The organism is Candidatus Magnetobacterium casense (assembly GCF_000714715.1).
Classification (GTDB): Bacteria; Nitrospirota; Thermodesulfovibrionia; order Thermodesulfovibrionales; family Magnetobacteriaceae; genus Magnetobacterium; species Magnetobacterium casense.
Window position 1 is genome coordinate 1 of sequence record NZ_JMFO01000001.1, and the last position, 230,686, is coordinate 230,686.

The window sequence follows — 230,686 nt, forward strand, 5'->3', positions numbered from 1 at the left end:
AAAGCATTTAATTACAATCCTGGAGATAGTTCAAATAGAAAAGTATATGTGGTGGGTAGATAATCAATGTAAAGGGCGTAAACTTAAAGAAAGATATGCTATTGGCAGGGCATTTGTGGCTAAAGCCGTCTATAATTATCCTACAACGAGTCTGCTGATAGAATCTCTAAAGACAATGCCAAACCTGAGGACAATAAGCGGATTTGCTAAAATTAACGATATACCGTCAGAGTCAACATTTTCACGTGCTTTTGCCGAATGTGCTACACATGGTTTGGGAGACAAAGTACATGAAGCGTTAGTGAAGGATCACTTAAGTGAAGAGCTGATTGGACATGTATCAACGGATTCTACAGCAATAGAGGGCAACGAAAAACCACAAAAAAAGGAAAGAGAGCTAATAGAGAAGAAAGAACCTAAAAAACTTGGCAGACCTAAAAAGGGTGAAGAGAGAGAAAAGAAAACAGAGGAGAAGCGCATTGATAGACAGGTCAATGAAAATTACGAGGTGTCGTTGAAAGAGTTACCCTGTGTGTGTGATATAGGTTGCAAGGTAAATTCTCAGGGTTACGGAGACATGGCGAGGTTATAAGTTACACATAGGTGCATCTGACAGCGGGCTTCCTATTTAACAGTAGTGCTTACATCGGCATCTTTACATGATAGCCAAGTAGCCATTCCTATGATGAAAATGACAACAGAGAGAAGGAGATACATTATATGCCTGAGATCATAAACGCTGTATTTGAAAAAGGGGCTTTTAAGCCCTTGACCGAGGTTGCTGCCGTGGAGCATGGGCGGTACAAGATCGTTTTGTATCCCCTGGAGGAGTTTCATTTCTTAAGTATGGCCCAAGAGAGCGGGAGTTTGGATTTCCTCAAGGAAGAGGTCGAGGATATATACACCTTGCAGGACGGAGAGGAGGTTTGACCGCAGACTCAGTGTGGTAATAAAAATGCATATAAAGGGGTCAAGAGGGCTGGCCCCCTTGCAGGGGGTTCTAAAGGGGGGCGGAGGGGGTGGGGCACCCCTGCCACAAACCGCCCCTTTCTTTCCCAAAGACACCCACCACTTTCTTATGCACCCAGGGGGCTGGAGCACTTGACATGCAGGCACATGTTTTGTTACATTGTATAGCAAAGATTAACTCAAACTATTGACAAATATCAACAGAAATAGTAACTATAAGTTTGAGACTATAAAGTTAAGTGCTGAGGTAAAAAGTTATGGTAGATTTAAAGAAGGTGCTTTATGTGTTATTTGGATTTATAACGGGTGCTATGGGTGCTTTATCGCTGGTGATTCCTCAGTTGAACGTTCTGGGAGCATCGAGCAGGGCGGGAGTGCTTGTTGGCTTGGCAGTGGTGCTGTCTCTTGTACTCTATGCACTGATTAAACTCATCATGAAGGGGATAATCAAAGAACTTAACGAGCAGATGCTGGCAAAGAAACGCTTGGAGGATGCCGCCAGGAGGGTTAAGTCTGCCGTTGTTGCCGAAACAAAGGCGGTAGAACAACCGCCTGACCCCGCCGTTATTGAGGCAATGGTCACAGAGAGGGTGGCAAAGGGGGTGGCAAAACTGGCCGCAGAAAAGGTGGCACAGGTGTTGTCCGTATTCCAGAAAAAGGGACGACTGATAGACTTCCTGCAGGAAGACATAAGCGCCTTTGATGACAACCAGGTCGGACATGCCGTCAGGAGCATACACAAGGAGTGCAAAGAGGCAATGGCAGAGTACCTGAGCATTGAACCGATCCGGAAGGAATCCGAGGGGACTGAGGTCACTGTGGAAAGCGGCTTTGACCCCTCCGCTATACGCATCACCGGAAATGTTAGCGGGCAACCCCCGTTTAAAGGAATATTGAGACACTGCGGATGGACACTGGCCGATGCCAGATTGCCGGAGCAGTCTGAAAACCAAAACCCCGGCGTTATAGAACCCGCCGAAATCGAAATACTTTGAGCAAACTTGAACCTTTATTAAGTTAATCGCAGTTAATTACTGAGTTAATTACTGAACTGGGCAACATAGACACACCAGGGGAGCTATGGCTCGGGGTAATTTGCTACCGGGAGGTAATATTATGGAACAAGCGCGTTATATTGTAGGTATTGACCTTGGTACGACAAACTGTGTCGTTGCATACATTGATACACACGACAACACAGGTGCAACAGAGCAGGTAGCAGGCAATGACATAAAAGACGGGGCAAGCGTCCTGTTCACAATCCCCCAGATAACGGATATGGGCTGCGTTGAAGGGCTGAAGTATTTGCCGTCATTCATGTTTATCCCCCCTGATGTTGAAGACCCTCAAAAGCACTACAAACTACCCTGGTCTGATAACACCCCTTACGTGGTGGGCAAGTATGCCGTCAAGCGCGGGGCACTGTCGCCCACACTGTTGATCTCAAGTGCGAAGTCCTGGCTGTGCAATCAGGCCGTGGACAGGACATCGCCAATCCTGCCATACAACGCCCCCGATTCCGTCAAAAAGCACTCCCCGCTGGAGGTCTCAACCTACTTTCTGAATCACATCCGGCAGGCATGGAACTTCGCAATGGCCACAGACAATCCACAGTATGCCCTGGAGAACCAGGACGTTTATATAACCGTGCCGGCCTCATTTGATGCCGTGGCACGTGAGTTGACCGTTAAGGCAGCCAACTCCGCAGGACTACCCAACATCACACTGCTGGAGGAACCCCTGACCGCATTCTATGCCTGGCTCAACAGGAGCAAGGACGACTGGAGAAAGCACACAAAGGTCGGTGACATAATCCTCGTCTGCGACATAGGCGGCGGAACTACCGATTTCAGCCTCATTGAGGTGGCGCAGGAGGATGGCGACCTTGTGTTAAAGCGCATAGCCGTGGGAGACCACATACTCTTGGGTGGCGATAACATGGACCTGGCAATGGCCTATGCCGTCAAAAAGGTCTTTGCCCAACAGGGGGTCAACCTCGACCAGTATCAGATGCTTGGTCTGGTGCAGGGCGTAAGGGAGGCCAAGGAAAAGATGTTGAGCGATCCGGACGTGGCAACTCATCCCATCGTGGTACTTGGCCGCGGACGTTCAGTCGTTGGCGGAACCATACAGACAACCCTGAAGCAGGAAGAGGTACAGCAAACACTTGTGGACGGCTTCTTCCCCGTGTGCAATCTCTCCGACTCTCCGGTAGAGCGCAGTGCCACGGGATTTAAGGAACTCGGCCTTCACTACGCAGCCGATACCGCCGTTACAAAGCACATGTCGAGGTTCCTAAGACAGCACGTTCAAAAGGTTGATGACCCGGCTGTTCACAAAAAAGAATCCACCGCTGCAAAAACGGCGGCTACCAAAAAACCCCATTCCAAACCCGTGTACGAAAGGAACTTTATACACCCGACAAAGATACTCTTCAACGGTGGCGTGACAAAGGCGCGGAGTCTGTGCCTGCGCATCGTAGAAGTGCTAAACCAGTGGTTAAAGGCCGAGGGAGCCGGCGCCGTGGAAGTGCTCCAGGGCAATGACCCAGACATATCGGTGGCACTAGGGGCGGCCTACTACGGCTTTACACGCAGGGGCAAGGGGATAAGGGTGCGCGCAGGGGCCGGAAGGTCATACTACGTGGGTATAGAGACGGCCATGCCCGCCGTCCCGGGAATGACACCGCCCATTAAGGCCGTGTGTGTTGTCCCCTTTGGGATGGAGGAAGGCACGGATATCGTCATCGAAGGACAGGAGTTTGGGTTGGTCGTCGGGGAGCAATCCACGTTCAGGTTCCTGAGTTCCACCACAAGAAAGACCGACGTTGTCGGACAGATACTAGACGAGTGGGAGACGGAACAGTTGACGGAACTGGCGCCGTTTGAAACAACCCTCCAAGCTGAGGGCACCGAAGGCGCCGTTATACCCGTTAAGCTGCACAGTTACCTGACGGAGACCGGCTCGCTTCAGTTGTGGTGCAAACACTCCACAGGGACAAACAACTGGAAACTCGAGTTTAACGTAAGAATAAGCGATCAGTCCGCTTGATAAGATTACAGTGAAGTCATCGAGATTTATTATAGGCATAGACCTTGGCACGACAAACTCGGCGGTATCGTTTATAGACACATCTGGGGATTCGCCCCCGGGGATACAGACCTTTTACATCCCCCAGTTGGTTGATACGTCACGGGTAAAGGCGCTGCACACGTTGCCGTCTTACCTGTATCTGCCCACGCAGTTTGAGCTTCAGGCGGACGACTACAGGTTGCCTTGGGCGACCTCTCCACTGGCAAAGACAGAGGCAACGGCAGACAACGGTACCGATTCCGCCTGCGTGGTGGGGCACCTTGCCAGGGAAAAGGGCGCCAGGATACCGGCAAACCTCGTCTCATCGGCCAAGTCCTGGTTGTGCCACAATCGCGTCCAGCGCAGGGCGCCGATCCTGCCCTGGGGCAGGGATGCGGCATCGGGTAAGGTCTCCCCCGTTGAGGCCTCTGCCATGTACCTCGCTCACATAAAGGACGCCTGGAATCATGAATTTGCACCTGGCAGCAACAGCAACCGCCTGGAAAACCAGCAGATCGTCCTGACCATTCCGGCCTCCTTTGACGAACTGGCCAGGGAGTTGACCTCGGAGGCCGCCGTGATGGCGGGGTTTAAGTCCTTTACGATGCTCGAGGAACCGCAGGCTGCATTCTATTGGTGGATAGCCGCACATGGCGACCGGACAACACTCCTGGGCAGGGATAGGCTCGTGCTTGTCGTTGACATTGGCGGGGGAACAACCGACTTCAATCTCATCGCCGTAACAGGGGAGGATGAGCAACTGGCCTTTCAACGGGTTGCCGTGGGGGACCATCTGTTGCTGGGTGGCGACAACATGGACCTGGCAATTGCCAAAGAGATGGAGGCCAAGCTGATGGCCAACAGGGGCAAGCTCGACTTCACGCAGTGGGTGAGCCTGTGGCATCAGTGCCGCAGTGCCAAGGAGGAGTTGCTGGGCGATGGCAACAAAGATTCCGTGGAGTTGTCGATCCTGGGCAGTGGTCGAAGCGTCATCGCCGGGGCAATAAAAGGGGCGCTTACAAAAGACGAAGTATCCAAAATAATATTAGACGGCTTTTTTAAAAAGACACCCATAGGGCAGGAGCCGGAAAAGGGCAAGACTTCAGGATTTCAGGAGCTTGGTCTGCCCTACGTATCAGACCCGACAATAACAACGCACCTTTCGATGTTTCTCAGAAGACACGCCGTAAATCAACATCTGCCGCAGGTGATCGATCCACAGAACGGATTGCGGGTCGTGCGTCCTGACGGCTTACTGTTTAACGGGGGGGTTTTTAAGTCTGCCCTGATACGTGCTGCCATAACGGATGCGTTGCATCACTGGTTTGGGGCGCCGGAGTGGTCGTTACAGGTGTTGGACAATGACAGACTCGATCATGCCGTTGCCCTGGGGGCGGCCTACTATGGGCAGGTGCTCCGGGGCGTTGGTGTGCGGATCAGCGGGGGAAGTGGGAAGGCCTACTACATCGCCGTGGAGTCTGCGCAAGAGACCCCGGAGCAGACGATTCCGTTTAAAGACCCCATCACCGCCGTCTGTGTTGCCCCACGCGGATTAGAGGAGGGACAGGAACTCCACATCGCACAGCCTGAGTTTCAGGTGTTGGCCAATAATCCCGTGAGTTTTTCGCTGTACTGTTCCAGCTACAGGGTTGGCGACAGGGCCGGGGACATAGTGGTTGATGAGCGGGATGCCTTTGTGGAACTGCCTGCGATAAAGACGGTCTTGTATTTCGGCAAAAAGACCGGAGTTGCAAAGATACCCGTGTCTCTGTTTGTGCGTCTGAACGAGTACGGCACCCTGGATGTATACTGCGAGTCGAGGAACACAACCCACAGGTGGAAGCTGGCCTTTCAACTGCGCGGGGCCACAGAGGATGCCCCCACGGATGCCCCAAAGGACGCCACCGTCATTGACCGCACCATCGATGAGACAAACGTGCAGGAGGCCGCAGACCTCATACGAAAGGCCTTTGATTCCGAATATGCAGACATCACCCCGGACAACATCACCAAGAAGTTGGAACAGACCCTTACCCTGGATAAGACCCTGTGGCCGTTGCTGACCATACGGACGCTGTGGGACGTCCTGATAGAGTTGCGGCATCGTAGGTTGGCAACTCCACGGTATGAGGCACGGTGGTTGAATTTGGCGGGGTTTCTGCTACGTCCCGGCTTTGGTCATCCGGTGGACGAGCATCGCATCAGGGAGCTTTGGAAGATATACGCCGATGGCATCAGGTTTATCCGTGACGGGCAGTGTCGCCTGGAGTGGTGGATACTGTGGAGGCGAGTTGCGGGTGGGCTTTCGGGGTTGCATCAGGACATGTTGTTTAAGAAGATAGCGCCTTCGATTCTGCAATCACGCAAGAAGAAGGAGGCCACACGTTTGCAGGGGGCAGAGGTGGTTGAGCTGTGGATGCTTACCGCAAGTCTGGAGCACCTCTCCGTGCAGGTCAAGGTGGAGTTGGGCAATCAGCTCCTTGAGCTTATCCGCAAGGACAAGGGCAATGCACGCTACTGCTGGTCGTTGTCGAGGGTTGGGGCACGGCAGCCCTTTCATGGTCCAATCAATATGGTGGTGCCAAAGGAGGTAGTACAGGGGTGGGTGCAGCAGCTTATGATACTGGACTGGCCAAAGCCACACGAAATTGCCAATCTCCTGACTCAGTTGATCAGAAAGACAGGCGACAGGGTCAGAGACGTTGATGATTCCTTGCGTCAGGAGGTGGTACAACGCCTCGGTGTCTACGACTGGGCGCAGCGCTACATTCAGCCGATCAACGAGGTCGTCCCCATCGACTGGGAAGAGGAAAAGGCCGTCTTTGGCGAATCGTTACCAGTTGGGTTGTACGTGTTCACTCCCTAAGAAAAGAAAGAAAGGGGCGGTTTGCTCACCCCCTCCGCCCCCTCCTCAGACCCACCCCGGGCACGAATAAGTCCTCTTGACCCCGTAAAAATGCCATGTCTCTTGTATTTAATCAACATGCGTTGAGAAGTATTATCTGATGATTTTCAGCCTTTTTAAATCTTCATCTGTCCAGCAAGCTTGCTCTTCAATAATAGCTTTCAGAGTTTTGAGCTTAAAAGTCTGGCTTGGAGTATGATAGGGAACTGTTACTTTTCGACCGTCTGCATTGTAATAGCGTTGGTGGCTACCGCTTTGATGTCGCAAATAGAAGCCGTCTTTTAAAAGAGCATGAATGATAGTTTGAGCTGTAAGACTCCTAAGGCGTTTGTAGTCAAGAGACATCAATCAAACTGAGACGACTGTTTTTATCTCCACATCAGTTTCTTTTTCAGGTATTTCTCTGCCGTCCTTGATGAACTCTTCTACAATCATTTCCAGTACCTCCTGGATATTTTTTATGGCTTCCTTCGGAGTACGTCCGCAAGTAATGGCCCCTTCGCTTCTTAACAGAGGACAATAGACAAACCATTCGTCTTCGTCCGGCTCGACTACCACGGTAAAATTATAAGGCTTGTTTTTATGTAATCTTATGTTGTGATTAGACATAGTTTTATTGTATCTAATAACTGCCACCGTGTCAAGCCTCTTACTCACCACTGCGCGATAATTTTGTTCTACGCTATAACACCAAAAGAAAAGAAAGAAAGGGGCGGTTTGTGGCAGGGGTGCCTCACACCCTCCGCCCCCCTTCAGAACCCCCTGCAAGGGGAGGGGCGAGGCGCAATCTTGTCGCAGCAGGTCGCACCTGCCCCGGCCGGAAAGAAGTCCCCTTGACCCCATTATTCTTAACCCTAATGTTCTAAATATTTATGCTCCGTTATTTAGTGCTAATTTGGGGTGCATAAATTTTTGGTGGCGTCAGGTTGCCTTCTTCAAAATGGCTGACTATCTTGCTCCATTGTCCGGACAGATATAATACTATTAGGTAGATAACGGAAAGCACCCTCCCCTAACCCCTCCCATAAAGGGAGGGGGATTTGTGCTGGTGCCTCTGTCGTAGTCTTAATTTCCCTCCCCTTGTGGGAGGGAATACAAGGGAGGGGTCTCCTAAAACATTTGTGAGGGCTAAAAAAACCGCCACCATTTTTTTATGCACCCCTAATTTGTAGCAATTTGAGTTATGTGTTTGTTATAATTAGGCCGTGATGTGTAAAGATTGGAGTACGTACAGGCCTACAAATGATCTGAATCTCCAGGCGTTGAAGGATGTCGTCAGGGCGGTTAGGGCGATTGCCTTTATTGGTGCGGGGTGTTCGATACCGCTTGGGTATCCGTCGTGGGCGGGGCTGATTGCAAGGATACTGGATGAGATCGGGCGAACTAAGCCAAGCATGGCTACTAAGGTCGATATGCTCAGGGAAAAGAATGATGACCTTCTTTACGTTGCAGGGGAATGTAAAAGTCTCATGGGGGAAAAGGATTTTCGAGCCTTTATCGGTCGTGAGTTCCAGCCAAAAGAAAACGACAACCATACCGAAGAACATAAACTTATAATAAAGTTGCCATTTTATAACTATATGACAAGCAACTATGATTCTTGCCTGGATAGTGCTTATTGGTCTGTCGAAAATAAAGCGCCATCTTCTTTTACGTACAATAACAAACAACAACTGGCTGATTATTGTACATCGACAGTTGAACCTCAACGGAAGATATTCCACATACACGGAAGATATGATAACCCTCAAGATATTGTATTGACTGAGGAAGATTACAAGGGTGCTTATCAAGAGGGTTTTATAAGCTCATTGCGCAGCATTATAATGACTCATACTGTCGTATTTATAGGTTCAGGTGTTAATGATCCGGACTTCCTGAATATAATGAGGTTCATAGATCATGTGTTCATGGGGTGCCAGGGTAAACATTATGCTATCATTTCTTGGCCTGCAAGTGGCTATGCCGAGATTGAAGCTGGCAGGTTGCAAAGCAAATACAACATAACCCCCGTTTTTTATGAAATTCAAGGTGACAAACATACCGAGAGAGCGGGTATCTTAAGAGACATCCTGGATTATTGCAACGATGCCACGGCAGCCAAACCGACTCCCAAGGCAGTCTCCAAAGATTCAAAGGAATACGAGCTAAAGCAATACAAGGTCAAGCTCGATGCGGAATTGACCAACCTGAGAATCCTGGATATGAGCCGGCCATTAAACCTCCTGGATATATACATCAAGATAAACCTGCGTACAAAGGTGAAAATGCTTGAAGAGGATTGTGACGATACGTATGGCAAGTTGCATCTGGAGTGCTCTTCACCAGGGGAGATGGGCATCCCACGGTTGAAGGCGGAGCGTGAGTCAAAGCCAATGTCGATTGAGGAGGCGCTAACTGGCTATAAGAAGCGGATCGTAATCTTAGGCGACCCTGGAGCGGGCAAGACGACCCTGCTCAAGCACATTACCCTCAAGATGGCAGCCGATGGCGTGGAGACTATCAAGGGTATACCGATATTTATTACCCTCAGGGATTACATCAACAAGTATAAGCCTGACCTACTCGATTACATAGATGACGACCTTTCGAGGCGTTATGGCTTTAGCCACGCCAGGACGTATCTGGAGGAGGAGTTTAAGAGCGGCAATGTCGCTATCTTTTTTGACGGCCTCGATGAGGTCAGCGGTGGCAATCGTGAAGAGGCCAGCTCTAACTACCTCAAGGTTGTAGAAGTCATCAACGATGTTGCCACGAACTACATTAACTGTCCCATTGCCGTTACCTGCAGGAAGGCTGGCTGGAAGGGGGGCATAAAGGAAGCCTTCAGCATCTTTGAGGTCATTGACTTTACGCATGAGGATATAGCGAACTTTGTAGGTAAGTGGTTTCGGGGTACGCCTGAGAAGGCCAAGTCGTTAAACAGTCAGTTAAGCAGGAAAACGAGGGTCAAGTCCCTTGCCGGCAATCCCCTGCTGTTGTCTTTTGTCTGCATACTGTACGACAGGTTTGGGATATTTCCAAAGAGGAGGGGTACACTTTATCAACGATGTGTGGATGTCCTTCTCAGTGAGTGGGATGAAAGCAGGAGGATAGAGCGCAGGAGCATATTCGATCAGGACGATAAAAAACGGCTGTTACAGGATATAGCCTACAGGTTTTTTGACAAAGGCGAGAAATATTTCAAGGAAGATGACCTTATCAGTGCTATACAGGAGTGTTTACCAGATTTGTACTTGAAGCCAAAAGAGGCAAAAGATATATTGAATGAGATAGCCGCTAATCATGGTTTGCTAAAAGAACAGGCCGATGGTTGGTACGGTTTTATTCACTTGACGATACAGGAATATTTTGCTGCTCATCAGTTGAAAGATAACAGGAATGGTTATGATATAGCCATAGCAAACAGCTTCAAACCCTGGTGGGAGGAGGTTATCCTGCTTCTTGCCGGAATAGGAGACAGCACGGATTTAATAAAAGGGTTATTCGACAAACCGGATGACATCTTCGATCACAACCTCATCCTTGCCGGAAGATGTCTTGCGGAGAAGCCGACACTAAAAGGCGGTGTCAAGCTCAGAGAGGTTGTGTTGAAAAAGCTGAAGGGTATTGTAACCGACGGTACGTATCGGTTAAATACGGACAGGGCTATTGATGTCCTGGCTGAGAACGGCGAATTTGGGTTTTTGTTAGGTCTGTTACGCGATGATAAGCTATACAGTGATGTACAATCCCGTATAGCATATGCGTTGGGCAATATTGGTGATTCAAGCATTGTGGCGGACTTGATGGCTATTTTGCGCAATGACAAGACACCCAACGCTGTAAAATCAGGTATAGCAGATGCATTGGGCAATATTGGTGATTCAAGCATTGTGGCGGACTTGATGGCAATTTTGCGCAATGACAAGACACCCAACGCTGTAAAATCAGGTATAGCATATGCGTTGGGCAATATTGGTGATTCAAGCATTGTGGCGGACTTGATAGATATTTTACGCAATGACAAGACAGACGACGATGTAAAATCCAGTATAGCAGATGCATTGGGCAATATTGGTGATTCAAGCATTGTGGCGGACTTGATAGATATTTTACGCAATGGCAAGACACCCAACCTTGTAAAATCAGGTATAGCATATGCGTTGGGTAAGATTGGTGATTCAAGCATTGTGGCTGATTTGATGGCTATTTTACGCAATGACAGGACAGACGACTTTGTAAAATCAAGTATAGCAGATGCGTTAGGCAATATTGGTGATTCAAGCATTGTGGAGGTTTTGATAGATATTTTACGCAATGGCAATACACACTACCTTGTAAAATCAGGTATAGCATATGCGTTGGGCAATATTGGTGATTCAAGCATTGTGGAGGTTTTGATAGATATTTTACGCAATGGCAATACACTCAACCTTGTAAAATCCAGTATAGCAGATGCATTGGGCAATATTGGTGATTCAAGCATTGTGGCGGATTTGATGGCAATAATAGATGAATATGGTATTCATAGGCGCCTTGTACGAACGATTGGCACGCTCGGTAACACCAAGGAACACTGCGACTGGTTGTTAAAGCTACGCTCAAAGAATATAACGAACAACATTATCCTCGACACCATCCACAACGCCCTCTATGATGTAAGCCGCCGGATCGGGATGACCATTGGCAAAGACGGCACGCTCATCGAAACATGAAGGCCACCAGCCAAGACTCTTGCCTTTAATTTCCGAGGCTTAGAGGTACCTGTCGATCATCACTCAGCAGGCTGCAGTTCAAGCCTGTACAGACTCTTTATCGGGAATTTTTTGCTTGCATCAAGCATCTCTATTCCTACAATCTCATTTTTGGCTGTCGTATGCAATATAACACCCTCGGCTATCTCTATGGCTCCGTCAGGTTTTTTCGCTGAAAGCCGGATAAAAGCAGCGTCTACTTCTTTGTCGTAGTTTACTTTCATGTCATTACCTCATGTATTCTGAGCAGAAGAGTATAAGTAGCTATAACAACAGAAGAAAAGAAGGAGGGCGGCTCCGCCCCCTCCTCAGACCTCCCCCGCAAGGGGACCAGTCCCCTTGACCCCATTATTCTTAAACCTAATGTTCTAAACATTTATGATCCGTTATTTATAGCAGGAAGTATATGCACAGGGCTGCGATGATCAGTACAACGAGGGCAATGGCGATGCCCAGCTTCAACCTTGAACCATCGGGGGCAGTAACGTCGGGCGTCAACTGAACCGTCTGGTCGATTTCCTGGGAGCTTTCGTAGTATTCCAGCGTGTTGAGGGGGATGGTCACGTCATCGAGAGTCTTGTCTCTGTCGGGGCTGATCAAAATGTCGTCGTCGTCACTCTTTAACTCCAGCAGGATTAGCGTTATGTTGTCTTGCTTTGACAGGTTCTTTTTCAGGGCGTGCTGCACTATCACCTCACACTGCTCCTGCGCAGACTTATCCGGATGCAGCCGCAGCAACGTTGCGATTTCGTTCCTGTCCAGGGCGTCAGTCAGACCATCCGTACACATCAGAACCCTTTCGCCGTGGCGAAGCTCTATCGGTCTGTCAGAGATGTCAACACGCGGTATTTCCTCCAGGCCGAGGTAACTGGTCAGCATGTTTCTGTTTTTCTTGTTAGCCTCGAGGTCCTCCGTTGATATCTGGTCCAGCTTGTGCTTGACGTCCAGCTCCGCACCGTAGGAGTGGATTTCGTTGACGTCCATCAGCCGCCCCCCGCGGTAGAGAAATATCCGGCTGTCACCCACCGATACCCAAAATAACATGTTCGCCCGCATCACTACCGCCACAAGCGTCGTGCCCATGTCACTGTCCTGCCCCGCCTTGATGTTGGTATCGACGAGCTTTTGGTTGGCGCTTCTGAGCGCATCCCCGAGGGCCTCAGAGATAGACCGTCCGGCGGCTTTTCGCTTGTACACCCCCACAAAGGTGTTGACCGCCAGTACGCTGGCCTTCGCCCCACTGGTGTGCCCACCCATGCCATCGGCCACTACCGCCAAGAATCCACTGTCGGAGTTGACAACCTCACGCACCGGACTGAACGACGCAAAATAATCCTCCTGCCCTTTCCGGTTGCCCTTGTCCTGCTCGTTGCCAAAGTCCAATGTCCAGCTTCGTTGTGGCATAGCTCAATAATACCAACCTGAAAGCGTCAACTTTTATCCAGACTTTCCCAGTTGAATTGCTCCGTACACAAGGGGAGAAAGACAAATGTCGTCTGCCCAAACTGAACCCTGTCGTATGCCGTCAGCTTTGCCGGTTGCCGCACCTTTTCGCCATTGAGCTTGACCGCCTGATTTTTCTTGCGCAGCAGGTAAAAACTGTTCTCCTCGGGGTCGTATTCAATCTCTGCGTGGTCGCGCCTGGAGATCATGTCATCGCCCTTGACAGAGATGTGCAGGTCTCTGGAGTCGTCACGACCAACCTCGTTGATACCGGGCCTTATGCGGTAATCCTTCCCCTTTTCGCTGCCATCTATGCACACCAGCCATCCCACCACGGGATTAAACCCCGCCTTCTTCTTAAAGATGCTCTTGGTGACAACATCGACCTCCTCAGCGGCAGGCACCGGTGGCTTGGGCGCACTGACCTCAGGATTTGGCACAGTGACCTCCTGCCTGGGCGCAGTGACCTTGGGCACGTTTATCACAGGGATCGTCGTCGCCTTGTCATCAACACCGGCATTAGCCATCCGGTTGAATACGCCGGTGCCGATCTTCTCATCCTGTGCATTTCTGCAGTAAGGACATTCAGGGTTTTTCTCAGGATTGTAATAGTGCATGTCGGCAGGACATCTTTTCATTGCCATAAACAATCACTCCTTCAATTATCATACTAAGCGTGTTTCCGTTAATCACCCAATATTATAGCAATATAACAGAAGAATTTCAAGACCTGAAAAAATTGACTATCGCACCAGAGTCAATCCCCCTGGCAACCCGTCCCAAATATTTTTGACAAGGTCGGAAAATTTTTCCTTGACAACAATTGAATGTTTTGACTAATATACTTGTGCGGTTTTATGCTTAAAGATAAAACGAATCTTCTTTATAAAAATAGGGAGGTACTATGAGAATAGTCTTGCTCGGAGCTCCAGGCGCAGGTAAGGGAACGCAGGCAAAGAAACTGATCGATAAGTACGGTATACCACAGATATCGACGGGAGATATACTCAGAAAGGCCGTCGCCGACGCTACCCCGCTAGGCAAAGAGGCCAAGGGATACATGGACAGAGGCGAACTGGTCGCCGACAGCGTGGTCATAGGCATGGTCAAGGAACGCCTGACACAGAGCGACTGTCAAAAGGGATTCATCCTCGACGGTTTCCCAAGAAACACGGCACAGGCTGAAACCCTCGATGCTACATTGGCCTCCGTGGGAATGCCCCTGCAAGTGGCCCTCAGCGTCGATGTGGACTTCGACGTCCTGCTCAAAAGACTCACCGGAAGACGCACCTGTAAAGGCTGCGGGCAAATGTACAACATATACTTCTCACAACCCAAAAAAGAGGGCAGTTGCGATAAATGCCCCGGCGAACTCTACCAGAGAGACGACGACAAGGAAGATACCATCAAGAAAAGACTCGACGTCTATCGTGCACAGACAGAGCCGTTGATCGACTACTACGGGAAAAAAGGAATCCTGAAGAGGGTTGAGGGCACGGGCGACATCGACGAAATCTTCAAAAAGATATGCTCCATTTTATCGTCATAATTTTTAAGGACATACAAAAAAATCATCAGGAGGAAGTTTAGAAATGGCATTAGTTAAGCCGCACGGAAAAGACAAGGTGCTGAAACCTCTCTTACTTACGGGAGCCGCACTACAAGAGGAAAAGAACAAGGCCAAGACCCTTACACAGATCAAGATGGCCTCAAGGGAAGTCGGAGACGTCATAATGCTCGGCATCGGCGGGTTTACCCCCCTGGATGGCTTCATGGGCTATGACGACTGGAAGGGCGTCTGTGACTCCTACAAGATGGCCGATGGCACGTTCTGGCCAATCCCGATCACCCTGTCAACGTCAAAGGACCAGGCCGACGGTCTCAAGACGGGACAAGAAATAGCCCTCGTCGATGAGGAAAGCGGCGAAATAATGGGCACCATGACCGTCAGGGAAAAATACACAATAGATAAGACACACGAGTGCAAGACCGTATTCCGCACCGATGACAAGGAACATCCCGGCGTGGCAATGGTCATGTCCCAGGGCGACGTCAACCTGGCCGGCCCTGTAAAGGTACTGAGCGAAGGTACCTTCCCCACCGAATATGCCGGCATCTACCTGACCCCGGCAGAGACTCGCAAGATGTTTGAAGACAAGGGCTGGAGCAGAGTTGCAGCCTTCCAGACCAGAAACCCCATGCACCGCTCGCACGAGTTCCTCGCAAAGATAGCCATCGAAATCTGCGACGGTCTCCTGATACACCAGTTGCTTGGTAAACTCAAGCCCGGCGACATACCCGCCCCCGTGCGCAAGGACTGCATCAACGCCCTGATAGAGCACTACCTCGTAAAAGATACCTGTATCCAGGCCGGTTATCCGCTGGATATGAGATATGCCGGCCCCAGAGAGGCCCTGCTACACGCCCTGTTCAGGCAGAACTACGGCTGCAGCGACCTCATAGTCGGCAGAGACCACGCCGGCGTAGGCGACTATTACGGCCCGTTTGACGCACAACACATATTTAAAGAAATCCCCGCCGACGCCCTCGAAACAAAGGCTATGAATATCGACTGGACGTTCTACTGCCACAGGTGCGACGGCATGGCATCAATGAAAACCTGTCCGCACGGTAAGGCAGACAGACTCATGTTGAGCGGCACGGCATTAAGAAAGATGCTCTCCGAAGGCACAGATGTCCCTGACCACTTCAGTCGCCCCGAGGTACTGGAGATTCTCAGGAAGTACTATGCCGGTCTGACGGAAAAAACCGAGATCAAACTGCACAAAGCAGCCACAGGCGGATAGCAGAGACATAAAAAAAAAGGGCAGGGGAGCGAATCTTGCCCCCCTGGCTCCTTAAAGAAGGATAGAAGGGTTTTAAGGATTGATGGTTTTATATAGTGGCTTTTTAAGCCATAATGTTATAGTTTAAAAGGAGGTTTTTGTATGCCTAGTTTTGTAATGACTGAGAAGTGTGACGGTTGCAAGGGACAAGAGAAGACAGCATGTATGTACATCTGCCCAAACAACCTGATGAAGCTGGACCGTGATAGGATGAAGGCTTTTAACCAGGAGACCGAACAGTGCTGGGAGTGCTACAACTGTGTAAAGATATGCCCACAGCAGGCAATAGAGGTGAGGGGTTATCAGGACTTCATCCCATTAGGTGGAAACGTAATCCCAATGAGGGGCTCAGACTCAATTATGTGGACCGTAAAGTTCCGCAATGGATCGCTCAAGAGGTTTAAATTCCCGATCAGGACAACGGCCGAGGGATCGGTAGACCCGTACAAGGGCAAGCCGGAGCCGGATTTTGCCACCCTTAAGAAACCTGGTTTCTTCAACTTGGCTCAGGTCAAGACAATTAAATAAGGAGAAGAAAAGAATGGAAAAAGAATCTTGTACGTTTTCATACTGCCAAAAGCCGGAGATAATCGAGCACGAGACCGACATACTGCTCATCGGCGGTGGCATGGCCAACTGCGGAGCCGCCTTCGAGGCCGCTCGTTGGGCTACACCAAAGGGCATCAAGATAACCCTCGTTGACAAGGCCGCTATGGACAGAAGCGGCGCCGTCGCTATGGGACTCTCCGCCATCAATACATACATGGGCGATAACGACCCCGCCGATTACGTAAAATACGTCAAAGGCGACCTCATGGGCATAATCAGAGAGGACCTCGTATACGACGTAGGCAGACACGTAGATGATTCCGTACACCTCTTTGAGGAGTGGGGATTACCCGTATGGAAGCGCGCCGATGACGGCCACACAATGGACGGCGCACAGCCTGCCAAAAAACTCTCCGAAGGCGGTAAGCCGGTAAGAAGCGGTAAGTGGCAGATCATGATAAACGGTGAGTCATACAAGGTCATCGTAGCAGAAGCCGCAAAAAAAGCACTGGAATTCAACAGACAGGGCACCGGCGTAGCACAGAACCTCTTTGAAAGAGTGTTCATCGTCAAGCTCTTACCGGACCCCAAGGATGCCAACAGAGTAGCGGCAGCCGTAGGATTCAGCGTCAGAGAGAACAAGGTTTATATATTCAAGGCAAAGGCCATGCTCCTGTGCGCCGGTGGTGCGGTTAACTGCTTCAGACCACGTTCGGTAGCAGAGGGACAGGGTAGGGCCTGGTATCCAATATGGAACGCCGGCTCAACCTATGCAATGGCAGCACAGATGGGCGCCGAACTCGTCCTGATGGAGAACAGATTCGTACCTGCAAGGTTTAAGGACGGCTACGGCCCGGTTGGCGCATGGTTCTTGTTCTTTAAGGCAAAGGCTACCAACGCCCTCGGCGAAGACTACTGCGTAACCCACTTTGAGGCAACAAAGGCCAAGTACGGCAAGTACTGCAGCGATCCACACAAGCTCGGCACCGCCATCAGAAACCACATGATGATGGTTGATATGAAGCTCGGCAAAGGCCCGATCCTCATGAACACCCACAACGCAATGGCAGAACTGGCAAAGACCATGGATGCCAAACAGATCAAGCACCTCGAAGCCGAAGCATGGGAAGACTTCCTCGACATGTGTATCGGACAGGCTGGCGTTTGGGCTGGATACAATATCGACCCCAGCAAGACCCCCTCTGAAATCATGCCGACTGAGCCGTATCTCTTAGGCTCACACGCAGGATGCGCCGGTATATGGGTTAGCGGACCGGACGACCTGGGTGCACCAAAAGAATGGAACTGGGGCTACAACAGAATGTCCACCGTCAAGGGCTTGTTCACAGCCGGTGATGGCGTAGGCGCCTCCGGACACAAGTTCTCCTCAGGCTCACACGCCGAAGGCAGAATCGCAGCCAAGGCAATGGTCGCCCTGTGCCTGGACGAACCAAACTACAAGCCCGAACTGTCAAAGTCAGTTGACGAACTGGCCGGTGAAATCTACCTGCCATACGAGATATACGAAAAGTACAAAAACTACAGCACAGACCCACATACCAACCCCAACTACATCAGACCCAAGATGCTTCAGGCAAGACTCCAGAAGATCATGGATGAGTACGTAGGCGGCGTATCAACCTGGTACATGACCAGCAAGACAATGCTCGAAAAAGGACTCGAACAACTGATCCTCCTCAAGGAAGACTCCCTGAAAATGGCCGCAGCCGACCTGCACGAGCTTATGAGATGCTGGGAAAACTACCACAGAATCTGGGCCGGTGAGTCACACGCCAGACACATCCTCTTCAGGGAAGACTCCAGGTACCCCGGATACTACTACAGAGGAGACTTCGACCTCGTAGACGATACAAACTGGAAGTGCTTCACCATTTCCAAGTTCAACAACAGCACACAGCAGTGGGAGCTCTCAAAGAGAGATTATGTACAGCTGATCCCTGACTAAGATAAACACTAAATAGCGCCTTACAGGTGCGGTAGAAAGGGTCGCTGCCCTCAGCAATGAGGGGGCCGGAAAGGGGGCCCTCAACAGGGAATGCCCAACAACAGGGACACCCTCAGAGGGATACCCCCCAATGGCAACAGCGACCCCTGCCACATCTGAGACCGTTTAATGTTTGAAACAAACGCGGAGGATTTTTTATGTCAGATAAAAAGAGTATTTTGGTAATAGGTGGAGGAATAAGCGGTATTACCACAGCAATAGAGGCTGCCGAGACAGGTTACAACACAATCATAGTGGAAAAAAACCCCTACCTCGGTGGGCGCGTAGCACAGTTAAACCGTTATTTCCCAAAACTATGTCCGCCATACTGCGGATTAGAAATAAACTTCAAGAGAATAAAGCAAAACCCCAATATAAAGTTCTATACAATGGCAGAGGTTGACAGTGTAAGCGGTACGGAGGGTAACTTCTCCGTCCAGCTGAAGATCAGTCCGCGCTTTGTCAACTCCAAATGCACGGCATGTGACAAGTGCGTAGAGGTCTGCCCGGTAGAAAGGCCTAATAGCTTCAACTTCGGAATGGACAAAACAAAAGCTATATATAGACCCCACGAAATGTCCTTCCCCATGAAATACGTAATCGATTCAACTGTCTGCCCCGGCTCACAGTGCAGTAAGTGTGTCGGAGCATGTAAGTATAATGCCATAGATTTGAACATGAAGCCCGAAACAGTGCAGCTCAACGTAGCCAGCATAATCTATGCCACGGGCTGGACCCCCTATGACGCCACAAAGATGGACAACCTGGGCTATGGAAAGGTCAAAAACGTCATCACCAACATGATGATGGAAAGACTGGCCGCCCCCAACGGCCCAACTAAAGGCAAAATCGTCAGACCGTCGGACTCCAAGGCCGTGACCTCAGTGGCCTTCGTCCAGTGCGCCGGCTCCAGGGACGAAAACCACATGGCTCACTGCTCGTCAATCTGCTGCATGGCAACTCTGAAACAGGCAACCTACCTCAGAGACTCCAACCCCGAAATCAAAGCCACCATGTACTACATAGACCTCAGGGCACCCGGAAAATATGAGGACTTCCTCAAAAAAGTACAGGCCGATAACATAATCGACATGGTCAAGGGTAAGGTGGCAAAAATCGAGGAAGACAGCGAAACGGCAGACCCCATCCTGACCGTGGAGGATGTCCTGGGTGGACAGAAGATCTCACAGCAGGTGGATATGGTAGTGCTGGCCACCGGCATGGAACCCTCCATCAAAAGCAAGGCTGGCAACGCAAAACTCGATGACAATGGCTTTGTCATAGGCGACGGACAAGATGCCGGTATCTATGGAGCCGGAGTAGCCAAAAATCCCAATGACGTAATGACGTCCCTACAGGATGCAACCGCAATGGCCCTAAAAGGCATCCAGTCAACAGCGAGGAGGTAGACTATGGCTGACGATTCAAAAATAGGCGTATATATATGCACGGACTGTGGCATTGGTGAGAGCTTAAACATTGAGGAACTCGAAAAGGTCGCCAAAAATGAACTGCGCGCACCCGTATGTAAAACCCATCCGTTCTTGTGCAGCGACGAAGGCGTCCAGGTAATACGCGATGACATAAACAAAGAGGGCGTAAACAAAATAGTCATAGCCGCATGTTCGGCACGTGTCAATACCGACGTGTTCGATTTCGACCAGTACCTCTATGTGACGGAGAGGGTGAATATCAGAGAGCATGTCGTCTGGACCCAACCGCCAAACACCGAAACAACCCAGGCCATCGCCAACGACAACATGCGCATGGGGATAACCCGCATCAGCAAGGCAGAGGTCCCCATACCCAGAACCACCGATGTGGAACGCACCGTCATGGTCGTCGGAGGTGGCAACGCCGGTCTGACGGCAGCCCTGGAAGTAGCAGCAGCCGGTTACAAGGCCGTTATCGTTGAAAAGGGCGCATCCCTGGGTGGATGGGCAACGAAGTTCTACAAGAGCTATCCCGTAAAACCACCCTTTGATACACTCCTTGCCCCCGCAATCGGCAACAAGGTAAAGGCCGTCGAAGGCAACTCATCCATCAAGGTGCACCTCAACTCCACGATAGTGCAGACAGAGGGTGAACCGGGCATGTTCGACGTCAAGATCAACAAGGGTGGTGCTGAGGAGACCTTCAGGGTTGGCGCCATAATCATGGCCACGGGCTGGAAGCCCTACGACGCCACACCGCTTGCAGAGCCTTATGGTTACGGCAAATTCAAAAACGTCGTTACCAACGTCGAAATGGAGACAATCGCCCTCAAGGGTAAGATCACACGCCCCTCCGATGGTAAACCGGCCAATAGCGTGGTGTTTTTGCAGTGCGCCGGGCAGAGGGATGAAAAGCACGTCCCCTACTGCTCCGTAGTCTGCTGCAACGTCTCCCTCAAGCAGGCCAAGTACGTCAGGGAGTCCAATTCCGATGCCGGCGCCTATATCATATACAAGGACATGAGAACCCCCGGTATCTACGAAAACTTCTACAAGGCCACCCAGGATGACCCCGGCATATTCCTTGCCAAGGGTGAGGTGCGTGCCATCACAGAGGCCCCCGACGGCAGCCTGCTGGTGGATGTAGATAATCAGTTGCTGGGCAAGGACATGCGCATACAGGCAGACATCGTGGTACTTGCCACGGGTATGGTCTCCAGCATGATCCCCGACGGGATGGCCGTAAATGATATCACTCCAGAGTATGTGGGAGAGATCGTTATCAAAAAAACGCAGGACGGCGATATCCCGGAGCTTAACGCATTCCCGCTAGCACTGAATCTCAAATACAGGCAAGGTCCCGAAATGCCGCACCTCAAGTACGGCTTCCCCGATTCACACTTCATCTGCTTCCCGTATGAGACCCGACGCACGGGCATATACGCCGCCGGTGCCGTGAGACATCCAATGGACGGCCTGCAGTCAACCACCGATGCCACAGGCGCTGCGCTCAAAGCCATCCAGTGTATAGAGCTGACGGCACAGGGCAAAGCCGTATCTCCACGTGCGGGAGATGCAACCTTCCCGGACTTCCGCCTGGAGAGCTGTACGCAGTGTCGCCGATGCACGGTTGAGTGTCCCTTCGGTGTCCTCGATGAGGATGAAAAGGGTACTCCAAAGGAGCATCCGTATCGCTGCCGCCGGTGTGGAACCTGTATGGGCGCCTGTCCGCAGAGAATCATATCGTTCAGGAACTACAGCGTTGACATGATTTCGGCAATGCTCAAGTCACTCGACGTCCCGGCGGAGGGTGAGGAGCCGTTTGTTGTGACACTCATCTGCGAAAACGACGCCTATCCCGCTATCGACATGGCCGGTATCAACAGGATGAAGCTCAACCCCAACTACAGATTCATATCCCTGAGATGCCTCGGTGGCACAAACCTCGTCTGGATAACGGACGCCCTGTCACGTGGAATTGACGGCATAATGCTCATTGGCTGCAAGTATGGCGAAAACTACCAGTGTCACTTCATAAAAGGCTCGCAAATGGCAAGCGAACGCCTCAGCAAGGTGCAGGAGACCCTCGGCAGATTGAACCTCGAGGCAGAGAGGGTTGAACAGGTACAGTTGGCCATCAACGAGTGGGATCAGTTGCCAAAGATACTTGAAGACTTCTCGGAAAAACTTAAAGGGTTTGGACCAAATCCATTTAAGGGCTTCTAATCTTAAATAATCAGGAGGTTATTATGGGTGATGGTACGACAGTAGTAACGCCCGATGTGGGGTTCGTAAGAAGTCTGCAGGAGGCCGGCGCCGATACACTGAAGAAGTGCTATCAGTGCGCTACGTGTTCGGTAGTATGTGAACTGACGCCTAAGGATAATCCTTTTCCCCGAAAAGAGATGCTCATGGCTCAATGGGGCATGAAGGACGAGCTTGCCAAGGACCCCGACATCTGGCTCTGCCACAACTGCAACGACTGTACCAAGTACTGTCCGCGTGGGGCACGCCCCGGTGATGTGCTGTCCGTGCTGAGAAAGACTGTTGTAGCAGAAAACGCCTTTCCTCGGTTTATGGGCACCATAGTGGGAAATCCGGCTCTCATTCTCGTGGCCCTAACCTTGCCTGTTATTCTGTTTGGTGCATTCATAGCGATTCGCATGCACTCAGGCCAGCCGCTGTTTCCCGATGGCGATGTGGTGTTTGACAAGTTCTTTCCGATCCACTACATAGACCCGATATTTATCACGACTGCAACGTTGGTGATGCTCTCCTTTGCTGTCAGCATAGGCCGCTTCTGGTGCAGATTAAACGTGCAACCCTACAAGTTGCTTGCATATGGCCAGTTTATGCCGAGCCTTATTGCAACGCTCAAGGAGATTTTAACACACAAGAAGTTCCAGAAGTGTGACGCCAACAACGAAAGGACGCTGGCCCACAGACTTGTGTTCTTTGGATTTATCGGGTTGTTTATAACGACCAACTGGGGGGTCTTTCACATATATGCCTTGAAATGGGAATCCCCGTACTCGCTGACAGACCCCGACATACTGGCGTTATTTAATGGCTCAAAGGAGCTTGTGTTTCTTGCCTATATGGCCTTTAAGGTGTTTGGAAACGTCAGCGCCCTGGCGTTGCTGATCGGTGGTGTCATGATAGTATCCAACAGGCTCAAGGACAAGGGGTTTGTCAGTAAGACCTCGTCCTTTGACTGGATGTTTGCCGCCATCATACTGATCCTGGCAATAACGGGATTGTTGGCCGAAATGCTGAGGCTTGCCGGTGTAGCTATCCTGGCGTACCCGGTTTATTTTTTACACCTGGTGTTTGTGTTTTACATCATTGCGTATCTGCCGTTTTCAAAGTTGGCCCACCTGGTCTACAGGACCGTTGCCATACTATACTCCAAAATGGCTCAACGCGACGTCATGTAAAAAGGAAAAGAGAAGAAGGGGGGCGGCTCCGCCCCCCCCTCAGACCCCCCCTGCAAGGGGTCACGGACCCCTTGACCCCATAATGCGCAACCCTTACTCTGATATAAAACTGGGGGTGCTGTCGTTATGTTTAAGAAAGGACTATAAGAAAAATGTTTGAAGAGTTAGATAAAGATGTATTTGATTTAAATGTGGACAGTGGATTTCGGTTTGATTGTCACAGTGGGTTGTCGTGTTACAATGTTTGTTGTCGGGAGTTGGATATAGTGTTGTCACCTTATGATATAGTTAGGATGAAGAACCGGTTGGGGATAACGTCTGGTGAGTTTTTGTTGCGGTACACCATTACTACTATAGCCAAGGAGACGAACTTGCCGTTTATAAAGTTGGGGATGGATGATGAGGGTAAGTGTCGGTTTGTTACAGAGGAGGGTTGTTCGATCTATGGGGACAGGCCGTTGGTGTGTCGGTATTATCCGTTGGGATATGGAGTTGCAAAGAAGGGCACAGATGGCGGGCATTTTTATTTTCTGATAAAGGAGGATTTTTGCAAGGGGCATGTGCAGGAGAGGGACTGGATCATCCGGCAGTGGAAGAAGGACCTTGAGATCGACCACTACGAGGACATGAACAAGGATTGGGTTGACATAATCCTCAAGAAGAAGTTGTTGAGCAAGGATAGCGTCCCCGATGACAAGAGTATACGGATGTTTTTCATGGGCAGTTACGATGTGGATTCGTTTCGGGACTTTGTGTTTAAGAGTGCGTTTTTGAACACGTTTGAGCTGGAGGATGAGGAGGTTGAAATAATCCGGCAGGATGAGGCGGAGTTGATGAAGTTTGCCCACCGGTGGTTGCTCTTTGCGTTGTTCAAGTCTCCCACGTTGGTGCTCAAGAGGGATGCGGTAAGGGGTAAGTGTCAGGTGTAGGTATCCGTGGAGGCAAGGGGGCATGGGAGCAGAGGCTGACATAAGAAAGTTAGTCAGATAACGGTTAAGGAACTTAGGGATTTGATGAAGGATGTTGTTGAGGAGGTAATAGCCCCTGACTTTGGCTGTGAGTTACGTGATGACTTTATCGAGTCTCTCAAGGAAGCAGAGGACGATATAAAAGCCGGCAGAGTCTATACGTTGGATGAGGTGAAAGCCGAAATAGGGTTGTGAAGGTTGTCCATAAGGTAGCACTCCAGTTCGGCGTGGTCACATCGCTCAAGCACAATAACAATGCCATATTACGAAAAATATCAAAGTGGCTTAAATCCTGGCAACCACGGTTGCTTGTGGTGCTACCTCCAATTGAAATCTGCTATATTTTGCAAGTTAACGTTTAGAGCCAATCTTACCGTTACTTGCCCTTAATGAAAGGATATTTGAATCAAAAACATATATGTTCTTTGCCTTGTTTCTGTGCCTGTCAAGGGCAATCTTTAGCATTTGGCTTGTTAGTTCGGTAAAGGATATGCCGGACTTTTCCCAGAGATAGAAAGACAAGGAACCGGGGATTGTATTTATTTCATTGACGTACAAATCTTCCGTTTCCTTATTCATCAAAAAATCAATCCGCGCCACACCGCCGGCCCCCAACAAGGTAAATACCTGCTTTGATAACCGTTCTATTTTTATCTTTAATGGTTCCGGTATTTGGGCAGGTAAAATACGACTGGTCGATGCCATTCCTTTTGTCTTGCCGCCTTCATATTTATCCGAAAAACTCAGGATATTGCTATTACGTATTGGCTCTTCAATTACCGATACAACAGTGCTATCTCCGTTTCCCAGGACAGAGCAGTTAAGCTCTCTGAGGTTCTGGACAAGGCGTTCAATGAGTATTGACCTGGAGTATTGACCGGCGTTTACAATCGCATTTTCGAGCTCACTGATATTATTAACCGCGCTGATACCAATGCTTGATCCCAAATTGGATGGTTTTACAATAACCGGATAACCTAACCTGGATTCTATCTTGTTGACACAATCGTTCCGATGCAACAACCAATTTTCCATGGATAATTCGACATAGTCAACGGCAGGAATGTCATTGCCTTTTAAGAAGCTCTTGAACAGTATTTTATTCATTCCTATTGCTGAAGATAGCACATCACATCCGGCGTAGGGGATATTGAAAAGTTCCAGCATTCCTTGCAGGGTGCCGTCTTCTCCATTTGTGCCATGAAGAACCGGAAACACAATGTCGATTGACTCAACTGGCTTTCTTCCGAATAACGTTGGATTTGCGTTAAGTAAAACCAGTTGACCGTTTTGTCCGGAGGGAAGGACATTTACGGATTTACCGAGCAGAGACGCCGTATCGGAAAAATTGCCTATCTCGGACAGGCCTTTGCCGATATACCATAGGCCGGCCTTTGATATATAAATTGGTATACCGTTATATCTCTCCGTATCCAGGGCATGGAAGGCCTGAAGGCCGGATATAATAGAAACCTCATGTTCAACGGAAACTCCGCCGAATATTACGCCAACTTTTGTCTTCTTCATTGATTTACCTCATGTGTTATATGTATCGGGAAGGTCATTCTCATATAGCACTATATCGCCACGGGTTAGCATGGATTGGTAGTGCTGATTTGCATCGCTAAAATTTTTAGCAACATATACTTTATTTTCATTGTAACCCTCTGAAATCAATCCTTCCAAAATGGCTTGTGTCTGCACGGATTTCCCCACCAGGATAACGTAATCCACACACTTTGACATAGCCTGACCGAATTTTCTATTTTCCTGTACTTCTATTTCACCCAGCTCAACCATACCGGGTGTAATAACAATTTTACGATTACCTTTCAGATTACAAAGGACATCTATTGCAGAGGCAGCCCCCTTTGGATTTGAGTTAAAGGCATCGTCAAGTATAAATATTCCCGTATCCAGCTTTTTAAGATTCAACCTGTGAGGAACCGGTTTTAGTTGCCGTACAGCAATAAATATTTTATCTCTGTCAACTCCCAACTCATGAGCAATGGATACGGCGGCTAAAATATTGTAAACATTATGTGTTCCAAGCAAGTGAGTTTCAAGTTTAATAAGGCCACCACCCGGTACGTCGATCTTGAAAGAAGTTAAACCTTCCAAATCCATATTTATGTCATATGCGTGATAATCGGCCTGCGCATTTTTGATACCATACCGAATTACACGACCTGGAATTTTGCCCTCTAAACCGGACTGGTTAATATCGTCGGCATTTAAAAAAGCAATCCCTGTTTGCGGCAAAGAATAGACTAATTCAGATTTTGTCTCTTTAATATTCTCAAGAGTTTTAAAGGTTTCCAGATGCTGTTGACCGATTGTTGTCAGCAGGGCAATTCCCGGATGAACCAAATCACAGATTTCCTTGATATCCCCTTTTTGTTTGGCGCCCATTTCCGCAATGAAGAACTCGTGTATAGGTTTTAATTGTTCTCTGACAACCATAGTCACTCCCATCAGTGTGTTGAAACTCTCCGGAGTCATCAGCGAATTATACTGCATTGAGAGCAATTGCTGGAGAATAAACTTTGAACTGGTCTTGCCATAGCTGCCGGTAATACCTATGACCTTGAGTGTTGATAGCTCTTTGATATGTCTTTGTGCATCCTTGACATACAGTTTGCCGATGATTTTTTCCACAGGCACAGCCACCGCATTGACCGCAATTAAAAAATAAGGAAACCCAAACAATAATATGCTAAGAAAAAATAGCTCAAATAAGAAAACATCAGTTTGAATAAACCGGGATAAACCCCACATCATCAATAAAGTACAAATTACAATCAAAGAGATCAGACGTTTTACGCGGGCAGTATACACAAAGGGTTTCTTTTGAGGTTCTTCTTTTCTGAAGTAAAATAAAACTAGATAAACAATACCCCACCAGAATAGAAAACGAAAATCATTGTAAAAAACAATGGCTACCAAAGGCAAGAGCGAAGTAAATCTCAGACGTGCTACAAGGTTTGTGTTCAACCATGCCATAAAACGCTCATTACGATAGGAATTTAATTGCAACATATGAAGATAATAAACGATTTGTTTACTTGAATAAGCAACAAAACTTACAGGCGATATAATAATGCTTGCAACGATTGGCAACTGTTCTATATTCATACCCTTGTTTAGTTTATATTCAGAAAATTACCTGTTACAATCAGGAATTCCCGCATTTTATCGATATGGGAGAAATGTCCGGCTCCTTTTAAGATCACCAATCCACTGTCGGGTATTAGTTTGTTCATTACATGTGCCTGATACAGAGGCGTTTCCATATCATTTTCTCCCCATATCAGCAAGCTGGGTATAGTGATTTCCGGTAGCAATTTTGTTAAATCTTCATTGACGACTTTAATCAATATCTGCTTCATCATTGGGGATGCGTTGATGTAGTCTTTGGAACCGACAGAGGCTTTATATTTTGCCAATAACCGTGGTGACAAGTGTTTTAATATATACTTTGCCAATTTATAACTATACACTTTAAAGTAATATTTTGCAGTTCGTTTCGGTCTTATCCCGGCACTATCGATTAGTATCAGTTTGTCTGCTTTTTTTTTTACTGCAAGCCTTATTGCCACTCTGCCACCAAAGGAGTGTCCAATTATTATTGGTCTAACAATGTTCATTTTTTCCATAAATGCTTCCAAAAAGGTACAGTAATCCTCCGTATTCCATATTTCTTTCGGTTCCCCGCTTTTTCCAAAGCCTGGAAAATCTATGGCGTATACTTTAAATCTGCTGGATAAATATTTCTGAACAGACACAAAACTGTCCAGATTACTTGCCCATCCATGGAGCAATAGCACGTTATCTCCTTCTCCACATGCGTAGTAATGTACATCCTGACCTTTAATTATAGTATTTATGACCTTACCCTCTTTAAATATAAAAATTCCATATTTGAGATGGTACTACTTTTATCTTATCATTGTCAAGTTGTATCTTCTTTATATTTCATGGTAAAGGAAAGAAGGAGGGCGGTTTACGGCAGGGGTGCCTCACCCCCTCCGCCCCCTCCTCTATTTACTTGAACAGGAGTTTAACCAAAATACCAACTACTACTGGTATCAGGGTGCCCATTATCCATTTGATGTATGTTAACTCGCTTTTTACCGTGGTTACGGTATCACTCAAGTTAGTTACTACCTTAACCAGCTCGGCTATCTGCTTGTGCATATCTTCCCGGATGTCTGTCTCCACCCTGAACAAAGTGGTTTCCAGCTTATGCATATCTTCCCTGAGACTGACTCCCTGCTTATTTATTTCTTCCCGGAGGCTGACTCCCTGCTTGTTTATTTCCTCCCGGAGGCTAACTCCCTGCTTGTTCATGTCTTCCTTGAGCCTGGTCATGCCCTCCTTGATCCTGGCCTCCAGCTTAAACATGTCCTCCTTCAGGCCGGCTTCTACCATGCGCAAATCTTCCCTGAGTCTGGAGACATCTTCTTTGCTCGCCAGCTCTTTTCTCGTGTCAAACCCGGCGTCGTTTATCAACCGGATGAAGGCATCCGTCGCCTCGTCGCCAAGCCTCTCACGTAAGACCTTTGGTACCGTTACTATACTCATGTCATATTATACAATATCGCAAGACAAAATTGCTGATGAGAACCTTTCGCTTGAGCAACTATGGATAACTCACCCCAACCCATCCCCACCGGTTCCTCCGTTGCCCTTCCCCATCTTTTTTTTAGGCACCATTGTTTTTTTTACCCGTAATGAATTAATATTTAAGTTCAAACGGTGATTCTGCTCATGAAGCAGAGAGCGGAATGTGGTATTGTCAGGGTAACTATGGGGAGACACTTAAACAAATAGTTTATGAAACTTGGTAACATACTCAAGGCAATACCTTTAGCCTTGGCCGACATACTGGGGGGATAATATCCTTTGTGGGTAGTCCTGCAGAAGTAGTGATGCATGTAGACTAAACCCTCATTATTAAATAGTTCATGTCATTCCCACGAAAGTGGGAATCCATCTTTAAAAACAGCATTAAATGCCTGATTAGGAAAAACCATCAAAGGATAGTATCACTACCTCTACAGGACTACCCTTCCTTTGTGTTTGACAGGCTATACCTCCGGAGGATCATAACTGACCACAACACGTTTAACACAAAGGGGCTTGGCCTGATCGATTCCTTTGCACTCGATCTCGATCAGGTCTTTGTCGAGGTGCGGATCGATCCAGGCAGCAATCCGAACAAGCTGCTGACAAACCTGGTAGAGACCAAGGAGCTTGCCCAGACAAGGCAAATCTGGGACTTCATACGCATCAGCGAGAAGGCACGCAAGAAGGGGCAAAGGGTTGATGGCTATGCCTTGATTGGCCCCCCGGGCTGTGGCAAGACCACCCTGCTTCACAACATAGCAGTCACCCTTGCATACAAACGTCACGGGAGGTATAAGATACGCCCATACGTGCCGATCTTCATCCCAATAAGGCAGGTTGCAAAGGACATCGCAGGTAGCCCGAAATTGAAGAAACCCAAGCCCCTTACACTTGGAGAGCTTGCAAGGGTTTATTTCAGCAACGAGGCACTGTTTCAAGGTCTCAAGCCGCCCGAAACCTGGTTTGATCGCAAACTGAAAAAGGGTGAGTGCATCGTCCTCCTTGACGGCCTGGATGAGGTTGGAGACGAGGGGGACAGACAGAAGGTCTCCGCGTGGGTCAATATGCAGATAAAGGCGTATCCGGAGAGTCTGTTTCTCCTGACGTCGAGGCCGCTTGGGTATAAGGCTGCACCACTTGAGGGCGCTCATGTCCTTGAGGTGCAGAACTTTGATGCCGTACAGGTGAAACGCTTTGTCAACAACTGGTATCTTGCAAACGAGATCAGAAGCGAGGGCAATGAGCTTAACGACAAGGTGCGCGAGAGGGCCTCCCGTGGTGCGTCAGACCTCCTCCAGCGGCTGTATACAACCCCGGCACTCAACGCACTTACGGCAAACCCCCTGCTGCTGACTATGATATCGATGGTGCATCGATATAGAAGCGCACTGCCTGGCAATCGCTCTGAGCTTTATGCAGAGATATGCGAGGTGATGCTTTCTCGTTGGCGGCAGGTGAAAGGGCTTGTTGATGAGTTTGACTCCGCCCAGAAAAGAAGCATCCTGGAGCCTCTTGCATGTCATATGATGAAAGAGAGGATACGCGAGATACCGCGAAAAGATGCCGTTACCTTAACATCAGGGGCCTTGTCCTTGATAGGTGTCAAAAAGGGTGAAGAGGAAGCCTTTTTTGTGAAACTTCAGGAGTCAAGCGGTCTTTTGATCGAACAGGAGGCCGGGATTCTCAGTTTTGCCCACCTCACCTTTCAGGAGTTCCTGACCGTTTCATGCTGGTTGAGCAGGCATGGCAGTACTCATGGTTGGCACAGCCTTGTAAGTGACAGTTGGTGGCATGAGACCTTGAGGTTATATGCGGCACGTGGGGAGGCTACAGGCATCATCAAGGCATGTCTTAAGGCAAAGACGATACCTTCTCTAAAACTGGCACATGAGTGTCTTGGAGAGGCTACAAAAATCAAGAAAACCACCCGTGATGCCGTTGAGGGATTCTTTGCAAACAGCATTGAATCTCCTGATGAAGACCTGCGGAGGCTTGCAATGGAGGTCATCATGAACAGGCAGCTTAAGGCGTTTGTTACGATAGATGACACCCGGCAGATAAGCAGCGGGTATGTAACATGTGCGGCATATCAGTTGTTTATTGACGATATGCGAAAGAAAGAAGAGTATCGACAACCTGACCATTGGCTGGAGTACATATTTCCATCAGGCAGTGCTGATGAGCCAATTGTCGGTGTCAGGGCAAGTGATGCCGTGGAGTTTTGCAAATGGCTTACGGAGAGGTACGGTGGAACGGTATCGTATCGCCTGCCAACGCTTCAAGAGGCCAAGGCTGCCGCAGAAGAGTCTGATAAGATCGCCACATGGTGCGGGGAAACAGGCAGTGAGAGGCTTTTGGGATTGACTGAGGAGATGAAAAAGAGCTTAAACGACAAATTATATATATTTTTAGGCTCAACATCTCTACAACCTGTCGATGTAGATATTATAGACACCCTTGACCTTGCCCGTGACCTTGCCCTTGCCCGTGACCGTTATAATGTAGTGTTTGGCACAATATCAGATGATATTGCAAGCGAAAAGTATAATAGTGCCATGAAAAATATTAAAGCTATATTGTCAGGCAATGACGAGTATATTAAAAGACGCTTTACATTATTGAAGGATATATTGCAGATTGCTATTTCAGAGACGGACGAAGAACGCATTATAGCTCACAGAAAATATATCGCTCGCATCTTTGAATACATTTACATTGGCCTTGATGAAATAATACGTAATATCACTCAACCATGGTGGAAGCGACTGTTAAGAATCAAGGCAAGAAACAATTCCGAAGCAGACCAACACACCGCTTTACGTCTCTACCTGTGGAGTCAGTTGACCCTCGCCCGGATCGAGTGCAAGCTACCGGCGTGGGAGGGGATTCGGCTCATCCGCGAACAGGTCAGGTAGGCCGCGGGGATCGCACGAGGGCGCTTATTTGAAGAATGTCCTCGCCACAAGACCAAGTACAGCTATGACCAAGGCTATCAGGGTACCCATCATCCAACCGTGTTTTGCCAACCTGCCCTCTATCTTGATTACGCTGGTAGTTAGATTATTTATTGCTTCAACCAGCTCGGCTGTCTGCTTGTGCATATCTTCCCGGATGTCTGTCTCCACCCTGAACAAAGTGGTTTCCAGCTTATGCATATCCTCCCTGAGGCTGACCCCCTGCTTGTTCATGTCTTCTTTGAGTCTAGCCTCCAACTTAAGCATGTCTTCCTTTAAACCGACTTCTACCCTGCGCAGCTCCTCCCTGAGCCTGGAGAAATCTTCTTTACTCGCCAGCTCTTTTCTCGTGTCAAACCCGGCGTCGTTTATCAACCGGATGAAGGCATCCGTCGCCTAGTCGCCAAGCCTCTCACGTAAGACCTTTGGTACCGTTACTACACTCATGCCCTATTATACAATATCGCAAGACAAAATTGCTGACGTTTTGATATAATAACGGATAGTATGATATTCCATGTTAAGATAGAACTTGCAGAAGATGGTTGGATTGTGGTAGAAGTCCCTGCCCTGCCAGGCTGCGTCTCCCAGGGTAGAACCGAACAAGAGGCAATAGAAAATATCAAGGAGGCAATAATAGCCTGGCTGTGGGCCGAAAACCAAAAGGCCCTGACCATTGTACTCTCAGGGCATTGATACGTAACGCAGGTTTGACGGTCGATGAGTTCATAAGTATATTGAGTGGCGACTAAATATCACCCCCCTTTCTTTATGGTCGTCTTTTTTTTAGGTACCATTGTTTTTTTTACCCGTAATGAATTAATATTTAAGTTCAAACGGTGATTTTGGTCATGAAAATATAGAAACGAAAAAGGAGACACTTATGCTGATAATCGGTGAAAAGCTGAGCATAATAGCCAAGCGAGTCAGAGAGGCCATGATGAAACGCGACAAGGGCCCCATCCAGGAGATAGCCAAGGCGCAACAGGCCCACGGCGCCGGCATGATAGACGCCAACATCGGTCCCGCCGAGGGACAGGAAGACCTAATGGAGTGGATGGTTACGACCATTCAGGAGGTCGTGCATCTTCCAGTGTGCCTGGATACCACCAACTACGACGCCCTGGAGAAGGGCCTCCGCGTACACAACAACGAGTGGGGCAGACCCCTGATCAACTCCACCTCCAACGACCCCGAAAGACACCCCATCATGGAACTCGCCGCCAAGTACAACAGCGACATCATCGCCCTGACCGTCGGCAAGGGCGGGTTGCCCGCAGACGCCGAAGAAAGATGCGGCATTGCGGCTGAACTGATGGCCATCGCAGGCTCTTTTGGCGTGCCTATGGAGAACATCTACCTCGACCCCCTCGTCCTTCAGATCGCTACGACCCAGGACCAGGCACTGAAAGTAGTCAAGACCATCAAAATGTTCCAGGAACTCAACGACCCGCCCATGAAGACCGTCGTCGGTCTCAGCAACATCTCAAACGGTTGCCCCAAGAAAATCCGCCCCATACTCAACAACCACTTCCTGACCCTCCTGCTGTACGAGGGCCTCACGGCAGCCATCGGTGACGCCGAAGAGATTGTCACCACCGTCAAGACCGTTGACGCTATACTCAATAATACGCTCTACGCACATTCGTACCTGGAGATGTAGCAGGCAGAAACTTACACAGAGCCGACAGTGCAAGAGATAGACAGTAGCTAAAATAAAGAATTAAACCGGAGGGGTTTTTATGGCATTTACACCACCTAAAGAGACGTACACCGGTAAGGTGTACACAACAGCAATAGGGCAGAGCGAGGTCGCTATTGGAGGGGAATCGGTATTGCCGTTTCATTCCTTTGAGGGCGCCATGCCCAACAGACCCGTAATCGCCTGTGAGATTATGGACATCCCACCCACAGACTGGCCTGATACTGTGAAGGAGGCCTACGCGGGTGTCGGCGATGACCCGGTAAAGTGGGCGCTGCACTGCCAGGACACGTTAAAGGCAAAGATGATCGCCCTGCGTCTGAGCGGCACCCATCCCGATAGCGGCGACCGTTCAGCCAACGATGCCGCCAAGGTTGTCAAGGACGTCCTGGGCGCCATTAAGGTGCCGCTAATAATCATCGGCAGCAACCACGCCGAAAAAGACACCGATGTCCTCGTAAAGGCATCCGAAGTCGCAAAGGGTTTTAATTGCATCATCGGCAAGGCACAGGAGTCCAACTACAAGACCATCGCAGCTTCGGCTATGGCCAACGACCACAAGCTCATCGCCATGTCCGAACTCGATATCAACCTGTCCAAGCAGCTCAATATCATGATCACGCAGTTGGGGTTCAGCAAGGACCGGATCATAGTCGATCCAATGTGTTCGGCACTGGGCTACGGGCTGGAGTACACGTACTCGGTCATGGAGCGCATCAGGTTGGCCGCACTGACGCAGAACGACACGATGATGCAGCAACCCATGCTGGCCGATGTCGGCGTCTACGTGTGGAAGATCAAGGAGGTTTCGGCATCCGAGGAGCTGTTGCCGGAGTGGGGATCGCTTAAGGAGCGCGGCATAGCGTGGGAGGCCCAGACGGCGGCTTCTCTGATGTTGTCGGGGGCAGAACTGCTGATCATGCGCCATCCACAGGCCATCAGCACCATCGAGGCCTTTATCGACGAAATGGTTTAATCTTGGAGGATATGACAATATGGCATTAACAGGAGTAGAGATTTTTAAACAGTTGCCAAAGACCAACTGCAAAAAATGTGGGTTCCCCACGTGTCTGGCCTTTGCGATGCAGTTGGCACAGAGAAAGGTGTCACTGGATGCCTGCCCCGATGTCTCGGAGGAGGCCAAGAAGAGCCTGGGTGAGGCATCAGCTCCGCCCATCAGGGGGATAACTTTTGGCGCCGGTGCCCGTGCCGTGAAAGTCGGAGAGGAAACCGTGCTCTTCAGACACGAAAAGAAGTTCGTCAACCCGTGTGTGTTTGCACTGACCATCAGCGACAACGACAGCGACGACGTGGTGGCAAAAAAGCTCGCCGAGTGCATTGCCTCGGAGATCGAGCGCGTTGGACAGAAGCTCAAAATTGACGCCCTGGCCCTGCTCAACGACTCCGGTGACGTCGGCAAGTTTGACGCCCTGGCAAAGACCGTTGCCGCCAAGGCCGGTGACGTGCCGGTGATCCTGGCCACGGAAAACGTCGATGCCGCTCGTGCTGCACTTGCCTCATATGCCGGCAAAAAACCAATGGTCTATGGCGTCACGGATGCAAATGCGGCAGACATGGCCAAGCTCATCAAGGACAACGCCGCCGTTGCCGGTGTAAAGGCAAACGGACTGTCGGAACTATCCGACCTGACAGAGAAGGTTAAGGGCCTTGGTGTGGCAGACATGGTCATGGACTCCGGTGCCAAGACTGGCAAGGAAATCCTCGAGCACAACACGTACATCAGGAGGGCAGTCCTGAAAAAGGGCAACAAGGCCCTGGGTTACCCCGTCCTGAACTCGATGGTCAGGGCAGACCACATGCTTGAGACACTGATGGTTGGTCTGGGGATATCCAAGTACGCATCGATAATACTCGTCTCCGGAGCTGAAAAGTGGCGCAACCTCGTCTCATTTACCCTGAGACAAAACATATACACCGACCCGCAGGTGCCAATGCAGGTGGAGCAGAAGGTCTACGAAATCGGCACCACCAAGGCAGAGTCTCCGCTGTTGGTGACAACGAACTTCTCTCTGACGTACTTCATCGTTGCCGGCGAGATTGAAAACAGCAAGGTGCCAACGTTCCTGGCCGTAATGGACTGCGAAGGACTGTCGGTGTTGACGGCGTGGGCTGCCGGTAAGTTTACGGCAAGCAAGATAGCCGCATTTATAAACGAAAGCGGCGTTGAAGGCAAGATCGCCAACAAGGAACTGATAATCCCCGGCTACGTGGCCATACTCAGTGGCGCACTTGAGGACAAGCTCCCCGGATGGAAGATAACGGTCGGGCCTCGTGAGGCCAACGCTATCCCGAGTTATCTCAAGGGCAGGTCTGCATAGGGGAAGCAATGCTTAACTCCAATGCCCTTTGCGGTGGATTTAATGCTCAGAATAAGAATATGGATGTTAAGGTAAAGTATAAACGATGCACAAGAGAACATGCAATGACTTAAGTCACATAGGTTAGGAGGAAGATTATGTCGAAAATTATAGCATCCGGAGCCATCAGGGGTGCTCACAGGGTGTTTGACAACGCGCAAATGCTTTTGAACAAGGTCACGGCGGACAAGGGCAAGGACTACGTCTTTGAGTTCCCCGACACCGCCTACTACCTTCCAATGATATATGCAATGACGGGGTTTGCTGTAAAGACGCTCAAGGACATGCAGGAGGCACTGACAATGACCAAGGCCTACCTACACCCCGAACCAACCAACGATAAGTGGACACCCTACCTCGGCGAGGCACTCGACAGTGGAATGGCCACGTTGTTTGCAGAGGAGATTTGGTTGGCCTGCCGCTACATAGAGGGCCTTGAGCCGGAAAAAGACCCCGACACCGGCCTGGTGTACAACGGCTTTATTACGGACACGATCCAGAGAAACCTCGGCATCCAGCTTGTTGACGGTAGAATGCCCGGTTTTGCGGCCATCGTCGGTGCCGCACCCGATGACGATACCGCCGTGAGGATTGTCAGGGAGATACAGGAAAAGAACATCCTGGTGTTTCTCTCAGGCACGTCCAATGGCGAAACAATCACCAGACAGCTCCAGCGCAAGAAGGTAGACCTCGGCTGGGACACCTACGTCGTTCCGCTGGGGACGCACACCGAACACACCCTCTACGCCCTGGACTGGTCAATCAGGGCTGCAATGATCTACGGCGGTATGAAGCCCGGGGACTTCAAGGGTTGCCTGAAATACACCAAGGACAGGGTCTTTGCCTTTGCCTTGCCGCTGGGCCCCCTGGACGACGTAAAGTGGGCAACCGGCGCCGGTGCCATCAACATGGGCTTCCCGGCCATCTGCGACACGGATGTACCCGTTATACATCCCACGGGCGTTACCACTTACGAAGAAGTGGACAAGGAACTCAACCACCAAAAACTCGTCGCACGTGCCATTGAGGTCAGAGGTCTCAAGGTCGTGTCGCACAAGCCAAACATCCCCATCGCCTACGGACCTGCCTTTGAGGGTGAGAGGGTCAGGAAAGAGGACACGTTTATCGAGTTTGGCGGCAACTATACACCCGCCTTTGAGTTCCTGAGACTGCGGGAACTTGATGAAATCGAGGACGGCAAGATCGTAATCAAGGGAGACAACTGGAAGGAGCGCTATGAGGCCGGAGGCAAGATGCCCCTTGGCATACTCGTGGAGGTCGCCGGCAGGGAGGCACAGTCGGACTACGAGCCTATCATGGAGAGAAAGCTCCACCATAACATAAATGAAGGTCAAGGCATCTGGCACATGGGCCAGCGCGACGTCAACTGGATACGTATCAGCAAGTCGGCCAAGAACGAAGGCTTCTCCCTCGAGGACATAGCCAAGATACACCACACGATGACGCACAGCAGATTCAAGGCCATCGTGGACAAGGTCCAGGTAACGCTGATGGTTGACGAGCCGGAGGTGCTGTCGTTCAGGGATGAAACCAGACGCATATGGCGTGAGCGCGATGACCGTATCGGGTCGCTTACGGATGAGAACGTGGATACGTTTTATTCGTGTCTGTTGTGTCAGTCCTTTGCACCCAGCCACACGTGTGTCATAACGCCGGAGAGGCTTGGTCTGTGCGGGGCCTACAACTGGCTCGACTGCAAGGCGGCCTTTGGCATCGACCCCTCAGGCGGAAACCAGCCCATCCCAAAGGGCGAAACCCTCGAACCGGTCTATGGCAGATGGACGGGCGTGGATGACTACATCAAGGCATCAACTGGTGGGGCCGTGGAGTCCTTTAACGCATACACGATTATGGAAAACCCGATGACCTCCTGTGGGTGCTTTGAGTGCATCCTGGCAGTGGTGCCGGAGGCAAACGGGGTCATGATAGTGCAACGCGGACATGTCGGTATGACCCCCATTGGGATGAAGTTTTCGTCGCTGGCCGGCACGGTTGGCGGTGGGTTACAGACGCCCGGGTTTATGGGCATCGGGGTCAACTTTATCACGAGCAGGAAGTTCCTCTTTGCCGACGGCGGAATAAAGCGGATCGTCTGGATGACCAGGTCGCTCAAGGAGCGCGTCAAGGAGGCATTCATGCACAGGGCACAGGAAGAGGGCGTGCCTGACCTGCTTGACAAGATAGCCGATGAATCGATCGCCGAGGATGCGGAGAAGCTGGTGGAACACCTCACTGCCGCAGACCATCCGGCGTTGACTATGAATTCGCTGTTTTAGGTCATCCACGTTTGTTATTACAGTTTGTCATTGTCGTACTTGATACGACAATCCACGATGGTGGATTCCTGCTTGCGCAGGAATGACAAACGGATGCAAACAGGATGATTTTAAAGTTTTACGAAAGGAGTGCAGCAATGAATACATTAAAGAACGTAAAGAGCGCCGATGCGGTGGCAGAGGACATCATCCAATGGGCGCATTCACATGGCATGAAGTCGGCCTTTGACAGGGCTGAGGACCTCAAGCCCTGTCCGATAGGGCACAGCGGGGCATGTTGCAAGATATGCTTTATGGGACCGTGCAGGCTTGTTGGCCCCAACGCCGACGAAGATGCAAGGGGCGTGTGCGGGGCATCACTGCCGGTAGTAGCAGCGAGGAACTTCCTCAGAATGTGCGCCGCAGGCACTGCCGCACACAGCGACCACGCAAGAGATATGGCCTTCACGCTTTTAGAAGCGGCTACCGGTGAGGCAAAGGACTTTGAAATCAAGGACGAAAAGAAGCTGAAAAAAGTCGCCGGCATACTCGGTATAGAGACGGAGGGCAAGAACAAGAACGAAATCGGCAAGGAGGTAGCGCTAGCCATCATCGCCAACTTCGGGCAACAGAAGGGTGAGGTCTCATACGTCAGACGCGCCACCAAGAAACGTCAGGAGGTATGGAAGAAGTGGGGCATCACACCCCGAGGCATAGACCGAGAGGTAGCCGAGGCCATGCACAGGACAAACATGGGCGTTGACCAGGACCCGGAAAACCTCCTGATGGCGGCCCTCAAGGTGTCGCTGGCCGATGGTTGGGGCGGTTCCATGTTCAGCACCGATATCACCGACATACTCTTTGGCACGCCAATGCCCAAGCTCTCCACGGCCTCCCTGGGCGTGATGAAGGAGGACGAGGTAACGGTGGTGTTGCACGGCCATGAGCCAACCCTTGCCGAAATGATCGTGGACGTCTCCTCGGAACCGGAGATACTCGCCTACGCCGCCACAAAGGGCGCCAAGGGCATCAACCTCGTGGGAATGTGCTGCACGGCAAACGAAGTCCTTATGAGACACGGCATACCTACCGCCGGCGGATTCCTCAACCAGGAACTGGCTGTCATGACGGGACTGGCTGAAGCAATGGTCGTTGATGTCCAGTGCATCATGCCGGCAATCGCCGATGTGGCCAAAAAGTTCCACACCAAGATAATCACCACATCACATAAAGGCAAGATGGTGGATGCCACCCACATCCAGTACGACGAGCACAGGGCAAAGGACATTGCCAGGCAGATACTGAGACTGGCCTGTGACAACTTCCCCAACCGGACGACCAAGGGACAGCGTTCATCTAAGTCCTCCCCGGTAATAGCGGGCTTTTCGCATGAGTACATCGAGTACATGCAGGGGGGCAGTTTTCGGGGATCCTTCAGGCCGCTCAACGATGCCATCATGGCCGGACGTATCCGCGGCGTGGCCGGTATCGTGGGATGCAACAACCCACGGACATCACAGGACAGCTTTCATGACTACCTGGCCACGGAGTTCATACGCAACGACGTCCTGGTGGTATCAACCGGTTGCGGGGCCGCAGCCTGTGCAAAGGCCGGATACATGACCCCGGAACATGCCTTTGAGATGGCGGGCGTGGGACTCAGAGAGGTCTGCGTGGCCATCGGGATACCGCCTATACTACATCTGGGTTCGTGTGTGGACAACTCCCGCATACTAACGATTGCAACCCACATGTGCGAGGAGGGTGGCCTGGGCGACGACATCTTTGACCTGCCAGCCATAGGCATTGCACCAGAGTGGATGAGCGAAAAGGCACTGGCCATTGGCGCCTACTGCGTGGCATCGGGTATGCACACGATCTTTGGCTCGGAAAACCCCATGGGTGCAAGTGAGACCGTCGTCAAGCTCCTGACCGACTTCTGGGAAAAACGCGTCGGCGGCAAACTGGAATTCATCCCGGACCCCAAGGACATCCTGGAAAGGGCACTGTCCGCAATAGATTCAAAGCGCGATGCTCTGAAGCTCAAGAAGTACGAGCCAGGCAAGTTCGGCGCAGAGAGAGTCCTGATGACCATGGCCGACAGGAGAAAGCTGGAAAAGGAACAGCAGCAGGCATCCTGAGTGCAAAACACTAAATGCGGCATGAATGGGGCGAGCCGGGGTGGTCTGGCTCAACTGGATTCCCGCTTTTGCGGGAATGACATTGGCGCGGAGGAAGAATTTAGAGCGATGGATGATATAAAGACTAATGACATAAACGCAGTGATGAGCGTGGTCAAGGACATCATCTCGGACAAAGAGAAAAAAAAGGGCGTCCTGATCCCGACCCTGCACCGGATACAGACTGAAGAAGGCTATTTGCCCTCAGAGTCACTTGGTGAGCTGTCCAAGACGCTGGGACTGCCACTGGCTGAGATATACAGCGTGGCCAGCTTCTACAAGCAGTTTCACTTCACGCCGCGCGGCAAAAACATCGTGCGCGTGTGCACCGGGACGGCCTGTCACGTGCGTGGGGCGTCCAAGGTGCTTCACGCCCTGGAGGACAACTATGACGTAAAGGCCGGCAGTACCACCGAAGACCTCAAGGTGACTCTTGAGACCGTCGGATGTGTCGGGTGCTGTGGACTGGCCCCCGTTATCACCGTAAATGAAGAGGTCGTAGGGGCGATAAATGCCAAAAAACTAAAGGACCTCATGACCGAAATAGACGAGGGCAAAGACTATGGAGAAAATTAGAAGCATCGAGGCATTCAACAACCTCAGTCTGTTGCTCAAGGACGAGGTGTTCAAAGAGGGCGTACCACGCATCAGGATGTGTACCGGTACGGCCTGTGTCGCAACCGGTGCCAAGAAAGTCGGACAGCAGTTGGAGCACCATAGCAAGGCCGCCGGGCACGACATAGAGATCGTCCACACCGGTTGTCAGGGTTTTTGTCAGGAAGGCCCCGTCATGAAGGTAGAGCCTCAGGGTTATTACTACAACAGGGTCAAGGCAACCGATGCACACGACATAGTGTCAACGACGATATCGGCGGGTTATTCCGTGAGAAAGCTCCTATACAGGCAATCCGTCATGGAAGAGCCGCTGGAGATCATGGAAACTCTGCCGTTTTACAAGAAGCAAAAGAGAATAGCCCTCAGAAACAATGGCCTGATAGACCCGCGCAACATCAATCACTACCTGGCCGTTGGCGGATACAGGGCACTTGCCAGGGCACTTTCGACCATGACCCCCGATGAGGTGCTGGAAGAAGTGGATAGGGCAAATCTAAGGGGACGTGGAGGGGCAGGATTCCCCGCAGGCAAAAAGTGGAAACACGTAAAAAGCTCCGGATACCCCATCAAGTTTGTCATAGCCAACGGCGATGAGGGCGACCCCGGTGCCTTTATGGACAGGTCGATTATGGAGGGCGACCCGCATGGCCTTATAGAGGGAATGCTCCTGTGTGCATATGCCATCGGCGCCCAGTACGGTTACATCTACGTAAGACACGAGTATCCGTTGGCCGTGGTCAACCTCAAGCACGCCATCAAGCAGGCCACGGAAATGGGCTTCCTGGGCGATAACATCCTGGGGACTAACTTCAGCTTCTCCCTGGACACCAGAGAGGGTGCCGGGGCGTTTGTCTGTGGTGAGTCCACGGCGCTTGTGGCCTCCATTGAGGGCGAGCGCGGATTCCCGCGCCCCAGACCCCCAAGGCTCTCCGAGTACGGCGGCGGTGTCTGGAACTATCCCAGCAACCTCAACAACATAGAGACCTTTGCATGTGTGCCACACATAATCGAAAACGGGTCGGACTGGTTTAAGAGTATCGGCACGGTTAACTCACCTGGAACCAAGGTGTTTGCGCTGACGGGTAAGGTCAGAAACACCGGTCTGGTGGAGGTCCCGATGGGGATCACGTTGCGCGAAATTATCTTCGAGATCGGTGGCGGAATTTTAGACGGCAAAAAGTTCAAGGCCGTGCAGACGGGAGGTCCATCCGGTGGATGTCTGCCGGAGGAGTACCTTGACATGGCCGTGGACTTTGACTCGTTGGCCAGCGTGGGGTCGATGATGGGCTCCGGCGGTATGGTCGTCATGGACGAGGACACCTGCGTGGTGGACGTTGCGCGCTTCTTCCTGACCTTTACAAAAGAGGAGTCCTGTGGCAAGTGTCCCCCGTGCAGGATCGGTACGTATCAGATGCTCGATATCCTCAACAAGATAACCGCCGGAAAGGGCGAACCCCAAGACCTCGAACGTCTGGAGTGGCTCAGTAAGCGCGTACAGAAGATGTCCCTGTGCGGCCTCGGTCAGAGTGCGCCTAACCCAATCCTGTCAACCATGAAGTACTTCAGACAAGAGTACGAAGAACACGTACACGACAAGTACTGCCGTGCCAAGGTTTGTAGCGGCCTTGGGCAGTTTACCATTGACCATGCCATGTGTTTCCTGTGTGGTCTGTGCAAACAGGCATGTGCCTTTAACGCAGTCAAGGAGACCAGACGCACGTATTTCATTGACCAGGACGAGTGTACCAAGTGCAAGGCCTGCTACACGGCCTGTCCAATTGGGGCAGTTAAGATCGGCAAGGTACCAAAGCCTAAGCCAGTCGCTGCCGGGAGATAGAGACTATGCCAAAAGAGACTATAACGATGACGGAAAAGACCGAAAAGAAAGAAAAGGACATAAAGGAGATCGCACGGGACGTCGAAAAGTATAAGTGTGCCGTGCAGAAGGCCCTTATGTTCCTGGATGAGTTCATAGATGGTCCGATGTGTGCCCGTTGTCTGCCCTGTCCAATGGGCAGTTACGAAATGCGCATACGGATGCGCAGGTTGGCCGACGGCAAGGCCACGGAGCTGGACGTACAGGCCATCAGGCGGATAGCGCCGCTGATGCTTGAATCCTCCATGTGCAAGAAGGGCAAGGATACGGCCAAGTTTATCATCGACACGATGGAGACATCCCCCAACCTCTACTCGTTGCACGTGGAGGGGGTGTGTCCAGATAAGGAGTGCAGGTCGCTCATCGTCTACAGGGTGATAGCGGACAAGTGCGTCTGTTGCGATGACTGCCGCGTGGTCTGTAAGGACTTTGCCATCGTTGGTGAGCGAAAGAAGTCTTACCTGGTGGGGTACATACCCTACGAAATAGTGGATAAGCGATGCAGCAGGTGTGGCCTGTGCGTTCCGGCCTGCACCTATGGCGCCATAGAGATCGTTGATGCAAAGGCGGCTGCGGTACACTCGGCTGCGTGAGATTGGCATGACAATAGTGTTTATGAGTAATCACAAGAAAAAGGAGACTTAGCAATGTCTGAGCTTGTAACCGTAAAGATAAATGGCAGCCTGCACAAGGTACCAGCGGGTATGAACCTCATAGAGGCTACCGAGACCGTGGGGGTGCATATCCCCAACTTCTGCTACCTCAAGGGGATGAAGGGCATCGGGGCCTGCCGCATGTGCGTGGTAGAGGTAAATGGCAAAACGATGACCGCCTGCATTATGAAGACCAAGGAAGGCATGGAGATCGTAACCGAAAGCGAGCGCCTCAGCGACATGCGTAAGTTCGTCGTAGACCTGATCCTGTCGATGCACCCCCTGGACTGCATGACGTGTACGAAGGCCGGAGTCTGTGAGCTGCAGGATTATGCCTATGCCTTTGCGCTGAAGGAGTCCAATTTTACGCGCAAGTGCTTTAATTTTGCCATTGACGAGGGCAATCCCTTTATCAAGCGTGACCCGGACTACTGCATCCTGTGCGGACGGTGTGTGCGCGTGTGTAAGGAGCAGGGCACGGCGGTGCTTGACTTCATGGGAAGGGGCGTCGGTTCTAAGGTAACAACCGCCAACGACCTGCCGCTTCAGCAGTCGGGTTGTACGTTCTGTGGCAGTTGCGTGGACGTCTGTCCGGTCAACGCGATACTTGAGGCAGACAGGTGGCGAAAGGGCAGGGAGTGGGATTACATCCGGCACAAGTCGGTGTGTCTGTACTGCTCAAACGCATGTGACCTTAATGTCAGTACGTTAAAGGGCAACATCGTCATGATACGTGCAGGAGCAGACGATGGACGGGCGGATTACTTCACCTGTGCCACGGGGCGTTTTGGCTTTGACAGTTTGATTGCCGATACGCGCATTCTTTTGCCGATGAAGCGTGTTGATGGCAAGTTGGTAGACACCACCTGGGATGACGCCCTGCAGTTGGCCGCCTCCAAGCTCAAGGAGTCCGGCAGCGGGGGGTGCGACCCCCAGCGTCAAAGTGGTATCGTCGCCAACGGTGCCATCACCAACGAGGAGGCTGCGGCGTTGAGTGCCTTGGCCGTCGGAGCGGGTGTAGCAAACGTTGATACCACCGTGAGTCTGTACGGCGATGAGGCGTCGCTGTTGGGTGCGGCGGTTGACCCCGAAGATGCCGACCTCTTTGTCGTGGCCGGATTGGCGCCAAATCAGTGGGAGCGCAATCTGCCCGCCCTCGATGCCTTCCTGCGCACCAAGGCCGAACGAAAGGCCAAGCTCATCGTTATCAGCGCCGGGGACGTCAAGATCAGTGACGCAGCCGACGTGGTGATAAAGGCCGATGAGGCAGAGGGTCTCAAGGCGTTGGCATCCGCCCTTGCGGCGAAGGGATTGTCCCTGCCGTCGGGGATTGACGTTGCCGGTGCCTCCGTAACAGAGGAAGTTGATCGTGCGGCGGAGCTTTACAAGGCGGCGGTTAATCCGGTGTTGTTGGCCTCCCCTGACCTATTTGCTGCGGCTGTCAGCGTAGCGGCGATCAAGGGTGCGGCCTTGTCGATACCGGTTGAGGCAAATGCCAAGGGCGTGTTGCTCATGGGGCTTACTCCCAAGGGGCAGTCGTATGACAGTATGCTCAGTGGCGGGGTCAAGGTGTTATTTGCTGCCGGTGAGTTGCCCACGGTAAAGAGGCCGTCGGTGGACTTCTTCATCCTGGCTGCCACGCACATGTCCGATCTGGCGCGGCAGGCTGATCTGTTGTTGCCTGCTGCGGCGTATCTTGAGGACAGTGGCTCGATTGTGGATTACGCCGGCAGGCTCAAGAAGATGGCAAAGGCGGTTGAGCCTCCTGATGATGTCAGGACGATGGCGTCTATAATCGGCGACATAGCCAAGGCTTGTGGTTTGGATGGCAAGGCCTCGGATGTTGAGGCACTCTACAAGGCTAACTTAAAACCGGCAACACCTGGAGCCTTCAAAAAGCAAGCTCTGCTAAAGGTAGACCCCGTTGAAATGCTTAAAGTATTGAACACTAATGTGGTCAATGGCTCGCGGCTATTATGGCTACAGGAAACAGAAAAAGCACTGGCCTGCGCGCAGGTATAGAGAAGAAGAGAAGGTAAGAAAGACAAGGAGGGCGTTTTGTGGCGGGGGTGCCCCACCCCCTCCGCCCCCTCCTTGACCTCCCCTGCAGCACCAAGTAAGGCCAGTGAGGTGCTATGCCATCATCACTGTCAGTTCCAGCGCCGAGGACAGGGTCAGCCTCTGATTGCCCGACAGTGGAACCTTCTTGCCCATTGACAGGCGCACGTCGTCGAGGTATGTTTCGTTTGTCGTGTTGAGGTCTTCGATGTACCAGGTGCCATCCTCATATGTAAACCTGGCATGTCGCCTGGAGACCGTCTTGTATGGCTCGATAACGTCCGCCCCAACTGCTATGCGACCAACAACATCGCCGTCGCGGACGGTTATGCTGTTGCCATCGCTTGTCGTAAGCAGCAGCGTCGGGCCGGTTTCCGGGACTACTTCTTCAGCAACCGGTCGGGCCTCCTCAACGGCAACACCGGAGATGTCCCCAAGACAACGCACACACATCACCTCCGTGGGAGCATTTTCGGCATTGCACGTGGGACATACCTTAACAGATGACAACCTGCACCGCCTCCATATCCGTCTGCTTGGGAATGCCTATTACATATATACCCGTTGGGGCCTCTACGATCTGGAGCTTTCTCTGGTGTGGTCTTCGCTTTAGGTATGAGCTGTATCTGATGCGCAACATTGCATCCTGTGTGATTATGTTGGCGTTCTGGTTGGCGGAGCCTTTCCACACGTAGTCGGTCTCAATTCCCTGCATGTAGCGTCCGTCAATCAGCACGTCTACAAGCTCCACTATGTACTGATACCGCAACCGTAGGGCGTCAAACTGATACCCGCTGTATAGCATGATATCCGTAAAGCCGGCATTTCTAATCCCCATGAGCAACTCAAACAAGGCATCCGGCTGGTCAAACGGCTCTCCCCCGGAGATGGTTATACCGTCGGGTTTAGCGTCCCTGAAGCTGATGACCTCCCGGAGCACGGTGCCTACATTCGTCCTGTATTGCTGCTGCACCTGCCATGTGTGTCGTGCCATGCACCCCTTACACCCAATGGAGCACCCCTGAAACCATATCCCCACGCGCTCGCCAATCCCCAGCACCTGGACGGGATAGTGGATCAGATTTATGTCAATTGGCTGTCTATCGTTAATTTCCATGACTGTCCTTGTCGTGTAACTTCCGTTATGATCAAACGCTTGCTACCCTGAAGCTCAAACAGTGCCCTCGAAAACGGATTTATAAACGCCGATTCCAGCTTGTTACCAATACCGCGTCCACCCATCGACAGGTCAGAGCAGGTTATCTCAACCAGGCTTTGATAGGCTCTCTGTGACAGTGTAACGTCGATGCCGTAGAAGTCCTTTATTTTGTCCAGGACGTTTTGCAGCATCTTGTCCAGTATCAGGGACGCCGCCCCCGCCCTTATGAAGTCAAATACGACGATGTTGTCACCAATCCGGTTGAGTATTTCCGGTCTTCCGATGGTGTACGTAAAGAAGTCGCCGATGGCCTGACGTATCTGTGCATTTATGTCCTCGTATGGCATATCGGCACTGACGCGCTGGAGCCTCTGACCGGTTTCGGAGGTTTCGTAGATTCCCAGGTTGCTTGTAAAAATAATGAGACTCTCTGAAAAGTACACGGTCTCACCCCGCCCGGAGGTCAGTCTGCCATCATCGAGGATTTGAAGGAAGATATCGAGTATCTTTGGGTGCGCCTTTTCGATTTCGTCAAAGAGGATGACGCAGAAGGGGTTGTTTTTAATAGCGTTTGTCAGTTGTCCGCCGACGTCGTATCCGACGTACCCAGGCGGGGAGCCCACAAGCCTCTGATCGGAATGTTCCCTGGCATACTCGCTCATGTCAAAGCGCAGGTAGCTGGTCTCTGAGCCAAAGAGCAGTGCAGTGATGGCCTTTGCCAGCTCGGTCTTTCCAACGCCGGTGGGACCGGCAAAGAAGAGTGCCCCCTTTGGTCGTTGCGAGTGCCGTGAGTACTGGCATCCGGAGAGGTTGAACACGGCCCGTCTGATGATGTCGCATGAGCGTTGGACGGCTTCGTCTTGCCCTTTGACGCGCTCAAGCAGCGTGGCGCAGGAGTTTGCTATCTTTTGCATATCGAGTCTGGACCATGGATTTTCCACGATACCGAGCTTGTATGCCTTGATGGCGTCGCTGATCTGTGCAAAGCGCAATTGTTGTCGTCTGGCCATGGCAACAATGGCCACGATTTCGGAGGCAAAGAGGCCGCTTGTCTGGTCAATGAAGGTTGATATTCCTTCCTGCTGTTTCTGTGCATCGGTCTCCTTAAAGCCGTCGATGGCCTTTGCCAGCGTGTCTATGACGGTCTTTCGGAGGAAATAATCCGGCCTGGGGATGTTCAACATCCTTATGCGGGCATTGTCGATAGTGTACCAGGGGGGGATGTCGTTTTCCTTGTCGAGTACCCAGATGACAAGGTTGAACTTAGGATGCGGGGATTGCCCTGATATGACGGGTGTTGCCCTTTGGGAGAGTCTGAACATCCTGTAAGAGAACTCCTGCATATCATTGGGCGCTATGTCGGCGATCCTTGAGGCAAAGTTTAGTATGATGGCGCTGCCGGTCTCCTTTGAAGAGCTCAACAGCTCTGCAATTTCGGCCATCCTGACGGGAGTGGCAATCAGCGGTGCATCGCCCTTTGTCTGCTCACGGGTAATCTTTTTGAAAACCTCCGGGTCGCCCTCGATGAGCCTGATGCCGTACAGGGGCTCGTAAGCAAGGATCAGGTTGTAGTCGTTTTCCCTAAGGATTGTCCTTATGTAGTCAGTAAGTCTGAGTGTAGTGATGGTGCCATCTCTAAGCTCAATGGGGTATGCGTCGTAGACATTGCCCCAGAGCATGAACTGCGGCTTGACAGACATAAACCTGATGATTTCCCGTGCCCATTTAGGCATAACCTCCGGCTTTAAGACCTCACCCTGATCTACCGAGTTCGACATATATATATTATATCATAAAGTACATTGCAAGTACATTGCACAGGGGGACATAGAAGAGCAGTTTTATGCAATGGTGAATTTGCACGGCAATCAGGTACTATAAAACAGTGGTGCCGGTGGTGTCAGAAAAGAGCATTTCAAGCAGTTTAGGGATCATTGGTTCTACGATGAAATAACGTCTCAGCTTACCATCGGGGTAGTAATCGATTACACGGTGGTCTCTGAGTATGGCGAGGTGTTGGGAGAGGTTTGGCTGGCTTACATCGAGAAACTTTTCTATGTCGCTTACGCACCTTCCCCCCTTGGTGAGCTGCATAAGTATCCTGATCCGTACAGGGTGCGACACCACTTTCAGCATATCTATCTTCTGCTCCAGGGTTTTCATCAATTATACGTGATAGTATACCACTAAGTCCATAAATATGTCATATGGTAACTCAGGCGTGGGTGCATTGTCAAGCCTTTACGCTCGCTCCAGAGCAGGGCAATCGCATTGCAGACATCCAAATAATCTTCTTTTACACCATACCTGAACCTTGACCTTTGCCCACCATTTATGAGAAGATAAGAAAGTATGATAGCGGCAAGGCTTTGTAAAAAAAGCTGGAGGATTATATTATGGACATAGGTGCTATTAAGACTGCGTTACTTAAGCATTCAAAGTGCATGAGGGTCTTATATGCTGAGGACAGTCGCTCTGTAAGGGAGATGATTGCTGATACGTTGAATGATTTTTTTGATGTTGTAGACACGGCTGAAAATGGTGCTGTAGCCATGAACATGTACAGAAGTGGATATTACGATATTGTTATCAGTGATATAATCATGCCCGAGCTTGACGGCATCGAGTTGACCAGGAGGATCAAGGAAATCAATCCTGAGCAGTCGGTGGTGATAACAACCACATGTGATGACGCTAAGTCGATGCAGAAACTAATTAACCTCGGTATTGATAAGTTTGTCATTAAACCTATACACTTAAAAGATATGCTCCTGAAATTATTGCAAATAACCACCAGGATCAATCAGAGAAAAGAAAACAGCAAGAATATAGTCCTTACAACCAGACTTTCGGCAATGACCGAAATCCTGTCAAATATTGCCCACCACTGGAGGCAACCCCTAAACGTTATAGGCCTGAACGTGCAGGAATTGCTTGAACTGGACAACGAAGGTCAGTTAAATGCACAGACTCTGAAAGAGACCATCGACGGGATAATGGCACTGATCATGTCCATGTCTGATACTATCGATAATTTCAGGAAACACTGTAAGCCAACAGAGACAACAGGGGTCTTTAGCATAGTACAGGCCGTTGACAGTGCCATCTTTATCATAAGGGACAACATAGTCTGTAACGGTATAAATCTGATAAAGGTCTATGATAGAGATACCATGATAACAGGCAATGAGCGGCAGTTTTCCAACGTCCTGATCCTTGAGCTTCTCTGCAACAGCATTGACGCTCTGCTTATGCAAATGCCACAAAATCCATGTATCAAGATAGGGGTGACAACCGAAAACGACCGACCTGTCATCACGGTGTTTAATAACGGCGGCGCCATCAGAGATGATATCATGGGCAGGATATACGAACCGTACTTCAGCACAAAATCGGTTGGCTCGGGCAGCGGACTGGGCTTGTATCTGGCAAAGATGGCGGTTGAACAAGACTTCAAAGGCACAATGAACGCTCAAAATATCGATGACGGCGTGGAATTCACGGTAAAGCTGTAAAGAATCTGACGCAATCATATGTTTTTTTACGTGGAGGCAATTCGCCCCCTTGACAATGGTCAATAATATATTGCACAATAGCAATCGTACTGAATGCGGGCAGCATGGCCCTCTGTAAAGAAGGCGCGTAGCTCAGTGGAAGAGCGCTACCTTGACACGGTAGAGGTCAGGGGTTCGATACCCCTCGTGCCTACTTAATAAATTAACCATATGTATAAATATATAAATGATATTACAGTTATACGAAAAAAGATGATAGAACGCTGAAACAGGAAATGACAGTTATCCAAAAGAAAATATTGTCATACATAGAGAAGATACCGGCGTTATCTCCTACGATTGCTAGAATAATAGCAATAACGGGAAATGATAATGCTTCGGCTCGTGACCTTGTAAACGCTATAAAGATGGACCCTGTGCTCACGGCCAAGGTGCTCAACCTTATCAACTCGGCGTACTTTGCCATGCCACAGCAGGTTGTGTCGATCAATCGGGCGATAATCCTCCTGGGGATGAATACCATAAAGAACCTGGCTCTGAGCGCCGAAGTGCTCTCATCGTTTAACCCTGGTGCGGGGGCATCGTTTAATGTGAACAAATTCTGGGAACATAGCCTCGCATGTGCCGTTGGCTGTAAGCTCATCGCTTTACGTGTTATATCGGACCCTGTTAAGCAGGAGGAGTTTTTTATCGCAGGACTGATCCATGATATAGGCAAGATTTTTCTCATAAAGCACTTCCCCAGGGATTACTTTTCGCTGCTCAAGAAGGTCACTGACTACGAACAGTTGGTGATTAAGGAGAAAAAGTTCTTTACGCTTAATCATTCAGAAATTGGCGGCCTTATTGCTGACAAGTGGGCGTTGTCGGGCGAACTTGTCAAATCCATACAGCATCACCATGAAAGCACCATGCAGGATGACAGCAAGATGCCTGCTGCCGTCTATCTGTCTAATCGCTATTGCAAGATCAACGACTATGATGACGGTATCGGTATCCCACAGCCAACGGATTTAACCGATGCCAACTGGCAAAGACTCGGGTTGTCTGTCGAGGCGGAGAGAGATATCTTCAGTACACTAAAAATCAGGGTTGAAGAGGCAAAGGTATTCTTACAGGTGCGGCATACCAGCGTCGGTGACCAACCCCAGAAGTAGAATGATTGGTTTTAAAGACTTGCACACTCACAGATGAATGGAGGAAGGTTATTGATGAAAAGAGTATTGATAATGCTGCTGTTTGTCCTGCTGTCATGCGGTAAGGATGAGGTGAAAATTACCCCTGATGAGTCAAAGATTGCAGCGTCGGTGATGAATGTAATCGATCAAATCAGACAACTGTACCAGGGACACGCCAAGGCTGAACTCAAGGAGTTGTCAACCCCCGAGGGCTATATGGGTTACCTTTCGGCAACGAAGGACTTTGATACAGCTTCTTTGACGTTTACACCCAAGTGGGTCAATGTTAAGGACTCCACTGTCGAAATCAACGTGGCATGGAAAGGAGTATGGAGAAAGGGTGACGACGTAGTTAACGAACAAGGTATCTGCATATTCGTCATGACAAGACAGCCCATTAAGCTGCTCCAGATACTAAGGGAAAATCCCTTCAACTATCCCCGATAGAATACTCTCAATCCCATCGTAGTCAATGTTGCACTGATAACCTGGCAGAACTGTGATATAGTGTCCTTTAGTTGCGCATGGAGCTGTCTCTCCTTGACCCCATAATGCTTAACCTTATCATCACAGAAATCTTTACAGCGAGAAAATTTTTACATTATTATTCTGGTACTGATGAACACGATTACTCTGTGATGGTTGCATTTTTTATTTTTTCTTTCTTTACTACTTAGTGTTATACTATTATTCGGTTATGAAGTACGACATAAGTGTAATAGGCGCAGGCAGTTGGGGGAGCGTGCTGGCCAATATGCTCGGTGAAAAGGGGCTACAGGTCATGCTCTGGAGCCTTGAGCGGGACGTTGTGGAGGGGATCAGAACCGACAGGGTCAATCACCTCTACATGCCGGGACTCAGGATGTCGGAGAGGGTCACTCCCACGGATGACATCAGCGAGGCAGCCGGGGGCGCACCGATCTTGCTCCTTGTTGTACCGTCTCAGTTTGTAAGGGGTGTTTTGCACAATATGCTTGCCCACATGGCCAGTGATGCGATCATAGTCTCTGCCATCAAGGGGATCGAAAAGGGGACGCTACAGACCGCCTCGGAGATTATCCGGCAATACTGTCCGCATGAGAGGGCAGTGCTTTCGGGGCCGAGTTTTGCCGCCGAGGTGGCATCCGGAAAACCCACTGCCATTACCCTTGGAGTTATGGACATCTCGCGTGGACACCACCTGCAGGAGGTCTTTAATACGGATTATTTTCGGGTCTATACGCACGATGACATGTTGGGTATAGAGCTTGGTGGGGCGTTGAAGAACGTCATTGCCATAGCAGCCGGCATCTGTGATGGCCTTGAGCTGGGTCTCAATGCGCGTGCGGCGTTGATCACGCGAGGGTTGGCTGAGATCACGCGCCTGGGGGTCAAACTCGGCGCCACTGCGCGGACGTTTTCCGGTCTCAGCGGCATGGGTGACCTCGTGCTGACCTGCACGGGGCAATTGTCCAGGAACTACACAGTTGGCTTACAACTTGCCAGGGGTCAGACAACAGTCGAAATTGTTTCAGAGATGAACGCCGTGGCCGAGGGGGTAGAGACCTCTCACTCGGCATTTGAGCTGTCAAAGGCAGCCCGGGTGGAGATGCCAATTGTAACACAGGTATACAGGGTCATCCACGAGGGAAAAAGCCCCTCAAAGGCCGTCAACGAGTTGATGAGCCGGCAGTTGCGAAAGGAGTTTTAATGCCGTGGACAGGCATGTTATAGAACAACTGCTTGTGGCATTTAAGGAGGGCAGGTGTACCCTGGATGAGACGCTCAACAGGTTCAGGCACCTGCCATACGAGGACATCGGGTTTGCCAGGATAGACCATCACAGACAACTGGTCAGCGGCATCACGGAGGTGGTCTATGGGCAGGGCAAGGGTGTTGACGAGGTCATCGCAATAGCGCGCAGGCTCTATGACAACAGCGGCCGGGTGCTCATCACCCGCACCAGCGAAGAGGTCTTCAGTGGCCTCGCAATAGAGGGGGCACGTTTTTATCCGCAGTCACGCATTATCATGGCCGGAGTGAGCACTCAGACCAGGGGACACATACTTGTCGTCTCCGCCGGGACATCCGACATAGCCGTGGCAGAGGAGGCCGAGTTGACGGCAACATTTCTGGGCAGCGCCTGTGGCACGGTCTTTGACATCGGCGTTGCGGGGTTGCACAGGGTCATAAGCAACATGAAATTATTTGACGAGGCGCGGGTCATCGTGGTTGTTGCCGGGATGGAGGGCGCCTTGCCTTCGGTCATCGGGGGGTTGACGTCAAAGCCGCTTGTGGCAGTGCCGACGTCCCAGGGCTATGGTACAAACCTCGGTGGTCTGACCGCACTGTTTGCCATGCTCAACTCCTGTGTACCGGGGATCGCAGTCGTGAACATCGACAACGGCTTTGGTGCCGGATGTCTCGCACACAAAATCAACATGATAGGATTATAGGGAGAAAAGGTGAGAACATGACAGGATTGAAGGTGTTGTCAACAGCGGTGTTGCTGTGTCTGATTGGCGTGCCTGCTATGGCGCTGATGGTGGCCATGGAGACGGCGGATTTGACGCGTGGGGCCGACGTTGTGGTTTGCGGCAGGGTCAGTGCGGTCAAGGCGCAGTGGAGTGAGGACGGCAAGCGGATCGTCACTCGGTCAACGGTTAGCGTTGGTGAGTACGTCAAGGGTGCGGGCACATCCGTGGTTACGGTTGAGCAGTTGGGCGGTGAAGTTGATGGCGTGGGGCTGAGGGTATCGGACACGGTCTATCTCAAGGCGGGGGATGAGGTGATCCTGTTTCTCAAGCAGCGTCAGGAGACACGTTCATCAGGGTATGATGTCGAGTTGGGTGTATACACAATTGTAGGTTCTGCCCAGGGCATCTACGTCATAGACGGCAGCGGTAAGGCCGTCAAGGGCGGCTTCTCCCTTGCGGATGCCCCACAAGGCGTGGATTTCAGCATTGAGGTCGGCGAGCTGATCAGGAAGATCAGAAGCGTCAGGGATTAATCAGCAACGTAAAGAGCAATATTTTACAAACGGAGGAGACATGGACAGGTTATCGAAATATGTGTTAGTAGCGGGCTGTATGTGTATGTTTTGCGCTGGTGTTGCCTTTGCCGGTGACCCTGTGATCAATTGGCGTGAGCGCAATCAGCAACGGAGGATAGACCAGGGCGTTAAGAGCGGTCAACTCACCCCTGATGAGGCCAGGAGGCTGGAAAGACGAGAGGCAAACATCAGGCAGACCGAATCAAGAATGAAAAGCGATGGCAAATTGACAAAGCAGGAGCGTAGAAAACTGATGCGGATGGAAAACAGAACCAGCAAGAAAATCTATAACCTCAAGCACAACAATAGACGAGTTCCGGACTGATTAGTGGTAAACGCCGTCAAGGGAGTCAGGGGGTAATCCGCCGAAGGGCCGCCTCCGTGGAAGGTTCAATCTCCGGTGGCAGCTTTGATGGAGGGCTTAGTGGTATTGGCAATATCCTCCGTCACAACTACGAAAATATAGCAGCGCCAGTCATGTGGAAACTGGTGCAAGACGACCTTCCTGCACTGGAAAAAGCATGCCGTGAAGAAATGGCGTTGGAAGGCGAATCCTTTAGGCAGTAAGTTTATCTGTTAATCTCTCCATGCCTTTAAGTCTCAGGTAAAAAATCAATCCGGTCGATTTCGTTCATGACTTTATCGGTTTCGGTCAGGGCGACGATGATGCGTTGATAGTGAAGGATGTCATCGCTGGTTAGTTTGCGGGTTTTGCGGTCTTTCAGCCATTTTTGGGCGGGTTGGTAGCCTCCGATGTAGAAATTCCATGCGGTGAGCGGCACGTTATCGAAATACTGTGCGGGATTGATCCAGACGCGACCAAGGCCGGACTTATCCTTTGCTTCTTCCAAGCGCATAGCGACGACTTCGTGGTTGCCACTTATCGGATATGTCGTGATGAGCGTGTCCAACGCAGGGCTTTCCATCAGGTGCAGTTGTCGCAACTCCGTGCCCTTGGCGGCTAAGGCGTGGAAGGCTTTCTTGTCCTTGGGGTAGGGGATGCGCGGAAAGTCGTATTTCAGAAATTCGGCGTAACGTCGGCGATAGGCACGGCTGTGCAGCACGGCATAGATATAATCGAACAGGCTTTGCGGCTGAACGTCAGGGACGATTTTCTGAATGGCGTTGTAAGTTTTGGGGGCGAGGTTGGGAAGTCTGGAGTCGATACCGCCCTGCATATCATTATAGAGATAGAGAGGAAAAATATAGTTGATGTTGTATGCACTAAACGTTTTGTGTGCGCTTAAATTCCTTGTAAGAAAACCACCTATTTCCTCAAGAGGTTGCTTTGGGACGATAAGCGCAACATTTTCACCTGAAAGAAGATGTCTCATAATCTCTTCACGTCCCCAGTCTACCATCTCTGGTGTGTAGTATATTGCGCGATCATCAAAGGGGCGATAGCAGATGGTCGCTATCTTGTCTGCATGATCAAAATTCTGGATTTTTTCTCTGGCTATTTCCAGTTTCCAACCGCGTGTATCACCAGACAAGTATTTCCATTCTTTTTTCCCGCCAAAAAACTCTTGCCTTACTTGATGAATCGATTTGGCTGGATCGCAGAACGATCTTATCTTCTTGATTAATTCTTCCCGTGTAAAACCTATGACGAGTCCGTCCCGTGCTGTCACAATGCCAGTGACGTTTGTGGAAAACAGCTCATCCAAAGCAAAACCAGCCTGATATTCAGAACCGACATCATGATTCTGTGGGATAAAGAAATAAAGCGGCTCACGAATATCCAAAACCTTAAACGGCATTGTTGCCAGTTTACCGTTATCCAGCGCATCATATTTTATGTTACGGCTTCCCCACAATTCAGCGTAATGCACCTTTGCAAGCGGCTTGTTCTTACCTTTGTGTTGTAACTTTATCGCAACGATAATTGCAACGCCTTGCTGAATATCAAAGACATTCTTATCAGCGGAGCCGTCCGGAGTGGTTTCTTTCTTTTTGGCATTGCCGTGCAGATCGAGAATATAAATATTGTCGAATGTACTTAAGATATGCCAGCGCATTCCGCGAAAGGTCGGATTGTCCAAATATCCGTGATTGGTGATATAGGCAAGAATCCCTTCGCCATTCTTTTCGATATAATGTTCGCCAAGACGGATAAACTGGACGTAATCGTCATTCAGCCAGTGTTTGCGCTCGTTGAAATGAACGCCGTCCACATATTTGTAATCTTCGATTTTATTCCTGGCGATCCAACTATTCATGTTCGACGAAATGCCTTTATACGGCGGATTACCCAACGCAACCATAATCGGCATCTCGCGCTTGATGCGGCCGGCGGCGTTGGCTTCTTGCGACAACCAGTTGGCGAAGGGCAAAAGCGGGGCATTGTGGTGTTCTTCAAGGCTGTTTGTAAGATAGACGCTGAGACGTGGCGGTCTGACTGGATTGGTCGGGCGATAGTCGGTTTCGGTCAACAGCAAATCCAACTTCATGTGGCACATGGCGTATGGGGCCATCAGCAATTCAAACCCATGCAGACGCGGCAAAAGATTTTGTTCGACATAGGCGCTCCACATTCCCTCCTGTCCCTTGAATCGAGCGTAAACCTGTTTGACGATTTCGGCTAAAAATGTACCTGTTCCCGTAGCAACATCAAGCAACTGAATCTTGTGAACTTCCTTGTTAACCTTGATGAATTTGCCATCCGCCTGACCATCGGCTTCTATGTTTATCTTGCTGGTATCGGCAAGGCCGTCCTTGATACCAAAATGGGTTTTCAGGACATCGTCAATAGCGCCAACTATGAAACGCACCACGGGTTCCGGCGTGTACCAGACTCCGCGCGATTTCCGCAGTTTGGGATCGTATTCCGCCAGAAAGGTTTCATAGAAATGCAGAACGGGGTCGTTCTGTCCGGTGGTTGTGCCAAAGTCTTTCAAAATCTCATGCAAATCTGCCGCTCGATACACCTCGCAAAGCGCATCGACTATCCAGACCACGCGGTCGTCAAGATCGGGGCCAGTGACGTATTGGAATAACTGCCGCAGGAACGGGTTGGATTTGGGAATGAGGGTCAGTGCATCGGAGCGTGAAAAATCTCTCACCGAGTTGTCGTGCAACCGCGCCGTAAACAGCCCATAGGCAATCGTCTGGGCGTACACGTCCGCAAACTGTGCCGCGTCCATATAGCGCACCAGCACTTCCTGGAAAGCCTTGAGTTGGTCTTTCAGGCTGCATTCCTCCGTGCTTTCGTCAGTTACGGCCTTGAAAAACACATCACGCATCAGGGCGGATTTACGTGCCATCATTTCGGCCAGTTTCTTCGCCGATTTGATTGTCTGCCCTTGGAACGCGGCAAAATCTGCCAGAAGGTTTTTTAGGCGCATAAAATTTTCAGGCTGAGGAACAATGCCGGATGATGTTGCCTGGGCAATGCGGATTTGTTCAACCCGCTGCCCATTCATGAAAAAGCGGAACTCCAGATAATCGGTCAGGATGATGTTGTCGAGAGATTCCGTATAACGTTTCCATTGATCGTCGTCCTTGCTGCCGCGTTCAACACGATCCAGATCAACTCCGATGTCTTTGGCTTCGATATAACCAATGTCTATCTTTCGACGAGTGAGGATATAATCCGGAGCACCACATTTTTGGCGCTTGGGTTCGTTTGTAACATGCACATCTTTCAGCAAATGCGTCAGGAGAACTTGCAAAGCCAAACGATAACTATGTTCGGTCGCGTTTCCGGCACGGTAAAGATGGTTGATTTCGGTGATGTATTTATCGAACATTACGGATTGCCTTCCATAGTGGCAGACAACGTTTCTCTTATCTTTTCAAACATCCAGATATCCCTCTTTGCATAAACAATCTCACTTATGATAACATTACGGAATGATTTCACACAATAGTTAGAAAAAAATGCACACTAAACATACCATAAACAACCTTGCCGAGGTATCGGATATCGTTGCACGTCTGCGTGACAACCTCAACAGCGTCATCACGGAACAGACGGCAACGATACGGAAATTGATAGCGGCCTTCTGTGCCGGTGGACACGTCCTGATTGAGGACTTCCCGGGCACGGGCAAGACCATGCTGGCAAAGGCGTTTGCAAAGACCATCCATGCCGATTTTAAGCGCATACAGTTCACGCCGGACCTCTTGCCCTCTGACATCGTGGGCATATCCATGTTTGATCCGGAGGTCAAGCGGTTTTCGTTTCGCAGGGGGCCGGTCTTTACAAACATACTGCTTGCCGACGAGATCAACCGTGCCTCACCCCGAACGCAATCGGCATTGCTGGAGTGCATGGGCGAACAACAGGTCACCGTCGATGAACGCTCATATCCGCTGGCTGACCCGTTCTTCGTCCTGGCCACACAGAACCCCGTCGAGTTTCATGGCACCTATCCGCTGCCGGAGGCCCTGCTGGACCGCTTCACGATGAAGTTGACCCTGGGATACGTCTCCGCCGAAAGAGAGACCGACATCCTGACCGCACAACTGCACTCACACCCGCTTACTGCCATAGAGCCATGCGTCTCCGTAAGCGAAGCCAAGACCATCCAGGAGGCCGCAAGGAAGGTCTACATCAGCCGTGAGCTGTGCAAGTACATCGTTGATATCACACACCACAGCAGGGGCGGCAAAAACGTTAAACTCGGTGCCGGCCCCAGGGCATCCCTAGCACTGATGAGCGTCAGCCGTGCACTTGCCCTCTGCGATGGCAGCGATTTCGTTACCCCGGAGCACATCAGGGAAGTGGCCGTGCCCGTGGTGGCCCATCGCATCGCACTGGACCCTCATGCCGTCTTTGAGGGCGCCAGCTCACAAGACATCGTCAAAGACATCCTCAGAACGGTTCCCTGTCCGGCCTGATGCCTCGCAGGCGCTTCACAATGGGTCGATCCCGCTTGTTGTATTACCTTCAATGGTATCTGTCCGGCCTTATCTTCAGGATAAACACACGATTTACAACCGCCGGTAAGTTTGCCGTAGTGGTGATGATTTTTACCGGTCTGCTGGGAATAGATGTCCGTCATATGGTGACATATGAGATATTTACGTTCCTGTTTGTGATGATTGTCTCTTCGATGCTCTATGCCATGCGGTTCAGTCTCACGGTCAGGGTTGCCAGGACGCTGCCTCCACACGTAAGCACTCAGGCCGAATTTTCTTACAAACTGTTGATCGAGTTCGCCCCGTCAACGAAGAAGAAACAACAGAGAGGACTTGAGGTTGTCGATATCCTTGAAGACCCCAGGCCAACGCTCAGGGAATTCCTGGACTCCGACGGCGGGGAACGTTCCCCGTGGCGGCAGTGCGTTGACAGGACAGCGGCGGTTACGGTGACCACTCCCGTTGTCATTGCCCATGATACGGGGGCAGGCAGCGAGGCCACGTTGACCATTACGCCACAACGACGTGGAAAGATCGTCTTTAAGGCCGTGTTGATAGTGCGTAAGGACCCCCTGGGGTTGTTCAGGGCTGTTATCAGGATCCCCCTGGAGCAGTCTCTTATCGTGCTTCCGCAGCGATATGCGATGCCCGATATCTACCTCTCCGGCGGACGGATGCACAACCAGGGGGGCGTTACCATGGCCATGTCCGTCGGGGAATCGGGGGAGTTCTACGCGATGCGCGACTACGCTCCAGGGGACCCCATACGCATCATCGACTGGAAGAGCTGGGCCAAGACCAACAAGCCGGTCGTCAGGAAGTATCAGGAGGAGTTCTTCAGCAGACATGCACTGGTCATGGACACTTTTGGGGAAAAAGGGCTATCACTCGATGACGTCTTTGAGGTCTGCATTAGCATTGCTGCATCGTTGATCGTCTCCATCAACGACCAAGACTCACTGCTGGACCTCATCTTCGTGGAAAACAACGTCTACTGCTTTACCACAGGCAGGGGGCTGACCCAGAGGGTTGACGCCCTGGAGTTGCTGGCCGGTGTAAGGCTGACAAAAGACAAGGGATTCGATGTACTTGCAAACAGCGTCAAAAAGAGACTGGCAATAACCAGCAGCCTGATCTGCGTCTTTATCCGGTACGATAGCGCCAGAAAGCAACTAATAGACTACCTCCTGGCCAGCGGTTTGCCGCTGAGGGTCATCATGCTCTGCGACAAAACAGACGTCATAGAGGAACTGATGCAACCGCCATACAGCTCCGTGGTAACCATCATCGGGACGTCTGACGTCCAGGAGGGCCTGCGGAGGCTGACGGGGGGACGATGGGGATGAAGTTGCCGCTATTAATTGGAACGACATTTGTGTTCTGGGGGTGGCACCAACAGGCGCTTATACTGTCCGTTGCCCTGGGGATAGTGGTTGAGGCGGCCAGATTCGTACCCGTGCGTTTTGACGTCAGCCAGGAGAGGTTTAAGGTGCTTGTCAACATTGTCATCATCCTGTCTCTTGCATTTCTGACGTACCTGTATTTTTCCCAGAGCAACAAACGCATATGGCTCATACCATTTCTGCGGTGGTTGCCCGTGTTTCTAACCCCAATCCTGGTTGCACAGTGCTACAGCGAGCGCGGGAAGATTCCCACACAGGCACTCTTTACACTGCTTGGCAAGAGACTAAGGGACATCCCCACATACAGGGAGATCGACTTCAGCTATGCCATGCTCCCAATACTTGTGGCGTCGGCCAGTGTCTCCGACTACGACTCCCGTGTGTATTTTCCGGGCGCTGTGCTCATATCCCTCTGGGCACTGTACCCTGAGCGCAACCGACGATTTGCTATGGCGCATTGGGTGTTTCTGTCGTTGTTCGTCTGTCTGATCGGTTTTTGGGGGCGAAACGTTATACCATATATGGAATCATATATCATAGACCTTGAGTCAAAGCTGCTGTATAATTATGCGATATACAAGAGTTCCGACCCTGCCCTGACCAGGACTCATATCGGATACGTGGGCAGACTCAAGCAGTCAAACCGCATAATAATGAAGGTCACAGCCGATTCCCCGTTGCTCTTGACCAATGCCGTCTACGACCTCTACGGCGCCCCAAACTGGCACGTCTCCGACAAGCGATTCAAATTGGTAACATCAAGGGCCAACAAGGACGAGCCTGACAAGCAGACCTGGACGCTTGTACCCACGGTATCGTCATCAGACGTACACGTGCTCACCGTAGAGACAACCAGCGCCGATGACGAAACAACCCTTGCCCATCCCACGGGCAGCATGGAGATCAGCGGTCTGATTGCCAGACGCCTGCAGGTCAACGGCCTTGGCACGCTGAAGGTGGAACGGGAGGCAGGGTATATGCTTTACAGTGTTCGGTACGACTCCGGTAGTGCCGGCGCTTTCCTGCCCGGGGCGGCAGACGTTGTCGTTGCCGATAAGGAAAAGGCCATCGCAGCTAGATTCATCGACCACTACAACCTACGCGGACTCAGCCCGGGGCAGTTATTGTACAGATTGCCGCTGATCTTTCACAGCGACTACAGGTACTCACTCGTCAACAAGGACGTTGCAGGTGGCGTATCACCCCTGGAGCAATTTCTCATGGGGCAGAAGTCCGGCCATTGCGAGTACTACGCCACGGCAACAACACTGATTCTCAGGGCGTTGGGCATCCCCGCCCGATACGTCACTGGCTACCTGGTCAGCGAACGTCAGGGCAGGGGGCAGTTTATCGTGCGGCAACGTCATGCCCATGCCTGGACGGTGGCGTGGCACAATGGCAGGTGGATTGATATTGACTCAACTCCGGCGACGTGGTTGGAGTATGAAGAGCAGGAGGCGTCGGTCTTTCAGCCATTGTCGGACTCCTTTGACAAAGCCCTCTTTATCGTTCGCAGGTGGTTGGAGGCAGGCGGGATAAAGCAGTCGCATTACATTGTTTATGCGGGCTTTGGCGTAGTGCTCTTGTATCTGCTTATAAGGAATCGGGCGTTATTTACGTTAAACATACGTGTTAAGCGGTCCGTGGCGGATAACGTTCAACGTCCGGGCAGTGATGTGCCGGTGTCGCCGTTTGCGGAGCTTGAGGAGATGATTGCCCGGCGTGTCTTTCCGCGTCAGGCTTCGGAAAGCCTCCTGGAGTGGCTTGAGCGCATCCGGCAGGGCGGTTACGATGGCATCAATACTGAGGAGTTGGCAGGGTTGGTGCGGTTGCATTATCGTCTGCGGTTTTGGACGGGCCAGGGCAACGACATGGCATTGGAAGAACTTAAAACCGGCGTTGAGAAAGAAAAGGAAAGAATCAGGACGTTTTCAGACGGTTAGGGATATTGTGAACTCTGCTCCGCCGGGGATATTTTTTACTGTCAGGCTTCCACCCATGTTGGCCTCTATGATGGTCTTTGACATGTACAGACCGATGCCGGTGCCCTCTGAACCCTTGGTGGTGAAATACGGCTCAAATATGCGACCCTTTACATCTGCGGGGATACCTCCGCCGTTGTCTCTGATCGAAATAACGATTTGCCCCTGCCGCTCCAATGGCCTGGCTATCTCTAACTCGATCTGACCTTGTACACTGGTGCCGGTGGCTGCACCGGATATGATTGCGTCCTTGGAGTTGTTGAGGATGTTGAGGATCACCTGCTTGAACTCATTGGGATAGCCATTGGCGATCAGACTCAGAACGGATGTGACCTTGATGTTGACTTTTATATTGTTTCTTGTAAAAATCGGACTAAACATCGAAATTAACTCATCTATAGCATTTTTAACATCAAACGCCACCTTCTGCTTGGACGGCTTGAAGAAGTTCCTGAAATCATCTATCGTCTTACCCATGAATGTCACTTGCCCCATTGTTGACTCAATCGTGCTATCTATATAATTCTTGTCGAGTTCGCCAAACCCATAGGCATCCCTGAGGTCCTGGACGATTATAGCTATAGCGCTGAGGGGCTGCTTCCACTGGTGGGCGATCAAGCCGATCATCTCGCCCATGGAGGCCATCTTGGACTGCTGAATGAGCATCTGTTCTTGCATTTGGCGTTTTGCGGTCTCTTCCCGCACCAGGGATGCAAGGTTGACGTTGAGTGTTTTAAGTTCATCCTCCAGGCGCTTGCGCTCAACCGCCAGGGCATAGATAGAGGCAAGACGCTTTATGATATCAATGTCAGCGTCCGTGTAATCCCTGTCGGCGTTTGCCAGGGCAATGTTGCCAATCAGCCTGTCACCTACCATTGCCGGTACTGACAGGTACCTCGTTAACGGAATGTGTCCCTGTGGCAGACAACCCTTGTATGCCGGGTGTTGCGCAGGATCGTTTGTGTAAAACGCCTGCATTGTGTTGAGCACGTGTCCCCAGAGCGCATTATAACCATCCTTGCCCTTGTGGAAGGCCAACCTCCTGTGCCTCGTATCCACGTTGCACTGCCCATCTGACATCATCTCCGTAAGGGTATGACTCACCTGCTCCTCCGTTACACTGTCAATCTCCGATACATGCCCGTGCAGACTGTCCGTCAACCTCATCGCCTGCCGGTTTACCAAAATCGAAATGTCAACGATGTCCTTATCCGGCGACAACAGCGCCTCCAATAACTCCGCTACGGCCCTCTGAAAGTCAAGCTCACGATTCATCGTCAACTGTGCACGCTTGATCTCCGAAATATCATGCAGTAGCGTGAACTTCGATATTGAACCGTCATTGTTCCTGAGCGGGGTATCAAAGTGTGAGTATGTCTTATTGTTTTTGGGACAAAACCACTCCCACGTTATACTCTCTCCAGCAAAGACATCCTCTCTCATGCACCACGGACATTGCCCCATGCCGTCATGAAAGTACTCATAGCATTTGCGGCCATTGACTTCTCCAAACTCCCTCAGTGTCGCTGCATTTACAAACTCTATGTCGTAGTCTACGCTTACTATGTAGATGCAGTCTTGCATTGCATCCATGATCCCCATGAGCTTGTCACGCTCGGTCTTTACTGCTTCAGCCATTTGCCTCTGCTCTGTTACATCACGAGCGGTGGCATATGTCAGACCTGCCTCCGGAACGGGTGACGATCTCCATTGGATGTGTTTATATCTGCCGTCCTTACACAGATATCTGTTTTCAAAGTCTACTATCTGGATTCCTTGAGAGAGCTTTTTGATTTCGTTAAGTGTTTTTTCAATGTCATCGGGGTGGACAAATTCTATAAACGGCCCGGACTTAAGCTCCACTGCCGTATATCCCAGTATCTTGCTGAATGATGGACTGACAACCCTGAAATATCCATCGATGTCCGCAATACACAACATGTCAATAGAGAGGTCAAAGAACCTCTTCAGCTCTTCCTCTGAATACCGGAGCTGTACCGTTGTCTCACGGATACTTTCGATGAGGGCCTCTTGCTCCTTTAACGCATCCTTGAGCGATTCCTCTGCCTCTTTGCGTCCGGTAATGTCGTATGAGAAACCACAGACGCCAACCGTATTGCCCTTTTCATCGCGCAGGGGAAACTTAAACGTCAGGTAATAACGGTATCCGGCACCCAGTGCGGTGTTTTCTATGCCCTCTGGAGCACCTGCCTCTTCGGTCTCTATGCACTGCCCGCTCTGCATTACATACCTGTCATTTTCGATAAGCTGTTGCGCCATCTGTTCGCTAAAGAAGTCAAAATCCGTATACGGACGTCTCTCTAAGTCCGCACGTGTGACGTTGAACAAGTCCTCGGTCTTTTTGTTGATGAAGGTGTAAGTGCTCTGTCTGTCTTTCATGTAGACATAGGCGTCGATACTGTCCATATAGTAGGCGAAGAATCGCTCCGAGTGTCCCAACGTCTGCTTCCTTGCCAGTCCCATACCGCATATCTGTCCGGCAAGACGCAGCAGGAAGTCCATTAACCCCCTGACGTACTCTTCTGTAAAGATCGGCACCCTGGCCAGGGCCTCAAGATATTTATCGCCGTCAAAGCCGAACTCCTCAGCCTGCCTGGCAAAGTATTGCACATCCGGGGGGGCAAAGAAGAACTGTCCGGTGAGGAGATTGCCCATGTGTATGCCATCGATAACAATGGGCACGGCCACGTCAACGAGGCCGTTTTTACACCTGTAGACGTTATACCGCTCACCGCTCTTGAGCATACTTGCTAGTGCAGTATCACTTTCCCTGCATCGCATGGCTGTTTCGGGATGCATACGGTGAAACCCCGTACAGATTGGCTGCCATCCGGTGGCTATAAGGACATTGCCCTCGATGTCGAGCAAGGCGGTGACCGCCCCCGTCAACCGGGTAAAGCTCTCAAACAGTCCGCGCAGTTCCTCTATGTTGAACAGCTCTGATAGCTTGTATGTCATTGCCCTATGTTGTCCAGCGCCTTAGTTATGAATGTAATTTGACAATGTAATATTATAGCATATTAAAGATGATATAATCCTCGAGTTTTCGAAAAACCTAATAAAAAATGTCTTTATTTTATCCATTATATTATGGTACAATTATTATCTATGGGTATCCTCTTAAAAAAGCAGGGTAAAATTTATTTCACGGTTAAAAGGCATGGATTCCTGCTCCCTGTTCAAGCCAGGGACATGTGTCGCAGGAATGACAGTTACAGCCATTTTCCAAGTGTGTCATTCCTGGCTTGACCAGGAATCCAGGATGCGTAAAAGTATAGTTACCATGAAATATAAAATAGGATACCATCTATGGTAAGTTAAGAAAGGGAGACGATATCCATTATGCTACTAGACAGACCACTGAGCATTGAGACCTTATTGGACAATGAAGCGCAGAGGAGACTTATAACCCCAACCCTCTCCCTGATCGCCAACATCGCATCATCCCATACGGGCGGGGTTCGTCTGTTGGTAAAGGGTGACTGTGGGAGCGGCAAGACTACCTGCCTGCGAATGTTGGAGAGCTTTTACAGGGATTACTGTGCCTATCCGGTTGTGTTTACAGACAGGTGGCAGGGGACGACCCCCCTGACAGATATACTCCTGAAGCTGGGAGAACTACAGGGGCTCAATCCACTTACTAAGACCAAACTCAGGCAGATACTGAGGCCAATGCTCACCCACAGTGTGTTGCTGTCTGAGACCTTCCTGAGCAACCTGTTTTTACCCAACAACCACACGGTTGAAGATGCCATCAGGGTGGTTGAAGACCAGACTGAACGACTCACAGCGGAAGGCAGAAAGGTCGTTGGGATACTAAGAGGCATTATCTCAGAGGTCAGGGCAGACTACGAGGCAAGCAAGACCCTCAGCGTTTACAAGAAGTGGCTGCAATACCTCCTGGACTTGCCCGTGGTGGAAAAACAAAAGAGGCTGCTAGTCCTTATCTTGGACAACATTGATGGCGGCAGGTATATTGATGTCATAGAGGCAATCAACACGCACTTTGACGCCGAAGGGGTGTTGGTGGTGGCCGCCGTCAACGATGCAGAATTAGGTCCGACGGGTGTCATGTTGCTTGAGAGGGGGTTTCAGTTGAGCGTGGAGCTTTCACGCACTTCCCTGAGCGACCTTCATCTGACCGGCATAAGGGCCTGCGTTACCCCAAAACAGTTGGCGCACATACGGGCCGTCTTGTCGTCGTTAGACCCCTTGCCTCACAGAAAATGGATCAGGTTGCTTGACAGACTAGAGCAGGAGGTCATCTCAGGGATGGGTAAGGAGCATGAAGCGTTTGAGAAGGTGTTTTTTGTCTCAGCGGTGAAGGAGTTGTTTCCAAGGCTTGAGGTGTTTTCGCGGCAGTTTCCGGGTCTGTTGGATAAGCTCTATGCTGCTGCCACGGACTCGCCTGCTTACCCCGCACTTGCCAGGGCCATCGAAATAGCACAAAGCGACACCACGTACTTCCAGTTCCCCGCCGAAGCATTCAAACGACTAAAGGATACATGAGGTGTAACAATGATTGAAGAGGGAACAAAGGCGCCTGATTTCTGCCTTGAGGGCTTGGATACGGATGGTCAGGTGCGGGAGTTTTGCCTTGGCGGGCTGCTTGAGGGTGGCAGGATGCTCATCCTGTATTTCTACCCCAGGGACAATACCCCCGGATGCACTACCGAGGCATGCGACTTCCGTGACAACCTAAACAGGTGGACTAGCCGTTGCACCGTTGCCGGGGTTAGCCCTGATGCCATCGGCAGTCACAGGAAGTTCCGGGACAAGCACGACCTCAACTTCCCCCTGTTGAGCGACCCCGAGCGCAATGTCCTGCGGATGTACGACGCATGGGGTGAAAAGGTGAGCTACGGCAAAACCTCAACCGGTGTTATACGTACCACCTGCCTTATTACACACGATGGCATAATAAAAAGGCTCTGGAGAAAGGTCAAGGTCAAAGGACACGTCGCAGAGGTGCTAAACGCCCTGTAGTTTACCTTATCGACTGGTCTCTTGCAACATACCCTTTGCGTGTGACAGGAAGTCGTCGTCCTTTTGCAACTGACCATACCAGCGGGCAAAGAAATTCACAGAGCGTTTCCAGCCCCCCGTGTGATATCTTAAATCGTTGGGTTCTTCGTAACTGGGATATTTAAACAAGACGGCAATGTCATCCGTGCAATGCGTTACACGATAGCCTTTTTTCCGGGCAAGCAGACACAGGTCTACTACAAAAAAGATGACGTCATTATCAAAGCCACCAAAACTCTCAAATACATCTCTGTTGACACCAAACAAGAAGACCGGCACAAACTCCGACTTCTTACCTTCCGTGTTTATTGCATTTGGCGTAAAATTAAAATCCGTACCGGTGCCCAATCGAAACGGCGTCAGGTCTGCGTTATATATAGGCATACTCGCAAAGCCGTCTTTTATGGAATCCAGAAAATCATTATCCCTGACCAGGAGCATCCCCGGCAAAATGAAGATCAGATACTCGCCCGATGCTACCTCAAGCCCGCAGTTAAAGAGGGTTGATATCCTGTCAGCATTTGTCTGCACTATGGTCAACCCCTCGGACTTGTCCAAGATATCGGCCTTGATGGTTTCATCGGTGGCAACGACGATATATTCTATGTCTCTGGCTGCGCCACAGTACTTTGTGTTGGACGACAGGTTGTTCATGGTCGCCATAAAGGCCAGGGGGTCGTTGCCAGTTGGTATGATAAAGCTGATCTTGCCGCTGATACGGGGCTTTTTAAAGGCAACCTTGGATGTCGCTCTGGTTTTTTCGTTCTTCACCCTGAGCACATACGATATCACGTCAATAGCACGCTGCACCGACATGCCGTCGAGTTTGTAGAAGACCTTTTCAAGGTACTCCTCGGTGGTGTCGATAATCTCTTGTGGTACGCCCTCCTGCATGGTCTTAAAGAGGTTCTCCCAGTTGCCCACCGGCGAAACGGTCTGGGCCACGTTTATGTCCTTGTAAAACTCATCGCCGTCAACCACGTTATAGAGGTCAAACAGCGGCTTTCTGAACGCCAACGCCTCCACCCCCAGGGTTGTCTTTCCCATGACAACGCAGTAGTCGGCCACAGCAAGCACCTTGTAGGGGTCATATCCAAAGACCACAATGGCCTCTGGCATGATATCGAGCAACAGCTTTTTGATCTCCTCAAAGACGGGGTGTGCCACCTGCGGGTGCCACTTAAAGACACACACGATATCAGGACGCTTAAGCTCCGCCAGCAACGTCGCCCACACCGCCCGCTCTGCCATCGCTGCCCAGTACGTGTTTGGTAAAAAGGCGATAACCTTCTTATCCGACGGGATTGAAAGCTCCTGCTTGATGGCTGCTACGCTTGCCGGTGTCGTGTATTCCTTGATAGCCTCATCTATGTGGGTGTTGCCTACTATTATCATCTTGCTGTAACTGCACCCGTGATTGACCAGGCGGTTTCTGGTCTCCTGTCCCCACAGGAGGTTAAGCATCGAGTACTCGGTGTGTGTGGTCAGGTTTATCAGGGTGTTGTAGTAGTCGCCTTCCTGCAGGGTGATATAGGCCACGTCGTATTTCTTTGCCAGGTGGCCGATCTGTTTGCCCCAGGGATTCATCTCATGCAGCGTGATAAACATGTCAGGGCGTTCCGTCTTTATAAGCTCCTCCAGGCAGAAGTAGTCCTCGACGTTTCTCATCAGCGACCTGTGCTGCTGAAACAACGACCAATGACGAAACCCATGCCAGGTGAAGTTGACCTTGCTCCACTGGCTGAGTAGCTCGTTTGAGGCAGCTCGTATCTGTTGCGTTGTCTGCTCGGTGGCATACTCGATGAGAAACTTACACTTAAAGTTGTTCTTGATCACGTCCTTTTCAAAGGGATAGTCAACCAGCGAGGTAAAGAACATTATCTGAGCACCCTGCTTTTTGAGTCCCTGCGCAACGGGAAAGAGAAACCGACTGTGGTGGGGCAGGGCACTGAAAAAGGCAATCTTGCTGCGCTTTAGCTTAAACATCAATCATTCTCCTGCGTATTGGCACCAATCAGGTTGCAGACCCGACAGTTTCTGCGATAGTGACAGTTGCCTGCATCGGGGGGAAGCTGTCCAAGTTTTTCCATAAGCAGCCTCCTGGCAGCCCTGTGACAGGGGTTGACCTCCAGGCACCTTTGCAGATACTCCGTCCTTCCCTCCAGCCCATACAGGTGGTAGTAGGCCCCGGAGAGAAACTGCTCGTTATAGCACGCCCTTGTAATTTTCCTGAACATTGCGATGGCCTTGTCCTTGTCGATCAATTCAAACTGCGTGGCCGTGTTGTAAAAGACGTGCCAACTGTCATTGTGTTTAAAACTTTTAAACTGTTTAAGCTCCCTGATCTCAAGGAAGGCGGGGATAAAGTCCGCCCACTTTCTGGCAAAATAGGCCTGATCGTGCAGGAAGGTTGAAAACACGGCGGGGGTCTTCTTTATGTAATATCTGTAGTTGTGAATGACCTTGAGGTCCAGGACAGAGGCCACACGTCTGCCCTTCTGCCAGGCCTGCATACAGATGTCGAGGTCTTGCTGATATTTCTTGTAGTTTGTGTCAAAGTGATAATCCTTACAGTTTCGCACCATCAACACGGCACTGCAAAGCGTTGGGACATATATGGAGTTGTCGATGATCTCATCACGTTCCATAACGGCGTCCGCCCAGAGGTGTGATATTGCCTCGGCGTCGATCCAGATGCCGTCGTGGTTGGGCTTACCGCTTTCAAAGACGTGTCGGCATCCCACGATGTCTGCCCGCAGGTTTTCGGAAACCGCATAGAGGCGTTCGATCCAGTCAGGTTGTAGTATTTCGATGTCATCATCAATAAATATGGCAGACATGCCTCTGCCTGCGCAGTAGCCCAACATGCGGTTCATCACGGTTGGGTGGTTGAAACCGCTGTCATAGTTGTTGTCGATGACAAAGAACTCTGCACGGCTGAGGTCGGATGCCTTGACGGACCGGATAGCCCGTCTGGTTATCAGGCGTCTTACGTCGGGGCAGCACATTACGATAACCGTATCTTTCACATTCGGCTCGTATCTATTGAGTCAGCAGATGGCACTGACGGCAGATTATTGGATGATCGCATTTGTTTACAAAGGACGGTGAGGGGTTCACATACAACCGTTGCAGGTTCTGCCGTGCCGGTGAGTGGCAGGGGTTAAACGTCAGACAGTTTTCAAGGTGTTGTCTGCCTCCCTCAAGCAGAAATAGCTGAAAATAAGCCTCTGCTATATAACGTTCGTTAATGCACTCGGCCACCACACGGTTAAACATACTGCTTGCCAGCGTCTTGTTAAACGTCTTTAGCCGCATAGCCCTCTGAAAGAAGTGCGCCCACATGACGTCCTTGCAGAGACCTTTTTCGTAACGCCGCACCTGTGGCATATTGGTCAGCTTTGGGATATAGGATGCCCATTTGTCCGTGAAATAGGCGGAGTCTTCGTTGTATGTATCCGTACAGGAGGGATCTCTGTGCTCGTAGTATCTCAGGTGGTGTATGACCTTCAGGTCAATGGCACAGCCCACGGAGCTGCCCCTCTGCCAGGCCTGCAGGCAGATGTCTGCGTCGTGGTGATACTTTTTGTAAGCGGTGTCAATGCTATAGGCTGCGCAGTTTTTGATGAGCATTACGGCACCACACAGGGCCGGGACATAGATGGCATTGCCTGTGACATCAGCCGGGTCTATCATCATATCCGTGTACGTCCACATGGAGAGGTCGTCGTCAATATAGATACCCTCGTGGTTTGGAAGGCCGTTTTCGTATGTGTGGACACATCCCGTTATATCCGTCCCCAAGTTTTCGGATGCCGCATACAGGCGTTCGATCCAGTGGTAGTCGTTGATCTCCGTATCGTCTTCCATCAGTATCAGATTCTTACCGGTTTGGGCCGCAAAACTTAGCATCTTACTGACAACGCTTGGGTAGTGAAAGTGCTCGTCGTAGTTGTTGTCCATCACGACAAGATCGGCACGACCGAGGTCAGACTCCTTCACCGCACCTATTGCCCTTTTGGTAAACAGCCTGTCAACCGACGGGCAGCACATCAATATAATGGTATCCTTCATACCAAAGCGCAAGAAAAGAAGAAGAAAAGAAGGGGGCCAGCCCCCTTGACCCCTTTATACAGATACGATGCTAAATCATTATTAAAAGTCATTTTTATTCGTCAACGACCTTGTCCTGGTTTCTGATAAACCATGTGGGGTCTGTGATTATCTTTCCGCTGTAGGGTTGCATTTCATCGGTGCCAAAGCGGCTTGCATACTGGGTTGTAAAGCCGTCGCAGATGAATCCTGCGGCGCAGAACATGCACTTGTCGCTCTGGCAAAAACCGTCACGTTTGACCTTGTTGGCTACGTAGAGGTGGTACTCGTCTTCGGATTTAAAGATGCTGCTTATGTGTTCAGGGACGTGGTAGGCTATGTTGCGTGTATCCATGCAGAACCAGCTACAGTAGTCCCACTCGTGGCTGTCGTAGCTGAGTTGGGGGTAGTTGTAGCACTTATTTTCGTGACCCTTCATGATGCAGAATGGCAGATAGCGGACGTTGGCCTCCAGACCTACCTCGTCGCAGTAGTCAAGGGCCTCTTTGAGGTATGGGGTTATTTCGAAGTGTCTTGACTGAAAATCTATATCCATCTTCGTAGACCATTCACCAAAGGGGTTGTAGTTTATGAAGTTTATCACCCTGCCGCCGGCGTTATAGACGAGTTCTGCGATAGTCCTGAGTTGGTGCCGGTTGACGGCGGTCATGGTACAGTTGGCGCGCCACTTCATGTCGATAGCGTGGAGGTTTTCCAGGGCAGTCATGACGTTCTTCCAACTGCCTCTGACCTTGGTCAGGTCATCGTAGGTATCTCCGAGGGCGTGGATGGAGCACAGGAAGTCGTAGACGCCGTATTCTTTAAATTTCAGGGTCTTGTCTTTTTTGGCCAGCGCCTGCATGTTGGTAATCAGCGTGGGGGTCAGGCCGATCTCCTTACAGTAGTCCAGGAGTTCAAAGATGTGTGGATAGACGGTTGGTTCACCGCCAGTGATGTCCACCCATTCGTTGCCATAGACCGTTCTATATTGATGGGCGTCCTTTTTGCATTCTTCAATGGTGTGCCAGTCCTTTGCGGGGGTGTAAGCGTAGTAGCAGAAGACGCATCGGACGTTGCACAGGTACCCCACGTAGAGGACGCCGCGTTTGGTGATGCTGCGTTGTCTGGTCTTTGTGAGGTTGGTGGCGGGATGTATAAAGGGTGCTGCAGAGGGTAGCACTTCAGAGTCCGTACTGCCCAGGGTGGTTGTCTTTTTGGCATTGCCATTTGCGGAGTCCCTGTAGGAGTCAAACCCGATTACCTTGCCGTCATCATATTGATCGCCAAGGAGTTCCTGGATGTACTTTCTGATCTCTGCCTCCCGGCCAAGCGGTGTTATCAGTATTGAGTCTACATCGTGGACATAGTCTTTTAGGGCATTTGGATGTGCTATGGTACGGCCCATAAATTGCTTTCCTGCGAGGTTCTTATCCACGATCAGCTTTACGGTCTCTCCGAGTATGGGCAGCAGGGATGTGGCAACGGTGCCAGCGCCGTAGATGGCTATGGCCTTTTTACTGAGACTGTCTCTGAGGAGTGCCGCGGTTTTGGTGATTATTGCCATTTCGGTGTGGACCGTCATTGTCCTGGCCTCTCTCAGGTGAAACCCCGGAAGGTATTGGACGCCCGCTGAGAACTTAAATGGTCTTATGTAGTCATCGTTACCATCTGTTGTAAGCGATATGGATTGCACCTGGTGTCCCATGGCCTTCAGGTTCAGGCAGAGCGCCTCTTCCGGTGATGCATGGGCATCAGGGGTCGTAAACCACGAGTCTTCGTTGTGCTTGCAGACAAGGTCTCTTATGGCGGCAGCATCTGCCAGGATGGCGTCAAAGGGGGCGACGATTACCGCATTGCCGGTATCGCAGGATTCTGCAACACTCACCATTTGTCTCAACGTTGAAAGACTTGCCTTGTCAATCCCCCGCACCCACAACAGGTACGTGAAGGTTTGATGATAGTCCTCAAGGGCTGCGGCCTTCAGCAGTGTCCTTCTTGTTCTGAGGGCATCGTCGTCGTGGTGGAAAAAGCAGAAGCTCTCAGCGTGAAAGTAGCGGGAGAGTTCCAGGTAAAACTCGTGTACTCTCAGGCGTATCTCCCCTGTGGCATTTTTGTCAAGCACTATGGCAGCGGCTATTTTGATGTCCAAAGGTTGTTTCATATCATTGCCTCGTTATTTTTTTTTAAGTATTTTTCGAGCCACTTCAGCTCTTGCACGGTGTATAAGGAGGTATTAATAAATTTCTGCCACTTGTGGACAAAAATGTCTCTGTCACCGGAGTTGTCAGGTGCAGTGGGGGAGGTCATACGCTTTATACTTATATCCAAAGAGGTTGCTGTCTTTTTACCCATACTCCAGGCCTGCATACACACGTCGGCATCACAGAGGCTGCCCCTGTAAGCGGCGTCAAAGTGTATCTTATCCGGTTGCGCAATAAAGACAACACCATCCGCAACCACGGGCACATACAGGGGGGATTGCATCCCTGCCGGCAGGTCTGTAAGCTGCTCAAATATTGGTCTCTCAGATGGCCTCTCAGGTGGTCTCTCATAGGCACCGTCAGCGGCAATAATCGCCCCGACAAACTTCACGCCTGAGCCTTCAGCGTACTGTTGACACCCCACCACGAGGACATCGGAGTTAGCGGCAATAGCTCGCAATTTCGTAAGCCAGCGCACGTCTTCTATGAGCACGTCGTCAGAGAGCAGCACCAACGGACGACCATCGGCCAGCTTCTTGAATCCCTCAAGGTACTGCCCACGGTTAAAATCCTCACCGTAGGCGACATCCACAATAAAAAGCTCCGCCATGGAAAGGTCGGTCTTCTTCAGGTGCTCAACACACCTCCTAGCCCGTGGATGATTCATATCCAGCGTCTGGAATACCAGCAGCAGTTCCTTCATAATCTCTCACCTATCATAACTGTTCTCAGCAACAAACAACAAGTCTATATCGGTCTGATATAATTTTACCTTTAACCGGACATGGCAATGGTGATATACAGAACGTTTAGAGGCTGTGCATAATTGCGATTGCCCTGGGGTGTGTGGTATTGCCGTAGGTTTGTTATTTGGGCTATAATTAAGATATGTAGTTTGCAACCAGAGATGGATGAGTAACGATAGATGATGTGAGGAGATTTCTACGATGAGGAGTTTTTATTCATATGGCCCGGTTGACTGTCGGAGTAATTTCTGCGTACATCGCAGGGATTTAATAGAGAGGTGTGCCGGGCAGTTGGTTGGCGACATAATAGATGAAGGTGGGCGATATTTTACTATCTGGGCGCCCAGACAGACGGGCAAGACGTGGGTCATGAGACAGGTCAGGGATGATATCCTGGCTCGGTACAAAGACCATTTTATCGTTGGTACCATGTCCGTTCAGGGAACGGTTTTCAAGGACGATGACGACGTAGACCACCTTTTAGACAATGTCCCTATGCTGATCTGGGAGACCTTTAAGCTCAACATAGATACCCCTGATAATTGGCAGTCTTTCAGGAGAATCTTTGATCGTACCGGTGGAATTTTTGACCGCCCGGTTATCCTGTTCATTGATGAGTTTGACAGTTTGCCGCCCAAGGTTATCGACATGCTGGTAAAGATGTTCAGGGACATGTACCTCAAGCGGGATTCGTACCTGTTGCACGGTCTTGCCCTCATTGGTGTACGAACGGTGCTCGGTGTAGAGAGCGAGCGCGGTTCTCCTTTTAACGTCCAACGTTCGATGCACATCCCCAACTTTAGCAAGGAAGAGGTCGCTGAACTGTTCCGGCAGTACGTGGACGAAAGCGGACAGGACGTTGCCCCCATCGTGGTTGATAAGCTCTACCGGGTAACCAGAGGACAACCGGGGCTTGTGTGCTGGTTTGGCGAGCTGCTCACGGAGAAGTACAACCCCGGAGTTGGCACTACAATTGACGATGCGCTGTGGGGCGATGTCTATGGCAGCGCCTTGAGCGTAGAATTCAACAATACCACGCTCAACCTCATAAAGAAGGTCAAGGGGGCGTATCAGCAATACGCAGTGAGTCTGTTTACGAGGGCCGATATACCGTTTAACATGGACAAGGACTGGTGCAACTACCTCTACATGAACGGGGTCATAGATACGGAGGTCGTCGTTGACGACAAAGGTCAGAAGGTGCATGTCTGTCGGTTTTCGTCTTCGTTCGTGCAGGAGCGCATTTATAATGTCCTGACTGACATCTTGGCTGACATTCCGATCTTGCCGATAGGGATTTTGGATGCACTAACGGACGTCTTTGAACCCGATCGATTAAATCTCCCGGCCCTCCTGGAGAGATACAAGGATTACCTGCGACGCTTGAGCGCAAAGGGGATCAACCCCTGGCAGGGACAGCCGCGACGTGCCGACCTGCATTACACGGAGGCGGTGGGGCATTTCCACCTCTATGCCTGGTTGCAGGCCGCCGTTGGACGCCGGTGCATCATAAGCCCGGAGTTTCCCACGGGCAACGGCAAGGTAGACCTGCATCTGAGGTGTGGTGGCGTCGAGGGGATCATCGAGGTAAAGAGCCTAACGAACGTCTCTGCCCTGGTCACTGACAGGGAACAGGCGGCAGGATATGCAGCCGGTCTCGGCAGGGACGCAGTGACCATTGCCCTCTTTGTGCCCTCCGAAGACGAAGACGTACATGCGCAATTATCCGGGGTGCATGTGGTTGGGCAGGTGACGGTGACCGTGGTGTCCATTGGATGTGCAATTTGACACGTCCCCGCTGTCGTGTCTTGATTGTGGATAGGACTCCGGTAACGTGAAACGGGCAGAGATACTGAGCTGGTGTCTCTACGACCTGGCAAGTGCCAGTTATCGTGCCATTATAATGACGGTCGTCTATCCGGTCTATTTCGTGGACAAGGTGGTTGGCAATGCCGGTGGCGATGGTGACCTGTGGTGGGGGCGGGTTATTTCGTTGAGCATGGCCATTGTGGCTGTGATGGCGCCTGTTATCGGCGTTTTTGCAGACTACGGCGGAGTAAGAAAACGCTTCCTGGCTGTATCTACGCTGGTATCCGTGACGGCCATTGCTGCCCTGTACGTGGTCAAACCGGGGATGGTACTCTATGGTGTTGTCCTGGTGGTCATCGCCAATATCGGATATGAGACCGCTATGGTCTTTTACAACGCCTACCTCAACGACATAGCAGAGACGCACTACCAGGGACGTGTATCGGCATGGGGCTTTGCCCTTGGATACCTGGGATCGCTGATGTCACTTGGCATCGCCTGGCCGCTTGTCAAGGCACAGGCGTTGGAGACGCTGTGGCTTGCAACGGCGGCGTTTTTCCTGGTCTTTTCGCTGCCGGCATTTATCTGTCTGCCCGCCGATAAAAAGACCGCCACTGTCATCGGTTCCATCTCCGGGCATCTCGGAACGCTCGCCGACAACTTCAGACAACTGTGGCAGATGAGTCAACTGAAGAAGTTCATGCTTGCCTACTTCTTCTACGCAGACGGCACAAACACGGTTATCGCATTTTCAAGCATCTACGCCGCCACCACCATAAAAGTACCCAACGCTCAACTAATCTACCTGTTTTTGATAGTCCAGGTTACGGCCATCGTTGGCGCCGTGGTCATGGCCAAACCCATTGACAAGTGGGGCGGTAAAAGGGTCATTGTCATATCCCTGCTGCACTGGAGCTGTATAACCATCAGTGCATACTTTATCACGACAAAGCCGGCGTTTTTTCTGCTGTGTGCCGCAGCCGGCCTGGGACTTGGCACCATACAGGCTGCCTCGCGGACGTACTTTGCCGGTTTTATCCCCCACGGCAGACAGGCCGAGTTCTTTGGCCTCTACGCCATGATCGGAAAGACTTCGGCCATCTTAGGTCCCCTGCTCTTTGGCGCCCTGTCGGCACACTTCAAAAGCCAACGACCTGCCATCATCTCCATCACCCTGCTCTTTGTCGTCGGACTTGCTTTCATCCTCACGGTAAAAAAACAAAATTCCCTAGTCTACCCCGTCAGCAATTCTCAGTGAGTTTGCAATGTGGCTTTTTATAAGAATGTTGCTGTGTAAAAAAATTTTCCCCGTAATAACTTTAGAGCATATCGCTTATATATCAATAATCTATAGGTATTTTTAATGAGAACCTCTGATATGAAAAAAAACACTTTACAAAACCGGTCCGTTTATATTAAACTACATATTATAGGGTTGGATAGTAATGCCGGCGGTACTTAATCCGGTGTATAGGCTCTTGCGGATAAGGTGATGCCACCGTAGCTCAGGGGTAGAGCAGCTGATTTGTAATCAGCCGGTCGGGGGTTCAAATCCCTTCGGTGGCTTAGTTTTTTCAGGTCATTCTAAAATTGTTCTAAAATATTTCTAAAATCATCAGAATTTGATTGGTCGGTATATTCCTATTGATCTTGATGCTTCGAGTGTAGGTAGCACTCCAATCAACCGTGGGTGATGTATAGAGTATTGAAAAAAGTGAGTTTATGTGTAATAATATTTGTATGTAATCACACATACAGAAAGGAGCAGGACATGAACTGGATTTTGTGCTGTTGACATGAGCAATAGAATTGTGGTAAGGTTAACATATACATTGTATGTTAGAAGGTATATTGCTCAGGAACACAGACAGCCATGACTCGGCCAACATAGACGAGTACATAAGGGGTGGCGGCTATAAGAGCCTCGAAAAGGGAGTGCTTGAGCTGACCCCGCGCGACATCATAGACGAGGTCAAGGCCTCGGGATTACGTGGCAGGGGGGGGGCTGGATTCCCCACGGGAATGAAGTGGCAGTTTGCCGCACTGGACCCCAAGTTTCCTAAGTACCTCATCTGCAACGCCGACGAGGGAGAACCCGGAACCTTTAAGGACAGACCGATACTCGAAAAGAACCCGCACCTCCTCATAGAGGGAATGGTACTCTCTGCCTATGCGTTGCAATCGACGCAGGGTTACATATACCTGCGCGGGGAATATCCACAGGCTCGGATTATCCTCGAACGTGCCATACAGGAGGCCTACGACAGGGGCTACCTGGGCAACAACATCATGTCACGTCACTTCCGCTTTAACCTGACGGTGCATATGGGTGCGGGGGCGTACATATGCGGCGAGGAGACGGCACTTATCGAGTCGCTTGAGGGCAAGAGGGGGCAACCACGGATCAAGCCACCGTTTCCGGTCAATGCTGGTGCCTGGGGCAAGCCAACGATAATCAACAACGTCGAAACCCTTGCAAACATCCCCTACATTGTCAGTGAGGGGGCCAAGGCGTATACCGGCATAGGAAATAGGGATTGCCCTGGACCAAAGCTATTCTCCGTAAGCGGGTGCGTAAACCGTCCCGGTGTCTACGAACTGCCAATGGGCACAAGACTGCGAGAGATTATCTATGACCACTGCGGAGGGCTCAAAGAAGGCAGGACTCTCAAGGGCGTGATCCCCGGAGGGGTATCAACCCCAATACTGGCGGCAGATAACATAGACTGTGCAATGGACTTCACCAGTCTGCCCAGGGCCGGTAGTCAGCTAGGCTCGGGGGCCGTGATCGTCATTGACGACTCCGTGTGTCTGGTGAAGGTCTATGAGCGGGCAATGGCATTCTTTGAACACGAATCCTGCGGCAAGTGTACACCGTGCCGTGAGGGAACCGGATGGATGAGGAATATACTCGCCAGGATTGAACGAGGACAGGCCACCGCAACTGACGTGGATACGTTGCGTGACGTTGCCGGAAACATAGTGGGCAAGACCTTCTGTCCCCTCGGCGATGGTGCCGCAAACGTACTGTTGACGTTTCTGAAACTATACCCCGAGGAGATCGAGTACCATATAAAGCATAAACGCTGTCCACAAAGCCACAAGCCTGAATAAGAACCGGAGCTTTGCCTTCCCCCACTTGACCCCAATCCAACCCGGAACTGATATTGAAAGACAGCGTAAAATATCAACAACCCATAAACATTTTCCGAGGCACTTGCCCTGCTTACGTAACTCTTGACACAGCGGGGGTATTCTCTTAGATTTAATGTAGACAAAGAAATAAGGAGTAAAGAAGAATATGCCAGTAGTTGATTTTTATAGAAAGATACCAACAAAGAGTGCAGACCAGGTTCGGGAGATTATAAGCGGTCAGCATCGTGACGACTATAGTGTGTTAGATGTGCGCCAGCCACAGGAGTACGAGCGTGGTCATATCCCCGGAGCGATACTAATCCCCCTGGGTGAGATACCGGATCGAATGTCTGAACTTTCAAGCAACCGCCCTGTTATCGTCTACTGCCGCAGCGGTAACAGGAGCATGTCGGCAGCGGCCATGCTCATCAACGGCAACTTCACCGACGTGTATAATCTCGATGGCGGCATAAACGTCTACAACGGCCTTAAGGCACAGGGGCATCCGGAGGTAAAGAGTCTCTTTTTTCCTGTTGGTGCTGCCTTTGAAACCGTTGTCTCCCTTGCCTGGTCACTTGAGGAGGGATTGCGCATATTCTACAGCAGTTGCAAGGACTTATCCAAAAAACCGGAGGCCATCGCCCTGTTTACAAAGCTCGCCGAGGCCGAAGACAAACACAAGGCAAATATCGAAAAACAGTATTCCAACATCACCGGTAAGTACGACATGGAAAAGATCGGTAAAGAGACTCCACACCTGATGGAGGCCCTGCTCAACATAGAAGAAACCATCCAGTGGTGTCAGGGCAAAGACGTCGCCGACATCATAGAGCTATCCATGACTATAGAGGCCAACTCCTATGACCTGTACGCCTATCTTCAGAGGATGGCAGGGGATGAGCAACAACGGACTTTCTTCAGGACAATGGCTGATGAGGAACTCTTACACATAAGGCAGATGGCCAGTGTCCTGGTTGTTTGAGCTGACTATGGGTCTCCCCGTTTATATCGGTTTTCTGTTAACAATGGGAGGGGTTTTTTCCTCGGGTGGTTTTTTGGCTGATGCCGGCGACTTTGGCTCTACTGTTTGTACCTTTGGTAGTAATTCGGTGCCCCTTATTTGATTCATTGACACAATGTCCTGCAAATACTTTGCACCTGTAAAGTCCGTGTTGCCCGAGTAGGGATTTGTATAGGACAAGGTCTGTTCGACCATTTTCCTGTATATCTTTTCATCGCTAAATGGCGACGGGAAGTCAATTATGTACGGGTTCAGGAAGTTAAACAAGTCTCTCATCTGATAGTCAAAGATGCCGTATGTGGAAAAGGTCATTATAATGCTGCCATCAAACGTACCCCATAGCTTGAGCAGACTTCGTAGTAGATTTTTATTCAGCCTGTCAAAGTTTTTCAGGATAATGAGTCCGAAATAACTAAAGGATTCAAGAGGCATATCATCCTGCACAAGGTTCTCACAGGGGATTACGCAAAACATACTTGAGTACATGCTGAAGTCCTCGGAGTCGATGAGCTTGCTCAGGATGTAGTGTGTGTAGATTTCATCTTCATATCTGATAATCAATCGCCCTGTTTGGGCAAACCGGGTAATGTTGTTTACAAACATGGTGCTCTGCGGGTCCTTTGCAAACAAGTCCCTTGTCCTGACGGATGTTCTGGTCGTGCTCATGGTCTTGATGCTACCCTTGCGACCAATGTCTTTGAGGATGGAGTTGGCCTCCTTTACGATGTTTTCCATGAAGGTAAGCAGTCTGTCACTATCCATACCGGTCTTGAGCAGTCTGTTCAGCAGGACGTTTATGGAGGTTTTTTTGCTTTCTATGATGGCCTCGGCAGTCATAAATATCAGGTATGCGATGTATCCAAAGCTCAGGTTTAGCTTATTTACGCTGATCTTTATTTTCTTATCGATGTTGTAGTGGGGGTTGCGGCAGAGATAGGCCAGCAGATAGCCATCAAATAGTTCTATTAGCGATTTCATAAAATTATGCACGTAGAGGTGGTTTATCTGTATAAGGTCTTTGTCATAGGCCATGGTTTCAAGGAACCTGGTCATCTCCGAGTATATCTGGGAAGGCTCCTTGTAGTAGGCATTCATGTTTTTTCTGCCCTTTGCCAGGAGTACCTCTATACCTTTTGTCTCCATATTCATTATGTTATTGGCTATGCCGTTCTGATCCTTATAGCCAAAGAACGGAGACAACTTTGGGAGCATCACGGCCTTTAAGGTCTTGAGCATATCAAAGGAGCTGTCTTCATCGGCCATATCTGACCTGTCATGTTCGATCTTGACGTAATCGGATGAAACCTTCTTGACCATATCTATGCCAAGGCGTTTGATGGCGAAGTCCACGTCCTGCAAGACGAAATCGTCGTCCTTCCTGAATATGCTGGCCTTTTCTGCCACCATCTTGGTCAGTTCGGGGATTTTGTATATCAGGTCTTTTAATATTGCCAGGTTGGTATCCTTGGATTCCAGTTCGGCCATGAGGGTGATGATGGTGGATAAAGACTCCTTGCGTATGAATTCTGTGACAGCCTCGTCGGAGAGTTTGTTTTGTGCCCTGAAGGAAGCGTCTTTTAGACGTCTGACATTTTTCTGTATGTACTGCCAATCGTCAAATGGCGTAAGGAAAGCCAAGCCGGCCTGTTTGTCGTCCTGCCATACAACCCGAACCTTTAGCTGTCTGCCAACCAGAGGTATTACCATCTCAGGCTTTTCAAACATCTCAGTCTTGTTCTTTTTGAGTCTTGCCCCCCTGGAGCTGAGTTCGACAATGCTGCCAGGTGCACCCACGGCTACCTTGTTTATGTAATATCTAAGGTGCTTTCTGCGATTTAAAACTACACTTTCTTCGTTTGTCTCCATATCAGACATTATCCTCCTGTGTCATATTTTTGCTACCCTGGCCTGTCATTGTCTTCAATACATGCAAATACATTCTCCTAAAGTATATAACAACTCAAATGCATTTATCAAGACAATAAAGCGTAGTGCGTAGTGCCAAATTTTGGAACGAACCACCCACCGATGTTAATGTGCAAAAAAATGGCGCAATGGTGCTCTTGACATGGACGCCGGAAGAAATTGCATCAAAACAGAAATATTTACAGGAAGAAAAATTTTAACCCGTCAAAAAAATTCCTCTTGACATTTGTATATTGACCGTAATATAATAAGTTAATGGGGGCTATGTTAGATAGTCTTACTGAATTAAAAAAGGAACTGAATAACGGTAACATAAAGTATTGAGTAGTTTTTGTACAATAGCAACACCAGTGAAGTCATTGGTAACCGTAACAAACAACTCACACACATTGTTGTCAGAAAAAGAAGACTCCGTTTTAGAAAAAGTAAGATGCTCTTTTGTAATCAAAAACACGGCTCACCATAAGTGTAACTATAGAGGTACTATTAATCATGATGGCAGACAAATATCCAGATACAACTACAATTACCACTCTATAGATAAATATATCGGCTTTAATAGTTAATGTTAGGGTATAACAAAAAATAGCTTGATTTAATAGGCTAACAAAATCAACAAGGAGATGTTTAAGTATGTCGGTAGAAGGAACAGTTAAGTGGTTCAGTGAAAAGAAAGGGTATGGTTTTATTACGCAGAGTAATGGACAGGATATATTCGTCCACCACACCTCAATCAAAGGAACGGGCTTCAAGACATTAAACGAGGGTCAGCGTGTATCTTTTGACGTTGTCGAAGACAGAAAGGGTTTCAAGGCAGAAAACGTCGTAACGCTTGACTAAGTGCCTATAGATTTAAGGCTGTAATACCAAAGTCTTAGAAAAACTCATAACAAGCAACATACAAACAAAACAAGACCCTCCGGTGGTAGCAGGTAGCAAAGGCAAACTGCCCAACCGGGGGGGTCTGTATGGCGTTGGAAGATTCGCAGCCACTCAAAGAGATAACGATATATACCGATGGCGCCTGCTCGGGAAATCCAGGGCCGGGCGGATATGCCGCCGTCTTGCTCTACAACAACCTCAGAAAAGAAATATCAGGCGGCTTCAGACTGACAACCAACAACAGAATGGAAATCATGGCCGCTATAAAGGCCCTGACCGCCCTAAAATACAAATGCCGTGTGACTATAAAAACAGATTCAAGACTCCTTGTCAACTCAATAATGCTGGGATGGGCAAGGCGATGGCAGGAAAATGATTGGAAAAAAAATAATAAAGAAAAAGCCCTCAACGCAGACCTCTGGCAGCAACTGCTCGACCTCTGCGACAAACACGTCGTGGAATTTAAGTGGGTCCAAGGGCACAGCTCGGATGAACTCAATGACCACTGCGACAAACTCTGCAGGAATGCAGCAAAACAACCAGACCTCGAAATTGACGTCGTATACGAAAACACTGCTCTGTAATTATGAATAAAAGTCGGCACGGTTGATATCAGTCAAGCCAAGAGTACCACAAACTGCCAACAGGTTAGGCGGATTGGGCAGGTTGGCCAGTCAGACCAGACTAGTGGGCAGGTGGCGACTTATTTCACTGTTGTATGTGGTGTGCATTGCGATCTCTTCCCTGACCAGGGTTGTGCTGACAGTAAAGAGTTGGTCGGTCTTGGATGCGAATGTGGCTGTTGTCATGAAGATATTTTCGGTGGGGGTATTGTTTGATCTTGTGACGATGACATACTTTGCCGTACCGGTTGTGCTCTATATCACGGTGGTGCCACGCCGGGTATTCAACCACAGACTGCATGAGCCGGTGTTTTATGCTATGGGTGTTGCCGCTATATATTTTGTGCTCTTTGTCAGTGTTGCGGAGGTGGTGTTTTTTGATGAATTTGGTGTTCGGTTCAATTTCATAGCCGTAGATTACCTGATTTACACAACGGAGGTTGTAAACAACATACGTGAGTCTTATCCCCTGGGTGCCATTTTGTTTGCGATTGGTCTTGTAAGTCTGTCCGTTTTTATGTGTGTGTACAGGAGGGTTGCAGATGTGTTGCGGACTTCTCAGGAGGGCATTGCCGTGCGGGTTAAATCTGCCGTGTTGTTCTTATTGCTGCCGGTGTTGTTTGGCTCGTTTTTCTCCAAGGCTTATTTCGATAACATATCAGCCAACACCTACGTAAAAGAGATAGCCTCTAACGGGATATATGATTTTCTTGTTGCCCTCAACACCAACAAGCTCGACTATAAGCAGTTCTATCAAACCAGAGACGATAAATTCGTCTCAGAGATGCTCCGCACTCTTGTAAGGGATAACAACAGTGTATTTGTTTCTGCCGATAAGCCATACGACATCGAAAGGATGATCAGGGGTGCAGGCGTTGACGCTGAGAGGTTAAACGTAGTAGTTGTGGTAGTTGAGAGCCTCAGTGCGGAGTATCTGGGGGTCTTTGGCGGCAAAGCAAACCTGACCCCAAATCTTGACAAATTAAGTGCAGAGGGAATGTTTTTCACGAATTTCCTTGCCACAGGCACTCGCACTGTGAGGGGACTTGAGGCCGTTACGCTATCTATACCTCCCACCCCGGGCGGGTCTATAGTAAAGCAGCAGCACAATGAGGAGTTGCCTTCGTCATGGGGGAGACTCATGAAACAGAAGGGGTATCAAACGAGCTTCATGTATGGCGGAGACGGATTATTCGATAACATGAATTACTTCTTCAGTCACAATGGCTTTGATACGATAATTGATCGCAATGATTTTGACAAAGACGAAGTTGTCTTTGAAAACGCCTGGGGCGTCTGCGATGAGGCATTGTTTTCCAAGGCAATCAGAGAATTTGACAGATCATATGCGAGTAAAAAACCATTCTTTACGCTCATAATGACTACATCCAATCATCGTCCCTACACCTACCCTGACGGCAGAATAGACATAGCCTCGCACTCTGGCAGAAACGGTGCCATCAAGTACACCGATTACGCCATTGGCAAGTTCATCAGGGACTCCAGTCAACGTCCGTGGTTTAAGGACACCGTCTTTGTGATACTGGCCGACCACTGTGCCAACTCCGCAGGGAAGACGGAGTTGCCCGTCAGAAATTACAGGATACCGTTACTCATATATAGCCCGGCTCACATAACCCCCATGAGGATTGACAGGCTCTCAAGCCAGATCGATGTAGCCCCCACGCTGCTTGCCATACTGGGCCAGGGGTATCGGAGCAACTTCTTCGGCAAGGACATCCTGAAGTCACCAAAAGGGGATGAGAGGGCATTTATCGGGACATACGAAACACTCGGTTACATCAAATACAACAAACTGGTCATACTTCACCCCAAAGGGAGGGCAGAGGTCTTTGAGCTTGACCATGACTCCCGGCTAGGTGCAACCACCGATGAGCAACTCCTCAACGAGGCCATCGCCTACTACCAGGGTGCATACGAAATGGTTGGCTCACTGCAAAGGAGGGGATTGAAAAAAAGGCACCTTATATTTTAGCCGGTAAACTCTGCCGGCACAGGCAACCTCTAACGTGCGGGTAATCTCACCGGAGCTTCAGTTCAATGCGGAAACAACCTCATCAACACCGCCTGCTCTTCGGTAAATCCCGCTGCCCTGAGACGCTTAACATAAGTATGCGTATTGTAAAGAATCAAATATCAGTGTGTTTTTCATAAACTACCTCCATGCCTCATTATAACATAATAGGCATTTATAAATGTGTCAACAACTTCATCTGCAAGCAAATTATTTCTTTTGGAGGCATAAATTTTCCTGCTGTAAAAAAATACCCTCATGTGAAGAAAAATGCGTATCCTCTTTATATGTCATGGTAGCAAAAGAAAGAAAGGGGCGGCTCCGCCCCCCTTCAGAACCCCCTGCAAGGGGGCCAGCCCCCTTGACGCGCCGTTTTACCATGCTTTTTTACTACCACTGACCCTTCTGGATGTATCTGTATATCTGCGATCTTGACTTGCGGAACAATTCGGCAATCTCCACCACGGGCACCCTGGCATAGAGCATGACGGCGATAGCGCGTAGTTTTAAGTCTCTGATCTGTCTGATTTTGTTAATGTTGATCTTGCGATGTCCAACAAGGGCCTCCCTTATCTCTACCAGTACTTCGTTGTAGTCTTTTGTTAGTCTTTCGTCTTCGTATTGCAGGGTTGCCTCAAATGATGAGTCCTCACGTTTGAGTATTTCTTCCACGTAGATGCAGGCCTCGTTGCACCTGATGTAGTTTCTGCATCTGTGACAGGAGTGTTTGGTGCGACTCGCTACCTGGCAACGGCGCCGAGGGGTCAGCGAGGGGCGAGCCGCCCCTAGCTCAGTCCCCCCGCTCAATCCCGTTGTGCCAGTGTTGCCAGTGGGTCCCGCTACCGGAGGACGTCGGCGCCCCCCTGTCAGAGCACCATTGAGCCGGGGGGGGTCAGCGACCCCTGGCTCAATGTCGCTGACCCCTTTTATGCCGGGGGCGGCTCGCCCTTTTTTATGCCAGGGGTCGCTGACCCCCTCGCTGCCCCCCACAGGGACTAAAATGTCAGCGTCCACTACCTGCCTCCTGTGGCGCCTTGCAACGGCCAACCGCTGTACTCTGTGCAGGATGTGATAACAAGCCCTTTTTAAGTATGAGCACCTTGCCCATCTCACTTATGCGCATGACAACGCTCGTACCGGTAAACTCACTGACGGCGTTAAAACTCCTCTCCACCTCTCCAAGACCGTAATTGCTGATAATGATAAGTGGCAAATTGTTTATATAACGCCTGTTTATAATAGAGTACATGGTCTTCACCGACCACCCGGTAACCTTTTCGGCCATAAAGTCATCCATGACCACAAGGGGCGCACTACAGTACTTGTCATATACGTCCCCCTCGGAGAGGGGGGTCAGCGACCCCCGGCTCAATTCGGGGTTATTAAACGTCTTTCGGATATCTGCAAGCATGTCCGATACGATGGTAAAGATGGGATAACGTGGCTCTATGGGAGCCTCCGAGTAACAGTCCCGGAAGGAGGGGGTGAGCATCCGGATATAAGCCTTTAAGATGGCTGCTGCCAGATACGTCTTTCCCGTTGCGGGCGGCCCAAAGATATACAGTCCTCCGGGGGCTTGGGGGTCAGCGCCCCCCGGCTTAATTTGTTGCGTGTGGGTGGCATCCCCTGACTGAAAGCCGTCACCGCAATGCAACCTCTGCAAGACTCCCTGCACTACCTCTGCAACCTCCCGATTCACCGAAGAGATATCCGCCGTCAAGTACCTCTGCGGCACCCCACAGCTCCTTAACACGCTGTCCATGCGTCCGCTTATCCTCTGTCGCCACTTGCGCACAATGTCCTCCTGACGCAGCATCGTAAGGGACACCTTGCAGTTGTGACACACATCGGAAACCGCAATCCACCGCAATGTAAGCGGATTAAACCACCCCACGTCCTCCCGTCCACAACGACTGCACTTATGTGCATCACCCCTGATGCCCTCAAACAGACGCACGATATCATCCCAGAAGACCTCCGTCCTGTACATGAGGGCCTCCTGGCGTGCCTGTTCAGGATTGTTCGCTAACAAGTCCGATATATAGGTGAGCGTATGGGTCTGCTTCTGCTGCTTTGTTGTTTTCGACACGGGGGCGAGTTTCCTGTGTGTTTGCTCCGGGGTGTTCCCGACCGACGGCGACCCCTGACTTATTGCCATCGGAGTCGTGATGGCATTGCGCATGGTATGTTTGCTCTGCATCGTTGCTATTGTCCTCCTTCTTGTTCTTTTTTGCTGTTGGGCGCTTAATTGAGCCGGGGGTCGCTGACCCCTTGGGCTCCGGCATATGGTTGCCGGATGATCGCTCAGACGTATTTCTTGTATTAGCTCTGTTTGCATGACCGCTAGTATTTTGATACTTTTCCCAGTTACTGATAAATATAACTGAACCCATAGCATTGCTTGTAACATTAATAATGCCATTTTGTTCGAGCCATCTCAGCACGCTTCCGATGGTTTTTTTTGAGGGTATACGCTCTATTCCTCGTTCATAGTGAGCCACGCCTCTGGCTATGATATCGTAACTTGTCACCACCATTCCTGGAGATACCCACATGCCCAGACCGCGGTTGGTTGGCACACACTCTGTCTTCCATCTTGCCTTCTGACGCAGGTAATAAAAGATGCGATGATACAACGGTGGCATCTGCCACACCAGGCTGTCTAACTCCCTACGCCATGCCAATGTAAAGCCTCGTTCCATACTTTTTCTATGCTAACACATATATTATCACTTGTCAAGAGAAAATATAATACCTTAAAAAATTTTTTAAAAAAATCGACATATGTGTTTTATCAGTGAAAATTATTCTTTATTTATGGCTTGTTTCTGGAACCAAATACACGCATAATTGCGGTAATGTGCATACAATTATTCTTGTAAGTACCTGGTGATATCTCATGTAAATTTTGTGATGTAATATTTATTATACTAATAATGCAACATAAGTGTATAATAGATAACTTTAGTTGTGTAACATAAATAAGTAAATATTAAGCAATAGTTGGACAGTATTGGAACATTACTGTTTGAAGTCAAGGCTACCTGGGGTTAATGTTGAGATTTTATGCACAATTTGTTGTCTCAGAGGTGTTTCTCCGGCGTTTACCTGCGACACTAATAACCTTGTAAATAAAGGATTTTAGTGCTATCAATGCGAAATTAAACTATATGTAGCACGGAGGATATAGCACATGGAAAGCGATAAAAATCAAGGGGGTACGCCCCCAGCGGTGGCAATGCCGCCTGACCTGACACCGGTAGCCCAAAAGCGGCAACCAAACCGGAGCAGACGCAGAGGTAAACTAAAGGGTGCCCAGAAGGTGCTTGAGTCTATGGCCTTTGACCCCATTGCGGCAATGGCGGTCATCGCCGACGACCCCGACGTTGACGTTGCACTGAGGGCCAAGCTCCTGATGGAACTTGCCCAGTACGTCTACCCAAAGCGCAAGGGCGACCAAACCGAAGAAGGTACCACGACAGAGACCTACGAGCAACGACTCAGGCGGATACGTGCCCTGGCCGACGAAGCAGGAGCGTACTAGAGCATGGCAACCAGGAGCGTCCTGGAGCGAAAAAGAAAATGAAAGCAATTGAGACAATAGAACAGGAGATTTGCAACGTCTTTAGTATCTACGCCGGTGCCTGTCTGAAGGTGCAGAGCGACAACGGGCAACTCCTGCCGTTTTTGCTCAACGAAATACAGCGGCTTCTGGAAGAGATAATCCGCGACATCCGCAACCAGGGCAGACTCGTCAGACTGCTGATCCTCAAGGCCAGACGCGAGGGGGTCAGCACCTGGGTGGCAGGACGCTTCTACTGGAAGACCACCACGCACTTCAACCGCTACGCCGCCATGTTGACACACGAACCGGAGGCCACGGAGTTCATATTCAATATGACGCGGCGATTTCACAGACACATTCCCTGGGAGTTTCGTCCCGCACAACTGCACAACAACAAAAAGGAGATCGAGTTCAACACGGCATCGGGGCTGGGGCTTGACGGCGCCATCAGGGTGGGAACGGCGGGTAAGACGGACTTTGGCAGCGGACAACTGATCCACTACCTGCACCTGTCGGAGGTGGCAAAGTGGCCGACACACACGGCCTCTGACCTGCTGACCTCCCTGCTGCAGTGTGTCCCGGATCAGCCGGAGACCGAGGTTATCTTTGAAAGCACTGCCAAGGGGCCGTCGGGTGAGTTCTACGAACGATTCTTCAGTGCCCGTTACGTCTATGAACTCTACAGGGACGCCACCGGCAAGGCGCAGTTTAAAAGCCGTATCAACGAACGCTCCAGTGTCAGCAACGTATACAGTGCCGTTTTTATCCCGTGGTTTGTCTTTGACGGTTATCGTCTGGATGGTGGTCAACCACTGGAGGGGTCAGCGAGGGGCGAGCCGCAATCTTGTCGCAGCGGGTCGCACCCGCCCCTGGCTCAGTCCCCCGGCTTAATATTGAATGAAGATGAATCGGCGCTGAGGGACATCTGCGGTGTGGACGAGGCACAGTTGCTGTGGCGCAGGCAGGCCATCGAAAACCGTTGTGGGGGCGATATCCTCCGATTCAGGCAGGAGTATCCGGCCTCTGCCGTGGAGGCATTTGTCAGCACCAGTGCGTCGGTCTTTAACACGCAGAAGATTCTGAGACTGATGGCCGATGCCAGGGAGCCTGCGCAGAGGTACGAGTGTGAGTTGGGTACGGGGCAGTGGCGTCCGGCAGCCGATGGCAGGTTGCGTGTGTGGGAGGAGCCTGTTGCGGGCGGGCAATATCTGATCAGTGCGGATGTCTCCGAGGGGCTTGAGGGGCATGATTACTCCTGTGCCGAGGTCATCTGGCGTCCGGTATCAGGGGGTAAAGGGCAGGTTGCGCATATGGCCAGACAGGTGGCCGAGTGGCATGGGTTTATCGAACCTGACCTCTTTGGCGTGCTCCTGGCACATCTGGGTGGGCGCTACAACAATGCATGGTTGGTGCCGGAGAGGAACAACCACGGCCTTACCACCATCACAAAGCTCGTGGAACTCAACTACCCACGCATATACTCGGAGATGGTGCTGGTGCCTCCGGTTAAGCCAAGGAGGCGGCTGGGTTGGCTCAGTACCAGGACCAGCAAGGAACTTATCATCAACAACCTAATCGCAGAAATCAGGGACGACTGCCACGGCATTGTCAGCAGGGAGGTCTTTGAGGAGATGCTAACCTTTATCAGGACTCAGGGTGGGCAATGTCGTGCACAAAACGCAATGCACGACGACCGTGTCATGGCAATGGCCATTGGCAGGTTTGTCTGCTCAAAGCTGCCACCTCTGACACACACACAACAACGCGGGGTTGTTATATCGACAGAGGCATGGACATGAAATCACTACGGGCGTATCTCCTTTATATTTCACGGTAAAAGAAAGAAGGAGGGCGGCTCCGCCCCCTCCTCAGACCTCCCCTGCAAGGGGGCCAGCCCCCTTGACCCCATTATTCTTAACCCTAATGTTCTAAGCATTTATGCTCCGTTATTTATTATATGGAGTCTATGCCTGTTATTTCGACAAGCTTGTTTTTTGACTTTTTGCCTTTGATAATCCTGATATCGGATTTTTTGATCCTTGCGGAGGCGTCCCTGGATTTGATGTGCTTACAGAGCAGTTCGACAAGTAATTTGTTGGCCTGTCCATCGACGGGGGCGGCCGTGACCCTGATGCGCAGAACACCATCAACACAGCCAACAACCTCGTTGCCGGCAGCACGCGGGATCACCTTTATACTCACAACAATGCCTGTAGCACTCTTGTTATAACACGGCTGCATGTTAAACTCTGACACATATCACCTATAATTTTGCACTTTTCGGTTTATAAAAAAATGCGAAAGTACAGGATTGTATCATAAATTCAAGAATTGTTTGTTGTCCTATGTTACACCCAGAAGGTGTTTTAATTGATTACGAATCAGATATTTTCGTTCTTCGATAAAGTTCATGAAATTACTTAAGGAAAGATCAACATCAGGGATGTAATGCCGTTTCCTATAGCTATCTTGCATATCTTTAGTTGGGTTATTCCCTCCAAACCAATCCGCAAACGCTGTATCGTTTTTTTCCTGATTAGGAATGCCTTCCAGAAGTTGCAGATTTGGAAGTGTGTTCACATGCTCAATGTAAAGCTCTGTATCATTGTCACGAATTCCCCGTCGGCGTAACTTGGTACGAGTAAAATGACTAAAGGGATGAATATGATCGATATGGAAGTTGTTCCTAAAATCCAATGAAGGATAAAGCAAAGCAAGGGTCGAAAATGTGTAAGTTTGATCGTATCTATAGTCAAGTATGAGTTCTATATCATCATCCACGAAAGATAGAGACTTGTTTGTTCCTTTGAATTTATCTATGATTTCAGTTAATGGGAATCCGTTATGGGTCTCCTTCAAAATTTCTCGTATTGGACGTAGAACCGAATCAGGCGTACCACCGAAAACCCGCTTTATCAATGAAAGAATTAACCATTTCTGGATTGCTTTACGCTCCCCTGAGTACTTTTGGGCTACATCAAAATTTGCCGGAGAACCAATCTTTTTCATATAATATGCTATCGGTATGACGGCATAGTTTGAGGTAAGCGTATTCCGGCAATATCCAAGACCTGACACCAGAGTAACCGCTTTAAGTAAGGCTTGTGTTATTTCATCCCATTGTTGTTCAATCTTTCGCATATTGGTCTTGTTGAAATTATCAACTTTAAATGCAATTTCTGTAAAATCGCTTAAGACAAGACTGCTCTTGAGAACAAAATCCTTATCAAAATTGAAACCGTCACCGATGTCATTAAGTTGGTCTACCAAAGCGGTTACTTCCTCTCTCGCATCTCGCTCTTCCCATTGAGCAGTTGCCGTTGATAAAAGTAAGTCAGAGTAACTTAGAGTGGTACCTCCGCTGTTGATCCTTATAAAGATATTCAACACCTTATGTAAACTTGTATCTCTCTCGAGGAAATAATTAATCACTGGTTTTTCGTGTATTATCGACCATAGCTTGAAAAGTGCCTCATTGGCAAAAATTGCCTGCTCCTCTGGTCTTTGCATGAGTTGCTGGTTAATCATGTACGTATTAACCGATGCTTGATTTTTAAAGCTCAAGATATGACCGACCATGAACCAGAAAGCCCCCTCGTCATGTTGATTAGCTTCTTGATCTGTAAGAAATGCGAAATCAAACTGCATGTCGATTTGATCGTTGCCCTCGTATGGAGATAGCAGGTTTAGGTAGAGCTTTCTGGCAGGAAAAGCCAAAGGATTGTTCCATCTTTTTCTCGGTTCTTTATAGGCATAAGAACCCCTAAGACCAATGTATAGAGAAGTCAAACGCTGTTGACCGTCAAGAACTCCAGTGATGTCATCCTGCCCGTTTAGATTAGCTTTTGCATTATGACAATTGTCTCGTTCATGATATTCACGGACGAATTCATAGAACTGATATTTGTCAGTATTGTTTCTTGTCACATACCAAAAGAGAAAAGAACCGATTGGATAGTCGCGCATCAATGAATCGAATAAGCATACTATCTGGTCAGTATCCCAAACAACCTCTCTTTGGATAGCAGGGAGCAAGTACTTCTTGGTATGAATGTTATCAACTGCTTCTTTCACTGTTATTGGCGTTTGAAATGCCATAGACATCCTCCTTAAGTTTCAATTACGTTTTTACACTTCCAGGGCTAATTTGTTCTCCGTGGCCGTTGCCCATCCCACCCTCCCCTAGCCCCTCCCATAAAGGGAGGGGGATTGCGCTAGTGTCTCATAAATTTCCCTCCCCTTGTGGGAGGGATAAAAGGGAGGGGGTCATTCTAAAAAAACAGCCTGCAATCTTGATCTTCAGACAGAACAAATTAGCCCTGTTACACTTCTGAGTCTCTTGAAAATATGACACAAAAGCAATTATCATACAAAAAAATACCGTTTATTATCAGTGATTTCTAATATATGGGTAGCACCACAATCAACCGTGGTTACCAGTATTTTAGCCACTTGTATATTTTCGTAGTATGGCATTGTTACTGTGCTTAAGCGATGTGACCACGCCAGACTGGAGTGCTACCCTATATTTTTGCACCTTTCATAATTAAGATAAACATTGTGCTCAGGGTAACATAAAAAATAATCTGTTGTCAACAGTCAGTCACGGTTAATTTGTTCTCACGTCATGCCCTTAAAGTATGTGACGAATATTGTGATCAAGTTTTAGTATTTTCTTTGCTACACAACGTATACCCTTCGAGTTTATAATACCAACGGCAAATCGTCTAAGGAAGGGGTCAAGGGGGCTGGCCCCCTTGCGGGGGGGTTCTAAAGGGGGGCCAGGAGCGTCCTGGAGCGACAAAGAAGCGGAGCCGCCCCTTTCTTTCTTTGTATTGCTACAACATCTGTGCGCGGCTCTGGACAACGTAGTATGTGCCCTTGCAATAGGCACCCTCTATGTCCTGAGGCGATCCCGTGATGTCTTCAATAGATATCCCTATCTCTGCAATGGCACGCATTAGCCCCTCCTGAAATTGTTTATCCCATAGCAGCGGCTCATCGGCATAGTCGAGGACGACCTCCCTGGATGCCGGTAACAGGATGCTGTCATACAGTCCCGCCCCCGCATACCCCATGAGGTCTTCAGCGTTTGTGTCGGAGCGAAATATCAGTCCGCTTCTTTTTCGCTCCAGGACGCTCCTGGCTCCATACAGTCCTACCCCCTTGCTTGGGTAAAAGATGGGCGACAGGGTCTTGTCTGCCTTGTTGCAGGTAAAGCTCAACGCCCGACCCGGGAAGTTACCCACCAGCGTTTCGCCAAGCCCCAGGACGACTTCGGCATATAGCTCATCTCTGCTGTTGTTTAGGGGGTTTAGCGTGTGGATGACAAATGCGTACTCTGCCTCGATAACCCCCTGGATGAGGACGGCCATGGAGAGTGCCTCATGCGGTATGCCCATGTTTCTGCGACTGAGGTATGCACGCTCATTCCATGCGGAGGCATAGACCTGCTTGATACAACGCCATCCTTCGGTCCAATCATCGGGAGGCGATATCCCCTCTTGCTGCATTGTATCAGTGAGTGCCTGAAAGAGGGCATCGGGTGGGGTTAGCGACATGATGGTTTGCTTGATGGCGTCCAGGGCTGCCGTTAAACACTGGTCTGTTGTAGCCAGGGCGTTCACCTGGTTGTCGTAGAGCCTCTTGACGTCGGCATTGACGGGGAGTTGCATCAGGTGATCGAATATGCCAAAGGGGATAACCACAGATGCCGGTGTGTGAATCCAGTTTGGGAGTTTGTCCCTGAGCGCTGCAAGGTTGTTGGACTTGAGGCCTGCCGTTGCGGCGCTGAATTGCCCGGATGTCAGGGCGTATGTCTCAAATGCGTTATTACGTGGAGTCAGCGATATCTGGTGGCGTGCCTCTGAGTGTTGTGCAGAGGTGGCATCCGGATTAAGCCGGGGGTCGCTGACCCCTGTCGCTGTATCCTCAAATAATACCTCTCCGGCAGCCGTAACCAGGAGGTTCAGGCAATGCCCCTTAAACGACTTCAGACGCTCTATGACATCTTTATTGTAGCAGGTGGCAAAGAGCACCGCACCGTTTCGTGCCCTGACCCCAAGGTGGGAGACAACATCTATGTTATTGGCCGATATAATGGCCGTTACCCCCTTTGGAATTTCCTCGTCCCCTACCACCTTGTCGGTTATTATAATCGTGGATGAGTTAAAGGTCGAGTGTGTGACCCTGTGCAGGGTGTCAACGACTTCCACCGTACCAACGGCGTTGTGTCGGCTGATGACCTGCCACTGTGGAAGTATGCCCTGCTTCAGGAGTACCGTTTCAAGGTACTGCAACAGCAGCGACAGGGCAAAGATCAGGCGGGTGCGTATGACTTCTTCCGTAAAGAGGTTAACCGTCCAGGAGTCGGCGTTAAAGGCCTTGCCGAGGAACTGGGCGTTGTCGTGAAACATCCTGTAGTATCTGTCAATGAAGCTACCCAGGAGGCGCTTGAGGCGTTCCAGGATGGCAAGGCAGTGATACCGCCACATTGAGCCAGGGGACTGAGCCAGGGGCGGGGGCGCCCCGCTGCGACAAGATTGCGGCTCGCCCCTCGCTGACCCCTCGTTGTCCTGAAACGACAACCTGCCAAGGTGTCTGGAGCAGGCCCTGAGTTCATCGGTTGTGTTGGTAAAGAGGATGTTTTCCACCACTATGCCAATCAGGCGTGTAAGCTCCTCTATGCCCATGTGCTGGTTTACGTTTCGCTCTATCAGCATCCGGAGGTGTTCCTCCAGCGCCAGGGATAGAAAAAGCAGGTCTCTGACCCGTTTGCGGTCCCGTTCGGTATTCAGACGCAGGGCGATCTCTCTGCACACCTCCGTGATGGCAGAGGCAACACTAAACAGTGACAGTTCTCTGTTGTGCAGGATTGAGTGCAGCTTGTGTTGGGCGCTATGGTCGAAGAGGTACAGGGCTGCATTGGTTGCCCTGTAGAGGTCTGTGCCTGAGTGAACGGCCTTGAGGGTATTGAGGTAGTTGCCAAAGTCGTGCAGCAGGGCATCCTTGAGGTGTGGTACGAAGTCCGGGGGAGTTTTGATGGGGCGTTCGAAACCGGCAAGCCTTTCCCTGTTGATCCCGGCTGCCATGAGCGTGGAGTAGAACACGTCGTGGTTGCCGTTGCTGTGGAGGAACTGTATGTACGCCTCACAGATGGCGATGTCATCGGCGGTTGTGTTGTTATGCAGCTTCTGGTGCCACTCTTCGAGGAAGTGTCCCGTGACTTCTTTTATTCTGTGTCGGTGCATGATCTGCAGGATTTCGTCACGGATGCGTTGTCCGTCTCCGCCGGCGCCGAGTGTGGTCATCATCAGTGTGATGATTTCGTGCAGGTCTGATTCGTTTATGAACTTCTCTGCCAGTTTGAGTGTCAGACGCTCAACGGAGTGACTGAGTTCCCTGGGTTGGGTGTTGTAGTTACGTTGCCAGTCTAGTTGTCGGAGGAACGAGTAACGCAGCCAGACAAATAGCAGGCTGAAACCCACCCCGCGCAGGCCATCACAGAGGTCGTGGCAGAGGTTGAACCTGTGCATGAGAGTCCAGGAGTGGTTGCCCATTTCGCCGTTTATGATCCGCTCGGCGATGTGCAAAAGCCCTTCGTCCTTGAGTGTGGACCCCGTCTGAGTGTGCGATACAAAGGGGACCTGATAGTTCTTGCCGTGGTTGTTGTCCCAGCGGTTTTCCTCGGGGAAGAACAGGACAAAGGACAGGACGCTAAACCCCATGTCCCTGGCAATCCTGATGGTAAGTTTACCCCCGGAGTGGTTGGGTTGAAAGGGGCTTTGTATGGCCGTGTGCTGGAACGGTACGCTCTCCTGCGGCCAGTAAGGTTGCGGTGGCACCTGCCACTTGGCCCATCTGTTGGCACACAGCCCCCAGTGCAGGAGACACTTGCGCGGGTACTGCAAGGACAGCCGCAGTTCAATGTGGTCATCCAGCTCATGACTCTCAACTAGCAGCTTGATGGCCCTGTCAATGTTTATTTCGTGTGACGTCGTCATATAACCTTTCTTTTGCGCATATCGGGTAAGCTAACTATTTTAGCGGTTAATAATTACCGTAGTCTCAAATTCCGTACCCTTACTTATTTGTCTCTGAATTGATTGGCGATTTTGATAAACGCCTCCTCCTGAGCCACAAATGCATCCACCACATCGGGGTCAAACTGAGTCCCCTTTCCCTGGACGATGATATTCTTTGCCTGTTCGTGTGTCATGGGGGTCTTGTACACACGCTTGCAGATCAGTGCATCATAGACGTCGGCAACGGCCATGATCCTTGCCAGGATGGGGATATCATCACCGGAGAGGCCATCGGGATACCCCCCGCCATCCCATCTCTCATGGTGCGACAGGGCGATCTCCTTGGCAAAGCGCAAGAATTCCACCTCCGTACCCAACCTCTGCTCTGCGTCCTCTATGGCCTTCTTGCCCAGTACCGTGTGTGTCTTCATGACGGCAAACTCGTTGTCGTCGAGTTTTCCTGGTTTTAACAGGACGTTGTCGGGGATGCCCACCTTGCCGATGTCATGCAACGGGGCAGTCTTAAATAGCGACACGATGTTTTTGTCGGTCAGAAACCACCCAAAACGCGGGTTTGTACGGAGGTGATTGGCCAGGGCGATGACATAGTGCTGCGTGCGGCGGATGTGGTTGCCGGTGTCGCTGTCGCGTGTTTCGGCAAGGGAGCCAAGGGCAAGCACCGTGACATCCTGGATGGCCGTAATCTCTTCGGTGCGACGTCTGACCTCCTGTTCAAGGAACTCGTTCTTTTGCCTCAGAAAATCGCGCATGGCCTTCAATTGCAGGTGATTGCCCACGCGCGCCATCACAATGGGCGGGCTGATTGGCTTGGTGATATAGTCAACGGCCCCCAGGGAAAGCCCCAGACGCTCATCCTCGACTTCGGCCTTGGCCGTGAGGAAGATCACCGGTATGTCACCCGTAGCCGGACTGGTCTTCAACCTCCGCAGCACCTCATAGCCGTCCATCTCCGGCATCATTATATCAAGCAGGATCAGGTCAGGGGGAGAATCGGAGTTGGCTATCTTTAATGCCCGCTCACCTGAGTTGGCCACCTTGACCTTGTACTTGTCCTTTAAAAGACCGCTCATCAGCGTGAGGTTATCCGGTGTGTCATCAACCACCAACACTACGTCCCTCTTTATCTGTTGCGTCTGTTCGTTCATTGCACCCTCCTGAGTATTTACCCGTGCTGTCAGTTAGCTCCTTTCAGATATAAATTCATGGTTTAATTTTACCAGAAACTCGCCTCTTTTTGGAAGTGTCATTTAACGCTGGAACTATCAGGGGGACGTGTTACCTCACGTAAAAAATCTATACACGAAACCAGGTATTTTTATAACGACAAGAATTATGGTATAATTGAGCCTCTTGCAAAACTCCTAAATTTTAATGATATTTTAGCCCTCCCTATGATAAAATAAATCTCGTAAAAACATCTTAAATCATAAGGAGAACCCCAAGAACGGTGAAACTTTGTTTTTAAAAATATGTTATAATATGCTAAACAGATGCCAGAGGTGAGCAGATTTTCAGGAATCGTTATTATGATTTATTATAAGGACCATAATCCGGCACATTTTCATGCCAAGTATGGAGAACAGACTGGTGTTTTTACCATTGATGATCTAAGACTTATTGAGGGGTATCTCCCTGAAAGAATTGCATCCTTGACTATTGAATGGGCATTTGAGCATAGAAAAGAGCTTATGGAAAATTGGGAACTCGCAATGGCTAAAAAACCATTACGTTGCATATCACGTAAGGGATAGGAGGTTTGTTATGAAATTTGTGAGAAAGGTATCGTATATATCGGATTATAAACTTATGATTACCTTTGACTATGACATTGTAAGATACGTTGATTTAGAGGAGCATCTGGACGGTGAGATATTTGAACCATTAAGGGATATAAGCTATTTTAAGACTGTTTGCGTTAACCGTGATATAGATACTATATGCTGGGATAATGGAGCAGACATGTCACCGGACTTTTTGTATGAGATAGGGGTAGAGAAGGAAGACGAGGTACTATCGGTCAGGTAATGAGCCGGGAGATAAATCTCATGTTACATCCGTTGATATTGTTCAGCTAATAACTGGTTAGGCCGTGACCGAATCTATTCACACCGTAAGGAGGTTTTCACAATGGACATTCCACGAATATTCAACATCACTGAAAGTGCTCACCGCATCCACAACCCGATCACACCCGAAAAGCTCGCCACTCTCGGCGTGGCACTGCGTCTGGAATCGGGGTCCCGAGTGCTCGACCTCGGCAGCGGTTCGGGGGAGATGCTGTGCACCTGGGCACGCGATCACGGTGTCATCGGCACCGGCATCGATATGAGCCAGTTGTTCACCGAGCAAGCGAAACTACGTGCTGAAGAACTCGGCGTCGCCGATCAAGTCAAGTTCATCCATGGCGATGCTGCCGGCTACGTCTCTGACGAGAAGGTCGATATGGCAGCCTGTGTCGGGGCCACTTGGATCGCCGGGGGAGTCGTCGGCACTATCGAGCTTCTGGCGCGGAGCCTGCGCACCGGAGGGATCATCCTCATCGGCGAGCCCTACTGGCGGAAGTTTCCGCCGACAGAAGATGTTGCCAATGGGTGTCTTGCCAACTCAATCTCCGACTTTCTCATGCTTCCTGAACTTCTCGCCTCTTTCGGCCACCTTGGCTATGACGTCGTTGAAATGGTTCTGGCTGACCAAGACGGCTGGGACAGATACGAGGCGGCCAAATGGCTCACCATGCGCCGATGGCTTGAAGCCAATCCCAACGACAAGTTAGCGAAAGATGTTCGAGCCAAACTGACCTCGGAACCCGAGCGCTACGCCGCTTACACGCGTGAATATTTGGGCTGGGGGGTATTTGCGCTGATGCCGCGTTGATGCGTTGGCGCATCCGGCGGGATCGTTAGTTGAGCCTCGGCAACTCACTTGTCATTTGCATGACAGGGCGATGCGCAGGTTTTTGAGATTGTCCTGCATGATGGCGATGTAGTCCTTGCCGTCTTGGGCGTCGTCCGTGGTTAGGCCCTCGCAGGGGTTAAGCGGCAGGGTCACCGCTCCCGTTTCGGAGGCTATCGACTGCGCTATCTTGGGGCTGACCAGGGACTCAAAAAAGATGTGCCTGATCCCCTTGGTCTTGACGATCCGTGCGATCCGGGCAAGTTTGCGTGCCGAGGGTTCCTCGATCGGGGATAGTCCTGCCAGCGTCAGGGTTGTAAGGTCATAGCGCCTGGCCAGGTAGCTGAAGGCGTTGTGGGTGACGACTATTTCGCGGTGTTGGCAGGTCTTGAGGCCCTCTCTGAAGGCGGAGTCCAGGGCAGTCAGCTTTTTTATGTATTCCTCAGCGTTTTTCTTATACGTAGATTCATTTTTCGGATCGATCCTGCCGAGGGTATCGCTGATGAGTCGCACCTCTTCGATGGCCAGGACGGGGTCAATCCAGAAGTGCGGGTCGTCGTGTTTTACCAGTTGGCAGGCCATGCACAGGGTGACCACGCCTTTTGCACTGAGGTCGTTTTGTAGCTTTTCTGCCCAAGGGTCAATACCCCCGCCGTTGAAGATGAACAGTTGGGACGCAAATGCACGTTTGATATCCAGGGGCTTTGGTTCAAACTCATGCGGTTCAACGCCCGTTGGAGTGACGTTTGTCACATGCACGAGGTTGCCACCCACCTGCCCCGCAAAATGCGCAAGCGGATAGAAACTAGCCGTGACCTGCACCTGTGCCATTGCAAGTGCGTGGCTCAGGAGTAATACAACAGTCAACAAAACGGTTCTCGTTATAAGCATACTGCATTGATTATAATTAATTCAATCCGCATCTGTCAAGGACGGTTAAAACTTGTCTTTATAGCAGATTTCAGTCGGGATAGCTACTGTAATCGATCTGCATCCCGCAGTCAATACATTGCGTGAAGTCCTCTCCTTCGCATTTAACGTAGATGATAAGCCCGCAGCTACCGCATACGACACGCAGACCGTCTTGGTCCCTTATGACTGCCGACGTTACGTTATTGCCTCTTATTGCAATGACGGAGATTGGATATCTGCGTATATCGAGTGTTTGTCCGCAGTGGGTACATTGGTTGTGATGACTCTCTATGGATATAACGTTATTGGTCAAACAGTTTGAGCATAGCGTGTGGTAGTTATCATCCAGGCCGTATCTCAGGCAGTATTTGTCTATATCCAGCTCCAGGTTATCTCTGTACAACATTACGGGCCTCTTTTTCTTTCATAAACCGTTCTTTTTTTTGAAAGGGGGATGGCTCACCCCCTGGCCCACCCCCGTTGCAGCTAAAGAAGCGGAGCCACCACCCTCATTTCTCTTTAACCTACGTTGACACCGTAGCTGCCTGCCATTGCGGCGTGTCCGCCGGAGAATCCCTCCCCTATGGCCTTGAACTTCCACTCGTCGTTGTGTTTGTAGAGTTCACCAAAGAGCATGGCCGTCTCCGTGCTGTAGTCCTCGGACAGGTCATAGCGGGCAACCTCCTTGTTGTCGTCCTGGTTTACGATACGAATAAATGCGGCACGTACCATGCCAAAATTCTGTTTGCGTTTATCGGCGTCGTAGATCGTCACGCCAAAGACCAGCTTGGAGACATCGGCAGGTATCTTGTCCAGGTCTACTTTTACCATCTCATCATCGCCCTCGCCGGCACCGGTGAGGTTGTCACCCATATGTTCAACTGATCCCTCGGCCGACTTCAGGTTGTTAAAGAAGATAAAATCGGCGTCACTGCGCACCTTACCGTTGGCGCCAAGTAAATAAACACTGGCATCCAGGTCAAAGGCAGACCCGTCAGTTATACGGGCATCCCACCCAAGCCCTACAAACATCTTCTTCAGCCCCGGAGCACTCTTGGTTAATGATACATTACCACCTTTTGTCAGACTAATAGCCATTGTCAAACCTCCTTAGTTTTTTTATTTGAAGTATAAACATTATTCCAAAGCCCTGCCGGCTCAAAGGGCCTGACGCATAACCGGCATCAAGTCCTTGAACGTGCGTCCGCTTGCGTTTTCGCCAATGGCTTGCATCTTCCACTCGCCGCCGTGACGATAGACCTTCGCCATGACCTGTGCCGTGTGAGACCCCTGCGAGCTGAGATTGAACCGTGCCACCTCCTTGCCGTTCTGCTGGTCTATGAGACGGCAGAAGGCGTTTTCCACATCCTTAAAGCTCTGTCCGGTAAAGCTGTTGACTACAAACATCAACGTCTTGACGTTGGCAGGGACGGCGGTGAGATCAACGATTATCTGTTCGTCGTCGCCCTCACCGGCACCCGTGCGATTGTCGCCCGTGTGTGTGATGCTGCCATCCTTGCTCTTAAGCTGCTTGAACCACACCACATCGACCTGTTCACCGGCCTCGTCAAAGAGCACGCAGGAGGCATCCAGGTCGATGGTCTGACTCTTTTGACCAAACCCCAGAAATCCACCCGACTTTTTGACGTCCCAGCCAAGCCCCATTATCACCTTTGTGAGCCTGCCGCCCGCCTCCTTCTCTAACGATATCTTCTGTCCCTTGGAAAGATTGACAGCCATAGTTACATCCTCCTTATAGTAAGTATTTACAGTAAGTCTCTGGAGATATTGATATTGGAGCCACTGCCTCTGCTGCTGCCAGCGGTGGGCAGACTTGAGGCAATCCAGCCCAGGAATCCGCTGCGGTTGCGTGAGCACACGTAGACCTTTCCATTGCCGCTGAAGCGATTGACGACGCCCTCACCGGTGGTCACACTGCCCACAAGGTTGCTCAGGAATCCGCCCTTGGACGTAGAGAGCGATATGTTGTAGTTGAGATTCCTGTCCCAGGCAACGACGTGAAAGTTGTCCACGATGACGTCCGAACCGGCCTTGACGTCCAGCCCAAACATCGTTCCAAACCCTGACACTGCCAACTTGCCCTGACCCGAGGTCTCCATGATAAAGAACCCACCCGTTCCACCAAATAACGCCTGGCCGATCCCCTGAGACTTAACGCTGATCTGTACGGTGTCTGAGGCCGCCACAAAGGCTCCGTCATTTAAGCGGTACTGGTTTACGCCAACATCGAGGATTTCAATATCCCCCGGCAGGGTGGGCGATAACAGTGCCTGTCCCTCTCCGTGGGTAGCCTCCAGAGACTGCTGAAAAAAGGACTCCCCCGACGTAAATTTCCGCGCCAGAGAGCTGAAAAAACCTCCGGCCATCTTGCCCTTAAGCTCCAGCACCGCATCCATTGTGACCATTGCGTTGGACTCGGCATAGATGCGTTCTCCCTTCTTGAGCGTTATCAGCAGAAAGGGGTCTACATTTCCCACTACTTGAAATTCAGGCATAGATACACTCCTTCTTTATTATTTTTAATGCCCCTGAGATAGCAGGCTTTGGTCTTTTGCAAGTGCAGGATAACTACCCTCATCAGGAGGCCCTTAGCTCTTGGGCTGTCAGAGACGGGGCATCCAGCCAGAGCCGCTCCAGTTGATAGTAGTCCCTCATCTGCGGTGTAAAGACGTGTATGATCACATCGTTGTAGTCCATCAATACCCACTGTGCGTGTCTGAGGCCCTCGATGCTTAAGGGTTTAACGCCGGAGTCTCTCAGGCGTCTCTCCACGTTGTCTGCTATAGCCTTTATCTGTGGCGGATTTGTACCGGTGCATATCACGAAGTAGTCGGTGATGGCCGTCAGCGATTGCAGCCTGAGTATTGAAATGTCTTCGGCCTTCTTGTCCTCCAAGGCGTTGACGATGGTCTTTAGTTTGTCTGCTATTGTTATAATATCTTACCTCAGCATAAGTTTTTTCGCTCTGGCATACGACCAAGATTGACCTACGTCATCCGGCCTGTAGAAAATACCTGTTCTATTATATAATGACTGCATGGTTTTATGCAACAGGGAGGGGTAGCGCTCCACGGTGAATTTATTCTGGTTGAGAGAGCAAGGCGACATCAGCTTCTAAAAATACTTCTGGACTTTTTTCGGGTGCATAAATTTTTGGTGGCATCAGGCTGCAACCTTTAGATGTGTGACAATATTGCTCCATCGTCCAGATAGATATAATGCTCTTAGTGATACCATAGGTTGGACGTTTTTCTTGTTCCAATGCATGCCCGATTGTTTCATTCTGCTTTGCACTATAATACGATGGGAACTCTCTATAACTCCACTGCCTATATCAATACCATCTTGCCGATACTTGCCATAATTCATTCTAAAACGATTATTCCGATAATAACGCAAGCAATCTACAATTTCCTTGTGTTTTGGCATTTTTTCAAGAAACAAGATTATCTCGTCAATTTTACCTTCCCATAACCAATCTTTTAATTGTTTGCCTTGCTCTTCTATTTGCTTGTTTTGTTTGTCATCTTTAGGTTTAATGGCATTTATCGCATTGCCTAAATATTCATCTGCATGATAATAATCTAATATCTGTATGGCATAAGGATGATAGATAGAGGCATAATCCCATATCCACGGCGCACCATCCCCCAAAATAACGGGTTTAGCATAATTGTGAAATCCAAATTTGTATGCCTCTAAGGTAGTCCTATTTTTAAAAGCATCCAGAGAATTTTTCCCATCGTTAAATACTGAGAAATATTTCTTCCGATATACTTCGTTATGGTTTTTGTCTACTTCAAATCTATCCTTTTGGGCAAATAGTACTCCATTTCTTACTTCTTTCCAACCTTCTTCCCTTGTTTGTACCATACTGCCATCTAATTCCATATACGCTATATCATTTACTCGTTCACCGTCTTTCCAATCTTTCACATATCCATTGTCATTTATTTCGTTTGCTACTATTTCCATTTCCTCTTTTGATATCTTTTCACCTGTACCCTCCACCAATTCCTGTATGCTTTCATGACTTATCTCTACCTTTAATAGCTTTTTAATGTAAGAACTCGCTTCTTCAAATGGTATACGCTGACCTAACAACACCATCGCTTCTTTAACCTCTAATGTGATTTGTCCCGTATTGCCGATTATCTTATCTAATGGTCTTTCATAACGGTCACACTTGTCACAATAAAACACTCTGACCTGTATATCGTAGTCCACTAAACCCTTTATCTTTCTGTGTTTTTCCCCCTTACTTCTCATCTTGTTGCCACATTCTTTACACTCTGTATGTTCAATATCCATTTGTTGGAATATTTCTTCCGTCACTTTCTTGCGAAGTATCATGAACAATTCTGTAAAATTGCTTTCCACCGCATTTATATCAAAAACATCTCCCAACATTGCTTGTACAGCGCCTTTTAACATATCTCCTAATTCTGAGATTAGTCTATCCCTTGTTTCTTCTCCTATGTTTGTTATATTATTCATATAGCCCTCCAGTGTTTTAGGTTTTTGTTCTAACTATATTCTAAAACATTTGTGAGGGCTAAAAAAACCGCCACTACTTTTTTATGCACCCGCTTGCATTAATTTTAACACTATATTTATAATAATATTTATAAGAGCTGGATGAAGGTAATTGTATGATTTCGTTAAGCTGATATGCTAAACTACAGGTAGAGACCTTAGCTTTTATTTTATGAAAAGCATTAAACACTCAGAAATGGAGCTAAAAGGAGGGAACGAGATGATAACAACATTTGAGGTTAGAGTTTTACATGGCGTTCTGGAGCCAATGGAACCAGTAGATTTACCAGAGGGTAAGAAGTTTAAGGTTATCCCATTAGATGAAATAGAGAGCAGTCAACCGGAAGAAGCCGTTGATTTAAACAGTAACGATATTTGGGAAAACGACCCTTTATTTAGATTAGCTGGGATTATTAAAAACGGAGAATATGATTTATCAGAAAATCACGACAAATATCTCTATGGTTTAGTAAAAAACAATAAGTAATTACAAACAGTATGTTTACAGTCTTTCTTGATACCAGTGCCTTGCCGGCGTTTTTTAACAAAAAAGATAAAAACCATACGGCAGCAATGGAGGTCATGACAGTTATAAAAAAACAAAGAACAAAAATGGTATCAACCAATTTTATTTTTGATGAGGCTCTCACTTTGTGTTTAGCCAGAACTAACCATGAAATAGCTGTAAAAATGGGAGAGTTTGTTTTAAGGTATCCTCTTTAAAAAGCAGGGTAATTTTTATTTCACGGTTAAAAGGCATGGATTCCTGCTTTCGCAGGAATGACAGTTACAGCCGTTTTCCAAGTGTGTCATTCCTGGCTTGACCAGGAATCCAGGATGCGTAAAAGCATAGTTACCATGAAATATAAAGAGGATACGTTTTAAGCAGTAATGTAATAGAGTTTGTGTGGCTTACCGAGGAACTTCAAAAAGAAGCATGGGGGTATTTTAAAAAGTATAGCGATAAAATTTATTCCTTTACCGACTGTACCAGTTTTGTTTTGATGAAAGAAAAAAATATCTTGGAGTATTTTTCGTTTGACGAAGATTTTAGACGGGCAGGGTTTACGGATTTTTACGAAAGATGTAAAGAAAGTTAAACTTATATTAAAGCCCGACTTTACCAGTTACATGGCATACCCCCTTGATAATAAACAAATTACATAAAAATTTGTAGACGTAATTATCTGTACTGATCTATCGTTCTATAGAAATAATTTGCTTGCATTATTTTTAACGCTATGTTTATAATAGTCTGACGAGGCAATTGTATAATGTCGTTATAAGGAGGTGGTGTATTATGTGTTGATGTATTGTGAGCATCGACAGTTGTGTTGCAGTTTCGTGTTATTAAGCAAGATTGGTGACATTGGTACCCCTTGGCATTAGTCGGGGGAATGAGCAATTTCATTGAGACTTAAGGAGGTTACGGAACATGTTTAAGAAAGGTTACAGAGCAGGAAGTATTTTTTTGACACTCCTCGCGTTTGGCATGGTTTTTGCTTACGGGGGGGGGGTAGCAAGAGGCGCTGACCAATACGAATATGCCTGGACAAAAACCCTATTGTCCGGGTGGAGTAATGGCGGCAACGACTGTAGGTTTGATACAGCGACACAAAACCTGATAACGGTAGGTTTTTTCACACAGACTATCAACTTTCATCCGGCAGGGGGCAGCGATAGCCGCTCTTCAAGTTCATTTAGGGACTGGTATGTATGGAAGATGGATAGTGATGCAACATACACCAAAGGTGGATGGTCGAGGACTGGCTATAGCGGCTCGGTCAACGACTGGCTCACTAGTGTAGTATCAGATTCAAGTGGTAACATTTATACATGTGGCGGTGAGGATACCGGTTCATACCCTTCAGCTTGGGGACCAGCGGGTATTATCACTAAATTCAGTCCTGACGGTACCAGAGGTTGGTCTTTGCAATATGGAAGCCTTAACAATTACGCTCCCTGTAACTCTATAGAGCTTTCAAGTGATGGCTATCTATATGCTACTGGTGGATTTCAGGGAACTGTGACATTTGCTGCCGGTATAACCAAGACATCGGTCGGAGCTCATGATGTCTATCTCCTCAAGGCAACGAAAGACGGTACCGTGGTTTGGGTACAGACGTTTGGTGGTGCGTATACCGATTATGGTAACTCCGTTGCAACAGATGCTCAAAACAACATTTACCTGGGTGGATATAGTTATCCCTCAAGTGATGTTACAAATGGTTTTTTGAGAAAGTATGACTCCAGTGGTAACATGTTGTGGAAGACTGATTTCACTGGTGCAGTCACCTCTAAGCCAAACTTTGTTCACCAAGTAAAAGTAAACTCCGAGGGTAACGTTTTAGTTGGGGGATATTTTTCAGGGACTCTAACGATTGGTACGACTACTCTCACTTCTTCAGTAAATAACTCCTTTATATCAAAGATATCACCGTCAGGTCAGGTTACCTGGCTCAAGTCTTTGAGTGGTAGCGGGAGTAACGGGTTAGCTAAGATGATGTTAGATGCCAATAACAACATTTACCTTGGCGGAGCTTTTCAGGGGACGTTTGATCTGGACCCTGGCTCTGGTGTAGTCAGCAAGACGGCAGTTGGATCAAACGATTCATACATGCTTAAGCTGTCTAAAGATGGCGATTACCTATGGAGCCGCACAATTGGTTCAGCTTCAGGTACGGTAGGTCTTAGCGGATTTTGTTTGAATCCTGCAAACAATGACATATACGTCACAGGAGAATTTAGCGGTACCATTAATTTCAACACCGATACAGGCGGTGAACCGGTATCGGACCCTGCCGTTGATTCTTCTATGTTTGTGTCCAAGTATAAAGCTACTTCAACAACCATCCCTTTAACACCAGCTAATTGGAATGAATACAAAGAGTGGGTTTTCGATAGCACTGGCAATATGTCAGTGACATCAGACGGGCTACAATTTAATGGTTATGGCTACCGTGTAGGAGCTGAATTAGCATCAAAGTCTACCTTTAACTTTATAGGCTCTGAGACATATATAAAGTGGAAGGCTCATGGTGCAGGGTATATGGGAGCTGGTATTTTACTATGGAATACATCCCCACCAACTAAAGCTATTTCTATTGGATCTATGACGACACATCACTCTTGGGAAGGTTCTGTTGTTATATCTGATGATACCTGGTATTACACTAGGATTAAGGTTAACAGCGATAACACCTACCAATCAGTAACCGCTACGGGTAACTATGATAACAATGGTGGTACTGTATTTCTGACTGTACCAGGTACTATCACCAACCAGAGTGATTTCCAAAATGGTGCTATCTCTGCACTGTTAGGTGATAATTATGGTGGCACAGCATCATATGTAACCCTTGGAGAGGTTAAGACAACAGCTACATCCGGTGTTACACCCACCCCAACCCCCACCTACACCTACACGGTAACGCCGTCAGCGGGCACGGGCGGGACAATAACCCCGTCAACGCCTCAGACCGTTACCTCCGGCGCGACAACGCAATTCACGGTAACGCCAAACACAGGATACTCCATCGGATCAGTAACCGGATGCGGCGGCTCTCTATCCGGCAACACGTATACAACAGGCGCTATCACCGCTAACTGCACGGTAATGGCAACGTTTTCGATCATCCCACCGACAACTTACACCGTAACAGCAACAGCCAACACGGGCGGCTCAATCTCCTGCACGCCCACAAGCGTATCAAGCGGCGGGTCATCCACATGCACGATAACGCCGAACTCCAACTTCAACCTGTCAGCACTGACGGACAACGGCGCAAGCGTCTTTACCGGTGCATCCCAAACTACCTACACGATAACCAACATCACCGCAAATCACACGGTAGTTGCAACGTTTACACTCATCCCAACGCCACCACCTACACCAACACCAACGCCAACGCCATGCACCTACACAATCTCTCCGACAATCAAGTCATTCCCCGCAGCAGGCGGCAGCGATACCGTTAGCGTGGCCGTAAACAGCAGTTGTTCATGGACGGCAACGAGCAACGTATCATGGATAAAGTTTGCATCGGGGAATTCAGGGGCCGGAATCGGTACAATCGGTTACACCGTTGAGGCATACACGGGTACAACCTCCCGCACCGGTACGATAACGATTGAGGGAAAGACCTTGACAGTGACCCAGTTGCCACCTGATTGTGCCATAACAATCAATCCAACGAGCAAAACCTTCACATCACCATCCGGTGATAGTGGCAGCTTTAGCGTAAGCAGTGGTTGCACATGGACAGCGACAAGCAACAACACCTCATGGCTGACTGTAACTACCTCCGGCACCGGCACGGTCAATTACACCGTTGCGGCAAACACGGCTACAACCCCTCGCACCGGTACGATAACCGTTGCAGGACAAAACGCTACAGCGACCTTTACTGTAACGCAGCCTGGAAGTAGCAACTGCACCTATACAATCACCCCAACTATCAAGGATTTCCTTGCAACAGGCGGTACCGGTGATGTAACGGTAAAGACCTCAACAAGCGCCTGCCAGTGGACTGCAACAAGCGGCGTTGACTGGATCACCGTAACATCAGGCAGCGCGGTAACCGGCGCAGGTGTGGTATCCTATTCCGTTGCGGTAAACACAACCCAAGCCTCCCGCACCGGCACGATAACTATCGCCGGACAGACATTTACTGTGAATCAGGAACCTGCCTGCACCTATACAATTGCCCCTACGAACAAAAAGTTCAATGTATCTGGTGGAAAGGACAGCGTCATTGTCACAGCAGCAGGGAGCGGATGTTCATGGACTGCGGCAAGCAACAACAGTTGGATAACGATAACCTCCGGCAGCTCCGGTAGCGGCAGTGACACGGTGTACTATTTAGTGGCAGCCAATACAAGTACAGAACCGCGACTTGGTACGATGACCATAGCCGGGCAGACATTCACGGTTACGCAGGACAGTGGAGGTGTAACTCTCACCCTCAAGATAACCGGCAACGGCAGCGGCACCGTAGCAGCATCCACCGGAAAACTCAACTGTAGCAGCGATGGCAAGACATGTCTGGCATCGTATGTCATAAACGACGTTGTTATCCTTACCGCGACCCCAGCACAAGGCTCAACTGTAAAGGGCTGGACGGGTTGCGACACAACAACAGTCACAGGAGGCAGCCAATGTACGCTCACGATGTCTAAAGACATGGACGTCAGCGTCGAGTTTTCAGTCCCCATAACGCCGATATACGATTTTGACGGCGACGGCAAGAGCGACGTCATCTGGCGTAGCAGTCAATCCGGCGATGTCTTCATCTGGCTTATGAACAAGTTCAGTCTGACCGGCGGCGATTACGTCGTCAAGGGGATCACGGCGGATTGGGACATCAAGGGAATAGCCGACTTCAACGGCGACGGCAAGAACGACATAGTCTGGCAGCACAAGGACAAGGGCGATGTCTACATGTACATCATGAACGGCACGCAGATATCGGCCCACGATTATGCACTGAAGGGTCTGCCCAAGGAGTGGGAGTTCAAGAAGGCCGGCGACTTCGATGGCGACGGCAAGGCGGACATCCTGTGGCAGAGCACCGAATCTGGCGACGTGGCCGTGTGGTTGATGAACGGCAAGGACATCAAGAGCGGCGGATTTATCGTCAAGGGGATGAGGCCGGAGTGGACGATCAGGGCCGTGGCCGATCTCGATGGCAACAAGAAGGCCGATATCATCTGGCAAAACACCGACGGCGACATAGTTGTCTGGCTGATGGACGGCACGACGATCTCAAAGATGGATTATTCATCACGTGGTATTCCAGGCAGTTGGCAGATAAAGGCGGTCGTTGACTTTGATGGCGATGGCAAGGCCGACCTGCTCTGGCAGGACATCGTATCGGGTGACGTTGCCATGTGGCTGATGGACGGGTTCAAGATAGTTGGCGGCGGTCTTGTGAGTCATGGGATGCCCAACGTCTGGCAGATACTCAGCGTGGCTGACTACGACGGCAACGGCAAGGCCGACATCTTCTGGAAGAACACCGGCAATGGCGACGTGTATGCGTGGTTCATGGACGGCGTGGCTATATCCGACAAGGGTTACGTTGTGATGGGTATGCCCCCGGAATGGCAGGCTAAATAGTGGCAGGCTAAGTAAGTGACTAAGTAAAAAAAGAAGAAACTGCAAAGGGAGGGGTTTACCCCATTACACCAGGGGGTGCTGCCCCTCCCTCAACCCCCAACAAATACCTGACAAGGCGTGAAGCCACTGCACAAGTATCCAAGTTATACGATCAGCGCTCAAATCATCAGGCAAAGCTGTCGTTACTTTGCAAATGCCCGAAGGATGACAATCATAACTGCTATCTGCCCTATCCAGAACAGAAACATCCACTTGGTGATATCTGCTTTAGTCTCTGAGAGTTTTTGCTCTAATTTGGCGACTTCAGTGGTGATACGCTCATTGAGTCTTCCTTCCAGCGCCACCATCTCTGTCCTCAATGCCGCTGACTCGGCCTTCATCTCAGTCCTTAACGCCGTTGAGTCGGTTTTCATCTCAGTCCTTAACGCCGCCATCTCAGTCCTCAATGCCGCTGACTCGGCCTTCATCTCAGTCCTTAACGCCGTTGAGTCGCTTTTCATCTCAGTCCTTAACGCCGTTGAGTCGCTTTTCATCTTACCTTCCAGCGCAACGAATTCAGACTTTAACGAGTTTTCCAGCGCCACGATGTCGGCCTTCAACGCCGTTGAGTCGGTTTTCATCTCAGTCTTTAACGCATTTGAGTCGTTTTTAATCTTGCCTTCGAGGATAATCAGGTCGGCCTTTAATGAGCCTTCCAGCGCCATCAGGTCGGCCTTTGTTGCCATCTCGGTTTTTGCATGTTCGGCCACATCGTCAATTGCATCGATGATGGCAATAGTCCCATCTTCCCCAATTTTGTCCTTGAGCAGGTTATACAGTTCTATCTTTCTATACATAGCATTTATTGTACAATACTTGGTATAAAAAATTCAAGTGCAAAAAATCGGTAGCACCACAAACAACCGTGGTTGCCAAGATTTAAGCCACTTTTATATTTTTCGTAGTATGGCATTATTACTGTGCTTAAGCGATGTGACCACGCCGAACTGGAGTGCTACCGGTAGGGGGGCGGCCAACAAGGGAGCCAGCCAGCTCCTCTTTAAAAAAACAGGAAGGTATGGTGTGAACCACCACTGCGGGTATATTCCAACCATACCTTCCCGGGACTTCCTGATCTAATAATCAACTATACCAATAAGTGTCTCATCCACGGGGGATTAGCACCCGGCGACTGCTTTTCTGATGGTCTTCTTTCCGTCCTTTTCCTGTACGGTAATCTCGGTGCCTTCCGATACGGGGGTCTTGACTTCGCACTCACCAGCGCCGCAGGTCACGGTGACGTCCTTACCAGACTTCTTATCGGCTACCACTACGCTTTCGACTGCATCACCTTTTTTGACAACACTTTTTACCTTACCGGATATCTTGTCTGATGCGATAAGCACGGTTACTGTCACAAAGAGAGAGACTACCAGCATCATTGCTGTTAACTTTTTCATGTATTCACCTCCTTTTAATTTAGAATAAGTTTTATTATCGTCCTAATATGGATTAGCAGATTGTATCATAAGTTTTTTATTCTTGTCAATAGCAAAGTTTGCTGTGACATAGCAACGTTTGTTGTCATTAGTTTAACCCCAGTCAGGGCGCTTCACAGTGCTGTTATTAGTTGGTAGCAAGTTTCTTGCCAGAGGTAAACAGCTCAATATAAGACGACCTTGCCTCTATGACACCGATAAAAGTTCCCCATTTGGGGTGGTTGTCCTCATATGGGGATATTTTTACCCCCGCTTGATTACCTTGACAATGTCATATTCCAATCCTTGCAATTAAAGATGTCTGAACCACGATTTAACGGATTAAGAGATTATCAGGATTTTGCTAAAAAAAGGTCTTATCTCTTTTTCCTCTATACTTTCGCACTTTTTTATAAACCAGCATTTTATGCAATTCTTGAAAATGGATTCCCGTTTTCACGGGAATGACAGTAAATGGCGATTTTGGCTGTTCTATGTCATTCCTGCGTAAGCAGGAATCCAGAAAGTGCGAAACCATAGTTTCCTGTAAATCCTTTAATCTGTGGAATCCTAGTTCAGACAATCCCTATGTTTACTTGTGACATTGTCAAATTAGGCGTACAACGGGTAGTGCCTATTTCGCATTGCCGGTTTTTGGGGTGCTCACATTGCCAAATTTCATAAACAGCTCCATCAGCATCTCCTGGTTTATTTTCAGGATGTCATAGGAGATAAACATGCTCTGCCTGATGCCGTCTATAAGTATGGCGTTAATATTACACGTTTGAGCCGCCATCACATCGCACAACTTGTTAAAGGTCACGATGTTTTCAACAAAAACTGACATACTGCCGGGTGCCGTCTCCTCAATTACGACGTCAGAGCCAGGCACAGTTTTAGCTTTGACAGCAGTCACGTCATCGGCAGTCTGCACCGGCGTCTCATCGACAACTGAGCCATCGACAACGGGCTGCATCGGCAACGACTGCATAGGCACCTCCGGAATCAAAACCGCCTGCAACTCTATGACCCCTGCTGCCACCACAACCGGCGGAGGTATCACCACATTGTCCTGTGCCGGTTTAGCAGGTGTGGGTTTTTTACTTTTTGAGACCTTTTTTGCCGGTTTTTTGGCAGAGGTCTTCTTCTCCGCTGCAGGTGGGGTCAGTTGCTCCTGAGTTGAAATGTACTCCTGTGATTGCCCTTTGGCTTTGTCCTTCTGTCTGCCTTTAACCATGTTTTTATTTCTCCTGTGTCTGTAGGGTTACAGGCAATTATAGCTTAAACGACATACAAATTTGCAAATCGGGTTTTGTCATTAAAAAAAAATCACCGGGTTTGTCCCATCGCCTTTTCCAGATTTGCCTGTGCTATCTTGTAATCGGTTATTGCCTGTACGTAGGCGGTGTTTGCGTTTCCGTAGGAGACGTCGGCATCCGTTACCTCGATGGGATTGCCCACGCCGGCGGCATATCTGCCGTTTGCGATGTCGAGGTTTTCCCTAGCCTGTCTGACCGTCATGGCGGCAGCGGAGATGGCCTCCTGCGCCGACATGAGCTGGAGGTAGTACTGCTGCACCTCCACGATAATGCTCTGCCGCAGGGCAGCTTCGTTGGCCTTGAGGACGTTGAGGTTTGCCTGTGCTTCTTGTATCTGATGCTTGGTCAGGTAGCCACTAAATACTGATATCGACGCCTGAGCACCAATGTTCCAACCGCTGTTAAGAGGAAAGGACTCTCCACCCCACGTGTAGCCGGCACTGCCCGAAATGGTTGGGTAGTAGTCCTTCTTTTTGAGTTCGATGGTCTGTCGGGCGGCCTCTTGCTTGGTTATGATGGTCTTCAGGTCTGCCCTGTTCTTAAACGCCTGCTCGATTATGTCGTCGAGCGTGACTTCATAGGGTTGAAACACATTGAGCCGGGGGTCGCTGACCCCGAGGTTGTCCTCAACCAGATAGTCCCGTGCATATGGCAGTCCCATTGCATTGTTGAGGTTGATCCGTGCCAGTTGCAGGGCGTTTTCTGCCTTTATGCGGTTGAGTCTGGCGTTGCTGAGGTCCACTTCGGCCTTTGTGACGTCAAACTTTGCTTTCTCCCCCACTTCGTAGAAGCCTCTGGCCTGTTTCAGGTGCTGCTGGAACTGTCCAACGGTTTCATTTGCAATATCGAGGTTCTTTATTGCCTGAAGCAGCGTGTAGTAGGCCTGTTTGACGTTGTAGACGACCTGCACGGTGGCACTCTTGAGGTCTGAGTCAGAGGCATCGGTGTTAAGACGCTGGATGTCTGCCTGGGTCTTGATCCGTCCGAAGTCGTAGATGTTTTGCTTTGCCGTGGCGGTGTTTGTGAACTGGTTATACGACCCTGACGGGCCTCCGCCGGAGACGGGTGCGTATCGGCTGTAAGCGGTTGAGACATCCACCTGGGGATAGTTTCCGGCCAATGCCTGGGCTATCTTGCTCTGGTTTGCCATAACGGTGTATGAGGCGGCAATGATGTTTGGCTGATTCTTGATGGCTATGTCGATGCACCTGTCCAAGGACAATGTCTCTCCCGCTGAGATAACCGGTGCCCCACCGCCGTCATTGCGCCGGGGGGAGTCACGGTCGGCAGCGTCCGCTAAAAGGCACACTGGCGGCGTCAACAACATCATGCCCGTTAATATCAATATGTATACGCTTGTAAGTTTCACGTTGTCATCTTCTTAAACATTCACCATATATAATAAACAGGTAAACATTATCGGATTGATTCTACCATATCCGTAAGAATTTTGTGTACATTATGGTTCTTTCTTAAAGTGAATGGGTCCCCCTCCCTTTATGGGAGGAGCTAGGGGAGGGTGCTCTCACAAGAGGAGGCAAAGTTACCCATATGAAATGAGAAGGAACCATATTTATGTTTTGCTGTTTACTTTTCCCTTATAAACTCATAGATGTTGAGGTAGTGTTGTGCGGGATTGTTCCATGAGTAGTCGTAGTTCATACAGGTAATCATGGCCTCTCTGAATCGCTCAGGGAACTCGTAGTATAGTCCTACGGCGCGGTGCATGGCGTGTTCGAGTGCCTCGTTGGTGGCTTCGTAGAAGACGTAGCCGTTGCGTTCGTTTTCGGGTCTGTCGGAGTGGTTGATGTCAAAGACGGTGTTAGCGAGTCCGCCGGTGCCCCGGACTATGGGGATGGTGCCGTACTTCATGGCGATCATCTGCGTCAGACCGCAGGGTTCAAACATGCTGGGGATGACTATCATGTCTGCCCCGGCGTATATGAGGTGCGACAAGGCGTCGTCGTAGGATATTTCGAGGTGACAGTCGGGGTTGTCGTTGAATGTGCGCTTGAGGTGGCAGAACTCTTCGTTTACGGCATGTTCCGGGCTTGAGCCCAGGAGGACAAACTGCCATCCGCAGTGCATCGCATAAAACAGGGCTTGCTTGATGAGGTGAACGCCCTTCTGGTGGTCAAGACGTCCGATGACACAGATGATCGGCTTGAGTTCGTCCCTGAGCAGGAGTCTGTGTCTGAGGGCTGCCTTGTTGTTGTACTTGTCGTCGATGTTGTTGACGCCGTACCTGGATGGTATGTGCGGGTCGATTTCGGGGTTCCAGATGTCGTAGTCGATGCCGTTGAGGATACCTCCGAACTTACCCTGGTGTGAGTGCAGGGTGTGTCCGAGGCCGTATCCCTGGTCGGAGTGTCTGATGTCCCAGGCGTACATGGGCGAAACGGTGGTGACAAAGTTGGAGTAGACGATACCGCCTTTCATGAGATTTATGGCGTATGGATTGTGGTCATCCTGGATGCGGTCGCTTCTGTGGTACTCACCCGGGTCGAGACCGACTTCTCTTAGGATGTGATCGCTGGTTGTTCCCTGGTGTTTGAGGTTGTGCAGGGTATAGCACACGCGCGGATGAGTCATGCCCAAGTGTTGGTAGATGCCGTACAGCAGCACGGGGACCAAACCGGTTTGCCAGTCATGGCAGTGAATGATGTCGGGGTGCTTGCCGGCCTTGAACATAAACTCCAGGGCGGCCCGACAAAAGAACGCAAAACGCTCGGCATCGTCATAGTGCCCGTAGAACAACCCACGGTTAAAGAAGTTCTTGTCGGCGTGCGGGTCTATGAAGAAACACTTCCGCCCATGGACAAAGCCAAAGTACACGGTGCAGTGTATCCAGTGCTCAAAGTATGGCACCCACAGGCCGTTAAAGACCTCCTGAAAACCCCATATCTGGTCATACCACATACAGTCGTACTTGGGCAGGATGATCTCCACTGAATGGCCCCTAATCTCAAGCTCACGGCTTAACCCATACACCACGTCCGCAAGCCCTCCCACCTTGGCTACAGGTGCGATCTCCGGCGATATCATAACTATATACATAATAAGTTGGCTCCTTTTACTGCTTACTTAACTTGCCTTGGTTCTTCGTGTACTACACAAAGCAATTTATTATATACAAACTCAGGAGTATAAATAAAGGTAATTTTTTCAGAGAAGACAGGGCTTGACATCAAAATCACGGAGATGGAATTCATGCCCCTGTTAGCCGCATAAATCGAACAGAGGTCGCTGCTCCCCCCTTATGTGGAGCAAGCATATAACTTGGCACTTACTAAGGAGGGGTCAACGTATACGCTTCATAATGTCTGCAACGTTGTCTGACTTGCGGATATACTCTTTTATCTTTTTTAGGGTAGCAATGTTATCGACCTTTTTTATCTGTTCCAGCAGGGCCAGGCCATCATCACCAAACTTAATATCAAGCGCAAGCTCTATACCTTCCACCAATCCCTTCTTTTCGCCCTTCTTTTCACCTATTTTTTCGCCCTTCTTTTCGCCTATCTTTTCGCCCTCTGCCATCCCCTTTGCCATCCCCTTTTCCATCCCCTGGCGAAACCTTATATCCCTCTCTATGTCATATGTTAATGCCATCTTCTCTATCTCCTTACATATATACTCTTGCAAATCCCTTGTCAGCGACATTACCTCTATCTGTTTTATATACTTACTGCGAAGCGTTTCCTCACTTACGAAGTCCCTGATGCGCTGAAGCAGTTCCGTCAAATATACCTCGGCTCCCTTGCCCTGAAGATTACACAGCATCGATATGATCATCTCCTTAGGCCTGGTTGAATACAAAAACTGCTCACAATCAATCTTTCTCATATCTATCAGATTATACCGATAGTTTACATCCGGCTCAACGATTATATCTGACATCGTTAGCGGCTTGTTCCCAATATAGAAGACATACTGTATCACGGGAAGTTTATGTATCTGCGTCATGTGACACCAGTATCTCAGCATCCTGTAGACCATATCTGCATCATTGGTCAGTTGAAACTCTATGTGAATAATGACAGTCTCTCCCTGCACCGTAACCACCCTTAACAGGAAGTCGGCCTCCCTCTCATCGGTAACCTGCATCTTGCTATCTATGCTGGTGACACTTACAACGTCTATCTTCATCACCTTTGAGATCAAAACGTCAACCACATCACGCATGGTCTCCTTGATTATCCTGTCATACTGCCCTGACATCCTGTCTATAGCATACACCATTTGCACCTGCTTTGACAACCACGGTGAGTCTGGTGCCAACCATTCGATGTGGAGAGACCTCAAAATGAATTTTTTTACACATCATAGATGAATTTATGTTATACTCTTTTGTAAGAAAAAGATCGCATGATTTTGTAAAAAAGAATTTTTGTATAGCGAGTAAAATATCGAGAGCATTGATTTGAAAGGAGGCTTATTTTAATGCCAGAAAGCAGCAACATATCATATGACAAGGTTCCAACGGGTATAAACATCCTGGTCGTGGAAGACGAGATCGTTATAGCCAGGGATATTGAGTCCAAGCTCAAGAAGATAGGTTATAACGTCCCTGCCATTGCGGCCTCGGGTGAGGAGGCCATTAAGCTGGCAGGAGAGGTTCACCCGACCCTGATACTTATGGATATCATGTTGGAAGGCAAGATGGACGGCGTGGAGGCAGCCGGCCAGATAGACAAACTCTACGGTATCCCGATCATATATCTCACCGCTCACTCAGACCTTGACACCCTGCACCGGGCAAAGATAACCGAACCGTTTGGCTATATCCTCAAGCCCTTCTCACAGCGCGACCTGCTGGTGACCATCGGTATGGCCCTGTACAAACACAGAATGGAGGCCAAGCAGAAGATTGTAAACACCGTCCTGCGGGTATTTCTCGAACCCATAGACCTCAGCGCCAAACTGGAAAAGACCCTTAAACTACTGGTGTCTATCCCACGTCTGTTTCTCCAGACCAAGGGCACCGTCTATCTCGTCGATAACGACAGACCTGACATGCTTGTGGTAAAGGCAGCGATAGGTACACCCGTATGCACGACTGTCCCATTTGGGCAGTGCCTCTGCGGACATGCTGCATCGGATAATGCAATAATCTTTGCCGACAGAATTGACAAACGTCACGAACTCCACCAGGATGGTATGCCACACGGACACTACTGCGCCCCCATCAGGGCAAATAACAGGGTTGTCGGCGTCATCAACACATACGTCATGGAAGGTTACAAGAGGGATGTCTCCGACGAAGCCGTACTGAGCACCGTAAGCGATATTATTGCAAATTACCTGATTGCATCGGGAACTGTCAAATAAAACAGGTTAATGATAGATATACATGCGTAGGAAGGGGTCAAATGGGTGTGACCCCTTTGGAATGGGTTGGATGTGCTCTAATCCGAGGGCTTGGATTACCAGGTGATGCCCTTGGCCCGTAAGATGTCTTGCGCGTAGGCATCCCCAAGCTGCGCGCCTTTCTTTAGGGCAGCTATGGCTTTGTCCGGTTCTCCTTTTTTACCCCAGGACAGCCAGAGGCCATAGTACGCCAGAGAATATCGGGGATTAATCTCTACCGACCTGTTGTAATCGGCTATAGCCCTGTCGTAGTCTTTCTTTTTTCTCCAGGCCGTGCCACGAGCGGTGTATGCCTCCGCATAGCGTGGGATTATCTCAATGGCCTTCGTGAAATCGGCAATGGCCATGTCATAGTTGCCGCTTTTATGCAACTCAAGACCCCTGTTGTAGAATGTCGCCGCATCTTCAGCATAAACAACACCGCCATGCGTATTGCCATCCCACGGATATCCCAACAGGCTGGCGATTAAGAAAATCAGCGTGCAGATGATTCTCAAATTTTTAAAATACATAAGTTTCCCCCTAAATTTAACACACTAAACGTCTTCCGATGGCTTGTCCGGTAATTCCCAAGTCTCCTGCCACATCACGATCCTGTTTCTGCCGCCTTGTTTGGCCTTGTACAGGGCCTGGTCTGCCCTGAACAGGTGCACATCCTTGTTGTCAATCAGATTGGCCACCATCACGCACACCCCAACACTTACGGTAACATAGTTTGACACCTTTGACATGCGATGCGGTATACACTGCGCCTCTATAGCCGCCCTGATACCTTCTGCAACATTTAACGCACCAGCCTCATCGGTCTCGGGGAGGATCACGGCAAACTCCTCTCCCCCATAGCGTGCCGGGAGGTCCTGCGGGCGCTTGAGTGTCTGCTTTATGGTCTGTGCAACCCTTGTAAGACAGACATCCCCTTTGGTATGTCCGTAGGAATCGTTATACTGTTTGAAGAAGTCTATGTCCATCATAATCAGGGCCAACGGTGTACCATTTCTCAGGGAACGCTTCCACTCGGTATTGTACGTATCCTCAAGACATCGTCTGTTGGCAACGTCGGTTAGTTGGTCAACAGTGCATAGGATAGATAGCTTGTCCGTTACAACATTAAGGTCTCGCTGGAGGTTGTCTGCCATCCTTACGATTCGCTTTGTCTGCCTTAAGAGCTTTTTATAGGCGCCGGAGAGCTTGTCAAAGTGAGGCAACAACGCATTGCCTTGCCACTGCGCCGAGTTGAGGATGTCATCTGCCTCGCTTACCATGGCCTCTTCCTCTTCAAACAGACTCATAATAAATGTGTATAACTGCTCATCATCATCCATTGCTGAGGGCTTACTCAAGCTCTACAAGGTTAAAATCAAGGGCAGGGGCATCTTCCTTAAACTCCTCCCCGCACTCCATGGCCGTATCGTTATCGGCATGGTACTTCCAGTTGACGATGATAGTTCTGCCATGCAGGTAACGCTCAAGCATACTGAAGAGATTCAACAGGGCCTTTGAGCTGCTACTGTTGAAGTAGAGCAACTCTATGTCAAAGACCAGGGGCTGCGATTGCCCTAAAGACAGGAAGGCCTCCAGCCACGCAAAAATGGGCGTGAAAAACGCAGCAGCGTTCTCAGGATAGCACTCACCCTTGATGGTAAATGTATCCGAGTCCGGGTCAAAACACACATGAGGAGTGGATTTCGTGGCCTGTATGCAAAGTTTTTCCATATTTGCCTCCTTTATCTAAATATATACCGTCACGGATAAAAACGAAATTGCCTCATCCACCGTGGTATAGTCTATCTCAATAGGTTGACTGGCCTTTCTGGCCATCTCTATGAACCCCAAACCACCCCCCTTGCTACCCTCGGGAGACGGCTCTTTGCGGCGCCGGCGATAGAGAGCCTTTAACTCTTCACTGTTGAGACCCCGTAGTTCGTCCACCTGTTCCCTGATCATGTTTAACTTATTGTTGCGTATCTTGTTACCGCAGCGTACATAGAAATGCCCGTCTTTAAAGCCGACAACAAATATCCCGATACCAAGGTCACTGCCATCCCGCTCCTGAGATATCCGCTCTGCGGAGTAGTTCATAAGGTTCTGCATCTGCTCGACGAATATGGAAAATACCCTCTGTATGGTGTTTATATCCTGCTCCTCGATCTCCATCTTGAGCTTCAGGGTGGCCCCTATACCCTCTACAACATGCTGTGACACGGGACCGCTAAAACAAATGACTATCTTTTCCCTCAACATTTGCTGGTAAAGTTCATACAGGTCCGTTAACATATTATATTCCTCCTTGCATATTTAAACTCTAAACCCTATCACCGTGATGTCATCCCTTTGCTGTTGTTGGCCGCGGTAAAGCTCAAATTCCTCGGTCAACAGTGCCTGCTGTTCCTTAAAGGGCCTTGTGCTGTGCCGTGCGATCAACTCCTTAAAGCGTTTCTTTCCAAATGGGAGGCCTTGTTCTCCGCCGATCTGGTCACTGATGCCATCGGTCATCATGTAAAAGGACATGGCGCTGTTTGTGTCGAGTTTGTGGTTGGTAAAGACGTAGTCGGGGTCTGAGGTCTGATATCCGATGCTGTGGCGGTCGCCCCTGATCTCCTTTACGGTTGCTCCGCTGACGCAGAAGAGGGATATCTTTGCTCCGGCAAAGGTCAGACTCCCGGTCTGTTTATCCACATAGCACATGCCGATGTCAAGGCCGTTGTCATGCAGTCCTCCACCGCCCTCACCGCTTAACATTTCCCTGACCAGCTTGTTCATGTTGTTTAAGATGGCTGAGGGGTCTGTATAGCCCAGTTCGTTGACCACCCGGCTTAACGTAGAGCCGGCTAGCATTGTCATAATGGCCCCGGGGACGCCATGTCCGGTACAGTCGATGATGGCCAGCATGAAGTTGTTGTGTTGACCATTGAAGCAGTAGATGTCGCCACCGATGATGTCACGCGGACGCCATATCACAAAGTAATCGTCCATGTGGGCGCTCAGGCCATTGAGGTGTGGCATGATGGAGCTTTGGATGTTGCTTGCGTAGTGGATGCTGTCCATGATTTGGTTATTTGCGGCCTCAAGTTGTTCATAACTATCTGCGAGTTTTTCTTCGGCCTTTTTTCTTTCGGAGAGTTCACGGTTCAGGTCCCGCTGCGTTGCGTTTAAGATGATGTTTAAGCGGAATATATATAGCGAAAAAAAGACCACAAGAATAATGAATATCGCAATGCCGGCAATTGTCTTCCAGTGCTGACGCAGTATATCACGCCACGTCACCTTGCCATAGTCCTCATAAGGGCTGATACGGAGTCCCTTGAGGAGGTTGTCTACGGATTCGTAGTTAAGGGGTATTGTCCAGCCTTCGATTTTGGCTGCTTTGGCTGCGGGGCTGTCTTTTGGCAGTTCCAGGAGTGCTGATGCCACCAGCTTTGCCAGTGCATCCGGGGTGTGTCTGACCTTTGCTATCGGCCACTCAGGATACAGGGGCGTGCTCAACAGGAACGGGAAGTCTTTATACCCCGGGCCGGTACCCTTATAGGGGATGACCTTGAATTGCCTGATGTCTATTTCCTGTTTTGCAGCCATCCTCTCAAGCGTATCCGTTCTGACGGTTGCGGCATCCACCACGCCCTTTTTAACGGCATAGACGACGTCCTGGTGGTTGTTGAGAAACTCAAGGGAGGCAAAGTCCTTTACGGGGTCTATGCCGTGTTTTTTGATTTCACCCCAGGCCATGTGCCAGCCTCCAAGTGAGGTCTTGTCCACGCCCATGAATCTCTTGCCGCGGAGGTCTTTTATGCCGTTTATATCGGAGCGGTCGGCCCTCGTGAATATGACCCCGCCAAAGACCGTATGGCCCTTGCCGGAAAAAGACAGATTTTCCATCGTTGCAATCCTGCTTACATAGTGCTTCACCTCCATCTCTATGTAAATTGAGGGGTTGACGATGATAAACTCCACCGAGCCGGTTCTGACAAGAGTGTCTATTTCGTCAAACGTCATAGGGATGAGGGTAAAAGAGTAGCCGCTCATATGAGAGGACAGATAATCCATCGTAGGTTGCCAGCTACTTTTGCAGATTTCCTGACCCTTGTGAGCCAGCACGCCGATCCGCACTTGCCGGGATGACTCTGAAGTTGTCGCCATCGCAGGCAGTGTCATTGAAACCACAAGGGTTATAACCAAGATTATTCTAAATAACATTCTCATATCGGTCGCTCACGTTGGCCTCTCTAAATGGAGCAGAGGGCAGAGGATTTGAGCTAATGCCGAAGAGGGGACTCGAACCCCTATGAGTTTCCCCACACGCCCCTCAAACGTGCGTGTCTACCAGTTCCACCACTTCGGCTTAACTATGTATAGCATACTATAAACGTATCTCTGTTTGCAAGTAAAAAAGTTGACGGGTGGATTTTTTTCTCAACTTCGGTATTTACTCGAGTTGTCGAAAGATAAATCTTAACAGTGGCATATACATTGCTTGACTAAATACTTGAGTTAGGGTACAATAAAGTGATAGGATTGTCAGGATGAAAAATTAAGGAGATGTAAAAAAAACACCACATGCCTGGTGTCCTGGATAGACTTCCTTTTCCATATCAGTTATGGCATACTTGGTGACACATGAGCTGAATAACATCTGCAAGAGACTGATTGACTTCCTGCCCGAATTCTGTCCTGGGAGTGAGATGTACGTTGTAGGTGGTACGGTCCGTGACATCCTGATGGGGCGTGTTGTCAAGGATGTTGACATTGTCCTTGGCGGAGACCCTATTGCGGTAGCGCGGGCGTTTGCCGGTGAGGTGAGAGGCAGCTTTGTGTGGCTCCATGAGGGGGATGGTATACCCGGCAATAAATTCTCCCCTACGGCCCGGGTTGTCAAGGGCACCGGCATCGTTGACTTTACTGCCTTGCGTGGAGGCTGTCTTAAGGACGACCTGTTGAGCAGGGACTTCACACTCAACGCTCTTGCCATGCCCCTGAGCGCCCTGTCAAGTGACGCCGTCGGCGACATGATAGTGGACGTCACCACGGGACTGGATGACCTCGGAAGCGGCACCATCAGGATGATCAACAGGGAAAACCTCGTGGAAGACCCGCTGAGACTCCTGCGAGCATATCGTTTTAGCGCACAGTTGGGATTCCGGATCGAACCGGACACCCTTGAGGCGATCACTGAACTGAGGACACTGATCCACAAGGCTGCAGCCGAAAGGATATGGAGCGAGTTAAAGGGGGTCCTTTCTGCGGAGAGTTCTGCCGGTGTTATTGGCTCGATGATTGACAGCAGGCTCCTGTTTGAGCTGCTCCCGGAATTGCACGCCACAGAGGCAGTAAAACAAAACGCACACCACAACCTCGATGTCTTGCAACACACGCTGGCTGCATACCAGGCAGCCGAAACCGAAATCAATGACCCCCAAGGCAGGGGTCTGCCATTCCCCGAAGGCTTCAGACAGTACATCGCTCACCCACCGGGGACACTATCAATCCTCAAACTGGCCGTCCTGCTCCACGACATCGGAAAACCACTGACACGGGCAGTTGGTAGCGATACCCGGGTTACATTTCACGACCACGCCAGGGTCGGAGCCGAAATGGCCAGGGACATCCTACTGCGATTTAAGGCATCTCAGCGTGAGGTGGAACTTACATGCAAGTTAATCGCACACCACATGCGGCTCTGTCATGCCTCCTGCACGGAACTTGTCGGCAACAAGCGGGCAATGGTACGGTTGTTAAACAAGATCGGAGCAGATATCCATGCCCTTATAATCATCGCCCTTGCAGACAGCCAGGCAAAGACGGTGTCCCACAGGGATGAGATTATTCATATGGCCGCAGACATACTGGGGTTTTACAGCGGACAGTACTTGTCCCGTCTGCGTGCTCCGAGGCTCATCACTGGTTATGACCTCATAGATGGCTTTGGACTGAGGCCGTCACCGGAGTTCAGTCTGATACTGGAGCACATACACAACAAGAGCCTTGAGGGTGCTATAAACTCAAGGCAAGAAGCCCTCTCAGAAGTGAGGGCATATCTGCAGGGCAAGAATCAGCGGGGATAACAGATGACATCATAGTGTTGACATAGACACTCATGGGGTGTTATTATACAGTCATGCACCAGAAATTTGATATAGCATTAAAGGACATCATCAAAGATGTGCCGGGGACGTTTTTGAAATTGCTGACGGGGTATGAGACGGGTAAATTCATCGATGTTCAATTCCCTGATATTCAGTTGAGGGAGGCCGATATCGTAATTGAGGCGCCCGATGGTGAGCTAATCCATATAGAGATACAATCGACAAATGATGCCATGATGTTAGAGCGCATGTATCTCTATTCTGCGTTTATATACAACCAACACAAGAGGTTGCCGATACAAATTGTCTTATATGTTGGCAATAAGCCGCTGAACATGGAACATAGCATGGGAACTGGATTAATCAATTATGCCTACAGATTGATAGACATACGCAATTTTGACGGTGACCCGCTCATTGACAGCAATGACCCCAATGATAACGTGTTGGCTATTCTGTGCAAAACCAAAGATACAGATGTCACCATCAGGAGGATTCTTGCCAAGTTTTCCCTGCTGTCACCCAGGGAAATGGAGAACTATATCAGAAAGTTGCTATATCTTGCGGGGTTGGGAAATTTGGCCTATAAAGTAAAACAGGAGGTACTGAACATGCCGATAACAATTGATCTGGACGAGTACGAAATCTTTAAGGATGTCTTCGTAAAGGGTGAACTCAAAGGCAGGATGGAAGGCGAACTCAAAGGCAGGATGGAAGGCAGGATGGAAGGCGAACTCAAAGGCAGGATGGAAGGCAGGATGGAAGGCGAACTCAAAGGGATAGAAGGTATGCTTGAAATCAAGTATGGCCCTGAGGGGCTTGAACTTATGGAAATGGTCAGGGGTATTGACAATATAGACAGACTGGATGAGTTCAGGGAGCGTATTAAGCAATCCGGCTCGGTAGCTCAGTTGAGATTGTACCTGCATGGCAATGCCTGACGTAGATTGGCCTCTTGTGTACGGTTGCGCCCATGACCTCTCGCACGTCAGAGATGGTGACAAAGGCGCTGCTGTCTGCTTCGCTTACGATGGTCTTGAGCTTTGAAGGCTATGAGGTAGACCGGTAGCATTCCAGTCCGGTGTGGTCTCATCGCTTAAGCACAGTAACAATGCCATACTACGAAAATATGAAAGTGCCTTAAATACTGGCAACCACGGTTGATTGTGGTGCTACCAAACTTTATACAGAGAAATAAATTTTGTCTTTGCTAGCCTTAAAGATTATTGCCCCATGTTCCGATATTGCCATCATGTTGTGTAGATTGGGGACAATGTCACCGACAGGGATGAGCAAAAAAGAGTTGGCTCAGAGATGCCATGCTTTTGGTATAGTTTTTGTTTTATGCGCCTGTCTTGTGTGTAAGCTTTATGTTCCGTCTACTGGCCTTTCTTGTCCGATCCTCTGGCAGGCAGCAAGTCCTGTACTGCGTTCCCCACCATGATGATCGCCGGCGATAAAGGGACTGTCTGAACCGGGATTACACAGATTAGAGGATTATGCAGGATTTATGTACAGAAAAACGATTAAGGTCTGCCTTTAACCTAATCTTGACAATCCCTTAATCCGTTGAGTTAAATTTACTCCCTACGGTCGCAGGTGTGGTTCAGACATTTTTACCGTGAACATGAACCGCAAACCTAAAGGAGAATAAAAGGATGATTATAGCAAGCAAAAAGTTATTGGCAACAACGAAAATGGTTACGTTAATAATCGTCTTGGTGCTGGTATCGGTGGCAACGTTGATGGCCGGAACCGTAAGCCTGCCGCAGACCGGGCAGACGACGAGCTACGCCACAGGCGACAACGGGTCGATCAGGGCGGGTGCGGCTTGGCCAAGTCCGCGCTTTACCGCCGGCGCCAACACGGTTACCGACAATCTCACTGGGCTGATGTGGACCAAAGACGCCAACCTTCCAGGTACTGGTAAGACATGGCAGGAGGCCCTGGACTACGTTGCCTCAATGAACAGCGGAGCAGGTACATATGGCTATACCGACTGGCGACTGCCAAACATCAACGAGTTGGAGAGCCTGGTTGACAGTGGGAGATATTTGCCTGCACTACCGTCTGGCCATCCATTTATCAATGTGCAGTCTGACTACTACTGGTCGTCTACGTCCTATGCTGGCGCTACGTCCCTCGCTTGGCTCGTCGTCATCAACGGTGGCGACGTCAACGCCGACGCTAAGTCCAGCAGCTTCTATGTATGGCCGGTTCGTTCTGGACAAGCCGGTACAGTGAGCCTACCGCAGACTGGGCAGACAACGAGCTACTACGCAGGCGACGATGGCGCACTCCAGAAGGGTGTTGCCTGGCCGAGTCCGCGCTTTACCGCCGGCGCCAACACGGTTATCGACAATCTCACGGGGCTGATGTGGGCCAAAGGCGCCAACCTTCCAGGCACTGTTAAGACATGGCAGGAGGCCCTGGACTACGTCGCGGCAATGAACACCGGAGCCGGTACATATGGTTATACCGACTGGCGACTGCCAAACAGGAAAGAGCTTTTTAGCCTGGTTAACCTTGCAACATATAACCCATCGCTTCCATCCGGCTACCCCTTTACCAATGTGCGGTTTGGCTACTACTGGTCGTCTACGTCCTATGCTAGCACTACGTCCAGCGCGTGGTTTGTCTACATGGGCGATGGCATCGTCGTCTCCGGTGATAAGTCCGGCGGCAGCTATGTATGGCCAGTTCGCTCTGGACAAGTTGGTTCCACAGAGGAGCAAGGCCCCGGCGGCAACGACCCCAACTACGACGGCAACGGCGATGGCGTCCCCGACAGACTCCAGGGCAACGTGGAATCATTCCATGCCGCCAACTCACAGTACATAACCGTGGCGGTCGATCCGTCCGTTACTATCAGCACCATCAGCTCAGTTACAACCCCAGACCTCGGCGGCCTGGGCCTGACCACAAACAACGTCAGTGCAAGGCTGCCAGTTGGAACCATATCATTCACCCTAACGGGCGTCCAGACTGGCGCGGTCAATCAGGTGAAGTTCTATCTGCCCCATGGGGTCGTCGTCAATTACGTGAAAAAGTACGGCACCTCCGGATGGTACGACTTTGGCTGCAACGGTAATTTCAGCGGGATTCCATGTGGCGAGATAAGCGGCGTGAGAAATAATCTGGTTGTGACCCTCTACCTGATAGACAATCAACTTGGAGACAACGACAGCACTGTCGGGACGATCCAGGACCCCGTGGCGCTTTTATCGCCTGCACAGGTCACCTACACACTGCCATACCTGCACACAAACCCCGTCAACGTAACCTACTGCGTCATATCGAACATGACGGCAGATACCTCAACGGTAGGCGTTGAGCTTACAGCAACTGCCGCCGGTAACATGTCCGGCCCAACGAATGACCTGATATCGACAATGACAACGGCTAATAAACAAATCAACGCCTATCAGACACGGATGCTAACCTTCAATGGCAAAGACATTTCACTGGATACAAACGTGATAGGTAGCATACCAGAGGTGGCCCCTAAATCAAGCCTGTATGGTGCCTACGGTGCCTCGATTGTTATCACAAGCGAGAGTACGGTAGACCCGGTTGGTCTGAGTTGTGGCAGCGTTCCGATGGCCTGCTTCCAGGGAGATACGCTTCCCAAGCGCAATCTGGTCGGCTATCTCTGCAAGTCAAACAACTTCGGAGCGTTGGGCGGCACGGCTATGTTCACGTACTAGGCGCTCGTGGCTTTGACGGCAATGGGGGTATTACCTGACCCTAACCGCACACCTCAGATAAACCCATGTAGTCTTAGTTCCGTGAGGATGTCCGCCCTCACCGTTTCGTCAAAGAGTACCTCTACGTGATTCAGGGGATAGACGAGGTGTCTGTCGGCGTAGGGGAGGCGTGAGCTTCGTTCGCTGACAATGCCATCACCCAGGCCGTCTGTTATCTCCTCCGGGACAAGGCCATCAGGCAGCAGCGCGGCCAGTGTCTCAGGGAAAGACAGGACCCTCTTGTAGGTCAACGTTCTGTTGCCATTATCGTGACATGGGGTCGCCTGCACCTTATATAGGGAAAACAGTTCTGCCCTGGTAGTTCCAATGGTCAGCGCAAAGAATTTCTTCGATGGCTGCGTGGCCAGGCAACGCAGGAGTTCCGACCCGGGCAGCATCTCATCAACTGCCTTACTGCTGAGGAAACTGAAGCTCCGCCTGAGTTTGCTCAAAAACGACCCCCTCTCCGCCTCATCGAGATAGGGCATAACAAACGACGTAAATCGTGACAACACGGTTGCCCACTTAGCGAGCATTGACCCCCCGTGAGGAGACGATATGGTGACAACACCCAACACGGGCGCTTCTGCAACGCTTTCGGCAAACCTCCTGGCAATCACCCCGCCCCGGCTGTGGCCAACGATAACGACACCGTGGCGTGTATAGTCCCTGCAGCAATCCAGTACGCAGAGCAGGTCGCTTATAGCGTAGGATATCGTGTTGGCAGGACGTTGCAAGGTAAAACACAGACAGGGCATATCTAAGGCCATCAGGTCGTGAAACAATGTCCTTAGTTCACCTCTGTTGTGTTGCCCCGTGGTTATAAACGGGACCGGCTCACTGGATGAGACCTCTCTGCTTTGTGGCTGCCTGCAGAGCATAACATCAACGGGATAACTGCCGGCAAGCACCTTCGACCGCTCAGGACAGACCCAGACGTTCTTGTCCATTCCAAGCCCGTGCATAAAAACAAACAAGGGATATCCCTTCATGCCCTCATGGAAAGATACATCAAATGTATTAATGTCCATTGTTAAAAAGAGAAAAGACCGGGGAAAGTTCTGCTATACAAGGTCATGGTTATTATTGGTGATCCATTCACATGCCTCGACATCTTTTTCTTTGTGCAGTATCGGCGACTCCGAGTACTCAAGTATCAGGTACTCCATCTTACGTTTGACCAGGGCAAAGAGTTCTTCCCTGACCTCTTCTCCCGTCCAGAAATCGATGGGGAGTTTTATGAGTCCGCCGCCTTCTGCAATGCCCAGCGCCGACGTCTTGGAACCGCAGTTTGGCCCGAAACGCTCTCTCAAAAACTCGTTCAACGGCAGGGACAGGTCTGTACTCCTGGCCGATATCCGCACAAAGGAGTTGTCCACTATCGCCCACGTAACGGCCAGTTGTATCTCCGTCATGCGGATGAGGTTGTCTGCGATGATTGCCAGTTGGTCGGCGTCTTTGGAGGGTATAAACCCGATGCTCGTTACCAGTATGGCCTCTTTTATCTTCCAGCCACAGATGGCGTCCTTGAAATATTCAAAGTATCGCTGAGGCAGGGGATAGTTGAAGAAGTGCCGAAAGATATCCTGGTCTGCATATTCCAGCATCCTGGAGTAGGCAGAGATATCTCTGTCCGTAGCATTTAAGAGCATCTTCGTGTCACTGAAGACGCCAAGTACGGCAAGGGTAGCCTCCTGACTGTTCTTGGGAAAATTAATATTCAGCATAAAGGCCATTTCTACAAGCAAAGTCGTGGCCGCTCCGACCCTGTCTATCCACATAAAACGCTGTTCGGCCTCATCTTCTTTAATTCTTGCGTCTATCTCGTGATGGTCAAATATGACAATAGGATTTATAGTGCGCCCATGCAGACGTGCGTCATTTATCTGAGAGGAATCTACCAGGGCACAGGTCTGCACGTCTTTGGGCATATCCCTTATGGGAAGAAGCATTGAACCCAGATCGTACAGCGTATAAATCACACGGTTTTGAGGGTGCCCAAAGTTCCCGCAGTAATAAATATCCACCTTTATGCCAAAGGTAATGGCTATATAACGCAGGAGCATTGCCGAACCAATGGCGTCAGGGTCTATCTGCGTAATGACTATCGGTAGCGAGGTCATCCCTGTCATTACTTTCTTGAATTTTTCCAGTCTCTCTGTCATAAAAAAAACCCGTACGCCTATAGTTAAACACAACAAAAGCATACCTGTCAACAGCACAAAGCCCTCTCACAAAAAATATGTACGCCAATTATCTTTTCAGCTCCTGAGCCAACCTTTACAGAGATTGACAACAAATGCACTATAAGTGTATCCTTAAAAGACACTTATGATTAAATTTTTAAGAGAGGGATAAAATGAGGAGATTATTACAAGGGCGTGGTATTTTGGTTATTGCTGTGTTGTTTGCATGGATATCGGTAGTGATTTCATGCACCAAGAGTGAGGAACCCAAGCCGGAGATACCCATTAGTTCACAACAACTCCTGGAAAACAAAAATAAGCCCAAGGAGACAACACCACCCCCTGCACCGGAGGTCTCACCGGATGGTCATACCGCTCATACCAACGGCGATCAGCACGCATCCGGCAACGATCCGCACGAGCATGTGGCCGACAGCGAGCAGCACACATCCGGAAATGCGCATAAGGCTGATGACAGCGAGACCCGCCACAGCGCCGAAATAGTCGTTCCCGACAGCGTCAAGGGTAAGTGGGAATCGGTCAAACTGTCGATTACTGACAAACAGGCCAAAAAAAGCCAGATTATAAACATCAAGCTCGGCTCCGAGTATACCATACATGGCTCCAGCTTAAAGCTAAACGTTGGGGAGTTTCTGCCGGATTTTAAGATGGATGCCCTCACGATAACATCCATGTCTAACGAGACAAAGAATCCGGCCGTCAACGTCAAGGTCATCGAGGCCGGTAAAGAGATATTTAAGGGATGGTTGTACTCGAAATACCCCGAAATACATCCCTTTCAGCATGACAGATACGGAATAATCCTCATGGAGGGGATTAAAAAGAATTGATCCCCAGGCTCAGGGGACAGGACAAGGTGCAAAGGTTATGAAGATACTCGTGGTAGGTGGTGGAGGCAGGGAGCACGCCATTGTGTGGGCGCTTTCAAGGTGCAGACGTGTTGACAGGATATATTGTAGTCCCGGTAATGCCGGAATAGCCGAAATGGCCAGTTGCCTGAATATAAACGCTGATGACATCAAGGCACTGGTGGACTTTGCCAGGTACGAGTGGATAGACTACACTATTGTTGGTCCCGAGGTGCCGTTGGTTGCTGGCATCGTGGATGCTTTTACCAGGGAGGGACTCAAGATAATTGGGCCTACCAGTCAGGCAGCCAGACTTGAAGGCAGCAAGGTCTTTGCCAAGGACTTCATGAAGCGATATGGCATCCCCACTGCGCAGTATCGGGTTTTTACGTCTTACCTCCATGCCGAGGAGTACGTCAAGCTCATGGGCACGCCGGTGGTGATAAAGGCCGACGGTCTGGCTGCCGGCAAGGGAGTTATCGTGGCCTGGTCGGTAGATGAAGCCATTGATGCCATAAGGCTCATCATGAAGGACAGGGCATTTGGCGAAGCCGGTGACAGGGTCGTCGTGGAGCAGTGCATAGAGGGACAGGAGGCCTCCTTTATGGTATTCACCGACGGAGACCATGTGATCCCAATGGTCAGTGCGCAGGACTACAAAAGGGCTTTTGATGCCGACCGAGGGCCTAATACGGGTGGCATGGGGGCAATAACCCCGGCCTCCGTTATCAACAGCTCTCTGCATCAAATCGTAATGAACAAGGTGATATACCCCACGCTCAACGGCTTACACAAGGAGGGCATGGTGTACAAGGGGATACTGTATGCGGGGTTGATGATAAAAGACGGCGTGCCATACGTGCTGGAGTTTAACTGTCGCCTTGGCGATCCGGAGGCACAGGCAGTGCTTATGCGCCTGGATACCGACCTGCTCGATATTATGATAGCCATACATGAGGGATCGCTCAATCAACTGGATGTCCGTTGGAAACCCGGGGCATCAATGACGTTGGTGCTTGCATCGGGGGGGTATCCGGGGAGTTTCAACAAGGGCGTCGTCGTTAACGGGCTTGAGTCCTTAAAGGCAAAGGATGACCTGTGCGTATTTCACAGCGGCACGACCTTTGACGGCAACAACGTGGTAACAACTTCCGGCAGGGTCTTGGCGGTTACTGCCGCCGGGCCAAGCATCAGCGCAGTGCGCCAAAATATCTATGAAAACGTAAAAAACATCGGCTTCGACGGCATGTTCTACCGCAACGACATAGGGGCATGAGTGCCCCACCCCCTTGACCCCATTTTACCATGCTTTTTTAAGAGGATACCTATTTTACGTGGTGCGATTGAAATCCTTGACAAGTGCTTAATCTTAAAATTATAATGAGTGTGGGAAAAGATTTATGATCGTGCATTTGAAGGACCTAAAGGAAGAGGGGCTTGTTGTTGATCTCAAGGCAGAGATATCGCCCGACGACGTGCGGATGCGCGGGCCGGTGTGTGGTAGCCTCCTGATCCACAGGGCCGGCGATAGCGTGTCGATCAGCGGTACGGTACGGCTGGAAATGATACTGACGTGCAGCCGGTGTCTGACGGAGTTTGACGACAACCTCGATATCGACATCAATCTGACGTACATGCCCCTGCAGGATGAAGCCACAGAGGACGATGACCTGCAGGTAACCGACATGGATATCGGCTTTTATGCGAACGACGAACTCGACATTCATCAGATTGTAACGGAGCAGATACTTTTAAACATACCGATGAAGATAGTGTGCCAGGAGCAGTGCCTGGGGCTGTGTCCCACGTGTGGGTTAAACCTCAACGATGGCCCCTGCCGGTGTAACAACGGAGTTGCTGCTGCCGCACACAACGAAACAGACTTCAAGACGGAGGGCAGTGCAAACTACCTCGACAGACTCAGAACAAAATACAGAGTAAGATAAAGGAGTTATCAGGCGATGGCAAATCCAACATCAAGACATTCAAGGGCAAGAAGGGATAAGCGCAGGGCAAACTGGAAGGGTGTAATACCGCATCTGATAAAGTGCCCCGACTGTGGAGAACTGAAGATGCCTCACAGGGCATGTGGCAGTTGCGGCATGTACGATGGCAGAAACATCTTAGAGGTCGTAGAAAAAGAGTAATCTTATGATTATAGCGTTAGATGCAATGGGTGGTGACAAGGCGCCGGAGGTTACGTTAGAGGGTGCAATTGAATCTCTCAGACTGTACAAGGATATCAGTATCATACTTGTCGGAGATGAGGAGATAATCAAAAAGCACCTGCACGGCAAGAGTTACCCCAGGGAGAGGTTGAGCATCCGTCATGCCTCACAGGTGGTTGACATGCAGGAGACGCCCACTGCGGCGTTACGGCAGAAGCGCGACTCGTCCATACGTGTTGCGGTGGAGTTGGTCAAACATGGCGAGGCAGGGGCCGTGGTCAGTGCCGGCCACTCCGGGGTTGCGCTGGCAACCTCCCTGACGCTTTTGAAGAAGGCCCCCGGTGTGGACAGACCTGCGATTGCGGCCTTTATGCCCACACTCAAAGGACGATTCCTGTTGATAGACGCAGGGGCCAACGTCGATTGCAAGCCGATCAATCTGCTGCAGTTTGCCACCATGGGCAGTGCCTACCACAGTGCAGTCATGGGGATAAAATCTCCTAAGGTTGCACTGATAAGTATCGGGGAAGAAGACTCAAAGGGCAACGACCTCACAAAGGAGGCTTTTAAGATGCTGAAGGCATCGGGTCTCAACTTCGTGGGCAACATTGAGGGCAAGGACATCTTTAGGGGTGCGGCTGACGTGGTGGTCTGCGACGGCTTCATTGGCAACACCACACTGAAGATAAGCGAAGGCCTCGCCGAAGTCATACTAAAAATGCTCAAGGCTGAGATGTCAAACTCGTATGCGGGCAGACTTGGCTATCTGCTGATGAAACCGGCCATCAGGAGTTTCAAGAAGAACACCGATTATGCAGAGTACGGTGGCGCCCCGCTGTTGGGCATAAACGGTACCTGCATCATCTGCCATGGACGCTCATCCGCAAAGGCAATCAGAAACGCTATAAAGGTCACCAATCAACTGGTTAAGGTAGACATAAACAGAATAATCTCCGACGCAATAGAGAAGTCTATGCAAGACATGCACGGGCAGGGATTAATTGAGGGCCAAGGTTGAGGGGTAAGATTTGAGGGCTAAGATTATATCAACGGGGTCATACCTGCCTGAGCGGGTTCTCACCAACCATGACCTCGAACAGATCGTCAACACCACCGACCAGTGGATAATCGAACGCACCGGGATCACAGAGCGGCACATAGCCGGCGATACCCAGAGCGTCTCAGACCTTGCTGCGGAGGCGGCCATGACGGCCCTCAGGCGTGCGTCAATCAGTGCCGATTCCATAGACCTCATCATCGTGGCCACCATAACAGGGGATATGCCCGTCCCTGCCACTGCGTGCTTTTTGCAAAGGAGCATTGGTGCCGTTAATGCGGCGGCCTTTGACGTCAATGCGGCATGTTCGGGGTTTATCTATGGTCTGTCGGTGGCCAATGCCTACATACTGGCCGGTCTGTACAGGCGGATATTGGTCATAGGGGCAGAGACGCTTTCAAAGGTGACCGATTGGGAGGACAGAAACACCTGTGTCCTTTTTGGCGACGGTGCCGGGGCTGTGATCGTGGAACCGGTGGAGGGAGACAACGGTATCCTCTCCATCGACATATATTCCGATGGCACGATGGCCGAGATGCTTCAACTGCCCGGTGGAGGGTCGAGGTATCCCACCACCACCGAAACCATAAATAACCACATGCACTATATCAAAATGAAGGGCAACGAAACATTCAAGGTTGCAGTGCGCACGCTGGAAAGACTCGTTACCGACGCCCTGGCAAAAAACAACCTGACAGCCTCCGACCTGGCCCTGCTTATCCCGCACCAGGCAAACATGCGGATTATCTCTGCAACCGCCGACCGCCTGGGTATCGGCATGGACAAGGTTATGGTCAATCTCCACAAGTGTGGCAATACCTCGGCAGCCTCCATACCCATTGCCCTGGATGAGGCCGTGGTAGCCGGCAGGGTTAAGGCCGACGACGTCATACTGCTTGAGGCCTTTGGCGGCGGGTTGACCTGGGCATCTGCTCTTATCAGGTGGTAGCAGATGTCATAGAAAAACGCCTGCAATATCAAATATAAAACTCATTCTCACGCGTGAATGGGTTGCCTCACTACACACACACTGCGACGGGGTCAAGGGGGCTTCTTCGTGCCCGGGGTGGCTCACCCCTCCCCTTGCAGGGGGTTCTGAAGGGGGGGAGTCGCCCCTTTCTTTCTTTGTATCACATGCAATCGAAAGGCGCTATGAATTCACGCACACAAAGTCTGTGGAATTTGCTAAGATAAGACTATGCTGTTTGCAATGTCAAGGGTCCTGGTACATGGCAGAAGAAAAACGGTCTTGATTCCTTAAACGATGACTGCCAGGAGACAGTTTTTAATACAGTTGGTGCGGGTCTTTTTTCTGATCTGTCTGGATGTCCTGGCCTTTTATACGTCGCTGTTTGCCGCCTGGTACATCAGGGATGCCCTGTTGCCTCTGGTGTTTAAGGGGTTGACCGAAAACTTTACCTTTGGCATGTACGTGGGGTTGTGGTGGGTGCCGGTTACTTATGTGTCGTTCAATGCCTATAACGGGATGTACGGCACCAGACTGCCCTTCTGGGATGACACCAGGCGGTTGATCACAAGCCTTACGCTGAGTATGTTGATTGTCATGGTGATCGTCAATATCGGGCAGATGTCGGCAGAGATATCACGTGTGATCCTGGTGCTGCTGTGGTGCATATCGCTCTTTGTCTTTCCTGTATACCGGTTGTTGGGCAAGAGGGCGCTTTTTAGCTTTTGCATCTTTAAGACCAGGGCGCTCATACTCGGAGCAGGTAACACCGGCAGGCTTATAAACCAATGGCTGACACGTGAGAAGGCCATCGGCATTGAGGTTGTGGGCTTCCTCGATGACGACCAACAGAAGATAAACACCCTTGTCGATGGCAAGATGGTCTTTGGAGAGATATGCAGCTATACGCAACTGATCAAAAACCTCAAGGTAAGCACGGTAATAATAGCCCTGCCCTCACTTGGCCCCAAGCGTATCGCCACGCTTGCATTTGAACTGCAACTGTGCATAAAGGACATCATGATCGTGCCCGACCTCTGTGGCGTGGCGCTGTTGAACACGGAACTGTTGCACCTGTTTTATGAGGAGATATTCCTGCTGAAGATCAGGAACAACCTCAAGTTTGTCAAAAACCGTATTATGAAGCGATTGTTTGATATTGTTTCGGGCATTGTCCTGTTGCCGGTGTTGTTGATTATGGTTGGGGTTATTGGTCTGCTCATACGGCTTGAGTCACGGGGGCCTGTCATCTATTCGCACCTGAGGATCGGCAAAGGAGGAAGGCCCTTTAAGTGCTACAAGTTTCGCACGATGGTCAAGGATGCCGACACCATGCTTGCCACCCTCCTGCAGAGCGACTCCAATCTCAGGGAGTGGCAGCAGCACTACAAGTTGACAAACGACCCCAGGGTCACCAGGATAGGCAACTTTCTGCGAAAGACATCGCTGGATGAGTTGCCACAGATATTCAATGTCCTCAAGGGGGAGATGAGCATCATCGGCCCACGTCCTGTGACCGAACACGAGGTGGAGACCTACTACAAGGAGTTAGCCGAGGCATGTTTTTCCGTGCTGCCTGGCATCACGGGGCTGTGGCAGGTATCGGGCAGAAACGACACCACCTACGACTACAGGATCAGACTCGATAACTGGTACATTATGAACTGGTCCCTGTGGCTTGACATCGTCATACTGATAAAGACCGTTTCGGTGGTGTTCTTTATGAAGGGGGCCAGGTGAAATGCCGTATTGCGTAACGTTGTCAAACTATCCGGGGATGTGCTAAACTATAATTATTAAGACGACAGGTAGCATGGGAAATTGTTAAAAGTATGGCAAAAAAGAAAAGAATAGTGTTCATAAGTCATTGTGGGACCGACACTTGGGTGGCAAAAAAAGTAGCGGATGAAATAACCTCACGTGGGGCACAACCTTTTCTTGAAGAGGTTGATGGATATGTTGGAACAGAATTTGAGGAAGGAATTCGCAACATGCTTGAAAAGACAAGTGAACATTTAGTGTTGTATACTCCCCGGGCTATTAGTCGTCCATATATCTGGGCGGAAATTGGAGTTTCCTGGTCACGGCGTATACTGATTGCTGTTTTGCTGTGTGGACTGACAAAAGAGGAATTTCTGTCTAATGTTAACGTACCTGTTTTTCTAAAGGGAAGAGATACTATCAGTATCAACGACATCGATAGATATCTTGATGAATTGCACCAACGAGTAAATAACGTTAAAGGAAGGGGCAAGAAATGAAAGAGCAAATTTTTATCTCCAGTGCAATGCAAGATAGTGAGTGGGTTTCATTGTTCTTTGATGAATTAAGGCAGACAGGGGTAACTGTATGGTTTTTCACGAAAGATAAAAATATTGTTCAGGGAAGCAGTATCGTAGACTTAATGGAAAAGGCTTTAAGAGAGAGCAACGTCATGGTGGTAATTATCAGCAAGAACAGCATTACCAGTCAATGGGTTTTCTTTGAGATAGGGGTTGCTATAGCAGATGAAAAGAGAATCATCCCAGTTGTTATAGATGATGTGCCATATGAGAGTTTTCCTGTACGTTTAAAGGCAGCAGCTTGCTTTCATGAAAAATCCCCCTCAAAGGCCGCAATAAAGGTGGCAAGTTTTCTGAAATCTGAGTCTAAGACAGGACATCACAAGCAATTGATTCATTAAGTGGATAAGTACCTTCTAAGGAGGCTCTACAACGGTCTTAAGCTGCGCCCGCTTAAGATTGCCGCCGTCAGGGCACTGGAGGCCTTTAACCTCCCCGTCTATCGCCTTGCCATCGATACCAACAACGCCTGCAATCTACGCTGTATCATGTGCTATATGTCTCGCAAGGAGTTCAGGCAACAGTTCAGTGTGATGCCCCTTGAGATATTTGAGTGTCTTGCCAGGGACATCTTTGGGATGGTGCGAGTGCTGGAACTTTCCTGCGGGTATGAGCCATTTCTGACCAGAAATTTCATGGACTACCTGAGAGTTGCCAGGCGCTATTGTCACGGCGTCATCAGCGTGTGTACCAACGCGACCCTCCTGGATGACAACACCATCGGCAGCATCGTCACGGAGGGCTTGCTGGATGAACTCATCATCAGCATCGATGGCCTGACCGAGGCAACCTACAACCGCATCCGGCCAAATGGCAACTTCAACAGCGTCCTGGCTGCACTGAGCGCCATCAAGACTCATCGCGGCAAGGGCGGCTCCCCAGTGGTCAGGATAAACTACACCATGCTGCACTCAAACATCGAAGACTTAAGCCACATGTATGACTTTGCCAGAGACTATGGTGTTGGCGTTGTGCAGTTGAGACACGCCAGGCTGGCACGACCATTTGAGGAGTTGTTTGAACAGTCGCTGTTCTACCACCAGGAGCTGTATGACAGGACGATCAGCTCACTGAGGCTCAAGTTTGACATCAACCCCTCGGATGTTGTGTTGTTACATCCGCCGTTGTTTTCGCAGAGACAGTCGGTGCCCGCCACCAAATCGCAGTGTGCCTATCCGTGGTTTTACTTCATCATCGCAAGTAACGGGGATGTCAAGCTCTGTCACAGCAGCGTTGTCGGCAATATCAATGAGCGGTCCTTTAGTGCGATTTTGAGGTCGGATCGGGTCAGAGACATTCGCCGTCGTCTGCTAAGGGGTGAGCACGGGGCGGTCTGCGGCAATTGTCTGACAATCAACGACGTCAGTGACGTCAATCAACCGGAGACCTTCATCCGCCCCGATAAAGACTTCAGGCCATATACATAGCTGACATTACATGCCGGCAATCTTGCAAGTCAAGCCAATCATTAATCCGTTACAAGGAACGTCTCCAGCACCATCATCCCCTTGTAGACCCTGGCACCCCTGTCTGTAAGCACGTATGCCCTGCTTGCATCCTGCGTGATAAGGCCGCAGTCCTTCAACAGCTTGAGGTGGAATACCAACCGTGTGTGGTCAACCAGGGAGAGTTCACGATTTAGCTCCATAAAGCGCATGGACTGATGATGAACCAGCTTGATCAGCTTGCGTCTCAACGGATTTGAGATGGTGCCCAGGACGAAATCCATATCAATGGTGCTGATTTCCTTGCCAAAGTTATTTGAACAAATCTCGCGGTTTACGATTTTTAGGAGGGTTTCAGCCCTAATGGGTTTTTGCAGATAATCTGCCGCCCCATGTTTGATAGACTCTATGGCATCTTCAATGGAGGCCAGGTCAGTGATAATAACAACCTTGGTTCTGGGTTTTATCTTTCGAAGCTCTTTGATGGTCTCAATGGCGTTGATACCTGGCATTGCGGCATCCATCAGGATAATGTCAAAGTCGTCCACGGAGGTCTTGCTGATGGCCTCTTGTGCACTTGCGGCATCGTCTGTATAATAACCGGCAGCGGTCAGGATTTCAGTTATTCGATTCCTGACATCAGGGTCATTGTCTACAACAAGGAGCCTTTTCATTGCCCACCTACAGCAGGCAAGATTGTAGTGTTCGTTTGGCTGCTGCCATAAAACCCCAGATCGCAAAAACGGCTGCCGTTTATAGACTCATCATGGGATTGCTTGATTTTTAGCCCAGAAAACCGCAGGGCAAGGCTTACTTTTGTTAAATAATTACTTATCTCCCGGGCTAAATGACATAATACACTTGTTGTACGATTAAAATTGGTTTCATCCTGCTTACCCTCACACCCCCTCACCACACCACACAGTTGAACAGCGTAAGGTATAACTTCACGTTTTTTAGTATTAAATAATCCATGTTTTCTTGCCTTCCCTGCATAATTATTTAATGACTGAAGTATATATAAAAGAGTTCACGTTTGTCAATAGGACGAAAATCCCCCCTGCTTTTTTTGCGTTTATCACTGGAAAGAGAAGTCTGCAAAGACGTCATTGACGTCTATCTCCAGCCCTTCAATGACCCTGGATTTGACGATTCCTTCTCCTTCGGCTGCTGAAAAGAGCTTGTATCTATCCCCTTCGATGGTAAACACCTCTATGGTTTCAAGCTCAGGGAAGACTATCCAAAATTCAGGCACCTTATAACGCTCATATATATCCCTCTTTGTCACCGTGTCTTTGACGTGAGAGCCTTTTGAGACGATTTCACACACCATGTCCGGTACGCCTCTTATCATGGGAGGGGTTAGGGGAGGGTGGTAAGTGTACAATTATCACTACTTGTGTAGGACTACCTTTTTATATTGGGTAGTCCTGCAGTGATAGTGATATTGCCATCCCCCTCCCTTTATGGGAGGGGTTAGGGGAGGGTGGTAAATTTACGATCATCACTACTTGTGCAGGACTACCTTATATTGTTACTCGGTTTCGCCTGTCAGGCGATAGTACTTGATAGTAAGGTTGACCAGCTTGCTGGTTGTGTCTCTCAGCCTCTCTGTGAGGGCCTTGAGGATGATGCGAAAGTCCTCGGAGGTCTTGTTGATTTCGGTGTCAAGATAGTCTTTGTCAAACAAGCCGACCTTGACGGTGCCCACCGCCACTGCCGATGCAGAGCGTGGTTGGCGGTCTATGAAACTCATGTGTCCAAAGATATCCCCTGCAGCAAGATGTGTAACCGTTAGATCAACGCCGTTGTCTTTTACATTGATCGCAACCTTACCTGAGAGGATCACATAAGTACCTTCGCCAAAGGAGCCTTGTTTAATAATATGTTGACCATCCTCATATATCTCTGTAGTGGCTATTTTTTTCATCTCTTCCTCCTGCGTTTAAGTTTTTCTGTTGCATCCCACTGTATGCCATCCCCATACGGAGTGGGGGATAACAGGGGAGCAGTCTAATAGCGTACATTATTTTAATAGCACCGTCGATAAACACGCCTGTGGAGTACTATTGATACTCAACTCCTGTGCCCTTGATGACCTCACCTATGATGTTGGCCTGCTGGCCGGATTGGCTGAGTACCTCCAGCGCCCTTTGTGCGTCCTCCCGGTGGGTTATAAGCACGTAGCCGATCCCCATATTGAAGGTCTTAAACATCTCCTGGTTATCGACATTACCCATTTTTTGTACCAGTTGGAATATGGGTGGGACGTCCCATGAGGAGTGTCGTATGCGTATCCCATGGCCTTGGGGGAGGATGCGAGGGAGATTGCCGGTAAGCCCGCCGCCGGTTATGTGGGCCATGGCCTTGATTTTGAGGGTTTCTCTGGCGTTGAGTATGGTCTTGACGTATATCTTTGTTGGGGTCAGGAGTTCCTCACCGAGCGTCTTGCCAAGGACTGGCATGTGGGCGTTGACATCGAGCTGATTGATGTCCAGGAAGAGCCTCCGGATCAGGGAGTAGCCATTACTGTGCAGACCGGTTGAGGCAAGCCCTATGACACTGTCACCTGCCTGTATGTCGTTGGGGTCAACGACGTCACCCCTGTTGAGGATGCCAACGACAAAGCCCGATATGTCGTACTCGTTTTCGGCATAAAATCCCGGCATTTCGGCGGTCTCTCCACCCACCAGCGAGCACCCCGCCTGGAGGCAGCCCTCAGTGATACCCCTGAGGATATCCACAGCCACGGCCTTGTCCAGTCTGCCCACGGCCAGGTAGTCGAGGAAAAACAACGGCTCTGCCCCTGCCGTCAGTATATCATTTGCGCACATGGCCACCAGGTCGATCCCGATGGTGTCGTGCTTGTTGAGCATAAAGGCGAGTTTGAGTTTTGTACCCACGCCATCGGTGCTGCTGACCAACACGGGGTCATTGTACCTGGTCAGGTCTACCCTGAACAGCGAATAAAATGCACCTATGTCACTGAGTACCTCCTTGCGAAAGGTCCTCCTGACCATCGGAGTGATTTCGTTTATAAAGTCATCGGCTTGGGCTATGTTAACGCCCGCATCTTTATATGTAAGTGGTGTGTTGTTCATGTGTCTATGACCATTATATCAGGTTCTCTTTCTTGTGCAGTGTCTGAAGTGCTGCACAGGCTGCGTTTATTTGGGCGGTTTTTTTGCTTTTGCCGGTTCCCGTTGCCAAGGGCTGGGCGTTTAGACAGACCTCGTAGACAAAGGTCTTGTTGTGGTCGTCACCGGTCTCACTCACCAGCCTATACTCGGGCAGGGTTGCAAACAGTGTCTGACTCAGCTCCTGGAGGGTTGTCTTGTAGTCGTAGGGGTGGTGTTGGTTTATGGCCTTGTTGATGGTGGAGGCGTACAGGTGTGCGATTACGTTTTTGACCACTACGTAGTCGCTGTCGAGGTAGACCGCACCGATAATGGCCTCCAGGGTATTTGCGATCAGCGAGTTTTTTTTTCTGCCACCGGTTAACTCCTCGCCCTTGCCCAGTCTGATGTATTGTCCGATATTCATCTCCAGGGCCAGTTGGGCAAGAATATCCCTTGAGACCAGGTAGGACTTCAGCTTAGACATCTCCGCCTCCGACAGGGATGCGTTTTCTCTAAAGAGTATATCCGTTATAGCCATTCCCAGAACGGCATCCCCCAGGAACTCAAAACGCTCGTTGTAAGCGCAGCTCTTGCCGGGACTCTCGTGAAAGTAGGAGCGATGAGTCAATGCCTCTATGAGCAACCCCTTGTCTCTGAAGGTATAGTTCAAGAGTCCTTCAAGTGTCTCAAGGCCACTATCTACTGGCTCTGACTGTATTGAGGGTTGTCCTGACTGCCCATTGGTTTGGAACTTAGGCACAGGCTTTATCGTAGAGGAGTCAGAAGTCATCCTTGTATTTCTTAAACACCAGACATGCGTTGGTACCACCGAATCCGAAGGAATTTGACAGGGCGTAGTTTATCTCTGCCTTGCGTGCCCTGTGAGGGACGTAATCGAGGTCGCATATGGGGTCGGGCTCATCGAGATTTATGGTTGGTGCAATGATGCCATTATATATGCTGAGGGCACAGATGACCCCCTCGACACCGCCTGCTGCTCCGAGCAGATGACCTGTCATTGACTTTGTTGAGCTGATGGCCACCTTATAGGCATGTTCTTTGAAAAGGTTTTTGATGGCAATGGATTCCAGCTCATCGTTGATTTTAGTAGAGGTGCCGTGTGCGTTTATGTAGTCTATGTTTTCCGGTGCGATCTGTGCGTCATTGATGGCGGCCTTCATGCACCTGTATGCACCCTCTCCCTCGGGGGAAGGGGCGGTGATGTGGTAGGCGTCTGCGCTCATGCCGTAGCCTACTATTTCACAATATATCCTGGCGCCTCTGTCGGTGGCATGTGAGAGACTTTCTATGAGCATGACCCCGCAGCCTTCGCTCATGACAAAGCCGTCTCTGCCAAGGTCAAAGGGGCGACTTGCCTTTTGAGGGTCGTTGTTTCTGCGGGAGAGTGCCTTCATGACCGCAAAGCCCGAAATGGCCAGGGGAGTGAGCACTGACTCTGCTCCGCCGGTAAGCATGACGTCGGCATCGCCTCTCTTGATCAGCCTAAATGCCTCTCCTATGGCATGATTGCCCGATGCACACGCCGTCACAATGGCAGAATTAGGACCCTTCATACCATACTTCATAGAGACGCTGCCGGCAGCAAGGTTTATTATCATCATGGGGATAAAGAAGGGGGAAACCTTTTTGTAGCCACCATCGAGGTATGCCTTGTAGTAGTGTTCGAGGGTTGGCAGACCTCCCATGCCAGAGCCTATGATTACGCCACAGCGGTCGGAGTTTTCCTCCGCCATTTTAAGCCCTGAGTCTTTCATAGCCATCTCTGAGGCGCCCATGGCAAAATGGATGAAGCGGTCCATCTTTTTTATTTCTTTGGGATGAATGTAGTCTTCGGGGGTAAAGTCATCCACCTCGCCGACTATCTGCACGGGAAGGTCAGGGTCGTTGAACCTGGTTACCTTGCCTATACCGCTTGTGCCCGCTAACAGGGCATTCCATGTCTTGTCTACCCCGGTACCTACAGGGGTTATCACTCCTAGTCCGGTTACTACTACCCTGTTTTTTTCCATGACATACTGCTACTTATCGCCGAGTTTTTTGGTGATATAATCTATGGCGTCACATACTCGTGTGATCTTTTCGGCCTCTTCATCGGGGATTTGTACCCCAAAGGCCTCCTCAAAGGCCATTACAAGCTCCACCGTGTCGAGTGAATCGGCCCCAAGGTCCTCTATAAACGACGCCTCCGGCTTTACCTGCCCTGGGTCTATACTCAACTGCTTTGCTATAATTGCCTTTACCTTTTCGTCTACCATTTAGATAACCTCCATCATGATGTTTCAACTCTATCGAGCTTATGTTGAATTACAATAATCATTTGTTTGTAAGAAAATAAACGGCTACAGGGGTGGTATACCCCCGCTGCTTTACATATACATCCCGCCATTGATGTGGATGCAGTTGCCGGTGATATAGCCAGACTGCGGGGAGGCCAGAAAGGCCACGGCATTGGCCACGTCCGTGATTTCACCGAATCTTCCCATCGGTATGGCGCCAAGCATCTCCTCCTTGACCTTATCGGGAAGGGCATCGGTCATGGCGGTAACAATGAAGCCCGGGGCAACGGCATTGACCGTCACGCCTCGCTTTGCGTACTCCTTGGCCGCCGTCTTTGTAAGTCCGATGATACCGGCCTTGGAGGCGGCATAGTTGGCCTGACCGGGGTTGCCCATGAAGGCCACCACTGAGGCTATGTTTACGATCCTGCCGTAGCGTTGCCTTGACATTATCTTTATGGCCTCCCTGCTGCACAGAAAGACGCTCTTGAGGTTTATGTTCAGTACGGCGTCCCAGTCTTCATCTTTCATGCGCAGGATCAGGGCATCTCGCGTAATCCCTGCATTGTTTACCAGGATGTCAAGTCTGCCAAAGCGTTCAGATATGGCTGCAAAGGCCGTTTCCACCTCGGCGCCGCTGGAGACGTCAAACTTCATCGCCACGGCCTTTACTCCCTCAACGGAGCCTTCTGTTGCCGTATCTTTTTCGATCTCCCGGGCGGTTTCCTCTGCCTGCTGGAGATTTACGTCAGAGATTATGACGCTTGCACCTCTGCGCGCTAACACCCTGGCTATCTCCTTGCCAATGCCTCGTGCCGAACCGGTTATCAGAGCCACCTGTCCATTCATAACTATCTTATTTTACCTCCTTATACTACTTGGAGTAATTTTAGCAAATGGACTCATAAATAATCCAGTCTTTTTTTTGCGTTGCCCTCAGGCTGGTGGTGATTACGGGCACTCAGAAGAATTTTCCTGATACCGGGCAAAAATTTCCTGCCCCTGCCTACCCTCCAACGTGCCTCACCCAGGTGTTTGCTGCATGATACCACACACTATGTCACTGGCATGACAACTGCAAGACCATAAGCGGTCTAAATAATTTAAACTAATCTTATACGGAGGTGCACAACAGATGAAGACAACAAGGTTATTAACAGGATTTTTGATGGTGGCGGTGCTGGCGGTGGTGCTGGTGTCGCTGTTTAAGGGAATGGGGGCAGGGATGCTGCTAAACGTTGACGCATTCGTGATAGTCATTGGTGGTACGTTTGTGGGGTCCCTCATAGGGTTCCCGATGCGTAGGATCAAGGCCACGTTTGCTGACGTCATCAGTTCGTTCAGGGACAAGGGCGATAAGGACTACATCGTCAGGGAGATTCAGGAGTGTGCGTCTATTAATCGCAATGACGGTTTGCGTGCACTTGAGGACAAGGTATCCGAGATCAGGGATGACTTCCTGCGCTTTGGTATCAACCTGGTGGTAAACAGCTACAGTGACAACGCAATCAGGGATATCATGGAAAGGGAGATGAACAACAGGCTTGTCAACCTCAACTTCAGCCAGAACGTACTAAAGACCATAGCGCGTCTGACGCCGTCGTTGGGTCTTGCCGGTACGGTGGTGAGTCTTATAAAGATGTTCAAGAGCTTGGATTCAGTTGAGACCCTGGCCCCGATGATGGCCGTTGCCTTGATGTCTACGTTCTATGGCGTGATTGCCTCAAATCTCATAGCGATACCGCTGTGTGCAAAGCTCAAGGAGCGGGCGATGATGTTGGAGGCTCATATGGCCTTGGTAATTACCGGTACCATGTGTGTGAGCGACCTGGAACACCCCACAAAAATTGAAGAGAAGCTTAGGCAGTACGACGACGTAGAAGAGGCCGTGGGCTTTAAGGGTCAGTTGAGAACGATACCGGCAAGTGGTCTCTTACGTTAAGAGATTTGCCGTATAATATGAAGGATATGGGTTGGTTATGACAAGCAAGGCTAAAAACGGGATTGACAATACAAGGGGCATAATGAAAGCCTACCGCGCACGACTATTGGAGAGGTCGGGTTCGTCCTCGGAGGACAACCTGTGGCTGTTTACAATGACGGATGTTATGTCGCTGTTGCTGGTGTGTTTTGTCATGTTCTTTATAATAACGAACAAGCACAAGGTAACTGCTCAGGAGTCGAAGGTCCACAAGGCCGTCGTGGTTGAGACCAAGGAGGAAGGGCTGCAGAGGGACATTGAAACACCGGTCTCTGTAGCAGACGATGCCACGGTAGACGTGCCCGTAGCAACAACCGAGGTTGCCATAACGGGCGAAATAGCCTCGCTTATCAGGGAGCTTGATCTCCAGGATGATGTCAGTGTGACAGCCATGAACAAGGACATAGTTGTAACGATGAGGGAGAATGTCAGCTTTGCCCCTGGTGCGGCCACTGTGCTTGCCCCCTCAACTCCGGTACTGGACAACATCGCCGAAATCATCAACCGGTATCCGGGGCTTATGGTCGAAATTGACGGACACACCGATAACGTGCCGATCCGTACTGCCCTGTATCCCTCAAACTGGGAACTCTCCGCAGCCAGGGCAACCAGCGTGCTAAGGTACTTCATCGCCAAACACGACATAGAACCCTCCAGGCTCTACGTAAAGGGCAACGCCGACAGTCGCCCCATCACCCCAAATGACACGCCGGAGCACAGGGCGCAAAACAGAAGGGTCGAAATCAGGCTCAAAGAGGTATCATCCTAAGACGACAACAGAAGAAAAGAAGGAGGGCGGTTTGTGGCAGGGGTGCCTCACCCCCTCCGCCCCTCTTTTTTTCTTCCGGTCAAATGCGATTACCCTGCTTCTGTCCATGGGCTTATTGCATTCTGATTGACAGATAGTTTAGAATAAGGACATGTTTTCTATAGATTTTACATTGCCGTTGCGGCTAAAGAGGAAGACCAGCCATTGGGTGGCAACATGTCCTGTGCTGGATATTACGACACAAGGTGACAATGAGCAAGAGGCTAAGACCAACCTGATAGAAGCCACAAATTTATTTCTCTCAACCTGTATAGAAAAAGGCACTATTGACGATGTACTCAAGGGCTGTGGATTTACACTTATACGTAAAAAAGCAACCGTTAAAGAAAGTCGATGCACAAAGAAGAATCAATACACAGTGTCGTTACCGTTTAGGGTACGCACTCAAAGTGAGTGTCACGTCTAACACCAATTAACTGGAAAGTACTTGAGTGTATATTTCAGGAACTTGGTTTTGTATTTCATCGTCAGGATGGTTCACATCGTGCTTACTGGAAAGATGGTATTATCAGGCCAGTGATTATACCGGTTTACAATCAAATAGAGGTAGATATTATCAAAAGTAATATGAGAACAGCCGGTCTTGACAGAGAAACATATTTTAAGTATCTCGATAGATGCAAAAAACGAAGTTAATCTTAGGGACACTCCTGCCGCTGCCCATTTATGCTGTCAGTCCTTAAAGAAGCTCCCGACGATGAAGACCCCAAATGCCACCAGCACAATGGTACCTCCACTTGCGATGTCAAAGTAGTAGGACAACAGCAGGCCCGATATCACTGACAGCAACGAAAACACCACCGACAGTAGCAAAGTCTGCTTAAAGCTGCGTGCAAACTGCATGGCCGTCAACACGGGAATGACCATCAGGGCGCCAATGAGCAACATGCCCACGACACGGATGCAGGCCGATATTGTCACTGCGGCAAGCACCACGATTATGATGTTGAAGTTTTTGGGTTTGATGCCGCTTGCCTGGGCATATTCTTCGTCGAAGGAGGTTGAAAACAGGGGGTTGTACAGGGCAATCACAATGCCGATGACGACAACGGCCAGTATGAGGATGTATATCAGGTCTCGTTGCGTTACTGTGGTGATGCTGCCAAAGAGGAAGCTGAAGAGGTCTACGTTAAAGCCCTTTGCCAGGCTGATGAGGACGACGGCCAGTGCCATCCCTGCCCACAGAAACAGCCCCACGGCGGATTCCCCGTAGACCTTGCCCCTGCTCTTTAGCTGTTCGATCCCAAAGGCCGTTGCCACCGACACCAGCATTGCCCAAAGCTCCGGATACGTCTTTGTCAGCAGTCCCAGGGCCACGCCAACCAACGACACGTGCGCAAGCGTATCGGCCATCATCGAATAGCGCCGAATAACCAGGTACGTCCCGATCAGCGGGGCCATCACCGCTATGACCACCCCAGCGGCAAAGGCCCGTCGCATAAACCCCAGTTCAAATATCTCTAACAAAAAAACACCTTATTTACCCAAACAGCTTTAAACGTAGTTCGGTCAGTGGAAACAGCGGACCGGGGTCAAATTTCCTGCCTGGTGCAATGTCGTCATGGCCAAGTATGTCCTTAACGGAGGGGTAGTTCTGCTTTATTAGGTGGCACAGGTCAAGCACTGCCTCTGTCTGGGCGTCGGAGTAGCTCATCCAGAGCCGCTTGGTGTGTTCATGTTTGTGCGTTGCCTCTGAAACGTCCTCTGCTGCAACCGGTTGGTTGAGTTCGCTGCGATAGGAGCCGTCGTCCGTCTTTTTCACGTATCCGGCGTTTATGATCTCAATGCCTGCCGAGTAGCTGTTCAGGCCATTGTGTCCTCCCCAGTAGCTTATGCCAGCGTGCCAGGCGGCATCATTGAGACTGACGAGCTGCTCTATGGTGCCATCTCGATCTACGACGAAGTGTGCGGATGTCTGCCTGGGTGTCATGAAGAAATCAACAACACCCCTGAAGCCAAGTCCAACGGTATAGTGAATGATGATGTACTCAAGGTGTCCCCTGAGCCTGTTGGCATAGACGTTGGGCGACGATTTACCCTTAAAACAGGGTGTGACCAAACCCGTTGCCTTGTCCAGTTTCATGTCCATTAGGTTAAGCATACTCCTTTGCTTGCCTGTATTTCGATTGCTAAAAGCAACCTTGTCTTAGTGTTGATGACTGAGGGAGCTGACCTTTCTGCCGTATGCCTCCTCGATCAACTGTTCGTGAGTGAAGTCGTTGGGTGGACCGTGACAGAACAGGCGTTTGTTGAGGCACATGATGTTGCGCACCTCCTTGGAGATGACCCCGATGTCGTGGGAGACAAAGAGGACCGTGATACCGAACTGACTGTTGAGGTGTTTGAGAAATGCGTAGAACCGCTCCTGCGAAACGATGTCAACGCCCACAACCGGTTCATCGAGGATGAGTACGTCGGGTTCACCGGCAAGGGCGCGGGCAATAAAGACCCTCTGGCGTTCTCCGCCTGAGAGCGTACCGATAATGCGGTTGCTGTAGTCATCGAGTTCCGTGATCATCATGGCACGTTGGATGGCGTCGCGATCGGCCTTTCTGAACCTTCCAAACAGGCCCATTCTGGCCGTGCGTCCACTGGCCGTTATTTCGTAGACGGTGGTGGGGAAGTAAAACCCCTGCTGGGTTGCCCGTTGGGAGACGTAGCCGATTTTAAAGCGTTCGTTAAAGGTCTCACCGGGTTGTCCAAAGAGTTTGATCTGGCCGCTGGTGGGACTGAGCAGGCCCAGTATCAGCTTAAGCAGCGTGGTCTTACCGCCGCCATTGGGGCCTATGATGCCGAGGTAGTCGCCCTGTTCCACGTCCAGGGTCACGCTTTCAAGCACCCTGGTGCCGTTGTAGTCAAAGCTCAGTTGCTCTATCTCTATGCACGCCCCTCGCTTCATTTGCATGACAGGGCGATGCGCAGGTTTTTGATGAGGCGTACCTCTGGTCGTGGTTCAGACTCGTGTGATTCAACGCCCGTTGGAATGACGTTTGTCTCCTGCACCTCAACCAGCGCAAGCGCATGGCTCAGGAGTAATACAACAGTCAACAAAACGGTTCTTATCATAAACATACTATATTGAGCCTCTTGCAAAACTCCTAAATTTTAATGATATTTTAGCCCTCCCTATGATAAAATAAATCTCGTAAAAACATCTTAAATCATAAGGAGAGCATATGTTAATAGAGAGTATATCATGGCTATTAGGAAAAGTGCAACGACTATTGTTCCCAGAGCTTGAAGAGATTTGTACCGACCCCATAACCGAAAAGCAAAAGCATTTAATTACAATCCTGGAGATAGTTCAAATAGAAAAGTATATGTGGTGGGTAGATAATCAATGTAAAGGGCGTAAACTTAAAGAAAGATATGCTATTGGCAGGGCATTTGTGGCTAAAGTCGTCTATTGTACTGTAACTGTCAATATTTTTCAAGCGACTTTTTTTACTCTCCACTATCTGTATTTATGATATAATACAACCGAGCTGTTATAGAAAAAAGTAAAGACTAAAGATGAAACAGACAAAAATAACCGCTGTCTTTGAGATACCTGGCAGCGCAGGGATGAAGGCCCTTATCCCATGCATTATGGCCAGGGATGTATTGTTTCAGCGAACACAGGACTATGGCCTGGTTTAAGCGCTCAAAAGACATCAGCACACAGAAACGGGTCAACATTCCCGAAGGACTCTGGGTCAAGTGCAATAGCTGTAAGGAGATAGTCTATCGTAAGGAACTGGCAAAGAATCTGAGAGTCTGCCCAAAGTGCGCCTACCACTTCAGACTAGGCGCCCGTGAGCGTATCAACATGCTCATAGACAGCGGCACGTTTGTTGAGCTGGATGCGTCGCTGACAAGTGCCGATCCGCTTGAATTCACAGACACCATATCATACAATGACCGTCTCCTTAAGAACCAACAAAAAAGTAACCTCAAAGAGGCCGTTGTCACTGGCACGGGAACCATTAACCGACTGCCCATAGCAATAGCCGCTATGGATTTCTCTTTCATGGGGGGCAGCATGGGGTCGGCGGTGGGGGAGAAGCTCGTGAGGGTCATCGACGCTGCCGCGGAGGGCAACACACCCCTTGTGGTCTGCTGTGCCTCCGGAGGGGCTCGGATGCAGGAGGGCATCTATTCACTGATGCAGATGGCGAAGGTCTCTGCGGCCATAGGCAGGCTGCGCAACAGGGGGCTTGTCTATATCGCACTGTTGACCGATCCGACCTTTGGCGGGGTCAGTGCGAGCTTTGCCATGTTGGGCGATGTTATAATCGCAGAGCCAAAGGCCCTTATCGGATTTGCCGGGGCAAGGGTCATCCAGCAGACCATCAGTCAACAACTACCCGCTGACTTTCAACAGGCAGAGTTCCTCCTCAAAAACGGACAGATAGACATGGTCGTCAACCGCAAAGACCTAAAACTCACCATTACAAAGCTGTTGAGGATTCTGAAATCGCTTTAAGGAGAAGCCTGTGATCGGGTTTCCTTGTAGAACGGATACTTTTTTTTGTTACTGTAAATATTTCTGTGATGATAGAAGGTTACGCATTATGGGGTCAAGGGGACTGGTCCCCTTGCAGGGGGTTCTGAAGGGGCCAGGTGCGACCTGGAGCGACAAGAAGCGGAGCCGCCCCTTTCTTTTTTTTGAAACGTGCTATATATCATCACAGGATTTTTTACAGCAGGCTTTTTTTTAATGAGCGTGAGACAAACTTTTATTAATTGATTTTGTTGAAAGTAATAGGTTAGTATAGGGTATAGATATTGGAAAATACAACTATATAAACAGGTGAGACAAATGAGAGAAAGAATCGAAATCAATCCGAACATTCACTTTGGTAAACCTTGTATAGCGGGAACAAGGATTACCTTGCAAAATGTCCTTGAACTGATAAGGGAAGGCTTAAGCTTTCAAGAGATCATACATGATTATTATCCCGATCTTCAGCCTGAGGACATTCGTGCCTGTATACAGTATACTATCGATTTGGTGGCCTCGGAAGAAATACATATAACAGCATCGGTATGAACTTTCTGTTAGACCAGGATGTGTTTGCCGTTACCAGTAGATTTCTTAAAGAATTAAAGCATGATGTTATTACAGTTTCCGACATAAATATGTCCAGGGCATCCGATATAATACTGTTAAAAAAATCTCAAGAGCAGCAACGGATTTTCATAACACGAGACAGAGATTTTGGCGGGCTTGTTTTTGTAGAAGAATTAGGCTGTGGAGTTATCTACCTTCGTGTATTGCCTTCAACTATAATTTCAGTTCATAAAGAAATTGAAACAGTCTTGACCTCTTACTCTGAAGATGATTTAAAATCGGCATTTGTTGTGATAGAACCGGCACGACACAGATTTAGAAGAATTAAAGAAAATCATGATAAGATATTGTAATCGTTCAGTCAAGCCTGCACAAGAAGGGGTCAAGGGGGCTTCTTTCTTTTCTTAGATGAGTTACGATAAAGCAATAGATTATCTGTATGGCCTGCAAAAGCACGGGATCAAGCTGGGTTTGGCTAACATTTCAACCATTGCGGAGGTACTGGGGCAACCGCAGCGGGCGTTTTACTGCGTGCACGTGGCCGGAACAAACGGCAAGGGGTCAACCTCTGCCATGATAGCAAGCATCATCAGGGCTAATGGCCTTAAGACGGGGCTTTTTACCTCCCCACACCTCGTTCGGTTCACCGAAAGGATACGCGTTGACGGCGTGGAGATAACCGAGGAAGAGGTTGTATCGCTGACTCGGGAGATACGGGAGGCTCTACGCAGTGAGCAGGGATTGCGGGTGACGTTCTTTGAGTTCGTGACGGCAATGGCATTTTTGCATTTCAAGAGCCAGGGTGTCCAGTGGGTCGTCCTTGAGACAGGTATGGGCGGACGCTACGACGCCACAAATATAATAACGCCACAGTTGACCATCATCACCTCCATCAGCGAAGACCACAAGGAGTTCCTGGGCAATAGCATAGCAGATATAGCAGCCGAAAAGGCCGGCATCATAAAGCCCGCCGTTGAGGTCATCACGGCCTGCCGCGATGAGATTGCCCTTGAGGTGCTCAAGGCAGCCGCCAGGGAGAAGGTCAGCGATATTGATGTCTACGGGACGGACTTTGATGTCTCTTCGGTGAGGGCCGGCGTCGATGGTACGACCCTTGATTACCACGGACATGGCACCTACAGGCGTATGGAAGTGCCGTTGGTTGGCGCCCATCAGGCCGAAAACGCAGCCTGCGCCATCAGGGCATGGGAGGTCCTCAGCCGCAAGGGGCATCTTGCCGGGGATGAGGGCATCTTACGTCGGGCATTAAAGGGCGTGGCGTGGCCAGGCAGGTGTGAAATGACCTCGTTCGATGGCGTGCCCGTCCTGTTGGATGGCGCCCATAATCCAGACGCCATGCGTCAGCTTGCAGCAACGCTGAGGGACGTGTTCCTAAACCCCAAAGACCAAAAACCACCTTTTTTGCGGATCATCCTCATTATCGGAACGATGTCGGACAAGGACAAGGACAACATCATAGTGCCAATCCTGCCCGTAGCACACACGGTTATCTTCACGTCGGCCAACTACCCCCGCGCAGAGAGGGCAGAGCGCCTCCTTGCCATTGCACAGGCCATGTTACCGGAGATGAATGGGGCGTTTCACTCCACTGACTCGGTGCGGGATGCCCTTGCGTTGGCCCGGACGTTGTACCAGGCCGGTGATCTCGTCGTAGTTACGGGATCGTTCTATACCGTCGGGGATGCCAGGGAGGTCATCGGAGGGGAGGTCGTATCTCTGAAGAGCCTCACGGAATCTACGGGGAAGCAGAAGTAATGTGAATAACTTCCAGGAAAAGGCAAACTTCATCGAGCAGGTTGCAGATGACATATTACGCGAGACGTTCAAACGACACGAATACGGGGACGTAATCCTGCCGTTTGTTGTTCTCAGACGCCTGGACTGTGTACTTGAACCCAGAAAGGATGCTGTAATTACAACCTATAATAAGTTCAAAGATAAGCTCGCTGACACTTCCCCTGTTCTATTAAGTGAAAGCAGTGCAGGGTTTTTCAACACCTCTGTTTATGACCTCCGGAGACTCTCTCAGGATTCAAAAAACCTTGAGCTTAATTTCAATAATTATATAAACGGCTTCAGCAAGAACGTCTCTGACATAATGGAGAACTTCCAGATAGACAAGGTGATAGCCAAGCTCTCCAAGGGCAACCTGCTTTTCATGCTGATTAAAAAGTTCACCGAAATAGACCTTCATCCCAAAAAGGTTTCCAATCACGAAATGGGGTACATATTCGAGGAGCTGCTTAGGAGATTTTCCGAAATGTCAAATGAGACAGCCGGAGAGCACTATACCCCTCGTGAAGTTATCCGCCTCATGGTGAACCTCCTATTTGCCGAACATCGGGATGCCATCAAGGGTACGGGCATTGTCCGTTCCATTTACGACCCTGCATGTGGGACAGGTGGTATGCTCACTATTGCGAAGGAGTATATACTCTCCATAAATCCCAAAGTTGAGACATACCTATACGGGCAGGAGATAAACCCTCAGTCCTATGCAATTGCAAAGGCAGACCTCCTTATCATGGGGGAAAAAGACGAAAACATAAAGTTTGGTTCGAGCTTTACGTATGACGGCTTTAAAAGTAGGCGGTTCAGCTTCATGCTAAGTAACCCTCCCTTTGGTGTGAGTTGGAAGAAGGAGCAGGAGACAATAGAAAATGAGGCTAAGGACCCTCACGGGAGGTTTTCCGCCGGACTTCCCAGGGTGAGTGATGGGGCATTGATGTTTCTCCAGCACATGATCTCCAAGGTGGATAAAACCGGAAGCAGGATAGCCATTATATTCAACGGTTCACCTCTGTTCACAGGGGATGCAGGTTCGGGGGAGAGTAACATCAGGAAATGGATCATTGAAAACGATTGGCTTGAGGCCGTCATTGCCATGCCCACTGAGCTTTTTTACAACACGGGGATTGCCACCTACATATGGATTGTCACCAACAAAAAGCCTAAGCATCGTAAAGGCAAGGTTCAGCTTATCAATGCCGTGGGATTCTATGAAAAGATGCGCAAGAGTCTGGGTAACAAGAGAAGCTACATCTCTGATGAACATATACGAAAGATAACGGAGATATACACGGAGTTTAGTCAGGACAGGTACTGTAAGGTATTCAATAACAACGAGTTCGGGTATACGAAGGTCACCGTAGAGCGTCCGCTTATTGAAAATGGCAAGGTGGTAAGGGATAAGCATGGCAATCCTAAGCCGGATAGCTCCTTAAGGGATTCTGAGAAGGTGCCTCTTACCGAAGACATAGACGAGTATTTCAGGCGTGAGGTGCTTCCCCATGTGCCTTATGCGTGGATGGACAGGGGCAAGGACAAGGTGGGGTATGAGATAAGCTTCACCAGGTATTTCTATGAATATAAGCCCCTCCGGTCACTTGAGGATATAAAAAGGGATATCCTGAAACTTGAGGCAGAGACCGAAGGGATGCTGAAAGAGATTTTAGAAGAATGAATCGTTATCCGAAATACAAGGACAGCGGGATTGAATGGCTCGGAGAGATACCGGAGCATTGGGAGGTGAAACCTCTGAAACATATTGCAGATATTGTTTTAGGAAAAATGCTTACACCAGAAGACAAGGGTGGTTATTTATTAAAGTCATATTTGAGAGCACAAAATATTACATGGGAGTATGTTGATACTACTGATATTAAGGAAATGTGGTTTTCCAAACAAGAACTAAAACAGTACCTAATAAAGAAGAATGATCTTCTAATCAGTGAAGGGGGAGAAGTAGGTAGAACTGCTATTTGGAACGATGAGATAGATGAATGTTACATTCAAAATTCTGTTCATAAGGTAAAAATTAATCATCCAAGTAATCCAAGGTATTATTTGTACCATTCTGAGGCATATGGTAAGGGTGGATATTATGAAACACAAGTAAATAAGGTTAGCATAGGCCACCTTACCAGAGAAAAATTAAAGGACATACGATTTCTATTTCCACTTAAAGATGAGCAAACCGCCATTGCCTCCTACCTCGACCGCAAGACCCAGCAGATAGATAAACAAATTGAAAATGAAAATCAATCCATTGCCCTCCTCCAGGAATACCGCACCGCCCTAATCTCCAATGCCGTTACGGGCAAGATAGACGTAAGGGATACGGTAAACACATGAGTTACCGAAACTACATCGAACAGGACTTTGAAGACCACATAGAAGAAAGCCTCCTGTCCTCCGGTTACCACAATCGCCTGTCGAAGGACTATGACCGTGAAGCCTGCCTCTTACCTGCCGAGGTCCTGGGATTCATCCAGGATACCCAACCGAAGGAATACGAAAGGCTCCAACTGCAATACGCAACAGAGACACCCACTAAACTGATATACCGCATAAGTACGGAGATATCCAAAAGGGGGACGCTCCATGTCCTACGCAAGGGCGTCTCTGACCGGGGGGCAAGGTTTAACCTTGTATACTTTAAACCAAGCAGCGGGATGAACCCTGAACATACAAGGCTTTACCAACATAATCGCTTTTCCGTAGTCAGACAACTAAAATACAGCGCCAAGAACAAAAAATCAATAGACATTGTGATCTTCATCAATGGACTGCCCATAATCACGATGGAACTTAAAAACTCCCTCACAGGTCAGATGGTAGATGAGGCAAGGCAACAGTACCGGAAGGACAGAGACCCCAAAGAACCGCTCCTACAGTTTAAGAGATGCCTTGTGCATCTTGCGGCAGGCAATGAGCAGGTATTTATGACAACAAAACTCCAGGGGAATAAGACCTTCTTCCTGCCCTTTAACAAGGATACGGAAAACCCCGTCAATCCAAGTGGGCATAAGACGGCCTACCTCTGGGAAGACATCCTGACCCCTGACACCCTCCTCAGTATTATACAGAACTACCTGCATATCCAGAAAAAGACCGAAAAATACTACGACAACCAAAAAGGACTTCAGGAGCAAGAACACGAGGCATTTATATTCCCCCGATACCATCAGCTTGATGTAACACGAACCCTCATCGATTGTGTTAAAGCGGATGGCGTGGGGAAAAGCTACCTCGTACAACACTCGGCAGGTTCTGGGAAATCAAACTCGATAGCATGGCTTGCCCATCAACTGGCAAGTTTCTATCAGAAAGACACGGACAAAACGCGCCTCTTTGACTCCATTGTTGTTGTCACAGACCGGAGGATACTTGACAGACAGCTCCAGGATACAATCAAGCAGTTTGAGCAGGTAGAGGGCGTGGTCTGTAAGATAGACGTCAATTCCACACAACTGAGAGCGTCCCTTGAAGCCGGAAGGGATATTATTATAACCACCCTCCAGAAGTTTCCGATGATTTCTCAGGGCATAGCTCAACTGAGCGAGAAGCGCTTTGCGGTAATCATAGATGAGGCCCATTCAAGTCAATCCGGCGAGGGGGCTAAACACCTGAACAAAACCCTCTCCACCACCATAGACAAGGCAGAGGATGAGGACAAAGAGGATTTCGATCTTGAAGAGGAGATCATAAAGGAGATTAACGCACGGGGTAAACAGGCCAACATCTCATACTTTGCCTTTACCGCAACCCCAAAGAATAAGACCCTGGAGCTATTTGGCAGGAAAACCCCTGAGGGTGGCTTTGAGGCTCACCATATATACTCCATGAGACAGGCAATAGAGGAGGGGTTCATCCTTGACGTGCTTGGCAACTATACAACCTTCCAGAGATATTTCAAGCTCAAGAAGAAATACGAAGCAGACAAGGAATACGAAAAGAAGAAGGCCGTTGCACTTCTTACAAGCTACGTAGACCTTCAACCACACGCCCTGGGAAAAAAGACGGCCATTATGCTTGACCATTTCCTCGCACATACCGTCGATGCCATACAGGGCAGAGGCAGGGCAATGGTGGTAACCCGTTCAAGACTCCATGCCGTGAAATACTACCTTGAGTTTAAGAGGCAGATGGAAGGCCGTAGCCTTACCTTCAAACCCCTTGTAGCATTTTCAGGAACGGTGAAAGACCCTGACAGCGCCGCTGAATATACCGAGACGGCCTTAAATCAGCTCTCCGCTAAAGTAAGCATCCCCGACGCCTTAAAAACCCCTGACTACCGGATTTTAATCGTTGCAGAGAAGTTCCAGACCGGATTTGATGAACCCATGCTTCATACCATGTATGTGGATAAAAAGTTGGAAGGAGTTCATGCCGTCCAAACCCTGAGCAGGTTAAACAGAACAATGAGAGGGAAGAGCGAAACCATTGTCCTGGATTTCGTAAATGATTCCGAGGATATCTCAAAGTCCTTCCAACCCTACTATCAAACCACCATGCTTGAAGAGGAAACCGACCCCAATAAGCTCTACAACATACAGGCCGAGCTTGAAAAGTTCAACCTGTACACAAAGACCGATGTTGATGAGTTTGCCGCAATATTCTTTAACGAAAAGGCAACCAAGGAGCTTTTGCAACCGATACTTGACAGGGCTATAGAAAACTGGAGACAACGCACTGACAATGAACGTGAGGATTTCAGGGGCAGACTCAAGAGCTATTTCCGGCTTTACGGTTTCCTGTCACAACTGATTACCTTTACGGATACAGACCTTGAAAAGCTCTATGTCTTTACCAGGCTCTTAAACAGGAAACTTCCCCCAAGAGATAACAAGATACCTTATGAAATACAGGATGCCGTAGACCTTGAATCGTTCAGGATACAGCAGACCTTCAAGGGTAAGATTGCCATAGAGAAAGGAGATGGGGAGGTCAAACCGGCAAGCACGGATACCCCTGCAAAGAAAGAATCAGAAAAAGACCTTCTCTCCAACATCATCAAGACTCTCAATGATGCCTACGGTATCGAGATCACGGAAGAAGACAAGGTTGATGTTGAAAACATGTACCGGAAGTACCAGGAAAATCAGGAGTTGAAAGCGGTCATAGAGGCCGACAATACCGAGCAGGATAAGGAGTCAAAATCAGACACGGTGATAGAAGCTCTCCTTATAGATTTCATAAACACCAAGATAGAACTCTACAGGAAACTCTCCCAACCACAGGTCAAGGCGCATATAAAGCGAGAATGGTTCGACCAAATCGCCAATCTTAACAGGCAAGGCCATTCAGTCTACCATGTTACACCGTAAGTCATTGAATTCTTTAGTTTAGAGAAAGCCGAGCAGCACTACGATCAACTTTTTTTCTATTCCGCTCAAGTGCGATTGTCCTGGTTGTTTAGCCCCCTTGACAATGACACCTCCGGATGTGGTATGGTAGAAAATGTGACATTGTCAATACATACCGGAACCTTAATTAACGACTTTCATAATCTGGAGGAACAATGGCAGCAGATGAGCATTCATTTGACATCACGTGTGAGGTAAACCTGCAGGAGGTTTCAAATGCCGTTACACAGGCATTGAAAGAGCTATCGACGCGGTTTGACTTCAAGGGCAGCAAGAGTGAAATAGACATAGACAAGGCAAACAACGTCCTGAGTGTCGTCTCCGATGACGAGTACAAGCTAAAGAGCGTGCTGGACATCCTGCAGACAAAGCTCGTAAAGCGCGGTGTTGCCCTGAAGGCCCTTACCTACGGCAAAATAGAGCCGGCAGCAGGGGGAACCGTACGACAGAAGATATCCCTCCAGCAGGGTATCCCCATTGAAAAGGCAAAGGAGATCACCAAGCTCGTCAAGGAACTTAAACTCAAGGTTACAGCCGAAATCCAGAACGACCAGGTACGCATCAGGGGCAAGAAGATAGACGACCTGCAAAATATCATCTCCCGCATCAAGGACAAGGACTTTGGCATACACATCCAGATATCCAATTACAGATAACGCAGCAGATGTCATGCCAACACCAACCCCCCCGACAACCCCACTATATTTCAGATGAGGCAATTGGGACACTCGTCAGAGTAAGGGCGTTTATGTTATACTGAACCTAATAATATCGTTAAGGAGTTGACACGTTATGACAGAGACGCTTAAGTATGATGACAAGGGGCTTATTCCGGCCATCATCCAGGACGCAGAGGGTGGTGAGGTCTTAATGGTTGCCTATATGAACGAGGCCTCATTAGCTCAGACGCTGCAGAGTGGTTATACCCATTTTTGGTCGCGTTCGAGGCAGAAGTTCTGGAAAAAGGGCGAACAATCAGGGCACGTCCAGGAGGTAAAGCAGGTGCTGGTTGACTGTGACAACGATACCCTGCTGATCAAGGTAATCCAGCATGGCCCCGGGGCCTGTCACACCGGGCACAGGAGCTGCTTCTACAAGGATATCAACGGGCATGAGCTTGCCGCAAAGGTCTTTTCCCAAGAACAGGTCTACGGTAAATAGCCCGGATGTTTAAGCAAGGGGGTTTGACATGAAGAGGTTTGTGGTTTTAATCGTGGCGCTGTATTGTTTTTCGGCAGTGGTGCTACATGCCGATTGTATCAAGGGTAACTGCAAGGATGGCGTTGGTACGAAGGTCTTCCCCGATGGCAGCACGTATGAGGGGGAGTTCAAGGACTCGCAGATGGATGGCGCCGGTACCCAGACGCTAAAGGACGGCAGAAAGTACACCGGCACCTTAAAGAATGGCAAGCGAGAGGGTAAGGGTGTTTATCTGTTCCCCGATGGCGGCAGGTTTGAAGGCGAGTTTGTTGATGACAAGCGTGTAAAAGGCAAATTTGTCTGGGCTAACGGCGATAAGTACGATGGTGAGTTTAAAGATGATGCCATTACCGGCAAGGGTACCTATATGTATGCCGATGGGATGAAGTACGAGGGTGAGTTAAAGGACGGGAAAAAACACGGAACTGGTACCCTTATCTATCCCGATGGCAAGAAGATTACCGGCCAGTTTAAGGACGACAAAAAAGAAGGTAAATTCACCGTAATCTACCCCGGTGGTGCTCAAAAAGAGCTCAACTACTAACCCCCTTTTTGACCTCTCCTGACAATATGTGACAATAACACACACAACGAAAATGTATACACAGGGCACCGACATTGAGCTACAGGGTCAGGTGGAGCGGCTCACCTACTGTAACGAGGAAAACGGGTTTACCATAGCTCGGCTTACAGTGCCGGGACGTCGTGACGTTGTCACCATCTCCGGGGCGCTTCCGGGGATTAACGCCGGAGAGGAGTTGCGCTTAAAGGGGGAGTGGGTTAACCACAAGAAGTACGGGATGCAGTTTAAGGTCAACTCTTACCAGTCGGTCACCCCGGCCACGACTGAGGGGATAAAGCGCTACCTGGGGTCCGGGTTGATCAAGGGTATTGGTCCGGTGCTGGCCAAGAGGCTGGTTGATCGGTTTGACGACGAAACGCTCAACGTCATCGACACACACGCAGAACGTCTGAAGGAGGTTGAGGGCATCGGTGATAAACGCGTGGAAAAGATTCGCTCTGCCTGGGCACAACAGAGGGATATCAGAGATATCATGATGTTTCTGCAGGGCCACGGGGTAAGCGCAACCTATGCGACAAAGATATTCAAACAGTACGGAGGCAGCGCCATCAAGCGTGTCAGGGACAATCCCTACCAACTGGCCACCGACATACACGGCATCGGCTTCATCACGGCAGACAAAATAGCACAAAAACTGGGCTTCAGCAAGGACTCCGAACTTCGTGCCGCTGCCGGCATTCTCTATGTCCTGTACGAACTCTCAAACGATGGCCACGTGTACTACCCCTACGAGCTATTGATGGCCCACTGTGGCAATGTCCTGGAGGTCGGAGGCGAAATACTCCTGGAGCCTTTTGACGCCCTGGTCGGCGACAACAAGTTGATCGTTGAGAGTTTAGCCGCCGCAGACCCTGCTGACAGTCACCGGGGGGTGTATCTGGCCAGGTACCACGTATCAGAGTGCGGGATTGCCGCCGCCCTGCTGGGACTAATGCAGGTAGCCAAGTTTCTGAGGGCCTTCTCCGTTGACAAGGCCATAGCGTGGGTTCAAAGCGAGCTTTCCATAAGTCTGGCCGATAACCAGGTAGCGGCAGTCAAGGCCGCCATTGCCCACAAGGTACTCGTCATCACCGGCGGTCCCGGCACCGGCAAGACCACCATCATCAACGCCATCATAAAACTCTACCAGCAACTGCACCAGCGAGTGCTACTGACCGCCCCCACTGGCAGAGCTGCAAAGCGTATGCAGGAGTCCACCGGTTGCGATGCCAGGACGCTTCACCGGTTGCTGGAATTCAGCCCCAAGAGCGGGACGTTCAAGCGCAATGAGCAGACCCCCCTTGACGCCGACCTCGTTGTTGTTGATGAGGCATCCATGATCGACACGGTACTGATGTACCACTTCCTGAGGGCGGTGCCAAGACGTGCAACCCTGATAATCGTTGGCGACACGGACCAACTGCCATCCGTGGGGCCTGGCAATGTCCTGGCTGACATCATCAGTGCCGGGACGGTCCCAAGCGTCAGGCTCAAGGAGATATTCAGGCAGTCGCAACAGAGCCGGATCGTCGTAAACGCTCACCGCGTAAACATCGGCGAAATGCCATCCCTGAGCGGCAATCTGACCCCTCAGCAGGACTTCTGTTTCATAGAAGCCGAAGACCCCGAGGTAATACTCAAACACGTAGTGCAACTGTGCAAGGACACAATCCCTCAGAGGTACAGGCTCGACCCCATGAGCGATATCCAGGTGCTAACTGCCATGCACAAGGGCACACTGGGCGCCACTACACTCAACGCACAATTGCAACAGACACTAAACACCTCAACCACCGAACTCATACGCGGAGGCAGGGTGTTTAAGGTCGGCGACAAGGTCATGCAAACCGTCAACAACTACGACAAGGACGTCTACAACGGCGACATAGGCGTCATACAACGGATCAAAGCCGTAGAGCACGAACTCATCGTGCAGTTTGACGGCAGGGACGTGACCTTTGACTTCATAGACCTCGATGAAATAGTCCTGGCCTACGCCATCTCAATCCACAAGGCCCAGGGCAGCGAATATCCTGCCGTGGTAATACCCATACACACGCAACAGTTTATAATGCTCCAACGCAATCTACTCTATACCGCCATAACCAGGGCACGACGCCTTGTAGTCCTGGTTGGCAGCAAACGCGCCATTGCCATCGCCGTAACAAACAACAAAACAAAGAAGCGTTACACATACTTGAAAAATAGATTGCTGTAATGGTTCAATGTAAAAATACCGGAGGTTACCCCATGGGGGGCGGCTTATGGGGGGCGGCTTTTTAACTCTGCATCAGTCAGCAGACCTAAAAGCCATCAGCTATGTTTTCCAGGACACTATAGGCATCATCTTTAAAGTCTTTGACGTCAAGGACATCTATGTGCAGGTCTGTCAGCACTTTTTCGTGTGTCTCTATAAAGTCATCGTCGGTCTGCACAGGAGCCGTGCCCGAATAACCATAAGAGAGGCATATGTGTTCCGCCAGAATCAGGATTGCCCATAATTGTCTGATTTCTTCGTAGTTTGCAGTACTTGTTGAAACGTCTATCTCTCTGGAGTGATGATTTCTTATTACCTTGAAATACTTATCTCCGATCCCCCACGTCTTTACTATCAAGCTGCCTATGTCTGCATGGTTTGAATTGTACTTCTCCTCCTCATGCTCAATCACTTCAATGGCGCTGGACATGGCATGATCGGCAATAGTCTCATAATCCGGAAATCTCTTCAAAAACAGAGGGATTGCACAGTCATGAAATAACCCTACAAGGTAAGCACTGTCAACGTACTTAGGGGCTCGCTTACTCGCAATGTAGCCACAGACCGTAGCTCCGGCAACAGAATGTTTCCAAAACTTCTCGCTGACAATACCGGAATCCTTTAAAGAACTTTGCATGGCTACGGATAATACCATGTTGGTAAAGGCATTCAGCCCCAGGACATTCAGCGCCCGTTCTACACTGTCTACCTTGCCGGAGGCATACACCGGCGAATTTGCCAACTTGATCAACAAGGCTGAAATGGATACATCCTTCTTTATATGCTCTATCATTTTGGTTAAAGATGGCTTTGGTTTTTTCAATTCACTGTACAGCTCGGTGACAATCTCAGGACAGGGCGGTATCTTCATGTTCGTTATAGATACTTGCTGACCCTTTGGGTCCCCAGGTGGCCTTTTCTTGATTTTTTCAAGGAATGGTTTGAGTTTCTGTTCTATAACGTGATTTTCAACCGGTTTCATGATATATTCCGTCACGGAGGCATTGAGGCAGACCATAATACTTTCTCTGTCACGGCGCTGGGTAATGATTATGAAAGGTACATTTGAAATCCTTATGTCCTGTCTCACCCGGACAAGCAACTTGTGGCCATCGACATATTCATAGTCCCAATCGCTCACTATGAGTTCGTAGGTATTGTTCTCTGCCAGTTTTTTAATGGCGTCCGTATCGTTATAGACGATATCAAAGGCTACATCTGGAAAGCTATGTTTAATATAACCCTCTATAGCCTTGATAATTGGCATTGAGTGTGACACTATCAGCAGCATATGATAATCTCCGGTATTAAAGTAATCAACGTTGAGTTTTTGTCAAGCCTTTTGCCTCCAGGGGCAATGGTGTCATTATACAATATGCAAAATCACCCGTAACGTCTGCTAAAACAAATCGGCCTTTCCACCACACAGCTCTATCAGGTGAGACATGGCCTTGCCGACCTTTTCGGCAGAGTTTTCAGAGTTGCATATAAAAATCGCACTTTCTTCATTGGCTTCTGTTTTAACGCCTCGTTTGTCGTCCTGATAAGAGACATGTATTGCTTTTACGGATTTTTTCCTTTCTTTTTTATCCTCTTTTGAGTTGAGTTGAACGCCTACATTGCTAAAATCAGTGTATATAACGAGTATTGGGTCAATACCATTTTTAACCATAGCAGGGTCCATCTCTTTTAAAGGTACTATGTATTTTCTTTGCAGTTGTCCAAACTGATTGGTGATTTCCACGATAAATGTGCAGTCGTCCTTTTCATCGAGGTAGACCCTGCTTATTACATTGTTTGCAATCTTCATATTGTCACATTTTTCCTGAACAAAGGCAATAGTCTCTTTTTTTGTCGGCTTGTCTTCAGTAAACGCAGCCGCAGAGCAATAAAGCATAAGGGCCGCGGTTAATGGGACAACTCTGAACAAAGCCATATAAAGACTCTTTACATTTGCACTTTCCATACAAACCAAACTCCTTTAATATTCAAGCGTGTCGTTTTAAGATACTAAACCTGTACCTCTAATGCTATTGTAACATGTTGTCTCAATATAGTCAAATGCCCCGGACTATCACAGTGGCGCTATCAAAAGAACATTGACATCACGAACAATACAGTCAGGGCTACCATTATTATAGTGGTAACCCATGCGATCCAGTTAAATGCCCTGCCGTTTACGTAGTCTCCCATCAGGTCTTTTTTGTTGATGAGCATCAGCATAAAGACCAGGACAAATGGCAGCAAGATACCATTGACCACCTGAGACATCCACATGACGGCTATAAGCGGGATTGTCGGCACCAACACGATCATGGCGCCAATGACGATAAATACGGTATACAATGTCATGAATATGGGTGCATCACGAAAACTCTTGTTGACGCCGGCCTCAAAGCCCATTCCTTCGCAAATGGAGTATGCCGTTGCCAGGGGCAGTATGGAGGCAGAGAACAGGGATGCGTTGGCCAGGCCAATCCCGAAGAGGATCGACGCATAGCGTCCGGCCATGGGTTGGAGGGCTATGGCAACGTCCTTGGCGGTTTCGACGTGGACGCCGGTCTTAAAGAGCGTGGCCCCACAGGTGACAATGATGAACAATGCTATTATGTCAACCATGAAACAGCCAAAGACAACGTCTATGCGGGATGCCCAGTAGGTTTCTTTTTTTATCCCCTTTTCGACCACGGAGGATTGCAGGTAGAACTGCATCCACGGTGCTATTGTGGTGCCGATCATCCCGATTAGCATCACAATGTAGGTCGTGTCAAAGCTGAAGGATGGCCTGAACATCTCCGTTGCCACTTGCGACCACTGTGGTTTTGCCATAAACGCAGCCGGTATATACACCAGGTAGACAATGCATACGGCCAGAAAAATCTTTTCGACGACCTGATAAGTTCCCTTCACGACGAGCAGCCAGACAATCAATGCCCCTACGGGAACGGAGATATACTTGCTGATTCCAAACAGTTCGTTACTGGCGGCCCACCCGGCAAACTCTGCTGCCGTGTTGCCGATGTTGGTCACAGACAGGGCCAGCATGAGCCAGAAGGTTATCTTGACGCCATAATTTTCGCGTATGAGTTCGGCCAATCCCTTGCCGGTAACCACTCCCATCCGTGAAGACATCTCCTGGACCACGATGAGCGCTATTGTTATCGGTATAAGAGACCACAACAGGGAATAGCCAAAGTGAGCACCTGCAAGGGAGTAGGTTGTAATCCCACCGGCGTCGTTATCAACGTTGGCCGTTATGATCCCTGGGCCTGCGATTGATAGGAGTATTATAAAGTTTCGCCAACGATTCGTCATAAAAATCTCACTTGCCGCGATACAGAGTTGACCTCTCTGACACAAAGAACCAGCGATACTATGGTGATGAACATGGGGGTGCATTGCTGAAGATACCCGGCAGGAGCGAAGAATCAGGCGAGCATTTTATTAATCAGATTGACAGCAAACAGCACTCCCTTACAGATATCGGCATACAGCCGGAACTTTATGTCCGTTTATAGGTCGGCCCTCACTGCCATCCATGGTTCTTACCTCCTATGAATTCTTTAATACTAACTCTGATGTATGTTACAAAAAGCAAACCAATAAAGTCAAGGAGAGGTCTCTCGTCTGTCAGTGACAATCCCCCTGACAACTGCAAGTCGTGCTACCCTTTGATTTCGCAAACGCCTCCCTGCCCTCCCTGTAAGATAGGATTGCTATCCCTACAGCACCGATGGAATCTATGGCTCCAAACCCTGTGGTCTCATAGCCAATGCTTGAAATGATAAGTACCACGGAGAAATACATACACGCCTTTGAACAATTGGCATCCGCTATCAGCGCCTGGGAATTATATTGCCTGCCGATTTTAGTCTTGTAGTGGATAAGCAGCCACATTGACATGATCGACACGGCAGAAACAACAATACCCCAGAAAGTAGTCTCAGGCTTTTTCCCTGTATAAATATCCACAGAGGCAGTAGCGAGCAGTCCGACAGCCAAACAATAAAATGCCCAACCCGTGATCCGAAGGGCCGTTTGTTCAAAGGCATCATGATTACTGACGTCAGCTTGCTTCATGCGGTACACCATATGCCATATCCCAACCCCTGATATGACCTCTACATATGAATCCATGCCAAATGCAAATAACGCAAGCGTCTCATCCTGCAGGCCAAACAGTACGGAGACACAACCCTCAATAATATTATAGACTATGGTAATGATGGCAAGAGCCGCAGCCCACTTGTAAAATGCGTCCTTTTCATTTACTGCCTGCTGCAAGACGCTATCCTGCGGCCAGTTTCAGGATGGCGTTGACTGTGGCAGCGGCGATGCTGCTTCCGCCCTTTTTGCCCACGGAGGTGATAAAGGGATGCCTGCACTCCAGCAGCATGTCCTTGGACTCCTCGGCGCTGACAAACCCCACCGGCATGCCAATTATAAGGTCTGGCGGGCAGGTGCGACCTGCAGCGACAAAGAAGGTGGGAACGTCATCAATGATCTCCAGGAGCTTAAGCAACGCAGTTGGGGCATTGCCGATGGCCACGATCCCGATGTTAGAGGGCGCCGAAAACGCACGCACCATCGCACACTCAGACCTCGTCAGCGACAACCTCGTCGCCTCAGCCGCCACATCGGGGTCTGAGATGTAGCACACCACCTTGCCGCCAAAACGCTCAAGCAGCCTCTTGTTTATCCCCGCCTGCACCATATGCACGTCAACCAGGATGTCCTTACCGGCACGAATCGCACCTATACCGGCCTCAATGGCACGGGGATGAAACCGGATGGTGTCCTCAAAGCCAAAATCACCGCTGGCGTGTATAACCCGCTGGACGATGGCAAGCTCCGCCTCCGAAAACGAACGCCGCAACCCGGCCCGTATAATCTCAAAACTTTCATGCTCTATCTGTGCACCCTTGTATGTCATACGATCTCCAGTCTTACATAGGAAAAATACTTGGCCATGGACACATCCGTGTCCTGATTGGATGATATCTTCAACGTAACCCGTTGCAGTTTGCCACCCCTGAGGCGGTAGAACTTGTTGGATGAAATGAGGTTCTCCGTCTTGTGTCGTGAAAACGTGTTGATGCTCTCCCTGAAGAGGATGTTTCTGGCGTGACCACCCATGATGACGTGCCCGTCGGAACCAAACAGGAATATCTCCTGGTCCTCCCGGAGGTCGTCGATGTTTTCGGCTATCTTGTCCCAGCCCCAGGGTTGACCGTTGCCGTCCTGTAACACGCCATCCTTGATAATCATATATCCGCCGGCTATCCGGGGCAACCGGTCAGTGGTAAAGATGCCGTTGTCCAAAAACAGCGTCTCACCGATGTGTCTGATTTCGCCGCGTATGAAGCCGTTGTGATGGGCAATGTGCACCCACTTTTCCACGTACTCCACCGTGCCGTTAAACATCCCCTCGCGGATGTACATCATGCCAACCCGTTCTATTGTACCGTGTATAATGCCACTTGTGACTATATTGAGATTGCTCAGGGTGCCAATGTTACCCAGAAATAACGTGTTCTCCACCCACAGAGAACCGTCACTGAGCACCTTCTCTCCTACCTTCTGGATGTTCAACAGCTTGTCCTTAAAGGAGATTATCCGGTTTTTGAGAATAATGCCGCCATACACCGTGATGTCGTCACCCGATACCGTTACCTCCTTGAAGTTACCAAAGCCGGAGAAAAGCAAGACCTTTTTTTTCCTGATCTTCACGTGTCTGGGGGGAAACACCTTCTCCAGTTGTAGCAACGTGTTCCTGAGACTCCTTGTATCTATCTTGTCTACCCACGGCAGGAGACTCCAGAGGTAGTATAACAATAGTATTAATCTGTTAAGTAAAGCCATATTAACTCCATTGATTCATTATAGTATATTTCTGCATTATTTTAAAACACCAGGGAATAAATGGGTGCATAAATTTGGTTCCTTCTCATTTCATATGGATAACTAAGAACCCTCCCCTAACCCCTCCCATAAAGGGAGGGAGGATGGATACGCCTCGTATACCCCTCACTTTTTGACTCTGAAGAGGCGCTGTCCACACTCAGACGTATATGGCCGAGGCTATGGGGATTGAGTTGTCAATCGTTACTCAGGAGGTTCTTTTTCTAAGCTGATCGTTAAGCATTTCGGCATATCGGTTGATCTTTTCAAGATGCTTTTTCCGTAGTTCAGCGGAGGTCTCAGAGAGGGCTTGCCTGGTAGTTTCAAGCATTTCATTAACAAGCTTAACATTTTCTTTGTTTATTTCCTCTGCGGATTTACTGTTGATTATCGCATCGTTTTTCATCTGCCTCGATGTCGATACAATCATCTTATGCTTATACAGAGCCATTTCAATGCCTGAACGCAGGTCACGCTCGTGAAACGGCTTTAGAATGAATCCGAAAGGTTCCGTCAACTTGGCTCGTAGCAGGGTGTTATCATCAGAGTTAGCCGTAAGATAGATCACGGGGACCCTGCCCTCCTTCTGTATGGTCTGAGCGGCCTCTATGCCATCCATGTCTCCTTTTAGCCTTATATCCATCAGCACTAAATCGGGATGCTTATCCTTAGCCTCCTTAATGGCAATCTCACCCGTTGATACCACTGCACAGACAGCGTACCCAAGCCTTTGAAGTCTGGTCTGTATCTCTAATGCAACAATGCCTTCATCCTCTACGACCAATATCCTGACCTTGTCTGCTTTTTCGTCAGAGATACCTTTGACGGCTTTATAAAATTCACACTGCTTACAAGTTCCAAAGGCCTTAACACAAGGGACTACTTCCTTTTGTCCGCTAAGAGTCCCCACTACAAGCCAGCATCGCCTCTCTGCATTCTGTATCACAGCCTTACAAAGACGCATTATCTCCGCGGGACAGTTTAAGAATTCCCAACACTTAACGCCCACTTTCTTTTCCGTGCCTATGCCGTCAGCCAGACTATACAGTTCTTTAAATAAACGAACCAATTTATCAGGGTTAAACCTGTTGTCTTCCGTCATACTATGAATTCTCTCCATTTCTTTTTTGCTCTCTGAACGTTACCCTAAATTCAGTCCCCTTGCCTCTGTTAACCTCTAACGTACCATCAAGCTGCTCTGTAAGTGTGCGTACAAGCTGGAGGCCTAATGACGCCGTGTTGTTATCTATATCCATATCCTGTGGGATACCCACTCCATTGTCGCTTACCACAAGCACGAGGGAGTTGTTGCCTTTGACGGACATCTCTATACGGATTTCTCCCGATATGTTATCGGCAAAGGCATGCTTTAAGGAATTCGATACAAGTTCGTTTATGATTAGACCACATGGTATGGCCGTGTCAATACCCAGACAGATATTGTGGCTGTTGAACACAAGCCTTATCTTGTCGTCTTCTATGCCGAAGGAATAAAAGATATCCGTAGCAAGCTCCTTTATGTACTGACCAAAGTCTATAGTTGATATGTCCTTCGATTTATACAGTCTTTCATGTATCAGTGCCATAGACATTACGCGATTGCGACTTTCAATCAGGGTTTGTCGTGAACTGGGATCGTCAACATTGACAGATTGCAGGTAGAGCAGGCTGCATACTACCTGCAGGTTGTTTTTAACCCTATGATGCACCTCTTTCAGAAGCATCTCCTTATCCCGGAGGGTCGCCAGGATTTGAGTCTCTGCTTCCTTTTGTTTAGTCATATCTATACCAATTACTACCACACAGGGTTTTGCATCTATAACGACTAATGAACAGACGAAATAATAGGGAATATGTCTGTTATCCCCTGTATAAAGACATGCTTCATATGTATAGAGCCATGGTTTATTGTCCAGTGTAGTATCATCAATAACATTATCGATCACTTTCTGTGTTATGTGTCTTACACGATCTCTATCCTCCTCAATAATCAAATCAAGCGCACTCATAGCGTTTATATCATTGATCTGGTATTTTGTCACTTCTTCCAGGTTGTTATTCCACATCAACACGTTATTGTTGTGATCAAAGATATAAAAGATACCTGGCAAGGTGTCAATTATCACCTGCAGTTCTTTCATCTTCTTATGTAATTGCAAACGCGCATGATTCAGTTTATCCTTCATTTGATTTAATGTGTTGGACAATATACCTATCTCGTTATCAGAACTCACCTCTACCGTATGAGACATATCACCCTCTGCAATACGTGATGCCATTTTCGTCAAATCACTTAACGGATGTGTTATATGATTAACAAGATAAGTTATTGCCAATACAATGAATGCTATCAACAGAGTATAACCCATAATAATATAATTCCTTAATCGGATCAAAGGTTCCATAAATTCCGACCTGTCAATCTTAACAACAAGCCCCCAATTCACCCTTTCTAAGTAACGGACAATACCAATTACTTCCACCCCTCTATAATCACGTGCAATAGAGAAGTTGGCTTCTTTCCTGGACAATGCTTTATTTATAAGGATTTGCGTATCCAATTTTGATGCCTTACGGATAAAGGCAGCTTTTTTGTCATGTCTGAGGGGCACTATAAACAAAGCATCTCCATTTTCATCCTTTTTACCTAATACCGTCTCTCCAGTTCTACCAAGTCCGGTATAATCGTTTGTAATACCAAGCAGGTCTACCCCGTCCACTATTGCAGCAACAACGCCAACTAGCCTACCTTCCATCAGCATTGGACAAGAGTACCAAAAGTCAGGTCCATTGCCATTAAAGGTATCAATATAACCACATTTCTTAGTACCTTCTGTAAAATATTTTGATTTGTTATCAATATTGCCTATCTTTGAGCTGTCTGTTGAAAAAAGAATTTCACCTCTCGGATTCAATATTGACACCTCATGAAACAATGGAATGTTATCTGTCACTTCATATAACACTGCCATTGTTTCAGGCATTAATTCTTTTTTTCTTGTTTTATCATACATATATATCATCTTTTTTATATTTGGTCTATACGACAGCATCTTGATATTATCCGAAAACTTGTCAAGCAATAAGTTAATTCTTGCCTCCTGCATGGATGCAACTCCTTGAAATTGATTTTCAATAGATTTCATCAGAGTATTAGAAACTAACCTATACTTTATTATTCCGTTTAAGGATATTGGAATAATCGATACTGCCAATATCACAATGATGAATTTATTCCTCAGCTTCATTGCCTGACTAATATACCTTGAGATAGTGTACAAAGAAACGGTAGGATTGTCAAGGTACAAAGTTAAGACATGTCAGAGTGTCCGCTTGATGCGCCAATCCTACTGAGGCGTGAGCTGATGATCACCAACAACAATCGAACCTGCACGTACTTTTGGCGGTTCAGCTATTTTATTTTCCAGTCTTTCATATATCCTGTTCACACGATTAACCCAAAATCTGGCAGACTCCTCATTACCAACGAATCCAAGGAAATGTTTTACCGGTTTTTTTTGTCTCCAATGCAAAAGAGAAATTCCAAACTTACCTTCAATAAGTTCTAACTCAAATTTTATGACACCAGATGGCGTTAGCACAAACCCGTGAATTCTATCATCTCCCTCCCCTTCACAAAGGGTAACCAACCCATCAATTGCATGAACAATAATTGCATATGGCGTATCCTCAAGATGAATAACGCATCTGTTTTCCTCAAATGTTAGTTTCTCTATATTTTTTTCTCTAACCATACTTTTTCTATCCTTGTGTGGTACGATAGCCCCATATTGCTTTTTCAACATACTTAAGTCGTTTAGGGTGGTCACAGGTTATAAAACAGTCATTCTCTTTTGATTTTACAAGTGTTTTTATTGCCCAGGATGAACAGTTATCATCCCTGCTTCGCTGTAACCCTACACCGACACTCATTTCTTCTATCTTTTCATCCATACTGGTCATCCTTTAAGATAACAAGCTTGACTTTACCTCTTTATTATAATACATGTTATCTATGAATAGTCAAGGTACAGTTACCGGCAATTTTGCCGATGAGACATTGCCAGGTAGCTCACCCCTCCCCTTGCAGGGGGATCTGAAGGGGGGCGGAAGAGGTGGGGCACCCCTGCTACAAACCGCCCCTTTCTTTCTTTTCTATCGCTGCCAACAGCTCATTCCTGGTTCTTGGCGTTTTCGCCATGCCGCTAAAAAAGCCCTTATTTCTCAGCTCATCGCAGACGGCAAGGACAAACGGCTTCGATATAACGCCGTCCTGTAACAGGGCACCATTGCTGAAGACCTCTGCCGGGCTGCCCTCCGCTGCCTTTGTGCCATCGCAGATGACCACGACGTTGTCGGCCCAGGCATAGGCCAAGTCTGCGTCGTGCGTGGACATCACCAGTGTTACCCCATCGCAGGCCAGGGCGTCGAGTATCTCAACGAGCGATCCAACATGGGCGGCATCGAGACTGATGGTAGGCTCATCCAGGACGATTACCCCGGGCTGCATGGCAAGGACTCCGGCTATGGTTACCAGCTTCTTCTGGCCAAAGCTCAACAGATGTACGGGTTTGTCCTTGAGGTGGGAGATACCCGTTGCCTTTAACGCCCAATCCGTGCGCTCTGTTACCTCCTTCACCGTCAAGCCAAGGTTCATGGGGCCAAAGGAGACGTCTTGCGCCACGCTGGCAGAGAACAACTGCCGGTCGGGGTCTTGAAATACCACCCCTACGCACTTGCGCAACTGCCTCAAAGAGTTGCGGTCATAGCCGAACTCCTTGCCTTTGAAGAACAGCTTGCCTTCTCTTGGCTTTAGTATTGCGTTGAGGTGCAGCAGGAACGTGGATTTACCGGCGCCGTTTGGGCCGATTATGGCCGTCTTTTTGCCGACTTCCAGGGCAACGGTCAGACCCCTTAGGGCCGCTGTGCCATCGGGGTAGGTATAGGTTAGGTCCTTGGCTTGAAGGATGTATTGGCTCATTTGATATGCTCCGCCGAAAAAGAAGAAAGAAAGGGGCGGTTTACGGCAGGGGTGCCCCACCCCCTCCGCCCCCCTTCAGAACCCCCTGCAAGGGGGCTAGCCCCCTTGACCCCATAATACTCGCTCCTTATACTCAGTTTAACAGGGCAACGGTTATCAATATTCCGTCTATACTCATTATCGCAATTATGTTTTTCCATGACACTTTATAATTTCGCTGTAACACATTTAAATCCCCTGTATACCCCCTCGACTCCAGGCTGATCTCAAGTTCCCTGGCATATCTCAACGTCCTTACAATCAGGCTTGACAGCAGCAGCCCTAACGACCGGTACGACGTCTTCGCTTCTACGTACCCAAGGCGGGAGTCCTGGGCAACGTAGACCCTCCTGACTGTCTCCAGCAGCACGTATATAAAGCGATACGTAAGCCCTGCAAGTTCAACAACTATTGCGGGAACACGCATCATCTTCAATACTGCCATTGCGTCAACGATGGGTGTGGTCAGGGAAAAAAAAAGAGGGCCGACATCGATGCAACGGTCTTCAGCACCAGCAGGGCGGCCTCCTTCGCCGTGGCTATCGTGATGCCGATGGTCTTGCCAAGTAGAGTTACCCCAACGGCTGACTCATCCCCGGGGACTACAACGCCCACCGCTACCCCAATCCCCCCAAGCAAGACGAATGACAGCGGCAGACAGAGCGCCTTGGCGTAGAACCCAAGCGGTATCCCTGCCTTGTACACCGTTGCGGCGGTCATGATGGTCACCACCAGAAGCAGCACTAGCGCCGAGTGGGTCAGCAGACATACAAGCACGGTCAGGAGCGCAAAGGAGAGCTTCTCCGCCGGATGCACGTCCCTGAGGGCATTGTTGTAGGCGTAGATGTCAATCATGGCTTCCGAGACGCATTCTTGGCGGACTTAAGCCTCATTGTGCGTTTATAGGCAAAGTAGAAAACTATGAATATCATTCCGACGGCTGCCTGCAGGGCAAATATCATGGCCTCGACCTTCTCCGGCGGACTCCACAGCGGATGAATCCACGGCATATAATCGGCCCTGATATCCCCTATCGCTTCCGTGGCCAGGTCGTCAGTGCCTTTGAACTCCGCCGTTGTGTGGATAAACAGCGGGATGACCGTAATGGCGATGCACAACAGCAGCAGTGCGATATTTCCCGGCAGGATGTTTTTTTTCATCTACGCCTCCTTGTTTGAGAAAAACGGCAGCGCCCTGAGGTCATCGGTGCTGTATGTGGACAGTGCGTTAAAGACGATTAGCGTCAGTAGTCCCTCACACACGGCCAGGGGTATCTGCGTGACGGCAAAGATGGCGAGGAACTTTACCGCCGATGCCATAAACCCGCCATCCTTGGCCGGAAAGGCTAAGGCCATCTCCATTGCGGTGACAACATATGTGCACAGGTCTCCCAACGTGGCGGCAAGAAAGACCCCCGTCCACTGTGGCAGTCGCAGGCGGTTTGATGCCCTGTACGTCAGCCAGGCGACCATCGGACCGACTATTGCCATTGAGAGGACGTTTGCCCCCAGCGTGGAGATGCCCCCGTGTGCAAGCAGCAGTGCCTGAAACACCAGCACGATGCTGCCCATAACCGTCATGGCGGTGGGGCCAAAGAGCATGGCGCCCAGTCCCACGCCCGTGGGGTGCGAACAACTGCCCGTGACGGAGGGGAGCTTTAGGGCAGAGAGGACAAACATAAATGCCCCGCACAGTCCAAGGAGCATCTTGAGGTTGGCCTTGTCGGCTATGGTTTTCTTTATTGACCTCAGTCCTAGCACAAAAAACGGCACAGACACCCCATACCAAAACACACACCACCAAAACGGCAGAAACCCTTCCATTATGTGCATGGCAAATGCCGGCGTAGGTACGAACATGAAGCACAGGAAAAAGAAGATAAGAATCTGGGGGCCAGCCCCCTTGACCCCATCATTTGCCGTCCTATTCATTATTAGTAATACCTTAATATTTCCAGCGATCTCTCGATGCGGTTGACAAAACATCTTCGGACGTCTTTATAGAAGCCCAGGGCCTTTGTAAACTTGGCATCCATGTACTCGATGGTGGGGCAATCCACTGTGATGCCGTTTTGTTGGAGGTCGGCTTTAAAGCTGTCTTCTTTGCCCATGAGGTCATTTTCCACGTGGATTCCGGCTACGTACATGAAGGGGATGATGCGAACCTTTTTGGGTGCCCTGGTGTGTTCTATGTGAGCGATGAGTTTGTTGAGAGAGCCTTGACGTTGGGGGATGCCATCTACGGTGGCCAGGAACACGTTGTCGTATCGGTTTTGGAGGTATGACTCCAGGGCGATGTAGAGAATGTTTGCGGGGTCTGCGCACAATGGAGTGCCGTGTGCCACCACGAGGTTTATGCCGTCCTCTTTGGGGAGGAAATCCAACGCTATGGCGTCAAAGACCTCGTTTACGAAGTGCCACCTGTGTAGCAGGCTCTCTCCGGCCACCACCCGGATGCCCGGGAAGTCCAGGCACGTCTCCATGAGTTCCTGGTACTCGGTGCCGGGGAATATCTGTAGCGGTTGTATGACGGCCCTCCTGTAGCCTTCTTCTTCAATCTTGGCAAGGGCTTGCAGGATGCCCGGATAGCCGGTTTTTTCCCTGATGATTTCGGAGGTGTATGCCCAGAGTATTTTGAGGCCATCGAAGCGCTCCTTCAGGATATTATCCAGCAGGTCATAGACCACCCTACCGTTGGTATTGGTTCCAAAGGCGGCTATGACAATAGCGGGGGCCTCTTTCAGGCCTCTTTTTTTAAACTTTCTTTCTTTCACGTATCCACCCGCGTGGCAAACTTTCTCTGCAACAGGTCTTCCGGCTTAGGGCATCAACGGTACGCTCTTACGCATCACACTACCGTACACCTACTCACCCGCCTTCCCGACCAGGAGACACGGTCTCTGATACAGTCCGATACGAACCGTGCCATAACCGAACGACCCTCTTGTCAGTGGCTCTCACGTTGGTTTAGCTCAATAAGCTCTTGCCAATGCGTGGGTTTTCGTTCCCAATCACGGCTGCGGGGCAGCGGGAGATTCTCACTCCGTTGTCCCGTTGCAAGTCGTGTTGTAACATCAATGCACTATTATAAACAATTCATTTGGTAAAAGCAAGGGGGCGAATTGCCTCATCTAAAATATAGAGGATACTTGTATTTCTTATTCCTGCTTGCCCAGGGCCATGTCAAAGGCTTGTTTCAGGCCTTTGTTCCAATTTGCTATGTTGTACTTGTCTTTCACGTCTTTCCGTGCGTTGCTGCCGAGCCTGTCACGCAACTGCTTGTTTTCAATCAGAGCGGAGAGACTTCCGATCAGGCCGTTTACTATCACGGGGTCCGGCTTAAACATGTGTGAGTAATCCTCTTTTAGCATCCCCGATTGCGGGTCTATCCAGGAGACCTTTCCGTAGCGTCCCTTTAGGACAATGCCGTTGTAACCGTTGACGACGTACTCCTCTATGCCCCAGCCATCGGAGACGACCACGGTCATTGCATTGGCCATCGCCTGCAGTATGGATACCACGTGTATCCGTGCCGAGGGCAACACATATATATCACCCTGGTCAAGGAGTATCTGCATCTCCCTGTTTGAGAGGTAGCTGTCAATGAGACGCACGTTGCAGCCGTTGATGATGTCCACGTAGCGCTTGTCCATGTTTGACAGGAGGCTGGTTCTGAGTATCAGGTGCACGTTGGGATAGTGCCGGTGCAGAACGCTGTAGGCCTCCAGCAGGTCATGCCCTCCCCTGAGGAAGAAACTCTCAGGGTTCTGGTGCCACGAGGTCGTAAAGAGCAGATTTACACAGTTGGAGCTTTTACGGATAAATAACTTCTGCGGTATCTTGACCCCCAGGGGGATATAGGTCATTTTCTTTGCCAGGTGCGGGTTTTTAAAGATCACCGGGATGCTCTCGGCGGTAGACTTCACGTGTGTAATTATCCCCCGGCAACTGCCCAACTCCAGCATTGCTTTGAGAATGGGGTAATACGGGGACGTGGTGATGTCAAGCTCTGCCGTCCTGCCGTTGTGCAGTGAGGGAAAGAACATCGACGTGGTGTCCTCGACCTCCATGACCCAGGGGGTTTGTCCGTATGTAAAGGGCACACTGGGCAGAAAAACGAGTTTTGAGTTGTGCGGCACCATCAGTTGAGAACGTACACCACGGTTTGAGATAAACTCAAATATGTGCCTGAGCCTTGCCCCGCGTATCAAGGAGGCAAAGAACAGCTTCAGTACCGGGATTATCATCAATAACGCCCGCCAGACCTTGATCAGACGGATCAGCAACAGGTCCAGGGCGCCGGGGAGTTTTTCGTTTCTCTGGTGCCTGGAGTACACAAACTTGTAGCCATCCGGGGAGGACTCCAGGTGTCGAAACTGCGGGTGATTGCCGCAATCGCCAAACCTCCTGAATATGGGTATCCAGCCGCCGTACTCCACCTCAGTCAGACGCTCGTTTACTATGTTCTCCTGATGCATGCCCTTGCCGGCAGTGGCCGCGTTGTTATCGTCGTGTTGCTTTTGCGCACAATCAGCATCTCCGGGAAGGTGATCTTCCGTTTCGGCTTCGGGGGATTGGGCAAAACAGTCCCCGAGGTCATCTATGAGGCGTTCCAGACCGCTCTGGGTCTTTGCCTTGAGCACCTGTATCCTGTTCCTCTGAGCGGCATCAAAGAGATCAACGTACCCTACCGCTTTAGGCAGACCATAGAAACACCTTCCATATCTGATTATCTGGTGGTCCTTGTACGTCGATATCACCCGCAAGGTTGAGTCATCGACCATGGCCTTTATCTCTTCCTCGGTATCTGCCGTTTTGACTGAGGGGTGATACTTATGCTCTCCCCTGGTGAAGTCGATCTTGCCGGCCCCGTGCGGGATGGCATAGAAGCGGTTGAGGTACGTGACGATATTATGTCCGTAGTATGCCATCAAAAGCGTGGGGTGATTGATGAGCTTTACCTCTTCTATGAGCTGTTTACCTTTGGCGTCGATGAGTTTTTTCAGTTTGTCAAGGTTCTTGTCCTTCAGGATGCCGGGGAAGTAGTTGTGTTCGTCTTCCTTGAAGTCAACCCTGCCCAGGACAATCGGCATTGCGTAAAACATATCGTAGAACTTTATGATATGAAACTCCTCATAGAGACATATCTCTACGGGGTCTTTCCACACCCGGACGTTTTCAGAGGACAGGCTTGCCCTTTTGGTATCATCCGTATCGTCATCGTCCCGTGCAAATGATTTATATATCATTCCCGCCCCTTTTGAGTCTCCCTCTGCCTGCGAGGGTAGAGAGGAGGGAGGGAACAGACTGCAATAGCGCCAGTCTTTAATGTGCTCAGGGGTTATGAGCTTGTCCTTTAGCGCATCAAAGGTCATGTTGCTGTCTATACGCAGCGCCCTGATGGCCTCGTTTTCAACAAACGGTTCAATTTTGCCTGTTTGCAGATTATGCAGCGCCCTCAGGGAGATGCCCTTGCCATCGTGTACACCGGCGTAGTCGCCATAGCCCTGATGGCCGGGGTGCCAGGTGTGGTACAGAAACTCATCCTGGAGCCAGACCTCCTTCTTACCGGCGTTGAGGAGCCTGAAGGTCATTTCGTATGCCCCGCTGACGTACCCAAGGTAATCAACGTGCTGGTCGGCCCCACCGATGTTGATCAGTCCCTGGCGAGCGGCACACATACATGCGTCGTAGTGCAGGGTATGCAGGGAGTCGTCCTTGTCGTTCAGGCCCGTGGTGGTGCCGTTTTCCCAGTTGACACCGGTGTTTTTTATGTCATCGACGGTTGGATAGTTAAACGGGTAAAATCGTCTGTCCGTACTGCATACCTTATCCAGGTGCAGCACAATATCGCCATCCTTGCTGAAGGCATCAAGTATGCCCTTTACAAAGTCTGTCCCGCAGATGATATCCGACTCACAGAAGGCAACAATATCGCCACTGCTTGCCACGATACCTGCGTTGTACATCAGGTGTCTGTGGTACACCATGTCATCGGGCATGTTGAGCGTCAGCCACTTGTCAACAACGGGGGGTTTACCGGTCTGCTTGGTTTTTTTCATGGCCATCTCTATATCAGGCAGAGCACCGTCATAGTACTCGATCCAGATGATTTCATACCGATCCCTGCTGACGGACTGGTCATTGAGGTAGTGCAGGGAATGGATGCTCTGACGACACGACCAATCGATCAGGATTATGCTCAGTGCCGGTTTGTCCGACCTCCGGTTATATGCTATGAGGGTTGGTTGTTTAAATATATCTTCCATTTTCATTATAGCAGCGAGATTTCATATATTCTGAGCACCATCGGTTCGGGGTCGTTGCCTTTATTGAAGCTGAAGCGATAGAATTTGTGGTTTGTCGGTTTTGTGATATAGTAGGGTCGTTTTTCATTTACCTTCCAGTCCTTCTGGTCTGCCTGAGTGTCGAGGTCTACCCAGTTGGTGTCATCGTCTGATGCCTGCAACTGCCACTCTCTGGGCATTCTTGCCGGCATCTCTCCGGTTTGCAACTCGTATCCTTTTACTTCTGTGGGTTGCGGATATGCGATTTTTATCCACTGTGGACAACCGATGGCCTCCCAGAAGTCATTTGGAGCGGTGCTCTTGTCAAATGCCTTGTTTACACCGTGCCCTTCGCCCGCCATTGAAGCGCTGTAGGCAATGCCATCAATCTGGACACTTGCACCCTGTGGTGCCTTGTTACCCTCAACCGTCTTCTTACTACCAGCCACACCAGGGGTACTACTGGCCGGTTGACCACCCTGACAGGATGTAAATGACAGTGTGACGGCTATTAAACATAACATTATCGTTATCCGTTGAAGCTTCATAATATTGCATCTCCTTAGTATCAAACATTAACTCAACAGTCCTATTGTACAATTTCTATGGCTCCATAAACAATAGCAGGAAAATGGTAGTGAGAAATTTTTTTCATGGTTTCGTTTGACAGTTTCCCTGATGGGGGGCAGTTGTGATTGGGGGCGTTGATTCTACGGGTGTGATCTTGCCCAATCCGCTCTTCATGGTCAACGCTGCCTGCCTGTTGCTTTACCTCAGGATTTTCGGATAAAATAGAGGATGCAGTTTGTAGACGTACGAAACGATATAGCGTTTAAGAAGATATTTGGCAATGAAAACAAGAAGGAGATACTCATATCCTTTTTGAATTCTGTGCTGGACCTATCAACATATAGGCAGGAGTTGAAGGATTTGGAGTTCAACTTTATCGAGTTGCCCAAGTTTACCAGGACTGAGGATGAGTTGGAGAGCATAACAGACAAGTGGATACATTTTATAAAGAACGCTGTTTCCCTGCATATGGTACCTAAGTGTGCAGACTCTGTGGAGCTACAGGAGGCCTACGAGATAGCGACTTTGACGGCCAGTTAGATTAGACCAACCAGTTTTGAAAAGCAAACTTGCCATTTGTTGGTAAAAAACTATCTTTCTTATCAGGGGTTTATTTTTACAAAAAAGTGTGTTGGTTGTGATAATATTAAGGCATAAAAAATAAAAATGAGGTAAGACAGATGAAAGTAGAATTTGTGAATCCTTTTCTGGAGAGTATTGTCAAGGTGCTTTCGACGATGGCCAATACCCAGGCCAAACCAGGCAGACCGTTTTTGAAGCAGGAGGCGTCGGCCAAGGGTGATGTCACTGGGTTGATAGGTCTTGCAGGGCAGCAGACCAAGGGGTCTCTGGCTATAACGTTTACGGAAGCTGCGATACTGCATATTGCCTCTCAGATGCTCGGAGAAACCTTCACCACGATCAACAATGACGTGGCTGACACCGTAGGCGAAATTACCAATATGGTAACGGGCGGGGCCAAAAAGTTGCTTTCTGAGCAGGGATACAAGTTTGACCTGGCCATCCCGTCAGTCATTGTGGGCAAGGGTCACATGGTCTCACACAAGACCAAGGGGCCTATTGTCATAGTGCCATTTGAGACGGTGGCCGGCTCGTTCTTTGTAGAGATATGCTTTGAGAAGTAGTTAGCCCCCTTAAGCCCCCTTACAAGGACTCAGGATAATCCAATGCGCAGGGCTAGTTCTCTGGCCCCTTTGATCCTGTCGCGCAGGAGGGCGGCCCTTTCGAAGTCGAGATTTTTGGCGGCCTCCCTCATCTCTTGCTGGAGTGCAAGGATGGCCTGTTCATCCAGGGGCATGGCCTCCGGTGCATCAGTGGTAGCGGGGACTGTCCAGTAATCGGCCTCGTAGATGGAGGCCAGGATGTCTTTGATGTTGTTTTTGACGGTGGTTGGGGTAATGCCCATACACTGGTTGTAGTTCAACTGCAGGAGGCGTCGGCGGGTGGTTTCATCTATGGCACGCCTCATGGAGCCGGTGATTTTGTCGGCGTATAGGATGACCCTGCCGTTGACGTTTCGTGCGGCGCGTCCTGCCGTTTGGATGAGTGAGCGTTCGCTTCTGAGAAAGCCCTCCTTATCGGCATCCAGGATGGCCACCAGTGATACCTCCGGGAGGTCCAGCCCCTCGCGCAGGAGATTGACCCCGATGAGAACGTCAAAGACCCCAAGACGCAACTCGTGCAATATCTTGACCCTGTCCAGGGTGTCTATGTCGGAGTGCAGGTAGCGGGTCTTGAGGCCGAGTTCGTTGTAGTAATCAGCCAGTCCTTCGGCCATCTTTTTGGTAAGGGTTGTCACCAGGATGCGTTGGGACTGTTGCGTGGTCTCTCTGATCTCTGCGGCGAGGTCATCGACCTGCCCCGCCACCGGACGGACAAACATCTCGGGGTCAAGCAGGCCCGTTGGCCTTATGATCTGTTCAACGATGCGCCCCTTTGACTTTTTGACCTCATACTCTGCCGGGGTGGCGGAGACGTATATGACCTTCTTGATGCGCTCATCGAACTCGGCATACGTCAGCGGGCGGTTGTCCAGGGCCGAGGGAAGCCGGAAGCCGTAGTCGATGAGGGTCTGTTTGCGAGACCTGTCGCCTTCGTACATGCCCCGCACCTGTGGCACCGTAACGTGAGACTCGTCTATGATGGTCAGAAAATCGCCGCCAAAGTAGTCTATAAGGCTGAAGGGCGGTTGTCCGGGTGCCCTGCCGCTGAGGTGGCGTGAGTAGTTCTCTATGCCGTTGCAGAAGCCAAACTCCCTGAGCATCTCCATATCAAACATGGTGCGTTGCTCTATACGTCGGGCCTCAATGACCTTGCCCGCCCTGAGGAAGTGTTCAACGCTGGTGAGCATTTCGCTTTTGATCTCCTCAAGGGCGGCCTCGATCCTGTGCCGCGGGGTGATCCAGTGGGTGTTTGGGTAGATGGCAACCGATCGGAGGCGTCGCAGGCGTTGTCCGCTCAGTGGGTCGAACTCGTATATGCCCTCGACGTCGTCGCCGAAGAGTTCGATGCGTATGGCCATGTCGCGCGAAAAGGACGGAAAGACCTCTATGATGTCCCCGCGCACGCGCAACGTACCTCGTTTGAAGTCGGATTCCGTGCGGTTGTACTGTATTTCGGTGAGCTTTTCGACGAGGCCGTTTCTTGTGATGCGGTCGTTTTCGTTGATAACCATGTGCATGCCGAGGTAGTCCTGGGGTGAACCGATGCCGTAGATGCAGGAGACGGAGGCTACGACGATGGTGTCGCGTCGTTCGAGTATGGCCATTGTGGCTGAGTGCCGGAGTCTGTCGATGTCCTCGTTGATCATCGAGTCCTTTGCTATGTATGTATCGGTGGTGGGGATGTATGCCTCCGGCTGGTAGTAGTCGTAGAAGCTGACGAAGTACTCCACGGCGTTGTCGGGGAACAGCTCTCTGAATTCGCCATACAGTTGGGCGGCAAGGGTCTTGTTGTGTACGATGACGAGCGCAGGCTTGTTGACTCTGTTGATGACGTTGGCCACGGTAAAGGTCTTGCCCGATCCCGTGACTCCCAACAGCACCTGTGCCGCACAACCGCCCTCGACCCCGCGGGCAAGTTCGTCTATGGCACGGGGCTGATCTCCCGTTGGCAGAAGCTCGCTGACAAGTCTGAACTCATCCACCATTGTAATGTAACATAATAGTGATGTTTTCTTCACATGGGACAGCACAGACAAGCGGGGTTGTCAAGGGGACTTGTCCCCTTGACCCCATTATTTCACACTCAATTATCATACCTGAAAAAACCCGTGTCATTTTAGTATATGCACCCGTGGTGCTACCGACCATTGACAAAAAGCGGGCAAATGTGCCAAAATTGTGGAATTAAAAGCTTTTTGGGATAATCGTGCAGATGAAAGACGAATTATACATAGACATAGTAAGCAAGACGATTATAAGCAAGCTCTCCGATGAGATAGTCAGCGGCATAGGGGGTCAGGCAAGCGATCTGATAAGGGAGTTGTTGCGCAATGAGGTCTCAACCCTGCTGCGAAACTCTGACGATGAACTGAAGAAATACATATATGACAGCATAGAAAGCCATCTGAGAACTCAACAACAGCACAGGGAACCACAGATTGATGCGGAGGAAATAAAACACATCAGGGCGGAGATATCCTCCATAGGGGAGACCTTGCGAAAAATTGACAAGACACACACCGCACTGGAAAAGACCATGACTCAGGTGGTTAATACCTTGTCTGAGGTAAAAACATACATTGAAACCAAGACTGAATCCGGCTCAAAGATTGACAATGAGCAGATGGACCTGCTGAGGAGGTTTCTGGGGGTTCTCAAAAGCGAATTAACAGAGACACTCACAGTCAGTATGGATGACAGGCTAACGCGGATGGAAAAAACCATCAGGTCGCTGATAATGAGTATTTGGCATGAGGCGAAGACATACATTGGAGACAGGGGCAACCTCCAGCCAGGTACCAGTAGCGAGCCAATAGACTTACTCAGCATGTTTGTTGTAATTCTCAAGGGCGAATTGACAGAGACCCTTACAGCCAGGATGGATGACAGGCTGGCACATATGGAAAAAACAACCAGGTCACTTATCATGGACTATACCAACGATATAAGAAAGTATATAACCGAAAACATAGAGAAGTATGTAGACATCAAGACAATTGCCCAGATATGGAGAAAAGGAAGGTCACAGGGTGATCGATAGCGACAGGCTAAAAACAAATGAGTTTTTGGCTAACATTACGACTATCCTGTATCGGATAAGTGGCCTTGGCATAGCACAGTTAAACAGGAGGATAGCAAATCTCGAAAACAACATAGAGGCATTCTCAAAGAACATCATAAAGTGTGGCCTGGTTGGTATCACCAGCTCCGGAAAGTCTTCCCTGTTAAACGTCCTGCTTGGTACAGGGGTGAAGGTACTGAAGGAGCAGAGCAAGGCCACAACCAACATGATCGTGTTCTGTTCAAAGTCTGACGAGCCGCAATTAGAGATACACTTTGAAAACGCTCCCCCGATCAAAAAGCGCGGTCAAAACGCCCTTGAAGATTCCATATGGCAATATACCTCCGAGGACGAAAACCCTCAAAACAGATACAACGTAAAATATCTGAGGATTGGCCTGCCGACGTTGCTCCTGGATAAAGGCATCGAAATAGCGGATACCCCCGGACTGGATGCCTACGGGTTAAAGGAACACGAGGACCTGACCCTGCGTGAGTTCCTTCCCCAGGCGGACCTCATCATCTACCTGTCGTCCATAAGAAGCCCTATGAAGGAGACGGACAGGAGGATACTGAATCAGATAATGGATGCGGAACAGCGAATTATCTTCGTACAGACGTGCAAGGGGGCAGTTGTTGAGCAGACCTATGGCGATGGCGCCTCGGAACCTGTCGTTAAGCTGCTTGACAACTATAAGAATGACTTTGAAAGGGCTATCAATCCCTATTCAAAGCTAAAGGACGCTCCCATCGTGCAGGTTGAGACAACCACCGCCTTTAACTATCTCAGAACCGGAGAGCTAACCCAATGGCAGGATTCAGGGATGGAGGACCTCGTCTACGTTGTTAAAAGTGTAACGAAAGAGCTACAGTCTGAATTTACACTAAGAAACTTACGAAAGACCATAGATGAGACAAAGACGCTAAATAATCTCATAAAAAGCACAATAAAACAAGAGAGCGAAAAAGAGGGATATGCAGAAGAAAGAACCAGATATCTGAAGGTACTTAAAGACTATCATGGCATAATAGTCAGTGACAAGAACACGGTAGTGTCACATTGGACGGACAAGCTGTCCTATACGGCATTGTATAACAAATACAGTTCCGAACTTTCAAGGCTGTTCACCTATCGGTACGACTACAACCCTATGCACGACAAGGGGTTTATAGCCAGGGCATATGCCATTGGTGAGGAGATCAAGAAGATAAAGACTGACTTTCTCAACGCCCTCGACAATGCCAGGGACATATACAGGCAACACTTCACAGACCTTGGCCTGGAAATAAGGCGGACGGATATTCAAAACCTCAACAAGAGCAGTTTTTTTCTCCCTAACGTGCAAAAAAAACGCATAGCTGAGGCAATCGGTGGTACAAAGAGTCCGACAAGGCTGTCCTTCTGGAGGGAGCACAAGGAAGGGGATGGCGAATATATAGACAAGACCCGGTACATTGATGACCTCCTGGTGTCGTTAAAGCTATTCTTTGAACCGCTGCTAAAGCATCTTCAGTGGTGGGACAGCATGATATTCTACACCTTTATTACCCCCCTGCAAAGCAAGATATCCGCCATAGAGGATGATATCAGCAAGATAGAGAGAGCTCCTACGTATGCGGAGACGCAGTGCAGAGGCCTGGAAGCCATCAGCATGGATATCGACAAACTCCTTGAGGATATATCCTGTCTGCATAATGAAAGCAAACAGCGCCTCAGCATTGGCAGCAACATCATATATGCCAGGAAACCTTCTGCTGAGAGGAAAAAGGCGGCTCACAGAAGCCTGTTCATACAGCTTGGGAATCGTTTATTTGAGGGGCTGTTTCATTTCTATTATCTCAAGTGCCTCTCCGGGATATCCGGCAAAGAGCGCAAGACCGTTGTCTTTGTTGGAGACGACTACGATACTCAGGTCAATTTCCTGAGACGTCTGATGAGGCTGACTGATGAGGCGGTCAGCCCCCTGACGGAGACGCAACCCCCCTTTGCCTTAAACGTGCAGGACAGCGACATTGATATCAAGGTCGTCACAATCGACGGCGAACTCAGCAACAGGGTATCTTTCTACGTCCTGGGCAACGGTCTTAAATCCCTTGAGGTGGCACGGGCAAACAACCTGTGTCAACGGGCAGATGTGATACAGCTATTGGTGAACGACCTCCACAGGGTTGGCTCTGCGCTTACCGACATTGTGGAGAGGAACCTGTTTTTCAATCTCATACATCAGCACAGAGACAAGCTGTTGTTGCTCTACCCCGGCGCCGCACACTTTCAAAAGGACAGGCTGCATATCATGTTTGACGATGCCATCAGTGAAGTCAACAAGATATTTCCCCCCGGTGGTGTCAAGTGGTTTATATATGAAAACTTCGAAATAAGGTATAATTACTTCAACGAATTTGCCCAAAAGATACTCCGCGAAAACCTCAAGGCAGACCAATGTATCAGAGATTGGAGGTATCAGGGTATCCCCCTGGATGACCCCTTTGATGAGTATGTATTAAAAGAACAGTTCGAGCTTCTGGCAAGAAAGTAGCCGGCCTGGATAAATAACGGAGCCGCCCTCCTTCTTTTCTTCTATTTTCTTGTATTGCACGCAATCGAAACTCGCTGTTAAAATTTATGCCCTATAATTTTTAAGCATAGCCAGTTGTGTCTTGAGGTCTCTGACGTGTTCTTTTGTGAATGTCTTGTCCTTGTAATAGAGGCGCTCAAATTCGAGGACGAAGACTGTTGCCGGTGTTCTCAGTTCCTCTTCCCGGATGGTCTGTACGAACTCCTCAAGTCCCTGAGATGGCAGGCGCTCATATCCATAGCCCTTGAGTGTGCCGGTGAAAGACTTGATCAACCTGACTTCCACAGACCTGCGATTTCGCAGCAGGCGGTACAGCTTAAACAAAACGAGCAGCGTGGCAACACTGCCAATGGCGATAACGGCCGGCTTGAGCCTGTGAAACGAAAGATTCAGCCCCTTCAGGCGTGTGCTGTGGTATATCTTCTGAAACAGGGATAACTGCTTATCAAGGTTATAGTTGATGACCATGGAGTTCCACAGGTAGTTGATAGAGTCAAAGAGGAGCCTGAGCTTCATGAACATTTTTTTGTCATCGGCAGCCATGTCCACGGAGTTTGCGGCAGTGGCGTCAAGCCTGACCCAGCCGGTGTCCTTGAGGTAGGCCTCGACCCAGACGTGGGCGTTTTTCTGGAGCACTATGTAGTACCCTCCAACGGCATTGTAAAGACCGCCCTTGTATCCGCCGACGACGTTGGCAGAGATACCCGATGCACGAAGCATCACGGCAAGGGCGGAGGCAAAGTACTCACAGTTGCCATACTTGTGCTTAAATAGAAAGTCCACCAGGGGGGTGGAACTCTGTGGCAGTTTCTCTGTCGAATACTTGTACTGACCATCGCGCAGATACCCCACAAGTGAGGCCATTGCCTCTTTTTTGTTCATCCCGGCGGTGAGCGTCTTTGTCAACGCTAGTATATCGGGCGATAAATCATCAGGTAGTTGCAGGAATCTTGTTTCGTCGTCTTTTACGCCATAGTCGCGCACCGGTAGGATGGATACAACATCGTAGCGCACCTTTGACTTTATGTCATCGGGGGCCATTACGACAAAGTTCTGGTAGAGGGTTCTGTGGCGATGGTAGACAATGATTGGTTTATCGAGGGTGAACATGTACTTGTTGCCGTAGGGTTCGAGGTATATAGTCTGTCTGACCATTCTGCCCTTGATGGGCATGTTGTTTAGCGCCCAGACAGGCTCCTGCTCCGTAGCCTCCCAGGAGGTTCCGTCAAAGTGGTCAAAGACGATACCGCGCCAGTAGAGGTGTTCCCTGCCGAGGGGTTCCATCTGTGCCCTGAATATGATGCTTGAGTCCAACTGTATGTTTGATACGTCACCCAGGAGGACGTTGTCTGCAAAACCTGCCCGCCCCACGGATGCCCGGCCCAAAAAACCGAGAAAATGAAAGTTCGTCCTGGGCAGCACCATAAATATCAACGCCGTAAGCGGTACCGACATCAGCGGAATCAACATCGAACGGCTTATTATCTTATACAGGGCATCCCTGTCCAACCGCAGAGACGGAGACTCCGTGTGATAGGTCAGGAGCACTACGGAGATTGAGACAAGGAAAAAGATCAGTATGAAAAACACCAGAAAGATAAAGTCTATGGATAACAGCGCAGAACCGGTAAGCAGAAACACGCTGATCATATATATCTGCATGTAATCCCTGAACTTCTTTTCCTCCATGAACTTGATTGCCAAGAGTATGGCAAGGGTTTCAACCGTAGGTTCGAGCAGGTCTTCGGCATAGACGCGATACAGGGAGAGCACTATTACCGTTACCGACAAGGCGTTGACCACCCACCGGGGGACAAAGTATCCCTTGACGTACTCCAGGTACACCGACAGGGCCATCAGGGCTATGAAAAGTGCGCTGTAGACCAACCCGATATAACGACAGACGGACAGATACGCAAAGGTTGCAACCACATACGTTACGACCTTCAGGAGGCGTTCTACCTCGATTTGGCTATGTCCCTTAAAATATGACGTTATGGTCATATAAGCTCCTGCTCATAATTCGGGCAAAGAGAAAGAAAGGGGCGGTTTGTGGCAGGGGTGCGCCCCCCTTCAGAACCCCCCGCAAGGGGAGGGGCGAGCCGCCCCGGGCACAAAGAAGTCCCCTTGACCCCATAATGCTCAACTCTAAGTTTTATATAAAAACTTTTATCCATATCCTTAATTTACAGTCTTTTTTGGTTACGGACGCTAAAGTGCATCTCTTCTTCAAGCATTTGGGTGATAACATCCGGTTGAACGGGGGGACTGAATATTGGCCCCTGTACTTCGTTACACCTGATGGTGCGCAGGAACTCCAGTTGGTCCAGGGTCTCCACTCCCTCGGCTATGACCCGGAGGTTGAGTGTATGGGCAAAGGCAACTATGGCCCGCGCAATGGCTGAATAATCGGCGTCAGTGACGATTCTCTGTACCAGCGTCTTATCCATTTTAAGGGCATCTATAGGGAAGCGCTTGAGGTAACACAGGGAGGAGTGTCCGGTTCCAAAGTCGTCAATGGTTATATTAAACCCTTCATCCTTAAGCCTCCAGAGCACCTTGATCGACTCATCGAGGTCCCACATCAGTGTATCTTCGGTCAGTTCAATTTCCAGGTTGGCAGGTTCAACGGCGCTGTCCTTAATGGTCTTCGTGATAATCTCCAGTATCTGTCTGTGTTTGAACTGACTGCCCAGGAGCTTGACGGCCATCCGGATGTGATTGAAACCCTCTGCCATCCACAGTCTGTTCTGCCTGCAGACCTTTCTGAGCATCCAACTGCCCAGGGGTACTGTAAGGGCTGCCTCTTCGGCCACTGCTATAAACTCCGATGGGGATATGTCACCCATCTCAGGCGTGTGCCACCGTAAAATCCCCTCCATGCCCTTAATCTGTCCCGAGTATATGTCAACGTGGGGTTGATACAGCACGTCAAGACCGTCTCTGTCAAGTGCCTTGCGCAGGAGGTTCTCTATGCCAAGACGTCTTATGGCCTTTTCATTCATGCTGGGGCAATAGAACCGGTAATCGTTTTTGCCATGGGTCTTGACCTGATACATTGCTATATCGGCGTACTTAAGCAGGGTTGCCGTGTTATCTGAATCGGTTGGGAAGATACTGATACCGATGCTGACTCCGACAGAGCACTCATGGTCATTGAGATAAAACGGTTCAGACAGCGCCCGGATTATCTTCTTTGCCACATTTGTAACGGCTACGCTGTTGCTTACGTTGTTGATGATGATCGCAAACTCATCCCCTCCCATACGGGCCACCGTGTCGGAGCGACGGATACAGCGTCCCAGGCGGACTGCCGTCTCCTGGAGCAGCAGGTCTCCCACGTCGTGGCCCAGGGTGTCGTTTATCGTCTTAAACCTGTCAAGGTCCAAAAACAACACGGCCAGCTTCTTGCCGCTGCGTAGGGCCTGCTCCATGGCCTGAGTCAGACGGTCGTTAAACAACATGCGGTTGGGGATGTTGGTCAGCACGTCAAAGTGTGCCAATTGTTGCAGGCGTTGTTGTGTTTCGTTTCTGACAATGGCGTTGATAAATATGTCGCCTGCCATCTTTATGAGCATGATGTCTTCTTCGCTCCATGCTCTTTCATCGGTGGTTGTAGCAAACCACAAAAATCCTGCCACCTTGCCGCCACAGGCCATCGGCACTACGACCGTTGACTTAATGCCCATAAGCATTAGCGCCTGTTGCTCGGTCTGCGAAGACACCTGCGGCATCGAGCTTAACGCAAAAAAATCCCCCTTTTTGACCATCCCCATAAGCCACGGAAACCGCCGCCGTGTCATCCTTTTCACCAGCCCAAGGCACGGCTTGACACCATGGGCAGTCCATTCATGCACGTAGGTTGCCACGGCCACATCAGCCATTTCGCTGATAAACACGTACCCCCTGTCCACCGACAGAAACCTGCCAATCATGCCAATGGTTGCATTGATTTCGTCAAAGAGGGCATCGGCTGCAACTTTTATGAACCGGGTTGATATTTCGGCCTTGAACCTGTCTATCTCTATGTGACGGCGCAGGGCAAGTTCCACGATCCTGTTGTCCGTCACATCCCTGGACGTCAGGGCGTATCCCACCTGGCTTCCGTTGCCATTGTGGAGGGCCGATACCTTCGACTCGATATAGCGGATGTTCTTGCCTCGTACCTGCTTGTAGGCATACATGAAGCTCCCCGTGGTTCTGACGGCCTTTATCCCGGCATCAAACCACGCCATGTCCACCCCCCGGCTGTTATGGATGTCTATGACCGACTTGCCAATCAGCTCACCTGCCTTACACCCAAAGAGGTGCTCCCCCACCCGGTTACAGTAGGTTATGACAAACTGCAAATCAGTCGCCACTATTGAAATGTCTATCGATGAACTGAGTATATCGCCAAGTAAATCAGTCTGTTCCATTTTTAAGTCAGTCCTTAGTCTTTTAGTGTACCCGTGACTTTAGTATAGCATATTTCCGATAAGCAAAGTTCATTGACAACATTTTATCCAGGGCAATCTCATCTGACCATTAAGAGAAAAGAAAGGGGTGACTCCACCGTGTCATTTCAGTGTATAATTTAAGAACATACCGTATAAACGATAAAAACATCTGATGAAAAAATATCTTGACATTTGATTTTGATGATAAGATTGTGTTAGACTTAAACTGTAATGTTGGTGTAAAGTTAAAAATTGATACAATGGGAAGGGCTATCGCAAAATCCAAACTGGCGATTTTGCCTATAAAGAAGGGAGGCAATGATGGATATCGATGAGAAAGACGGTGATTTTCGTAGTACAGAGCAGTTTAGTGAGCGCAGACTCGAGATTGAACATTACTACATTGGCAACAGAAGACCTGATAGCATAGTAGGGTGTCTGGTAAGAGACAAGGGAATGCCGGTGGACGAGCTTGTTGAAGGGTTAAATAGGTTTGTGCAAAATGCCGAGCTTTTCTTGGGGAATGTAGAACGATAGCATAGATAGACATAAAACAATGAAACATCGCTTTGTTGTTTTATGTCTTTTGTTTGTCTTAGGGGGTATATTGTGGAAAATATTGAGACGTATGTTAGTGGGGGAGTTGGAAATACAGCCCTGCGAATTATATTGTTAAAAACAATTACCGGATATGAAACAAACGTATACAATGAATATGCCAATTTTTTAAACGTATATCAGAATATCGGTATAAAAAATTGGTGTGGATATAAAATATTTGGTGAGTATGATTTATGCTTTATTATTGAGAGGGAGAATTTAGACCATGACGTGATGTACTCGGGAACAATAGAAGGTATAACCTACAGTACTGAAATCTTATGTTATTCCTATAATGAGTATAAACCTGAAGAGTTTTATTACCGATGTAGCAAATTTCCACTGATATCTATAAGTATAGTCAAGTTTGATCCGGCTATTTTAAAAAATAAAGGGCGTATTGGTGCTGAAACCGAGTATCTACAAAAAATCAACAAACAAAAAGATTTGTATAGTTTCGGTAGTTTTGGATGGGGCGAATATGTTCTTATCTACCCAGCGGCAACATTTAATACCATTTATTCAACGTTCATAAGAGATACCTTTATTTCTAATACCCATGCGTGTATGTGTACCATCAAGTCATTTTCTATGTTAGGTGTAAATGGTAAACTACTTTTTTTGCAGAAAAATGATAATGGGAAAAAGTCACTCGATATAGAGCGAATCAAAACATTGCTTTATGAAAACCTGAACGAGAAGATTAAACAAGAAGACGGTTTTTTCCCATCGTTTTATGTTTCATGTAATCCGATGGAAATAGAGCTACTCTGTAGACGTCTACATAAGGTTCTGTTATCTAATGATATATATATAGGCGATAATGATAACATTGTAGCGTTTGGTGTACATGATTTTATTGTAGACATAAAAGAAAGTACCTGGAACAATTTTTTATTGAGTATTTTACAGTTTCGTGAAGAAAGCAAAGAGTTAATATTTGGAACATATATTCGGCTGAAAAAAGTGCATAGAATACCACATCCTACAAACGAATCATCTGACGATAATAAAAAGATCATTCCAAATAAAGTTATTGTAGAACTCTCACAAAATGACGTAAATGAAATAGCCAAACTGGGTCATCCTACCCAAGAAACGATTGTCAGCACTATCTATACTTTCAACCAATATTTGCAAAACGATATGTTATATGATTCTGTCGAAGACCTTGTTAAGTATGTCAAAAAGATGAAGGACAAGGCAATCGAACCTGAATCTCTTGATGAGGAAGCTACTCAAAACTTAAAATACTTAGAAGAAATGCCCGATCTGATAAAATCAGCTTGCAATCAAAGACTAGCCGGATATTTATTACAAGAAGCAGGTGAGGATTTTTCGCCTTTTAAAGGTGGCAAACAGATGCTTATAAAGGCAATTACTACCCTGTGTGTTGATATTATAGAAGGCATTGGAATTAGGAATTGGGTAGGTTTTGTTTCTATTGGAAGAGATAATGTTTATTCTCATTTTTATGATACATTAAGTATTCCTGTAAACGCAGTATTTCATGTTGATAGATATTTTGGTGTCTTTCATGAAATAGGACATTTGTTTTTACTGAAAAACAATATATTCATAAGAGATATGACTAAAAACGATAAAGCTAAAGATATCACTAAGGATAGTGAAATAAAATATACACAAACTGTGGAAGAAATATGGTGTGATCTTTTTGCCCTAAAATGTGGATTCTTAAAAAAACTTGAATTATTCATGTACTCTTTTATACCATATATAGGTGATCTTTTATCCAAACAGTGCTGCGATAAATACTCTGTTATAGAGCATGGATTACGACTTATGGGAACAATAGAATATCAAAATAGACATTCTCGTGTTATACAAGGAATAGAAGAAGATAATGTATACTTAAAAGACTATTTGTCTCATTTTAAAAAGCCACGTTATGATGAAGATTTTCTTAAGAATGAAATATTGAAACGCTATAGAGAATCAAAATCATTCTACGATCAGACATTTAAATGGTATAATGACATTGAAAAAGCATACGAATTGGAAAAATATGTTTCTGATAGAATTACTCTATCCCACCAGATAGAGATAACAGAGCTGTTGAACGGAATAGTGGTTAAAAACATAGAATATCCTCATCTTGTAATCATTAAATTGCTTAAACATAAATATGACAATAAAATAGAAGAATTATCATTTAGCACTAATGTTGCTACCATTTTATCATTTGTCAACTCTCACTATGAAAAAGTGAAGACAAAGAACATAAAGGATAAAGATAAAATCTTAAGTCTGTTAAGAAATCAGGACTCAAATGAATTAATAATTGCTGAAATTCTAAAAATACTCTATCAAACAGATACTGAAGTTCTATATACTTCTCTGTCAAATGAGGATGAAGTGATGTCATCGCTCATTAATCAAGATAGTACCAAAAGAGTGCAGTTAGAAGAATTAGCAGATAAATTACTAAAACTGACATACGACATCGGAGTCGCCATAATAGCATGTAAGTTGTTCGAGTGGTTAGGTAAGTAGTCGGTAGGAAAGGTCTATTCCCTCAGGATAGTTTACAATAGCAGGTACGGGCAACGTAAACAATGAGATATTGCGGTACAACATGAGGAAGGGTCTCCGACGTGCAACGGGATAGCGTCAATCTGCTGAGGGAGCTGTACGCTGCTGCGGTGGAGGCTGTATCTCCGTATGGGACGGTGGTTGGGCACGCCGACTACTTGCGCCGCATGTTTTACGCAGGAGGCTTCAGGAGGTTGTACGTGGCGGCCATCGGCAAGTCGGCATACGGGATGGCCAGGGCCATTGAAGATACACTCGCTGACATCCTGGCAGGCGGTGTGGCGATCACCAAGTATGGTCACGTTGACATCCACCCTCTTGGCAAGATAAGGGTCTTTGAAGCAGCCCATCCCACCCCCGACAAACACGGCCTGGAGGCAACACGATACCTACTTGGTCTTGCACGCGGACTGGATAAACAGACACTGTTGCTGTGTTTGCTGTCAGGGGGCGGATCGGCGCTCTTTGTCTGCCCTCCCGATGGCGTAACCCTCCAGGACAAGCAAACGACTACCAGGCTGCTCCTAAATGCCGGGGCCAATATAGCGGAGCTTAACGCAGTCAGAAAACACCTCTCCCTCGTTAAGGGCGGACAGTTTGCGATGATGGCCTATCCTGCCAGGATTGTGTCGCTGATTATCTCCGACTGTGTGGGCGACCCGCTGGACGTTATAGCCTCCGGCCCAACTGCCGCAGATACAACCACGTTTGCAGACGCCTTGGACGTGTTCAGGAGATACGAACTCACACACCAACTGCCGGCATCCGTTGTGAACCACCTGCTGGAGGGACAGAGCGGCCTGCATCCCGATACCCCCAAAGACGGCGATGCGGTACTCAGGGGCGTTGAAAACATCATCGTTGCCAACAACCTCAAGGCCCTCAACGCCGCACACACAAGGGCAACCATCATGGGTAATGACGCACGGATACTGACCGATTCGCTCACCGGAGAGGCACGTACCGTTGCCCGGTGGCTGGCCTCGCAGCTCAGACAACAGCAACGTCCCACCACCAGCCCCCTGTGTCTGATCAGCGGCGGTGAGACCACGGTTACCGTCAGGGGCAACGGCACCGGCGGCAGAAACATGGAACTGGCACTGGCATTTGCTATTGAGATCGAGGGGCTTGATGGCGTCACACTCCTGTCAGCCGGCACCGATGGCACCGATTGTGTGGACAGTGCCGCAGGGGCCTTCGTCGATGGTTATACCACCATAAGGGCAAAAAACATGGGCTTGGACCCCCTACAATACCTCAACAACAACGACTCCTACAACTTCTTCCACCGACTCGGAGACCTGTTTGTAACCGGCCCGACACAGACCAACGTTATGGATATACAGTTAATCAAGCAACTACCTGACATATAACAAAAAAAAGCCCTCCGTGCAGGAGATTTGCACGAGATTCATAATATTATAAGGAGACATAACATGGCTATGCTGACGATAAAAGAGGCCAGGAGCCGGGGTGAGATGCTGCAATTTATCAGATTCCCCCTGAGGCTGTATAAAGACGACCCGTATTACTCTCCGCAGTTGACACGGGACTTGCAGGTGGAGTTTTCAAAAAAGAACCCGTTTTTCAGATTCAGCAAGGTCAGGTTTTTCCTGCTCTACAGCGGCAAGGAAATAGCGGGTCGTGTGGTGTCGATAGTGAATCGCCGCCACCTGGAGAGACACAACGATGGTGTTGGCTTCTTCGGGTTCTATGAATCCGTGGATGATACCGCCGTGGCCACTGGGCTCCTTGACGTTGTGCAGGAGGAGCTAAGGGGTAGCGGTCTTGGGATAATGCGCGGGCCTATGAACTTCTCAACAAATGAGGAGTGCGGCTTTTTGATCGACGGCTTTGATACCCCACCTATGCTCATGACGCCCCACAATCCACCCTACTACAAGACGCTCATGGAGGGGTGCGGGATGTTAAAGGTCAAGGACCTCTACGCCTATGCCAAGGAGGTCCCCCCCGACGGTCCCCCTCAGAAGGTCAACCGTGTTGCCGACATCGCTCAAAAACGCGGTATCACCGTCAGGTCTATCAACATGAAGGATTATAAAAACGAACTGTTACGCTTTAAGGATATCTATAACAGTTCATGGGCAGATAACTGGGGATTTATCCCCTTTGACGATGCCGAGTTTGATTTTATGAGCGGCAAGTTAAAACAAATAGTGGTCCCGGACCTGGTGCTTATCGCTCAGGCAGGGGAGGAGGTCATTGGATTGCTGGGGCTATTTCCTGACTTTAACTTCGTCCTCAGAAAGATGCACGGCAAACTAACCCCAATAACACTGCTGTCGGCGCTATATTACTCCAGAAAGATCACGGGTGTACGGCTGATGCTCTTTGGTGTCAAGCCGCAGTACAGATTCAAGGGCGTTGATGCACTGATGACCAGGGAGATATTCCGCAGGGCATGGGAGGGTGGCTACAAACTGTCTGAGTTCTCATGGATACTGGAGGACAACGAACCGATCAAGAAGATCATTGAGCTGGTTGAGGGGAGGCTCTACAAGACATACAGGATATACGAAAGACCAATATGAAGATATTACACTCACTTACACGATGACGGTATCCGGTATGGTACAACCGTTAAATTCCGAGGCATAGGACGTAGTATACGCCCCGGCGGAGAGTATGAGCACAAGGTCGCCCACCTGTGGTTCAGCCAGTGAGACGTTTCTGTCGATCACGTCAAAGCTGTCACAGCTTGGTCCGGCCAGAATCCAGTCTTTTATGGTGCCGGTACCGGGCGTTGTCTCAACTACATACGTGTACCTGATCCCGCCAACGCTCTCCATCAGACCGTTAAAGACCCCCACGTCAATATAGAGCCACTTGCCGTCAAGCCTGTCCGCCTTTCCCGTGACACTGGCCACGATAACGCCCGCATCCCCGACAACCACTCTGCCAGGTTCGATAAAAACCGCCACATCATCGGCAAACCGCTCCCTGATAAGGACGTCGATGTGTCTTTCGATGGTGTCAATGGCCAGTGCGTCCCTGGTGTACTTCACCGGATAGCCGCCGCCAATGTTGAGCAGCGACAGGGACATGCCGGCCTCCTGTGCCCGTGTATACAACAGACGCGCCTTATCGAGGGCTATGTTCCAGTTGTAGATGTTGTTACACTGTGAGCCAACATGAAAGGTAATGCCGCATGGTTCCAATCCACGGCTTTTGGCATACAGCAACAACCGCAAGGCATCGTCTATTTCGACCCCAAACTTCTTGCTCAACGGCCACTCGCTACCCTCATTGGGAATGGAGAGCCGAACGTACACGCTGCATCCGCCACAGTAACGTGCCAGCTTGTCAACCTCCGTGCCGGAGTCAAAGGCATAGTGCCTTATGCCGTAATCTGCCGCCTGCCTGATAAACGCCACGGTCTTGACAGGATTGGACGATATGATCCGCTCCGGGCTGACCCCCAACTGCGCCAACACCCGCAACTCGCCATCAGAGGATATCTCGAATCCACCGCCTAAGCCATCTATCAGCCTCAAAACCTCAACTGCAGGATTGGCCTTAACGGCATAAAACACCCTGCTGTTTCTTACCCTGCTGCCAAGCAGACCAAGATTTCTGACAACCCGCTCGCCATTGACTACAAGACAGGGCGTCTTGACCACCCCGGAGTCTATGTAGTTAAAGACCTTCAATAAGGTTGACTTGTCAACTATCCTTGCAACAGACGGCTCTATCTTAAATGTCTTTACCACTGCGTCATTATTATAACAAATTAAGGCTCTATGGGGTGTATAAAATTTTTATGCAACATCAGCACGTTTTACCGTAGCGTGTTGTTTCGTATAGATTTTAGATGAGGCAATTGGGACCATTGTAAAAAATATCCCATTTACGTTAAACTAAACACGGTAAAGGTTCTTATAACAATACAATTACACAGGCAATAAAACAGTATAAGGAAGACGAAGATGATTGAAGCTATAGATACATACCATGAACCAGGCAAAGGAAGGGGTCAAGGGGTGTTGCTGCTCGTGCTCCAGGTGATACTGCTTCTTTCGTGTACGAGGGAGATTCGGTATACCGAGGACGAAATAAGCGGGTTCAGCCCTAAGGCCAGGGAACATATCAGAAACGGTGAGATAGCCTTTTTCATGGCGCCGGAGGAGGTCAGATTTGCCATCGGCTCTCCTACCGACATATTGGTGCTGCCGCCAACATACGATGGCAAGGAGCGCGTACAATGGATTTATAAGAAGTGGGGAGGGGTTATTACGACAAACCTCGTGTTTGTAGATAACAAACTAATGGAAATCACAAGCAATGACCAAAATCTAAAGAGAAGATGAAATCTAAAGAAATAAGAGACAGTTTTCTGCAATACTTCCAAAGCAGGGAGCATGAACTCGTAAAGAGCGCCGCCCTGCTGCCAAAGGGCGACCCAACATTGCTGTTTACCAACGCCGGGATGGTGCAGTTTAAGAACTATTTTCTCGGCGCAGACACGCCCCCCTACACAAAGGCCGTCTCCTGCCAGAAGTGCATGAGGGCAGGGGGAAAACAGAGCGATATTGAAAACGTCGGTTTCACGGCAAGACACCATACGCTATTTGAGATGCTTGGCAACTTCTCCTTCGGGGACTATTTTAAGCGCGATGCCATTGTCTATGCCTGGGAACTCCTCACGCAGTGGTTTAAGCTTCCTATAGATAAGCTCTACGCCTCCGTCTACGAGGACGACGACGAGGCTGCCGACCTGTGGGTGCAACACACGTCCATCGCACCGGAGCGGATCAGACGCCTGGGGGCAAAGGACAACTTCTGGCAGATGGGCGACACTGGCCCCTGCGGTCCATGTTCGGAAATCATCATCGACCAGGGCGCCCATATGGGGTGTGGCAAACCCAATTGCAACGTGGGCTGTGACTGCGACCGATACCTCGAACTATGGAACCTCGTTTTTATGCAGTACGAAAAGGACTCCAACGGCACCCTCACTCCGCTGCCAAGGCCAAGCATCGATACCGGCATGGGCCTTGAACGCATAGCGGCGGTGATGCAACAAAAGTCCTCCAACTTTGATACCGATATCTTTGCCCCAATCATCGGGGCTATCAGCACTGGCACTGGCATCCCCTACGGTAACAACAAACGACATGACTCCTCCATACGCGTGGTGGCAGACCATATCCGTTGCCTGACCTTTCTGTTGAGCGAAGGCCTCCTGCCCGCCAACGATGGCCGCGGCTATGTCCTCAGACGGATAATCCGCCGCGCCAGCAGACATACAAGGGTTCTGGGGATGGACAGGGCATTCCTCTACAGCCTTGTGCCAGCCGTAATCGAGGCAATGGGCGAGGTCTACTCAGAAATTACTATAAACAGTAGCCGTTCGCAAGATATCCTCAAGAGCGAAGAAGAACGCTTCTTCAGAACCCTCCAAAAGGGTTCCGAAATCATAGACGACCTGATCAATTCCCTGCGGACATCAAATCAGGACGTTCTCCCAGGTGGTGAGGTCTTTCGCCTGTACGACACCTACGGATTCCCCCTGGAGTTGAGTGTGGAAATCGCCCGGGAAAACGGCATGACCGTCGATGAGGCAGGCTTTGCGCAGGAGATGGAAAGACAAAAGACCCGCGGGAAGGCCTCCTGGACCGAGGAGGGTCACGGACTGTCGGCACTGATGACGTCCCTGTACAACAGCGTTGCAAAGATAAACGGTGAGACCTGCTTCCTCGGCTATGAGCTTCTGGAATCGGAGGCCGAGGTGCGTTGTCTGTTGCGGGAGTCCGAAAACGTCGATGCCCTCCTTGTAGGACAGCAGGGCGAGGCCATCCTTGACAAGACCCCCTTCTATGGCGAGTCCGGCGGACAGGCCGGTGACACCGGGATTATCACAACAGATGACGCCCTCATCGAGGTAACGGATACCAAAAAGACCCCGAACAACCTCATCATCCACAAGGTGGTGGTTAAGCGTGGGCAGATACGCCTCGCTGACAGGGTTGTCTGTCGCCTCAACGAACAGGACAGACTCGCCACGATGAAAAACCACAGCGCCACTCACCTGCTCCACGCCGCCCTGAGAAACCTCCTGGGGGAACACGTCAAGCAGGCAGGCTCTCTGGTATCTCCAACGCGCCTGAGGTTTGACTTCACACACTTCTACCAACTCAGCGCCGCCGACAAGGACGCCATCGAGGACATGGTCAACGAAAAGGTCATGGACAACATCGGAATTAACACACACCTGATGGACCTCAAGGATGCGATATCCTATGGGGCAACGGCGCTCTTTGATGAGAAGTACGGTGACATGGTACGCGTTGTTGAGATGGGTGACTTCAGCAAGGAGCTTTGTGGCGGCACCCACTGCACAGCCAGTGGCGAAATCGGGCCGTTTGTCATCGTCTCCGAGGCCAGCATTGCATCGGGCGTGCGCAGGATCGAGGCGCTGACAGGAAAACAGGCATTGACTCATATAAGAAAAAACACCCAACAGCTACATGCCATTGCACAGACCCTCAAGACGGACAATCCCCTGGATAAGGCTGTAATCCTGTCGCAACATGCCAGGGAACTTGAAAAAGAACTGGATCAACTAAAACACAAGGCAATGGCCAACGAAACGTCAACGTACCTCAGCGGGATCGTTGAGATCGACGGAGTCAAGACGCTTGTAGTCAGAAAGGACGGCTTTAATCAAAAAGAACTACGGGATTTTGCCGATTTCCTTAAAGGAAAACTGGGCAGTGCCATTATACTGGTGGCTTCGACCCTCGATGATCAAACGAACTTCCTCTGCATGGTGGCAAAGGACCTGACCGCCAGATTTGACGCCGGCAGGTTGTTAAAGGTCGTTTTATCGGCAGCCGATGGCAGGGGCGGGGGCAAGAAGGATATGGCCCAGGGTGGTACCAGGCAAAACGAAAAGGTCAATGATGCCTTAACCAAGATATATGACGCAATAAAAAAGGAGGCTACGTAAGTGATACTGAATTCGTTAAAAAATGCCATGTTTGCAGCACTTGGCGCACAGGAGATGGTAATGGAGCTGGTAGACAAGCTGGTGCAAAGGGGGCAGCTCAGTGAGGCACAGGGGGTGAAGTTGGTCAAAGAGTGGACCGACAAGATCAATCAAACCGGCACGGATATATCCTTAAATTTGGTTGACGTGGTGCACAAGACCCTAGAGAGGATGAGCCTGCCAACTAAAGAAGACGTCGATGCCCTTGCCAAAAAAGTGAACTTCCTCACAGCGAGGGTCGGCGAACTCGAAGACATAATACAACGCCTTACCGCAAAAGATACCAAAGACGTATAGACATAGATGCTCTCTGAACTGCTCAGGATCCGCCGCACCTACAAGAACATAAACCGGATCAGCCAGATTTTAAATGTGTTTATCAAGCACGGGTTTGGGCAGGTCGTAGAGATGCTCAATCTCAGCCGACTGATCCCGTTTCGCAAACGTCTCAAGCTCCTGACCGAGGGCGAACTTATCGAGACAACGGTGGCCGAGCGTCTGAGACGTGCATTTGCCGAACTGGGGCCGTCGTTTATTAAGTTGGCGCAGATACTCTCCTCACGCCCCGACCTCATAACCGAAAAGTATGCCGATGAGTTTGAAAAACTCCAGGACGAGGTCCCACCCTTTGACTTTACCGATGTGCGCCGGATAATCGAAACCGACCTCAAGGTGCCAATAGGTGACATCTTTGACTCCATTGATGAGCAGCCCATAGCCGCTGCATCGGTATCGCAGGTGCACAACGCCACACTCAGGGATGGCACCAGGGTGGTGGTCAAGGTGCAACGTCCGGGGATCAAGGAGATCATTGAGACCGACATCAGTATCATGAAATTCTTGTCTACGCTGATGATAAAGTACCTCCCCGATGCCGACATCTTTAATCCGCTGGGCATAGTGGAGGAGTTTGCAAAGACCATCAGGAAGGAGTTGAACTTCACTGAAGAGGTCAGAAACATCGCACGTTTTGCGGCTAACTTCAAGCACTCCTATGCGATAAAGATACCCAACACCTACGACAAGTACATCTCCGACAGGGTGATTGTGATGGAGCGGATCGAGGGCATACGGATGAGCGATCTCGGCGCCATGGACGCAGCCGGACTGGACAGGCACGACATATCGGTCAAGCTCGTCAATGCCTACTTTAAGATGATCCTCGATGACGGCTTCTTTCACGCCGACCCCCATCCGGGCAATCTCTTTGTCCTGTCCGATGGCAGGGTGGCCATAGTGGACTTTGGCATGGTTGGCTGGATCACCCCGGATGTTATGGAGAGCATAGCCGCCATCCTCCTGGCGCTGATCAACAAGGACTTTGATTCCATGATTGACCAGTTCATCGCCCTTGGCATGGTTACGGAGGAGATTGACCTTGACAGGTTCAAGCATGAGTTCATGGCCGACCTCATGGAGTTACTCCTGCCCTTGTACGACTCCGCCCTGGCCGATATCAACTTCGCACAGTACCTCGACACAATAACACGCCTGTCGATTAAGCACAAGCTCAGGATACCGTCCTCTATGCTCTTGATTGACAAGTGTATGCTCATCATAGACAGCATAGTGCGCGACCTTGACCCGGAGTTCAATTTCATTTCGCACGCAACCCCCTACACCTCCACGCTGCTGAGGAAGAAGTATGGCCCCAAGCGTGTCATGGACAAGTTCCAGCGCAACTTCACCGAAGTCGCCGACTCGATCATTGACACCCCAAAGAAGATGCGGGTGCTTCTGAGGCGTCTTATAAACAACGAGTTTACCACAAAGATATCCATTGTGGGCATTGACCGTCTGATCAGGGACCTTGACCGCTCCACTAACCGTCTCTCTTTTAGCATCGTCATAGCCTCGATCATCATGAGTTCGTCGATCCTGACCGTATCGGGCGTGGGAGCCAAGATATTTGACATCCCGGCCATAGGCACCCTAGGTTTTATGATCGCATTCTTCCTCGGCATCTGGCTGATTATCTCCATCCTACGCTCAGGCCGCCTCTGACGGGAAGTTGAAATTTTTTTTCCTTTAAGTTATACTTAATTTATATTATAATTCTTATAATTGGTTAAATCTTGATCATGAAGGTAGAGGGTGTGCAATGGATGATATTAGTAATATAGACGACATCTATAAATATTATGAAATCCTTGGTGTTGGTATAGACGCCACCGAGGAAGAAGTAACTCAGGCATTTAAAGATATGCTCAGTATATGGCATCCTGATCTGTTCAAGGAAAACCCTATATTCCAAAAAGGCGTGAAGGAAAAAACCATAGAGATCAATAACGCATACAAGAAGGTCATAGATTTTATAAAGACTCAGAGGGCTGATGAACCCGCCGCCCAAACTACGGAACAAACAGAAACGGAACAAACAGAAACGGAACAAACAGAAGAAGAAGACAACGCACAGCAGCAGAGATATAGCATACTGCAGGCGGGTATAAGCAAACTTGAGGCAGCCACCAGTATGCTGGAGGAGCTTGCCGCCATAGAGGAACTCCCTGACATAGAAGAGCTGACCACCATAGAGAACGAGGCCCCTGTCGGACAACCGGAAGACGCCGACTATGATGGAGATGATTCAGACATACTGAAACAGGTCGAATCCATATACGAAGAGGACATAAGCACAAATGATGTCGTCCTGGATGAGGAGGCACACACTACTGTACTTGATGAGGTAGCCGCCATCTTGGAAGACGAGCCTGAGACACAGCAAGCGGATGTCAACACGCAGGCAGAAGACATTGCCAGCACGCAGGTTGATTATGTCGTACAGCAAGAGGACGTCATCCAGGAAGACGAGGGCGTTGTCGCCGTGCAGGAAGACGAGGGCGTTGTCGCCGTACAGGAGGACGAGGAGCCTGTCGCCGTTCAGGAGGAAGAGGAGCCTGTCGCCGTTCAGGAGGAAGACTCTATCGTTGTGGAAGACGAGGCCATTGCCACCGCACAAGAGGAAGCCGCTGCTGCCGCACAACAAGAAGAGGATGCCGCAAGTGAGAACGACTCCGTTGTCGGGGAAGAGGACACCGATACAGACAGCGCTACTGGTGTTGAGGAGGATTCAGGCACTCAAGGGGCGCTGGCAATTCCAGATACGTATGTAGGTCAATGGCGCCACGGTAAGTACAACGGACAGGGAACCCATACGGACCACGACGGTTCTACGTATGTGGGCCAGTGGAGGGATGGCAAGAAGCGTGGTCAAGGCTCTGTGAACTTTGCCGATGGCAGGAGCTATGAGGGCGAGTGGAGAGACGACAAACCAAGTGGACATGGTGTTTATACGTTCCCTAATGGGGAGACTTATGCCGGTGAGTTGAAGGATGGCTTGGCTAATGGCTATGGTACTCATTCCTATGCCGATGGTACGACCTATGTGGGTAATCTCAGGGATGGCCTGGCCTACGGACAAGGGGCCTATACGTTCCCCAATGGTGAGACATATGCAGGGGAGTTGAGGGATGGGTTGTTCAGCGGACAGGGAACCTATACCTATGTTGATGGTTCCACGTATGTGGGCGAGTGGAAGGACGGCAAGAAAGAGGGCCAAGGCACTTATATATATTCTAACGGGGACAAGTACGTTGGTCTGTGGAGAGATGGCCTGGCTAACGGACAAGGTACATATACATTTATTGATGGTGCCACGTACGTGGGTCAGTGGGTGGATGGCTTGACCAATGGCAACGGCACCCTGACCTTTCCTGATGGTGAGAAGTACGTCGGCGACTGGAGAGACGACAAGAAAGAGGGCCAGGGTACGCTGGTCTATCCCGATGGTGAAAAGTACTCCGGCGAATGGGTCGATGGCAAAAAGGAGGGGCAGGGTACGTTGACCTACCCCGATGGCGAAACCTATGCCGGTGAGTGGTTAAACGACAGAAAAGAGGGTCAGGGCACCCAGACCTACGTAAACGGTGAAAAATATGTCGGCGACTGGAGGGATGACAAGAGAGACGGTCAGGGTACCTACACATACCCCAACGGTGAGACGTATGCCGGTGAATGGGTAGAGGACAGGAAGGAAGGCTACGGCACCTATACGTACATAAATGGAGAAAAGTACGTGGGCGATTGGAAGGACAACAACAGGGATGGCCTGGGCACGTACACGTACAATGACGGCTCCTCATACGCCGGACAGTGGAAGGATGGCAAGAAGGATGGCCAGGGCACTTACACCTACCCAGATGGCTCATCGTATGTGGGGCAGTGGAAGGATGGCAAGAAAGACGGTCAGGGCATTTATACCTACACGGATGCAACCTACGAGGGGCAGTGGGTGGATAATAAGCGCGAGGGGCAGGGGACGTTGACCTTTGTCAATGGTGAGAAGTACGTCGGGCAATGGAAAGACGGCAAGAAAGACGGCGATGGGACGTTGACCATGCCTGATGGCAGAAAGTACACAGGCCAGTGGAGAGACGGCAAAAAAGATGGTGAGGGTTCGCTGACCTTCCCCGATGGCTCATCGTATGCCGGGCAATGGAAAGACGGCAAGAAAGATGGCTATGGTACAATGACCAGGTCCGATGGCACCGTGATAAGGGGCTTCTGGAGAGACGGCAGACTCGAGGTCAGAGAGTCAACGACCAGACCGGATGACAGGAAGATGCTTGAAACGTAGGTAAATATAAAAATTTAGCTGGACATTTTTCCGACAAGGTGGTACACTAAAATTAAGCGGGGCCATAGGCAACCGTGATCCATAAAAATTACTAAGGAGGAGACTCAGATGAAACGATTTGCAGTAATTTGGGTACTGGTGGTGTTTTCTGCAACGGCCATAGTGGTTAGTGCACATGCCCAACCCAGGTGCGGCAGAGGTAACTACAGTGGCTGGGGTTGTACGGGTCAGGGCCAGGGGCAATATCAGAGGATGTATAACCCTCAGACGGTAGAGACCGTTTCAGGCGTTGTGGAAGCGGTCGAGCAGTTTACTCCGTTAAAGGGCATGTCCTACGGGTTACATCTCCGCCTCAAGACACAAGAGGGCAGCGTGGCGGTGCATGTCGGACCGGCAGGGTATGTCGAAAAACAGGCAGTAAAGCTCCAGGTCGGCGACAACATTGAGGTAAAAGGTTCAAAGGTAACGTTTAACAATGAGCCGGCGATAATCGCTGCCGAAATCAAAAAGGGCGACGCCGTGTTAAGTCTCAGAAACGATAACGGTATCCCCAACTGGGCAGGCACCGGCGGCATGGGCGGCAGAAGAAGATAAGCAGAAGAGTATAAGTAGCTATAACAACAGAAGAAAAGAAGGAGGGCGGTTTACAGCAGGAGTGCCTCACCCCCTCCGCCTCCTCAGACCTCCCCCGCAAGGGGAGGAGCGAGGCGCCCTAGCCGAAAAGAAGTCCCCTTGACCCCATCTATTCTTAACCCTAATGTTCTAAACATTTATGCTCCGTTATTATTAAAACTGTGCGCATAAAAACCATTGAGACAAGAGGGCAGGCTTACAGGTAGTTGTTTTCAATCCGCTGAAAAAGTTTCAACCGTCAACGTATCGGCAACATGAATCCCGTCAGAAAAAATTCCTGCAACATTCACGATTTTTTCACACAGATATGTTAGCATATAGACATGGTAGAAGATTATAGACATAACTTGCAATGTTATAAAGGAGGATACTAAGATGTTAGAGGATTTGGGATATCGAAGACGACGGCGCCCCATAGCCGCCATGACGCTATGGATAGGGCTACTATTAATGATCGGCATTGTATTTCCTGCCATGAGTGAGGCCAACAAGACGTTGACTATAAACAAGTCACCATCAGCAGGCGGTGATGTAACAGGCTCACCATCTATCAACTGTGGGGCCACTTGTTCCTATTCTTTAGCTAACTACGCTGATGTAAGCCTAACCGCAACGCCGGCGGCCGGATATGTTTTTTCAAGCTGGTCCGGGGCTTGTTCAGGGACGTCAACCTCATGTTCCTTTAACATGAACAACGCGTCAAAGACTGCCACGGCCAATTTTGCATTGGCTGCAACACCGACTCCAACGCCAACTGCAACACCGACAGGTAGTCCAACACCAACACCGACTCCAACAGCAACACCGACGCCGACAGCAACACCGACTCCAAGCCCTACTCCGTCACCAACTCCAACGCCTGTCTGCCCAACACCTGCACCGACCTCAACGCCAACTCCAACCTCAACCCCGGTGCCGATAAGCTCAACCACCACCTACTGCGCATCGCCACCGTTTATGCCACAGACGCTAAAGCCAAACCTGTTGCTGATGCTCGACAACTCCTTCAGCATGTATGACCCGGCGTATTACAGCACTACGTCCTTTAACTCGAACCCTACAACGGGGATATATCCGGGCTATGATAACTCGTATAACGATGCAACGACATATTACGGCTACTACAACTCAACCCAGTTGTATGAGGCAACGGGTGGAACGACCTTTGCAAACGATGGCAATTGCTCGTATTTCACGACCTACGCAGGCACCTTGCCCAATGCATCATGCACGTATATCAATACGAATTACCTCTGCCTCACCCTCAACGCCGGCTGGACTGATGTCACGACCTTCAGGGCAAGCGGTAACTTCCTCAACTGGCTGGCCATTTCCAAGATGGACGTACAGAAGCTGGTGCTTACCGGAGGCAAGTACGATAGCAGCTACCAAAAGCTGGTCGCCGAGACAAGGGGCTGGAACGGCATGAGGTACCTCAAAGAGGTCAACACGGGTACAAATGCCGTGACATTTGGCATCCGTGGCCCAAGTAACGGAAAATATCCGGACTTTGGAAGCTCGGATGGCGGAACAACGAGGATTGACGTGTTTTTAGGGAACTTTGGCAGCACCGATTGTATGCAGGCCATCTGGGAATGGCTGTACGGCAACCTCGGACAGGCAAAACACTATACTCAGCTATGTATCCCGGACCCCCCTGCCACCGGTGCCAACGCGACATTGCCAACGTTCAATCACGTGATGCAGTCGTGCTGGTTCTGCGGTACCCCATGTACGGCAGCCGCTATCAGTAATGGAGAACAGACGAGGATGGAGAACGACTGTGAGCGTTACTATGATACGCTTAACCCTATTGCACCACCCACCTATGCACAGGCCAACACCCTGGCGTCAGTTTGTGCCATAAGCCCAAATGCCGGTTTGCCTTACGTTGGCGATTGCTATAACGGTGGTCCTTGTATCATTGGCGCCTCTAATCAGAGTCATACCTGTGATAACTGTGTTGCAACGGGGATAGCCAACTACTGTAACGGCGTAACGGCATTCCCCACCGTGGACCCAACCGGGGATGCACTCCTGACCCAGGGCGTTAATGGCGCTGGCACGCTTCCGGCCTTTCTGCTCAACGTTGGTGCGATGGCACAACTGGGTTACCCGATAAAGACGTATCAGGGCAGGATCGATAAGTCAGCCGCACCAACAGGGCTTATCCATGACTTCTATAACCTGATAAAGTTTGGCGTTATGACATTTAATACGGACGGTTCCGCTTCAGAGTGTGCAACGACCGCAAACATGACCTGCCCCACGGGGACAAACTACGATGGGGGCAAGATCGTCTCCTACATAGAGCCAAGCGACGACCAGGCCACCCTCAATGCGGCCAAACAACCGCTCATTGACAGCATAAACGCTATAAGGGCCTCCACGTGGACACCTTATTCGGAGTCCTTTTATAACGCAATAGGCTACTTTGCCAGCAACGCGAGTATGCGTCTGAATGCCACTGACTTCAACACCACTCCGGCCCCCGTAAACTACACCTGTCGGCAAAACAACATCCTCATCGTCACCGATGGTGTCTCTACGGCAGACCAAAACGCAACCGTAACCACCATGGTCAACCCCGCAAACAGCCCCGATGGCGATAGCGACTCCGATAACAGTTGCCTGTTCTACGGCGGTAGCAAGTACCTCGACGATATGTCGTGGTTGGCCAAACACAGAAAGATTACGGATATTGCAACCCCCTTGACTACGGCTCAATTAACTCAATTAAAGGCGGCAGACACCATCACCACCTACACGGTCTTTACCGGCGAGGACAACGGTGCCACTGATGAATGCAGTCCCAAGATATTGTTGCAGAATACGGCTGCAAACGGTGCCGGCACCTATCAGGATGCAAGCAATGCCGCAGCGTTACAAAATGCCCTGAGGACGGCGTTTCTGGCCATATCGGCAAAGGCGGCATCGGGAACAGCGGCCTCCGTGTTGGGTGAAAAGTCACGGGAAGGCGCTAACATCCTCCAGGCGGTGTTTTACCCTAACAAGTTATTCAATATCACCACTCCCTCAAGTACAATAACCCGCTCGTGGCTTGGCTATCTCAATAACTTCTGGTTCTATGAAGACTTCACGGCCAATATCGGTAACATCCGGGAGGACACCGTAAACGACAAGATATTGAACCTGACCTCTGACAATATCGTCAGCTTTGACTTCGTCAACGACCAACTGATAGTCCATAGCTGGAGCGATACAAACGGAGACGGCTTAGGTGATGTTGCACTTGCAGACAAGACCCTCGACGACGTAAAACTCATATGGGAGGCCGGAAAGGTATTGTTTAAGAGGGTGCCTGCCACAAGAAAGATATTTGTAAACGACAGCAGCGCCACGTATCCCAAGACGACTTCCGGCTCCACTTGTAGCGGGGGTAACTTTGTTACCTTTACAACGGGCAATAAGGGCTGCTTCAGCAGCTACCTCGGTGGAGACCTGAACGGTGACAGTGTTGTAGACGCCGCTGATGCCACCCAGGCAGACAGGCTGATTGACTACGTCATCGGCACCGACTACTCGGAATACAGGACCAGGACACTGCCGCTGACAAACCCCGTTGATCCCGCAGTGACAGGAACGTGGAAGATGGGCGATATCATACACTCGACCCCTCAGATCGTAAAGTATGACAACCTCTACAGCGACTACAGCGTTGCCTACGTGGGAGCCAACGACGGTATGCTGCACGCCTTTAAGATCGGAAAACTAGACTCCACAGGTCTCTCCGGCACCCAGAAGGCACAACTCACCGTTGGCACCAAAGACGCCATTACCCTGGGGGAAGAGCTGTGGTCATTTATACCCAAGAACGCCATTCCGTATCTGAGATTCTACGCCGACCCCAACTACTGCCACTCCTACATGGTAGACCTCAGCCCATACCTGTATCAGTATGGCAGTAAGCGCATCATTATAGGCGGCATGAGGCTTGGCGGAGGCTGCGGCGGGACATCCAGCGTCAATCCACCGTCAGACACGTGCCCTGACCCAACCCTGGCCTCGTGTGTAGGGATGTCCTCGTACTTCGCCCTGGACGTCAAGGACCCCAAGAACCCCAAATTGCTGTGGGAGTTTACCGATCCGGCACTCAAGTTCAGCTACTCAGGCCCGGCAGTGATAAACTATGCCAACACCAAGTTCGTGGTCTTATTGTCAGGCCCCAACGGCTATGACGGTTCAGCCAACCAGACACTCAAGGTGTTTATCCTCAAGCTCAAACAAACGGATGACTCTATTGATACAATCTACACCAAGGACCTTGGAGCCTCTTATGCAAACAGCTTTGGCGGCAGGTTGTTTACAAAGGGGCTTGATATGAACGAGGACGGCAACACGGATTTCGTGTTCTTTGGCTATTCCAAATACTTGGGCACTTCAAGTGGTTACCCTCAATGGGGTGGCGGTGTCGTAAAGCTATACATCAATGGTACCGACCCCACGCTCTGGGTATATGACAAAAACTATGTTGGCTTTACAGACCCGGATGGCTTTCCGGTTACGGCAAAGGTTGCCTTTGACAAGTGTTTCGATAAGTTCTATCTGTACTTCACCTCAGGCAGATACTTTACGTCAACCGAGATGTACAACACGGGTACTGGACCAACAACGCTGAAGTCAGACATAGTGGCAGGAGTCCCGCTTATGTGCAACTATCTCAACTCCTGCAACCCTACCAGCATTAACGTAGCGGCTACCGGTACGACCTCCGTATCATCGGCTACGACTGTGTGCAGTAACCTCTCAACGTCCTCCTACGCAAATGCGGCCTGGTACAGGTCACTGGACCCGATACAATCTCCGTACTATATGGAGCGCGGCGTAACCGACCCGGTAACTACAGGGGCTAACTATGTGATGTTTGTAACGGCAAAACCCTCCGACGATATCTGCTCGTTTTCAGGCAGCTCTCGTGTATGGGGCTTTAATTGCGCAACCGGTGGGGCCGTCACCAACACCGCGTGCTCAGGTAAGACGGTCAATATGACCAATATCCAGGGGACGTTATTGTTGCAGCTTTCTACGGCGGCTATAAATCAGGTCAATCTGCAGACTGCCTTTACCAGCTCTCCCGGTCTGCTCTCTACCCCTCCCAGTGCGGGTATGCCGCCTCCCAATCCACCACCAATCACGAAGACCGGCACAGGCAGCAAGATCATACACTGGCTGGAGAAGTAAAAAGAAAAAAAAGGGGGCGGCTCTGCCCCCCCTCAGACCCCCCTGCAAGGGGACCAGTCCCCTTGACCCCATTATTCTTAACCCTAATGTTCTAAACATTTATGCTCCGTTATTTATCAGCAGAACATTTTGCAGGGGTATCTAAAAATAACGTTCCTGACTTTCACGATTTTTTCACGCAGATATGTATATGATATAAACATGGAAAGAGATAGCAGACAATTTCAAGACATAACCAAGGAGGAATATACCGATGAGAAAGACATTGTTATTAACCGTAGCCATTGTCATGGCAATGACTGCCAGTGGTGTGTATGCCGGTGGTGGACTTAAAAAGAACGCTTATTCCGGCAATTCGGCAGCAAAGACACAACCGGCGCAGGAAAGAGACATCTCAGGCTTTGTTCATGAGGTGTCTTATAGTTATCCCCAGTATATAGTGATAGGAGAGACGCAATTCCATATCGATAAGGCGACAGTTACAACGATGGACGGCGCTCCTGCTTCTATATCGAACATAACAAAAGACAAAAAGGTGAAGCTCGTGATTGACGCCTCGGGTGTTGTTACTGATGTGTTGTTGTATGAAAATCCACAATAAACAATGTTGATATAATCTGGAGGATAAAATGATGATACGGGATTCAGTACATGGAAGGTTGAGGCGTACCATAACCGCCAGGATGCTATGGCTTGGTATTTTATTAGTCATTGCCATTGCTTTCCCTGCTATAAGTGAGGCAGGACATGACCTGGATGTGTATAAGTCGCCGTCAGCAGCAGCCGGTACTATAACAGGCACCCCTGGCGGTATTAACTGCGGAACTGGTTGTAGCCATGAAAACCATGATTACGGGTCGTGGTCCCCTACCGTGACACTGACCGCAACCCCGGCTGCCGGATACACCTTTGATCACTGGTCGTCCAGTTGTACACCGGTACCAGGTCATCCGGAACAATGTACCATATACGTCAATTATGACAAGTCTGTCACGGCCTATTTTACGGTGGCCGGCACTCCAACTCCAACACCGACACCAACTCCGTCTCCAACGCCAACCCCTACTCCGTCTCCTACACCGACCCCAACTCCAACGCCAACATACGCCCCACCCGCCGGTATGTCTGCTTACTGTTCCACACCGCCATTTGTCACGGGCAACTTCCCGCCCAATATAATGATCATCCTCGACAACTCCGGCAGTATGCGTACCAACTCCGCTTACCCTGACAGTTCAAACAGTTGCAGTAGTTCAGGCAACCCATGCAAGGAATTTAATCCCAATATCCAATACTATGGCATGTTTGACCCTGACTATTGGTATGAATACACCGGTAGTGGCGGTACATCCTCTTATACCAATGACAAGTTTTACCCAACCGCTACAAAGGCCTCGCGTGCAAAGACCTCAACGGAATGGGACGGTAACTTCCTGAACTGGATCACGATGAAGAGGATCGATGTGGCAAAACTGGTACTCACTGGGGGCAAGGTTATGACCACCGCATCGCACGCTGGTTACGTCGCTGAACCCTCAGGTTATAGCAGGGTCTATGCCGATGACGGCAGCTCCGACTTCTATAGAAACATATGTTATCCTGGAAACTATACCTCCATGAGCAATACCGGTCATGAGTGTAATTTTGCTATCAGTACTCCAACATTGAGCACTCCGACCAATTCAAGTGGAGGCTCTCTTACCGCAAGTACCACTTACTACTATAAGGTGTCTGCATGTGACGCCAACGGTTGCAGTATTGCTTCAAGCGAAAAATCAAAGGCCACCACGAGTACGAACAAGACGATAAACCTCTCATGGAGTAGCGTCAGCGGGGTAACCTTCTACAGAATATGGCGCGGCACAAGCGCCGGCAATGAAAACCAATACTATGACGTCAGCTCTTCAGGCACGACCTATGCCGACAACGGCTCTGCCACCTTTACCGCAGGCACGCCCCCAACGCCAATAACCTTCAGGATTGACGGCACAAGTGGAACTTATACCACGATACCTTATTTCTACGACAACGCAAGTTCCTCTTTTAAATGGAGGATACAGGCAAAGGTTGTCACGCCCCTGGGGGCCATACAGGCAATCGGCAGTAAGGCAAGATGGGGCCTCACTTACTACGACTCTACTTATGAGGGCGGACAGGTGAATATAAACATCGCCAACAATAATCACACAAGCGTTGTCGATTCAATAAATCAAAAGATGCCTTCCGGTTATACGCCCCTTGCCGAAACACTGTGGTCTGTGGTTGGATACTTTGCCCAGACGGCCTCGGACGTGGGAGGCACTCATGGCTCAGGTAACGGAGGGACGGGGCCACAGTATAATAGCGGGGATTATACAATAAGCGCCGCTGCTGACCCATACAACGGCTTTATCGACTCGGCAGGCACTTCCGTCTATGCCCCATGCGCCAAGAGTTATGTGCTGTTGATAACGGATGGCCTGCCTACCAAAGATGGTAACATACCGTCAACCCTGACAGATTATGTACGAGGCAAGACTAGCTACAACTGTGAGCCTTATGCTACATCAGGGTCGTCATCGTCAACGTGCGGAGATTCCGGTAGCAACGAGTGTGCCTGTCTTGCGGCAGGCCCTTTTGCGGCTTCCGTTATTGATTTTGATGCAGTCGATGCAAAAGGCGGGCTTGAGGATGTGGCTTATTACATGCACACCAACGACATCAGATCAGGCCTGTCGGGTACTCAGTCGTTGAACCTGTACACAGTCTTTGCCTTTGGAACCAACGCTACCCTCCTGAAATACGCGGCAATCAACGGCAGCTTTGCCTACAGCGGCACCCACACAAGCCCAGGCACAACAGCGCCCTATGCGGATTGGACATCTGATACGGTCAGCTATACCCCCTCCAATTACTATGACGCCTCCGATGGCTACGCACTGCAGGGGTCTATACAGACGATACTCCAAAACATTGTAAAACAAGCAGCATCAGGAACGGCGGCCTCCGTTCTGGGTGAAAAGGCACGGGAGGGGGCAAACGTCTTACAGGCGGTGTTTTATCCAAGCCAGGACTTTGACATCACCACACCGGCAAGTGTCACCACGCTGTCGTGGCTTGGCTATATAAATAACCTCTGGTACTATGAAGACCGTGTCAACAATTACGGCAACCTGCGGGAGGAAACGCTCGCCGACAACATCCTTAACCTACAAAGCGATAATGTCGTCAGCTTTGATTTCGTTGGCAATCAACTGGTCGTTCACAACTGGGAGGATACAGACGGAGACGGGATAGGTGACAATCAACGTCCTGATAAATTGCTTGATGATGTAAAAATGGTATGGGAGGCCGGCAAGATATTGTTTAAGAGGACTACTGCAAGGAAGATACTTGTAAATGACAGCAGCGGCACTTATCCCAAGTCGGCCGGCGGGACTTTTTTGACATTTACAACGACCAACAAGGGCAGCTTTGGCAGTTACCTTGGGGCAGACTTAAACAGCGATGGCTTTGTAAACGCCGCCGATGCCACGCAGGCAGACAGGCTCATCAACTACATGATTGGCACCGATTACGCCGAGTACAGAAGCAGGACGTTACCGCTGACAAACCCCGTCGATCCCACAGTAACAGCCCCGTGGAAGCTGGGGGACATCATATACTCCACCCCCCAGATCGTGAAATATGACAACATCCACAGCGATTACAGCGTTGCCTATGTGGGCGCAAACGACGGTATGCTCCATGCCTTCAAGATCGGGAAACTAAGCTCCACAGGTCTCTCCGGCACCAACAAGGCTCAAATAACAGTGGGCGGAAAGGACAGTATCGTACTAGGAGAAGAGCTGTGGTCGTTTATACCTAAAAACGCCCTTCCGTATCTGAGGTACTATGCCGCCCCCAATTACTGTCACGTTTACACGGTAGACCTGAGTCCCTATCTGTATGCCTATGGCAGCAAGCGTTTACTGATAGGCGGGATGAGACTTGGCGGGGGATGCGGAGGGACCTCAAGCGTAAATCCGCCCACAGACACATGCCCTGACCCAAACTCCTCAGCGTGTGTAGGGACGTCCTCGTACTTTGCCCTTGACGTCAAGGACCCAAAGAATCCGAATCTGTTGTGGGAGTTTACCGATCCGGCCCTGAAGTTTACCTTTTCAGGCCCGGCGGTTGTCAACTACGCTAACACCAGGTTTGTGATCTTCCTGTCCGGTCCAAACGACTATCAAGGCAACTCCAATCAAAACCTCAAGGTGTTTGTCCTGAAGCTCAACGCAAACGATACCATCGCTACGGTTTACACCAAGGACATGGGCGCCTCATATGTCAACAGCGTTGGAGGCCGGTTGTTTACAAAGGGACTCGACATGAACGAGGACGGCAATACGGACTTTGTGTTCTTTGGTTATTCAAAGTACATAAACACGGTATCCACGTATCCTCAATGGGGCGGAGGCGTTTTCAAGATACATATAAACGGTACCGACCCTACGCAATGGGTGTATAACGAGTATGTCAACTTCGCAAACCCGGGTGGTTTCCCAATCACGTCGAAGGTCACTTTTGACAAGTGTTTTGATAACTACTACCTGTACTTCACCTCCGGCAGATACTTTACATCAACCGAGCTGTACAACACCAGTACCGGGCCGGTAACAAACAAGCCCGATATAGTGGCAGGTGTTCCCTTTATGTGCAACTATATCAACACCTGTAGCCCAAGTAGCATTAACATCCCATCCATAAGCATTGGTTCACATTCGACCTCCGGTTCTGCGACGACCTCTGGTAGTGTATGCTACAACCTTGCGACTGGTAATTACGCCAATGCGGCCTGGTACCAAGCCCTGAACCCGATCGCATCCCCTTATTACATGGAGCGTGGCGTGACCGATCCGGTGACCACCGGAGCCAACTACGTAATGTTTGTGACCGCACAGCCATCGTCTGATATCTGCTCATTCTCAGGTCAGTCGCGCATGTGGGGATTTAACTGTGCAACAGGTGGAATGGTAAACAGCACTGCGTGTGCCGGTAAGGCGGTCAATACATCGTCAGTACAAGGGATTTTGCTGATGCAACTTTCTACGGCGGCCATCAATCAGGTTAACCTCAAGAATACCTTTACGGGTGGTGGCGCTGTGCAGGCGACCGGTTTTAGTGCAGGAATGCCGCCCCCTAACCCGCCGCCAATTACACAATCCGGCGTTGGCGATAAACTTATTCATTGGCTGGATAAGTAGGAAAGAAGACATTGTTATTCACTGCGGCTTATCCCCGTAGTGAATAACAATAAAAAAATGTTGCTGATTTTTTCACGATTTTTTCACACAAGTATGTTAGACTATAAGCATGTTAAAGATTGTACACAATAACAATGGAGAATTAACCGGCAGATGCCAACCCCTGCCAATGTTTAAGATGAGATGTGTGTGAGACGATGAAGATAGTGCATGACAATAAGGGTTTTACCATGATTGAGACGATCGTGGTACTGGTAATCGTGTCCATTATTGTAGGGCTTATGGTGAGTCAGTTCTCGGGCACAACGACAAAAATAGAGATAGAAGTCGGTATAAAAAAAATGTATGGAGACCTCATGGAAGCCAAGTCAAAGGCATACTCAGAGAGAAAGACCTACGGTCTGTACTGGAGTGCCCCCACTGCCGTTGCACAATACGAGTTTAGGGTCGATACGGACAATGACGGCAGCATTACCAATAGCGGCGGCTATTCCACCGTCAGAACCGTTACTGTTGAAAAGGTGACGCTTATAAATAAAGAGGGAGTAAATGCTATCCCCTTTGCTATAAAGGGCTCCCTGGATACAGCGGGCTACGGAAATATCGATGCCACCTTTTACAGCGAGTGCAGGGCATGTGACCACGTAACCTCAGGCTGCGACCCCGAAGACATCGCCACAACATGTCAGACGTATGATACTACATCTGATTGCAGCAATCCTGACTATCCTGAGTACTCCTGCATAGTGGTCACATTGACAAGAATAAAGATGGGAAAGTGGTGCAACAATGTCTGTCAACTACGATAACATAAACAACTGCGCCGACAGTATACAAGGCAACACAGCTCCGTACAAAAGTGTGTTCAACGATAAGGGCTTTACTCTGGTTGAGGCACTCGTGTCGATGGTGATACTCCTGTTTGTTATGGTCGCCCTGTTGCAAACCGTTACCGTTGCCAGTAACGTCACATACAAAAACGAACTCAGAGACGAGGTCACAAAGATAGTCAAGGAAGAACTCGAGGCGACAAGAGATGCCAATTTCGACGGAGTATTAACAGGTACGTGTGAAAAATGTACCTCGCCAAACACATATACCCGGCAGTTTAAAAATGCAAGTATTAACTTCGGTATAGTCAAGACGGTAACCGTCCTTGATGCCAACAACAAACGGGTAGACATCACCGTAACGTGGGTATTTAAGGGAGAAACTATGAATTATACCGTAAACACACTCATAAGCCGGTGAAAATCATGCAGACGAAAACAAGACAAAGCGGTTTCACATTAACGGAACTTGTCGTGACGCTGTTTATACTCAGCGCCATAATGGCGGCAACCTTTGCGTCTTTTATTACACTGTCAAAGAGCTTTAAAAACGTGACAAAAGTTACGGAAACTCATATGGAAGACATTGCAGGTCTGGACATCATGCGATATGACATAGAGATGGGCGGTTACGGCCTGCCACGTGCCTACTTCCCCCCGGCGCTGGATATTGTATACACCGAGGCCATTTCTACTACGACTTATGGGACCGACCCCTCTCTGTTAAACGATGCCCCCTCCAACGAACCACTCACATACAGGTTCTCTGACAACACGGGAGGTAATGGCTCCGACGTGCTGGCGGTAAAGTCCCTTGCAGTTGCCCTGACAAACGTTTCGGAGAAATGGACATTCGTCTACTACGACGGCACAAACTGGGTATACAGGTTGTGGAATGACCCGCGCTATGACTTCAAAAATACCGAAAGGGTTATCTTTGTCTCAGCGATAAACAAGGTACTCCAGACCGCTGGAGGTAATTGGCAGTTTACACTCAATAACTGGCCCGTACACGACAGCGTCAATATGCCTACACCGGGAAGCATTGACATTGCCTTTATTATGTATGGGGTCGATAGCACAAGCAACCTCAGAATGCCCTTTAATCGTGTAGACTACTTCCTGTACAGACCCGCAACGAATTTCCCCTCAAGATGCAATCCCAATACGTACACCCTCTACAGGGCCGTGATCAATCAGGCAACCGGTGCACGAGACATCCAACCCCTGCTTGATTGCGTGGCAGACCTCCAGTTGGCCTTTGGCCTGGATACAAATGCCGATAACATGGTCGATTCCTGGACAACCAGCGCCATACCAACTACGGCAGACCTGTTGCAACAGCAGTTGAAAGAACTCAAGGTGTTCATGCTTGTACAGGAAGGGCAGTTTGACCCCGACTTTACCTTTGTAACCAACCCGACCAATCAAATGCTAATCGGAGATAGCAGCATTACCGTTAAGACCTTCGATTTCACATCGCCCGTTAACTTCGGGGCAGATTATGTACATTACCGGTGGAAGCTCTATAAAATGGTAGCCAAACCACTAAATCTTATGTGAGGCGACGTGTATGAAGATACTTAGAAATGAAGCCGGCTTTGGCCTTGTGCTAACGATGATGTTTGCGCTCCTTGCGCTGGCACTTACGGGGGCACTGATGTTTGTTGTGATGCAGGAGTCAAAGCTCTCCGGCTCAGTAAAACGCTACGCCTCTACAATGGAGGCCGCCAGAGGCGGTGTGGCAATAGCAAAAGACTTCATCGTCTCCGGTAAGACAAGCCCCGCCTATGGCACTGTGCAGTACGCCACCTGTACCTCTGACAGGGTATCCAGATCAACCTATGACCCTGATAACACCTATCAGTGGACCTCGTGCAATGCCTACACGGACTATAACTCTAACGTATGCACTACTGCAAACGCCACCAGCGCCGACCCAAAGGTATGTCCCGACTTCATATCCACCCTGGGAGACTACACGGTGTATACGAAATTTGCCGATAACAAGCAGATAATTACAGGCAATACGTACAACGTAATCACGATCTCAATATATGCAGAAAACCCAGCCCTGCTCAGAGAATCCGTAAACATGATCTTCCTCTACCTGCTGAGGGTAGATTAAGGGTAATAGGGTTTGCTAATTATTCCCCCGCAATAACGCTATCATAATTCTATACGGATGATAGACTTACATACACATACGATCCTAAGCGATGGACAACTGATACCATCGGAGCTTGTGCAGCGCGCTGCTGTAATTGGTTACCGGTGCATAGCGTTGACTGACCACGGTGACGCCTCAAACCTTGAGTTCATTATTCCCAGGACGGTCAAGGTTGCCAGAGAGCTTAACAACCACACCACGGTAACGGTGATCCCCGGGGTGGAGATCACCCACGTACCACCGGAGTTGATCGGCGAAATCGTGGCAGAGGCAAGGGCTATGGGAGCACGCCTTGTCGTGGTACACGGAGAGACTATCGTGGAACCGGTCAAGGTGGGAACAAACAGGGCCGCCATAGAGGCTGGCGTTGACATCCTGGCACACCCCGGACTCATCACCGACGAAGACGTCATACGCGCCAGAGACATGGGCGTAACCCTTGAGATCACTGCACGGAGCGGACACAGTCTTTCAAATGGCCATGTCGCCGCAGTGGCAGGCAGGCTCGGGGCAAGTCTTGTCATCAACACCGATACGCACAGCCCCGGCGATCTTATCAATGGACAACGCGCATATACGATCGGCCTGGCAGCAGGAATGTCACCCGATTCGGTGCAGCAATGCTTCAAACGCTCAGAGTATATCGTCAGCAAGGCGTTAAGGTAAAAGATGAATAGTTTTTCAACGATATAGCGATTTACGATTGCGTTCAATACAAAACAGAGAAAGGGGCGACTCCTTCTTCCTCATTGGCATTTTGATACGTTGACAGAACCTTCCATAAATGTTAATCTATACTACGCATAGAGACTGATTGTATGTGATCTATAGATAATAGTGGAGAAGAAGAGATGCCAAAACAGATCAAGAAAAAGGTAGTAAAGAAAGTTGACCCTCAAAATGAACTTGTAGGTGTAGTTGAAAAATTCAGGGGATTTTACGACACCCACAGGAAGGAGATGTTGATAGCAGAGGTTGTGCTGGTGTCAATAGTCATCCTGTCGATAACCGTGTGGGGATACGTGACATTCAGCAAAAAGGCCGCACTATCCCAACAGTTGATAGCCTATACAACATACCACAATATGTACCAAAAGAACGATCCCAAAAACGAACCTCCAAAGGAGCAGCGCTATCAAAAGGCCCTTGAGGAGTTCAAAAAGGCCTACGAAAAAAGCAAATCCCCGGTGAGCCTCTTCTACATGGCCAACGCCTACTATGAGATGGGCAAAATGGACGATGCGGAAAAGACCCTGCTCGAACTAAACAAACAATACGCCGGTAACGAGGATATCCTCCCATTGTCCATGTACAAGCTGTTTGAACTGTACAAGGGGGCCGGTAAACTTGACAAGGCCACTGAGACCTTACAACAGATGGAGAGATTGCGCACCCCCGTATACAAAGACATAGTTCTGTCCCAGATGGCAGAGATACTCAAAAAACAGGGTAAAGACGACGAAAGTAAGAAAAAGATGCAAGAGCTGGAGAAAAACTACCCGAATTCCCCCTACATACCGCCCAAACCCACGCAGGGCGATAATACCCAGGCCGTCCAAAATATACCGATCACGATACCTGCCTCCGGAACCAAGCCAAGTGGCCAATCTGTACCACCTGCAGGAGAACAACCGACAGCGGCAGCTCCGGCAAAGGCGGCTCCGGCAAAGGCGGCTCCTGACTCTCCACCCGTAAACCCGGCAAAGGCACCCGCAGAGAAGTCAGGCAAGTAGCAGAGACGACTAAAGCTAAGTTACAATTAAACAATATAAAAATATAGGTGGTAGCACTCCAGTCCGGCGTGGTCATATCGCTTAAGCACAGTAACAATGCCATACTGCTAAAAATAAAAGTGGCTTAAATGCTGGCCACCACGGTTGATTGTGGTGCTACTAATTTAACGTATTCTCTTAAAAAAACATGGTAAAATGGGGTCAAGGGGGCTTCTTCGTGCCTGGGGTGGCTCACCCCTCCCCTCGCGGGGGGTTCTGAAGGGGCGAGCGCATTGAGCCGGGGGGTCGCTGACCCCTCCTGGAGCGAAAAAGAAGCGGAGCCGCCCCTTTCTTTCTTGCGTAAAAGTATGGTTACCGTGAAATATAAAGAGGATACCTTTTTTTCTCCTCTCTGCTACTCTTTTGTGTTTTTGAGCTTACAGTCATTGTTTTTGACTGGACAACACTTTGGCGCTGGAAGTACTTCATCATACTCTCTGTTAAGCAGTTCGAGCAAATCCGGAATGATAGGGTCTACCAGGAAATAACATTTCAGTCTTCCGTCCATGTAATAATTAATGACACCGTGGTTTCTGAGCAGAGTCAGGTGCTGCGAAACGTTAGGCTGGCTTACCTCAAGAAATTTCTCCAGATCGCTTACACACTTGACGCCCCTTGAAAGCTCTTCTAATATCTTCACCCTTATAGGATGGGCAATAACCCTTAGTAACTCTATCTTTTGGCCAATGCTTTTCATCTCTCTACCTGATACCCTATATCTAAACGTTCTATATTATACACTTTTTTATTTGGTAATAGTTCAACATCTGTAAAAATTTCCAATGAAAACATAGAGGGCTTGGTCAGCCATTTCACTCATTCACTACCCTTAAAAGCTCCATAAATATTGTCGGCTCTTTCTCAAAGTGAGTGGGTAATGGTACAATGATGGTAAAACATGTAAGGAGAATAGAGTTATGGAAATGTTGGAGAATTTATTTGAGCAAGCACTAAATATACAGTTACCGTGGAAGGTAACATCTATAGATTTCAAGAAAGCGGAAAAGGTGATAGATATACATATTGATTTTGCAAGAGGTAGTATATTCAAGTGTAGTAAGTGTGGAAACAATTCTAAAGCTTATGACACAACTGAAAAGAAATGGCGACATCTTAATTTTTTTGAATATGAGAGTTATATAATAGCAAGAGTACCAAGGACTGATTGTAATGAATGTGGAATTTTACAGATAGAAATACCTTGGGCTCGTAGTGGTGCTGATTTTACATATTTATTTGATTCTCTAATGATGATTCTTTGTAGAGAAATGCCTGTAAACAAAGTGTCTAAAATTATGAAAGAAGATGATGAAAAATTATGGAGGATAATTCATCACTATACAGAAGAGGCAAGGAAATTAGAGGACTATTCCAATGTAAAAGCAATAGGAGTAGACGAAACATCTAAAAAAAAAGGACATGATTATGTCACATTATTTGTAGATTTGGATGACAAGAAAACCATTTTTGTAACTGAGGGTAAAGGGTCTGAAACAGTTAAGAAATTTAAAGAAGATTTTGAAAACCACAATGGTATAGCTGAAAATATAAAAGATGCCAGCATAGACATGTCGCCTGCATTTATAAAAGGGATAGAGGAGACTTTTCCAAACGCTGAAATAACATTTGATAAATTTCACATAATGAAGATAGTAAACAGTGCAGTAGATGAAGTAAGGAAAAATGAAGTGAAGGAACAAGAGATACTCCGTGGTAAAAAATATATATTTCTAAAAAACAGAGAAAAACTAACTTAAAATCAAAAAGAGGAATTGAGGAAAATAGAATTTATGCCTTACCTGAACTTACAAACGATAAGAGCATTTCACATACGTGAGAATTTTCAATCAATTTATAAAGAACAGACAAAAGAAGAGTTTGAGTTAAAGCTCCATAAATGGTATTTTTGGGCAACCCATATTCGATTAAAACCGATATGTGAAGCAGCTAAAGCAAAAGCAAGGGGTTACAGAACATTTAAAAACCTAAAGGTTATTATCTATATGCTCACAAGTAAGCTGGATTATACTAAGGTTGGACTACCCACATGAATTACGAAAGAGCCACATTATAAAAGGGATGTCATCCAAGTCTTTAAATCATGTGTTAGAAATATAAAGGTTTTAAATAAATCCAAGACTCCAGGCCTTCTTAGAGTTCGATTTGATCTTTACGGCAACGTAACCGAAACCCGTACTGTACCACCTGCTGTATTGCTTTGATAAGGATACGGATATAAATATTATAGCATCAGGATTGACAATAATGGGGGTCAAAAAGGGTTTGACTATGACAGTAGAAATATGCTATTTTTGTAGATTGACATTGTCAATTTATTTTATGAAACAAAAGTGGGGATTGTTGTACTGTTTACAAAAACGCTGCTAAAGAAAACTCTGGGTTTATGTGGGAGGCTACAGACATGGATAACTTCCCCGTAAGGTTTCAGAGTGAAGACAAAACGTCTACGACTACGTGGAGAAATATTAAAATAGGCGGAGTTTCCAACAATGTATTTGATATACCAGCGGGATACAAGAAAAATGGATATGCCTATGATGCCTCGTAGGTAAAAGGAGGTTTGCGCATGACAGACAAGAACAACATTGAGGTATTGATGGCAGAGAACAGGTTGTTTCCTCCGCCTGCGGGTTTTGCCGAAAAGGCCCGCATCAAGAGTATGGAGGAGTATGAGCACCTGTACAAGCGGTCAGTTGAAGACACTGAGGGGTTCTGGGCTGAGATGGCACGGACCCACCTGCACTGGTTCAAGGGGTGGGATAAGACCCTGAGCTACGACTTCAGAAAACCCTTTGTCAAGTGGTTTGAGGGAGGCAAGCTCAACGTCTCTTACAACTGCCTGGACAGACACATCAAGTCCGGCTACAAGAATAAGGCCGCCATTATATGGGAGTCCAACTACGGCATCCTGAACAAGACCTACACCTACCAGCAGCTCTACTACGAGGTAAACAAGTTTGCCAACGTCCTGAAAAGGCACGGCATACAGAAGGGCGACAGGGTGATGATCTACCTGCCCATGGTGCCGGAGGTCGTCATAAGTATGCTGGCATGTGCACGTATAGGGGCGATACACAGTGTTGTCTTTGGTGGATTCAGTGCGCAGTCTCTCAGGGACAGGATCATAGACTGCCAGGCCAGAATGCTGATCACTGCCGACTATGGCAGCCGTGGCGGCAAGCTGGTCCCGCTTAAGACCAATGCCGATGAGGCCGTTGAATACTGCCCTTCGATCGAAAAGGTGATCGTCGTAAAGACTCAGACGTCTGCCCCAACCACGGTATCAATGAACGATAAACAAGGTATGCGGCGGGACTTCTGGTGGCATGAGGAGATCAACGACAAGCAGATAACACACTACTGTGAGCCTGAGTGGATGGATGCCGAAGACCCCCTGTTTATACTCTACACGTCGGGGTCAACGGGTAAACCCAAGGGTGTCCTGCACACAACGGCAGGCTATCTGCTCTATACGCAGTTGACGTTTAAGTGGATATTTGACTGCAGAGACGAGGATGTCTACTTTTGCACGGCGGATGTGGGTTGGATAACCGGTCACAGTTATATAGTCTATGGGCCCTTAAGCAGTGGAGCTACGTCGCTTGTCTTTGAGGGCATCCCCACCTACCCTGATCCAGGTAGGTTCTGGGGCATCGTAGAGAGATACGGTGTCAATATCTTCTACACTGCCCCCACGGCCATCAGGGCGCTCATGAAGGAAGGAGACCAGTGGGTAAAGCAGCACGATCTGTCTTCGCTGAGACTCTTGGGCACGGTTGGCGAACCGATAAACCCGGAGGCCTGGATGTGGTATCACAACGTGGTGGGCCGGGGGGAAGTACCAATTGTGGATACCTGGTGGCAGACCGAAACTGGCGGAATACTGATCACCCCGCTGCCGGGGGCAATGACGCTTAAACCGGGGTCGGCATCAAAACCGTTTCCGGGCATTGTCCCTGCCGTCCTAAGGGAAAACGGCTCCCCTGCCGAAGTCAATCAGGGGGGCTATCTCGTGATCAAAAAGCCGTGGCCTGGCATATTGCGCGGCACGTATGGCGACCCCGAAAACATTCGGATCAGGGACGTCTATTTTTCAAGGTTTGAGGGCGTGTACTTCACCGGCGATGGCGCCCGATGTGACGAAGATGGCGATTACTGGCTGATGGGCAGAATTGACGACGTCATAAACGTCTCCGGCCACAGGATCGGCACTGCCGAGGTGGAGTCGGCCCTGGTAAGCCATGAGGCCGTGGCAGAGGCCGCCGTCGTGGGCTTCCCGCACGACATCAAGGGAGAGGGACTCTATGCCTACGTCACGCTCAAGGAGGGCTTTCAATCCTCAGAGGAGCTTAAGGGCAGACTCATTGAGCACGTCAGGCATGTCATAGGGCCTATCGCCTCACCGGATAAGGTGCAGTTCTCCCCCTCTCTGCCAAAGACCAGGAGTGGTAAGATAATGCGCAGGATACTCAGAAACATAGCAAAGGGCGAACTCGAAAATCTCGGCGACACTAGCACCTTGGCTGACCCAATGGTCGTGGATGACCTCGTCAAAGGGAAACAATAAAAGAAAGAAGGGGCGGCTCTGCCCCCCTCAGACCCTCCTGCAAGGGGAGGGGTGGGGCACCCCGGCCATAAAAAGTCGCACCTGGCCCCCTTCAGAATCCCCTGAAAGGGGTCACGGGCCCCTTGACCCCATAATGCCTAACCTTCTATCATCACAGAAATATTTACAGTAACAAACATTTTACTTTTTTAAAAGACACGTAACTTTTATATAAGCAATTCGTTATGTGAAGTAAACTTCTCTTGTTTTTTTGAAACAATATGGGATACAATCTGAAGAAGCTCTTTTAGAGCACTATTATTGTTCTTTGGAGGTACAATTTAATGGGATATGCAAAAATTGAGGCATTAATTGCTGCAAGAGAGTTCCTTGAAAATCAGTTCTTAGTTAATTCAAATGTAAATAAACCGCTCCTATTTGAGAAAAGCCTTAAAAGCTATATTAACTTTCGTTCGACTTTCCTTCACTCTATGGTAATAGGTAAAGACTCTCTGGGCTTTAATAATATTGTTGGGGCAGGGATTAGTGAAAAAAGGGTTAAA

The 230,686-nt window shown here is 49.5% G+C and carries 195 protein-coding genes, 3 tRNA genes, 3 pseudogenes and 1 riboswitch (1 of these 202 cut by a window edge); of the genes and pseudogenes, 116 read left to right on the forward strand and 85 right to left on the reverse strand.

Features of this window, described 5'->3' with window-relative positions:
• From Mcas_RS18420 to Mcas_RS00025, 5 genes and pseudogenes are all read left to right on the forward strand, one after another.
• Positions 1 to 592 (forward strand): annotated as a pseudogene (locus Mcas_RS18420) (IS5/IS1182 family transposase); the annotation flags it as partial.
• 128 nt (positions 593 to 720) lie between these two features.
• Positions 721 to 930, forward strand: coding sequence for an antitoxin family protein (locus Mcas_RS00010; protein ID WP_040333206.1), 210 nt, complete (start codon positions 721 to 723; stop codon positions 928 to 930).
• Positions 931 to 1,226: 296 nt separating this feature from the next.
• A complete protein-coding gene (locus tag Mcas_RS15875; RefSeq protein ID WP_052566614.1) occupies positions 1,227 to 1,964 on the forward strand; it encodes a DUF2760 domain-containing protein in 738 nt (245 codons plus the stop codon).
• Positions 1,965 to 2,085: 121 nt separating this feature from the next.
• Positions 2,086 to 4,020 (forward strand): Hsp70 family protein, encoded by a 1,935-nt coding sequence (locus Mcas_RS00020; RefSeq protein WP_040333207.1) that lies wholly within the window; start codon positions 2,086 to 2,088, stop codon positions 4,018 to 4,020.
• A 10-nt stretch (positions 4,021 to 4,030) separates the two neighbouring features.
• Positions 4,031 to 6,907 (forward strand): Hsp70 family protein, encoded by a 2,877-nt coding sequence (locus Mcas_RS00025; RefSeq protein ID WP_040333208.1) that lies wholly within the window; start codon positions 4,031 to 4,033, stop codon positions 6,905 to 6,907.
• 132 nt (positions 6,908 to 7,039) lie between these two features.
• Here Mcas_RS00025 and Mcas_RS00030 read toward each other — a convergent pair whose 3' ends face one another.
• Together Mcas_RS00030 and Mcas_RS00035 are read right to left on the reverse strand one after the other, a co-directional pair.
• Positions 7,040 to 7,291, reverse strand: coding sequence for a type II toxin-antitoxin system HicA family toxin (locus tag Mcas_RS00030; protein ID WP_052566615.1), 252 nt, complete (start codon positions 7,289 to 7,291; stop codon positions 7,040 to 7,042).
• A 3-nt stretch (positions 7,292 to 7,294) separates the two neighbouring features.
• Positions 7,295 to 7,582 (reverse strand): type II toxin-antitoxin system HicB family antitoxin, encoded by a 288-nt coding sequence (locus Mcas_RS00035; protein ID WP_200873592.1) that lies wholly within the window; start codon positions 7,580 to 7,582, stop codon positions 7,295 to 7,297.
• Positions 7,583 to 8,154: 572 nt separating this feature from the next.
• Between Mcas_RS00035 and Mcas_RS00040 the strand changes: the two genes are divergently transcribed.
• A complete protein-coding gene (locus Mcas_RS00040) occupies positions 8,155 to 11,643 on the forward strand; it encodes a HEAT repeat domain-containing protein (RefSeq protein ID WP_081853477.1) in 3,489 nt (1,162 codons plus the stop codon).
• A 59-nt stretch (positions 11,644 to 11,702) separates the two neighbouring features.
• On the opposite strand, the gene Mcas_RS00045 is transcribed toward Mcas_RS00040, so the two are convergent.
• The 3 genes from Mcas_RS00045 to Mcas_RS15880 all read right to left on the reverse strand — a co-directional run bounded on the left by Mcas_RS00045 (position 11,703) and on the right by Mcas_RS15880 (position 13,769).
• Positions 11,703 to 11,906: a DUF2283 domain-containing protein gene (locus tag Mcas_RS00045; protein WP_040333210.1), complete on the reverse strand. Its 204-nt coding sequence runs from the start codon at positions 11,904 to 11,906 to the stop codon at positions 11,703 to 11,705.
• Positions 11,907 to 12,072: 166 nt separating this feature from the next.
• Positions 12,073 to 13,086, reverse strand: coding sequence for a PP2C family protein-serine/threonine phosphatase (locus tag Mcas_RS00050; protein ID WP_040333212.1), 1,014 nt, complete (start codon positions 13,084 to 13,086; stop codon positions 12,073 to 12,075).
• Between the two features lie 26 nt (positions 13,087 to 13,112).
• Positions 13,113 to 13,769 carry an FHA domain-containing protein gene (locus Mcas_RS15880; RefSeq protein ID WP_052566616.1) on the reverse strand — a complete coding sequence of 219 codons (657 nt, stop codon included), beginning with the start codon at positions 13,767 to 13,769 and terminating at the stop codon, positions 13,113 to 13,115.
• A 260-nt stretch (positions 13,770 to 14,029) separates the two neighbouring features.
• Here Mcas_RS15880 and Mcas_RS00060 point away from each other — a divergent pair, with 260 nt between their 5' ends.
• The 9 genes from Mcas_RS00060 to Mcas_RS17910 all read left to right on the forward strand — a co-directional run bounded on the left by Mcas_RS00060 (position 14,030) and on the right by Mcas_RS17910 (position 24,558).
• Complete coding sequence (locus Mcas_RS00060) at positions 14,030 to 14,674, forward strand: adenylate kinase (protein ID WP_040333214.1); 645 nt, start codon at positions 14,030 to 14,032, stop codon at positions 14,672 to 14,674.
• Between the two features lie 43 nt (positions 14,675 to 14,717).
• Positions 14,718 to 15,932, forward strand: coding sequence for a sulfate adenylyltransferase (gene sat, locus Mcas_RS00065; RefSeq protein ID WP_040333215.1), 1,215 nt, complete (start codon positions 14,718 to 14,720; stop codon positions 15,930 to 15,932).
• Positions 15,933 to 16,073: 141 nt separating this feature from the next.
• The gene (gene aprB / locus Mcas_RS00070; RefSeq protein WP_040333217.1) at positions 16,074 to 16,499 is read left to right on the forward strand and encodes an adenylyl-sulfate reductase subunit beta; all 426 of its coding nucleotides are present in this window, start codon (positions 16,074 to 16,076) and stop codon (positions 16,497 to 16,499) included.
• Between the two features lie 13 nt (positions 16,500 to 16,512).
• Positions 16,513 to 18,486, forward strand: coding sequence for an adenylyl-sulfate reductase subunit alpha (aprA, locus tag Mcas_RS00075; RefSeq protein WP_040333218.1), 1,974 nt, complete (start codon positions 16,513 to 16,515; stop codon positions 18,484 to 18,486).
• Positions 18,487 to 18,683: 197 nt separating this feature from the next.
• A complete protein-coding gene (locus Mcas_RS00080; protein WP_040333220.1) occupies positions 18,684 to 19,934 on the forward strand; it encodes a CoB--CoM heterodisulfide reductase iron-sulfur subunit A family protein in 1,251 nt (416 codons plus the stop codon).
• A gap of 3 nt (positions 19,935 to 19,937) precedes the next feature.
• Positions 19,938 to 22,184 carry a hydrogenase iron-sulfur subunit gene (locus tag Mcas_RS00085; protein WP_040333221.1) on the forward strand — a complete coding sequence of 749 codons (2,247 nt, stop codon included), beginning with the start codon at positions 19,938 to 19,940 and terminating at the stop codon, positions 22,182 to 22,184.
• Between the two features lie 23 nt (positions 22,185 to 22,207).
• Positions 22,208 to 23,395: a quinone-interacting membrane-bound oxidoreductase complex subunit QmoC gene (qmoC, locus tag Mcas_RS00090; protein ID WP_040333223.1), complete on the forward strand. Its 1,188-nt coding sequence runs from the start codon at positions 22,208 to 22,210 to the stop codon at positions 23,393 to 23,395.
• A gap of 152 nt (positions 23,396 to 23,547) precedes the next feature.
• Complete coding sequence (locus tag Mcas_RS00095) at positions 23,548 to 24,324, forward strand: YkgJ family cysteine cluster protein (RefSeq protein WP_040333225.1); 777 nt, start codon at positions 23,548 to 23,550, stop codon at positions 24,322 to 24,324.
• An 84-nt stretch (positions 24,325 to 24,408) separates the two neighbouring features.
• Positions 24,409 to 24,558 (forward strand): hypothetical protein, encoded by a 150-nt coding sequence (locus Mcas_RS17910; RefSeq protein WP_156032947.1) that lies wholly within the window; start codon positions 24,409 to 24,411, stop codon positions 24,556 to 24,558.
• Between the two features lie 156 nt (positions 24,559 to 24,714).
• On the opposite strand, the gene Mcas_RS00100 is transcribed toward Mcas_RS17910, so the two are convergent.
• The 4 genes from Mcas_RS00100 to Mcas_RS00115 form a co-directional block, all read right to left on the reverse strand.
• On the reverse strand, positions 24,715 to 25,890 hold the full coding sequence (locus Mcas_RS00100) for a D-alanine--D-alanine ligase family protein (RefSeq protein ID WP_040333226.1): 1,176 nt from the start codon (positions 25,888 to 25,890) through the stop codon (positions 24,715 to 24,717).
• A gap of 9 nt (positions 25,891 to 25,899) precedes the next feature.
• The gene (locus Mcas_RS00105) at positions 25,900 to 27,498 is read right to left on the reverse strand and encodes a UDP-N-acetylmuramoyl-tripeptide--D-alanyl-D-alanine ligase (RefSeq protein ID WP_040333228.1); all 1,599 of its coding nucleotides are present in this window, start codon (positions 27,496 to 27,498) and stop codon (positions 25,900 to 25,902) included.
• Positions 27,499 to 27,506: 8 nt separating this feature from the next.
• Complete coding sequence (locus tag Mcas_RS00110) at positions 27,507 to 28,190, reverse strand: alpha/beta fold hydrolase (RefSeq protein WP_200873593.1); 684 nt, start codon at positions 28,188 to 28,190, stop codon at positions 27,507 to 27,509.
• Between the two features lie 217 nt (positions 28,191 to 28,407).
• Positions 28,408 to 28,947 (reverse strand): LA_3696 family protein, encoded by a 540-nt coding sequence (locus Mcas_RS00115; RefSeq protein WP_040333231.1) that lies wholly within the window; start codon positions 28,945 to 28,947, stop codon positions 28,408 to 28,410.
• A gap of 494 nt (positions 28,948 to 29,441) precedes the next feature.
• On the opposite strand from Mcas_RS00115, the gene Mcas_RS00120 reads away from it, so the two are divergent.
• Positions 29,442 to 31,907, forward strand: a complete 2,466-nt coding sequence (locus Mcas_RS00120) for an NACHT domain-containing protein (RefSeq protein ID WP_040333232.1) — start codon at positions 29,442 to 29,444, stop codon at positions 31,905 to 31,907.
• 24 nt (positions 31,908 to 31,931) lie between these two features.
• On the opposite strand, the gene Mcas_RS00125 is transcribed toward Mcas_RS00120, so the two are convergent.
• The gene (locus Mcas_RS00125; RefSeq protein WP_040333233.1) at positions 31,932 to 32,321 is read right to left on the reverse strand and encodes a hypothetical protein; all 390 of its coding nucleotides are present in this window, start codon (positions 32,319 to 32,321) and stop codon (positions 31,932 to 31,934) included.
• 132 nt (positions 32,322 to 32,453) lie between these two features.
• Here Mcas_RS00125 and Mcas_RS00130 point away from each other — a divergent pair, with 132 nt between their 5' ends.
• The 10 genes from Mcas_RS00130 (at position 32,454) to Mcas_RS15885 (ending at position 45,648) form a co-directional block, all read left to right on the forward strand.
• Positions 32,454 to 32,642 carry a type II toxin-antitoxin system HicB family antitoxin gene (locus Mcas_RS00130; protein WP_040333234.1) on the forward strand — a complete coding sequence of 63 codons (189 nt, stop codon included), beginning with the start codon at positions 32,454 to 32,456 and terminating at the stop codon, positions 32,640 to 32,642.
• Between the two features lie 187 nt (positions 32,643 to 32,829).
• On the forward strand, positions 32,830 to 33,609 hold the full coding sequence (locus Mcas_RS00135; RefSeq protein ID WP_040333236.1) for a dihydropteroate synthase: 780 nt from the start codon (positions 32,830 to 32,832) through the stop codon (positions 33,607 to 33,609).
• A gap of 79 nt (positions 33,610 to 33,688) precedes the next feature.
• On the forward strand, positions 33,689 to 34,624 hold the full coding sequence (locus tag Mcas_RS00140) for an acetyl-CoA decarbonylase/synthase complex subunit delta (protein WP_040333238.1): 936 nt from the start codon (positions 33,689 to 33,691) through the stop codon (positions 34,622 to 34,624).
• A 19-nt stretch (positions 34,625 to 34,643) separates the two neighbouring features.
• Positions 34,644 to 35,987 (forward strand): acetyl-CoA decarbonylase/synthase complex subunit gamma, encoded by a 1,344-nt coding sequence (acsC, locus tag Mcas_RS00145; RefSeq protein WP_040333240.1) that lies wholly within the window; start codon positions 34,644 to 34,646, stop codon positions 35,985 to 35,987.
• A 137-nt stretch (positions 35,988 to 36,124) separates the two neighbouring features.
• Positions 36,125 to 38,323 (forward strand): acetyl-CoA decarbonylase/synthase complex subunit alpha/beta, encoded by a 2,199-nt coding sequence (acsB, locus tag Mcas_RS00150; protein WP_040333241.1) that lies wholly within the window; start codon positions 36,125 to 36,127, stop codon positions 38,321 to 38,323.
• Between the two features lie 137 nt (positions 38,324 to 38,460).
• Complete coding sequence (gene cooS / locus Mcas_RS00155; protein WP_040333243.1) at positions 38,461 to 40,443, forward strand: anaerobic carbon-monoxide dehydrogenase catalytic subunit; 1,983 nt, start codon at positions 38,461 to 38,463, stop codon at positions 40,441 to 40,443.
• 108 nt (positions 40,444 to 40,551) lie between these two features.
• The gene (nuoE, locus tag Mcas_RS00160; protein WP_040333245.1) at positions 40,552 to 41,058 is read left to right on the forward strand and encodes an NADH-quinone oxidoreductase subunit NuoE; all 507 of its coding nucleotides are present in this window, start codon (positions 40,552 to 40,554) and stop codon (positions 41,056 to 41,058) included.
• The gene (locus tag Mcas_RS00165) at positions 41,045 to 42,934 is read left to right on the forward strand and encodes an NADH-quinone oxidoreductase subunit NuoF (protein WP_081853479.1); all 1,890 of its coding nucleotides are present in this window, start codon (positions 41,045 to 41,047) and stop codon (positions 42,932 to 42,934) included. The genes nuoE and Mcas_RS00165 overlap by 14 nt, the downstream gene beginning before the upstream one ends.
• A 5-nt stretch (positions 42,935 to 42,939) precedes the next feature.
• The gene (locus Mcas_RS00170) at positions 42,940 to 43,566 is read left to right on the forward strand and encodes an NADH-ubiquinone oxidoreductase-F iron-sulfur binding region domain-containing protein (RefSeq protein WP_040333248.1); all 627 of its coding nucleotides are present in this window, start codon (positions 42,940 to 42,942) and stop codon (positions 43,564 to 43,566) included.
• Between the two features lie 54 nt (positions 43,567 to 43,620).
• Positions 43,621 to 45,648: an NADH-quinone oxidoreductase subunit G gene (locus Mcas_RS15885; protein ID WP_052566617.1), complete on the forward strand. Its 2,028-nt coding sequence runs from the start codon at positions 43,621 to 43,623 to the stop codon at positions 45,646 to 45,648.
• A 111-nt stretch (positions 45,649 to 45,759) separates the two neighbouring features.
• Here the strand turns inward: Mcas_RS15885 and Mcas_RS00180 are convergent, their stop codons facing one another.
• The 4 genes from Mcas_RS00180 to Mcas_RS00195 all read right to left on the reverse strand — a co-directional run bounded on the left by Mcas_RS00180 (position 45,760) and on the right by Mcas_RS00195 (position 49,006).
• On the reverse strand, positions 45,760 to 46,194 hold the full coding sequence (locus Mcas_RS00180) for an FHA domain-containing protein (RefSeq protein ID WP_040333250.1): 435 nt from the start codon (positions 46,192 to 46,194) through the stop codon (positions 45,760 to 45,762).
• Positions 46,181 to 46,801 carry a 4Fe-4S single cluster domain-containing protein gene (locus Mcas_RS00185; protein WP_040333251.1) on the reverse strand — a complete coding sequence of 207 codons (621 nt, stop codon included), beginning with the start codon at positions 46,799 to 46,801 and terminating at the stop codon, positions 46,181 to 46,183. Before Mcas_RS00185 ends, Mcas_RS00180 begins: the two co-directional genes overlap by 14 nt.
• On the reverse strand, positions 46,768 to 48,621 hold the full coding sequence (locus Mcas_RS00190; protein ID WP_052566618.1) for an AAA family ATPase: 1,854 nt from the start codon (positions 48,619 to 48,621) through the stop codon (positions 46,768 to 46,770). The genes Mcas_RS00185 and Mcas_RS00190 overlap by 34 nt, the downstream gene beginning before the upstream one ends.
• Before the next feature lie 97 nt (positions 48,622 to 48,718).
• Entirely contained in the window at positions 48,719 to 49,006 is a 288-nt protein-coding gene (locus tag Mcas_RS00195) for an ArsR/SmtB family transcription factor (RefSeq protein ID WP_052566619.1), read from the reverse strand.
• Positions 49,007 to 49,239: 233 nt separating this feature from the next.
• Here Mcas_RS00195 and Mcas_RS00200 point away from each other — a divergent pair, with 233 nt between their 5' ends.
• The 9 genes from Mcas_RS00200 to Mcas_RS00240 all read left to right on the forward strand — a co-directional run bounded on the left by Mcas_RS00200 (position 49,240) and on the right by Mcas_RS00240 (position 55,134).
• Positions 49,240 to 50,358: a sensor histidine kinase gene (locus Mcas_RS00200; protein WP_040333253.1), complete on the forward strand. Its 1,119-nt coding sequence runs from the start codon at positions 49,240 to 49,242 to the stop codon at positions 50,356 to 50,358.
• A 121-nt stretch (positions 50,359 to 50,479) separates the two neighbouring features.
• A tRNA-Val gene (locus Mcas_RS00205) sits at positions 50,480 to 50,551 on the forward strand.
• A gap of 82 nt (positions 50,552 to 50,633) precedes the next feature.
• The gene (locus Mcas_RS00210; protein ID WP_052566620.1) at positions 50,634 to 51,515 is read left to right on the forward strand and encodes an HDOD domain-containing protein; all 882 of its coding nucleotides are present in this window, start codon (positions 50,634 to 50,636) and stop codon (positions 51,513 to 51,515) included.
• A gap of 54 nt (positions 51,516 to 51,569) precedes the next feature.
• Positions 51,570 to 51,983, forward strand: a complete 414-nt coding sequence (locus Mcas_RS00215) for a hypothetical protein (RefSeq protein ID WP_040333254.1) — start codon at positions 51,570 to 51,572, stop codon at positions 51,981 to 51,983.
• Positions 51,984 to 52,233: 250 nt separating this feature from the next.
• A complete protein-coding gene (locus tag Mcas_RS00220) occupies positions 52,234 to 53,226 on the forward strand; it encodes an NAD(P)H-dependent glycerol-3-phosphate dehydrogenase (protein ID WP_040333255.1) in 993 nt (330 codons plus the stop codon).
• 4 nt (positions 53,227 to 53,230) lie between these two features.
• Entirely contained in the window at positions 53,231 to 53,971 is a 741-nt protein-coding gene (gene larB / locus Mcas_RS00225; RefSeq protein WP_040333257.1) for a nickel pincer cofactor biosynthesis protein LarB, read from the forward strand.
• 17 nt (positions 53,972 to 53,988) lie between these two features.
• Positions 53,989 to 54,525, forward strand: a complete 537-nt coding sequence (locus tag Mcas_RS15890; protein WP_052566621.1) for a hypothetical protein — start codon at positions 53,989 to 53,991, stop codon at positions 54,523 to 54,525.
• A 40-nt stretch (positions 54,526 to 54,565) separates the two neighbouring features.
• A complete protein-coding gene (locus tag Mcas_RS00235) occupies positions 54,566 to 54,892 on the forward strand; it encodes a hypothetical protein (protein ID WP_200873594.1) in 327 nt (108 codons plus the stop codon).
• A gap of 56 nt (positions 54,893 to 54,948) precedes the next feature.
• Complete coding sequence (locus Mcas_RS00240) at positions 54,949 to 55,134, forward strand: HepT-like ribonuclease domain-containing protein (RefSeq protein WP_040333259.1); 186 nt, start codon at positions 54,949 to 54,951, stop codon at positions 55,132 to 55,134.
• Positions 55,135 to 55,160: 26 nt separating this feature from the next.
• Here Mcas_RS00240 and Mcas_RS00245 read toward each other — a convergent pair whose 3' ends face one another.
• Positions 55,161 to 58,316 carry a type ISP restriction/modification enzyme gene (locus Mcas_RS00245; protein WP_040333261.1) on the reverse strand — a complete coding sequence of 1,052 codons (3,156 nt, stop codon included), beginning with the start codon at positions 58,314 to 58,316 and terminating at the stop codon, positions 55,161 to 55,163.
• Positions 58,317 to 58,446: 130 nt separating this feature from the next.
• Between Mcas_RS00245 and Mcas_RS00250 the strand changes: the two genes are divergently transcribed.
• Genes Mcas_RS00250 through Mcas_RS00260 form a run of 3 tightly spaced genes read left to right on the forward strand, consistent with a single transcriptional unit; the run spans position 58,447 to position 62,776 of the window.
• Positions 58,447 to 59,409: an AAA family ATPase gene (locus tag Mcas_RS00250; protein WP_040333263.1), complete on the forward strand. Its 963-nt coding sequence runs from the start codon at positions 58,447 to 58,449 to the stop codon at positions 59,407 to 59,409.
• Between the two features lie 20 nt (positions 59,410 to 59,429).
• A complete protein-coding gene (locus Mcas_RS00255; protein ID WP_040333265.1) occupies positions 59,430 to 60,776 on the forward strand; it encodes a DUF58 domain-containing protein in 1,347 nt (448 codons plus the stop codon).
• Positions 60,767 to 62,776: a DUF4129 domain-containing transglutaminase family protein gene (locus tag Mcas_RS00260; RefSeq protein WP_081853481.1), complete on the forward strand. Its 2,010-nt coding sequence runs from the start codon at positions 60,767 to 60,769 to the stop codon at positions 62,774 to 62,776. The genes Mcas_RS00255 and Mcas_RS00260 overlap by 10 nt, the downstream gene beginning before the upstream one ends.
• Here Mcas_RS00260 and Mcas_RS15895 read toward each other — a convergent pair.
• The gene (locus tag Mcas_RS15895) at positions 62,765 to 65,794 is read right to left on the reverse strand and encodes a PocR ligand-binding domain-containing protein (protein ID WP_052566622.1); all 3,030 of its coding nucleotides are present in this window, start codon (positions 65,792 to 65,794) and stop codon (positions 62,765 to 62,767) included. The genes Mcas_RS00260 and Mcas_RS15895 overlap by 12 nt on opposite strands.
• Positions 65,795 to 66,178: 384 nt before the next feature.
• On the opposite strand from Mcas_RS15895, the gene Mcas_RS00275 reads away from it, so the two are divergent.
• Both Mcas_RS00275 and Mcas_RS00280 read left to right on the forward strand, forming a co-directional pair.
• Positions 66,179 to 67,345: a P-loop NTPase family protein gene (locus tag Mcas_RS00275; protein WP_040333270.1), complete on the forward strand. Its 1,167-nt coding sequence runs from the start codon at positions 66,179 to 66,181 to the stop codon at positions 67,343 to 67,345.
• Between the two features lie 9 nt (positions 67,346 to 67,354).
• Positions 67,355 to 67,822, forward strand: a complete 468-nt coding sequence (locus Mcas_RS00280; protein WP_040333272.1) for a peroxiredoxin — start codon at positions 67,355 to 67,357, stop codon at positions 67,820 to 67,822.
• A 6-nt stretch (positions 67,823 to 67,828) separates the two neighbouring features.
• Here the strand turns inward: Mcas_RS00280 and Mcas_RS00285 are convergent, their stop codons facing one another.
• The 5 genes from Mcas_RS00285 to Mcas_RS00305 all read right to left on the reverse strand — a co-directional run bounded on the left by Mcas_RS00285 (position 67,829) and on the right by Mcas_RS00305 (position 74,857).
• On the reverse strand, positions 67,829 to 69,847 hold the full coding sequence (locus Mcas_RS00285) for a glycosyltransferase family 2 protein (protein WP_040333274.1): 2,019 nt from the start codon (positions 69,845 to 69,847) through the stop codon (positions 67,829 to 67,831).
• Positions 69,847 to 70,890: a glycosyltransferase family 2 protein gene (locus Mcas_RS00290; RefSeq protein WP_156032951.1), complete on the reverse strand. Its 1,044-nt coding sequence runs from the start codon at positions 70,888 to 70,890 to the stop codon at positions 69,847 to 69,849. Before Mcas_RS00290 ends, Mcas_RS00285 begins: the two co-directional genes overlap by 1 nt.
• A gap of 13 nt (positions 70,891 to 70,903) precedes the next feature.
• On the reverse strand, positions 70,904 to 71,935 hold the full coding sequence (locus Mcas_RS00295; protein WP_156032953.1) for a hypothetical protein: 1,032 nt from the start codon (positions 71,933 to 71,935) through the stop codon (positions 70,904 to 70,906).
• Between the two features lie 94 nt (positions 71,936 to 72,029).
• Positions 72,030 to 74,114 carry a radical SAM protein gene (locus Mcas_RS00300; protein ID WP_040333280.1) on the reverse strand — a complete coding sequence of 695 codons (2,085 nt, stop codon included), beginning with the start codon at positions 74,112 to 74,114 and terminating at the stop codon, positions 72,030 to 72,032.
• A complete protein-coding gene (locus tag Mcas_RS00305; protein ID WP_040333282.1) occupies positions 74,111 to 74,857 on the reverse strand; it encodes a hypothetical protein in 747 nt (248 codons plus the stop codon). Before Mcas_RS00305 ends, Mcas_RS00300 begins: the two co-directional genes overlap by 4 nt.
• A gap of 244 nt (positions 74,858 to 75,101) precedes the next feature.
• Between Mcas_RS00305 and Mcas_RS00310 the strand changes: the two genes are divergently transcribed.
• From Mcas_RS00310 to Mcas_RS15900, 5 genes are all read left to right on the forward strand, one after another.
• Positions 75,102 to 76,688 (forward strand): AAA-like domain-containing protein, encoded by a 1,587-nt coding sequence (locus Mcas_RS00310; protein ID WP_040333284.1) that lies wholly within the window; start codon positions 75,102 to 75,104, stop codon positions 76,686 to 76,688.
• 46 nt (positions 76,689 to 76,734) lie between these two features.
• Positions 76,735 to 77,967 carry an MFS transporter gene (locus Mcas_RS00315; protein WP_040333286.1) on the forward strand — a complete coding sequence of 411 codons (1,233 nt, stop codon included), beginning with the start codon at positions 76,735 to 76,737 and terminating at the stop codon, positions 77,965 to 77,967.
• A gap of 236 nt (positions 77,968 to 78,203) precedes the next feature.
• Positions 78,204 to 78,275, forward strand: a tRNA-Thr gene (locus Mcas_RS00320).
• Positions 78,276 to 78,545: 270 nt separating this feature from the next.
• The gene (gene nuoF / locus Mcas_RS00325; protein WP_040333288.1) at positions 78,546 to 79,823 is read left to right on the forward strand and encodes an NADH-quinone oxidoreductase subunit NuoF; all 1,278 of its coding nucleotides are present in this window, start codon (positions 78,546 to 78,548) and stop codon (positions 79,821 to 79,823) included.
• A 187-nt stretch (positions 79,824 to 80,010) separates the two neighbouring features.
• Complete coding sequence (locus tag Mcas_RS15900) at positions 80,011 to 80,826, forward strand: rhodanese-like domain-containing protein (RefSeq protein ID WP_052566623.1); 816 nt, start codon at positions 80,011 to 80,013, stop codon at positions 80,824 to 80,826.
• 21 nt (positions 80,827 to 80,847) lie between these two features.
• On the opposite strand, the gene Mcas_RS00335 is transcribed toward Mcas_RS15900, so the two are convergent.
• On the reverse strand, positions 80,848 to 82,731 hold the full coding sequence (locus tag Mcas_RS00335) for a hypothetical protein (protein ID WP_040333290.1): 1,884 nt from the start codon (positions 82,729 to 82,731) through the stop codon (positions 80,848 to 80,850).
• A gap of 693 nt (positions 82,732 to 83,424) precedes the next feature.
• Here Mcas_RS00335 and Mcas_RS00340 point away from each other — a divergent pair.
• The 3 genes from Mcas_RS00340 to Mcas_RS00350 all read left to right on the forward strand — a co-directional run bounded on the left by Mcas_RS00340 (position 83,425) and on the right by Mcas_RS00350 (position 86,292).
• Positions 83,425 to 83,631: a cold-shock protein gene (locus Mcas_RS00340; protein WP_040333292.1), complete on the forward strand. Its 207-nt coding sequence runs from the start codon at positions 83,425 to 83,427 to the stop codon at positions 83,629 to 83,631.
• 134 nt (positions 83,632 to 83,765) lie between these two features.
• A complete protein-coding gene (gene rnhA / locus Mcas_RS00345) occupies positions 83,766 to 84,257 on the forward strand; it encodes a ribonuclease HI (RefSeq protein WP_040333467.1) in 492 nt (163 codons plus the stop codon).
• Between the two features lie 22 nt (positions 84,258 to 84,279).
• Positions 84,280 to 86,292, forward strand: coding sequence for an LTA synthase family protein (locus tag Mcas_RS00350; protein WP_200873596.1), 2,013 nt, complete (start codon positions 84,280 to 84,282; stop codon positions 86,290 to 86,292).
• A gap of 429 nt (positions 86,293 to 86,721) precedes the next feature.
• Here Mcas_RS00350 and Mcas_RS00355 read toward each other — a convergent pair whose 3' ends face one another.
• The 3 genes from Mcas_RS00355 to Mcas_RS00365 are packed head-to-tail and all read right to left on the reverse strand — an operon-like array spanning position 86,722 to position 89,033.
• A complete protein-coding gene (locus Mcas_RS00355; protein WP_040333294.1) occupies positions 86,722 to 87,345 on the reverse strand; it encodes a helix-turn-helix domain-containing protein in 624 nt (207 codons plus the stop codon).
• Complete coding sequence (locus tag Mcas_RS00360; RefSeq protein ID WP_162176210.1) at positions 87,335 to 88,420, reverse strand: P-loop NTPase family protein; 1,086 nt, start codon at positions 88,418 to 88,420, stop codon at positions 87,335 to 87,337. Before Mcas_RS00360 ends, Mcas_RS00355 begins: the two co-directional genes overlap by 11 nt.
• Complete coding sequence (locus tag Mcas_RS00365) at positions 88,344 to 89,033, reverse strand: hypothetical protein (protein WP_040333298.1); 690 nt, start codon at positions 89,031 to 89,033, stop codon at positions 88,344 to 88,346. Before Mcas_RS00365 ends, Mcas_RS00360 begins: the two co-directional genes overlap by 77 nt.
• A 491-nt stretch (positions 89,034 to 89,524) precedes the next feature.
• Here Mcas_RS00365 and Mcas_RS00370 point away from each other — a divergent pair, with 491 nt between their 5' ends.
• Together Mcas_RS00370 and Mcas_RS00375 are read left to right on the forward strand one after the other, a co-directional pair.
• Positions 89,525 to 89,875, forward strand: coding sequence for a hypothetical protein (locus tag Mcas_RS00370; RefSeq protein ID WP_040333300.1), 351 nt, complete (start codon positions 89,525 to 89,527; stop codon positions 89,873 to 89,875).
• 38 nt (positions 89,876 to 89,913) lie between these two features.
• On the forward strand, positions 89,914 to 91,695 hold the full coding sequence (locus Mcas_RS00375) for a terminase large subunit (protein ID WP_040333302.1): 1,782 nt from the start codon (positions 89,914 to 89,916) through the stop codon (positions 91,693 to 91,695).
• 154 nt (positions 91,696 to 91,849) lie between these two features.
• On the opposite strand, the gene Mcas_RS00380 is transcribed toward Mcas_RS00375, so the two are convergent.
• The 4 genes from Mcas_RS00380 to Mcas_RS00395 form a co-directional block, all read right to left on the reverse strand.
• A complete protein-coding gene (locus Mcas_RS00380; RefSeq protein ID WP_040333304.1) occupies positions 91,850 to 92,137 on the reverse strand; it encodes a DUF167 domain-containing protein in 288 nt (95 codons plus the stop codon).
• A 102-nt stretch (positions 92,138 to 92,239) separates the two neighbouring features.
• Positions 92,240 to 93,994, reverse strand: coding sequence for a DUF262 domain-containing protein (locus Mcas_RS00385; protein ID WP_040333306.1), 1,755 nt, complete (start codon positions 93,992 to 93,994; stop codon positions 92,240 to 92,242).
• A gap of 740 nt (positions 93,995 to 94,734) precedes the next feature.
• Positions 94,735 to 97,899 carry a phosphohistidine-like domain-containing protein gene (locus Mcas_RS00390; RefSeq protein ID WP_040333309.1) on the reverse strand — a complete coding sequence of 1,055 codons (3,165 nt, stop codon included), beginning with the start codon at positions 97,897 to 97,899 and terminating at the stop codon, positions 94,735 to 94,737.
• A gap of 83 nt (positions 97,900 to 97,982) precedes the next feature.
• Positions 97,983 to 99,086 (reverse strand): response regulator, encoded by a 1,104-nt coding sequence (locus Mcas_RS00395; RefSeq protein ID WP_052566625.1) that lies wholly within the window; start codon positions 99,084 to 99,086, stop codon positions 97,983 to 97,985.
• A 345-nt stretch (positions 99,087 to 99,431) separates the two neighbouring features.
• Between Mcas_RS00395 and Mcas_RS00400 the strand changes: the two genes are divergently transcribed.
• The 3 genes from Mcas_RS00400 to Mcas_RS00410 all read left to right on the forward strand — a co-directional run bounded on the left by Mcas_RS00400 (position 99,432) and on the right by Mcas_RS00410 (position 100,815).
• Positions 99,432 to 99,692: a DUF4160 domain-containing protein gene (locus Mcas_RS00400; RefSeq protein WP_040333311.1), complete on the forward strand. Its 261-nt coding sequence runs from the start codon at positions 99,432 to 99,434 to the stop codon at positions 99,690 to 99,692.
• A 10-nt stretch (positions 99,693 to 99,702) separates the two neighbouring features.
• Positions 99,703 to 99,966 carry a DUF2442 domain-containing protein gene (locus Mcas_RS00405; RefSeq protein ID WP_040333313.1) on the forward strand — a complete coding sequence of 88 codons (264 nt, stop codon included), beginning with the start codon at positions 99,703 to 99,705 and terminating at the stop codon, positions 99,964 to 99,966.
• Positions 99,967 to 100,068: 102 nt separating this feature from the next.
• Positions 100,069 to 100,815 (forward strand): SAM-dependent methyltransferase, encoded by a 747-nt coding sequence (locus Mcas_RS00410; protein WP_040333315.1) that lies wholly within the window; start codon positions 100,069 to 100,071, stop codon positions 100,813 to 100,815.
• A gap of 51 nt (positions 100,816 to 100,866) precedes the next feature.
• Here Mcas_RS00410 and Mcas_RS00415 read toward each other — a convergent pair whose 3' ends face one another.
• From Mcas_RS00415 to Mcas_RS15905, 7 genes are all read right to left on the reverse strand, one after another.
• Positions 100,867 to 101,700, reverse strand: coding sequence for a metal ABC transporter solute-binding protein, Zn/Mn family (locus Mcas_RS00415; RefSeq protein ID WP_162176211.1), 834 nt, complete (start codon positions 101,698 to 101,700; stop codon positions 100,867 to 100,869).
• 94 nt (positions 101,701 to 101,794) lie between these two features.
• Positions 101,795 to 102,151 carry a hypothetical protein gene (locus tag Mcas_RS00420; protein WP_040333317.1) on the reverse strand — a complete coding sequence of 119 codons (357 nt, stop codon included), beginning with the start codon at positions 102,149 to 102,151 and terminating at the stop codon, positions 101,795 to 101,797.
• A gap of 113 nt (positions 102,152 to 102,264) precedes the next feature.
• Complete coding sequence (locus Mcas_RS00425) at positions 102,265 to 102,843, reverse strand: TerD family protein (RefSeq protein WP_040333318.1); 579 nt, start codon at positions 102,841 to 102,843, stop codon at positions 102,265 to 102,267.
• Between the two features lie 60 nt (positions 102,844 to 102,903).
• On the reverse strand, positions 102,904 to 103,485 hold the full coding sequence (locus tag Mcas_RS00430) for a TerD family protein (RefSeq protein WP_040333320.1): 582 nt from the start codon (positions 103,483 to 103,485) through the stop codon (positions 102,904 to 102,906).
• A gap of 26 nt (positions 103,486 to 103,511) precedes the next feature.
• Positions 103,512 to 104,261: a TIGR00266 family protein gene (locus tag Mcas_RS00435; protein ID WP_052566626.1), complete on the reverse strand. Its 750-nt coding sequence runs from the start codon at positions 104,259 to 104,261 to the stop codon at positions 103,512 to 103,514.
• 82 nt (positions 104,262 to 104,343) lie between these two features.
• Positions 104,344 to 104,703, reverse strand: coding sequence for a ribosome silencing factor (gene rsfS, locus Mcas_RS00440; protein ID WP_081853482.1), 360 nt, complete (start codon positions 104,701 to 104,703; stop codon positions 104,344 to 104,346).
• Positions 104,704 to 104,928: 225 nt separating this feature from the next.
• Complete coding sequence (locus tag Mcas_RS15905) at positions 104,929 to 106,263, reverse strand: ISKra4 family transposase (RefSeq protein WP_052566627.1); 1,335 nt, start codon at positions 106,261 to 106,263, stop codon at positions 104,929 to 104,931.
• 259 nt (positions 106,264 to 106,522) lie between these two features.
• Here Mcas_RS15905 and Mcas_RS00450 point away from each other — a divergent pair, with 259 nt between their 5' ends.
• The 4 genes from Mcas_RS00450 (at position 106,523) to Mcas_RS17250 (ending at position 112,420) form a co-directional block, all read left to right on the forward strand.
• Complete coding sequence (locus Mcas_RS00450) at positions 106,523 to 106,789, forward strand: antitoxin family protein (protein WP_040333327.1); 267 nt, start codon at positions 106,523 to 106,525, stop codon at positions 106,787 to 106,789.
• Positions 106,790 to 106,800: 11 nt separating this feature from the next.
• A complete protein-coding gene (locus Mcas_RS00455; protein WP_040333329.1) occupies positions 106,801 to 107,025 on the forward strand; it encodes a PIN domain-containing protein in 225 nt (74 codons plus the stop codon).
• A gap of 173 nt (positions 107,026 to 107,198) precedes the next feature.
• Positions 107,199 to 107,402, forward strand: coding sequence for a type II toxin-antitoxin system VapC family toxin (locus Mcas_RS19380; protein WP_156032977.1), 204 nt, complete (start codon positions 107,199 to 107,201; stop codon positions 107,400 to 107,402).
• A gap of 371 nt (positions 107,403 to 107,773) precedes the next feature.
• Positions 107,774 to 112,420, forward strand: coding sequence for an FG-GAP-like repeat-containing protein (locus tag Mcas_RS17250; protein WP_162176212.1), 4,647 nt, complete (start codon positions 107,774 to 107,776; stop codon positions 112,418 to 112,420).
• A gap of 182 nt (positions 112,421 to 112,602) precedes the next feature.
• Here the strand turns inward: Mcas_RS17250 and Mcas_RS15910 are convergent, their stop codons facing one another.
• The 6 genes from Mcas_RS15910 to Mcas_RS00495 all read right to left on the reverse strand — a co-directional run bounded on the left by Mcas_RS15910 (position 112,603) and on the right by Mcas_RS00495 (position 119,435).
• Positions 112,603 to 113,256: a coiled-coil domain-containing protein gene (locus Mcas_RS15910; RefSeq protein WP_052566629.1), complete on the reverse strand. Its 654-nt coding sequence runs from the start codon at positions 113,254 to 113,256 to the stop codon at positions 112,603 to 112,605.
• A 321-nt stretch (positions 113,257 to 113,577) separates the two neighbouring features.
• On the reverse strand, positions 113,578 to 113,859 hold the full coding sequence (locus Mcas_RS00475) for a hypothetical protein (RefSeq protein WP_040333335.1): 282 nt from the start codon (positions 113,857 to 113,859) through the stop codon (positions 113,578 to 113,580).
• Positions 113,860 to 114,511: 652 nt separating this feature from the next.
• Positions 114,512 to 115,114 carry a hypothetical protein gene (locus Mcas_RS00480; RefSeq protein ID WP_040333336.1) on the reverse strand — a complete coding sequence of 201 codons (603 nt, stop codon included), beginning with the start codon at positions 115,112 to 115,114 and terminating at the stop codon, positions 114,512 to 114,514.
• A gap of 92 nt (positions 115,115 to 115,206) precedes the next feature.
• Positions 115,207 to 116,565, reverse strand: a complete 1,359-nt coding sequence (locus Mcas_RS00485) for a TolC family protein (protein ID WP_052566630.1) — start codon at positions 116,563 to 116,565, stop codon at positions 115,207 to 115,209.
• 218 nt (positions 116,566 to 116,783) lie between these two features.
• Positions 116,784 to 118,253 carry a glycogen synthase gene (locus tag Mcas_RS00490; protein ID WP_040333337.1) on the reverse strand — a complete coding sequence of 490 codons (1,470 nt, stop codon included), beginning with the start codon at positions 118,251 to 118,253 and terminating at the stop codon, positions 116,784 to 116,786.
• A gap of 243 nt (positions 118,254 to 118,496) precedes the next feature.
• A complete protein-coding gene (locus Mcas_RS00495; protein WP_040333338.1) occupies positions 118,497 to 119,435 on the reverse strand; it encodes an RpnC/YadD family protein in 939 nt (312 codons plus the stop codon).
• Between the two features lie 201 nt (positions 119,436 to 119,636).
• On the opposite strand from Mcas_RS00495, the gene Mcas_RS17255 reads away from it, so the two are divergent.
• Complete coding sequence (locus Mcas_RS17255; protein WP_081853484.1) at positions 119,637 to 120,524, forward strand: response regulator; 888 nt, start codon at positions 119,637 to 119,639, stop codon at positions 120,522 to 120,524.
• 95 nt (positions 120,525 to 120,619) lie between these two features.
• Here Mcas_RS17255 and Mcas_RS15915 read toward each other — a convergent pair whose 3' ends face one another.
• The 6 genes from Mcas_RS15915 to Mcas_RS00535 form a co-directional block, all read right to left on the reverse strand.
• Positions 120,620 to 121,075, reverse strand: coding sequence for a tetratricopeptide repeat protein (locus Mcas_RS15915; protein ID WP_052566631.1), 456 nt, complete (start codon positions 121,073 to 121,075; stop codon positions 120,620 to 120,622).
• Positions 121,076 to 121,099: 24 nt separating this feature from the next.
• On the reverse strand, positions 121,100 to 121,852 hold the full coding sequence (locus Mcas_RS00510; protein ID WP_162176213.1) for a diguanylate cyclase: 753 nt from the start codon (positions 121,850 to 121,852) through the stop codon (positions 121,100 to 121,102).
• A gap of 43 nt (positions 121,853 to 121,895) precedes the next feature.
• Positions 121,896 to 122,276, reverse strand: coding sequence for a DUF1987 domain-containing protein (locus Mcas_RS00515; protein WP_040333339.1), 381 nt, complete (start codon positions 122,274 to 122,276; stop codon positions 121,896 to 121,898).
• A gap of 15 nt (positions 122,277 to 122,291) precedes the next feature.
• A complete protein-coding gene (locus tag Mcas_RS00520) occupies positions 122,292 to 122,837 on the reverse strand; it encodes a SiaB family protein kinase (protein ID WP_040333340.1) in 546 nt (181 codons plus the stop codon).
• A gap of 21 nt (positions 122,838 to 122,858) precedes the next feature.
• Positions 122,859 to 124,760: a PhnD/SsuA/transferrin family substrate-binding protein gene (locus Mcas_RS15920; protein WP_081853485.1), complete on the reverse strand. Its 1,902-nt coding sequence runs from the start codon at positions 124,758 to 124,760 to the stop codon at positions 122,859 to 122,861.
• Positions 124,761 to 124,817: 57 nt separating this feature from the next.
• A tRNA-Leu gene (locus Mcas_RS00535) sits at positions 124,818 to 124,899 on the reverse strand.
• Positions 124,900 to 125,155: 256 nt separating this feature from the next.
• On the opposite strand from Mcas_RS00535, the gene Mcas_RS00540 reads away from it, so the two are divergent.
• Both Mcas_RS00540 and Mcas_RS00545 read left to right on the forward strand, forming a co-directional pair.
• Positions 125,156 to 126,619 carry a CCA tRNA nucleotidyltransferase gene (locus Mcas_RS00540; protein ID WP_040333341.1) on the forward strand — a complete coding sequence of 488 codons (1,464 nt, stop codon included), beginning with the start codon at positions 125,156 to 125,158 and terminating at the stop codon, positions 126,617 to 126,619.
• 53 nt (positions 126,620 to 126,672) lie between these two features.
• Positions 126,673 to 127,581: an RpnC/YadD family protein gene (locus Mcas_RS00545; protein ID WP_040333342.1), complete on the forward strand. Its 909-nt coding sequence runs from the start codon at positions 126,673 to 126,675 to the stop codon at positions 127,579 to 127,581.
• Here Mcas_RS00545 and Mcas_RS19065 read toward each other — a convergent pair.
• Positions 127,526 to 127,672: a hypothetical protein gene (locus Mcas_RS19065; protein WP_081853486.1), complete on the reverse strand. Its 147-nt coding sequence runs from the start codon at positions 127,670 to 127,672 to the stop codon at positions 127,526 to 127,528. The genes Mcas_RS00545 and Mcas_RS19065 overlap by 56 nt on opposite strands.
• A gap of 626 nt (positions 127,673 to 128,298) precedes the next feature.
• On the opposite strand from Mcas_RS19065, the gene Mcas_RS15925 reads away from it, so the two are divergent.
• Positions 128,299 to 130,347: an Lcl C-terminal domain-containing protein gene (locus Mcas_RS15925; protein ID WP_052566634.1), complete on the forward strand. Its 2,049-nt coding sequence runs from the start codon at positions 128,299 to 128,301 to the stop codon at positions 130,345 to 130,347.
• A 53-nt stretch (positions 130,348 to 130,400) separates the two neighbouring features.
• On the opposite strand, the gene Mcas_RS00555 is transcribed toward Mcas_RS15925, so the two are convergent.
• On the reverse strand, positions 130,401 to 131,378 hold the full coding sequence (locus tag Mcas_RS00555) for an esterase/lipase family protein (RefSeq protein WP_162176214.1): 978 nt from the start codon (positions 131,376 to 131,378) through the stop codon (positions 130,401 to 130,403).
• A 72-nt stretch (positions 131,379 to 131,450) separates the two neighbouring features.
• Positions 131,451 to 132,551, reverse strand: a complete 1,101-nt coding sequence (locus Mcas_RS00560) for a DHH family phosphoesterase (protein WP_040333344.1) — start codon at positions 132,549 to 132,551, stop codon at positions 131,451 to 131,453.
• Between the two features lie 194 nt (positions 132,552 to 132,745).
• On the opposite strand from Mcas_RS00560, the gene Mcas_RS15930 reads away from it, so the two are divergent.
• From Mcas_RS15930 to Mcas_RS00610, 10 genes are all read left to right on the forward strand, one after another.
• Positions 132,746 to 133,423 carry a DUF2155 domain-containing protein gene (locus Mcas_RS15930; protein WP_081853488.1) on the forward strand — a complete coding sequence of 226 codons (678 nt, stop codon included), beginning with the start codon at positions 132,746 to 132,748 and terminating at the stop codon, positions 133,421 to 133,423.
• 37 nt (positions 133,424 to 133,460) lie between these two features.
• Positions 133,461 to 134,717, forward strand: coding sequence for a phosphoribosylamine--glycine ligase (purD, locus tag Mcas_RS00570; protein WP_040333345.1), 1,257 nt, complete (start codon positions 133,461 to 133,463; stop codon positions 134,715 to 134,717).
• A gap of 124 nt (positions 134,718 to 134,841) precedes the next feature.
• A complete protein-coding gene (locus tag Mcas_RS00575; RefSeq protein WP_040333346.1) occupies positions 134,842 to 135,387 on the forward strand; it encodes a YceD family protein in 546 nt (181 codons plus the stop codon).
• Positions 135,388 to 135,402: 15 nt separating this feature from the next.
• Positions 135,403 to 135,588 (forward strand): 50S ribosomal protein L32, encoded by a 186-nt coding sequence (rpmF, locus tag Mcas_RS00580; protein WP_040333347.1) that lies wholly within the window; start codon positions 135,403 to 135,405, stop codon positions 135,586 to 135,588.
• A gap of 4 nt (positions 135,589 to 135,592) precedes the next feature.
• Positions 135,593 to 136,627, forward strand: a complete 1,035-nt coding sequence (plsX, locus tag Mcas_RS00585) for a phosphate acyltransferase PlsX (RefSeq protein ID WP_052566636.1) — start codon at positions 135,593 to 135,595, stop codon at positions 136,625 to 136,627.
• Between the two features lie 10 nt (positions 136,628 to 136,637).
• On the forward strand, positions 136,638 to 137,615 hold the full coding sequence (locus Mcas_RS00590; RefSeq protein WP_040333348.1) for a beta-ketoacyl-ACP synthase III: 978 nt from the start codon (positions 136,638 to 136,640) through the stop codon (positions 137,613 to 137,615).
• A 315-nt stretch (positions 137,616 to 137,930) separates the two neighbouring features.
• Positions 137,931 to 139,373: an undecaprenyl-phosphate galactose phosphotransferase WbaP gene (gene wbaP, locus Mcas_RS00595; RefSeq protein ID WP_040333350.1), complete on the forward strand. Its 1,443-nt coding sequence runs from the start codon at positions 137,931 to 137,933 to the stop codon at positions 139,371 to 139,373.
• Positions 139,374 to 139,465: 92 nt separating this feature from the next.
• A complete protein-coding gene (locus Mcas_RS00600; protein WP_040333352.1) occupies positions 139,466 to 139,894 on the forward strand; it encodes a toll/interleukin-1 receptor domain-containing protein in 429 nt (142 codons plus the stop codon).
• Complete coding sequence (locus Mcas_RS00605; protein WP_040333354.1) at positions 139,891 to 140,316, forward strand: toll/interleukin-1 receptor domain-containing protein; 426 nt, start codon at positions 139,891 to 139,893, stop codon at positions 140,314 to 140,316. Before Mcas_RS00600 ends, Mcas_RS00605 begins: the two co-directional genes overlap by 4 nt.
• On the forward strand, positions 140,317 to 141,402 hold the full coding sequence (locus tag Mcas_RS00610) for a radical SAM protein (protein ID WP_040333356.1): 1,086 nt from the start codon (positions 140,317 to 140,319) through the stop codon (positions 141,400 to 141,402). It abuts the gene before it with no gap.
• A gap of 41 nt (positions 141,403 to 141,443) precedes the next feature.
• On the opposite strand, the gene Mcas_RS00615 is transcribed toward Mcas_RS00610, so the two are convergent.
• From Mcas_RS00615 to fabG, 8 genes are all read right to left on the reverse strand, one after another.
• Positions 141,444 to 142,094, reverse strand: a complete 651-nt coding sequence (locus tag Mcas_RS00615; protein WP_040333357.1) for a response regulator — start codon at positions 142,092 to 142,094, stop codon at positions 141,444 to 141,446.
• Between the two features lie 404 nt (positions 142,095 to 142,498).
• Entirely contained in the window at positions 142,499 to 142,753 is a 255-nt protein-coding gene (locus tag Mcas_RS00620; protein ID WP_052566637.1) for a Uma2 family endonuclease, read from the reverse strand.
• 201 nt (positions 142,754 to 142,954) lie between these two features.
• Complete coding sequence (locus tag Mcas_RS15935; protein WP_052566638.1) at positions 142,955 to 143,350, reverse strand: Crp/Fnr family transcriptional regulator; 396 nt, start codon at positions 143,348 to 143,350, stop codon at positions 142,955 to 142,957.
• Between the two features lie 136 nt (positions 143,351 to 143,486).
• Positions 143,487 to 144,521, reverse strand: a complete 1,035-nt coding sequence (gene purM, locus Mcas_RS00630; protein WP_040333358.1) for a phosphoribosylformylglycinamidine cyclo-ligase — start codon at positions 144,519 to 144,521, stop codon at positions 143,487 to 143,489.
• Between the two features lie 13 nt (positions 144,522 to 144,534).
• Entirely contained in the window at positions 144,535 to 145,299 is a 765-nt protein-coding gene (gene rnc, locus Mcas_RS00635) for a ribonuclease III (RefSeq protein ID WP_162176215.1), read from the reverse strand.
• A 19-nt stretch (positions 145,300 to 145,318) separates the two neighbouring features.
• Positions 145,319 to 146,569 (reverse strand): beta-ketoacyl-ACP synthase II, encoded by a 1,251-nt coding sequence (gene fabF, locus Mcas_RS00640; protein ID WP_040333360.1) that lies wholly within the window; start codon positions 146,567 to 146,569, stop codon positions 145,319 to 145,321.
• A 9-nt stretch (positions 146,570 to 146,578) separates the two neighbouring features.
• A complete protein-coding gene (acpP, locus tag Mcas_RS00645) occupies positions 146,579 to 146,815 on the reverse strand; it encodes an acyl carrier protein (protein ID WP_040333361.1) in 237 nt (78 codons plus the stop codon).
• A 111-nt stretch (positions 146,816 to 146,926) separates the two neighbouring features.
• The gene (gene fabG / locus Mcas_RS00650) at positions 146,927 to 147,685 is read right to left on the reverse strand and encodes a 3-oxoacyl-[acyl-carrier-protein] reductase (RefSeq protein WP_156032957.1); all 759 of its coding nucleotides are present in this window, start codon (positions 147,683 to 147,685) and stop codon (positions 146,927 to 146,929) included.
• A 286-nt stretch (positions 147,686 to 147,971) separates the two neighbouring features.
• Here fabG and Mcas_RS00655 point away from each other — a divergent pair, with 286 nt between their 5' ends.
• The 4 genes from Mcas_RS00655 (at position 147,972) to Mcas_RS19070 (ending at position 150,282) form a co-directional block, all read left to right on the forward strand.
• Complete coding sequence (locus tag Mcas_RS00655) at positions 147,972 to 148,778, forward strand: motility protein A (protein WP_040333364.1); 807 nt, start codon at positions 147,972 to 147,974, stop codon at positions 148,776 to 148,778.
• A gap of 37 nt (positions 148,779 to 148,815) precedes the next feature.
• Positions 148,816 to 149,586, forward strand: coding sequence for an OmpA/MotB family protein (locus Mcas_RS00660; RefSeq protein ID WP_040333366.1), 771 nt, complete (start codon positions 148,816 to 148,818; stop codon positions 149,584 to 149,586).
• A 151-nt stretch (positions 149,587 to 149,737) separates the two neighbouring features.
• Positions 149,738 to 150,052, forward strand: a complete 315-nt coding sequence (locus Mcas_RS00665) for a type II toxin-antitoxin system HicB family antitoxin (protein ID WP_156032959.1) — start codon at positions 149,738 to 149,740, stop codon at positions 150,050 to 150,052.
• Positions 150,040 to 150,282, forward strand: coding sequence for a type II toxin-antitoxin system HicA family toxin (locus tag Mcas_RS19070; protein WP_081853491.1), 243 nt, complete (start codon positions 150,040 to 150,042; stop codon positions 150,280 to 150,282). The genes Mcas_RS00665 and Mcas_RS19070 overlap by 13 nt, the downstream gene beginning before the upstream one ends.
• Positions 150,283 to 150,318: 36 nt before the next feature.
• Here Mcas_RS19070 and Mcas_RS00670 read toward each other — a convergent pair whose 3' ends face one another.
• The 4 genes from Mcas_RS00670 to Mcas_RS17915 are packed head-to-tail and all read right to left on the reverse strand — an operon-like array spanning position 150,319 to position 152,718.
• Positions 150,319 to 151,113, reverse strand: coding sequence for a metal ABC transporter permease (locus tag Mcas_RS00670; RefSeq protein WP_052566640.1), 795 nt, complete (start codon positions 151,111 to 151,113; stop codon positions 150,319 to 150,321).
• A gap of 13 nt (positions 151,114 to 151,126) precedes the next feature.
• Complete coding sequence (locus Mcas_RS00675; RefSeq protein WP_052566641.1) at positions 151,127 to 151,735, reverse strand: N-acetylmuramoyl-L-alanine amidase; 609 nt, start codon at positions 151,733 to 151,735, stop codon at positions 151,127 to 151,129.
• A 57-nt stretch (positions 151,736 to 151,792) separates the two neighbouring features.
• On the reverse strand, positions 151,793 to 152,551 hold the full coding sequence (locus Mcas_RS00680) for a metal ABC transporter ATP-binding protein (RefSeq protein ID WP_052566642.1): 759 nt from the start codon (positions 152,549 to 152,551) through the stop codon (positions 151,793 to 151,795).
• A complete protein-coding gene (locus Mcas_RS17915; RefSeq protein ID WP_156032961.1) occupies positions 152,542 to 152,718 on the reverse strand; it encodes a hypothetical protein in 177 nt (58 codons plus the stop codon). Before Mcas_RS17915 ends, Mcas_RS00680 begins: the two co-directional genes overlap by 10 nt.
• A gap of 104 nt (positions 152,719 to 152,822) precedes the next feature.
• On the opposite strand from Mcas_RS17915, the gene Mcas_RS00685 reads away from it, so the two are divergent.
• The 13 genes from Mcas_RS00685 to recD2 all read left to right on the forward strand — a co-directional run bounded on the left by Mcas_RS00685 (position 152,823) and on the right by recD2 (position 165,848).
• On the forward strand, positions 152,823 to 153,116 hold the full coding sequence (locus Mcas_RS00685) for a hypothetical protein (RefSeq protein ID WP_040333369.1): 294 nt from the start codon (positions 152,823 to 152,825) through the stop codon (positions 153,114 to 153,116).
• Between the two features lie 43 nt (positions 153,117 to 153,159).
• Positions 153,160 to 153,285 carry a hypothetical protein gene (locus Mcas_RS18945; protein WP_268748978.1) on the forward strand — a complete coding sequence of 42 codons (126 nt, stop codon included), beginning with the start codon at positions 153,160 to 153,162 and terminating at the stop codon, positions 153,283 to 153,285.
• Entirely contained in the window at positions 153,272 to 154,111 is an 840-nt protein-coding gene (gene accD, locus Mcas_RS00690; protein WP_040333371.1) for an acetyl-CoA carboxylase, carboxyltransferase subunit beta, read from the forward strand. Before Mcas_RS18945 ends, accD begins: the two co-directional genes overlap by 14 nt.
• A gap of 336 nt (positions 154,112 to 154,447) precedes the next feature.
• On the forward strand, positions 154,448 to 154,678 hold the full coding sequence (locus Mcas_RS19075) for a DUF433 domain-containing protein (RefSeq protein WP_040333372.1): 231 nt from the start codon (positions 154,448 to 154,450) through the stop codon (positions 154,676 to 154,678).
• A complete protein-coding gene (locus tag Mcas_RS00700) occupies positions 154,675 to 155,052 on the forward strand; it encodes a DUF5615 family PIN-like protein (RefSeq protein ID WP_040333374.1) in 378 nt (125 codons plus the stop codon). The genes Mcas_RS19075 and Mcas_RS00700 overlap by 4 nt, the downstream gene beginning before the upstream one ends.
• Before the next feature lie 55 nt (positions 155,053 to 155,107).
• Positions 155,108 to 156,475, forward strand: a complete 1,368-nt coding sequence (locus Mcas_RS00705; RefSeq protein ID WP_052566643.1) for a bifunctional folylpolyglutamate synthase/dihydrofolate synthase — start codon at positions 155,108 to 155,110, stop codon at positions 156,473 to 156,475.
• Between the two features lies 1 nt (position 156,476).
• Complete coding sequence (locus tag Mcas_RS00710) at positions 156,477 to 158,183, forward strand: type I restriction-modification system subunit M (protein WP_040333375.1); 1,707 nt, start codon at positions 156,477 to 156,479, stop codon at positions 158,181 to 158,183.
• Positions 158,180 to 158,854 (forward strand): restriction endonuclease subunit S, encoded by a 675-nt coding sequence (locus tag Mcas_RS00715; RefSeq protein ID WP_040333376.1) that lies wholly within the window; start codon positions 158,180 to 158,182, stop codon positions 158,852 to 158,854. Before Mcas_RS00710 ends, Mcas_RS00715 begins: the two co-directional genes overlap by 4 nt.
• Positions 158,851 to 161,829 carry a type I restriction endonuclease subunit R gene (locus Mcas_RS00720; protein ID WP_040333377.1) on the forward strand — a complete coding sequence of 993 codons (2,979 nt, stop codon included), beginning with the start codon at positions 158,851 to 158,853 and terminating at the stop codon, positions 161,827 to 161,829. The genes Mcas_RS00715 and Mcas_RS00720 overlap by 4 nt, the downstream gene beginning before the upstream one ends.
• A gap of 194 nt (positions 161,830 to 162,023) precedes the next feature.
• Positions 162,024 to 162,524, forward strand: a complete 501-nt coding sequence (locus tag Mcas_RS00725; RefSeq protein WP_040333379.1) for a YajQ family cyclic di-GMP-binding protein — start codon at positions 162,024 to 162,026, stop codon at positions 162,522 to 162,524.
• Between the two features lie 136 nt (positions 162,525 to 162,660).
• A complete protein-coding gene (gene hisI, locus Mcas_RS00730; protein ID WP_040333381.1) occupies positions 162,661 to 163,029 on the forward strand; it encodes a phosphoribosyl-AMP cyclohydrolase in 369 nt (122 codons plus the stop codon).
• Between the two features lie 28 nt (positions 163,030 to 163,057).
• Positions 163,058 to 163,612, forward strand: coding sequence for an MORN repeat-containing protein (locus Mcas_RS00735; RefSeq protein ID WP_052566644.1), 555 nt, complete (start codon positions 163,058 to 163,060; stop codon positions 163,610 to 163,612).
• Positions 163,613 to 163,664: 52 nt separating this feature from the next.
• Positions 163,665 to 165,848, forward strand: a complete 2,184-nt coding sequence (gene recD2 / locus Mcas_RS00740; protein WP_040333382.1) for an SF1B family DNA helicase RecD2 — start codon at positions 163,665 to 163,667, stop codon at positions 165,846 to 165,848.
• 85 nt (positions 165,849 to 165,933) lie between these two features.
• Here recD2 and Mcas_RS00745 read toward each other — a convergent pair whose 3' ends face one another.
• The 3 genes from Mcas_RS00745 to Mcas_RS00755 all read right to left on the reverse strand — a co-directional run bounded on the left by Mcas_RS00745 (position 165,934) and on the right by Mcas_RS00755 (position 169,202).
• Positions 165,934 to 167,178, reverse strand: a complete 1,245-nt coding sequence (locus tag Mcas_RS00745) for an HDOD domain-containing protein (protein ID WP_040333384.1) — start codon at positions 167,176 to 167,178, stop codon at positions 165,934 to 165,936.
• 108 nt (positions 167,179 to 167,286) lie between these two features.
• Positions 167,287 to 167,853 (reverse strand): hypothetical protein, encoded by a 567-nt coding sequence (locus tag Mcas_RS00750; protein ID WP_040333386.1) that lies wholly within the window; start codon positions 167,851 to 167,853, stop codon positions 167,287 to 167,289.
• 122 nt (positions 167,854 to 167,975) lie between these two features.
• Positions 167,976 to 169,202 carry an Nramp family divalent metal transporter gene (locus tag Mcas_RS00755; RefSeq protein WP_040333390.1) on the reverse strand — a complete coding sequence of 409 codons (1,227 nt, stop codon included), beginning with the start codon at positions 169,200 to 169,202 and terminating at the stop codon, positions 167,976 to 167,978.
• 11 nt (positions 169,203 to 169,213) lie between these two features.
• Between Mcas_RS00755 and Mcas_RS17920 the strand changes: the two genes are divergently transcribed.
• The gene (locus Mcas_RS17920; RefSeq protein ID WP_156032963.1) at positions 169,214 to 169,405 is read left to right on the forward strand and encodes a hypothetical protein; all 192 of its coding nucleotides are present in this window, start codon (positions 169,214 to 169,216) and stop codon (positions 169,403 to 169,405) included.
• A 112-nt stretch (positions 169,406 to 169,517) separates the two neighbouring features.
• On the opposite strand, the gene Mcas_RS00760 is transcribed toward Mcas_RS17920, so the two are convergent.
• From Mcas_RS00760 to Mcas_RS00825, 14 genes and pseudogenes are all read right to left on the reverse strand, one after another.
• Positions 169,518 to 170,171 (reverse strand): cation efflux transmembrane domain-containing protein, encoded by a 654-nt coding sequence (locus Mcas_RS00760; RefSeq protein ID WP_040333392.1) that lies wholly within the window; start codon positions 170,169 to 170,171, stop codon positions 169,518 to 169,520.
• Between the two features lie 4 nt (positions 170,172 to 170,175).
• Entirely contained in the window at positions 170,176 to 170,820 is a 645-nt protein-coding gene (locus Mcas_RS00765) for a precorrin-8X methylmutase (protein ID WP_040333394.1), read from the reverse strand.
• The gene (locus tag Mcas_RS00770; protein WP_156032965.1) at positions 170,817 to 171,749 is read right to left on the reverse strand and encodes a hypothetical protein; all 933 of its coding nucleotides are present in this window, start codon (positions 171,747 to 171,749) and stop codon (positions 170,817 to 170,819) included. The genes Mcas_RS00765 and Mcas_RS00770 overlap by 4 nt, the downstream gene beginning before the upstream one ends.
• Positions 171,750 to 171,996: 247 nt before the next feature.
• Complete coding sequence (locus Mcas_RS17270; RefSeq protein ID WP_200873597.1) at positions 171,997 to 172,890, reverse strand: response regulator; 894 nt, start codon at positions 172,888 to 172,890, stop codon at positions 171,997 to 171,999.
• Between the two features lies 1 nt (position 172,891).
• Positions 172,892 to 175,036 (reverse strand): histidine kinase dimerization/phosphoacceptor domain -containing protein, encoded by a 2,145-nt coding sequence (locus Mcas_RS15940; protein WP_052566645.1) that lies wholly within the window; start codon positions 175,034 to 175,036, stop codon positions 172,892 to 172,894.
• 99 nt (positions 175,037 to 175,135) lie between these two features.
• Positions 175,136 to 175,543 (reverse strand): hypothetical protein, encoded by a 408-nt coding sequence (locus Mcas_RS00785; protein WP_040333398.1) that lies wholly within the window; start codon positions 175,541 to 175,543, stop codon positions 175,136 to 175,138.
• Positions 175,544 to 175,550: 7 nt separating this feature from the next.
• Positions 175,551 to 175,742, reverse strand: a complete 192-nt coding sequence (locus Mcas_RS00790) for a hypothetical protein (protein WP_156032967.1) — start codon at positions 175,740 to 175,742, stop codon at positions 175,551 to 175,553.
• 175 nt (positions 175,743 to 175,917) lie between these two features.
• On the reverse strand, positions 175,918 to 176,769 hold the full coding sequence (locus Mcas_RS00795; protein ID WP_040333402.1) for an energy-coupling factor ABC transporter ATP-binding protein: 852 nt from the start codon (positions 176,767 to 176,769) through the stop codon (positions 175,918 to 175,920).
• Between the two features lie 133 nt (positions 176,770 to 176,902).
• Positions 176,903 to 177,663, reverse strand: a pseudogene (gene cbiQ / locus Mcas_RS19080) (cobalt ECF transporter T component CbiQ).
• Positions 177,660 to 177,968 carry an energy-coupling factor ABC transporter substrate-binding protein gene (locus Mcas_RS00805; RefSeq protein WP_040333404.1) on the reverse strand — a complete coding sequence of 103 codons (309 nt, stop codon included), beginning with the start codon at positions 177,966 to 177,968 and terminating at the stop codon, positions 177,660 to 177,662. Before Mcas_RS00805 ends, cbiQ begins: the two are co-directional and overlap by 4 nt.
• Positions 177,969 to 178,739, reverse strand: coding sequence for an energy-coupling factor ABC transporter permease (locus tag Mcas_RS00810; RefSeq protein ID WP_040333407.1), 771 nt, complete (start codon positions 178,737 to 178,739; stop codon positions 177,969 to 177,971).
• Positions 178,740 to 178,741: 2 nt separating this feature from the next.
• Positions 178,742 to 179,581, reverse strand: coding sequence for a sirohydrochlorin cobaltochelatase (locus tag Mcas_RS00815; protein ID WP_040333409.1), 840 nt, complete (start codon positions 179,579 to 179,581; stop codon positions 178,742 to 178,744).
• A gap of 13 nt (positions 179,582 to 179,594) precedes the next feature.
• Positions 179,595 to 179,912: riboswitch (cobalamin riboswitch) on the reverse strand.
• 53 nt (positions 179,913 to 179,965) lie between these two features.
• Complete coding sequence (locus Mcas_RS15955) at positions 179,966 to 183,076, reverse strand: glycosyltransferase (RefSeq protein WP_156032969.1); 3,111 nt, start codon at positions 183,074 to 183,076, stop codon at positions 179,966 to 179,968.
• A 5-nt stretch (positions 183,077 to 183,081) separates the two neighbouring features.
• Positions 183,082 to 183,642: a discoidin domain-containing protein gene (locus tag Mcas_RS00825; protein ID WP_040333411.1), complete on the reverse strand. Its 561-nt coding sequence runs from the start codon at positions 183,640 to 183,642 to the stop codon at positions 183,082 to 183,084.
• Positions 183,643 to 183,892: 250 nt separating this feature from the next.
• On the opposite strand from Mcas_RS00825, the gene Mcas_RS00830 reads away from it, so the two are divergent.
• Together Mcas_RS00830 and Mcas_RS00835 are read left to right on the forward strand one after the other, a co-directional pair.
• Positions 183,893 to 184,204: a PD-(D/E)XK nuclease family transposase gene (locus tag Mcas_RS00830; RefSeq protein WP_040333413.1), complete on the forward strand. Its 312-nt coding sequence runs from the start codon at positions 183,893 to 183,895 to the stop codon at positions 184,202 to 184,204.
• Positions 184,205 to 184,344: 140 nt separating this feature from the next.
• Positions 184,345 to 184,809, forward strand: coding sequence for a chemotaxis protein CheX (locus Mcas_RS00835; protein ID WP_040333414.1), 465 nt, complete (start codon positions 184,345 to 184,347; stop codon positions 184,807 to 184,809).
• A 29-nt stretch (positions 184,810 to 184,838) separates the two neighbouring features.
• Here Mcas_RS00835 and uvrB read toward each other — a convergent pair whose 3' ends face one another.
• Entirely contained in the window at positions 184,839 to 186,830 is a 1,992-nt protein-coding gene (gene uvrB / locus Mcas_RS00840) for an excinuclease ABC subunit UvrB (RefSeq protein WP_040333509.1), read from the reverse strand.
• A 230-nt stretch (positions 186,831 to 187,060) separates the two neighbouring features.
• On the opposite strand from uvrB, the gene Mcas_RS00845 reads away from it, so the two are divergent.
• Both Mcas_RS00845 and Mcas_RS00850 read left to right on the forward strand, forming a co-directional pair.
• A complete protein-coding gene (locus Mcas_RS00845) occupies positions 187,061 to 187,888 on the forward strand; it encodes a hypothetical protein (RefSeq protein ID WP_040333416.1) in 828 nt (275 codons plus the stop codon).
• The gene (locus Mcas_RS00850) at positions 187,845 to 190,445 is read left to right on the forward strand and encodes a dynamin family protein (protein ID WP_081853494.1); all 2,601 of its coding nucleotides are present in this window, start codon (positions 187,845 to 187,847) and stop codon (positions 190,443 to 190,445) included. The genes Mcas_RS00845 and Mcas_RS00850 overlap by 44 nt, the downstream gene beginning before the upstream one ends.
• Before the next feature lie 84 nt (positions 190,446 to 190,529).
• On the opposite strand, the gene Mcas_RS15960 is transcribed toward Mcas_RS00850, so the two are convergent.
• Positions 190,530 to 192,488 (reverse strand): transglutaminase TgpA family protein, encoded by a 1,959-nt coding sequence (locus Mcas_RS15960; protein WP_052566649.1) that lies wholly within the window; start codon positions 192,486 to 192,488, stop codon positions 190,530 to 190,532.
• A 182-nt stretch (positions 192,489 to 192,670) separates the two neighbouring features.
• Entirely contained in the window at positions 192,671 to 194,902 is a 2,232-nt protein-coding gene (locus Mcas_RS15965) for an EAL domain-containing protein (protein ID WP_052566650.1), read from the reverse strand.
• Positions 194,903 to 195,241: 339 nt separating this feature from the next.
• Here Mcas_RS15965 and Mcas_RS00865 point away from each other — a divergent pair, with 339 nt between their 5' ends.
• The 4 genes from Mcas_RS00865 (at position 195,242) to Mcas_RS00880 (ending at position 200,628) form a co-directional block, all read left to right on the forward strand.
• Positions 195,242 to 195,460 (forward strand): hypothetical protein, encoded by a 219-nt coding sequence (locus Mcas_RS00865; RefSeq protein WP_040333421.1) that lies wholly within the window; start codon positions 195,242 to 195,244, stop codon positions 195,458 to 195,460.
• Between the two features lie 72 nt (positions 195,461 to 195,532).
• A complete protein-coding gene (locus Mcas_RS00870) occupies positions 195,533 to 198,037 on the forward strand; it encodes a hypothetical protein (RefSeq protein ID WP_040333423.1) in 2,505 nt (834 codons plus the stop codon).
• Positions 198,038 to 198,138: 101 nt separating this feature from the next.
• Positions 198,139 to 199,449 (forward strand): glycerate kinase type-2 family protein, encoded by a 1,311-nt coding sequence (locus Mcas_RS00875; RefSeq protein ID WP_052566651.1) that lies wholly within the window; start codon positions 198,139 to 198,141, stop codon positions 199,447 to 199,449.
• A 63-nt stretch (positions 199,450 to 199,512) separates the two neighbouring features.
• Positions 199,513 to 200,628, forward strand: coding sequence for a hypothetical protein (locus tag Mcas_RS00880; RefSeq protein ID WP_040333425.1), 1,116 nt, complete (start codon positions 199,513 to 199,515; stop codon positions 200,626 to 200,628).
• A 15-nt stretch (positions 200,629 to 200,643) separates the two neighbouring features.
• Here Mcas_RS00880 and Mcas_RS00885 read toward each other — a convergent pair whose 3' ends face one another.
• On the reverse strand, positions 200,644 to 201,807 hold the full coding sequence (locus Mcas_RS00885) for a type III PLP-dependent enzyme (protein WP_235203261.1): 1,164 nt from the start codon (positions 201,805 to 201,807) through the stop codon (positions 200,644 to 200,646).
• A gap of 216 nt (positions 201,808 to 202,023) precedes the next feature.
• Between Mcas_RS00885 and Mcas_RS00890 the strand changes: the two genes are divergently transcribed.
• The 15 genes from Mcas_RS00890 (at position 202,024) to Mcas_RS00965 (ending at position 225,517) form a co-directional block, all read left to right on the forward strand.
• Positions 202,024 to 202,404, forward strand: coding sequence for a hypothetical protein (locus Mcas_RS00890; protein WP_040333427.1), 381 nt, complete (start codon positions 202,024 to 202,026; stop codon positions 202,402 to 202,404).
• Positions 202,401 to 205,046, forward strand: a complete 2,646-nt coding sequence (gene alaS / locus Mcas_RS00895; RefSeq protein ID WP_040333429.1) for an alanine--tRNA ligase — start codon at positions 202,401 to 202,403, stop codon at positions 205,044 to 205,046. The genes Mcas_RS00890 and alaS overlap by 4 nt, the downstream gene beginning before the upstream one ends.
• Positions 205,047 to 205,382, forward strand: a complete 336-nt coding sequence (locus Mcas_RS00900; RefSeq protein WP_040333431.1) for a phasin family protein — start codon at positions 205,047 to 205,049, stop codon at positions 205,380 to 205,382.
• Between the two features lie 6 nt (positions 205,383 to 205,388).
• Positions 205,389 to 207,089 carry an ABC1 kinase family protein gene (locus tag Mcas_RS00905; protein ID WP_040333432.1) on the forward strand — a complete coding sequence of 567 codons (1,701 nt, stop codon included), beginning with the start codon at positions 205,389 to 205,391 and terminating at the stop codon, positions 207,087 to 207,089.
• A 97-nt stretch (positions 207,090 to 207,186) separates the two neighbouring features.
• A complete protein-coding gene (locus tag Mcas_RS17275) occupies positions 207,187 to 209,721 on the forward strand; it encodes a DnaJ domain-containing protein (protein ID WP_081853495.1) in 2,535 nt (844 codons plus the stop codon).
• A 108-nt stretch (positions 209,722 to 209,829) separates the two neighbouring features.
• On the forward strand, positions 209,830 to 210,315 hold the full coding sequence (locus Mcas_RS00915; protein ID WP_040333433.1) for a MamS/MamX family magnetosome protein: 486 nt from the start codon (positions 209,830 to 209,832) through the stop codon (positions 210,313 to 210,315).
• A 414-nt stretch (positions 210,316 to 210,729) separates the two neighbouring features.
• Positions 210,730 to 215,556 (forward strand): InlB B-repeat-containing protein, encoded by a 4,827-nt coding sequence (locus Mcas_RS18595; protein WP_200873598.1) that lies wholly within the window; start codon positions 210,730 to 210,732, stop codon positions 215,554 to 215,556.
• Positions 215,557 to 215,809: 253 nt separating this feature from the next.
• Positions 215,810 to 216,157, forward strand: a complete 348-nt coding sequence (locus Mcas_RS00930) for a hypothetical protein (protein WP_040333435.1) — start codon at positions 215,810 to 215,812, stop codon at positions 216,155 to 216,157.
• Positions 216,158 to 216,185: 28 nt separating this feature from the next.
• Positions 216,186 to 220,784 carry an InlB B-repeat-containing protein gene (locus Mcas_RS18600; protein WP_081853496.1) on the forward strand — a complete coding sequence of 1,533 codons (4,599 nt, stop codon included), beginning with the start codon at positions 216,186 to 216,188 and terminating at the stop codon, positions 220,782 to 220,784.
• 197 nt (positions 220,785 to 220,981) lie between these two features.
• Entirely contained in the window at positions 220,982 to 221,593 is a 612-nt protein-coding gene (locus tag Mcas_RS00940; RefSeq protein ID WP_040333438.1) for a prepilin-type N-terminal cleavage/methylation domain-containing protein, read from the forward strand.
• Positions 221,574 to 222,035 (forward strand): type IV pilus modification PilV family protein, encoded by a 462-nt coding sequence (locus Mcas_RS15970; RefSeq protein WP_052566652.1) that lies wholly within the window; start codon positions 221,574 to 221,576, stop codon positions 222,033 to 222,035. Before Mcas_RS00940 ends, Mcas_RS15970 begins: the two co-directional genes overlap by 20 nt.
• Positions 222,036 to 222,040: 5 nt before the next feature.
• Entirely contained in the window at positions 222,041 to 223,177 is a 1,137-nt protein-coding gene (locus Mcas_RS00950; RefSeq protein ID WP_040333439.1) for a PilW family protein, read from the forward strand.
• 10 nt (positions 223,178 to 223,187) lie between these two features.
• Positions 223,188 to 223,742 (forward strand): hypothetical protein, encoded by a 555-nt coding sequence (locus tag Mcas_RS15975; protein WP_052566653.1) that lies wholly within the window; start codon positions 223,188 to 223,190, stop codon positions 223,740 to 223,742.
• A 57-nt stretch (positions 223,743 to 223,799) separates the two neighbouring features.
• Positions 223,800 to 224,450 carry a histidinol phosphate phosphatase domain-containing protein gene (locus tag Mcas_RS00960; protein WP_040333440.1) on the forward strand — a complete coding sequence of 217 codons (651 nt, stop codon included), beginning with the start codon at positions 223,800 to 223,802 and terminating at the stop codon, positions 224,448 to 224,450.
• 185 nt (positions 224,451 to 224,635) lie between these two features.
• Positions 224,636 to 225,517: a tetratricopeptide repeat protein gene (locus Mcas_RS00965; protein WP_040333441.1), complete on the forward strand. Its 882-nt coding sequence runs from the start codon at positions 224,636 to 224,638 to the stop codon at positions 225,515 to 225,517.
• A gap of 394 nt (positions 225,518 to 225,911) precedes the next feature.
• Here the strand turns inward: Mcas_RS00965 and Mcas_RS00970 are convergent, their stop codons facing one another.
• The gene (locus Mcas_RS00970) at positions 225,912 to 226,253 is read right to left on the reverse strand and encodes an ArsR/SmtB family transcription factor (RefSeq protein WP_052566654.1); all 342 of its coding nucleotides are present in this window, start codon (positions 226,251 to 226,253) and stop codon (positions 225,912 to 225,914) included.
• A 226-nt stretch (positions 226,254 to 226,479) separates the two neighbouring features.
• On the opposite strand from Mcas_RS00970, the pseudogene Mcas_RS00975 reads away from it, so the two are divergent.
• The 4 genes and pseudogenes from Mcas_RS00975 to Mcas_RS00985 form a co-directional block, all read left to right on the forward strand.
• Positions 226,480 to 227,607 (forward strand): annotated as a pseudogene (locus Mcas_RS00975) (ISL3 family transposase).
• Between the two features lie 371 nt (positions 227,608 to 227,978).
• A complete protein-coding gene (locus Mcas_RS17925) occupies positions 227,979 to 228,125 on the forward strand; it encodes a hypothetical protein (protein WP_156032971.1) in 147 nt (48 codons plus the stop codon).
• Between the two features lie 18 nt (positions 228,126 to 228,143).
• Positions 228,144 to 230,144, forward strand: a complete 2,001-nt coding sequence (gene acs, locus Mcas_RS00980) for an acetate--CoA ligase (protein ID WP_040333442.1) — start codon at positions 228,144 to 228,146, stop codon at positions 230,142 to 230,144.
• Positions 230,145 to 230,467: 323 nt separating this feature from the next.
• Positions 230,468 to 230,686 carry the start of a chymotrypsin family serine protease gene (locus Mcas_RS00985; RefSeq protein ID WP_052566657.1) on the forward strand. Its footprint extends 804 nt past the window's final position, so 219 of the gene's 1,023 nt are visible here — the first part of the coding sequence; it begins with the start codon at positions 230,468 to 230,470; its stop codon lies off the right edge, out of view.

Bases quoted from the DNA above. Each gene is read 5' to 3' on its own strand.
- Mcas_RS00010 (WP_040333206.1), top strand. From the start codon at position 721: ATGCCTGAGATCATAAACGCTGTATTTGAAAAAGGGGCTTTTAAGCCC.
- Mcas_RS15875 (WP_052566614.1), top strand. From the start codon at position 1,227: ATGGTAGATTTAAAGAAGGTGCTTTATGTGTTATTTGGATTTATAACG.
- Mcas_RS00020 (WP_040333207.1), top strand. From the start codon at position 2,086: ATGGAACAAGCGCGTTATATTGTAGGTATTGACCTTGGTACGACAAAC.
- Mcas_RS00030 (WP_052566615.1), bottom strand. From the start codon at position 7,291: ATGTCTCTTGACTACAAACGCCTTAGGAGTCTTACAGCTCAAACTATC.
- Mcas_RS00040 (WP_081853477.1), top strand. From the start codon at position 8,155: ATGTGTAAAGATTGGAGTACGTACAGGCCTACAAATGATCTGAATCTC.
- Mcas_RS00045 (WP_040333210.1), bottom strand. From the start codon at position 11,906: ATGAAAGTAAACTACGACAAAGAAGTAGACGCTGCTTTTATCCGGCTT.
- Mcas_RS00050 (WP_040333212.1), bottom strand. From the start codon at position 13,086: ATGCCACAACGAAGCTGGACATTGGACTTTGGCAACGAGCAGGACAAG.
- Mcas_RS15880 (WP_052566616.1), bottom strand. From the start codon at position 13,769: ATGGCAATGAAAAGATGTCCTGCCGACATGCACTATTACAATCCTGAG.
- Mcas_RS00060 (WP_040333214.1), top strand. From the start codon at position 14,030: ATGAGAATAGTCTTGCTCGGAGCTCCAGGCGCAGGTAAGGGAACGCAG.
- sat (WP_040333215.1), top strand. From the start codon at position 14,718: ATGGCATTAGTTAAGCCGCACGGAAAAGACAAGGTGCTGAAACCTCTC.
- aprB (WP_040333217.1), top strand. From the start codon at position 16,074: ATGCCTAGTTTTGTAATGACTGAGAAGTGTGACGGTTGCAAGGGACAA.
- aprA (WP_040333218.1), top strand. From the start codon at position 16,513: ATGGAAAAAGAATCTTGTACGTTTTCATACTGCCAAAAGCCGGAGATA.
- Mcas_RS00080 (WP_040333220.1), top strand. From the start codon at position 18,684: ATGTCAGATAAAAAGAGTATTTTGGTAATAGGTGGAGGAATAAGCGGT.
- Mcas_RS00085 (WP_040333221.1), top strand. From the start codon at position 19,938: ATGGCTGACGATTCAAAAATAGGCGTATATATATGCACGGACTGTGGC.
- qmoC (WP_040333223.1), top strand. From the start codon at position 22,208: ATGGGTGATGGTACGACAGTAGTAACGCCCGATGTGGGGTTCGTAAGA.
- Mcas_RS00095 (WP_040333225.1), top strand. From the start codon at position 23,548: ATGTTTGAAGAGTTAGATAAAGATGTATTTGATTTAAATGTGGACAGT.
- Mcas_RS17910 (WP_156032947.1), top strand. From the start codon at position 24,409: ATGAAGGATGTTGTTGAGGAGGTAATAGCCCCTGACTTTGGCTGTGAG.
- Mcas_RS00100 (WP_040333226.1), bottom strand. From the start codon at position 25,890: ATGAAGAAGACAAAAGTTGGCGTAATATTCGGCGGAGTTTCCGTTGAA.
- Mcas_RS00105 (WP_040333228.1), bottom strand. From the start codon at position 27,498: ATGAATATAGAACAGTTGCCAATCGTTGCAAGCATTATTATATCGCCT.
- Mcas_RS00115 (WP_040333231.1), bottom strand. From the start codon at position 28,947: ATGAGTATAGTAACGGTACCAAAGGTCTTACGTGAGAGGCTTGGCGAC.
- Mcas_RS00130 (WP_040333234.1), top strand. From the start codon at position 32,454: ATGATATTCCATGTTAAGATAGAACTTGCAGAAGATGGTTGGATTGTG.
- Mcas_RS00135 (WP_040333236.1), top strand. From the start codon at position 32,830: ATGCTGATAATCGGTGAAAAGCTGAGCATAATAGCCAAGCGAGTCAGA.
- Mcas_RS00140 (WP_040333238.1), top strand. From the start codon at position 33,689: ATGGCATTTACACCACCTAAAGAGACGTACACCGGTAAGGTGTACACA.
- acsC (WP_040333240.1), top strand. From the start codon at position 34,644: ATGGCATTAACAGGAGTAGAGATTTTTAAACAGTTGCCAAAGACCAAC.
- acsB (WP_040333241.1), top strand. From the start codon at position 36,125: ATGTCGAAAATTATAGCATCCGGAGCCATCAGGGGTGCTCACAGGGTG.
- cooS (WP_040333243.1), top strand. From the start codon at position 38,461: ATGAATACATTAAAGAACGTAAAGAGCGCCGATGCGGTGGCAGAGGAC.
- nuoE (WP_040333245.1), top strand. From the start codon at position 40,552: ATGGATGATATAAAGACTAATGACATAAACGCAGTGATGAGCGTGGTC.
- Mcas_RS00165 (WP_081853479.1), top strand. From the start codon at position 41,045: ATGGAGAAAATTAGAAGCATCGAGGCATTCAACAACCTCAGTCTGTTG.
- Mcas_RS00170 (WP_040333248.1), top strand. From the start codon at position 42,940: ATGCCAAAAGAGACTATAACGATGACGGAAAAGACCGAAAAGAAAGAA.
- Mcas_RS15885 (WP_052566617.1), top strand. From the start codon at position 43,621: ATGTCTGAGCTTGTAACCGTAAAGATAAATGGCAGCCTGCACAAGGTA.
- Mcas_RS00185 (WP_040333251.1), bottom strand. From the start codon at position 46,801: ATGGAAATTAACGATAGACAGCCAATTGACATAAATCTGATCCACTAT.
- Mcas_RS00190 (WP_052566618.1), bottom strand. From the start codon at position 48,621: ATGTCGAACTCGGTAGATCAGGGTGAGGTCTTAAAGCCGGAGGTTATG.
- Mcas_RS00195 (WP_052566619.1), bottom strand. From the start codon at position 49,006: ATGAAAACCCTGGAGCAGAAGATAGATATGCTGAAAGTGGTGTCGCAC.
- Mcas_RS00200 (WP_040333253.1), top strand. From the start codon at position 49,240: ATGGACATAGGTGCTATTAAGACTGCGTTACTTAAGCATTCAAAGTGC.
- Mcas_RS00210 (WP_052566620.1), top strand. From the start codon at position 50,634: ATGACAGTTATCCAAAAGAAAATATTGTCATACATAGAGAAGATACCG.
- Mcas_RS00215 (WP_040333254.1), top strand. From the start codon at position 51,570: ATGAAAAGAGTATTGATAATGCTGCTGTTTGTCCTGCTGTCATGCGGT.
- Mcas_RS00220 (WP_040333255.1), top strand. From the start codon at position 52,234: ATGAAGTACGACATAAGTGTAATAGGCGCAGGCAGTTGGGGGAGCGTG.
- Mcas_RS15890 (WP_052566621.1), top strand. From the start codon at position 53,989: ATGACAGGATTGAAGGTGTTGTCAACAGCGGTGTTGCTGTGTCTGATT.
- Mcas_RS00235 (WP_200873594.1), top strand. From the start codon at position 54,566: ATGGACAGGTTATCGAAATATGTGTTAGTAGCGGGCTGTATGTGTATG.
- Mcas_RS00245 (WP_040333261.1), bottom strand. From the start codon at position 58,316: ATGTTCGATAAATACATCACCGAAATCAACCATCTTTACCGTGCCGGA.
- Mcas_RS00250 (WP_040333263.1), top strand. From the start codon at position 58,447: ATGCACACTAAACATACCATAAACAACCTTGCCGAGGTATCGGATATC.
- Mcas_RS00255 (WP_040333265.1), top strand. From the start codon at position 59,430: ATGGGTCGATCCCGCTTGTTGTATTACCTTCAATGGTATCTGTCCGGC.
- Mcas_RS00260 (WP_081853481.1), top strand. From the start codon at position 60,767: ATGGGGATGAAGTTGCCGCTATTAATTGGAACGACATTTGTGTTCTGG.
- Mcas_RS15895 (WP_052566622.1), bottom strand. From the start codon at position 65,794: ATGACATACAAGCTATCAGAGCTGTTCAACATAGAGGAACTGCGCGGA.
- Mcas_RS00275 (WP_040333270.1), top strand. From the start codon at position 66,179: ATGCTACTAGACAGACCACTGAGCATTGAGACCTTATTGGACAATGAA.
- Mcas_RS00280 (WP_040333272.1), top strand. From the start codon at position 67,355: ATGATTGAAGAGGGAACAAAGGCGCCTGATTTCTGCCTTGAGGGCTTG.
- Mcas_RS00285 (WP_040333274.1), bottom strand. From the start codon at position 69,847: ATGTTTAAGCTAAAGCGCAGCAAGATTGCCTTTTTCAGTGCCCTGCCC.
- Mcas_RS00295 (WP_156032953.1), bottom strand. From the start codon at position 71,935: ATGAAGGATACCATTATATTGATGTGCTGCCCGTCGGTTGACAGGCTG.
- Mcas_RS00300 (WP_040333280.1), bottom strand. From the start codon at position 74,114: ATGAAACAACCTTTGGACATCAAAATAGCCGCTGCCATAGTGCTTGAC.
- Mcas_RS00305 (WP_040333282.1), bottom strand. From the start codon at position 74,857: ATGAAGGAACTGCTGCTGGTATTCCAGACGCTGGATATGAATCATCCA.
- Mcas_RS00310 (WP_040333284.1), top strand. From the start codon at position 75,102: ATGAGGAGTTTTTATTCATATGGCCCGGTTGACTGTCGGAGTAATTTC.
- nuoF (WP_040333288.1), top strand. From the start codon at position 78,546: ATGTTAGAAGGTATATTGCTCAGGAACACAGACAGCCATGACTCGGCC.
- Mcas_RS15900 (WP_052566623.1), top strand. From the start codon at position 80,011: ATGCCAGTAGTTGATTTTTATAGAAAGATACCAACAAAGAGTGCAGAC.
- Mcas_RS00335 (WP_040333290.1), bottom strand. From the start codon at position 82,731: ATGGAGACAAACGAAGAAAGTGTAGTTTTAAATCGCAGAAAGCACCTT.
- Mcas_RS00340 (WP_040333292.1), top strand. From the start codon at position 83,425: ATGTCGGTAGAAGGAACAGTTAAGTGGTTCAGTGAAAAGAAAGGGTAT.
- Mcas_RS00365 (WP_040333298.1), bottom strand. From the start codon at position 89,033: ATGGAACGAGGCTTTACATTGGCATGGCGTAGGGAGTTAGACAGCCTG.
- Mcas_RS00370 (WP_040333300.1), top strand. From the start codon at position 89,525: ATGGAAAGCGATAAAAATCAAGGGGGTACGCCCCCAGCGGTGGCAATG.
- Mcas_RS00375 (WP_040333302.1), top strand. From the start codon at position 89,914: ATGAAAGCAATTGAGACAATAGAACAGGAGATTTGCAACGTCTTTAGT.
- Mcas_RS00380 (WP_040333304.1), bottom strand. From the start codon at position 92,137: ATGCAGCCGTGTTATAACAAGAGTGCTACAGGCATTGTTGTGAGTATA.
- Mcas_RS00385 (WP_040333306.1), bottom strand. From the start codon at position 93,994: ATGGCATTTCAAACGCCAATAACAGTGAAAGAAGCAGTTGATAACATT.
- Mcas_RS00390 (WP_040333309.1), bottom strand. From the start codon at position 97,899: ATGACGACGTCACACGAAATAAACATTGACAGGGCCATCAAGCTGCTA.
- Mcas_RS00395 (WP_052566625.1), bottom strand. From the start codon at position 99,086: ATGAACGAACAGACGCAACAGATAAAGAGGGACGTAGTGTTGGTGGTT.
- Mcas_RS00400 (WP_040333311.1), top strand. From the start codon at position 99,432: ATGCCAGAGGTGAGCAGATTTTCAGGAATCGTTATTATGATTTATTAT.
- Mcas_RS00405 (WP_040333313.1), top strand. From the start codon at position 99,703: ATGAAATTTGTGAGAAAGGTATCGTATATATCGGATTATAAACTTATG.
- Mcas_RS00410 (WP_040333315.1), top strand. From the start codon at position 100,069: ATGGACATTCCACGAATATTCAACATCACTGAAAGTGCTCACCGCATC.
- Mcas_RS00420 (WP_040333317.1), bottom strand. From the start codon at position 102,151: ATGTTGTACAGAGATAACCTGGAGCTGGATATAGACAAATACTGCCTG.
- Mcas_RS00425 (WP_040333318.1), bottom strand. From the start codon at position 102,843: ATGGCTATTAGTCTGACAAAAGGTGGTAATGTATCATTAACCAAGAGT.
- Mcas_RS00430 (WP_040333320.1), bottom strand. From the start codon at position 103,485: ATGGCTGTCAATCTTTCCAAGGGACAGAAGATATCGTTAGAGAAGGAG.
- Mcas_RS00435 (WP_052566626.1), bottom strand. From the start codon at position 104,261: ATGCCTGAATTTCAAGTAGTGGGAAATGTAGACCCCTTTCTGCTGATA.
- Mcas_RS15905 (WP_052566627.1), bottom strand. From the start codon at position 106,263: ATGAATAATATAACAAACATAGGAGAAGAAACAAGGGATAGACTAATC.
- Mcas_RS00450 (WP_040333327.1), top strand. From the start codon at position 106,523: ATGATAACAACATTTGAGGTTAGAGTTTTACATGGCGTTCTGGAGCCA.
- Mcas_RS00455 (WP_040333329.1), top strand. From the start codon at position 106,801: ATGTTTACAGTCTTTCTTGATACCAGTGCCTTGCCGGCGTTTTTTAAC.
- Mcas_RS15910 (WP_052566629.1), bottom strand. From the start codon at position 113,256: ATGTATAGAAAGATAGAACTGTATAACCTGCTCAAGGACAAAATTGGG.
- Mcas_RS00475 (WP_040333335.1), bottom strand. From the start codon at position 113,859: ATGAAAAAGTTAACAGCAATGATGCTGGTAGTCTCTCTCTTTGTGACA.
- Mcas_RS00480 (WP_040333336.1), bottom strand. From the start codon at position 115,114: ATGGTTAAAGGCAGACAGAAGGACAAAGCCAAAGGGCAATCACAGGAG.
- Mcas_RS00490 (WP_040333337.1), bottom strand. From the start codon at position 118,253: ATGTATATAGTTATGATATCGCCGGAGATCGCACCTGTAGCCAAGGTG.
- Mcas_RS00495 (WP_040333338.1), bottom strand. From the start codon at position 119,435: ATGGTGTATGCTATAGACAGGATGTCAGGGCAGTATGACAGGATAATC.
- Mcas_RS17255 (WP_081853484.1), top strand. From the start codon at position 119,637: ATGCCAGAAAGCAGCAACATATCATATGACAAGGTTCCAACGGGTATA.
- Mcas_RS15915 (WP_052566631.1), bottom strand. From the start codon at position 121,075: ATGTATTTTAAAAATTTGAGAATCATCTGCACGCTGATTTTCTTAATC.
- Mcas_RS00510 (WP_162176213.1), bottom strand. From the start codon at position 121,852: ATGAGTCTGTTTGAAGAGGAAGAGGCCATGGTAAGCGAGGCAGATGAC.
- Mcas_RS00515 (WP_040333339.1), bottom strand. From the start codon at position 122,276: ATGGAAAAACTTTGCATACAGGCCACGAAATCCACTCCTCATGTGTGT.
- Mcas_RS00520 (WP_040333340.1), bottom strand. From the start codon at position 122,837: ATGTTAACGGACCTGTATGAACTTTACCAGCAAATGTTGAGGGAAAAG.
- Mcas_RS15920 (WP_081853485.1), bottom strand. From the start codon at position 124,760: ATGAGAATGTTATTTAGAATAATCTTGGTTATAACCCTTGTGGTTTCA.
- Mcas_RS00540 (WP_040333341.1), top strand. From the start codon at position 125,156: ATGGCATACTTGGTGACACATGAGCTGAATAACATCTGCAAGAGACTG.
- Mcas_RS00545 (WP_040333342.1), top strand. From the start codon at position 126,673: ATGCACCAGAAATTTGATATAGCATTAAAGGACATCATCAAAGATGTG.
- Mcas_RS15925 (WP_052566634.1), top strand. From the start codon at position 128,299: ATGATTATAGCAAGCAAAAAGTTATTGGCAACAACGAAAATGGTTACG.
- Mcas_RS00555 (WP_162176214.1), bottom strand. From the start codon at position 131,378: ATGAAGGGATATCCCTTGTTTGTTTTTATGCACGGGCTTGGAATGGAC.
- Mcas_RS00560 (WP_040333344.1), bottom strand. From the start codon at position 132,551: ATGACAGAGAGACTGGAAAAATTCAAGAAAGTAATGACAGGGATGACC.
- Mcas_RS15930 (WP_081853488.1), top strand. From the start codon at position 132,746: ATGAGGAGATTATTACAAGGGCGTGGTATTTTGGTTATTGCTGTGTTG.
- purD (WP_040333345.1), top strand. From the start codon at position 133,461: ATGAAGATACTCGTGGTAGGTGGTGGAGGCAGGGAGCACGCCATTGTG.
- Mcas_RS00575 (WP_040333346.1), top strand. From the start codon at position 134,842: ATGATCGTGCATTTGAAGGACCTAAAGGAAGAGGGGCTTGTTGTTGAT.
- rpmF (WP_040333347.1), top strand. From the start codon at position 135,403: ATGGCAAATCCAACATCAAGACATTCAAGGGCAAGAAGGGATAAGCGC.
- plsX (WP_052566636.1), top strand. From the start codon at position 135,593: ATGATTATAGCGTTAGATGCAATGGGTGGTGACAAGGCGCCGGAGGTT.
- wbaP (WP_040333350.1), top strand. From the start codon at position 137,931: ATGACTGCCAGGAGACAGTTTTTAATACAGTTGGTGCGGGTCTTTTTT.
- Mcas_RS00600 (WP_040333352.1), top strand. From the start codon at position 139,466: ATGGCAAAAAAGAAAAGAATAGTGTTCATAAGTCATTGTGGGACCGAC.
- Mcas_RS00605 (WP_040333354.1), top strand. From the start codon at position 139,891: ATGAAAGAGCAAATTTTTATCTCCAGTGCAATGCAAGATAGTGAGTGG.
- Mcas_RS00615 (WP_040333357.1), bottom strand. From the start codon at position 142,094: ATGAAAAGGCTCCTTGTTGTAGACAATGACCCTGATGTCAGGAATCGA.
- Mcas_RS00620 (WP_052566637.1), bottom strand. From the start codon at position 142,753: ATGGTGTGTGAAATCGTCTCAAAAGGCTCTCACGTCAAAGACACGGTG.
- Mcas_RS15935 (WP_052566638.1), bottom strand. From the start codon at position 143,350: ATGAAAAAAATAGCCACTACAGAGATATATGAGGATGGTCAACATATT.
- purM (WP_040333358.1), bottom strand. From the start codon at position 144,521: ATGAACAACACACCACTTACATATAAAGATGCGGGCGTTAACATAGCC.
- fabF (WP_040333360.1), bottom strand. From the start codon at position 146,569: ATGGAAAAAAACAGGGTAGTAGTAACCGGACTAGGAGTGATAACCCCT.
- acpP (WP_040333361.1), bottom strand. From the start codon at position 146,815: ATGGTAGACGAAAAGGTAAAGGCAATTATAGCAAAGCAGTTGAGTATA.
- fabG (WP_156032957.1), bottom strand. From the start codon at position 147,685: ATGAATGGACAGGTGGCTCTGATAACCGGTTCGGCACGAGGCATTGGC.
- Mcas_RS00655 (WP_040333364.1), top strand. From the start codon at position 147,972: ATGAAGACAACAAGGTTATTAACAGGATTTTTGATGGTGGCGGTGCTG.
- Mcas_RS00660 (WP_040333366.1), top strand. From the start codon at position 148,816: ATGACAAGCAAGGCTAAAAACGGGATTGACAATACAAGGGGCATAATG.
- Mcas_RS00665 (WP_156032959.1), top strand. From the start codon at position 149,738: ATGTTTTCTATAGATTTTACATTGCCGTTGCGGCTAAAGAGGAAGACC.
- Mcas_RS00675 (WP_052566641.1), bottom strand. From the start codon at position 151,735: ATGGACATGAAACTGGACAAGGCAACGGGTTTGGTCACACCCTGTTTT.
- Mcas_RS00680 (WP_052566642.1), bottom strand. From the start codon at position 152,551: ATGCAAATGAAGCGAGGGGCGTGCATAGAGATAGAGCAACTGAGCTTT.
- Mcas_RS17915 (WP_156032961.1), bottom strand. From the start codon at position 152,718: ATGTTTATGATAAGAACCGTTTTGTTGACTGTTGTATTACTCCTGAGC.
- Mcas_RS00685 (WP_040333369.1), top strand. From the start codon at position 152,823: ATGTTAATAGAGAGTATATCATGGCTATTAGGAAAAGTGCAACGACTA.
- Mcas_RS18945 (WP_268748978.1), top strand. From the start codon at position 153,160: ATGAAACAGACAAAAATAACCGCTGTCTTTGAGATACCTGGCAGCGCA.
- accD (WP_040333371.1), top strand. From the start codon at position 153,272: ATGGCCTGGTTTAAGCGCTCAAAAGACATCAGCACACAGAAACGGGTC.
- Mcas_RS19075 (WP_040333372.1), top strand. From the start codon at position 154,448: ATGAGAGAAAGAATCGAAATCAATCCGAACATTCACTTTGGTAAACCT.
- Mcas_RS00700 (WP_040333374.1), top strand. From the start codon at position 154,675: ATGAACTTTCTGTTAGACCAGGATGTGTTTGCCGTTACCAGTAGATTT.
- Mcas_RS00705 (WP_052566643.1), top strand. From the start codon at position 155,108: ATGAGTTACGATAAAGCAATAGATTATCTGTATGGCCTGCAAAAGCAC.
- Mcas_RS00715 (WP_040333376.1), top strand. From the start codon at position 158,180: ATGAATCGTTATCCGAAATACAAGGACAGCGGGATTGAATGGCTCGGA.
- Mcas_RS00720 (WP_040333377.1), top strand. From the start codon at position 158,851: ATGAGTTACCGAAACTACATCGAACAGGACTTTGAAGACCACATAGAA.
- Mcas_RS00725 (WP_040333379.1), top strand. From the start codon at position 162,024: ATGGCAGCAGATGAGCATTCATTTGACATCACGTGTGAGGTAAACCTG.
- hisI (WP_040333381.1), top strand. From the start codon at position 162,661: ATGACAGAGACGCTTAAGTATGATGACAAGGGGCTTATTCCGGCCATC.
- Mcas_RS00735 (WP_052566644.1), top strand. From the start codon at position 163,058: ATGAAGAGGTTTGTGGTTTTAATCGTGGCGCTGTATTGTTTTTCGGCA.
- recD2 (WP_040333382.1), top strand. From the start codon at position 163,665: ATGTATACACAGGGCACCGACATTGAGCTACAGGGTCAGGTGGAGCGG.
- Mcas_RS00745 (WP_040333384.1), bottom strand. From the start codon at position 167,178: ATGCTGCTGATAGTGTCACACTCAATGCCAATTATCAAGGCTATAGAG.
- Mcas_RS00750 (WP_040333386.1), bottom strand. From the start codon at position 167,853: ATGGAAAGTGCAAATGTAAAGAGTCTTTATATGGCTTTGTTCAGAGTT.
- Mcas_RS00755 (WP_040333390.1), bottom strand. From the start codon at position 169,202: ATGACGAATCGTTGGCGAAACTTTATAATACTCCTATCAATCGCAGGC.
- Mcas_RS00765 (WP_040333394.1), bottom strand. From the start codon at position 170,820: ATGACATACAAGGGTGCACAGATAGAGCATGAAAGTTTTGAGATTATA.
- Mcas_RS00770 (WP_156032965.1), bottom strand. From the start codon at position 171,749: ATGGCTTTACTTAACAGATTAATACTATTGTTATACTACCTCTGGAGT.
- Mcas_RS17270 (WP_200873597.1), bottom strand. From the start codon at position 172,890: ATGACGGAAGACAACAGGTTTAACCCTGATAAATTGGTTCGTTTATTT.
- Mcas_RS15940 (WP_052566645.1), bottom strand. From the start codon at position 175,036: ATGAAGCTGAGGAATAAATTCATCATTGTGATATTGGCAGTATCGATT.
- Mcas_RS00785 (WP_040333398.1), bottom strand. From the start codon at position 175,543: ATGGTTAGAGAAAAAAATATAGAGAAACTAACATTTGAGGAAAACAGA.
- Mcas_RS00790 (WP_156032967.1), bottom strand. From the start codon at position 175,742: ATGGATGAAAAGATAGAAGAAATGAGTGTCGGTGTAGGGTTACAGCGA.
- Mcas_RS00795 (WP_040333402.1), bottom strand. From the start codon at position 176,769: ATGAGCCAATACATCCTTCAAGCCAAGGACCTAACCTATACCTACCCC.
- Mcas_RS00805 (WP_040333404.1), bottom strand. From the start codon at position 177,968: ATGAAAAAAAACATCCTGCCGGGAAATATCGCACTGCTGCTGTTGTGC.
- Mcas_RS00810 (WP_040333407.1), bottom strand. From the start codon at position 178,739: ATGAATAGGACGGCAAATGATGGGGTCAAGGGGGCTGGCCCCCAGATT.
- Mcas_RS15955 (WP_156032969.1), bottom strand. From the start codon at position 183,076: ATGGAAGATATATTTAAACAACCAACCCTCATAGCATATAACCGGAGG.
- Mcas_RS00825 (WP_040333411.1), bottom strand. From the start codon at position 183,642: ATGAAGCTTCAACGGATAACGATAATGTTATGTTTAATAGCCGTCACA.
- Mcas_RS00830 (WP_040333413.1), top strand. From the start codon at position 183,893: ATGCAGTTTGTAGACGTACGAAACGATATAGCGTTTAAGAAGATATTT.
- Mcas_RS00835 (WP_040333414.1), top strand. From the start codon at position 184,345: ATGAAAGTAGAATTTGTGAATCCTTTTCTGGAGAGTATTGTCAAGGTG.
- Mcas_RS00845 (WP_040333416.1), top strand. From the start codon at position 187,061: ATGAAAGACGAATTATACATAGACATAGTAAGCAAGACGATTATAAGC.
- Mcas_RS15960 (WP_052566649.1), bottom strand. From the start codon at position 192,488: ATGACCATAACGTCATATTTTAAGGGACATAGCCAAATCGAGGTAGAA.
- Mcas_RS15965 (WP_052566650.1), bottom strand. From the start codon at position 194,902: ATGGAACAGACTGATTTACTTGGCGATATACTCAGTTCATCGATAGAC.
- Mcas_RS00865 (WP_040333421.1), top strand. From the start codon at position 195,242: ATGATGGATATCGATGAGAAAGACGGTGATTTTCGTAGTACAGAGCAG.
- Mcas_RS00880 (WP_040333425.1), top strand. From the start codon at position 199,513: ATGGCTATGCTGACGATAAAAGAGGCCAGGAGCCGGGGTGAGATGCTG.
- Mcas_RS00890 (WP_040333427.1), top strand. From the start codon at position 202,024: ATGATTGAAGCTATAGATACATACCATGAACCAGGCAAAGGAAGGGGT.
- alaS (WP_040333429.1), top strand. From the start codon at position 202,401: ATGAAATCTAAAGAAATAAGAGACAGTTTTCTGCAATACTTCCAAAGC.
- Mcas_RS00905 (WP_040333432.1), top strand. From the start codon at position 205,389: ATGCTCTCTGAACTGCTCAGGATCCGCCGCACCTACAAGAACATAAAC.
- Mcas_RS17275 (WP_081853495.1), top strand. From the start codon at position 207,187: ATGGATGATATTAGTAATATAGACGACATCTATAAATATTATGAAATC.
- Mcas_RS00915 (WP_040333433.1), top strand. From the start codon at position 209,830: ATGAAACGATTTGCAGTAATTTGGGTACTGGTGGTGTTTTCTGCAACG.
- Mcas_RS18595 (WP_200873598.1), top strand. From the start codon at position 210,730: ATGTTAGAGGATTTGGGATATCGAAGACGACGGCGCCCCATAGCCGCC.
- Mcas_RS00930 (WP_040333435.1), top strand. From the start codon at position 215,810: ATGAGAAAGACATTGTTATTAACCGTAGCCATTGTCATGGCAATGACT.
- Mcas_RS18600 (WP_081853496.1), top strand. From the start codon at position 216,186: ATGATGATACGGGATTCAGTACATGGAAGGTTGAGGCGTACCATAACC.
- Mcas_RS00940 (WP_040333438.1), top strand. From the start codon at position 220,982: ATGAAGATAGTGCATGACAATAAGGGTTTTACCATGATTGAGACGATC.
- Mcas_RS15970 (WP_052566652.1), top strand. From the start codon at position 221,574: ATGTCTGTCAACTACGATAACATAAACAACTGCGCCGACAGTATACAA.
- Mcas_RS00950 (WP_040333439.1), top strand. From the start codon at position 222,041: ATGCAGACGAAAACAAGACAAAGCGGTTTCACATTAACGGAACTTGTC.
- Mcas_RS15975 (WP_052566653.1), top strand. From the start codon at position 223,188: ATGAAGATACTTAGAAATGAAGCCGGCTTTGGCCTTGTGCTAACGATG.
- Mcas_RS00960 (WP_040333440.1), top strand. From the start codon at position 223,800: ATGATAGACTTACATACACATACGATCCTAAGCGATGGACAACTGATA.
- Mcas_RS00965 (WP_040333441.1), top strand. From the start codon at position 224,636: ATGCCAAAACAGATCAAGAAAAAGGTAGTAAAGAAAGTTGACCCTCAA.
- Mcas_RS00970 (WP_052566654.1), bottom strand. From the start codon at position 226,253: ATGAAAAGCATTGGCCAAAAGATAGAGTTACTAAGGGTTATTGCCCAT.
- Mcas_RS17925 (WP_156032971.1), top strand. From the start codon at position 227,979: ATGGATAACTTCCCCGTAAGGTTTCAGAGTGAAGACAAAACGTCTACG.
- acs (WP_040333442.1), top strand. From the start codon at position 228,144: ATGACAGACAAGAACAACATTGAGGTATTGATGGCAGAGAACAGGTTG.